Origin of the sequence: Nocardioides sp. Soil805 (assembly GCF_001429625.1) — a bacterium.
In the GTDB taxonomy this organism is placed as follows: Bacteria; Actinomycetota; Actinomycetes; order Propionibacteriales; family Nocardioidaceae; genus Nocardioides.
This window is the reverse complement of the sequence record NZ_LMSU01000006.1, coordinates 1-203,751: the sequence shown is the minus strand read 5'-3', so window position 1 is coordinate 203,751 and position 203,751 is coordinate 1. Positions and strand designations below refer to the sequence as shown.

Annotated in this window: 196 protein-coding genes, 2 tRNA genes and 1 pseudogene; 71 read left to right on the top strand and 128 right to left on the bottom strand. The window is 72.5% G+C overall.

The window, feature by feature from the left end; genetic code table 11:
• The 3 genes from ASG94_RS20555 to ASG94_RS20545 form a co-directional block, all read left to right on the top strand.
• The coding region (locus tag ASG94_RS20555; protein ID WP_162260849.1) for an HNH endonuclease at positions 1–486 on the top strand (486 nt) is incomplete at its 5' end.
• A 100-nt stretch (positions 487–586) separates the two neighbouring features.
• Positions 587–1,102 (top strand): AAA family ATPase, encoded by a 516-nt coding sequence (locus ASG94_RS20550; RefSeq protein WP_056928354.1) that lies wholly within the window; start codon positions 587–589, stop codon positions 1,100–1,102.
• A gap of 34 nt (positions 1,103–1,136) precedes the next feature.
• Complete coding sequence (locus ASG94_RS20545) at positions 1,137–1,652, top strand: AAA family ATPase (RefSeq protein ID WP_056928353.1); 516 nt, start codon at positions 1,137–1,139, stop codon at positions 1,650–1,652.
• Positions 1,653–1,684: 32 nt separating this feature from the next.
• On the opposite strand, the gene ASG94_RS20540 is transcribed toward ASG94_RS20545, so the two are convergent.
• The 24 genes from ASG94_RS20540 to argS all read right to left on the bottom strand — a co-directional run bounded on the left by ASG94_RS20540 (position 1,685) and on the right by argS (position 24,399).
• Positions 1,685–2,860 carry an MFS transporter gene (locus tag ASG94_RS20540; protein WP_056928352.1) on the bottom strand — a complete coding sequence of 392 codons (1,176 nt, stop codon included), beginning with the start codon at positions 2,858–2,860 and terminating at the stop codon, positions 1,685–1,687.
• A 1-nt stretch (position 2,861) separates the two neighbouring features.
• On the bottom strand, positions 2,862–3,311 hold the full coding sequence (locus ASG94_RS20535; RefSeq protein ID WP_056928351.1) for a DUF2550 domain-containing protein: 450 nt from the start codon (positions 3,309–3,311) through the stop codon (positions 2,862–2,864).
• Between the two features lie 90 nt (positions 3,312–3,401).
• Entirely contained in the window at positions 3,402–3,803 is a 402-nt protein-coding gene (locus ASG94_RS20530) for a F0F1 ATP synthase subunit epsilon (RefSeq protein WP_056928350.1), read from the bottom strand.
• On the bottom strand, positions 3,803–5,257 hold the full coding sequence (gene atpD / locus ASG94_RS20525) for a F0F1 ATP synthase subunit beta (protein WP_056928349.1): 1,455 nt from the start codon (positions 5,255–5,257) through the stop codon (positions 3,803–3,805). Before atpD ends, ASG94_RS20530 begins: the two co-directional genes overlap by 1 nt.
• Before the next feature lie 2 nt (positions 5,258–5,259).
• A complete protein-coding gene (locus ASG94_RS20520; protein WP_056928348.1) occupies positions 5,260–6,192 on the bottom strand; it encodes a F0F1 ATP synthase subunit gamma in 933 nt (310 codons plus the stop codon).
• 2 nt (positions 6,193–6,194) lie between these two features.
• Entirely contained in the window at positions 6,195–7,835 is a 1,641-nt protein-coding gene (atpA, locus tag ASG94_RS20515) for a F0F1 ATP synthase subunit alpha (protein ID WP_056928347.1), read from the bottom strand.
• A 53-nt stretch (positions 7,836–7,888) separates the two neighbouring features.
• On the bottom strand, positions 7,889–8,707 hold the full coding sequence (locus tag ASG94_RS20510; protein WP_056928346.1) for a F0F1 ATP synthase subunit delta: 819 nt from the start codon (positions 8,705–8,707) through the stop codon (positions 7,889–7,891).
• The gene (locus ASG94_RS20505) at positions 8,707–9,276 is read right to left on the bottom strand and encodes a F0F1 ATP synthase subunit B (RefSeq protein WP_056928345.1); all 570 of its coding nucleotides are present in this window, start codon (positions 9,274–9,276) and stop codon (positions 8,707–8,709) included. Before ASG94_RS20505 ends, ASG94_RS20510 begins: the two co-directional genes overlap by 1 nt.
• Before the next feature lie 35 nt (positions 9,277–9,311).
• Positions 9,312–9,515 carry an ATP synthase F0 subunit C gene (atpE, locus tag ASG94_RS20500; RefSeq protein ID WP_269800883.1) on the bottom strand — a complete coding sequence of 68 codons (204 nt, stop codon included), beginning with the start codon at positions 9,513–9,515 and terminating at the stop codon, positions 9,312–9,314.
• 89 nt (positions 9,516–9,604) lie between these two features.
• Positions 9,605–10,411, bottom strand: a complete 807-nt coding sequence (gene atpB / locus ASG94_RS20495) for a F0F1 ATP synthase subunit A (protein WP_235537352.1) — start codon at positions 10,409–10,411, stop codon at positions 9,605–9,607.
• A gap of 8 nt (positions 10,412–10,419) precedes the next feature.
• Positions 10,420–10,644: an AtpZ/AtpI family protein gene (locus ASG94_RS20490; RefSeq protein WP_056928344.1), complete on the bottom strand. Its 225-nt coding sequence runs from the start codon at positions 10,642–10,644 to the stop codon at positions 10,420–10,422.
• 29 nt (positions 10,645–10,673) lie between these two features.
• Positions 10,674–11,129, bottom strand: coding sequence for a hypothetical protein (locus tag ASG94_RS20485; protein ID WP_056928343.1), 456 nt, complete (start codon positions 11,127–11,129; stop codon positions 10,674–10,676).
• A gap of 82 nt (positions 11,130–11,211) precedes the next feature.
• Positions 11,212–12,363, bottom strand: coding sequence for a glycosyltransferase family 4 protein (locus ASG94_RS20480; RefSeq protein WP_056928342.1), 1,152 nt, complete (start codon positions 12,361–12,363; stop codon positions 11,212–11,214).
• Positions 12,363–13,028, bottom strand: a complete 666-nt coding sequence (locus tag ASG94_RS20475) for an L-threonylcarbamoyladenylate synthase (protein WP_056928341.1) — start codon at positions 13,026–13,028, stop codon at positions 12,363–12,365. Before ASG94_RS20475 ends, ASG94_RS20480 begins: the two co-directional genes overlap by 1 nt.
• Positions 13,025–13,861, bottom strand: a complete 837-nt coding sequence (prmC, locus tag ASG94_RS20470) for a peptide chain release factor N(5)-glutamine methyltransferase (protein ID WP_056928340.1) — start codon at positions 13,859–13,861, stop codon at positions 13,025–13,027. The genes ASG94_RS20475 and prmC overlap by 4 nt, the downstream gene beginning before the upstream one ends.
• The gene (gene prfA / locus ASG94_RS20465; protein ID WP_056928339.1) at positions 13,858–14,931 is read right to left on the bottom strand and encodes a peptide chain release factor 1; all 1,074 of its coding nucleotides are present in this window, start codon (positions 14,929–14,931) and stop codon (positions 13,858–13,860) included. The genes prmC and prfA overlap by 4 nt, the downstream gene beginning before the upstream one ends.
• Before the next feature lie 85 nt (positions 14,932–15,016).
• The gene (rpmE, locus tag ASG94_RS20460) at positions 15,017–15,247 is read right to left on the bottom strand and encodes a 50S ribosomal protein L31 (RefSeq protein WP_056928338.1); all 231 of its coding nucleotides are present in this window, start codon (positions 15,245–15,247) and stop codon (positions 15,017–15,019) included.
• 145 nt (positions 15,248–15,392) lie between these two features.
• Positions 15,393–15,764, bottom strand: a complete 372-nt coding sequence (locus tag ASG94_RS20455) for a response regulator transcription factor (protein ID WP_056928337.1) — start codon at positions 15,762–15,764, stop codon at positions 15,393–15,395.
• Between the two features lie 38 nt (positions 15,765–15,802).
• A complete protein-coding gene (gene rho / locus ASG94_RS20450) occupies positions 15,803–17,824 on the bottom strand; it encodes a transcription termination factor Rho (RefSeq protein WP_327152787.1) in 2,022 nt (673 codons plus the stop codon).
• A 190-nt stretch (positions 17,825–18,014) separates the two neighbouring features.
• Positions 18,015–18,914 (bottom strand): homoserine kinase, encoded by a 900-nt coding sequence (thrB, locus tag ASG94_RS20445; protein WP_056928335.1) that lies wholly within the window; start codon positions 18,912–18,914, stop codon positions 18,015–18,017.
• 3 nt (positions 18,915–18,917) lie between these two features.
• A complete protein-coding gene (gene thrC / locus ASG94_RS20440; protein WP_056928334.1) occupies positions 18,918–20,006 on the bottom strand; it encodes a threonine synthase in 1,089 nt (362 codons plus the stop codon).
• A complete protein-coding gene (locus ASG94_RS20435) occupies positions 20,003–21,325 on the bottom strand; it encodes a homoserine dehydrogenase (RefSeq protein ID WP_056928333.1) in 1,323 nt (440 codons plus the stop codon). The genes thrC and ASG94_RS20435 overlap by 4 nt, the downstream gene beginning before the upstream one ends.
• On the bottom strand, positions 21,325–22,740 hold the full coding sequence (lysA, locus tag ASG94_RS20430; protein WP_056928332.1) for a diaminopimelate decarboxylase: 1,416 nt from the start codon (positions 22,738–22,740) through the stop codon (positions 21,325–21,327). The genes ASG94_RS20435 and lysA overlap by 1 nt, the downstream gene beginning before the upstream one ends.
• Before the next feature lie 3 nt (positions 22,741–22,743).
• The gene (argS, locus tag ASG94_RS20425) at positions 22,744–24,399 is read right to left on the bottom strand and encodes an arginine--tRNA ligase (protein WP_056928331.1); all 1,656 of its coding nucleotides are present in this window, start codon (positions 24,397–24,399) and stop codon (positions 22,744–22,746) included.
• Between the two features lie 84 nt (positions 24,400–24,483).
• Here argS and ASG94_RS20420 point away from each other — a divergent pair.
• Positions 24,484–24,556: transfer RNA gene (locus tag ASG94_RS20420), tRNA-Arg, on the top strand.
• Positions 24,557–24,770: 214 nt separating this feature from the next.
• Entirely contained in the window at positions 24,771–26,156 is a 1,386-nt protein-coding gene (locus ASG94_RS20415) for a choice-of-anchor P family protein (RefSeq protein WP_056928330.1), read from the top strand.
• 35 nt (positions 26,157–26,191) lie between these two features.
• On the opposite strand, the gene ASG94_RS20410 is transcribed toward ASG94_RS20415, so the two are convergent.
• Positions 26,192–27,097, bottom strand: a complete 906-nt coding sequence (locus ASG94_RS20410) for an LCP family protein (RefSeq protein WP_056928329.1) — start codon at positions 27,095–27,097, stop codon at positions 26,192–26,194.
• Positions 27,094–27,699: a hypothetical protein gene (locus ASG94_RS20405; RefSeq protein ID WP_056928328.1), complete on the bottom strand. Its 606-nt coding sequence runs from the start codon at positions 27,697–27,699 to the stop codon at positions 27,094–27,096. The genes ASG94_RS20410 and ASG94_RS20405 overlap by 4 nt, the downstream gene beginning before the upstream one ends.
• Positions 27,700–27,845: 146 nt before the next feature.
• Here ASG94_RS20405 and ASG94_RS20400 point away from each other — a divergent pair, with 146 nt between their 5' ends.
• Entirely contained in the window at positions 27,846–31,679 is a 3,834-nt protein-coding gene (locus tag ASG94_RS20400; RefSeq protein ID WP_056928327.1) for a multifunctional oxoglutarate decarboxylase/oxoglutarate dehydrogenase thiamine pyrophosphate-binding subunit/dihydrolipoyllysine-residue succinyltransferase subunit, read from the top strand.
• Positions 31,680–31,688: 9 nt separating this feature from the next.
• On the top strand, positions 31,689–31,865 hold the full coding sequence (locus ASG94_RS22485) for a DUF6104 family protein (RefSeq protein WP_235537350.1): 177 nt from the start codon (positions 31,689–31,691) through the stop codon (positions 31,863–31,865).
• A 628-nt stretch (positions 31,866–32,493) separates the two neighbouring features.
• Here ASG94_RS22485 and ASG94_RS20395 read toward each other — a convergent pair.
• Positions 32,494–33,831: pseudogene (locus ASG94_RS20395) on the bottom strand (phage holin family protein); the annotation flags it as partial.
• Between the two features lie 65 nt (positions 33,832–33,896).
• Positions 33,897–35,039, bottom strand: a complete 1,143-nt coding sequence (locus tag ASG94_RS20390) for an AI-2E family transporter (protein ID WP_056928325.1) — start codon at positions 35,037–35,039, stop codon at positions 33,897–33,899.
• Positions 35,040–35,113: 74 nt separating this feature from the next.
• Here ASG94_RS20390 and ASG94_RS20385 point away from each other — a divergent pair, with 74 nt between their 5' ends.
• Both ASG94_RS20385 and ASG94_RS20380 read left to right on the top strand, forming a co-directional pair.
• The gene (locus tag ASG94_RS20385) at positions 35,114–35,737 is read left to right on the top strand and encodes a TetR family transcriptional regulator (RefSeq protein ID WP_056928324.1); all 624 of its coding nucleotides are present in this window, start codon (positions 35,114–35,116) and stop codon (positions 35,735–35,737) included.
• 1 nt (position 35,738) lies between these two features.
• Complete coding sequence (locus ASG94_RS20380; protein ID WP_056928323.1) at positions 35,739–36,257, top strand: nitroreductase family deazaflavin-dependent oxidoreductase; 519 nt, start codon at positions 35,739–35,741, stop codon at positions 36,255–36,257.
• A 2-nt stretch (positions 36,258–36,259) separates the two neighbouring features.
• On the opposite strand, the gene ASG94_RS20375 is transcribed toward ASG94_RS20380, so the two are convergent.
• The 4 genes from ASG94_RS20375 to ASG94_RS20360 are packed head-to-tail and all read right to left on the bottom strand — an operon-like array spanning position 36,260 to position 39,563.
• On the bottom strand, positions 36,260–36,955 hold the full coding sequence (locus tag ASG94_RS20375) for an SDR family oxidoreductase (RefSeq protein WP_056928322.1): 696 nt from the start codon (positions 36,953–36,955) through the stop codon (positions 36,260–36,262).
• Between the two features lie 10 nt (positions 36,956–36,965).
• Positions 36,966–37,934, bottom strand: a complete 969-nt coding sequence (locus ASG94_RS20370; RefSeq protein WP_056928321.1) for a zinc-binding dehydrogenase — start codon at positions 37,932–37,934, stop codon at positions 36,966–36,968.
• A gap of 41 nt (positions 37,935–37,975) precedes the next feature.
• A complete protein-coding gene (locus ASG94_RS20365; RefSeq protein ID WP_082624401.1) occupies positions 37,976–39,151 on the bottom strand; it encodes an NAD(P)-dependent malic enzyme in 1,176 nt (391 codons plus the stop codon).
• Between the two features lie 19 nt (positions 39,152–39,170).
• Positions 39,171–39,563 (bottom strand): S24/S26 family peptidase, encoded by a 393-nt coding sequence (locus ASG94_RS20360; RefSeq protein ID WP_235537349.1) that lies wholly within the window; start codon positions 39,561–39,563, stop codon positions 39,171–39,173.
• 50 nt (positions 39,564–39,613) lie between these two features.
• Between ASG94_RS20360 and sodN the strand changes: the two genes are divergently transcribed.
• From sodN to ASG94_RS20345, 3 genes are all read left to right on the top strand, one after another.
• Positions 39,614–40,015: a superoxide dismutase, Ni gene (gene sodN, locus ASG94_RS20355; protein WP_056928319.1), complete on the top strand. Its 402-nt coding sequence runs from the start codon at positions 39,614–39,616 to the stop codon at positions 40,013–40,015.
• A gap of 188 nt (positions 40,016–40,203) precedes the next feature.
• On the top strand, positions 40,204–40,635 hold the full coding sequence (locus ASG94_RS20350) for a hypothetical protein (protein WP_056928318.1): 432 nt from the start codon (positions 40,204–40,206) through the stop codon (positions 40,633–40,635).
• A 1-nt stretch (position 40,636) separates the two neighbouring features.
• The gene (locus ASG94_RS20345; RefSeq protein WP_082624399.1) at positions 40,637–41,470 is read left to right on the top strand and encodes an RNA polymerase sigma factor SigF; all 834 of its coding nucleotides are present in this window, start codon (positions 40,637–40,639) and stop codon (positions 41,468–41,470) included.
• 25 nt (positions 41,471–41,495) lie between these two features.
• On the opposite strand, the gene ASG94_RS20340 is transcribed toward ASG94_RS20345, so the two are convergent.
• A complete protein-coding gene (locus ASG94_RS20340) occupies positions 41,496–41,876 on the bottom strand; it encodes a hypothetical protein (RefSeq protein ID WP_156411732.1) in 381 nt (126 codons plus the stop codon).
• A gap of 206 nt (positions 41,877–42,082) precedes the next feature.
• On the opposite strand from ASG94_RS20340, the gene ASG94_RS20335 reads away from it, so the two are divergent.
• Positions 42,083–42,334 (top strand): WhiB family transcriptional regulator, encoded by a 252-nt coding sequence (locus ASG94_RS20335; protein WP_056888502.1) that lies wholly within the window; start codon positions 42,083–42,085, stop codon positions 42,332–42,334.
• Between the two features lie 33 nt (positions 42,335–42,367).
• Here ASG94_RS20335 and ASG94_RS20330 read toward each other — a convergent pair whose 3' ends face one another.
• On the bottom strand, positions 42,368–43,849 hold the full coding sequence (locus tag ASG94_RS20330) for a sensor histidine kinase (RefSeq protein WP_056928316.1): 1,482 nt from the start codon (positions 43,847–43,849) through the stop codon (positions 42,368–42,370).
• Between the two features lie 68 nt (positions 43,850–43,917).
• Here ASG94_RS20330 and ASG94_RS20325 point away from each other — a divergent pair, with 68 nt between their 5' ends.
• Genes ASG94_RS20325 through ASG94_RS20310 form a run of 4 tightly spaced genes read left to right on the top strand, consistent with a single transcriptional unit; the run spans position 43,918 to position 47,341 of the window.
• The gene (locus ASG94_RS20325; protein ID WP_056928315.1) at positions 43,918–44,772 is read left to right on the top strand and encodes a DUF2785 domain-containing protein; all 855 of its coding nucleotides are present in this window, start codon (positions 43,918–43,920) and stop codon (positions 44,770–44,772) included.
• A 15-nt stretch (positions 44,773–44,787) separates the two neighbouring features.
• Positions 44,788–46,482, top strand: coding sequence for an acetolactate synthase (locus ASG94_RS20320; RefSeq protein ID WP_056928314.1), 1,695 nt, complete (start codon positions 44,788–44,790; stop codon positions 46,480–46,482).
• 11 nt (positions 46,483–46,493) lie between these two features.
• Positions 46,494–46,976, top strand: coding sequence for a GNAT family N-acetyltransferase (locus tag ASG94_RS20315; RefSeq protein ID WP_056928313.1), 483 nt, complete (start codon positions 46,494–46,496; stop codon positions 46,974–46,976).
• Positions 46,973–47,341, top strand: coding sequence for a thioesterase family protein (locus ASG94_RS20310; protein WP_056928312.1), 369 nt, complete (start codon positions 46,973–46,975; stop codon positions 47,339–47,341). Before ASG94_RS20315 ends, ASG94_RS20310 begins: the two co-directional genes overlap by 4 nt.
• A 90-nt stretch (positions 47,342–47,431) precedes the next feature.
• On the opposite strand, the gene ASG94_RS22690 is transcribed toward ASG94_RS20310, so the two are convergent.
• The 6 genes from ASG94_RS22690 to ASG94_RS20285 form a co-directional block, all read right to left on the bottom strand.
• Entirely contained in the window at positions 47,432–47,506 is a 75-nt protein-coding gene (locus ASG94_RS22690; RefSeq protein ID WP_369759046.1) for a 50S ribosomal protein bL37, read from the bottom strand.
• A 99-nt stretch (positions 47,507–47,605) separates the two neighbouring features.
• Positions 47,606–47,872 (bottom strand): mycothiol system anti-sigma-R factor, encoded by a 267-nt coding sequence (rsrA, locus tag ASG94_RS20305; protein WP_056928311.1) that lies wholly within the window; start codon positions 47,870–47,872, stop codon positions 47,606–47,608.
• Positions 47,869–48,513 (bottom strand): sigma-70 family RNA polymerase sigma factor, encoded by a 645-nt coding sequence (locus ASG94_RS20300; protein WP_056928310.1) that lies wholly within the window; start codon positions 48,511–48,513, stop codon positions 47,869–47,871. Before ASG94_RS20300 ends, rsrA begins: the two co-directional genes overlap by 4 nt.
• A 127-nt stretch (positions 48,514–48,640) precedes the next feature.
• A complete protein-coding gene (locus tag ASG94_RS20295) occupies positions 48,641–49,270 on the bottom strand; it encodes an alpha/beta hydrolase family protein (RefSeq protein WP_327152786.1) in 630 nt (209 codons plus the stop codon).
• A 20-nt stretch (positions 49,271–49,290) separates the two neighbouring features.
• Positions 49,291–50,052 (bottom strand): SOS response-associated peptidase, encoded by a 762-nt coding sequence (locus ASG94_RS20290; protein WP_056928308.1) that lies wholly within the window; start codon positions 50,050–50,052, stop codon positions 49,291–49,293.
• Between the two features lie 39 nt (positions 50,053–50,091).
• On the bottom strand, positions 50,092–50,853 hold the full coding sequence (locus ASG94_RS20285) for a hypothetical protein (RefSeq protein WP_056928307.1): 762 nt from the start codon (positions 50,851–50,853) through the stop codon (positions 50,092–50,094).
• A gap of 163 nt (positions 50,854–51,016) precedes the next feature.
• Between ASG94_RS20285 and ASG94_RS20280 the strand changes: the two genes are divergently transcribed.
• The 4 genes from ASG94_RS20280 to rsgA are packed head-to-tail and all read left to right on the top strand — an operon-like array spanning position 51,017 to position 55,891.
• Positions 51,017–53,023 carry a sigma-70 family RNA polymerase sigma factor gene (locus ASG94_RS20280; protein ID WP_082624398.1) on the top strand — a complete coding sequence of 669 codons (2,007 nt, stop codon included), beginning with the start codon at positions 51,017–51,019 and terminating at the stop codon, positions 53,021–53,023.
• A 53-nt stretch (positions 53,024–53,076) separates the two neighbouring features.
• Positions 53,077–53,607 (top strand): DoxX family membrane protein, encoded by a 531-nt coding sequence (locus tag ASG94_RS20275; RefSeq protein WP_056928305.1) that lies wholly within the window; start codon positions 53,077–53,079, stop codon positions 53,605–53,607.
• Between the two features lie 20 nt (positions 53,608–53,627).
• A complete protein-coding gene (aroA, locus tag ASG94_RS20270) occupies positions 53,628–54,905 on the top strand; it encodes a 3-phosphoshikimate 1-carboxyvinyltransferase (protein ID WP_056928304.1) in 1,278 nt (425 codons plus the stop codon).
• Positions 54,902–55,891, top strand: a complete 990-nt coding sequence (gene rsgA / locus ASG94_RS20265; RefSeq protein ID WP_056928303.1) for a ribosome small subunit-dependent GTPase A — start codon at positions 54,902–54,904, stop codon at positions 55,889–55,891. Before aroA ends, rsgA begins: the two co-directional genes overlap by 4 nt.
• A 7-nt stretch (positions 55,892–55,898) precedes the next feature.
• Here the strand turns inward: rsgA and ASG94_RS20260 are convergent, their stop codons facing one another.
• Positions 55,899–56,366 (bottom strand): DUF2231 domain-containing protein, encoded by a 468-nt coding sequence (locus ASG94_RS20260; RefSeq protein ID WP_056928302.1) that lies wholly within the window; start codon positions 56,364–56,366, stop codon positions 55,899–55,901.
• A 41-nt stretch (positions 56,367–56,407) separates the two neighbouring features.
• On the opposite strand from ASG94_RS20260, the gene hisN reads away from it, so the two are divergent.
• The 3 genes from hisN to ASG94_RS20245 all read left to right on the top strand — a co-directional run bounded on the left by hisN (position 56,408) and on the right by ASG94_RS20245 (position 58,216).
• Positions 56,408–57,322: a histidinol-phosphatase gene (gene hisN, locus ASG94_RS20255; protein ID WP_056928363.1), complete on the top strand. Its 915-nt coding sequence runs from the start codon at positions 56,408–56,410 to the stop codon at positions 57,320–57,322.
• 72 nt (positions 57,323–57,394) lie between these two features.
• Entirely contained in the window at positions 57,395–57,826 is a 432-nt protein-coding gene (locus ASG94_RS20250) for a CBS domain-containing protein (RefSeq protein ID WP_056928301.1), read from the top strand.
• Between the two features lie 21 nt (positions 57,827–57,847).
• Entirely contained in the window at positions 57,848–58,216 is a 369-nt protein-coding gene (locus ASG94_RS20245) for an FKBP-type peptidyl-prolyl cis-trans isomerase (RefSeq protein WP_056928300.1), read from the top strand.
• Between the two features lie 23 nt (positions 58,217–58,239).
• Here ASG94_RS20245 and ASG94_RS20240 read toward each other — a convergent pair whose 3' ends face one another.
• Both ASG94_RS20240 and ASG94_RS20235 read right to left on the bottom strand, forming a co-directional pair.
• A complete protein-coding gene (locus ASG94_RS20240; RefSeq protein ID WP_056928299.1) occupies positions 58,240–58,503 on the bottom strand; it encodes an RNA-binding S4 domain-containing protein in 264 nt (87 codons plus the stop codon).
• A gap of 4 nt (positions 58,504–58,507) precedes the next feature.
• Positions 58,508–59,806, bottom strand: a complete 1,299-nt coding sequence (locus ASG94_RS20235; RefSeq protein WP_082624397.1) for a DUF445 domain-containing protein — start codon at positions 59,804–59,806, stop codon at positions 58,508–58,510.
• Positions 59,807–59,882: 76 nt separating this feature from the next.
• Here ASG94_RS20235 and ASG94_RS20230 point away from each other — a divergent pair, with 76 nt between their 5' ends.
• The 3 genes from ASG94_RS20230 to ASG94_RS20220 all read left to right on the top strand — a co-directional run bounded on the left by ASG94_RS20230 (position 59,883) and on the right by ASG94_RS20220 (position 63,474).
• Positions 59,883–60,278 (top strand): adenylyltransferase/cytidyltransferase family protein, encoded by a 396-nt coding sequence (locus ASG94_RS20230; protein ID WP_056928298.1) that lies wholly within the window; start codon positions 59,883–59,885, stop codon positions 60,276–60,278.
• Between the two features lie 71 nt (positions 60,279–60,349).
• Positions 60,350–61,807 (top strand): MXAN_6640 family putative metalloprotease, encoded by a 1,458-nt coding sequence (locus ASG94_RS20225; RefSeq protein WP_056928297.1) that lies wholly within the window; start codon positions 60,350–60,352, stop codon positions 61,805–61,807.
• A gap of 59 nt (positions 61,808–61,866) precedes the next feature.
• Positions 61,867–63,474 (top strand): MXAN_6640 family putative metalloprotease, encoded by a 1,608-nt coding sequence (locus ASG94_RS20220; protein ID WP_056928296.1) that lies wholly within the window; start codon positions 61,867–61,869, stop codon positions 63,472–63,474.
• 6 nt (positions 63,475–63,480) lie between these two features.
• Here ASG94_RS20220 and ASG94_RS20215 read toward each other — a convergent pair whose 3' ends face one another.
• On the bottom strand, positions 63,481–64,077 hold the full coding sequence (locus tag ASG94_RS20215; RefSeq protein ID WP_056928295.1) for a TetR/AcrR family transcriptional regulator: 597 nt from the start codon (positions 64,075–64,077) through the stop codon (positions 63,481–63,483).
• Positions 64,078–64,105: 28 nt separating this feature from the next.
• Here ASG94_RS20215 and ASG94_RS20210 point away from each other — a divergent pair, with 28 nt between their 5' ends.
• From ASG94_RS20210 to ASG94_RS20190, 5 genes are read left to right on the top strand one after another with little or no spacing between them, the layout of a single operon-like run.
• Positions 64,106–65,356 carry an acyl-CoA dehydrogenase family protein gene (locus ASG94_RS20210; RefSeq protein WP_056928294.1) on the top strand — a complete coding sequence of 417 codons (1,251 nt, stop codon included), beginning with the start codon at positions 64,106–64,108 and terminating at the stop codon, positions 65,354–65,356.
• Positions 65,357–65,405: 49 nt separating this feature from the next.
• On the top strand, positions 65,406–66,203 hold the full coding sequence (locus ASG94_RS20205; protein ID WP_056928293.1) for an SDR family NAD(P)-dependent oxidoreductase: 798 nt from the start codon (positions 65,406–65,408) through the stop codon (positions 66,201–66,203).
• Positions 66,196–67,269: a phosphotransferase family protein gene (locus ASG94_RS20200; protein ID WP_056928292.1), complete on the top strand. Its 1,074-nt coding sequence runs from the start codon at positions 66,196–66,198 to the stop codon at positions 67,267–67,269. Before ASG94_RS20205 ends, ASG94_RS20200 begins: the two co-directional genes overlap by 8 nt.
• Positions 67,270–67,288: 19 nt before the next feature.
• Entirely contained in the window at positions 67,289–67,945 is a 657-nt protein-coding gene (locus tag ASG94_RS20195) for a histidine phosphatase family protein (protein WP_056928291.1), read from the top strand.
• Positions 67,946–67,952: 7 nt separating this feature from the next.
• On the top strand, positions 67,953–68,699 hold the full coding sequence (locus ASG94_RS20190) for an SDR family oxidoreductase (protein WP_056928290.1): 747 nt from the start codon (positions 67,953–67,955) through the stop codon (positions 68,697–68,699).
• Between the two features lie 41 nt (positions 68,700–68,740).
• Here the strand turns inward: ASG94_RS20190 and ASG94_RS20185 are convergent, their stop codons facing one another.
• The 5 genes from ASG94_RS20185 to ASG94_RS20165 all read right to left on the bottom strand — a co-directional run bounded on the left by ASG94_RS20185 (position 68,741) and on the right by ASG94_RS20165 (position 74,981).
• Positions 68,741–69,580, bottom strand: a complete 840-nt coding sequence (locus ASG94_RS20185; protein ID WP_056928289.1) for a glycosyltransferase family 2 protein — start codon at positions 69,578–69,580, stop codon at positions 68,741–68,743.
• Complete coding sequence (locus ASG94_RS20180; protein WP_056928288.1) at positions 69,577–70,593, bottom strand: glycosyltransferase; 1,017 nt, start codon at positions 70,591–70,593, stop codon at positions 69,577–69,579. The genes ASG94_RS20185 and ASG94_RS20180 overlap by 4 nt, the downstream gene beginning before the upstream one ends.
• A complete protein-coding gene (locus tag ASG94_RS20175) occupies positions 70,590–71,660 on the bottom strand; it encodes a glycosyltransferase (RefSeq protein WP_235537348.1) in 1,071 nt (356 codons plus the stop codon). The genes ASG94_RS20180 and ASG94_RS20175 overlap by 4 nt, the downstream gene beginning before the upstream one ends.
• Before the next feature lie 5 nt (positions 71,661–71,665).
• Entirely contained in the window at positions 71,666–72,772 is a 1,107-nt protein-coding gene (locus ASG94_RS20170; RefSeq protein ID WP_235537347.1) for a glycosyltransferase, read from the bottom strand.
• 76 nt (positions 72,773–72,848) lie between these two features.
• The gene (locus ASG94_RS20165) at positions 72,849–74,981 is read right to left on the bottom strand and encodes a DEAD/DEAH box helicase (protein WP_056928286.1); all 2,133 of its coding nucleotides are present in this window, start codon (positions 74,979–74,981) and stop codon (positions 72,849–72,851) included.
• Between the two features lie 308 nt (positions 74,982–75,289).
• Between ASG94_RS20165 and ASG94_RS20160 the strand changes: the two genes are divergently transcribed.
• A complete protein-coding gene (locus ASG94_RS20160; RefSeq protein ID WP_056928285.1) occupies positions 75,290–76,102 on the top strand; it encodes an MBL fold metallo-hydrolase in 813 nt (270 codons plus the stop codon).
• 102 nt (positions 76,103–76,204) lie between these two features.
• Here the strand turns inward: ASG94_RS20160 and ASG94_RS20155 are convergent, their stop codons facing one another.
• Both ASG94_RS20155 and ASG94_RS20150 read right to left on the bottom strand, forming a co-directional pair.
• Positions 76,205–77,125 carry an alkaline phosphatase family protein gene (locus ASG94_RS20155; protein WP_235537346.1) on the bottom strand — a complete coding sequence of 307 codons (921 nt, stop codon included), beginning with the start codon at positions 77,123–77,125 and terminating at the stop codon, positions 76,205–76,207.
• 142 nt (positions 77,126–77,267) lie between these two features.
• Entirely contained in the window at positions 77,268–78,293 is a 1,026-nt protein-coding gene (locus ASG94_RS20150) for an NADP-dependent oxidoreductase (RefSeq protein ID WP_200958212.1), read from the bottom strand.
• A 69-nt stretch (positions 78,294–78,362) separates the two neighbouring features.
• Here ASG94_RS20150 and ASG94_RS20145 point away from each other — a divergent pair, with 69 nt between their 5' ends.
• Positions 78,363–78,830, top strand: coding sequence for a PPOX class F420-dependent oxidoreductase (locus tag ASG94_RS20145; RefSeq protein WP_056928282.1), 468 nt, complete (start codon positions 78,363–78,365; stop codon positions 78,828–78,830).
• A gap of 13 nt (positions 78,831–78,843) precedes the next feature.
• Here ASG94_RS20145 and pta read toward each other — a convergent pair whose 3' ends face one another.
• Both pta and ASG94_RS20135 read right to left on the bottom strand, forming a co-directional pair.
• Entirely contained in the window at positions 78,844–80,922 is a 2,079-nt protein-coding gene (pta, locus tag ASG94_RS20140) for a phosphate acetyltransferase (protein WP_056928281.1), read from the bottom strand.
• Positions 80,919–82,127 (bottom strand): acetate/propionate family kinase, encoded by a 1,209-nt coding sequence (locus ASG94_RS20135; RefSeq protein ID WP_056928280.1) that lies wholly within the window; start codon positions 82,125–82,127, stop codon positions 80,919–80,921. The genes pta and ASG94_RS20135 overlap by 4 nt, the downstream gene beginning before the upstream one ends.
• Before the next feature lie 199 nt (positions 82,128–82,326).
• Here ASG94_RS20135 and ASG94_RS20130 point away from each other — a divergent pair, with 199 nt between their 5' ends.
• Complete coding sequence (locus ASG94_RS20130; RefSeq protein ID WP_235537345.1) at positions 82,327–82,995, top strand: hypothetical protein; 669 nt, start codon at positions 82,327–82,329, stop codon at positions 82,993–82,995.
• Between the two features lie 61 nt (positions 82,996–83,056).
• On the opposite strand, the gene ASG94_RS20125 is transcribed toward ASG94_RS20130, so the two are convergent.
• Both ASG94_RS20125 and ASG94_RS20120 read right to left on the bottom strand, forming a co-directional pair.
• A complete protein-coding gene (locus tag ASG94_RS20125) occupies positions 83,057–83,647 on the bottom strand; it encodes a flavin reductase family protein (RefSeq protein ID WP_056928278.1) in 591 nt (196 codons plus the stop codon).
• Positions 83,648–83,678: 31 nt separating this feature from the next.
• The gene (locus tag ASG94_RS20120; RefSeq protein WP_056928277.1) at positions 83,679–86,273 is read right to left on the bottom strand and encodes a cation-translocating P-type ATPase; all 2,595 of its coding nucleotides are present in this window, start codon (positions 86,271–86,273) and stop codon (positions 83,679–83,681) included.
• Between the two features lie 175 nt (positions 86,274–86,448).
• On the opposite strand from ASG94_RS20120, the gene ASG94_RS22265 reads away from it, so the two are divergent.
• Genes ASG94_RS22265 through ASG94_RS20105 form a run of 3 tightly spaced genes read left to right on the top strand, consistent with a single transcriptional unit; the run spans position 86,449 to position 89,347 of the window.
• Positions 86,449–87,990, top strand: a complete 1,542-nt coding sequence (locus ASG94_RS22265; RefSeq protein ID WP_056928276.1) for a DUF4389 domain-containing protein — start codon at positions 86,449–86,451, stop codon at positions 87,988–87,990.
• Positions 87,942–89,078: an alpha/beta hydrolase gene (locus ASG94_RS20110; protein WP_056928275.1), complete on the top strand. Its 1,137-nt coding sequence runs from the start codon at positions 87,942–87,944 to the stop codon at positions 89,076–89,078. The genes ASG94_RS22265 and ASG94_RS20110 overlap by 49 nt, the downstream gene beginning before the upstream one ends.
• Positions 89,079–89,125: 47 nt before the next feature.
• Positions 89,126–89,347, top strand: a complete 222-nt coding sequence (locus ASG94_RS20105) for a PLD nuclease N-terminal domain-containing protein (protein WP_056928274.1) — start codon at positions 89,126–89,128, stop codon at positions 89,345–89,347.
• Positions 89,348–89,374: 27 nt separating this feature from the next.
• Here the strand turns inward: ASG94_RS20105 and ASG94_RS20100 are convergent, their stop codons facing one another.
• Entirely contained in the window at positions 89,375–90,397 is a 1,023-nt protein-coding gene (locus ASG94_RS20100; protein WP_056928273.1) for an LLM class flavin-dependent oxidoreductase, read from the bottom strand.
• Between the two features lie 105 nt (positions 90,398–90,502).
• Here ASG94_RS20100 and ASG94_RS20095 point away from each other — a divergent pair, with 105 nt between their 5' ends.
• From ASG94_RS20095 to ASG94_RS20080, 4 genes are all read left to right on the top strand, one after another.
• A complete protein-coding gene (locus ASG94_RS20095) occupies positions 90,503–92,068 on the top strand; it encodes a peptide chain release factor 3 (protein ID WP_056928272.1) in 1,566 nt (521 codons plus the stop codon).
• Between the two features lie 40 nt (positions 92,069–92,108).
• Positions 92,109–94,364: an aminotransferase class III-fold pyridoxal phosphate-dependent enzyme gene (locus tag ASG94_RS20090; RefSeq protein ID WP_162260848.1), complete on the top strand. Its 2,256-nt coding sequence runs from the start codon at positions 92,109–92,111 to the stop codon at positions 94,362–94,364.
• A gap of 204 nt (positions 94,365–94,568) precedes the next feature.
• On the top strand, positions 94,569–95,798 hold the full coding sequence (locus tag ASG94_RS20085) for a hypothetical protein (RefSeq protein WP_156411728.1): 1,230 nt from the start codon (positions 94,569–94,571) through the stop codon (positions 95,796–95,798).
• Between the two features lie 85 nt (positions 95,799–95,883).
• Positions 95,884–98,730, top strand: coding sequence for an FtsW/RodA/SpoVE family cell cycle protein (locus tag ASG94_RS20080; protein ID WP_056928269.1), 2,847 nt, complete (start codon positions 95,884–95,886; stop codon positions 98,728–98,730).
• 18 nt (positions 98,731–98,748) lie between these two features.
• Here the strand turns inward: ASG94_RS20080 and ASG94_RS20075 are convergent, their stop codons facing one another.
• From ASG94_RS20075 to ASG94_RS20065, 3 genes are all read right to left on the bottom strand, one after another.
• Positions 98,749–99,765 (bottom strand): rod shape-determining protein, encoded by a 1,017-nt coding sequence (locus ASG94_RS20075; RefSeq protein ID WP_056928268.1) that lies wholly within the window; start codon positions 99,763–99,765, stop codon positions 98,749–98,751.
• A 95-nt stretch (positions 99,766–99,860) separates the two neighbouring features.
• A complete protein-coding gene (locus tag ASG94_RS20070) occupies positions 99,861–101,243 on the bottom strand; it encodes a HAMP domain-containing sensor histidine kinase (RefSeq protein ID WP_056928267.1) in 1,383 nt (460 codons plus the stop codon).
• Positions 101,240–101,920: a response regulator transcription factor gene (locus tag ASG94_RS20065; RefSeq protein WP_056928266.1), complete on the bottom strand. Its 681-nt coding sequence runs from the start codon at positions 101,918–101,920 to the stop codon at positions 101,240–101,242. Before ASG94_RS20065 ends, ASG94_RS20070 begins: the two co-directional genes overlap by 4 nt.
• A 238-nt stretch (positions 101,921–102,158) precedes the next feature.
• On the opposite strand from ASG94_RS20065, the gene ASG94_RS20060 reads away from it, so the two are divergent.
• From ASG94_RS20060 to ASG94_RS20035, 6 genes are all read left to right on the top strand, one after another.
• Positions 102,159–103,982, top strand: a complete 1,824-nt coding sequence (locus tag ASG94_RS20060) for an ABC transporter substrate-binding protein (protein ID WP_056928265.1) — start codon at positions 102,159–102,161, stop codon at positions 103,980–103,982.
• Positions 103,983–103,986: 4 nt separating this feature from the next.
• A complete protein-coding gene (locus ASG94_RS20055) occupies positions 103,987–105,000 on the top strand; it encodes an ABC transporter ATP-binding protein (protein ID WP_056928264.1) in 1,014 nt (337 codons plus the stop codon).
• Entirely contained in the window at positions 104,997–106,079 is a 1,083-nt protein-coding gene (locus tag ASG94_RS20050; RefSeq protein ID WP_056928263.1) for an ABC transporter ATP-binding protein, read from the top strand. Before ASG94_RS20055 ends, ASG94_RS20050 begins: the two co-directional genes overlap by 4 nt.
• Positions 106,076–107,008: an ABC transporter permease gene (locus ASG94_RS20045; RefSeq protein ID WP_056928262.1), complete on the top strand. Its 933-nt coding sequence runs from the start codon at positions 106,076–106,078 to the stop codon at positions 107,006–107,008. The genes ASG94_RS20050 and ASG94_RS20045 overlap by 4 nt, the downstream gene beginning before the upstream one ends.
• A gap of 7 nt (positions 107,009–107,015) precedes the next feature.
• Complete coding sequence (locus ASG94_RS20040; protein WP_056928261.1) at positions 107,016–107,975, top strand: ABC transporter permease; 960 nt, start codon at positions 107,016–107,018, stop codon at positions 107,973–107,975.
• A 110-nt stretch (positions 107,976–108,085) separates the two neighbouring features.
• Positions 108,086–108,622, top strand: coding sequence for an LURP-one-related/scramblase family protein (locus ASG94_RS20035; RefSeq protein WP_056928260.1), 537 nt, complete (start codon positions 108,086–108,088; stop codon positions 108,620–108,622).
• Between the two features lie 14 nt (positions 108,623–108,636).
• Here the strand turns inward: ASG94_RS20035 and ASG94_RS20030 are convergent, their stop codons facing one another.
• Positions 108,637–110,355: a SulP family inorganic anion transporter gene (locus tag ASG94_RS20030; protein ID WP_056928259.1), complete on the bottom strand. Its 1,719-nt coding sequence runs from the start codon at positions 110,353–110,355 to the stop codon at positions 108,637–108,639.
• Positions 110,356–110,570: 215 nt separating this feature from the next.
• Here ASG94_RS20030 and ASG94_RS20025 point away from each other — a divergent pair, with 215 nt between their 5' ends.
• On the top strand, positions 110,571–111,395 hold the full coding sequence (locus tag ASG94_RS20025) for a bestrophin-like domain (RefSeq protein WP_056928258.1): 825 nt from the start codon (positions 110,571–110,573) through the stop codon (positions 111,393–111,395).
• A gap of 20 nt (positions 111,396–111,415) precedes the next feature.
• On the opposite strand, the gene ASG94_RS20020 is transcribed toward ASG94_RS20025, so the two are convergent.
• The 8 genes from ASG94_RS20020 to ASG94_RS19985 form a co-directional block, all read right to left on the bottom strand.
• On the bottom strand, positions 111,416–112,744 hold the full coding sequence (locus tag ASG94_RS20020) for an anaerobic sulfatase maturase (RefSeq protein ID WP_056928257.1): 1,329 nt from the start codon (positions 112,742–112,744) through the stop codon (positions 111,416–111,418).
• A 6-nt stretch (positions 112,745–112,750) separates the two neighbouring features.
• Positions 112,751–115,105, bottom strand: coding sequence for an arylsulfatase (locus tag ASG94_RS20015; protein ID WP_056928256.1), 2,355 nt, complete (start codon positions 115,103–115,105; stop codon positions 112,751–112,753).
• Between the two features lie 147 nt (positions 115,106–115,252).
• Positions 115,253–115,326 (bottom strand) — tRNA-Met (locus ASG94_RS20010).
• A gap of 48 nt (positions 115,327–115,374) precedes the next feature.
• The gene (locus tag ASG94_RS20005) at positions 115,375–118,284 is read right to left on the bottom strand and encodes a UPF0182 family membrane protein (protein ID WP_056928255.1); all 2,910 of its coding nucleotides are present in this window, start codon (positions 118,282–118,284) and stop codon (positions 115,375–115,377) included.
• Positions 118,281–118,829: a PPA1309 family protein gene (locus ASG94_RS20000; protein ID WP_056928254.1), complete on the bottom strand. Its 549-nt coding sequence runs from the start codon at positions 118,827–118,829 to the stop codon at positions 118,281–118,283. Before ASG94_RS20000 ends, ASG94_RS20005 begins: the two co-directional genes overlap by 4 nt.
• Positions 118,826–119,875: a YlbL family protein gene (locus ASG94_RS19995; RefSeq protein ID WP_056928253.1), complete on the bottom strand. Its 1,050-nt coding sequence runs from the start codon at positions 119,873–119,875 to the stop codon at positions 118,826–118,828. The genes ASG94_RS20000 and ASG94_RS19995 overlap by 4 nt, the downstream gene beginning before the upstream one ends.
• A 60-nt stretch (positions 119,876–119,935) precedes the next feature.
• Positions 119,936–120,193 carry a hypothetical protein gene (locus ASG94_RS19990; protein ID WP_056928252.1) on the bottom strand — a complete coding sequence of 86 codons (258 nt, stop codon included), beginning with the start codon at positions 120,191–120,193 and terminating at the stop codon, positions 119,936–119,938.
• Between the two features lie 4 nt (positions 120,194–120,197).
• Positions 120,198–120,662 carry a molybdenum cofactor biosynthesis protein MoaE gene (locus ASG94_RS19985; RefSeq protein WP_056928251.1) on the bottom strand — a complete coding sequence of 155 codons (465 nt, stop codon included), beginning with the start codon at positions 120,660–120,662 and terminating at the stop codon, positions 120,198–120,200.
• Positions 120,663–120,738: 76 nt separating this feature from the next.
• Between ASG94_RS19985 and ASG94_RS19980 the strand changes: the two genes are divergently transcribed.
• A complete protein-coding gene (locus tag ASG94_RS19980) occupies positions 120,739–122,064 on the top strand; it encodes a zinc-dependent metalloprotease (protein ID WP_082624409.1) in 1,326 nt (441 codons plus the stop codon).
• Complete coding sequence (locus ASG94_RS19975; protein WP_056928249.1) at positions 122,061–122,606, top strand: NUDIX hydrolase; 546 nt, start codon at positions 122,061–122,063, stop codon at positions 122,604–122,606. The genes ASG94_RS19980 and ASG94_RS19975 overlap by 4 nt, the downstream gene beginning before the upstream one ends.
• A gap of 3 nt (positions 122,607–122,609) precedes the next feature.
• Here ASG94_RS19975 and ASG94_RS19970 read toward each other — a convergent pair whose 3' ends face one another.
• The 3 genes from ASG94_RS19970 to ASG94_RS19960 all read right to left on the bottom strand — a co-directional run bounded on the left by ASG94_RS19970 (position 122,610) and on the right by ASG94_RS19960 (position 125,173).
• Positions 122,610–123,152, bottom strand: coding sequence for a M48 metallopeptidase family protein (locus tag ASG94_RS19970; RefSeq protein ID WP_056928360.1), 543 nt, complete (start codon positions 123,150–123,152; stop codon positions 122,610–122,612).
• A 10-nt stretch (positions 123,153–123,162) separates the two neighbouring features.
• Entirely contained in the window at positions 123,163–124,206 is a 1,044-nt protein-coding gene (locus ASG94_RS19965; RefSeq protein WP_056928248.1) for a PHP domain-containing protein, read from the bottom strand.
• A gap of 172 nt (positions 124,207–124,378) precedes the next feature.
• On the bottom strand, positions 124,379–125,173 hold the full coding sequence (locus tag ASG94_RS19960; RefSeq protein WP_056928247.1) for an enoyl-CoA hydratase/isomerase family protein: 795 nt from the start codon (positions 125,171–125,173) through the stop codon (positions 124,379–124,381).
• 188 nt (positions 125,174–125,361) lie between these two features.
• Here ASG94_RS19960 and ASG94_RS22260 point away from each other — a divergent pair, with 188 nt between their 5' ends.
• Together ASG94_RS22260 and ASG94_RS19955 are read left to right on the top strand one after the other, a co-directional pair.
• Positions 125,362–125,520, top strand: coding sequence for a DUF5679 domain-containing protein (locus ASG94_RS22260; RefSeq protein ID WP_089503918.1), 159 nt, complete (start codon positions 125,362–125,364; stop codon positions 125,518–125,520).
• Between the two features lie 125 nt (positions 125,521–125,645).
• Positions 125,646–126,164 carry a hypothetical protein gene (locus ASG94_RS19955; RefSeq protein ID WP_156411727.1) on the top strand — a complete coding sequence of 173 codons (519 nt, stop codon included), beginning with the start codon at positions 125,646–125,648 and terminating at the stop codon, positions 126,162–126,164.
• 1 nt (position 126,165) lies between these two features.
• Here the strand turns inward: ASG94_RS19955 and ASG94_RS22255 are convergent, their stop codons facing one another.
• The 5 genes from ASG94_RS22255 to ASG94_RS19935 form a co-directional block, all read right to left on the bottom strand.
• Positions 126,166–126,336, bottom strand: coding sequence for a hypothetical protein (locus tag ASG94_RS22255; protein ID WP_200958211.1), 171 nt, complete (start codon positions 126,334–126,336; stop codon positions 126,166–126,168).
• 100 nt (positions 126,337–126,436) lie between these two features.
• Positions 126,437–126,601, bottom strand: a complete 165-nt coding sequence (locus tag ASG94_RS19950) for a hypothetical protein (protein WP_200958210.1) — start codon at positions 126,599–126,601, stop codon at positions 126,437–126,439.
• Between the two features lie 68 nt (positions 126,602–126,669).
• On the bottom strand, positions 126,670–127,002 hold the full coding sequence (locus ASG94_RS19945) for a WhiB family transcriptional regulator (RefSeq protein ID WP_056928244.1): 333 nt from the start codon (positions 127,000–127,002) through the stop codon (positions 126,670–126,672).
• Positions 127,003–127,160: 158 nt separating this feature from the next.
• Positions 127,161–127,403 (bottom strand): hypothetical protein, encoded by a 243-nt coding sequence (locus ASG94_RS19940; RefSeq protein WP_056928243.1) that lies wholly within the window; start codon positions 127,401–127,403, stop codon positions 127,161–127,163.
• A 124-nt stretch (positions 127,404–127,527) separates the two neighbouring features.
• Entirely contained in the window at positions 127,528–129,576 is a 2,049-nt protein-coding gene (locus ASG94_RS19935; protein ID WP_056928242.1) for an ATP-dependent DNA helicase UvrD2, read from the bottom strand.
• Positions 129,577–129,653: 77 nt separating this feature from the next.
• Here ASG94_RS19935 and ASG94_RS19930 point away from each other — a divergent pair, with 77 nt between their 5' ends.
• Positions 129,654–129,896 carry a mycoredoxin gene (locus ASG94_RS19930; RefSeq protein ID WP_056928241.1) on the top strand — a complete coding sequence of 81 codons (243 nt, stop codon included), beginning with the start codon at positions 129,654–129,656 and terminating at the stop codon, positions 129,894–129,896.
• 3 nt (positions 129,897–129,899) lie between these two features.
• On the opposite strand, the gene ASG94_RS19925 is transcribed toward ASG94_RS19930, so the two are convergent.
• Together ASG94_RS19925 and nudC are read right to left on the bottom strand one after the other, a co-directional pair.
• Positions 129,900–130,520 carry a maleylpyruvate isomerase family mycothiol-dependent enzyme gene (locus ASG94_RS19925; protein WP_056928240.1) on the bottom strand — a complete coding sequence of 207 codons (621 nt, stop codon included), beginning with the start codon at positions 130,518–130,520 and terminating at the stop codon, positions 129,900–129,902.
• A 16-nt stretch (positions 130,521–130,536) separates the two neighbouring features.
• On the bottom strand, positions 130,537–131,466 hold the full coding sequence (gene nudC / locus ASG94_RS19920) for an NAD(+) diphosphatase (RefSeq protein ID WP_082624393.1): 930 nt from the start codon (positions 131,464–131,466) through the stop codon (positions 130,537–130,539).
• 67 nt (positions 131,467–131,533) lie between these two features.
• On the opposite strand from nudC, the gene deoD reads away from it, so the two are divergent.
• Positions 131,534–132,244 (top strand): purine-nucleoside phosphorylase, encoded by a 711-nt coding sequence (gene deoD, locus ASG94_RS19915; RefSeq protein ID WP_056928239.1) that lies wholly within the window; start codon positions 131,534–131,536, stop codon positions 132,242–132,244.
• 916 nt (positions 132,245–133,160) lie between these two features.
• Here deoD and ASG94_RS19910 read toward each other — a convergent pair.
• The 10 genes from ASG94_RS19910 to moeZ form a co-directional block, all read right to left on the bottom strand.
• Positions 133,161–134,045 (bottom strand): sigma-70 family RNA polymerase sigma factor, encoded by an 885-nt coding sequence (locus ASG94_RS19910; protein WP_056928358.1) that lies wholly within the window; start codon positions 134,043–134,045, stop codon positions 133,161–133,163.
• Between the two features lie 126 nt (positions 134,046–134,171).
• A complete protein-coding gene (locus tag ASG94_RS19905; protein WP_235537344.1) occupies positions 134,172–137,444 on the bottom strand; it encodes an ATP-dependent helicase in 3,273 nt (1,090 codons plus the stop codon).
• Positions 137,441–140,710, bottom strand: a complete 3,270-nt coding sequence (locus tag ASG94_RS19900; protein ID WP_235537343.1) for an ATP-dependent helicase — start codon at positions 140,708–140,710, stop codon at positions 137,441–137,443. The genes ASG94_RS19905 and ASG94_RS19900 overlap by 4 nt, the downstream gene beginning before the upstream one ends.
• A gap of 46 nt (positions 140,711–140,756) precedes the next feature.
• Positions 140,757–141,425 carry a lysophospholipid acyltransferase family protein gene (locus ASG94_RS19895; RefSeq protein WP_056928355.1) on the bottom strand — a complete coding sequence of 223 codons (669 nt, stop codon included), beginning with the start codon at positions 141,423–141,425 and terminating at the stop codon, positions 140,757–140,759.
• Between the two features lie 35 nt (positions 141,426–141,460).
• The gene (locus ASG94_RS19890) at positions 141,461–141,973 is read right to left on the bottom strand and encodes a hypothetical protein (protein WP_056928238.1); all 513 of its coding nucleotides are present in this window, start codon (positions 141,971–141,973) and stop codon (positions 141,461–141,463) included.
• On the bottom strand, positions 141,970–143,253 hold the full coding sequence (locus ASG94_RS19885; RefSeq protein ID WP_056928237.1) for a DUF58 domain-containing protein: 1,284 nt from the start codon (positions 143,251–143,253) through the stop codon (positions 141,970–141,972). The genes ASG94_RS19890 and ASG94_RS19885 overlap by 4 nt, the downstream gene beginning before the upstream one ends.
• Complete coding sequence (locus tag ASG94_RS19880) at positions 143,250–144,254, bottom strand: AAA family ATPase (protein WP_082624405.1); 1,005 nt, start codon at positions 144,252–144,254, stop codon at positions 143,250–143,252. Before ASG94_RS19880 ends, ASG94_RS19885 begins: the two co-directional genes overlap by 4 nt.
• Complete coding sequence (locus ASG94_RS19875; RefSeq protein ID WP_056928235.1) at positions 144,244–144,705, bottom strand: hypothetical protein; 462 nt, start codon at positions 144,703–144,705, stop codon at positions 144,244–144,246. The genes ASG94_RS19880 and ASG94_RS19875 overlap by 11 nt, the downstream gene beginning before the upstream one ends.
• Positions 144,702–145,412, bottom strand: a complete 711-nt coding sequence (locus ASG94_RS19870) for a DUF4129 domain-containing protein (RefSeq protein ID WP_056928234.1) — start codon at positions 145,410–145,412, stop codon at positions 144,702–144,704. The genes ASG94_RS19875 and ASG94_RS19870 overlap by 4 nt, the downstream gene beginning before the upstream one ends.
• A 155-nt stretch (positions 145,413–145,567) precedes the next feature.
• Positions 145,568–146,767 carry an adenylyltransferase/sulfurtransferase MoeZ gene (gene moeZ / locus ASG94_RS19865; RefSeq protein WP_056928233.1) on the bottom strand — a complete coding sequence of 400 codons (1,200 nt, stop codon included), beginning with the start codon at positions 146,765–146,767 and terminating at the stop codon, positions 145,568–145,570.
• Positions 146,768–147,045: 278 nt separating this feature from the next.
• Between moeZ and ASG94_RS19860 the strand changes: the two genes are divergently transcribed.
• The 4 genes from ASG94_RS19860 to ASG94_RS19845 all read left to right on the top strand — a co-directional run bounded on the left by ASG94_RS19860 (position 147,046) and on the right by ASG94_RS19845 (position 150,842).
• Positions 147,046–149,367, top strand: a complete 2,322-nt coding sequence (locus tag ASG94_RS19860) for an immune inhibitor A domain-containing protein (RefSeq protein WP_056928232.1) — start codon at positions 147,046–147,048, stop codon at positions 149,365–149,367.
• A 124-nt stretch (positions 149,368–149,491) separates the two neighbouring features.
• Complete coding sequence (locus ASG94_RS19855; RefSeq protein ID WP_235537342.1) at positions 149,492–150,124, top strand: TetR/AcrR family transcriptional regulator; 633 nt, start codon at positions 149,492–149,494, stop codon at positions 150,122–150,124.
• Positions 150,125–150,195: 71 nt separating this feature from the next.
• A complete protein-coding gene (locus tag ASG94_RS19850) occupies positions 150,196–150,414 on the top strand; it encodes a DUF3107 domain-containing protein (protein ID WP_056928230.1) in 219 nt (72 codons plus the stop codon).
• A gap of 149 nt (positions 150,415–150,563) precedes the next feature.
• Positions 150,564–150,842, top strand: a complete 279-nt coding sequence (locus ASG94_RS19845; protein WP_056928229.1) for a GlsB/YeaQ/YmgE family stress response membrane protein — start codon at positions 150,564–150,566, stop codon at positions 150,840–150,842.
• 105 nt (positions 150,843–150,947) lie between these two features.
• Here the strand turns inward: ASG94_RS19845 and ASG94_RS19840 are convergent, their stop codons facing one another.
• Positions 150,948–151,673, bottom strand: a complete 726-nt coding sequence (locus ASG94_RS19840; RefSeq protein WP_056928228.1) for a ferritin-like fold-containing protein — start codon at positions 151,671–151,673, stop codon at positions 150,948–150,950.
• Positions 151,674–151,876: 203 nt separating this feature from the next.
• Here ASG94_RS19840 and ASG94_RS19835 point away from each other — a divergent pair, with 203 nt between their 5' ends.
• Entirely contained in the window at positions 151,877–153,352 is a 1,476-nt protein-coding gene (locus tag ASG94_RS19835; RefSeq protein WP_056928227.1) for a DEAD/DEAH box helicase, read from the top strand.
• Positions 153,353–153,441: 89 nt separating this feature from the next.
• Here the strand turns inward: ASG94_RS19835 and ASG94_RS19830 are convergent, their stop codons facing one another.
• The 3 genes from ASG94_RS19830 to ASG94_RS19820 form a co-directional block, all read right to left on the bottom strand.
• Positions 153,442–154,302, bottom strand: coding sequence for a hypothetical protein (locus ASG94_RS19830; RefSeq protein ID WP_056928226.1), 861 nt, complete (start codon positions 154,300–154,302; stop codon positions 153,442–153,444).
• 62 nt (positions 154,303–154,364) lie between these two features.
• Positions 154,365–155,015 carry a L,D-transpeptidase gene (locus ASG94_RS19825; RefSeq protein ID WP_056928225.1) on the bottom strand — a complete coding sequence of 217 codons (651 nt, stop codon included), beginning with the start codon at positions 155,013–155,015 and terminating at the stop codon, positions 154,365–154,367.
• Between the two features lie 4 nt (positions 155,016–155,019).
• On the bottom strand, positions 155,020–155,856 hold the full coding sequence (locus tag ASG94_RS19820; RefSeq protein ID WP_056928224.1) for a ParA family protein: 837 nt from the start codon (positions 155,854–155,856) through the stop codon (positions 155,020–155,022).
• Between the two features lie 60 nt (positions 155,857–155,916).
• Here ASG94_RS19820 and ASG94_RS19815 point away from each other — a divergent pair, with 60 nt between their 5' ends.
• A complete protein-coding gene (locus tag ASG94_RS19815; protein WP_056928223.1) occupies positions 155,917–156,717 on the top strand; it encodes an SDR family NAD(P)-dependent oxidoreductase in 801 nt (266 codons plus the stop codon).
• A gap of 24 nt (positions 156,718–156,741) precedes the next feature.
• Here the strand turns inward: ASG94_RS19815 and ASG94_RS19810 are convergent, their stop codons facing one another.
• From ASG94_RS19810 to ASG94_RS19800, 3 genes are read right to left on the bottom strand one after another with little or no spacing between them, the layout of a single operon-like run.
• Entirely contained in the window at positions 156,742–157,614 is an 873-nt protein-coding gene (locus ASG94_RS19810) for a PHP domain-containing protein (RefSeq protein ID WP_056928222.1), read from the bottom strand.
• Positions 157,615–157,662: 48 nt separating this feature from the next.
• A complete protein-coding gene (locus ASG94_RS19805) occupies positions 157,663–158,310 on the bottom strand; it encodes a DUF6758 family protein (RefSeq protein WP_056928221.1) in 648 nt (215 codons plus the stop codon).
• Positions 158,311–158,342: 32 nt separating this feature from the next.
• Entirely contained in the window at positions 158,343–158,921 is a 579-nt protein-coding gene (locus ASG94_RS19800) for a histidine phosphatase family protein (protein ID WP_056928220.1), read from the bottom strand.
• Positions 158,922–158,968: 47 nt separating this feature from the next.
• On the opposite strand from ASG94_RS19800, the gene ASG94_RS19795 reads away from it, so the two are divergent.
• Entirely contained in the window at positions 158,969–160,153 is a 1,185-nt protein-coding gene (locus tag ASG94_RS19795) for an MFS transporter (protein WP_056928219.1), read from the top strand.
• On the opposite strand, the gene ASG94_RS19790 is transcribed toward ASG94_RS19795, so the two are convergent.
• The 3 genes from ASG94_RS19790 to ASG94_RS19785 form a co-directional block, all read right to left on the bottom strand.
• Positions 160,129–161,208 carry a MaoC family dehydratase gene (locus ASG94_RS19790; RefSeq protein ID WP_056928218.1) on the bottom strand — a complete coding sequence of 360 codons (1,080 nt, stop codon included), beginning with the start codon at positions 161,206–161,208 and terminating at the stop codon, positions 160,129–160,131. The genes ASG94_RS19795 and ASG94_RS19790 overlap by 25 nt on opposite strands.
• A 71-nt stretch (positions 161,209–161,279) precedes the next feature.
• Positions 161,280–161,453, bottom strand: a complete 174-nt coding sequence (locus ASG94_RS22070) for a DUF5302 domain-containing protein (protein ID WP_162260847.1) — start codon at positions 161,451–161,453, stop codon at positions 161,280–161,282.
• Positions 161,454–161,467: 14 nt separating this feature from the next.
• Positions 161,468–163,579 (bottom strand): sensor histidine kinase, encoded by a 2,112-nt coding sequence (locus tag ASG94_RS19785; protein ID WP_162260846.1) that lies wholly within the window; start codon positions 163,577–163,579, stop codon positions 161,468–161,470.
• 220 nt (positions 163,580–163,799) lie between these two features.
• Here ASG94_RS19785 and ASG94_RS19780 point away from each other — a divergent pair, with 220 nt between their 5' ends.
• Positions 163,800–164,237 (top strand): sigma-70 family RNA polymerase sigma factor, encoded by a 438-nt coding sequence (locus ASG94_RS19780; protein WP_056928216.1) that lies wholly within the window; start codon positions 163,800–163,802, stop codon positions 164,235–164,237.
• Positions 164,234–164,944, top strand: coding sequence for a hypothetical protein (locus tag ASG94_RS19775; RefSeq protein WP_056928215.1), 711 nt, complete (start codon positions 164,234–164,236; stop codon positions 164,942–164,944). Before ASG94_RS19780 ends, ASG94_RS19775 begins: the two co-directional genes overlap by 4 nt.
• A 314-nt stretch (positions 164,945–165,258) precedes the next feature.
• On the opposite strand, the gene ASG94_RS19770 is transcribed toward ASG94_RS19775, so the two are convergent.
• The 13 genes from ASG94_RS19770 to ASG94_RS19710 form a co-directional block, all read right to left on the bottom strand.
• Positions 165,259–165,909, bottom strand: a complete 651-nt coding sequence (locus ASG94_RS19770; RefSeq protein ID WP_056928214.1) for a hypothetical protein — start codon at positions 165,907–165,909, stop codon at positions 165,259–165,261.
• A 25-nt stretch (positions 165,910–165,934) separates the two neighbouring features.
• Complete coding sequence (locus ASG94_RS19765; protein ID WP_056928213.1) at positions 165,935–166,705, bottom strand: class I SAM-dependent methyltransferase; 771 nt, start codon at positions 166,703–166,705, stop codon at positions 165,935–165,937.
• On the bottom strand, positions 166,705–167,778 hold the full coding sequence (locus ASG94_RS19760; RefSeq protein ID WP_156411726.1) for a hypothetical protein: 1,074 nt from the start codon (positions 167,776–167,778) through the stop codon (positions 166,705–166,707). Before ASG94_RS19760 ends, ASG94_RS19765 begins: the two co-directional genes overlap by 1 nt.
• Positions 167,779–167,788: 10 nt before the next feature.
• Positions 167,789–168,616 carry a sulfotransferase gene (locus ASG94_RS19755; protein WP_056928211.1) on the bottom strand — a complete coding sequence of 276 codons (828 nt, stop codon included), beginning with the start codon at positions 168,614–168,616 and terminating at the stop codon, positions 167,789–167,791.
• Positions 168,617–168,620: 4 nt separating this feature from the next.
• Positions 168,621–169,820 (bottom strand): acyl-CoA dehydrogenase family protein, encoded by a 1,200-nt coding sequence (locus ASG94_RS19750; protein WP_056928210.1) that lies wholly within the window; start codon positions 169,818–169,820, stop codon positions 168,621–168,623.
• Positions 169,821–169,928: 108 nt separating this feature from the next.
• Positions 169,929–171,011 (bottom strand): hypothetical protein, encoded by a 1,083-nt coding sequence (locus tag ASG94_RS19745; protein ID WP_056928209.1) that lies wholly within the window; start codon positions 171,009–171,011, stop codon positions 169,929–169,931.
• 10 nt (positions 171,012–171,021) lie between these two features.
• Positions 171,022–171,240: a DUF6752 domain-containing protein gene (locus ASG94_RS19740; protein ID WP_156411725.1), complete on the bottom strand. Its 219-nt coding sequence runs from the start codon at positions 171,238–171,240 to the stop codon at positions 171,022–171,024.
• The gene (locus ASG94_RS19735) at positions 171,237–172,832 is read right to left on the bottom strand and encodes a class I SAM-dependent methyltransferase (RefSeq protein WP_056928207.1); all 1,596 of its coding nucleotides are present in this window, start codon (positions 172,830–172,832) and stop codon (positions 171,237–171,239) included. The genes ASG94_RS19740 and ASG94_RS19735 overlap by 4 nt, the downstream gene beginning before the upstream one ends.
• Positions 172,833–172,841: 9 nt before the next feature.
• Positions 172,842–173,723: a glycosyltransferase family 2 protein gene (locus ASG94_RS19730; RefSeq protein WP_056928206.1), complete on the bottom strand. Its 882-nt coding sequence runs from the start codon at positions 173,721–173,723 to the stop codon at positions 172,842–172,844.
• The gene (locus ASG94_RS19725) at positions 173,720–174,781 is read right to left on the bottom strand and encodes a hypothetical protein (RefSeq protein WP_156411724.1); all 1,062 of its coding nucleotides are present in this window, start codon (positions 174,779–174,781) and stop codon (positions 173,720–173,722) included. Before ASG94_RS19725 ends, ASG94_RS19730 begins: the two co-directional genes overlap by 4 nt.
• A gap of 105 nt (positions 174,782–174,886) precedes the next feature.
• Positions 174,887–176,881, bottom strand: coding sequence for an endonuclease/exonuclease/phosphatase family protein (locus ASG94_RS19720; protein ID WP_056928204.1), 1,995 nt, complete (start codon positions 176,879–176,881; stop codon positions 174,887–174,889).
• A 229-nt stretch (positions 176,882–177,110) separates the two neighbouring features.
• On the bottom strand, positions 177,111–178,547 hold the full coding sequence (locus tag ASG94_RS19715) for a phospholipase D-like domain-containing protein (protein WP_056928203.1): 1,437 nt from the start codon (positions 178,545–178,547) through the stop codon (positions 177,111–177,113).
• A 96-nt stretch (positions 178,548–178,643) separates the two neighbouring features.
• A complete protein-coding gene (locus ASG94_RS19710) occupies positions 178,644–179,099 on the bottom strand; it encodes a hypothetical protein (protein ID WP_056928202.1) in 456 nt (151 codons plus the stop codon).
• A 115-nt stretch (positions 179,100–179,214) separates the two neighbouring features.
• Here ASG94_RS19710 and ASG94_RS19705 point away from each other — a divergent pair, with 115 nt between their 5' ends.
• The 5 genes from ASG94_RS19705 (at position 179,215) to ASG94_RS19685 (ending at position 183,820) form a co-directional block, all read left to right on the top strand.
• Entirely contained in the window at positions 179,215–180,507 is a 1,293-nt protein-coding gene (locus ASG94_RS19705) for a magnesium transporter MgtE N-terminal domain-containing protein (RefSeq protein WP_056928201.1), read from the top strand.
• Positions 180,504–181,022, top strand: a complete 519-nt coding sequence (locus tag ASG94_RS19700; protein ID WP_056928200.1) for a DUF1003 domain-containing protein — start codon at positions 180,504–180,506, stop codon at positions 181,020–181,022. The genes ASG94_RS19705 and ASG94_RS19700 overlap by 4 nt, the downstream gene beginning before the upstream one ends.
• An 11-nt stretch (positions 181,023–181,033) precedes the next feature.
• Positions 181,034–182,179 carry an Mrp/NBP35 family ATP-binding protein gene (locus tag ASG94_RS19695; protein WP_056928199.1) on the top strand — a complete coding sequence of 382 codons (1,146 nt, stop codon included), beginning with the start codon at positions 181,034–181,036 and terminating at the stop codon, positions 182,177–182,179.
• Between the two features lie 3 nt (positions 182,180–182,182).
• Positions 182,183–182,503 (top strand): sec-independent translocase, encoded by a 321-nt coding sequence (locus tag ASG94_RS19690; RefSeq protein WP_056928198.1) that lies wholly within the window; start codon positions 182,183–182,185, stop codon positions 182,501–182,503.
• 102 nt (positions 182,504–182,605) lie between these two features.
• Positions 182,606–183,820, top strand: coding sequence for a glycoside hydrolase family 16 protein (locus tag ASG94_RS19685; RefSeq protein ID WP_162260845.1), 1,215 nt, complete (start codon positions 182,606–182,608; stop codon positions 183,818–183,820).
• Between the two features lie 61 nt (positions 183,821–183,881).
• Here the strand turns inward: ASG94_RS19685 and ASG94_RS19680 are convergent, their stop codons facing one another.
• Entirely contained in the window at positions 183,882–184,412 is a 531-nt protein-coding gene (locus ASG94_RS19680) for a hypothetical protein (protein WP_056928196.1), read from the bottom strand.
• Between the two features lie 89 nt (positions 184,413–184,501).
• On the opposite strand from ASG94_RS19680, the gene ASG94_RS19675 reads away from it, so the two are divergent.
• Both ASG94_RS19675 and ASG94_RS19670 read left to right on the top strand, forming a co-directional pair.
• Positions 184,502–185,176: a LysM peptidoglycan-binding domain-containing protein gene (locus ASG94_RS19675; protein ID WP_056928195.1), complete on the top strand. Its 675-nt coding sequence runs from the start codon at positions 184,502–184,504 to the stop codon at positions 185,174–185,176.
• Between the two features lie 44 nt (positions 185,177–185,220).
• Complete coding sequence (locus tag ASG94_RS19670) at positions 185,221–185,760, top strand: Rv3235 family protein (protein WP_056928194.1); 540 nt, start codon at positions 185,221–185,223, stop codon at positions 185,758–185,760.
• Between the two features lie 92 nt (positions 185,761–185,852).
• Here the strand turns inward: ASG94_RS19670 and secA are convergent, their stop codons facing one another.
• From secA to ASG94_RS22065, 16 genes are all read right to left on the bottom strand, one after another.
• Positions 185,853–188,711 carry a preprotein translocase subunit SecA gene (gene secA / locus ASG94_RS19665; RefSeq protein WP_056928193.1) on the bottom strand — a complete coding sequence of 953 codons (2,859 nt, stop codon included), beginning with the start codon at positions 188,709–188,711 and terminating at the stop codon, positions 185,853–185,855.
• Positions 188,712–188,780: 69 nt separating this feature from the next.
• The gene (locus tag ASG94_RS19660; RefSeq protein WP_056928192.1) at positions 188,781–190,001 is read right to left on the bottom strand and encodes a winged helix-turn-helix domain-containing protein; all 1,221 of its coding nucleotides are present in this window, start codon (positions 189,999–190,001) and stop codon (positions 188,781–188,783) included.
• Between the two features lie 101 nt (positions 190,002–190,102).
• Complete coding sequence (locus ASG94_RS19655) at positions 190,103–190,795, bottom strand: response regulator (protein WP_056928191.1); 693 nt, start codon at positions 190,793–190,795, stop codon at positions 190,103–190,105.
• Positions 190,796–190,844: 49 nt separating this feature from the next.
• The gene (hpf, locus tag ASG94_RS19650; protein WP_056928190.1) at positions 190,845–191,459 is read right to left on the bottom strand and encodes a ribosome hibernation-promoting factor, HPF/YfiA family; all 615 of its coding nucleotides are present in this window, start codon (positions 191,457–191,459) and stop codon (positions 190,845–190,847) included.
• 375 nt (positions 191,460–191,834) lie between these two features.
• Positions 191,835–192,602, bottom strand: a complete 768-nt coding sequence (locus tag ASG94_RS19645) for a ComF family protein (protein ID WP_200958209.1) — start codon at positions 192,600–192,602, stop codon at positions 191,835–191,837.
• A gap of 65 nt (positions 192,603–192,667) precedes the next feature.
• Positions 192,668–194,395 carry an LpqB family beta-propeller domain-containing protein gene (locus tag ASG94_RS19640; protein ID WP_056928189.1) on the bottom strand — a complete coding sequence of 576 codons (1,728 nt, stop codon included), beginning with the start codon at positions 194,393–194,395 and terminating at the stop codon, positions 192,668–192,670.
• Positions 194,392–196,023: an MtrAB system histidine kinase MtrB gene (gene mtrB / locus ASG94_RS19635; RefSeq protein WP_056928188.1), complete on the bottom strand. Its 1,632-nt coding sequence runs from the start codon at positions 196,021–196,023 to the stop codon at positions 194,392–194,394. The genes ASG94_RS19640 and mtrB overlap by 4 nt, the downstream gene beginning before the upstream one ends.
• Before the next feature lie 23 nt (positions 196,024–196,046).
• A complete protein-coding gene (gene mtrA / locus ASG94_RS19630) occupies positions 196,047–196,751 on the bottom strand; it encodes an MtrAB system response regulator MtrA (RefSeq protein ID WP_056928187.1) in 705 nt (234 codons plus the stop codon).
• A gap of 15 nt (positions 196,752–196,766) precedes the next feature.
• A complete protein-coding gene (gene ahcY / locus ASG94_RS19625) occupies positions 196,767–198,224 on the bottom strand; it encodes an adenosylhomocysteinase (RefSeq protein WP_056928186.1) in 1,458 nt (485 codons plus the stop codon).
• Positions 198,225–198,317: 93 nt separating this feature from the next.
• Positions 198,318–199,505 (bottom strand): DUF808 domain-containing protein, encoded by a 1,188-nt coding sequence (locus ASG94_RS19620; RefSeq protein WP_056928185.1) that lies wholly within the window; start codon positions 199,503–199,505, stop codon positions 198,318–198,320.
• Between the two features lie 125 nt (positions 199,506–199,630).
• The gene (locus ASG94_RS19615; protein ID WP_056928184.1) at positions 199,631–199,915 is read right to left on the bottom strand and encodes a hypothetical protein; all 285 of its coding nucleotides are present in this window, start codon (positions 199,913–199,915) and stop codon (positions 199,631–199,633) included.
• An 86-nt stretch (positions 199,916–200,001) separates the two neighbouring features.
• A complete protein-coding gene (locus ASG94_RS19610) occupies positions 200,002–201,039 on the bottom strand; it encodes an SIS domain-containing protein (RefSeq protein WP_056928183.1) in 1,038 nt (345 codons plus the stop codon).
• Positions 201,040–201,043: 4 nt separating this feature from the next.
• The gene (locus ASG94_RS21480; protein WP_082624389.1) at positions 201,044–201,208 is read right to left on the bottom strand and encodes a Trm112 family protein; all 165 of its coding nucleotides are present in this window, start codon (positions 201,206–201,208) and stop codon (positions 201,044–201,046) included.
• On the bottom strand, positions 201,205–202,596 hold the full coding sequence (locus tag ASG94_RS19605; protein ID WP_056928182.1) for a phosphomannomutase/phosphoglucomutase: 1,392 nt from the start codon (positions 202,594–202,596) through the stop codon (positions 201,205–201,207). The genes ASG94_RS21480 and ASG94_RS19605 overlap by 4 nt, the downstream gene beginning before the upstream one ends.
• A 175-nt stretch (positions 202,597–202,771) precedes the next feature.
• Positions 202,772–203,176, bottom strand: coding sequence for an HNH endonuclease signature motif containing protein (locus ASG94_RS19600; RefSeq protein WP_056928181.1), 405 nt, complete (start codon positions 203,174–203,176; stop codon positions 202,772–202,774).
• Positions 203,177–203,370: 194 nt separating this feature from the next.
• Positions 203,371–203,751: hypothetical protein (locus ASG94_RS22065; protein WP_442938535.1), on the bottom strand; the 381-nt coding region annotated here is incomplete at its 5' end.

Below are 203,751 nucleotides of genomic sequence, written 5' to 3'. Positions count from 1 at the left end.
GGCGCCGGCTACCTGCCCGCCTCCATCACCCGACGCCTGGCCGCCGCGAGCGCCGGACACACCCGCTCCACCCTCCAACGCCTCTTCGCCGCACCCACCACCGGCGCCCTCATCGCCCTGGAGTCCACCTCCAGCTACTTCCGCCACGCCCTGGCCGACCTCATCGACCTGCGCGACCGCCGCTGCCGCACCCCGTACTGCAACGCCCCGCTCCGCCACCACGACCACGTCGTCCCCCGCAACCGAGGCGGAGCGACGTCCGCCGACAACGGCCAAGGACTCTGCGAAGCCTGCAACTACGCCAAGGAGACCCCCGGCTGGCACCACCAACCCATCCCAGACCCCCTGGCCACCACCCAGATCACCCTCACCACCCCCACCGGACACCAGCACCACTCACGAGCCCCAGACCCACCCGTCACCGGCCGCCACGCCTCCCCCGCCGAACGCAAGGTCGCGCAGGTGCTTCTCCACCGCGCCGCCTGATCCGAGGCGCCACGATCCCCCGGGACTCGTCCACAGCCGGGGTGGCGCCCGATCGACCCCTGTGTGAGGGTTCCGATGCTCACTGGGAAGGAGGGCGACGATGGTCGGCACGTCAGGGACGAGGCTGATCCTGCTGCGTGGCAACAGCGGGTCGGGCAAGACCACGCTGGCCCGCGCCCTCCAGCGGGGTCGGGGCAGGGACCAGGTGGCGGTCGTCTCGCAGGACGTCGTGCGCCGTGACGTGCTCTGGGCCCACGACCGAGCAGGCAACCCGGCGATCGGCCTGATCGACCTGATGGCCCGGTACGCCCTGGATCAGGGCATCTCCGTCGTGGTCGAAGGCATCCTGCATCCCGAGCGGTACGGCGAGATGCTCAGGCGGCTGGCCCGAGATCACCGGGGAAGGACGCTCGCGTACTTCTGGGACCTCCCCTTCGAGGAGACGCTCCGGCGCCACGCGACGAAGACCAAAGCCGCGGAATTCGGTGAGACCGAGATGCGCGACTGGTGGTACGGCGCTGCACGCGTGGACGGACTCGACGAGGCATCCATCGGGATCGACGAGAGCCTGGACGACCTCCTCCACCGCGTCGGCGCGGATTGCGGGTGGACCTAGCCGCGGACCGCGGCACATGGCCGATACTGCTCCGATGGGCGTACGCAACTACCTCGTCGAGGGCGTCTCCGGAACGGGCAAGACCTCCGTGTGCCGAGAGCTGGCCCGCCGCGGCCACCACGCCGTCAACGGGGACACCGACCTCGCCTACCAGGGTGACCCCGCGACGGGCGAGGCCACCGACACCGCGCTGCACGAGCACCACATCTGGGACGTCGGCCGCGTCCGGGCCCTGGTGGCGGACCACCGGGACCCCGTCACCTTCTTCTGCGGGGGCTCACGCAACTTCACCCGGTTCATCGACCTCTTCGACGAGGTCTTCGTGCTCGACGTCGACCTGGACACGCTGCACCGTCGGCTCGACCAGCGCCCGCACGGCGAGTGGGGCGCTAAGCCGTCGGAGCGCGCCCTCGTCGTCCGGCTCCACCGGACCAAGGAGGACGTCCCCGGCACCGGCGTGGTCATCGATGCGACCCGACCGCTCGGGGACGTCGTCGACGAGATCCTCCGTCGTGCGGGACTGGTCGGCGACAGCACCGGCCAGGCATAGCTCGACGACGCCGTCGCCACCAGGGGGCACCCTCAGGTCGTATGCTCCGCCGGCTTGCGCGCGGCGGGGACCGCGAGCGCGGCCGGCACGAGCAGCACGGCCACGACGAGCAGCGCGTCCAGGGTCCCGACCTGGTCCCCCACGAACCCCAGCAGCGGCGGCCCGGCGAGGAACGCGGCGTACCCGATCGTCGAGACCACGCTGACCCGCGCCGCGGCCCGCGCGGGGTCGTCGGCCGCGGCGCTCATCCCCACCGGGAAGCCGAGCGAGGCACCGAGGCCCCAGAACACGATGCCGAGGACCACGAGCGCCGGGTGGCCGCCCAGGACGATCAGCAGCACCCCGGCCGCGGCGACCGCCATCGTCGACCACAGGACGGCGGTACGCCCGAAGGCGTCGAGCAGGTGGGTTCCGGCGACGCGACCCAGGGTCATGGCCGCGACGAAGAGCCCGAACCCCGCCACGCCCACGGCGTGCGAGACGTCGTACCCGTCGACGAGGGCGACCGCCAGCCAGTCGTTGGCGGTGCCCTCGGTCATGGCGAGCGCCAGCACCATGACGCCGATGAGCAGGGTGCGGGGCTCGAGCCAGGCGCGGGCGGCGGAGGCGGGCGCCTCCTCGACCTCGGCGATCGGGAGGAACGCCCCTGCGCCACGCCACACCAGCACGGCGGACAGCACGACCACGGCGAGCAGGTGCACGGCACCCGGTACGCCGAGCGCGACGAAGCCGGCACCGAGCAGGGCCCCGACGACGGTGCCGAGGCTGAAGCCGGCGTGGAAGCGCGGCATCACGGTCCGCCCCAGGCCGCGCTCGACCTCGGCCCCCTCGACGTTCATGGCCACGTCCCACACGCCGATCCCGATGCCGTAGACGAACAGCGCAGCGCCGGTGACGACGAGGGAGCTGCCCAGCGCGAGCCCCGTCGTACCGAGGCCGAGGGCCGCCGCGAGCGCGCCGGCGCGCAGCACCCGCACGGTGCCCCACCGGCCGATCGCGGCGCCCGTGCTCGGCAGGGCCACGAGGGAGCCCACCGCGATCATCAGCAGCAGCACCCCGAGGCCGCCGTTGCTCAGCTCGAAGCCGTCGCGCGCCTCCGGGATGCGCGAGACCCAGCTGGCGAAGCAGAGGCCGTTGAGGACGAAGGCCAGCCCGACGGCGTTGCGAGCGGCGTTCACGTCGGGCGCGGCGGTGACCGGCGACACCATCTCAGCCGCGGTTCCGGTCCCAGTCGGCCCCGGGAGGGCCCGCCTCGATCCACGCCTGGAAACCGGTCAACGAGGCCTCGCTCATTGCGATCTCGAACGGGCCGGTGGGGGTCGCGCAGCACACCACGACGTGGCCCGCGTACAGCGACATCTCCTCCGCACCGACCAGGTCGCGACGCCCGGAGTAGGTCATCGACTGGCGCGACCAGCTCATCCGCGGTCGCGGGGAGAGCGAGAAGATGCGGAACCACTCGAGCGAGTCACCGCTGTACCGGCCCAGCCCCAGCAGCCAGCCGCGGCCCGGGTGCGAGGTGCGCATGCGGTAGCTCAGCTCGAAGGTGCCGCCGTTGCGGGCGATGAGGCGCCGGCGCACGATGAGGGCGACGCCGTACAGGAGCGGCAGGACCAGCAGGACGCCCGCGAACTCGAGCAGCCACTGCCACAGCGGCATCCAAGCCTCCTTCGACACCCTCGAAATGCAGTGAGCGCACGGACCACTCGGTCCGTGCGCTCACCCTAGCGTCAGGCGTTCGTCACTTCGTCAGGACGCCCGCTCCACGGCCCGGACCCGGGCCTCGGCGCGGCGGACCGCCTCCTCGGCGGCGTCGTCGTTCTCGCCGGAGGACTTGGCCCGCTCGAGCTCCTGGCGTGCCTTCTCCAGGTCGATCTCGTGCGACATCTCGGCGCGCTCGGAGAGGATCGAGACCCGGTTGTCGGCCACCGACAGGAAGCCGGCGTCCACGGCCGCGACCCACGTCTCGCCCTCGGCGGTCTGCACGTCGACGACACCCTCGATGATCACCGAGAGCATGGGGGCGTGCCCGGGCAGGATGCCCACGTCGCCCTCCGTCGTCCGCGCGATGACCATCCGGGCCTCGCCCGACCAGACCAACCGGTCCGCCGCGACGAGCTCCACCTGGAGGGGCTTGCTCGTGTCAGCCATCAGAGCGACTTCTGGATCTCAGCCCACTTGGCCTCGACGTCGTCGAGCCCACCGCACATGAAGAACGCCTGCTCGGCGACGTGGTCGTACTCGCCGTCCGCGATCTTGTTGAACGCCTCGATGGTGTCCGCCACGGGGACCGTCGAGCCCTCGATGCCGGTGAACTGCTTGGCCACGTAGGTGTTCTGCGACAGGAAGCGCTGGATGCGGCGCGCCCGGGACACGATGATCTTGTCCTCCTCGGAGAGCTCGTCGACACCGAGGATCGCGATGATGTCCTGGAGCTCCTTGTTGCGCTGGAGGATCTGCTTGATCCGGACCGCGCAGCGGTAGTGCTCCTCGCCGATGTACTGCGGGTCGAGGATCCGCGAGGTCGACGTCAGCGGGTCCACCGCGGGGTAGATGCCGAGCGAGGCGATCTCTCGCGAGAGCTCGGTGGTCGCGTCGAGGTGGGCGAACGTCGTGGCCGGCGCGGGGTCGGTGTAGTCGTCGGCCGGCACGTAGATCGCCTGCAGCGACGTGATCGAGTGACCACGCGTCGAGGTGATGCGCTCCTGCAGCTGGCCCATCTCGTCGGCCAGGTTGGGCTGGTAGCCCACCGCGGACGGCATGCGACCGAGCAGCGTGGAGACCTCGGAACCGGCCTGGGTGAAGCGGAAGATGTTGTCGATGAAGAGCAGCACGTCCTGCTTCTGCACGTCGCGGAAGTACTCCGCCATCGTCAGGGCCGACAGGGCGACGCGCAGGCGGGTGCCCGGCGGCTCGTCCATCTGGCCGAAGACGAGGGCGGTCTGGCCGATGACGCCGGCCTCCTCCATCTCGACGATGAGGTCGTTGCCCTCGCGGGTGCGCTCGCCGACACCGGCGAACACCGACACACCACCGTGGTCCTTGGCGACACGGGCGATCATCTCCTGGATGAGCACCGTCTTGCCGACGCCGGCACCGCCGAACAGGCCGATCTTGCCGCCCTGCACGTAGGGGGTGAGCAGGTCGATGACCTTGATGCCGGTCTCGAACATCTGGGTCTTCGACTCCAGCTGGTCGAACGCGGGCGCCTTGCGGTGGATGCCCCACCGCTCCTTGACGTCCAGCGTCTCGCCCTCGGCGAGGTTGAGGCAGTCACCGGTGGTGTTGAACACCTTGCCCAGCGTCACGTCGCCCACGGGAACCGTGATCGAGGCGCCGGTGTCCGTCACCTGGCCACCACGGACGAGGCCGTCGGTGGGCTTCATCGAGATGGCGCGGACCATGCCGTCGCCGATGTGCTGGGCGACCTCGAGGATGATCGAGTGCTTGTCACCGCCCAGCTCGAACTCGCAGGTCAGGGCGTTGTAGATGGGCGGCATCGAGTCGGACGGGAACTCGATGTCCACGACCGGGCCGATGACGCGGGCGATGCGACCGATGGAGCCACCGGCCTGGTGGGTCGTCTCTTCAACAGTGGCAGTCATGTTCACTCACTCCCGGCTTGTGCGTCGGCAAGGGCGTTGACGCCACCGACGATCTCGCTGATTTCCTGGGTAATGCCAGCCTGGCGAGCCTGGTTGGCGATGCGCTTGTACTTCTTGATGAGCTCGTCGGCGTTGTCCGTCGCGGACTTCATCGCCTTCTGGCGAGCGGCCAGCTCGGAGGCGGCCGCCTGCAGCAGGGCGAAGAAGATCCGGCTCTGGACGTAGCGCGGCAGCAGGGAGTCGAGCACCTCGGACGGCGAGGGCTCGAACTCGTAGAGCGGCAGCAGGTCCTCCTCGGAGGGCCTCTCCTCGCTCTCCACGACCTCCAGCGGGAGCAGGCGCACGGCCTGGGGCTCCTGGCTGAGCATCGAGCGGAACCGCGTGTAGACCACGTGGACCTCGTCGACACCCGGCGCGGTGCCCTCCTCGGGCTCCTCGCCGGTCTCGTTGAGGAACGCCGAGATCAGCGTCGCGCCGATGTCGCTGGCGACGTCGTACGTCGGCTGGTCGGAGAAGCCCGTCCACGACTGCACCACGGGGCGCTGCCGGAACTTGAAGTAGGCCTCGCCCTTGCGGCCGGAGACGTAGACGTCGACCTCCTTGCCCTCCTCCTTGAGCTTCTCGATGAGGCGCTCGGCCTCCTTGAGCACGCTCGAGGAGTAGGCGCCGGCGAGTCCCCGGTCGGAGGTGACGATGAGGATCGCCGCCCGCGTGGGGTTCTCCGGCTCCACCGTCAGCGCGTGGTCGACGTTGGAGAAGGTCGCGACGGCCGAGACCGCACGCGTGAGCTCACGAGCGTAGGGCGCGGCCGCCTGGGCCCGCTGCTGCGCCTTGATGATGCGGGACGCGGCAATGAGCTCCATGGCACGCGTGATCTTCTTCATCGACTCCGTCGACTTGATCCGCGCGCGGTACTCACGTACCGAGAGAGCCATGGTCAGCCCCGCTTCTGCTTGACGATCTGCTCCTGCTCGACGTCCTCGTCCTCGAGGGCGACGTGCTCCTCGTGGCCGGCCTTGATGCTCTGGCCGTCCGAGGTCTCGAACTGGTCGAGGAAGGAGTCGTACGCCTTCTCGAGCTCCGACTCGGTGGAGTCCTCGAACTTCTGCGACTCGCGGATGCCGGCGAGGATGCCCTCGTGGCTGCGACGCAGGAAGTCGAGGAACTCGTTCTCGAAGCGGAGCACGTCGTCGGTGGGCACCTTGTCCAGGCGGCCCGAGGTGCCGGTCCACAGGGACACGGTCATCTCCTCGACGGGGTACGGCGAGTACTGCGGCTGCTTGAGCAGGGCCATGAGGCGCTGGCCGCGGTCGAGCTGCTGGCGCGACGCCGCGTCGAGGTCCGAGGCGAACATGGCGAAGGCCTCCATGGCGCGGAACTGCGCCAGGTCGACCTTGAGCGAGCCGGTGACGGCCTTCATCGCCTTGGTCATGGCCGAGCCACCCACCCGCGAGACCGAGACACCCACGTCGATGGCGGGGCGCTGGTTGGCCGCGAAGAGATCCGACTGCAAGAAGATCTGGCCGTCGGTGATCGAGATGACGTTGGTCGGGATGAACGCCGACACGTCGTTGGCCTTCGTCTCGATGATCGGCAGGCCGGTCATCGAGCCCTTGCCCATGTCGTCGGACAGCTTGGCGCAGCGCTCGAGGAGCCGGCTGTGCAGGTAGAAGACGTCACCCGGGTAGGCCTCACGACCCGGCGGGCGGCGCAGCAGCAGCGACACGGCGCGGTAGGCCTCGGCCTGCTTGGTCAGGTCGTCGAAGACGATCAGGACGTGCTTGCCGTCGTACATCCAGTGCTGGCCGATGGCCGAGCCGGTGTACGGGGCGAGGTACTTGAAGCCAGCGGAGTCGGACGCCGGGGAGGCCACGATCGTCGTGTACTCCAGCGCGCCGGCCTCCTCGAGGGCGCCACGCACCGAGGCGATGGTCGAGCCCTTCTGGCCGATGGCGACGTAGATGCAGCGCACCTGCTTGTCCGGGTCGCCGGACTCCCAGTTGGCCTTCTGGTTGATGATCGTGTCGATGGCGATCGTGGTCTTGCCGGTCGCGCGGTCACCGATGATGAGCTGGCGCTGGCCACGACCGATCGGCGTCAGGGCGTCGATCGCCTTGATGCCGGTGGCGAGGGGCTCGTGCACCGACTTGCGCACCATCACGCCGGGAGCCTGCAGCTCCAGGGCGCGACGCTCGTGCGACTCGATCTCGCCGAGGCCGTCGATCGGGGTGCCGAGCGGGTCGACCACGCGGCCGAGGTAGCCCTCGCCCACGGGGACCGAGAGGATCTCGCCCGTACGACGGACGGTCTGGCCCTCCTCGATCTTGTCGAAGTCGCCCAGGACCACGACGCCGATCTCGCGCGTGTCGAGGTTGAGCGCGATGCCCAGCGTGCCGTCCTCGAACTCGAGCAGCTCGTTGGCCATGACGGAGGGCAGGCCGCTGACGCGGGCGATGCCGTCCGCTGCCTCGGCGACGGTGCCGACCTCTTCCTTGCTGGCCGACTCAGGCTTGTAGTCGGACACGAAGCGCTGCAGCGCGTCCCGGATCTCGTCCGGACGGATCGAAAGCTCCGTCATCTGTCTTCCTTACTCTCGTCTGCTCGAAAAGTGCTGGGGTAGGTGGTGGTGCGTCAGCCGGCGAGCGAGCGCCGGGCGTCGTCGAGGCGGTTGGCCACGGTGCCGTCGATGACATCGTCACCGACCTCGACCTTGATGCCGCCGAGGACATCGGGGTCCACCACCACGTTGAGGTGGATCTGGCGGTCGTACTGCCGCGACAGCGCGTCGGTGAGGCGCTGGCGGTCGGCGTCGGAGAGCGGGTGCGCCACGCGGACGGTGGCGACGCGCTGTCCGTGCACCGTCGCGGCGACCTGCTGGTACGTCGCGAGGGCGGCCGCCACGGTGCGGTAGGTGCCGGCCAGCGCCTGCTGGGCCAGGGTCACCGTCGCCGGGAGGGCCTTGCCGTCGAGGAGCGAGTGCACCAGGCGCGCCTTGTCGTCCTGCGACCGCGAGGGGTCGGACAGGGCGTCCCGCAGGCCGGGGTTGTCGTTGACCGTCTGGCCGTAGGCGAACAGCTCGTCCGCCAGCCGACCCGAGTCGTCACCCGCCGAGCGGACCACGGCCACCTCGCCGAGGTGCTCGAGGGCGTCGGCCAGGTCCCGCGAGACCGTCCAGCGGCGGCTCACGGCCGAGCCGAACAGGTCGAGGGAGTTCTGGTCGACGCGGCCGCCGAAGATCTCGGTGACCAGGCCCACCTTGGCCGAGGAGTCGACGGACGCGTCCGTCGCGATCCGGCGCAGGGCAGGCTCCGAGCGCAGCACCGACGAGACCGTGAAGAGGTCGTCACCGATGCGGCTCGCGTCCGCGCCGCCCTGCAGCCTGCTCTCCAGCTCGCTGGTGAGGACTGCGAGGGCGTCCGCGGATGCTCCACGCATGGCGCCGCGGGCCATCAGTTGACCCCGCTCCCGGTGCTGGTCGAGCCGTCGGCCTCGAGGTCGGCGAGGAAACGCTCGACGACCCGGCTCTGACGAGCCTCGTCGTCCAGGCTCTCACCGACGATGCGACCAGCGAGGGTCGTCGCCAGAGCGCCGACCTCGGCCCGCAGCGAGGTGACCGCCTGCTGGCGCTCGGCCTCGATCTGCGTCTTGCCGTGCTCCACGATCCGCGAGGACTCGGCCTGGGCCTGCTCCCGCATCTCGGCGACGATCTGGGCACCCTGCTCGCGAGCCTCCTCGCGGATGCGCGCTGCCTCGTGCCGGGCGTCGGCGAGCTGCTTCTCCAGCTCGGCGAGCTTGGCGTCGGCCTCGGCCTGCTTGGTCTCGGCCGCGCTCAGGCCACCCTCGATCGCCTCGGTGCGCTCGGCGAAGGTCTTCTCGAAGCGGGGAACGACGAACTTCCAGATCGCGAAGAGCAGCAGTCCGAAGACCACCAGCGACGTGGCGAACTCGACGGGCACGAAGCCGAGAGGGTTCTCCGGCGCATGGCCGCCCTCCTCCGCGCGGATGATCACATTCTGCATGGCAGTCCTTCGTCAGTGCGTGCGTGCGGGGGGCGTCAGAGGACGAACGCGAGCGCGATGCCGATGATGGCGAGCGCCTCGGCGAGCGCGAAGCCGAGGATCGCGATCGACTGGAGGCGACCCTGCGCCTCGGGCTGACGCGCGACACCGGAGATGTAGGCCGCGAAGATCAGGCCGATGCCGACGCCGGGGCCGATGGCCGCGAGTCCGTAGCCGATCATGTTGAGGTTGCCGTCCACGGCTGTTTCCTTTCGGTTGTTTCTACTGGTGAGGTGAAGTCGTGCTACTCGGGGTCCCAGCGCTGGCCGGAGCGCAGTGCTGCGTGGGATCAGTGCTCGTCGGCGAGGGCACCCGAGATGTACATGGCGTTGAGCAGGGTGAAGACGTAGGCCTGCAGGAACTGGACCAGCAGCTCGAGGAAGGCGATGGCGATGGCCAGCACCCAGGCGAGCGGACCGGCCACGTAGCCGATGCCACCCTGCTCGATCAGGTAGAGCCCACCGGTGGTGAACAGGATCAGCAGCAGGTGGCCGGCGAACATGTTGGCGAACAGACGCAGGGCCAAAGTGACCGGGCGGACCACGATGTTGGAGAAGAACTCCAGGGGCACGAGCAGCGGGTACATCAGGGGCGTGACGCCCGAGGGCACGGTCTGCAGCTTGAGGTAGCCCAGGAGGCCGTGCTTCTTAATGCCGACCGCGTTGTAGATGACCCAGCTCAGCGCGGCGAGCGCGTAGGCCATCGAGGCCCGCGAGAACGTGGGGAACTGGACCAGCGGGACCGAGGCCATCACGTTGTTGACCAGGATGAAGAAGAAGAGCGTCACCAGGTAGGGGACGAACCGCTGGAAGTCGTGGCTGCCGATGATGTCGCGGCCGATCGAGTTGCGGACCATCCCGTACGCGCTCTCGCCGGCGAACTGCATGCGACCCGGGACGAGGGACACGCGGCGGGTGGCGGCGTAGAAGAACAGGAAGACCACCAGCCCACCCAGCAGCAGCTGGACGAGCGGCTTGGTCACGGCGTACTCCCCCAGGTGGAAGAGCGGCACGGCGCTGAAGTCGAAGCTGTTGGGGCCCGGCGGGACGAACTCGTCCCCGGACTCCGCCATGGCGATGCCGAACGTGGTGGTCACCAAATCTCCTACTGGCTTGCCTTGTTGAATCGTGCGTACGTCATGTAGATCCCGAACCCGGCACCGACGAGGATGCCGATCGCGACGAGGAACGCCGTTCCCAGCCAGCGATCGAGCAACCAGCCGACCAGGCCGTAGACCGCCACGCCCGAGACGATGTACCCGAAGGCGTGCCAGGGGTCGCCCTTGGGGGAGTCGTCCGGTCCGGCAGGCGGGGAATTCTCTCGAGCCATCGCGGACCGAACCCTAGCAGTCGTCGCGTTCATCGCTCACCCCCGGGCCGAGCGCCCGCGGACAGGTCGTAGACCGGGATGCGCTGCCTCCCGACGATCCACACCTGCACCACCATCCAGGTCACGGTGACCGCGATGACGGCGCCCGCGAACCAGCCGCGGGAGGGTCCGTCACCGACGATCCCTGACCGGGACAGGGCCACCGCCACGGCGCCCATGAGCACGACCTGGAGCGTGTAGGTCAGCAGCGCCACGAGGAGCGAGGCGGTCGGCATCACCCGTGCGGCCGTCTGCACGACAGCCGTCCCGGTCGCGAAGACGGCCAGGGCCAGCACTCCCCCGGCGGCGGCACCGAGGGCGCCCTGCCTCCCGTCGACGAGACCGGCCAGGACGACGACCACGACGACCAGGACCAGCCCGGCGGTCGCGGCACCGAGGAGCGGGGAAGCACCGCGGCGGGTGTCCTGCTTCGACTCGGTCGTCATGTCGGCGGCCGTCCTGTGGAGGGTGTCTGTCAACGGTGGAACGGGGCGGTCGCAAGGCTGCTGCGACCGCTCGTGAAAACTATCACAAAGTCCCCGTCGGCTCCGAACCGAGGGGTTCGACCTCCGGCTGGCCGGGCTTCCTGAGGACCGGCACCAGGAACGTGAGGGCCACGGTGAGCACGAACATCGTGCCGAGACCGGCCCACATCCACGGACCGCTGTAGAGGCTGGTCAGCACGGCACCGCTCGACACGAGACCGGCCCAGAGCCACATGATGAGGACCGCCCTGCGCTGGGAGTGGCCGATCTCGAGCAGGCGGTGGTGCAGGTGCTGCTTGTCGGGGGCGAACGGCGAGCGCCCCGCCCGCGTGCGGCGTACGACGGCCAGCACCAGGTCGGCGACCGGCACCAGGAGCAGGGACACCGGGAGCAGCACCGGGAGCACCGCCACGACGGTGCTGTTGCCGTCAGAGGAGATGTCGGTGCCGTTGAACTGGCCGGTGAGCGTGAGGGTGCTGGCGGAGAAGACGATGCCGAGGAGCATCGAGCCCGAGTCGCCCATGAAGAGGCGGGCCGGGTGGAAGTTGTGCGGCAGGAAGCCGGCGCACACACCGGCCAGCGCCGCGCTCAGCAGGGCCCCGGTGGAGGCCAGGGTGAGGTCCTTCTGGTCGGTGAGGACGTAGCAGAAGACGAAGAAGGCGACGGCCCCGATGCAGACCACGCCGGCCGCCAGCCCGTCGAGCCCGTCGACGAAGTTGACCGCGTTGATGGTCGCCACCACCACGATGACGGTCAGCAGCGCGCCCTGGTTGGGGTCGAGGAGGAACTGGGAGTCCCCGGCCCCGGGCAGGTAGTAGAAGCGCACCTGGGAGTAGACCAGCAGGCCGGCGGCCAGCACCTGTCCCCCGAGCTTGGTGAGCGCGTCGATCTCGAAGATGTCGTCGACGACCCCCACCGCGCAGATCAGCGCCCCGGCGACCAGCACCACGCCGGCGTCGCGGAAGACGAACGGGTCGCTGCGGGAGAGGAACGGCAGCTCGCGGGCCACCAGGTAGGCCGCGACCAGCCCGCCCAGCATGGCCAGTCCCCCCAGATAGGGGATCGGGGCGTCGTGCACGTCGCGGTCACGGACCGCGGCGACCGCGCCGGTGCGCAGCGCGATCTCGCGGGCGATGACGGTGAGCAGGTAGGTGGCCGTGCCGGCCACGAGGAAGACGAGGAGGTACTCGCGCATCAGCCCTCGTCCGTGAGTGGGACCCCGAGGGGCTCGAGGACCTCGTTGAGCTCCTCCAACGACAGGGCGCCGCGGCGCAGGACGCGACCCTGCGGGCCTGTGCAGTCCACGATGGTCGAGGCCTCTCCCCCGTCGACCGGGCCGCCGTCGACGACCACCTCGACGGAGTCGCCGAGCATCCGCTCGGCCTCGTCGGCGTCGCGGGCAGCCGGCAGGCCGGTGGTGTTGGCCGAGCTGACGGCCAGCGGACCGGTGCGCTCGAGGACCGCCAGCGCGACCTCGTGGTCGGGCATCCGCACGGCCACCGTGCCCCGGGTCTCGCCCAGGTCCCACTGCAGCGAGGTCTGCTGGCGGCACACGATGGTCAACGGCCCGGGCCAGAAGCGCTCCACGAGAGCGCGGGCGTAGGTCGGCACGCCGACGGCGAGGGCGTCGAGGGTGGTCGCGGTGCTCACCAGCACCGGCGGCGGCATCTCGCGGCCGCGGCCCTTGGCGTCGAGGAGCGCCTGGACCGCGTCCGCGTCGAACGCGTCGGCGGCCACGCCGTACACCGTGTCGGTGGGCAGCACGACCAGCAGTCCGCGTCGTACGGCGGTCGCCGCCGCCTCGATGGCCGCCTCGCGCTCGTCCTCGGTCGTCACCCCAAGCCGTTTCACGAGGGTCATCGTGCCAGTCGCGCCGTGGTGAAGCGTGGACGACCTGCCAGGTCGCGGTGGTCGACGACCTCGGCCCAGCGTCCGGTGGCGCGCAGGACGGCCGGGGCCGCCTCCCCCTGGGCGTCCGCGTGCTCGAACCCGAGGACTCCCCCGGGTCGCAGCAGCGCGGCGGCGCGCACCGCGAGGACCCGGATCGCGTCGAGGCCGTCGTCGCCGGAGAAGAGCGCCAGGTGGGGGTCGTGGTCGCGCGCCTCGGCGGCCACGGACTCCCAGGCCTCGAGGGGGACGTACGGCGGGTTGCAGACCACCACGTCGACCGTGCCGAGCAGGTCGTCGAACGCGGTGGCGAGGTCGCCGTGGCGCAGGTCCACGCCGGTGCCGGCCAGGTTGCGCTCGGCCCACGCCCAGGCGCCCTCGTCGAGCTCGACGGCGTGCACGTCGGCGCCGGGCACCTCGTCGGCGACCGCGCGCGCGATGGCACCCGAGCCCGTGCAGAGGTCGACGACGACCGGGGACCCCAGGCCCTCGGTCGCCTCGATCGCCCACCCCGCGAGCAGCTCGGTCTCGGGGCGGGGCACGAAGACGCCGGGCCCGACGAGCAGCTCGACGTGGCGGAAGGCGGCCGTGCCGGTCAGGTGCTGGAGCGGCTCGCGGGCCGCGCGACGCGCGACGAGCGCGTCGTACGCCTCCCGCTGCTCGGGCGAGACGTCGTCGACCAGGACGAGCCTGCCGAGGGAGACGTCGAGGACGTGGGCGAGCAGCAGCTCGGCGTCCCGCTCCGGGGAGGCGACGCCGGCCACCCGCAGCGTCTCGGCCGCCGCACGACGCAGCTCCCGGGTCACTGGTCCAGCGCCTCGAGCCGGGCCGCCAGGTCGGCGTCGATGCTGGACTGGAGGACGGGGCCGAGGTCCCCGTCGAGCACCTGGTCGAGGTTGTAGGACTTGTAGCCGGTGCGGTGGTCGGAGATGCGGTTCTCCGGGTAGTTGTAGGTGCGGATGCGCTCGGAGCGGTCCACCGTGCGGACCTGGCTGCGCCGTGCCTCGCTCGCCTCGGCGTCCGCGGCCTCCTGGGCGGCGGCCAGGATCCGCGCCCGCAGGATGCGCAGCGCGGACTCCTTGTTCTGCAGCTGGCTCTTCTCGTTCTGGCAGCTCGCCACGATGCCCGTCGGCACGTGCGTGATGCGCACCGCCGAGTCGGTCGTGTTGACGCTCTGCCCGCCCGGGCCCGACGAGCGGTAGACGTCGATGCGCAGGTCGGCGTCGTTGATCTCGACGTCGAGGTCCTCGGCCTCCGGCATCACCAGCACGCCGGCGGCGCTGGTGTGGACCCGGCCCTGCGACTCCGTGACGGGCACCCGCTGGACGCGGTGGACGCCACCCTCGAACTTGAGCAGCCCGTACGGCGCCTGGCCGGGCTCGGAGGTGCCGCGGGCCTTGACCGCCACGGTGACCGACTTGTAGCCGCCGAGGTCGGACTCGGTGGCGTCGAGGACCTCCGTGCGCCAGCCGCGCGCCTCGGCGAAGCGGGTGTACATCCGGAGCAGGTCGCCGGCGAAGAGCGCCGACTCCTCACCCCCCTCCCCCGACTTGACCTCGAGGAGCGCGTCCTTGGCGTCGGTGGGGTCGCGCGGCACCAGCAGGTGGCGCAGCCGCTCCTCGGCCTTCTCGCGGCGGGCCTCGAGGGCGAGCGCCTCGTCGGCGAAGGCGGGGTCGTCGGCGGCGAGCTCGCGCGCCGCCTCGATGTCCTCACCGAGCTCGAGCCAGTCGCGCCAGGTGGCCACCACGGCGCTGAGCTCGGCGTAGCGCTGGTTGAGGCGCTTGGCCAGCCGCTGGTCGGCGTGCGTCTCGGGCGCGGCGAGCTGGTGCTCCAGGCTCGCGTGCTCGGCGACGAGTCCCTCGACGGCCTCGAACATCGGTGCGCTCCTGGGGGCTGGCTGGGCTGGGGGAAATGCACAACGCCGACCTCCCGCGGGGCGGGAGATCGGCGCTGGGGACGAGCTACTTGCTGTCGGCGCCCTGGGGAGCCTTCTTGGCGTAGCGGGCCTCGAACCGGGCGACGCGGCCGCCGGTGTCGAGGATCTTCTGCTTGCCGGTGTAGAACGGGTGGCACTGCGAGCAGACGTCGGCCTTGAGCGAGCCGGAGGTCGCGGTGCTGCGGGTGGTGAACGCCGCGCCACAGGTGCAGGTGACCTGGGTCTCGACGTACTCCGGGTGGATGTCCTTCTTCATGGTGTTCCTCTCCAGACGTTGCCGCCGGGTCGTGCACGCGCGGATGCGTGGACGTGAACCGGAGCCAGCACACAAGTGTGCCACCCCTGACAACGCCGTACCCAATCGCGGCATTCCCCCTCGCCGCGGCGGGTGGGGACGGTCGCTACCGGGCGCGGGAGAGCAGTGCCTCGACGCGGGTGGCGAGCTCGCGGGGGCTGAACGGCTTGGTGATGTAGTCGTCGGCGCCGGACCCGAAACCGGTCTCGACGTCCGACTCCTGTGCCCGCGCGGTGAGCAGGATGACCGGCAGGTCGGCCAGCGCCTCGTCGGCGCGGATCAGGCGCACGGCGTCGAGTCCCGACAGCCCCGGCATCATCACGTCCAGCACCGCCAGGTCGGGGCGGTCGGCCTGGCAGGCGTCGACCGCCGCCTGGCCGTCGGAGACCGCGACGATGTCGTGCCCGAGCGTGGAGAGCTTGAACTCCACCAGCTCCCGGATGTCGATGTCGTCGTCAGCGACCACGATGCGTGCCATGTGCGTCCTCGCTCTCGTCCGTGCCGACCCTAGCCCCGTCAGCGGCGCTTCGCCGCAGCGGCGGGCGTCCGCTGGACCTGGGTGAGCAGCTCGATGTTGGACTGCGTGGCCCGCACGCGCCCGAGGACGTCCTCGTGCGCCTCGACCGCGGTGCGGTCGAGCAGCGAGCGCCGCAGCTTCTCGGTGATCTCGTGCTCCTCACGGGTCAGGAGCAGGTCCTCGCGCCGGGTGCTGGACGCCAGGACGTCGATCGCCGGGAACGTACGCCGCGCGGCGACCTCGCCGTTGAGGCGCACCACGCTGTTGGCGGTCCCGGTGAACTCCTCGAGGATCACCTCGTCGGTCGCCGACCCGGTGTCCACCAGCGCGGCGGCCAGGATGGTGAGCGAGCCGCCCTGCTCGATGTTGCGGGCGGCACCGAAGAAGGCCTTCGGCGGATGCAGCGCGGTCGCGTCCACCCCTCCGGCCAGCACGCGGCCGTTGGCCGGCGCCGCGAGGTTGTAGGCCCGGCCGAGGCGGGTCAGCGAGTCCAGCAGCACGACGACGTCGTGGCCGAGCTCGACGAGACGCTTGGCCCGCTCGATGGCCAGCTCGGCGACCATCGTGTGGTCGGTGGCGGGCCGGTCGAAGGTCGAAGCGATGACCTCGCCCTTGACGGAGCGCTGGAAGTCGGTGACCTCCTCGGGACGCTCGTCGAGCAGCACGATCATCAGGTGGCACTCGGGGTTGTTGCGCGTGATCGAGGCCGCCACGGACTGCAGCACGGTGGTCGTGCCGGTGGCCGGCGGGGCCAGCAGCAGGCCGCGCTGCCCCTTGCCCATCGGGGCGACGAGGTCGATCACCCGGCCGACGAGGTTGGTGGAGTCGGTCTCCAGGCGCAGCCGGTCGTCGGGGTGCACGGGCGTGAAGGAGTCGAAGTCGGCACGGTCCCGCGCGGCCTCCGGGTCGGCCCCGTTGACGGAGTCGATGCGCACCATCGGGTTGAACTTCTCCTTGCGCTCGCCCTCGCGGGGCTGGCGCACCTGGCCGACGATGGCGTCGCCGCGGCGCAGGCCGAACTTCCGCACCATCGACAAGGAGAGGTAGACGTCGTCGGTCCCGGGCAGGTAGCCCGAGGTCCGGACGAACGCGTAGTTGTCGAGCACGTCGAGGATGCCCGCGGCCGGCACGAGGACGTCGTCCTCGAGCACGGTCGTGTCGGGCTCGTTGCGGTTGCCCGGCCGGGTGGTGGCGCGGTCGCGGTCACGCCCGCGGCGGCGCCGGTTGCGGCGGCTGCCGCCCTCGCCGTCGTCGTCCTGGTCCTGCTGGTCGTGCTGGTTCTGCTGGTTGTCCTTGTTCTGCTGGGCGTTCTGGTTCGGCTGGCCGCCCTGCTGGTTGCCGGACTGCTGGTTGCCGGACTGCTTGCCCTGCTGTGCGGGCTGCTGCTGCTCCGGCTGGCGGTCCTGCTGGCGATCCGACTGGCGGTCCTGGCCGCGCTGGCCCTTGCCGGCGCCCTGGTCCTGACCCTTGGCGGCGCCCTGGTCCTGGCCCTTGCCCGCACCCTGGTCCTGCCCCTTGGCGGCGCCCTGGTCCTGGCCCTTGTCCTGGCCCTGGTCCCGGCCCGCGTCGTCCTGCTGACGCGCCTGGTTGCGGGTGCGCTGGCGCGACGGGCGCTGCTCGTCGGACGCGGTCGCCTCGGACGACGGCCGGTCGTCGCGGGCGGGCCGGTCGTCGCGAGCCTGCGGGGCGTCCGGGGCGGCCTGCTCGACCGGGGCGGACGAGTCCGCCGCCGGGACGCGTCGGGCGGGACGCTGCGTGCGGGTGACGCGCGGGGGGCTCGACTCCACTGCCGGCTGGGTCGCAGCCGGGGAGGACACCTGGGCCGCCGGCGGGGTCGCCGACGGGGCAGCGCCCTGCGCGCCCGACTGGGCGGCCTTGATGGCGTCGACGAGCTGCGCCTTCTTCATGGAGCCCGCACCGGAGATGCCCATGCCGGCGGCCATCGACTTGAGGTCGGCGAGGAGCATGGAGCTGAGCCCGCCACCGCGCTTCTTGGCGCTGGGCGTTGCTGAGTCGGTCACGTAGGCCCTTCCCACGCTTGGAGCCGGACGGAGAGCCGGCTGGTTTCTGACAGGTGGTCCCGGGACCGGTTGGTCGTGTGCGCACGAGACGTACACCGGGAGGAGAGGGTGTCCCCGGGCCGGCGGACGGACCACGGCCGAGGGGACTCACGCCGATCGGCGCGCCCACAGGCTAGCAGGGCTCCTCCCGTCAACCGGTGACCACGACCCCGCGGCCCTCGACGTCCAGCGGGTGGTGCGCCCAGCCTGCAGGGCAGCGATCGGCCAGGGTCCCCCCGGTCGCGCCGACGAACGCCAGCACGGTCGGACCGGCACCACTGATGACTGCGGGGATGCCGTCCGCGCGCAGCCGGTGCACGAGGGCGAGCGACTCCGGCATGGCCGGCTCCCGCTGCTCCTGGTGCAGGTAGTCGCGGGTGGCGGCGAGCAGGTGCTCGGGGCGGCCGGCCAGGGCCGCCACCAGCAGCGCGGTCCGACCGCCGTTGGCGGCGGCGTCGGCGTGCGGCACCACGGCGGGCAGCAGGCCGCGGGCCACCTCCGTGGCCACGGGCGTCGGCGGCACGAAGACCTCGACCCGCACCCGCGGGTCGACGGCCGAGGGGACGGCGTACCACTCCCCCGCCTCGCGCCCGCAGATGACGAAGCCGCCGAGCAGGGCCGGCGCCACGTTGTCGGGATGGCCCTCGATGTCCGCCGCGAGCCGCAGCAGCGACGCGTCGTCGAGCAGCAGCGTCCCGCCGGCGACCAGGGCGCGGGCCAGGGCCACGCCGGCCACGATCGCCGCCGACGACGACCCGAGACCACGGCTGTGCGGGATGACGTTGCGGCACGACAGGCGCAGGCCGGGGGGCCGGGCGTCCATCGCGTCGAACGCCGCGTGCATGGAGCGGACCACGAGGTGGGTGGCGTCGCGGGGCACGTCGCCCGCGCCCTCGCCCGTCACCTCGACCTCGATGCCCGAGTCCGTCACCTCGGCCTCGAGCTCGTCGCGCAGCGACAGCGCCAGGCCGAGCGAGTCGAAGCCCGGCCCCAGGTTGGCGGAGGTGGCGGGCACCGTGACCCGGACCGGGCCCTGGACGTAGGTCGGCATGCGTCAGGCGAGCCCGGCCGCCGCGGCCGCGGCGTCCACGTCGGCGTCCACCACGGTGTCGACGACGTCGCCGAAGGACTCCAGCGCCGTCGCGGTGTCCTTGAGTCCGTGCCCGGTGACCGTGATCGCCACCGTCGCCCCGGCGTAGCTCTCCCCCGCCGCGAGCTCGGACAGCAGCCCGGCGATGCCGGCGGCCGAGGCGGGCTCGACGAAGACACCGTCGTGGCGGGCCAGCTCGACCTGGGCGGCCAGGATCTGCGCGTCCGACAGGGCGGCGAAACGTCCGCCGGACTCCTGCGCAGCGGCCTCGGCGAGCTTCCACGAGGCGGGGTTGCCGATGCGGATCGCGGTCGCCTTGGTCTCCGGGTCCGGGAACGGCTCCCCGGTCACGAGTGGCGCCGCGCCCTCGGCCTGGAAGCCGCGCATGACGGGGCGCTTGCTGGACCGGCCGAGGTCGGCGTACTGCTCGTAGCCCATCCAGTACGCCGAGATGTTGCCGGCGTTGCCCACCGGCAGCAGGTGGTAGTCGGGGGCGTCGCCGAGGAAGTCGCAGATCTCGAAGGCCGCGGTCTTCTGGCCCTGGAGCCGGACGGGGTTGACGGAGTTGACCAGCGCCACCGGGTAGTTCCAGGCGAGCCCCTTGGCCATGTGCAGGCAGTGGTCGAAGTTGCCGCGGACCATGATGATCTGGGCACCGTGCACGACCGCCTGGGCCATCTTGCCGGCGGCGATCTTGCCCTCGGGCACCAGCACCAGCGGCTTGAGCCCGGCCTTCGCGGCGTACGCCGCCATCGACGCCGAGGTGTTGCCCGTCGAGGCGCAGACCACGGCCTGGGCCCCGTCGTGCTTGGCCACCGAGATCGCGGTCGTCATGCCGCGGTCCTTGAAGGAGCCCGTCGGGTTGTCGCCCTCGACCTTGAGCCACACCTGTCCGCCGGTGAGCGAGGAGAGCCACTCCGAGTGCACGAGCGGCGTGCCGCCCTCACGCAGGGTGACGGCCTCGAGGCCATCGGGAAGCAGGTCGATGAGGTCGCGGTACTCCTCGATCAGGCCCCGCCACTGGTGGTGGGCCCACGGCGCGTCCGGACTCACTCGTCGCCTCCCTCGACGCGCATCACCGAGGTGACGTCGCGGACGATGTCCATGGTGCGCAGGTGCTCGACGGTCGCGCTGAGCGCCGCGTCGGTGGCGGCGTGGGACACGACGACGAGCTGGGCGTCGGCGCCGCGGCCCTCCTGGCGCACGGTCTGGATCGACACGCCCTGGTCGGCAAAGGCTGTCGCGACCGCCGCGAGCACGCCGGAGCGGTCGTCGACGTCGAGGGCCACGTGGTAGCGGGTCCGCGTCTCGCCCATCGGCAGCACGGCCCGGTCGGCGTACGCCGACTCCCCGGCGCCACGGGTGTCGGCCAGCCGGTTGCGAGCCACGGTGACCAGGTCGCCCAGCACCGCGCTCGCGGTGGGAGAGCCGCCGGCGCCGGGGCCGTAGAACATCAGCTGCCCGGCGGCCTCGGACTCCACGAAGACGGCGTTGTAGGCCTCGCGCACGCTGGCCAGCGGGTGCGAGCGCGGGATCATCGCCGGGTGCACGCGCACGGCCACCTGGTCCGCGCCGTCGGGACCGGGGCGCAGCTCGCAGATCGCCAGCAGCTTGACCACCGAGCCCATCTCGCGCGCCGAGGCGATGTCGCCGGCGGTCACCTCCGAGATGCCCTCGCGGTAGACGTCGGCGGCCGTGACCCGCGAGTGGAAGGCCAGGCTGGCCAGGATGGCGGCCTTGGCGGCGGCGTCGAAGCCCTCGACGTCGGCCGTCGGGTCGGCCTCGGCGTACCCGAGCTCCTGCGCCTCCTCGAGCGCCTCGGAGAACCCGGCGCCCGAGGTGTCCATCTTGTCGAGGATGAAGTTGGTGGTCCCGTTGACGATGCCGAGGACCCGGGTGACCCTGTCGCCGGCCAGCGACTCCCGCAGCGGGCGCAGGATCGGGATGGCGCCGGCGACGGCGGCCTCGTAGTAGAGGTCGCGGTCGGCCTTCTCGGCCGCCTCGAAGAGCGTCGGGCCGTCCTCGGCCAGCAGCGCCTTGTTGGCGGTCACCACGCTGGCGCCGTGCTCGAGCGCGGAGAGGATCAGCGAGCGCGCGGGCTCGATGCCGCCGATGACCTCGACGACCACGTCCACGTCGTCGCGAGCGACCAGCCCGGCCGCGTCGGTGGTGAGCAGGTCCGCCGGGACGTCGACCTCGCGGGTGGCGTCGAGACGGCGTACGGCGACCCCCACCAGCTCGACGGGGGCACCTACCCGGGCCGCCAGGTCGCCGGCCTGCTCGGTCAGCAGCCGCACCACCTGCGACCCGACCGAGCCGCACCCGAGCACCGCGACCCGGAGCCTGTCCGGTCGCTTGTCTCCCTCACCCATCACGCACCCACGTCTGTCGACAGCACATCGTCCTCAGTCTCGCGCCTGAGCACCACGGAGGTCTTCCCGTCCCGCACAGCGATCACCGGAGGTCGCGGCGCGTGGTTGTAGTTGGAGGCCATCGAGCGGCAGTAGGCGCCGGTGCCGGGCACCGCCACCAGGTCGCCGGGCCGCACGTCGCCGGGCAGGAACTCGTCCTTGACCACGATGTCGCCCGCCTCGCAGTGCTTGCCGACCACGCGCGCCAGCATCGGCGGCGCCTGCGAGGCCCGCGACGCGAGGGTGCAGGAGTAGTCGGCGTCGTACAGCGCCGTGCGGATGTTGTCGCTCATCCCGCCGTCGACCGACACGTAGGTACGCCGGGCGCCGCCGTCGAGGGCGACCTCCTTGACCGTGCCCACCTCGTAGACCGTGCACATGGCCGGACCGACGATCGCGCGTCCGGGCTCGATCGACAGACGGGGCACGTCGACGCCGAGCGCCCGGCACTCGTGCTCGACGATCTTGGTCAGCTCGGTGGCGAGCTGCGCGGGGTCGCTGGGGTCGTCCTGGGTCGTGTACGCGATGCCGAAGCCGCCGCCGAGGTCCATCTCGGGCATCTGCACCCCGAGCTCCTCGCTGACCCGGGCGTGCAGGGCCAGCACCCGGCGGGCCGCGACCTCGAAGCCGGAGGAGTCGAAGATCTGGCTGCCGATGTGGCTGTGCAGGCCGAGCAGGCGCAGCCCGGGCGCCGCCTCGATGCGGCGTACGACCTCGAAGGCGTCCCCGGCGGCGATGGAGAACCCGAACTTCTGGTCCTCGTGCGCGGTGGCGATGTACTCGTGGGTGTGCGCCTCGACGCCGGCGGTCACCCGGATCATCACGCCGACGGTGCGGCCGAGCTCGGAGGTGATCGCGTCCAGCCGCTCGACCTCGTCGAACGAGTCGACGATGACCCGGCCGACGCCGAGCTCGACGGCCCGCTCGAGCTCGCGCAGCGTCTTGTTGTTGCCGTGCAGGCCGACCCGCTCCATCGGGAAGCCCGCCCGCTCGGCGACCGTCAGCTCTCCCCCGGAGCAGACATCGAGGTGCAGGCCCTCCTCGGCCAGCCACCGGACGGTGGTCGTGGACAGGAACGCCTTGCCCGCGAAGAAGACGTCGTAGGCGGCGAACGCGTCGGCGAAGGCCCGGGCGCGCTCGCGGAAGTCGCGCTCATCCAGGACGTACGCCGGGCTGCCGTGCTCGGTGACGAGCTCGGGCAGCGTGACGCCCCCGACGCTGAGCACGCCGTCGGCCTTGCGCGCGGTGGAGGACCACAGCGAGGGAACGAGCGCGTTGGTGTCGGCGGGCTCACGCAGCCAGTGCGGGCCGCCGGGCCGGTTGCGGCTGAGGGCGCCGTCGGCGTGGGCCCAGCCGGAGGGGTGGGAGGTGGGCACCGGTCACATCCGCTCGGGGGCAGAGACTCCGAGCAGGTCGAGGCCGTTGGCCAGGACCACTCGCGTCGCGTCGACCAGCATCAGCCTGGCCCGGTGGAGGTCGGAGGTCTCCTCGTCACCGCGCGGGAGCACGCGGCAGCTGTCGTAGAACCGGTGGTAGGTGCCGGCGAGCTCCTCGAGGTAGCGCGCGACGCGGTGCGGCTCGCGGAGCTCGGCGGCGGCCGTGACGACCCGCGGGAGCTCGGCCAGCGCGCGCAGCAGCTCGCCCTCCTTCTCGTGGGTGAGGAGCTCCGGGTGGGACTCGGCGGTGACACCGAGGTCGGCGGCGTTGCGCATGAGGCTGGCCACCCGGGCATGGGCGTACTGCACCGTGAAGACCGGGTTGTCGTTGGTCGCCCTGGCCCACAGATCCAGGTCGATGTCGATCGGGCTGTCGGTGCTGTAGCGGGCCAGGGCGTAGCGGCTGGCGTCGACGCCGATGGCTCCCACCAGGTCGTCGATGGTCACGACCGTGCCGGCGCGCTTGGACATCCGCACCGGCTCGCCGTCACGGAGGAGGTTGACCATCTGGCCGATGAGGATCTCCAGGTTCTGGCCCGGCTCGTCGCCGAAGGCGGCGCACATGGCGTTCATCCGACCGACGTACCCGTGGTGGTCCGCCCCGAGCATGATGAAGCAGCGGTCGAAGCCACGCTCGCGCTTGTCGAGGTAGTAGCCCAGGTCGCCCGAGATGTAGGCCGGCGTGCCGTTGGACCGCACGATCACGCGGTCCTTGTCGTCGCCGTACTTCTCGGTGCGCAGCCAGAGCGCACCGTCCTCGGTGTAGGTGTTGCCCATCTCGGTGAGCCGGGCGATGGCGCGCTCGACCGCGCCGGAGTCGTGGAGCGACTTCTCGTGGAAGTAGACGTCGAAGTCGACGCCGAAGTCGTGGAGCGCCTTCGTGATCTCGGCGAACATCATCTCGACCCCGAGGGCGCGGAAGACCTCCTGCGCCTGCTCGTCGTCGAGGTCCTCGACCTCGGGCCGCTGCTCGACGATGGCCGCGGCGATGTCGTGGATGTACTGCCCGCCGTAGCCGTCCTCGGGCGCCGGGAGGCCGCGCGCGCTCGCCAGCAGCGAGGCGCTGTACCGGTCGATCTGCGCGCCGTGGTCGTTGAAGTAGTACTCCCGGGTGACGTCGGCCCCGGCCTTCTCGAAGACCCGGCCCAGCGCGTCGCCCACGGCCGCCCAGCGGACACCGCCGAGGTGGAGCGGCCCAGTGGGGTTGGCGGAGACGAACTCGAGGTTGATCCGCTCGCCGGCGAAGGCGTCCGAGGAGCCGTACGCCGCGCCCGCGGCGACGATGTCCGCGGCCACCTGCCCCTGCGAGCCCGCCTCGACGGTGATGTTGAGGAAGCCCGGGCCCGCGACCTCGACCGCGGCGATCCCCTCGCTGGACGCGAGGCGGGTGCTCACCAGCTCGGCGAACGCGCGCGGGTTGGTGCCGGCCCGCTTGGCCAGCTGGAGCGCCACGTTGGTGGCGTAGTCGCCGTGGCCCTTCTGCCGCGGTCGCTCCACCGTGACGCTCGACGGCACGCCCTCCGGCAGCGAGACGGAGCCGTCGGCCACGAGGTCCTCGAGGACGTCGACGATGGTCAGGGAGAGCTGGCCCGGGTTCACCGACCCAGCCTATCGGCGCCGGTCGGGCCGACCCGAACCGGTTTCGCCCAGCGTCGGACGGGGTTGTAGGGTCTGCAACGCCTTGCCTCCGTAGCTCAGGGGATAGAGCACTGGTTTCCGGTACCAGGTGCCGCAGGTTCGAATCCTGCCGGAGGCGCGCGCGACACAGTGGGGAACATCCGACGGCTCCAGGCCGCCCGATGTTCCCCACTGTCGTTCCCGCCACCCTGTTCTGCTCCGCGCCATCTCGGGACACAGGTTTCGGCTCCCCGATTTTGGTGTAACACTGCGTTACCCACGGGTAGGCGCGAGCCCGGTCGTGGTCGACACCCCGCGCCGACACCGGGCGCCGACACCCACTGGAGCACCTCGTGAGCAAGCTGATCTCGGGCCTGGCCCTCTCCCTCGCCTCGGCCACCGCACTCGCGGCATCGCTCGTGGTCGCCCCCGGCGCCACGGCCGTGGAGCCCCGCCGGGCACCCAGCCTCACCGACTTCGGCTTCCGTGCCGACGTGTACGGCGTGAAGCTGGTGACCGACAACGTCGAGGCCTTCGACGTCAAGGACGCCCACGCCCAGCTGCGCTGCACCCGCGCCGTCGGGCAGTCGGTGGAGCGCACCTCAGCGGTCAGCGTCCCCGACAACCCGCTCATCCACGTCGCCGCCAGCACCAGCCGCACCGACACCTACCGCGAGGGTGAGCGCAACGGCGTGCGCGGCACCAACACCATCGGCGACATCCGCATCGGCGGGACGGTCAACGGGGTGGCGACCCCGAGCCTGGTGATCGAGGGGCTCACGACCACCGCCGACGCCTTCCACACCCCGCAGGGCTTCGGCCACGCCGAGTCCTTCGACTTCGCCCGCATCCGCCTCGAGCTCTTGCAGGGCACGCCGCTCCAGGGCACCCCGCTGGAGCAGCTGCTGGCGCCGCTGGACCAGGTCACGGCCACCGTCTTCGAGGGCACCGACGAGGCAGCCAACCAGGTCTTCGAGGTGCTCCGCTCGGCCACCGCGCCGATCCAGATCCCCGGCCTGGGCTCGATCGCCCTCGGCAAGGTGCGCGGCAAGGCCTCGGGCAAGCGCGCCACCTCGGAGGCGATGGCCCTCGAGGTCGTCGTCGACGCGGGCGGTCGCCGCCAGCTCGTGGAGATCGGGTCGGCCAACGCGCGCATCGGGGCGCCCGCCCCGGCCGGGGTGTTCCGGGCCGGCGGCACGGCGCTGGACTTCCAGGCACTGCAGGGCAACCTGCACCTCGGTGGGGTGCAGCACAAGTCGCTGCCGTGCGAGGGCACCCTCGGCCGCACGCAGACCTTCCGCGTCCCCTCCGCCTCGGTGGCGTTCGGGCTGCTGGCCGACCTGCGCGACGTCACCTACACCCACCGCGGCAGCCAGAACGCCAAGCGTGACTTCGCCAAGGGGCTCACCGGCACCCGCATCGAGACCGTCTCGGTCCCGGCGGTCGGCCTGGTCGTCAACGGCGTCGAGAGCTCGGTGCGGATGCGGGGCAAGGAGCGCAAGCCGGTGCGGGCCCGCGTCGCCACGACCATCACGTCCATCACCATGAACGGCCAGCCCGTCGCCGTACCCGCTCCGGGTCGCACCACCGAGCTGCCGAACGGCGCGGGTCTGGTGCAGCGCGAGCTGGTCAAGCGCAGCCGGTACGGCGCCCGCGTCATCGCCCTGCGCGTGACGCTCTTCCAGCAGGCCGTGGTCATGGACCTCGCGCTGGCCGACGGGCACATCTACCCGCGCTGACCCGCGGCCGCAGGCCCGGCAGGCAGGTCAGCGGGTCAGCAGCCGCGCAGGGTGGCGTCGCTCCGGGCGGCGCCGCCCAGCCGGCGGGCCTGGGCGAGGTCGGGGAAGACGACGCTCTGGTCGCCCACCGTGCCGATCCGGCCCCGGATGACGCACGTGGTGATGCGGCCGGGCTCCACCTGGGCCACGGCCTGGGCCAGCTCGTAGATCTCCGCGGGCCCCAGGTCGGTGGCGAGGTGCTTCATCACGGTCATCACGCCGCGCTCGATGAAGCCGGGCCGGTCGGCCTGCGAGCGGATCCGGGCGTGGATGCCCCGCAGGGTGCGCTGCTGGTTGGCGGAGCGGTCGAAGTCGCCTCCCGGCAGCTCCTTGCGGATCCGGGAGAAGGCCATCGCGTCGTACCCGCCGAGGTGGATGCGCCCCGGGCGGAACCCCTCCTTCTTCAGGTAGGGGTCGGAGAAGCGGCGCGGGTTGGCGACGGTGATCCCGCCGATGTCGTCGACCATGTCCTCGAAGAACGGGAACCGGGTCACCATCACGTAGTCGGGGGTGATCCCCACCAGGTTGCGCATCGCGCCGGCGATGCCCTGCGGGCCGCCGTAGTAGAGGGCGGCGTTGATCTTGTTCATCCCGTGCCCGGGGATGGAGACCCACGAGTCGCGGGGCACGCCGATCGCCGTCGCCGCGTCGGTGCGGGTGTTGATGCCCACCAGCTGCAGCGCGTCGCCGCGTGAGTGCAGCATGTCCTGGCCCGGTCGGGCGTCGGAGCCCACGGCGAGGATCCACACCACGTCGGGGCCGACCGAGACACCGCCGGCGCGCTTGACGCGCACCAGCTCTACGTCGGTCGACTCCACGGACGAGTCCGGGACGACGAACGCGCAGGTGGCGAGGACCAGGGCCAGGGCGAGCACCCGCAGGGTGCGGGAGAAGCGCGTCATGAGAGCCAGCCCTTCGTGACGTCGTAGCCGAAGACCCGCCAGCCCGCGGGCTGGCGGGTGAGGAACACGCGCCCGCGCACCTGGAGCCGGCTCGGCGCCCCCTCCTCCGCGAGGTCGACGCGCATGCGCAGGTCGAAGCGCGCGGTCACCGACCGCGCCCGCTGGTTGACCGCGAGCAGGTCCAGGCGGGCCTTGCGCATCAGGGGGGTCACCGACACGACCCGCTCCCCGATGTCGGCGTTGGACATCAGGTCCCGGTCGTACGTCGCGCGGCGGGTCGCCCCCGGGGTGAAGCCCGGGAAGCTGCCGAAGTCGTCGCGCGGATAGGCGCCGCCGACGTACGCGGTGTCCCACCACCGGTCGAGGACCGCCGTCACCTCCTGGCGCACGGCCTTGCGGCGGGTGCCGGGCAGCCGGCCGACCACGGTGGCGACCTCGGCCCGGGTGGTCAGGGGTGCGGGTCCGCTGACGGACGTCGTGGTGGCCGTCTCGGTGGTGCCGGACGTGGGGCGGTCGGTCGCGCCGTCGTCGCTGCAGCCGCCGGTCACCAGGACCAGGGCCAGGACGGCAGCGCAGACGGGGCTCCGGAAGGGGGTGCTCAAGGGGTCTCCAGGGGTGTTTCGTGTGGCGCTCGTGACACCTTGCACCAAGGGGCGGTCGCGCCCCTGCATTTGCGGGCGTGTACGACTAGCCTTCGAGTGAAGGAATTCCCGATCACGTGCCCAAAGTGGAAGAGGCGAAGCAACTCGTGGCGCAGTCACAGGCCGACCAGTCCGGATCAACCCCCGCACCGTCCGCGGATCTCGGAGCCAATGAATGGCTCGTGGAAGAGATGCGTGAGCAGTACGACAAGGACCCCGGCAGTGTGGGGCCGCAGTGGGCGGCCTACTTCGGCGGCAGCAGCCGCAACGGCGCCAGCAACGGGACGGACTCCCGCCCCGCCGCCGCGGCCAAGGCTCCGGCCCCCGCCCAGGCCCCGGCCGCCCCCCGGTCCTCGCAGGGTCCGGCCAAGGCCCCCGCGCCGGCCGCGAAGCAGCAGCAGCCGGCCGCCCCCGCCGACACGAAGGCCGCGGCTCCTGCCGCCACCTCCGCCGCCAGGCCGACCGCCAAGCCGCGTCCGGCGAGCGAGGCCGCAGAGCCCGCGAAGGGCACCACCAAGCCGGTGGCCAAGGACGCGACGCCGGCCGCACCCGCCGCGGCGACCGACGAGCCGACGTACACGACGCTGCGCGGCATCCCGGCGGCGACCGCCAAGAACATGGACCTCTCGCTGGGCGTCCCCACGGCCACGTCGATCCGCACGCTGCCCGTCAAGCTGCTGTGGGACAACCGCACCGTCATCAACAACCACCTCGCCCGCGCTCGCGGCGGCAAGGTCTCGTTCACGCACCTCATCGGCTACGCGCTCGTCAAGGCGCTCACCTCGATGCCGGAGATGAACAACCACTACGCCGAGAAGGACGGCAAGCCCACCATGGTGGCGCCGGCCCACATCAACCTCGGCCTCGCGGTGGACCAGCAGAAGAAGGACGGCACCCGCCAGCTCGTCGTGCCCTCCATCAAGGGCTGCGAGACGATGGACTTCGCCGGCTTCTGGACGGCGTACGAGGAGGTCATCCGTCGCGCCCGTGACAACAAGCTCACGATGGACGACTACTCCGGCACCACGATGAGCCTCACCAACGTCGGTGGCCTCGGCACCAACCACTCGGTGCCGCGCCTGATGCCCGGCCAGGCCGTCATCGTCGGCGTCGGCGCGATGGAGTACCCCGCCGAGTGGCAGGGCGCCTCGGACGAGGCCCTCAACCGCAACGGCGTCAGCAAGGTCATGACGATCACCTCCACCTACGACCACCGCGTCATCCAGGGCGCGCAGTCGGGTGAGTTCCTGCGCCGCGTCCACCAGCTGCTGCTGGGCGAGGACGGCTTCTACGACGAGGTCTTCCGCTCCCTGCGGATCCCCTACGAGCCCATCCGCTGGGCCAAGGACATCGTCGCCAGCCACGACGACGACATCGTCAAGCAGGCGCGCATCCTCGAGCTCATCCACGCCTACCGCGTGCGCGGGCACATGATGGCCGACACCGACCCGCTCGAGTACCGCCAGCGCAGCCACCCCGACCTCGAGGTCGAGTCGCACGGGCTGACCCTGTGGGACCTCGACCGCGAGTTCGCGACCGGCTCGTTCGGTGGCGAGGGTCGCCGCTTCATGAAGCTGCGCAACATCCTCGGCATCCTGCGCGACTCCTACTGCCGCACCACCGGCATCGAGTACATGCACATCATGGATCCCGAGCAGCGCAAGTGGATCCAGCAGCGCGTGGAGCAGCCGCACACCAAGCCGCCCCGCGAGGAGCAGCTGCGGATCCTGCTCAAGCTCAACCAGGCCGAGGCCTTCGAGACCTTCCTGCAGACCAAGTTCGTGGGCCAGAAGCGCTTCTCCCTCGAGGGCGGCGAGACCACGATCCCGCTGATCGACGAGATCTGCGAGGCGGCCGCCGAGGTCGGCCTCGACGAGGTCGCGATCGGCATGGCCCACCGCGGCCGCCTCAACGTGCTCGCCAACATCGTCGGCAAGAAGTACAGCCAGATCTTCCGCGAGTTCGAGGGCAACATCGACCCGCGCACCGTCCAGGGCTCCGGCGACGTGAAGTACCACCTCGGCGCCGAGGGCGAGTTCGTCGCCGGCTCCGGGGACCAGATCAAGGTCTCCGTCGCCGCCAACCCCTCGCACCTCGAGGCGGTCGACCCGGTGCTCGAGGGCATCGCGCGCGCCAAGCAGGACGTCCTCAACAAGGGCGCCCAGTACCCCGTCCTCCCGCTGCTCGTGCACGGCGACGCCGCGTTCGCCGGCCAGGGCGTGGTGGCCGAGACGCTCAACCTCTCCCAGCTGCGCGGCTACCGCACCGGCGGCACCATCCACGTGGTCGTCAACAACCAGGTCGGCTTCACCACCTCCCCCGGCTCGTCGCGCTCCTCGCTCTACTGCACCGACGTGGCGCGGATGGTCCAGGCGCCGATCTTCCACGTCAACGGCGACGACCCGGAGGCGTGCATCCGCGTCGCCCGGCTCGCGTTCGAGTACCGCCAGGCGTTCAACAAGGACGTCGTCATCGACCTCGTCTGCTACCGCCGCCGCGGGCACAACGAGGGCGACGACCCGTCGTACACGCAGCCGCTGATGTACGACCTGATCGAGCAGAAGCGCTCGGTGCGCAAGCTCTACACCGAGTCCCTCATCGGTCGCGGCGACATCACCGTCGAGGAGGCCGAGCAGGTCCTCAAGGACTACCAGCAGCAGCTGGAGCGGGTCTTCACCGAGGTGCGCGAGGCGAGCAGCCAGCCCTCCGAGTGGACCACCGTCCCGGACTACCCGGACAAGCCCGCCGGCGACTTCAGCACCGCGGTCACCTCCGAGGTGCTCAAGCGGATCGCCGACGCGTACACGACCCCGCCGGAGGGCTTCACCGTCCACCCCAAGGTCATGCCGCAGCTGCAGCGCCGTGCCGCCGCGATCGCGGACGGCCCGATCGACTGGGGCACCGGCGAGATCCTCGCGTTCGGCTCGTTGCTCATGGACGGGCGCCCGGTGCGCCTCGCCGGGCAGGACTCGCGACGCGGCACGTTCGTCTCGCGGTTCGCGACCATCATCGACCGGGTCAACGCCGACGAGTGGACCCCGCTGACCAACCTCACCGAGGACCAGGCGAAGTTCCACGTCTACGACTCGCTGCTCTCCGAGTACGCCGCCCTCGGCTTCGAGTACGGCTACTCCGTGGCCCGCCCCGAGGCCCTGGTGCTGTGGGAGGCGCAGTTCGGCGACTTCGTCAACGGCGCGCAGACGGTCATCGACGAGTTCATCTCCGCGGGCGAGACCAAGTGGCGCCAGCAGTCCGGCGTGGTGCTCCTCCTCCCCCACGGCTACGAGGGGCAGGGTCCCGACCACAGCTCGGCACGCATCGAGCGGTTCCTGACGATGGCCGCCGAGGACGCGATGGTCGTGGCGCAGCCGTCGACGCCCGCGTCGTACTTCCACCTGCTGCGCCGCCACTCGCTCGGCGAGGAGCACCGCCCGCTGGTGGTCTTCACGCCCAAGTCGATGCTCAAGCGCAAGGAGGCGGCCTCGCAGCCCGGCGACTTCACCGGCGAGACGACGTTCCGCCCGTTCATCGGCGACGAGACGGTCGACGCCGACAAGGTGGAGACGCTGCTGCTCTGCTCGGGTCGCGTCACCTGGGACCTGATGGTCGAGCGCGGCAAGCGCGAGCACGGCGACACCGTCGCCATCGGCCGGATCGAGCGGCTCTACCCCAACCCGGTCGACGAGATCCGGGCCGAGATCGCCAAGTACCCGAACCTCAAGGTCGTGCGCTGGGTGCAGGACGAGCCGCTCAACATGGGCCCGTGGCCGCACTACCAGCTCACCGTGTGGCCCACGCTCGACGAGACGGTGGAGCCCATCACCCGGCCGGCCTCGGCCTCGCCGTCGGTGGGCACCATCAAGCGCCACGCCGAGGAGCAGAAGTCGCTGCTCGACGCGGCCTTCGAGGCGCCGAGCGCGGCCCCGGGTCGCGACTACTGAGGCTGGGTCGTGTACTTCACCGATCGCGGCATCGAGGAGCTCGAGCGACGCCGGGGTGACGAGGAGGTCACCCTGGCGTGGGTCGCCGACCAGCTGCAGGCCTTCGTGGACCAGCACCCGGAGTTCGAGACCCCGGTGGAGCGGCTGGCGACGTGGCTGGCTCGGCTCGACGACCCCGAGGACTGAGCCCCTCCTCCCACGGCGCCTGCCGCTGCCCCGCCTGCTCGAGGAAGCCCACGAGCACGCGGTGCAGCGCGTCGGCGCCGTGGACGTGGTCGTCGGGCGTCTCCAGTGCGGTGGGTACGACGAGCACGGCGGAGTCCTGCCATCCCCCGAGGCCCCCGTGCGAGCCCACGAGGCCCTCGAACGCCTTCACCTCCAGGGTCGAGGTGTCGAGGGTGCTGTTGACGTACAGGTCCGGTGCGGAGGGCATGCTCGTGCAGCGCAGCATCCCCGCGGCGGCGTGGGTCCCGAACGGGGCCAGGGGGTCGTCGCCCTCCCCCGTGCCGTCCTCGAGCCGGCGGAAGCCGTCGCGACCGATCACCACCGGACCGTGGTCGCGGCTGAGCACGGAGACGAACCCGACGCCCGGGTCGGCGACCAGGCCGGGCACGAGCGCCGGCCACCGCTCCTCGATGTCCTCGAGCAGCAGGCGCTCCGGCTCGCGGGCGTAGACCAGGCCGAGGTTCCCCGACCCGAGCACCACCAGGTCGTCCCCGGCCGACACCCCGGCCAGCGTCGCGGTCCGCTCCGCGGTCGCCCGGGCGGCGGAGCCCGCCCCGGGCGTCCGGTTCCCGGCGAGGTCGTCGAGCAGGGCCTCGACCGGGCCCCAGCTCTCCACGCTCGCGTCCAGCGCGGCGACGTCCGCGCTGGTGAGGGCGGCGCACAGCTCCGCCAGGCTCCGCCCGTCCTCGGCGAAGGGCGGCCCCTGGGACTGACCGTGGTCGGAGAGGACCACGAGGTGGTAGCGACGGGGTGCCGCCCGAGCCACGGTCTCGAGCTGCCGGAGCACCTCGTCGAGGGCCTCGAGCACCCCCAGGGACTCCAACCGGTTGCAGCCGGCGTGGTGGGCCACCTCGTCGTAGTCGACGAAGTCGACGTAGACGCTCGGCGTGCCCCGCAGCATCTCCTGGGCCACGACGGCCGTGTTGAGGTCCCGCAGGACGCCGTTGGTCACGGCACGCAGCAACGCGAACGTCCACGGCCGCACCACCCGGGGAACGACCTTGCGACGCCGCTGCTGTCGGGCCTCGAAGCGTTCGCGGGCCACCTCCGCCAGCGTCCGGAAGAAGCTGCGCGTGAAGCCGTCCGGCCGCAGCACGAAGCGCGCCACGGTGCGGCGGGTGTCGCGCGATCCGCGCGTCAGCCCGACCTGGCTCATCGTCATCATGCTGCGCTCCGCGTCCCCGGAGAACAGGTTGGAGACCGACACCCCGCGATCGGCCAGCAGCCCCCTGCCCGTGCTGGCGCGGGCCTCGATCACCGCGGCGTCGGCAGGCCGGTTGGCGACCAGGACCCGGCCGAGCTCGCGGTCGTACCAGCGGAACGCCGGCACCCCCTCGATGGTGCCCATCAGGATGCCCTGCTGGCTGGCCGGCGTCGTGCAGGGCGTCTGGACGGTCCACTCCCTCAGCTCGTGCGAGCCGTCGTCCAGCCACCGCCTCAGCGTCGGCATGGTCCCGGACTGCAGGGCCCATCGCGCCACCGGGTAGGGCAGCCCGTCGAGCTGGACGAACACGATCCCGTCGACCTCCGGGTCGGCCACGGTGACGCCACGCCTGCCGTAGCGCAGCAGCGCGGTCGTGAAGCTCTCGTCGGTGCCCGCACTGACCAGCCAGGTCAGGATCGTCGAGACCAGCGAGGCGATCCAGGTCGCCGCGACCAGGGTCCAGAAGGACTCGGCCTCCACGCTGGGGACGAAGACGAGGACGAGCTGCATCACGATCGCCTGTCCGACGACGGCGACCACGGCCACCGCAAGCCAGCCGATCGCGGAGGCCACCGAGGCGAGCACCGGACGCACCAGGAGGCCGAAGACCGACACCACCGCGGCGACCGCGACCAGGTCCAGGACGGAGGACGCCTGGAGCCCGGGCAGCAGCCAGGACGCGACGACCAGCGCGAGCGACCCGGTGGCCCAGCTCAGCAGCATCCGACCGAGGTCCGAGGGCCGCAGCCGGCGGCGGCCGGGCTCGCGCGGCGGGTCCGCCGCCGGGCTCACGTCGGTCCCGCGGCCGGTGTCGGGGTCGCGTCGGCGGGCGCGGTCGCGGCGTCGGACGTCAGCCCCGAGATCAGCGGACGCACCCACACGGTGTCGTGGTCCACGTCGATGAGCAGCGCCTTGAGCAGCAGGCTCAGCGGGATCGCCAGCAGCGCGCCGAGCGGTCCGAGCACCCACGCCCAGAACACCAGGGACATGAACGTGATGCTCGTCGAGAGTCCGACCGCATCACCCACGACCTTGGGCTGGATGATCGTCTGGATCACGACGTTGATCAGGCTGTAGGACACGATCACCACGAGGAAGAGCGTCACGCCGCCGTCGAGCAGCGCGAGGATCGCCGGCGGGACCAGCCCGATGACGAAGCCGATGTTGGGGACGTAGTTGGTGATGAACGCGAGCAGCCCCCACACCAACGGCTCGGGCACGTCGAGCGCCCACAGCAGGAGCGTGTCGATCGACGCGACGATGAGCCCGAAGACGGTGGACACGACGAGGTAGGAGCGGGTCCCGTGGGCGAAGGACTCCAGTGCCTCCACCACCGCCGTGCGGATGTCGCGCACGCCGTCGAGGCGGAGCGGGAACCACGAGGCGTCGGCCACGATGAACAGGAGCAGGGTGCCGATGAACAGCAGGTTGCTGATCGCCCCGAACAGGCTGGCGAGGATCGACCCGACCAGGTCCCCGAGCCGGGCGAGGTCCAGGCTCGAGGTCATGCTGGAGGCCTGCGTGCCGTCGACACCGAGGTTGCCGAGCCAGGACTCCGCGTCGTGGAGCAGGGCCGTGGCGTCGTCCTGGTACTGCGTCAGCAGGGCCGCGAAGTGCGCGCCCGCGAGCACCAGCGAGCCGGCCAGCACGACGAGGATCCCCCAGGCCGTCAGGATCGTGGTGACCGTGGCCAGCCAGCCGGGGGCACGGTGGCGCACCAGCCAGCCGCGCACCGGGTGGACGGCGATCGAGAGCACCAGGGCGAGGAACGCCGGCGCGGCGATGTCCGAGACGGCCCGGATGCCGCCGATCGTCACGGTGACGGCCGCCAGCCCGAGCATGATGAGCAGGCCCCGGGGCAGCGCGGCCGGAAGGGTCGCCACGGTCGTGGCCGTCGTGCGCGACGGTGGGCGAGCCCTCGATCCAGGCATGCTGGCAGCCTCCCGTCTCCGGACCGCCGGGCACTCATCCGCCGGTGATGAGATCGCGGTCTACGATCGGCCGTATGGAGGCCCAGGGCGTCGCGACGCGCAGCGAGCGCAAGGAGCGCACCCGTCGGGCGATCCTCGACGCGGCCCTCGGGCTCACCGACGACACCAGCCTCGTCGCGATCTCCCTGCGCCAGGTCGCCAAGGAGGTCGGGATCGTGCCGACCGCGTTCTACCGCCACTTCGACTCCGTCGAGTCCCTCGGCCTGGCGCTGGTCGACGAGAGCTTCGTGTCGTTGCGCGAGCTGCTGCGCGACGTCCGCACCCGCGCGCCCGAGTTCGTCGACCTCATCGACGAGTCGATGGTGGTGCTGGTCGAGCACGTGCGCGACCACCCGGCGCACTACTCGTTCATCGCCCGGGAGCGGATGGCCGGGCCGGCCCAGGTCCGCGAGGCCATCCGGCGCGAGATCGAGCTGATCACCCGGGAGCTGGCGGCCGACGTAGCCCGGCTGCCGGGGACCGACACGTTCTCCCACGACCACCTGCACCTGCTCGCGGACCTCATCGTGTCCTTCGTGGTCACCACCGCAGAGCGCCTCGTCGACGACCCGTCCGCCGAGGACCGGATCCTCGCCGACACCCGCACACAGCTGCGGATGCTCCTCGTGGGCGCGGTCAACTGGCGTTCCGGGCGCTGAGGTGGGACTCGCCGCGGACCTCGACTACCGCCACCGCAGGGCCAACCCCGTCCAGCGCGGCGTGCGGGCCTTCGGCTCGAGCCGACCCGGGGCGTGGCTCTTCTCCCGGACGCTGCGCCACCTGGACACGGCGGTCGGTCGGGTGACCCGGGGGCGGCAGAGCGCTCCGCAGCTCCTGGCCGGGCTGCCCGTCCTCGACCTCACGACGACGGGACGGAAGTCGGGGACACCGCGCACGAGCCACCTCATCTCGATCCCGGTCGGCGAGGACCTGGCCCTGCTCGGCACCAACTTCGGCCAGCCGTCCACTCCCGCGTGGGTGCTCAACCTCGAGGCCGACCCGCAGGCCACCGTCACCTACCGCGGGCACACTCTGCCGGTCGTCGCCCGTCCCGCCACCGACGCCGAGCGCGACGCCGTGACGGCGCGCTCGCGCGGGATGTACGGGGGCTACGAGAAGTACCAGCAGCGCATCAACGGCCGCCGGGTGCGGATCTTCGTCGTCGAGCGGGCCGGCTGACCTCAGGTCCCGGGACGGGGCACCACCGGGCGCACCGAGACCTCGGGGATCGTCGCGTCGCGCGGCAGGTCGAGCACGTGCAGCAGGGTGTCGACGACCGTCTCGGGCGAGATCCAGCGCGACGCGTCGTACGTGCGCCCCTCCTGCTCGTGGACCTTCTGCTGCATCGGGGTCGCGGTGCGGCTGGGGAACACCGTCGAGACACGCACGCCGTGCTCGACCTCCTCGGCCCGCAGGGCGTCGGCGAGGGCGCGCAGGCCGAACTTCGAGGCGGCGTACGCCGACCACTCGGCGCTGGCCGACAGTCCGGCGGAGGAGTTGACGAAGACGACGGTGCCGCGCGCCCGGCGCAGGTGCGGCAGCAGCTCGCGGGTCAGGACCGCCGGGGCCGTCAGGTTGACCGCCAGCTGCTCCTCCCACTGCGCGAGGCGCAGGCCGGAGACGGGCGCGAGGTCGACGACGCCGGCCACGTGGACGAGCGAGTCGACGGGACCGTCCACCTGGCGGCCGAGGCCGTTGATGGTGCCGGGGTCGGCGAGGTCCGCGACGACGTACGCCGCGTGCGGCAGGTCCGCGCGCATCTGCTCCGCGCGCTCCTCGGAGCGCGCCAACAGCACCAGGTCGTCGCCACGATCGGCGAGACGGCGGGCCAGGACGAGCCCGATGCCCGAGCCGGCGCCCGTGATCAGGTGCCTCAAGAGGAGCGCCTCACCGGGTGAAGACGATCTTGCCGAACACGTCGCCGTCGGCCATGGCGGCGAAGCCCTCGCGGGCGTCGGCCATCGGCAGGGTGCGGTCGACGAGGGGGCGGGTGCCGGTCGCGTCGAGGAGGTTGACCAGCGAGGCCAGCTCGGCGCGGGTGCCCATCGTGGAGCCGATGACCTGGAGCTGGAGGAAGAAGATGCGGGTCAGCTCCGCGTCGTCGAGCTGCGGACCGCTGGTGGTGCCGCTGACGACGAGCTTGCCGCCCGGGCGCAGCGAGCGGATCGAGTGGGACCACGTGGCGCGGCCGACGGTCTCCATCACGGCGTCGACCTTCACCGGCAGCCGGGCGCCGGACTCGAAGACCTCGTGGGCGCCGATCTCCAGGGCCCGCGCCCGCTTGGCCTCGTCGCGGCTGGTGGCCAGCACGGTCAGGCCGCCGGCGCGGGCCAGGGTGATGAGTGCGGTGGCCACGCCGCCGCCGGCGCCCTGCACCAGCACGGTGTCCCCGGGCTTGAGTCCGCCCTGGGTGTAGAGCATCCGGTACGCCGTGAGCCAGGCCGTCGGGAGGCAGGCCGCCTCGGCGAAGCTCATCGAGGCGGGCTTGGGCACCAGGTTGCCGCGGGGCACCACCACCTGGTCCGCGAAGGTGCCCTGGTGCCGCTCCGAGAGCAGGGAGCGGCGTGGGTCCAGGGTCTCGTCGCCCGACCAGGCGGGATCGCTGATCACGGCGTGCACGACGACCTCGTTGCCGTCCTCGTCGAGACCGGCGGCGTCGCAGCCCAGGATCATCGGCAGCGCGTCCTGCTTGAGGCCCACGCCACGCAGCGACCACAGGTCGTGGTGGTTGAGGCTGGCGGCCTTGACCGTCACGGTGATCCACCCGTCGGCGGGGGTGGGATCGGGGCGCTCCCCGACCACCAGGCCGCTGAGCGGGTCGTCGGGGCTGAAGGAATCGGCGTACACGGCGAACATGCCCCGACCCTAGCGGGGCGCGGGACGGCAGTGCCGGGCCGTCAGCGGCGGGCGACCCCGTCACGGCGCGCCGCGGTGGCGACGGCCTCGCGGACCGCGCCGGGGACGCGCGGGTCGAAGGGCGAGGGGATGACGAGGTCCGCGGCCAGGTCGTCGCCGACCAGGTCGGCCAGCGCGTTGGCCGCCGCGAGCTTCATGCCCTCGGTGATGGCGGTGGCGTGCACGTCGAAGGCGCCGCGGAAGATCCCCGGGAAGGCCAGCACGTTGTTGATCTGGTTGGGGAAGTCCGAGCGGCCGGTGGCCACGACCCGGGCGTACTTGTGGGCGAGGTCGGGGTGCACCTCGGGCGTCGGGTTGGCCAGGCCGAAGATGATCGCGTCGGGCGCCATGGACGCCACGATCTCCTCGGGCACGGAGCCGCCGGAGACGCCGATGTAGACGTCGGCGCCGGCCATCGCGTCGGCCAGGCTGCCGCTGCGTCCGAACTTGTCGGCGGTGTCGCGGGCCAGCGCCGCCTTGACCGGTGTCAGGTCGGACCGCTGCGAGTTGAGCACGCCCTGGCGGTCGATCACGGCGAGGTCCTCGACGCCGGCCTCGAGCAGGATGCGGGCCACGGCGACCCCGGCGGCGCCGGCGCCGGAGATCACCACGCGGGTGCCCTCGGCGGTGCGACCGGTGAGTCGGAGGGCGTTCTTGAGGGCCGCGAGGACCACCACGGCGGTGCCGTGCTGGTCGTCGTGGAAGACGGGGATGTCGAGCATCGCCTTGAGGCGGTCCTCGATCTCGAAGCACCGCGGCGCGGAGATGTCCTCGAGGTTGATCCCGCCGAAGCTCGGCGCGAGCCGGGCGACGGTCTCGATGATCTCCTCGACGTCGGTGGTGTCGAGGCAGATGGGGACGGCGTCGACGCCGCCGAACTGCTTGAAGAGGACTGCCTTGCCCTCCATCACCGGCATCGCGGCGGCAGGCCCGATGTCGCCAAGGCCGAGCACGGCCGTGCCGTCGGAGACCACGGCGACGACGTTGGGCACCCACGTGTAGTGCTGGGTCATCGGCGGGTCGGCCGCGATCGCCTCGCACACCCGGGCCACGCCCGGCGTGTAGGCCAGCGAGAGCTCGTCAGGGCCGGTGAGGGCGACCGTCGACACGGTCTCCATCTTGCCGCCCACGTGGAGGTCGAAGACGGGGTCGCCGGCGTGCGGGTGCTGCGGTTCCATGCGGCGATACTTCCACAGCTCAGGGACGCGTCAGGTGCCGTCCCAAGCGTGGTGAGGGCCACACGCGGGCCAGCACCACGGCCCGTACGTCGCCCTCGCCCACGGGTCCGCGGTGGCGGGAGTCGACGCCCTCGCCGGGGTTGTCGGAGAGCAGCCACCAGCCCGGCTCCCCGGTGCGCAGCGCCCGCCGCTCGACGGCCCGCTTGACCGCCAGGGTGCCGTCGGCGAAGCGCGCCAGCACGAGCCCGCCCGCGGCGGGGACGGCGTCGTACCGGACGAGGAGCCGGTCGCCCTCCTCCAGGGTCGGCTCCATGGACCGGCCGCGTACGACGGCCAGCCCGAGCACGCCCCTCGGCGCGCGCTCGCGGACCCCACCCGCACGGGCGGGACCCCGGTCTCGTGGAGTCCTCACGCGGAGTAGTGTCGCAAGCGTTCGACGACACACCCACTGAGAGGACTGCGATGCTCCCCCAGCTGTTTGCCCGTACCGTCGAGGTCTCGGCGCACTGCGACCTTCCGTGCGGCGTCTACGACCCCGCCCAGGCCCGCATCGAGGCCGAGTCGATCAAGGCGATCATCGCCAAGGTCGCCGACAACGACGACCCCGACTTCCGCACCCGCGCGATCCTCATCAAGGAGCAGCGCTCGGAGCTGGTCAAGCACCACCTGTGGGTCCTGTGGACCGACTACTTCAAGCCCCCGCACTTCGAGAAGTACCCGCAGCTGCACACGCTGGTCAACGAGGCCACCAAGCTGGCCGGTGCCTCCGGCACCAAGGGTGAGCTCGACGCCGGCAAGGCCGACGAGCTGCTCGCCAAGATCGACGAGATCGCCGAGATCTTCTGGGAGACCAAGAAGGCCTGAACTTCGTTCAGGCCTTCTGGTCTGGAGGACGAGCCGAGCTTGCGAGGCCAGGACGTGCGCCTTACGGCCTGAACTCCGTTCAGGCCTTCTTGCCCCACGACGGGGCCGGCCGCCACACCCGTGGCGACCGGCCCCGTTAGTGTGTGCGCACCCCCCAGCCCTCGACCCAGGACGGGACCCCCACGGACATGTCCAGTCACGACAACCCCGACGCGCGGGCGGACGTCGAGCTCCGGCTGCCCGCCGACGGCGCCTACGCCTCGGTGCTCCGGACGACGACGGCCGGCCTGGCCGCGCGCCTGGACTTCACGATGGACGACATCGAGGAGCTGCGCATCGCGGTCGGCGAGGCCCTCGCGCTGGTGCTCCCCGAGGCCGACCCGGGCGCCGACCTCACCTGCCGCTTCCACCTCGGCGCCGGCACGCTCGCCATCGAGGTCGAGACGCAGGCGAGCGACGACCCGGCACCGGACTACGACAGCTTCGCCTGGCAGGTGCTCGACACCCTGGCCTCCGAGGCCACGGTGACCTCGGCCCGCGGTCACTTCGTGGTGCGCTTCCGCATGTCGAGCCAGGTGGGTGCCGTGGGGGCGGACGACACGGCGGGCGCCGAGCTCTGAGATGAGCCACGACATCACGGGGGACGGCTCGGTGGAGGGGGACACCACGGAGCCGACGGAGACGGTGCCGACGCGCATCGAGGTGACTCGCCAGCGCAGCGCGCAGCTGTTCGGTCAGATGCGTGACGAGGACGGCTCGACCGCGTCCCGGGGCAGCGCGCGCGATGCGCTCGTGCACCTGCACCTGCCGCTGGTCGAGCACTGCGCCCGGCGCTTCCGCAACCGCGGGGAGCCGCACGAGGACCTCGTCCAGGTGGGCACCATCGGCCTCATCAAGGCCATCGACCGCTTCGAGACCGACCGGGGCGTCGAGTTCTCGACGTACGCGACCCCGACGATCATCGGCGAGATCAAGCGCTACTTCCGCGACAAGGGGTGGGCCATCCGGGTCCCGCGCCGCCTGCAGGAGCTGCGCATGCAGATCGGTACGGCGACCGCCGAGCTGACCCAGAAGCTGGGCCGCTCCCCCACCCCGCGCGAGCTCGCCGAGGCCATCGGCTGCACCGTCGAGGAGATCATCGAGGGGATGGAGTCGAGCAACGCCTACTCGACCCTGTCCCTGGACGCCTCCGACAGCTCCGACGACGGCCCGCCGAGCATGCTCGACACGCTCGGGGTCGACGACGAGGGGCTCGAGCACGTCGAGATCCGCGAGTCGATCAAGCCGCTCCTCGAGGGCCTGGGTGCCCGGGAGAAGCGGATCCTGCTGCTGCGGTTCTTCAAGAACATGACCCAGTCGCAGATCGCCGAGGAGATCGGGGTCTCGCAGATGCACGTGTCGCGACTCCTCACCAAGACCCTGGCGCAGCTGCGCACCTCGCTCGAGGCGGAGTAGCCCCGGAGCCGCCCTGCGCCGCGGCTCAGCGCTGGGACTCGAGCGCCTCGATGCTGCGCGGGTGGATGATCCCGGCGATCACGACCAGGGCCACGATCCCGATCCCCAGCGACAGCACGGTCGTGGCGCCGCCCCGCAGGTTCCAGGCCAGGCCCAGCTGGATCAGCTGGGCCAGCAGGATCGGCCCGCGCGCCCAGGCGCCGCCGTGGGTGATGGCCCACGCGCATACCAGCAGGAAACCGCCGTACGCCGCGAAGAACAGCGTGGTGGTCAGGCCCATGGTCAACCGGCCGCCCGTGAGCGAGGCCACCTCGAGGACCGCGAGGGCCAGGATGACGACCCCCTCCAGGGCTGCGAGCGACGCCGCGGTCACGAGCGGGGCGGGGCTGGGGGGTCGCTGTGTCACGCCCACACCCTAGGTCGCAGCCCCCGGCTGTGACGGAAGTGACCTCGCAGGGGGGTTGTGCTGCGCCCCGTCTCTTGCGAGTCTTGGGGTGCGCTCTTTGGGGGAGTTCACTTTCTGGTGCCCACAACCCAGGCACCTCCCGAGCGCCCGGGCTCCGCTGACTGCCCGCACACAGCCATCGCGTGAAGAAAGAGGAACCCCCTGCCATGGATTGGCGCAGCCGTTCAGCCTGTCTCGACGAGGACCCGGAGCTGTTCTTCCCGATCGGAAACACCGGTCCGGCCATCCTCCAGATCGAGGAGGCCAAGCAGGTGTGCCGACGGTGCGAGGTGCGCGACCAGTGCCTCGCCTGGGCCCTCGAGGCCGGTCAGGACCACGGCGTCTGGGGTGGCCTCAGCGAGGACGAGCGCCGGGCGCTGAAGCGTCGCAACGCGCGCGCCCGGATCCGCACCGCCTGACACCTCGGCACGGCCCGGACGGGTCAGCGCTGCTCAGGTCAGCGGCAGCGCGATCCGCACCCGGGTCCCGCCGCCCGGCGCCGGTCCCATCTCGAGGCTGCCGCCGAGCTCGGACTCGACCAGCGTCCGCACGATGGTCAGCCCCAGGCTCGTCGACGCCTCGAGGTCGAAGCCGTCGGGCAGCCCCCGGCCGTCGTCGGTGATGGTCACCACCAGCCGTCCCCGCTCGCTGCGGGCGGCGAGCTCGATGGTGCCCGGCTGCGTCGTCCCCTCGGTCCCCGGTACGGCGTAGCCGTGCTCGGCGGCGTTCTGCAGCGCCTCGGTGATCACCATCGCCAGGGGTGTCGCGACCTCGGAGGCGAGCACGCCGAAGCTGCCGCGACGCACCACCCGGACCGAGGCGCCGACGACCGACACGTCGGTCACCATCCGGCCCAGCCGGTCGGCGACCTCGTCGAAGTCGACGTGCTCCTCGACGGCCTGGCTGAGCGTCTCGTGGACGATGGCGATCGACCCCACCCGGCGCACCGCCTCCTCGAGCGCCGCCCGTGCCTCGGGCTGCTCGATGCGGCGGGCCTGGAGGCGCAGCAGGGCCGCCACGGTCTGGAGGTTGTTCTTCACCCGGTGGTGGATCTCGCGGATCGTGGCGTCCTTGGTGACCAGCTCGCGGTCGCGCCGGCGCAGGTCCGTCACGTCGCGCAGCAGCACGAGGGCACCGATCCGCTCCCCCTCGGGCCGCAGCGGGATGCTGCGCAGGATGAGGCTCACCTGGTCGGTCCCGACCTCGGTGTCGCGGTCGGCCTGGCCGGAGAGCACGGCGCTGAGCGTCTCCTCGTCGGGACGTCGCCGCGGCGGCACCAGCTCGCGCGTCAGGTCGGCCAGGCTGTGGTGCGTCAGGTCCCCGGTCAGGCCGAGGCGCCGGTAGACCGACAACGCGTTCGGGCTCGCGTAGACGACCCGGCCCGCGTCGTCGAGCCGGACGAAGCCGTCCCCCACCCGCGGTGAGTCGGCGTGGTCGCTGCGCTGTCCGTCGTACGGGAACCAGCCGCCGGCGATCATCTGCGTCAGCTCGGCCGCCGTCTGGAGGTAGGAGAGCTCGAGGCGGCTCGGCGTCCGGACCCCCAGCAGGTTCGTGTTGCGGGCCACCAGGGCGATCAGGCGGCCCGCTCGGCGCACGGGGATCACCTCGACCCGGACCGGGACGTCGTCGCGCCACTCCGGGTCGCCCTCGCGCACCAGGCGGCCGGTGGCGTGCGCCTCGTCCAGCATCCGGCGCCGCCCGGAGGGGATGAAGGTGCCGAGCACGTCGTCGGTGAGGGCCGTGGGTCCCGTGGTCGGACGCATCTGGCCGGCGGCCCAGAACCCGCGCCCCTCGCGGTCGGGCAGCCACAGCACGAGGTCCGCGAAGGACAGGTCGGCGATGATCTGCCAGTCCGCCATGAGCAGGTGGAGCCACGCGACGTCCGCGTCGTCGAGGTCGGAGTGGGCTCGGGCGAGCTCCTGCAGGGACGGCACGGGCCCAGCCTAGGGGCCGGGCCCGGGCCGGTTCGCCGTCGTCGGAGCCTGCTGGCAGGATGTGCCGCATGCCCACCGGCTACTGGCGCAGCGTCGTGCAACGGGGTCTCGAGGTTCCCTCGGACCGCCCGCTCGACGACCTCACGGCCGAGCTCACGGCGATGCTCGGCTCCCCCGATCCCGAGCAGCGCGACGGGATCGCCTACCCGGCGTTGGCCACCTGGGTCGAGCGCGGGGTCTACGACGACCTGCTCCCCGGTCTGGGCGACGGCATGGCCGCCGGGCTCACGGTCGGCCTGGGCGAGGAAGGCACCGACTCCGTCTTCCGCCGCGCCTTCTCGGTCCTGGTGCTGGCCGAGTGCCTCGACCGCGGCACCTCCGAGCACCTCCTCACCTCGGGCAAGGTCCTGCAGTGGGGCGACCAGATCGCCACCTGGTACCTCCGCGAGCGCGACACCCGCGGCTACGTCACCGGCAAGGGCTGGGCCCACGCGGTGGCCCACGGCGCCGACGCGATCGGCGTCCTCGCCACCTCCCCCCACCTCGCCGCCAACGAGCTGACGGTGCTCCTCGACGTGCTCGCCGACCGGCTGCTGGCCCGCGACACCGGACTGCTGACCTCCGGGGAGCCCGACCGGATGGCGACGGCCACCATGCGGGTCCTGCGCCGCAACGTCGTGGGCCTCAAGGTGCTGGAGCCCTGGGTCAACCGGATCGCCGCGGCGGCCCACCACCTCGGCGGCACCGAGGACCGCGACCCCTACCTCGACGCCGGCAACGCCCAGGCGTTCCTGCGCGCGCTCTACCTCCAGCTCAGCCTCGCCCCGGACCCGCCCCAGGTGCGACCCGACCTGATCCTGGTCCTCGTCGACGTCCTCCGGCAGACCAACCCGCACTATCTCGGGTCGCACCACCCCGGGTGAACTAGCCTGCGCTGCATGAGCGACGAGACCGCAGCGACCCCGCCCGCCGCCCCGCAGACCGACGGTGGGATCACCGGACACAGCGGCGAGCTCGCCGTGGCCGCCGCCCGCGCCCACGGCGTCGAGACCATGTTCACGCTGTCCGGCGCCCACGTCTTCCCGATGTACGACGGCGCGGTCAAGGCGGAGCCTCCGATGCGGCTGCTGGACGTGCGCCACGAGCAGACCGCGGCGTTCGCGGCCGAGGCCACCGGCAAGCTGACCCGAGTGCCCGGACTTGCGGTGCTGACCGCCGGCCCCGGCGTGACCAACGGCGTCTCCGCCATGGCGCAGGCGCAGTTCAACGGCTCCCCCATGGTCGTGGTCGGCGGCCGCGCCCCGGCCGGCCGCTGGGGCTCCGGGGCCCTCCAGGAGATCGACCACCTGCCCATCGTCGACTCGATCACCAAGCAGGCCCGCACCCTGCACACCGCGGCCGAGGTCGCGGCCGGCATGGACGACGCCTTCACCGCTGCGCGGTCGTCCCACCGCGGACCGGTCTTCGTCGACATCCCCATGGACGAGTTCTTCAACTCCGCATCGGGCCCCGTCGCCACCGGGACGCCCGCGCCGCGGCTCGAGCCCGACGGCGACGACCTCGCGGCGGTCGCGCGCCTCCTCGCCGAGGCCACCCGCCCGCTGCTCGTCCTGGGCACCGACGTGTGGGCCGACCGCGCCGAGGAGGCGGCCCTGCGCTTCGTGGAGGCGCTGGGCATCCCGACCCTCACCAACGGCATGGGCCGCGGCATCGTGCCCGGCGGGCACCCGCTGCTCGTCACCAAGGCGCGCGGCGCCGCCATCAACGGCGCCGACCTCGTCGTGGTGGTCGGCACCCCGCTCGACTTCCGCCTCGGGTACGGCGTCTTCGGCGGCAAGGACGGTGCGACCCCGGCCCGCGTCGTCCACGTCGCCGACTCCCCCGGCCAGCTCTCCCCGCACGCCGACCTGGCCGCCTCCGTGGCCGGCGACCTGTCCTCGGTCCTCGACGGGCTGCTCGAGCCCGTGCAACGCGGCCGTCGCGGCGACTGGTCCGCCTGGGCCGGTGAGCTCGGCGACGTCGTCCGGGCCACCGTGGCCCGCGACAGCGAGCTGCTCACCGCCGAGGCCGACCCCATCCACCCGGCCCGCATCTACGGCGAGCTCCTGCCCCGCCTGGCCGACGACTCGGTGGTGATCGGCGACGGCGGCGACTTCGTCAGCTTCGCCGGCAAGTTCGTCGAGCCCCGGCGCCCCGGCGGCTGGCTCGACCCCGGGCCCTACGGCTGCCTCGGGGCCGGCCTGGGCGCGGCGATCGCCGCACGGCTGGCGCGCCCGTCCGCGCAGGTCACCCTGCTGCTCGGCGACGGAGCGGCCGGCTTCTCCCTCATGGACGTGGACACCCTGGTCCGCCACGACCTGCCCGTCGTGATGCTGATGGGCAACAACTCCGCCTGGGGGCTGGAGAAGGGCCCGATGCAGATGCTCTACGGGTACGACGTGGTGGCCGACCTCGCCCAGCGCACGGCGTACGACCAGGTGGTCTCCGCCCTCGGCGGGGCCGGGGAGACCGTCACCGACCCGAAGCAGATCGGGCCGGCGCTGGACCGCGCGTACGCGTCGGGCGTGCCCTACCTCGTCAACGTCATCACCGACGTCGAGGCGGCCTACCCGCGCAGCACCTTCGGCATCTGAGGGTGCCTGCGATGGAGCTGCGGCGCGCCCGTCCCGACGAGCTCGCCGCCCTCGGCGAGCTCACCGTCGCGGCGTACGCCGACTTCACCCTCGGACCGGACGACCCGTACGTCGAGCGGCTGCGCGACACCGCCTCCCGGGACGCCCAGGGTGAGCTGTGGGTCGCCGTGGAGGACGGCGAGCTGCTCGGCTGCGTGACCTGCTGCCCGCCCGGCTCGCCGTGGCGCGAGCTGGCGGTCGAGCACGAGGGCGAGTTCCGGATGCTCGCCGTCGACCCCGCCGCCCGGGGCCGTGGCGCAGGGGCCGCGCTGGCGGCGCTGTGCGAGGAGCGGGCCCGCGACCACGGGGCCACCGCCATGGTGCTCTCCTCGCTGCCCGGGATGACCCACGCGCACCGCATCTACACGCGGCTGGGCTACCGGCGCGACCCCGCGCGCGACTGGGACCCCGTGCCCGGCGTGCACCTCATCGCCTTCACCAAGGAGCTCCCATGACCGGCACGGCCACGCTCACCTTCACCGTCGGTGAGGACGACACCGCCCTCGCGCTCGGCAGCGGCTCGCTGCCGGTGCTGGGCACGCCCCGCCTACTTGCGTGGTGCGAGGCCGCCACCTGCGCGGCGGTCGACCCCGACCTCGGCGAGGGCGAGACGAGCGTCGGCACCCGCGTCCAGCTCGAGCACCTCGCCGCCAGCCCGGTCGGCGCCCGGATCGAGGTCAGCGCCGCGACGTCGTACGCCGACGGGCGGCTGCGCCGCTTCACCGTCAGCGCCCGCGACCTCGACTCGGGCAAGGTGCTCGCCGCCGGCGAGGTCACCCGGGTGGTCGTCGACGCGGAGCGCTTCCTCTCCCGCCTCTGACGTCCCACCGGCTGGCCGACCTCGACGGTTGCAGCCCCCGGAAATGCAGCGAGCCCCCGGCCAAGGGCCAGGGGCTCGGTGTTCCAACGCTCAGGCGTTGGGGCGCTTTCCGTGGTTGGCGCCCTTCTTCTTGCGAGCGCGGCGCTTGCGACCGGTCTTGCCCATGATCGTCCTCCAAGAATCGTGTTGCCCTGACGGGTGCCCCGTACAGGGCTCGGAGCATCCTCTCAAATGCCGAGCAGCGGGGCCAATCAGCCCCGGGACTCAGCCCTCGGAGATGCGGACCTGGACCGCGCGGATCTGCACCCGCACCCGCTCGCGCAGGTGGTCGGGGGCCGCCTCCGAGCACGACCGCGCGACGACGGCCTTGACGGTGCGCTGCAGGTCGTACTTCTCCAGGCAGGGCCCACACTCGTCGAGGTGGACCTGGACGGCCGAGCAGTCGGCCTCGTCCAGCTCGTTGTCGAGGAAGTAGACGATGCGCTCGAGGTAGTCGGCGCACTCCTCGTTGCTGTGCTCGTGCCCACTCACGAGTCGCTCCTCTCCCCGGTCGTCCCTGCCGGCAGCAGGCTGCCCGCCCGCACGTGGTCGGCCAGCATGTCGCGCAGCTGGCGGCGGCCGCGGTGGAGGCGGGACATCACGGTGCCGATGGGCGTGTTCATGATCTCGGCGATCTCCTTGTAGGGGAATCCCTCGACGTCGGCGAGGTAGACCGCGAGCCGGAACTCCTCGGGGAGCCGCTGGAGGGCGTCCTTGACCTGCGAGTCGGGCAGGTGCTCGAGGGCCTCCATCTCGGCCGACTTGAGGCCGGTGGAGCTGTGCGACTCCGCGCGGGCCAGCTGCCAGTCCTCGACGTCCTCGGCCATCGACTGCTGGGGCTCCCGCTGCTTCTTGCGGTAGGTGTTGATGTAGGTGTTGGTCAGGATCCGGTACAGCCAGGCCTTGAGGTTGGTGCCGGGCTTGAACTGGTGGAACGCGGAGTAGGCCTTGGCGAACGTCTCCTGGACCAGGTCCTCGGCGTCGGCGGGGTTGCGGGTCATCCGCATCGCCGCGCCGTACAGCTGGTCGAGGAGGGGCAGGGCGTCGCGCTCGAAGCGCAGCGCGCGCTCGTCCGCGGTCTCGGTCTCGAGGTCGACCGCGGGGTCACCGCTGGTCTGAAGTGATTCGGTCATCGTCTCCCAGACTACTGCCGCCTCGGCTGCGCCGAGCGAGGAGCGGCTGGTCGGACGGCTGGGAGCCGGACGCGGGACTGTGGCGATCACGTCGGTCTCAACACGCGGGGGTGTTCGGTGATTCCCGCTAGCGGTTTCCCAGGATTTCACGCACCAGCCACTCCAGGGTCGACTCCACCACGATCCCCATGGCCTCGTCCTGGGTCACCGGGCCGCGGGCCGGGACCTTGAGGCCGTGGTCGGCGGCGGGTACGACGGCGACGTCGAGGTCCGCCACGTCGGTCGGGAACTCCTCGGGGCGGCCCATCGGGTCGCGCTCGCCCTGCACGACCAGCACGGGCACACCGGCACCGGCGAGCTCCTCGGCCCGGGACCTCTCCGGGCGACCGGGCGGGTGCAGCGGGAAGGACAGGGCCAGGCAGCCGACGGCCCCCAGCGAGCGGGCGCACCGCGCGGCCGAGCGGGCGCCGGCGGAGCGTCCCCCCACCACGAGCGGGGTCCTCGTGCGCAGCATGTCGGCGGCCGAGCGCAGGGCGGCGTCCAGGGTCGCGGGCGGGGTGGCGATCCGGCGTCCCGCGACGCGCCAGGGCTGCTCGAGCAGCAGCACGCTGATGCCCTGGCGCGGCAGGTCGCCGGCCAGCGCGAGCAGGTCGCGGGCCTCGACTCCCCCGCCGGCACCGTGGCTGAGCAGGAGGGTGGCCACCGGGCGGCGGGCGTGGCGCAGGTGCAGCCGCCCCTCGCCGTACGGCGTGTCCACGGGGCGGATCGTGGGCGTCATCACGACGGGACGTCCTCGACCGGCACGTCGTCCAGGGGCAGCGGCTCGACGAGCTCGGGGCCGTTGTTGCGCACGTTGCCGACCGCCTTCGACACGGGGTAGGCCTCCAGGCTGCCGGGGGCCGCAGGCACCAGCAGCGAGAGCTCGCCGCCGACGCGGGGGTCCAGCCACTGCGACCACCGGTCCCGCTCGACCATCAGCGGCATCCGGTCGTGGATGTGGCCCAGGGAGTCCTCGGCCTCGGTGGTGAGCACCGTGCAGGTCCACCGGAAGCGCTCGGGGTCGTCCTCGGCGCGGCTCGGGTCCCGCCAGATCTCGTAGAGCCCGGCCATGGCGAGCACGCCGCCGTCCGCGGGCCGGATGAAGAACGGCTGCTTGACGGGCTTGCCGGCCTTGGTGGTCTGCGACGTGGGGTACCACTCGTAGTAGCCGTCGGCCGGCAGCAGGCAGCGGCGGACGGCGAAGGCCCGCTTGTACGCCGGCTTGTCGGCCACCGTCTCCATCCGGGCGTTGATCATCCGGTTGCCGATCGCCGGGTCCTTGGCCCACGACGGCACCAGCCCCCAGGTCAGCACGCGCAGCTGGCGCTCCGGCGGCTCGGGGCTGTCCTTGGTCGGCGGGCGCTCCACGACGGCGTACACCTCCTTGGTCGGCGCGACGTTGTAGTCGGCGGCCAGGGGCGCGGGCGTGCGGTCGGCGACGACCTCGAACTCCTCGACGAGGTCCTCGGGGCGTCGTGACGAGGCATAGCGTCCGCACATGGGGCCAGCGTAGTGACCCCGCCGGGTTGCGGGTCCGGCTCAGCTGCGGGCGAGCTCGTCGAGCAGCTGGGAGGCGGCGAGCTCGGTGCGCGGCAGCCCCTCGATCCAGACCCGCGCCGGGTCGTCGGTGAGCCCGGTGACCAGCGAGCGCAGCAACCGGACCCGGGTGCCGAGCCGGTCGTTGCGCGACGCCACGACCACCACGCGGTGCGGGGCCAGCCGGCCGACGGTCTCGCCCGCTGCGAAGACCGTGCGCGCCGCCTCGCCCACCCGGGACAGCCGCAGCGTGGCGGCCAGCCGCGTGCCGTGGTCCACCCCGTCGGCGCCCGGGGCGTCACCGGCCAGCTCGCACACCACCAGCGCCCACCCGGCGTCGACGTCTCCCGCGCCGTGCCGGCGGTAGAGGTCACCGAGCCGGCTGCGCACGTGCGCCCGGGTCGCGAGCCCGGTCATCGGGTCCTCGCACGACAGGGTGTGGAAGTAGGACATCGCCGCCTCGCTCCAGGCGACCAGGAGCGCCGAGAGGGCGTCGTACGCCGGGTCCTGGCCACGCACCACCTGCCAGGTCTGGCGCAGCCCGGCCATCGTCTCCTCGAGGGACGACCCGTCCATCGCCAGGTCCCGGCCGGCCACCGCGCACGCGGAGGTGGCGTCCGATCCCGAGACGAGGGCCTCCGCCACTGCCTCGAACCGACGCGGCAGCCCCACCTGCACGTCGGGAGACAGCGCACCCCTCGTCCCGGGACCGGCCGTGGGACGTCGCGCTCCGAGCACGAACGAGCCCAGCTCGAACCGTCCCACGGTGCGCCCCCTCCCGGTCTGTGTCGCTGGTCCTGGGTCCTACGGGAGTTGGACGAGGGTCCCGGGGAGGCATGACGCCGATTCACGGGCAACTTCTCTCCGGCACCACCCGAAGGGGCCTACAGTGGCGTCACGCCTTCGCCCCTCGAACCGTCTGGTGAGCATGAGCAGCACGACGCGTGTGGAGACCCCGGGCGACGCCGAGCTGATCTCGGCGGTCCGGGGCGGGGACACCGACGCCTACGGCCAGCTCTTCGAGCGGCACGTGGAGGCGGCCCGGCGGCTCGCGCGGCAGCTCGTCTCGGCCGGCGACGTGGAGGACCTGGTGTCCGAGGCGTTCGTGAAGGTGCTGCAGGTGCTGCAGCGCGGCGGCGGTCCCGACGTCGCGTTCCGCGCCTACCTGCTCACGGCCGTACGCCGCCTGCGCGTGGACCGCCTACGGGCGACCTCGCGGCTGCACACCACCGACGACATGGAGATGTTCGACCCCGGCGTCCCCTTCCGCGACACGGCCGTCGAGGGCTTCGAGAGCGCCACCGCCGCCCGCGCCTTCGCGTCGTTGCCGGAGCGGTGGCAGCTGGTCCTGTGGCACACCGAGGTCGAGGGGCAGAAGCCCGCGGACGTCGCCCCGCTGTTGGGGATGAGCGCCAACTCCGTGTCCGCGCTCGCCTACCGGGCCCGCGAGGGACTGCGGCAGGCCTACCTCAACGAGCACGCCTCCGAGCTCGACGACGAGAGCTGCCAGTGGACCCGGGCCCACCTCGGGGCCTACATCCGCAACGGCATCTCCCGGCGCGACGCGGGCAAGCTCGAGGACCACCTGGGTCACTGCCGCTCCTGCGCGGCGATCTACCTCGAGCTCAGTGAGGTCAACTCCAACCTCGGCGCCATCCTCGCGCCGCTGCTGCTCGGCGGCGTGGGGGCGGCGTACGCGTCCGCGGCAACGGGTGCCGCCGCGCCCGCCGGGCTCGCCGGCCTCGTGGGACGGGCCCGGGACCTCATCGGCGCCCACTCGCAGGTCGCGGCCGTCGTCGGGGTCACCGCCGCGGTGTCGGTGGGCGGCGGCGGCTTCCTGGTGTGGCAGGACACCCAGCCGCCGGCCGCCGTCTCCGGCGCCGTCGCCGGCACGGACCAGACGGACGGCGAGGCCGCGCTCGACGACGCGGCCTCCGCCGCCGCGGGCTCGGGCGCCCTCTCCGGGGGGCGGGGCCAGGCGCAGGGACGCACGGCAGGCACGACCGCGGGCACCTCCGCGACGCCCGGACCCACCTCTCCCGTCCCGTCGTCCCCGGCCTCCGGACCGGCCTCTGGACCCGCCTCGGAACCCGGGGACGTTCCGTCCACCGAGACGACCGACGGGACCTCGGACGGACCCACCGACAGCCCGACGGACGCGCCGACCGAGCCGCCCTCGGACGATCCGACGCAGGGCCCGACGGACGACCCCACGCAGGGTCCGACGACACAGGGGCCGACACAGGGACCGACCGACGGCCCGACACAGGGTCCGACGGCACCGCCGACGACGCCGCCCACGTCGGCTCCCACGTCGGCTCCCACGGCGGCTCCCACGGTGGCGCCCACCGGCGTACCGACCACGCTGCCCACCCTGACGCCACCGCCCGTGCCGCTGCCGACCGTCGACCCGCCCACGACCGCACCGACGACCGCGCCGACCACGCCACCCACCACCGACCCGACGACACCACCCACCACTGACCCGACGACACCACCCACCACGCCACCCACCACCGACCCGACGACACCACCCACCACCGACCCGACCACGCCGCCGACCTCGCCGCCCACGACGGACCCGACCCCGGACCCCGATCCCGACCCGGCGGTCCGAGACCTCGTCATGAGCGTCACCCAGCCGACCGGCAACGGCGCGAGCGTCGACCTCACCGCGACCGTCGTGGGCCTCCCGGAGGGCGAGACGGCCACCCTGGTCCTCACCGGTGATCCCGTGCTCGTGCAGGTGGAGGGGGCGCAGTGCGGCTCCTGGGCGGGCGGGCGCATGACCTGCACGGTCACCGACTCGAGCCCGCTCGCGGTGCACGCGGTCTCCGGCGCCAACCGCACCTCGCGACTGACCTTCACGGCCACCAGCGACGACGGTCCCGACACCACGCCCGAGGACAACACCGCCACCGTCACCTGGGACTGACGGGCCTCCGACGGGGTGGACCCCGCGTGGTCGTGGTCGTGTAGGAATGACCCATGACCGTCACCAGACTGATCGCACGCCCCATGCTGGCCTCGATGTTCGTGGTCGGCGGCGTCAACGCCCTCAAGAACGCCTCCTCGCTCGGCCCCGCGGCCCAGCCCATCGCCGACAAGGTGGTGCCCCTGGCGCAGAAGGCCGTGCCCCAGGCACCGATCCCGACCGACGCGACCACGCTCGTGCGCATCAACGCCGTCGCGCAGATCACCGCCGCCGCGGCGCTGGCCACCGGCCGCGCGCCGCGCCTCGCGTCGACGGTCCTGGCCGCCTCGCTGCTGCCGACCACGTTCGCCGGTCACCGCTTCTGGGAGGAGTCGGACCCCGCGGCCAAGGGCAACCAGAAGGTCCACTTCTTCAAGAACATCTCGATGATGGGCGGCCTGCTCCTCGCCGGCGTCGACACCGAGGGCAAGCCCGGCCTCGCCTGGCGCGCCCGCCGTGCCGCGACCGACGCCAAGCGCGAGGCACGCCAGCTGGCCAAGGACGCCCGCCGCGAGGCGCGTCTCGCCAAGGCACAGCTGACCTGAGTGGTCGATAGGGTGCGCGGGTGACCGAGACCTGGCCCGCGCCCCGCCCGACAGGCCCGGTGGCGAGCGTCGTCTCGCTGCCGGGCAGCAAGTCGCTGACCAACCGCGCGCTGGTGCTGGCCGCGCTCGCCGACGGACCCGGCGCCGTACGCCGCCCGCTGCGCTCGCGCGACACGCTCCTGATGGCCTCCGCGCTGCGCTCCCTCGGCGTCGGCGTCGAGGACCGGGACGACGACTGGCTCGTCACGCCGCGTCCGATGGCCGGTGACGCCGCCGTCGACTGCGGGCTCGCCGGCACCGTCATGCGCTTCGTCCCGCCGGTCGCCGGGCTGGCGACCGGGCGCGTCGACTTCGACGGTGACCCCCACATGCGCAACCGCCCGATCGGGGAGGTGCTCACCGCCCTGGCCGCCCTCGGCATCCGCGTCGAGGACGACGGCCGGGGGGCGCTGCCCTTCACCGTGGTGGGCACGGGCACCGTCCCGGGCGGGACGGTCGTCATCGACGCGAGCGCGTCCTCGCAGTTCGTCTCGGCCCTGCTCCTCGCCGGGGCCCGCTACGACCGGGGGGTCGACGTGCGTCACGACGGCAAGCCGGTCCCCTCCCTCCCCCACATCGAGATGACCGTCGCCATGCTGCGCGAGCGCGGGGTGGAGGTCGACGACGCGGACGCCAACCGGTGGGCGGTCGCGCCCGGACCGATCGCCGCGGTCGACGAGGCGGTCGAGCCGGACCTGTCCAACGCCGCCCCCTTCCTCGCCCTCGCCGCCACCACAGGCGGCACCGTCACCGTCCGCGACTGGCCGGCGCGCACCACGCAGCCCGGCGACGCGTTGCGCGACGTCCTCACCCGGATGGGCTGCACCGTCGAGGACGTCACCGGTCCCGACGCCGGGCTGAGGGTGACCGGGGGCGACGCCATCGCGGGCATCGACCTCGACATGCACGACATCGGGGAGCTCACCCCCGCCGTCGCGGCCCTGTGCGCGCTCGCCGAGTCGCCCTCGCACCTGCGGGGCATCGGCCACATCCGCGGCCACGAGACCGACCGGCTCGCCGCCCTCGCCGCCGAGCTCGGCGCTCTCGGTGCCGACGTGACCGAGCACGCCGACGGCCTGACCATCCGGCCCGCGACGCTCCACGGCGGCACGTTCCACACCTACGCCGACCACCGGATGGCCCACGCCGGCGTGATCATCGGCTCGGCCGTCGAGGGCGTGCTGGTCGAGGACATCGCCACGACCGGCAAGACGTTCCCCGACTTCGCCGCCGCCTGGTCGCGGGTGGTGGAGTCGTGAGCGGTCGCTACAGCGAGCACGACCACGAGCACTACGAGCGACCACGACGTCGTACCCGACCGCGCACCAAGGACCGTCCGACGTACGACGACGCCGTCGACGGGGTGGTCGTCACGGTCGACCGGGGTCGCTTCACCCTGCTCATCGACGGCGCGACCGTGATGGCGATGAAGTCACGCCCGCTCGGGCGCAAGGGGGTCGTGGTCGGCGACCGCGTCCGGGTCGTCGGGGACACCTCGGGCGCCGACGGGTCGCTGGCGCGCATCGTCGAGGTCGTCCCGCGCACCACCACGCTGCGCCGGACCGCCGACGACGACGACCCCGTCGAGCGGGTCATCGTCTCCAACGCCGACCAGCTCGCCGTGGTCACCGCGCTGGCCGATCCCGAGCCGCGGCCGCGGCTGATCGACCGCGCCCTCGTGGCGGCGTACGACGCGGGGATGTCGCCGCTGCTCATCCTGACCAAGGCCGACCTCGCCGACCCCGAGACCCTGCTCTCGACGTACCGCTCGCTCGGCGTGCCCTGGGTCGTCACCGAGCGCGGCGGCGACCTCGAGGAGGTGCGGGCCGCGCTGCGCGGTCACACCAGCGTGCTGGTCGGGCACAGCGGCGTCGGCAAGTCGACCCTCGTCAACGCACTGGTGCCGACCGCCCACCGCGACGTCGGGATCGTCAACGCCGTGACGGGTCGCGGCCGGCACACCTCGACCTCGGCGTACCTGCTGGCCCTGCCCGGCTCCGACGGCTGGATCATCGACACCCCCGGCATCCGTTCGTTCGGCCTGGCCCACGTCCAGCCCGAGGACCTCATCGGGGCGTTCCCCGACCTCGAGGAGATGACCGAGGACTGCCCGCGTGGCTGCACCCACGGCACGGACGAGCCCGAGTGCGGGCTCGACGTGGCGGTCGCGGACGGGGAGGCCGACGTCGACCGCGTGCAGTCGTTCCGGCGGCTGCTCGCCGCCCGCTCGCACGACGACTACTGAGCGCGGCTCAGCCCCAGACGGCGCGCGCCCCGGACTCGCCGGCGGGGAAGAGCAGCACGAGCAGGGCGACCGCGGCCACCGCGACCAGCGCCATCGCCGGCACCCCGAGGACGGGGTTGGCCTCGCGGGCCCCCCAGCCGGAGGCCAGTGGCGAGGACCCGCCGAGCGCCCACGCCGCGAAGGCGGCCGCGGCGGCGTACGCGAAGGACGCGTTGCGCATCAGCTCGCCCTGGTCCTGGTGGTCCTCCACGAGGGTCTCGAGGCCGGGTCGCGCCTCGAGCAGGCTCTCCCCCGACGAGGTCGCGACCAGCGCCGCGACCGCGGTGACCAGCGCGAGGACGAGCAGCGGCCACCGCAGCAGCCAGCGCCAGCGCGGCACGAACGCATAGGCGAGCCCGGTGAGGGCCGCCAGCGGTCCCAGCACGACGACCGCGTGGACCACGAGCGGGTGCAGCGGCAGGCCGTTGATCTCCATGGATGCACGGTAAGGCCCGATCGTGCCCATAACCTGTGGACATGCCCATCACCGGACCCGGCCACCTCGGCGCGGGCAGCAACCCCTACCTCGACGACCTCCGCCTCGCCCACGTCCTGGCGGACGACGCCGACTCCTTGACGCAGGCCCGGTTCAAGGCCCTCGACCTCCACGTGATGAGCAAGCCCGACCTCACCCCGGTCACCGACGCCGACCAGGCCGTCGAGGAGGGCATCCGCCGCACCCTGTCGCGGGTGCGCTCGCGCGACGCCGTGGTGGGCGAGGAGCAGGGCTCGACGGGGCACAGCCAGCGGCGCTGGGTCGTGGACCCGATCGACGGCACCAAGAACTTCGTCCGCGGCGTCCCGGTCTGGGCCACCCTGATCGCGCTGGTGGTCGACGACGAGGTCGTGCTCGGCGTGGTGTCCGCCCCCCAGCTGCAGCGCCGATGGTGGGCGTCGAAGGGCCACGGCGCGTGGACCGGTCGCTCGCTGCTCAAGGCGACGCAGTGCCAGGTGTCCGACGTACGCCGCCTCGAGGACGCCTCGCTGTCCTACAGCTCGCTGTCGGGCTGGGACGAGCGGGACCGGCTCTCCGACTTCGTCTCGCTGACGCGGCGCTGCTGGCGCACCCGGGCGTACGGCGACTTCTGGTCCTACATGCTGCTCGCCGAGGGCGCCGTCGACATCGCGGCGGAGCCCGAGCTCGAGCTCTACGACATGGCGGCCCTGGACGTCATCGTGCGCGAGGCGGGCGGGCGGTTCACCTCGCTCGACGGCTCCGACGGCCCCTTCGGCGGCAACGCGCTCGCGACCAACGGCCACCTCCACGAGGCCGCGCTGTCCTTCCTGGGCTCGCTGCCCGACGACCCGGACGACCCCGACTACCGGCCCGCGGGCCCGGGCTCGGTGCACGACCTGCGCGGCCGGCAGACGCCTCCCGCGGTCGCCGACTGATCTCGCCCTGTCGCTCGGCCCCGTGAGTGGCTAGCGTGGTCGAGCACCACTCGCGAACGCCCGGAGGTCGCCATGCACATCCACGACATCCTCACCGCCAAGGCGAGCCCGGAGGTGGTGACGGTCGCCCCCGACGCCCCGGTGCGAGACCTGGTCGCCCTGCTGGCCGAGCACAACATCGGTGCGCTCATCGTCAGCGCGGACGGCTCGGCCGTCGACGGCATCGTCAGCGAGCGTGACGTCGTACGCCGCCTCGGCACCGACACGGCCGTCCTGGACCTGGCCGTGCGCGACATCATGACCACCGACGTGCAGACGTGCAGCGGTGACGACGACCTCACCGACCTGATGCGGACGATGACCGAGCTCCGCGTCAGGCACCTCCCGGTGGTCGCCGACGGGAGGCTGACCGGCATCATCAGCATCGGGGACGTGGTGAAGCACCGCATCGGCGAGCTCGAGTTCGAGCGCGACCAGCTCGACCACTACGTCCACCAGACCTGACACCAACCGGAAGGCAGTGACATGGACAAGCCCGACGTCGACCCGCACATGGGAGACGCACCCACCGAGCTCGAGGTCACCGACCTCACCGAGGGTGACGGCGCCGAGGCCACGAGTGGATCGACCGTGTCGGTCCACTACGTCGGGGTGGCGCACTCCTCGGGCGAGGAGTTCGACGCGTCGTACAACCGCGGCACGCCGCTGCAGTTCCGCCTCGGAATCGGCCAGGTCATCCAGGGCTGGGACGAGGGCGTGCAGGGCATGAAGGTCGGCGGACGCCGCCGCATCGTGATCCCGCCGCACCTCGGCTACGGCGACCGCGGCGCCGGGGGCGTCATCAAGCCCGGCGAGACGCTGATCTTCGTCGTGGACCTGCTCGAGGTCCGCTGAGGGTCCGTCGCTTCATCGAACGGCTACCAGGGGACGTCGATCTCGGCGTCCCCTGTGGCCACCCGGGCCGCGGCCGGGCCCAGGACGACGAGGTCGCCGGGCACCAGCTGGCGGCCCCGGCGGGTCTCGACCTCGCCGTTGACGCTGACCTGGCCGTCGGCCAGCAGCGGCTTGGCGTCCGAGCCGCTGTCGATCAGGTTGGCGAGCTTGAGGAACTGGCCCAGCCGGATGGTCTCGTCGCGGATCGGTACGTCCACGGCGTGGGGGCCGTCGTCGGGTGCGCTCATGGGATCAGTGAACCAGCAGCGAGATCGCGTGGATCAGCACGCCGACCAGGCCGCCGACGATCGTGCCGTTGATCCGGATGAACTGGAGGTCGCGGCCCACGTGCAGCTCGATGCGCCGGGCCGCCTCCTTGCCGTCCCAGCGCTCGATCGTGTGGGTGATGACCGTGGTGACCTCCGCGCCGTAGCGCGAGACCCCGAACACCACGACGTCGGCGACCGTGCGGTCGAGCCGCTCGCGCAGCGAGGCGTCGGTGCGCAGCCGCTCCGCGAAGGCGTTGAGCTCGTCGAGCAGTCGCTGGCGTACGGCGCCGTCGCGCTCGTGGACCGAGGCCAGCAGCGCCGACCGCATCGCCTTCCACAGCGAGATCGCGCTGGTGACGACCTGCGGGTGGTCGAGCAGCCGCTCCTTGAAGCGCTCGGCGCGGTCCTGGGTGGCGTCGTCGACCAGCAGGTCGTGGCCCAGCTGGGCGAGCATCGAGTCGAGGGCCGCACGGGCGTGGTGGTGCGGGTCGTCGCGGATGTCCTCGATCCAGCGCAGCGCCTCGAGGTGGAGGCGCTGGGTGAGCGCCTCGTTGAGGCGGGGCGGCGCCCACCAGGGGGCCCGCTCGCTGAGCACCTCCACGAAGGTGTCCGGGTTGTGCACCAGCCACCGGTGCAGCTCGTCGAGGCCGAGGTCGACGACGCCGTGGTGCAGGTCGTCGCGCACCATCTCCGAGAGCAGGCTGCCCAGCAGCGGGGCGATGGGCTCCTCGCGGAAGCGCGGGACGAAGGCGTTGCTCACCAGGTCCGCGATGTGCTCGTCGCGGACCTTGCCCAGGGCGATGGCCGCGACGTCGGCCACCTCGTCGACCACGCGCCGGGCGTTGGCCGGCGCGGAGAGCCAGTCGCCGACCCGGCCCGAGATCGTCGCGGCGGCCACCCGCTCGCGGATGATGTCCTCCTGGAGGAAGTTCTCCCCCACGAACTCCTCGAGCCCCTTGCCGAGCTCGTCCTTGCGCTTCGGGATCAGGGCCGTGTGCGGGATGGGCAGCCCCATCGGGTGCTTGAAGAGCGCCGTCACGGCGAACCAGTCGGCGATCGCGCCGACCATCGACGCCTCGGCGCCGGCGTTGACGAAGCCCCAGACGCCGTCGCGGCCGAGCGTCGCGACGTACACGACGGCGGCGAAGCCCAGCAGCGACACCGCGACGGTGCGCATCCGTCGCAACCCGCGCCGGCGTGCCTCGTCGGCGCCCGGGTCGGGGGTGATCAGCGGGATCGACGGGGAGGACACCGCGGAGGTGGGGGGAGACGGTGCAGCCATGGCCCGATCCTCCCCTGCAGGGCCACACGCACGCACCCCGGCGTCCACCCCGAAGGGCGACGGATAGATTGCGCGCATGTCTCGCACGGTCATCACCTTCGGCACGTTCGACGTGTTCCACGTCGGGCACCTGCGCGTGCTGGAGCGTGCCGCGGCCCTGGGCGACCACCTCGTGGTCGGGGTGTCCGCCGACGCGCTCAACCTGCGCAAGAAGGGCCGCACGCCGGTCTTCAGCGAGCGCGAGCGCATCGAGATCGTCTCCGCGCTGCGGGTCGTCGACGAGGTCTTCGTGGAGGAGAGCCTGGAGCTCAAGCGCGACTACGTCCTCGAGCACGCGGCCGACGTGCTGGTGATGGGCGACGACTGGGCCGGCCGCTTCGACGAGCTCTCCGACGTGTGCGAGGTGGTCTACCTGCCGCGCACGCCCGCGATCTCCACGACCGCCATCATCGAGCACATCGCCGACCTCTGAGGTTGCGCGAGGACCCCGGATTCGGCGGCGGGGGTCTGTAGCCTGTCGGGACGCCATCCCGGAAGGACTCCGTGACCGACAACCCGGCGCGCTCCCTCGCCACCCTCGCCCTCGCGGCCTGCCTCGCCCTCGGTCTCGCGACCCCGGCGGGCGCGGCGCCCGACGCGCCGACCCGCGCGAGCGCGCCGGCAGCGCAGAGCCGTGGCGACGCCGGCCCGGACACCCTCGAGCTCCGGGACCAGTTCTTCGGCACGTCGCCCGCCGACTCCCGGTCGTGGTCCGCGAGGGCCGCCCTGCCCCGGCCCGAGTGGGACCCGGCGCTGCCGCAGGGGCGGGCGTGCAGCGAGCTGGTGTGCATCCACTACGTCGGCTCCTCCGGTGACGCACCGCCGATGGCCAGCAGCACCGGCGGCACCCCGGACTGGGTGGACCTCACCCTGCGCACCGCCGAGGCGTCGTTCGCCTCGATGCAGCAGCTGGGCTGGCCGCTGCCCCCGAGCGACCGCGGCGCCGGCGGCACCCCGCAGTTCGACATCTACCTGCAGGACGTCGGCCGGCGGGGGCTCTACGGCTACTGCGCCCCCGAACAGCTCGTGCCCGGACAGCGCAACGTCGCGTCGTCGTACTGCGTGCTGGACAACGACTTCACCGGCTTCCCGCTGCCGCCCACGCCGAGCATGCGGGTCACCGTGGCCCACGAGCTGTTCCACGCCGTCCAGTTCGGGATCGACGCCCGCGAGGACGCCTGGTTCCTCGAGGCGACCGCCACCTGGATGGAGGAGCAGGTCACCGACGACGTCGACGACAACCGCCAGTACCTGCGCCACGGCCAGCTCGGCGACCCCGGCACCCCGCTCGACACCTTCGACTCGGGGCTGGGCGCCTACGGCAACTGGATCTTCTTCCAGCGCCTGTCCCAGCGCTTCGGCACCCGGGCCGTCCGGTCCGTGTGGGCCAACGCCGACGGGCACGTGGGCCGGCGCAACGACTTCTCGGTGCGGGCGCTGCGCCGCTACGTCGAGTCGCGGGGCGCCTCGTGGCCGCGCTTCTACGCCGGCTTCGTCGCGGCCAACCGCACGCCGCGCGCGTCGTACGCCGAGGGGTCGGCCTACCGGCCCACCGCACCGCAGGAACGGGTCCGGCTCGGCCGGGGCCACCGCGCGTGGTCGCGTGCGGTGAGCCTGGACCACCTCACCGGGCACGTCGTCTCGCTGCGGCCGGGTCCGGGGCTGCGCCGCGGACGGCTGCGGATCGGCGTGGACGCCGGCAACCGGGCCACCGGCCCGGCCGCGCACGTCGTGCTCATCGGCCGCACGGGCGTCATCGGCCGCAGCCCCATCCGGCTCGACCGCCGCGGTCGCGGCTCACGGGTCGTGAAGTTCCACCGTCCCCGGGTGCGCCGGGTCGAGGTGGTGCTGGCCAACGCCTCCACCCGCTACACCTGCCGCCGCGGCACCGAGTTCGCGTGCCACGGCAGGTCCCGCGATGATCGTCGGGTCTTCCGGGTCACGGCCCGGGTCCTGCGATGACCGTGCGGGCACTGCCCGCACCGACACACCGGCCCCGATCGGCCACGAAGGGAACTCACGTGCGCTCCATCCTCGTCCTGCTGTCCTTCCTCACCAGCACGGCCACCGCGCTGGCGCTGGTCCCGGCCGTCCCGGCCGGAGCCGCGGGCGGCAGCGCCCACGGTGGTGACCAGGGCGGGGACCGCGGCCGGGTGGCGATCGCGCGACCGGCCGTGCCGCGCACCGCGCCCGTGCCGCTGGCCCCGCAGGCCTCGCCGCGCGCCGCCCTCGACACGGCGGGCCGGATCCTCCAGGGCGACACCCGCACCGGCGACCCGTCGGCCACCGTCGCCCTGCGCGACCTGTGGCTGGCCCGCCCCGACCTCACCGGCGCCGACGCGGCCGAGGCCGAGGCGATCCTGGCCCGCCCCACCGACGGTCCCGACGACCCCTTCGGCAACGGCTACAGCGTCCCCGCGGAGAAGACCTGCGGCGCCCACGTGTGCGTCCACTACGTCGCCTCGACGGCCGACGCCACGCCTGGACTCGCCTGGATCGACCTGACGCTGGCGACCCTGGAGAACACCTACGCCCGCGAGGTGGGCGAGCTCGGCTACCGCGCCCCGCTCGGCGACGGCACCCACGGCGGGGACAGCAAGCTCGACGTCTACCTCAAGGACCTCGGCACCGGCCTCTACGGCTACTGCGCGGCGGAGTACCGCAAGAAGGGCCGCACCGCGAGCGGCTTCTGCGTCCTCGACAACGACTACTCCCCCACCCAGTTCCCGTCCGGCACCTCACCCCAGGACAACCTCACCGTCACCGCCGCTCACGAGTTCTTCCACGCCGTGCAGTACGCCTACGACTACGCCGAGGACCCCTGGATGATGGAGTCCACCGCCACCTGGATGGAGGAGCGGGTCGCCGACGACATCGACGACAACCGCCAGTACCTCCCCTACAGCCAGCTCCAGGCGCCGTACGTGCCCCTCGACGCGTTCAGCTCGACGTACGGCTTCCAGTACGGCAACTGGATCTTCTGGGAGTACCTCTCCCAGACCTACTCCCAGGGCATCGTCAAGAAGGCGTGGCGGGCCGCGGCCAGCCCGAGGAAGGGCGGCGGGCGCTACTCGGTGCAGGCCGTGCAGTCCGTGCTGAAGGCGAAGGGCGGGCTGACCCAGGTGTACGCCGACTTCGCGGCCGCCAACACCATGCCCGGCCTCGTCTACGAGGAGGGCACGGCCTACACCGGGGCCCCGCGGGCGGGCGAGGCGACGCTCACCAAGGCCTCGCGGTCGTGGTCGAAGCGGGCCGAGGTGGACCACCTCGCCGGCGACTCCGTGCGGGTCCAGCCCGGGGCGGACCTCAGCGGCGGGAAGTGGCGCCTGCGGGTGCGGGTCGACGGTCCCTCGCGCGCCGCCTCCCCCGCGGCGACCGTGCTGGTCCACAAGGCCGACGGCACCGTGACGAGGATGCGGGTGCGCCTCGACGGCAGGGGCCGGGGCAGCACCCTGGCGCCGTTCAGCGCGGCGAAGGTCAGCGCCGTGACGGTCTCCTTCGCCAACGCCTCGACGCGCTACCGCTGCAACCAGAAGACGTCGCTGGCCTGCTCCGGGAGCTCGCGCGACGACAACGAGAAGTTCACGGTCCGCACCACCGCGACCAAGAAGCACGCGCGTCGCGGCTGAGGGACCTCAGGCGCCCTCGGCGCACAGCGCGTCCAGGGCCCGCTCGCAGTGGGCGACCAGGGCCTCAAGGGCGAGCCCTCGGTCCTCGCGGGGGCTGGCACTCCAGGTGAGCGCCCGGTCCTCGACGTAGGCCCACCAGGCGTGCACGACCTCGTGCAGCCCGGGGTCGAGGTCGAGGGCCGCGACCACCCGGTCGGTCGACACCGACCGGACGCTCTCGTGCACCTCGGCCAGTCGCGGGTCGGCGACCCCGCTGCCGTGCACCAGCGTCAGGTAGAACGCCCGACGCCGGTCGATCTGCTCGATCATCGCGGTGAGGATCGCGCGCACCTGCGCCGCGCCGTCCGCGCCCTCGGGCGGCGCGGTGTTGCGCAGGATGCGACGCCCGGCGGCGGCGATGCAGGCGAGGTAGAAGTCGGTCTTGGTCGGGAAGTAGTGGAACAGCAGCCCGCGCGAGATCCCCGCCTCGGCGGCCACCTGGTCCATCGACAGGTCCTGGATGGGGGTGTCGATGATCTGCGCGAGGCCGATGCCGACGAGCTGGCGACGCCGGTCCTCGGCGCTGAGCCGGCGGCGTACGGGATCGGACACGCTATTGAGCATTGCTCAACAGTGTGCGTAGGGTCAACCCATGGACTTCTCCCTCTCCCCCCGGGCCGCCGACCTCCAGCAGCGCGTGCGTGACTTCATCGCCGCCGAGGTGGAGCCGATCGAGGCCGACGTGCATGCCGGCGTCACGCAGCGACGCGAGAGCGGCGGGGACAGCTGGACCCCCGACCCCCGCATCCCCGCGCTCCAGGCCAAGGCCCGCGAGCAGGGCCTGTGGAACCTCTTCCTGCCGGGCGAGCACGCCGGTCGGTACGCCGCGGACTTCGGCACCGACGGCGGCGAGGGGCTCAGCAACGTCGACTACGCGCCGCTGGCCGAGGCGATGGGCGGCTCGTTCCTCGCCCCGCTCGTCTTCAACTGCAACGCCCCCGACACCGGCAACATGGAGGTGCTGCTGCGCTACGGCACCGACGAGCAGCGCGCCACGTGGCTGGAGCCGCTGCTGCGCGGGGAGATCCGCAGCGCGTTCTGCATGACCGAGCCCGGCGTCGCCTCCTCCGACGCCACCAACATGGCCGCCACCGCGGTCGTCGACGGCGACGAGGTGGTCGTCAACGGCACCAAGTGGTGGTCCACGGGGGTCGGCAACCCGGACTGCAGGATCCTGGTCTTCATGGGGCTCACCAACCCCGACGCCGACCGGCACTCGCGCCACACCATGGTGCTGGTCCCTCGCGACGCCCCGGGCGTGAAGGTCGAGCGGATGCTCTCGACGATGGGCTACTACGACGAGCCGCTCGGGCACGGCGAGGTGTCCTTCGACGACGTCCGCGTCCCGGTGGGCAACATCCTGCTCGGCGAGGGCCGCGCGTTCGAGATCGCCCAGGGCCGCCTCGGCCCCGGTCGCGTACACCACTGCATGCGCGCCATCGGGCTGGCCGAGAAGGCCCTCGAGCTCGCCTGCCGGCGGGCCTCCACGCGCACCGCCTTCGGCAAGCCGCTGGCCAGCCTCGGCGGCAACCGCGAGCGCATCGCCGAGGCCCGGATCGCGATCAACCGCTCCCGGATGCTCGTCCTGCACGCCGCCTGGCTGCTCGACCAGGGCCTGTCGGCCGAGGCGGTCTCCGCGGTCAGCGAGATCAAGGTCGAGGTGCCGCGGATGGCCCTCGACGTCATCGACATGGCCATCCAGCTGCACGGCGGCGCCGGGATGAGCGACGACTTCCCGCTCGCGGCGGCGTACGTCGGGGCGCGCACGCTACGCCTGGCCGACGGGCCCGACGAGGTGCACCGCAACGTGGTGGCCAAGATCGAGCTGGGCAAGTACCGATGAGCACCCCACGAAATTGCTCGCTGCACTCGCACTTCCGCGGGGACCCCGCATGAACCGCAAGGTCCTGGTCACCGGGGCCGCGTCCGGCCTGGGCGCCGCGCTGGTGGCCGCCTTCCGCGAGCGCGGCGACGAGGTGCTGGCCACCGACCGGGTGGCCGCCGAGGGCATCGACCTGGTCCTCGACATCACCTCCGACGACGACTGGAACCGCGCCGTCGAGGCCGTCGAGCAGCGCTGGGGCGGGCTCGACGTGCTCGTCAACAACGCCGGCGTCGCCGGCGGCGGCCGCATCGACCGCTGCACGATCGAGGAGTGGCGCCAGATCACCGAGGTCAACCTCTTCGGCGTGGTCCGCGGCGTGCAGGCCTTCACCCCGATGCTCAAGGCCCAGGGCTCCGGGCACCTGGTCAACGTGGCCTCGCTGGCCGGCCTCGTGCACCCGGCCGGGATGGGCTCCTACAACGCGACCAAGGCGGCCGTGGTCGCCTTCACCGAGACCTGCGGCCACGAGCTGGCGGGCTTCGGGATCCGCGCGAGCGCCGTGTGCCCGTCGTACTTCCGCACCAACCTGATGAGCTCGATGCAGGGCAGCGACACCGCCCTCGGCGAGATCGTGCGCGGGCTCGTCGAGCGCTCCCCGATCACCGCCGAGCAGGTCGCCGCGGCGGTCCTGGCCGGGATGGACGCCGGCGACGACGTGATCGTGCCCGACGAGCCGGCCCGGCAGGCGTACTTCCTCAAGTGGGCCGACCGCCCGGCGTACGACCAGGTGATGCGCGCCCAGGCGGCCAAGCTGGCCCTTCGAGACGCCTCGTCCCTCGGCTCCTCAGGACCCGGAGATGAGTAGCCCAGTCGCCGGCGCCAGGCCGGTCCGCGAGGAGGACGCGTTCGACGTCGAGGCGGTGGCGTCCTGGCTGCGCACCCACGCCGCCGACGCGACCGGGCTCGACACCACCCCCGAGGTCCGCCAGTTCTCCGGCGGGGCCTCCAACCTCACCTACCTGCTGCGCTACCCCACTCGGGACCTCGTGCTGCGCCGGGCGCCGGTCGGGACCAAGGCGCGCGGTGCGCACGACATGCACCGCGAGTTCGCGATCCAGACCGCACTCGCGCCGGTCTTCGCCTACGTCGCCCCGATGGTCGCCTTCTGCGACGACCCGTCGGTGATCGGTGCCGACTTCTACGCGATGGAGCGCATCGACGGGGTGATCCCGCGCAGCGAGTGGCCACCCGACGTACCCCTCCCGGCCGAGCAGGCGCGCGCGCTGTGCCTGCGGGCCGTCGACGTGCTCGTCGAGCTGCACAGCGTGGATGCCGACGCCGCCGGCCTCACCGACCTCGGCAAGGGCACCGGCTACGTGCGCCGGCAGGTCGAGGGCTGGTCCGTGCGCTACCGCAACGCACGCACCGACGACGTCCCCGACTACGAGGACGTGATGGCCTGGCTGGCCGAGCACCAGCCCGAGGACGTCGCGACCTGCGTGATCCACAACGACTACAAGCTCGACAACCTCGTGCTGTCCCGCGACGACGTGACCCGGGTGGTCGGCGTGCTCGACTGGGAGATGGCCACCCTGGGCGACCCGCTCATGGACCTGGCCGGCTCGATGGCCTACTGGGTCGAGGCGGGCGACGACGACGGCTGGCAGATGATGCGGCGGGTGCCCACGCACCTGCCCGGGATGCTGACCCGCGACGAGTTCGTGGCGCGCTACTGCGAGCGGATGGGGCTCTCGGTCACGCCCGAGCAGTGGCGCTTCTACGAGGTCTTCGGGCTCTTCCGGCTGGCCGTGATCGCCCAGCAGATCTACTACCGCTTCGTCGCCGGGCAGACCACCAACGAGGTCTACGGCCTCTTCGGCGAGGCCGTGCGCATGGTCGGCACCCGGGTCGACGGGCTGATCGCGCAGTGATCGTCGAGGAGAGCGCGCAGTGAGCCAGGTCCTTCTGGTCCGGCACGGCCAGGCGTCCTGGGGGGCCGAGGACTACGACGTGCTGTCCGGGCGCGGGGTCGAGCAGTCGGCCGTCCTCGGAGCCGCCCTCGCCGCACGCGGCCTCGAGCCCACCGTCCTGGTCGCGGGCGCGATGCGTCGCCACCACCAGACCGCGAGCGCGGCCGTCGAGGCGGCCGGCTGGGACGTCGAGGTGACCACCGACGAGGGGTGGAACGAGTTCGACCACCTCCAGGTCCTCTCCCGCCACCCGGCTCCCGAGGGCGTCGACGTGATGTCGAGCCCGAGCGTCTTCCAGCACTGGTTCGCCGAGGCCACCACCCGCTGGACCGGGGGTGCGTACGACGACGACTACACCGAGCCGTTCGCCTCCTTCACCGCCCGGGTCGAGGGCGCCCTGGCGCGCGCCGCGGCCTCCGTCGCCGGTGGCGGCACCGCCGTCGTCTTCACCAGCGGCGGGCCGATGGGCTGGGCGGCCGCCTCGGCGCTGGGCGGCGACGCCGCCCTGTGGCTGCGCCTCAACGCGGTCACCGTCAACACCGGCGTCACCAAGCTGGTCAACGGCAGCCGCGGCCTCACGCTGCTCACCGTCAACGAGCACTCGCACCTGCCCCCCGACGCCGTCACCTACCGATAGGACCCCCATGTCGACCATCCTCATCACCGGCGCCTCGTCGGGCCTCGGCGCCGAGATGGCCCGCCAGTTCGCAGCCCTGGGGCACGACCTGGCGCTGTGCGCGCGGCGTACGGACCGCCTCGAGACGCTGCGCGAGGAGATCGCCGCCGCCCACCCCGGCGTACGCGTGGAGGTCCTCGCCCTCGACGTCACCGACCACGACGCCGTCTTCCGGGTGTTCGGCGAGTTCCGCGACGCCTTCGGCACCCTGGACCGGGTGGTCGTCAACGCCGGCCTCGGCAAGGGCCAGCCCCTGGGCACCGGCCGCTTCGACGCCAACCGGGAGACCGCGACGACCAACGTCCTCGGGGCCCTCGCGCAGACCGAGGCGGCCGCCGAGATCTTCCGCGCCCAGGACTCCGGCCACCTCGTGATGATCTCGTCCATCTCGGCCATGCGCGGGATGCCGGGCAACATCACGACGTACGCCGCGTCCAAGGCCGCCGTCGCCCACCTCGCGGAGGGCTTCCGGGCCGACGTGATGGGCACCCCCATCAAGGTGACCGTGCTCTACCCCGGCTTCATCGTCTCGGAGATGTCGGCCACCTCGAAGGCCACGCCCATGGTCGCCTCGACCGAGCGCGGCGTGCGCTCGATGGTCGCGGCCATCGAGAAGGAGAAGGCGTCCGCCCGCGTGCCCGGCTGGCCGTGGGAGCCGGTGGGCTTCGCGCTCAAGCACCTGCCGCTCCCCCTCGCCCGTCGCCTCATGGGCTGAGCGGACTGCCGCCACCCCCGCCGGGTAGTTGGGGACGACGCTCAGCCCCGCGCCGCGACCCGACCCGACGACGTCAGCCGCCACTCGCCGTCCTCGCGCTCGACGAGCCCCATCCGCTCGAACTCCACCAGCCAGCCCTCCATCGGCCACCGGCCCCAGCGCCGGCGGAACAGGGCGCCGTTGTGGAGGATGTCGGCGAGGTGCTGCACCGGCGGGGAGGACGTCTCGTGGTGCTGGTGGTAGGCGCGCGCACCCCCGAGCCACCCCATCGTGAGGCCCGCCGAGGTGGCGGTGGCGGCGAAGTCGGTGTCCTCGGCGCCGTAGCCGACGTAGCTCTCGCAGAAGCCGCCGGCACGTCGCCAGCCCTCGACGTGCACCGCGAAGGACAGCGACCAGAAGAGGTCGGGGTCGCCGCCGAGCACGCGCTCGCCGGGGGCCGGGGCGGGCCGCGAGGGGTGCGGGTCGTCGAGGGCGTCGAGCCCGTCGAGGGGGTACCCGCGCCTCCCCGCCGGAGGCAGGTAGGTGACCGGCCCCGACCAGAGCACGTCGGGGCGGTCGCGGGCGGCGTCGGCGTACTCCTGCACGAGCGCGGGACCGGCCAGGCAGTCGACGTCGAGGAAGACGAGCACGTCCGCCCCGTGCGCCACGGCCCGGGCGGCGGCCGCGTTGCGGGCGGCGGCCAGCGGCAGCAGGCCTCCCCGCACGGGCAGCTCGACGACGTCGGGCGTGGGCGGGGCGGCCGGGTGCCACGCCACCACCGATCGATCCCCCATGGCGGCCACGACGTAGTGCTCGGGTGCCTGACCCCGGGCCAGGCTGGCGTGCTGGGCGCGCAGGTGGGCCGACCGGCCGTGGACGATGGTCACGACCGCGACGCTCACGGGACCACCTCCGCGCCGGAGCCGGCCGCCACGGCGTGCACGACCCCGACGAAGCGGTGCACCGCCCGCCCGTCGCACCACGTCGCCCACTGCTCGCCGTCGAGCGCCGCCGCGCGCTCCAGGCGCGCTCCCCAGGACCCCTCGGGCCACTGGTCGTGCACCACCACGGGCCACCCGCCACGGGCCAGCACCCCGGCCGTGGTGCGCTGCTCGTCGTGCGGGCGGTCCTGCGGGACGACGACGGCCGGCCGCCGGGCGGCGGCGACCTCGGCGAGGGCGTTCTGGCCGGCGTGGGTGACGATGACGTCGGCGTCGCGCAGGGCCGCCGTCGGGTCGTCCACCCAGGTGCCCGAGGGTCCCCCGAGCACCTGCCACTCCCAGCCCGGGGCAGAGGCCCGGGCCAGCTCCAGCGCGTCGGGGGTGGGGCCTCCCCCGCCCGATCCGTTGAGCACGACCACGCGTCGTACGCCGTCCTCGTGGCGGCGGCCCGCGAGCTCGTCGGGGCCGAAGCGGGACAGCGCCCCGAGGCACCGCAGTCGGGCGGCGTCCGCGGGGGCCAGGCCGCGGACCATCCCGCGGGCCGACTCGGGCCAGAAGGACACCAGCTCGCTGGAGAGCCCGAGGCCGGCGCGGTGGGGAGCGTCGCCACGATCGCCCGGCAGCACGACCGACACCACGGGCACGCCGTGCAGGCGGGCGAGCATCGCCACCTCCACCGACACGTCCGAGACGAGCACCGACGGGCGGTGCTCGGCGATCCAGGCCGAGACGGCGGCCATCCGGCACCGCAGCCCCTCGTCGTCGAGGGGCGCCCAGTGCAGCTGGCCCCGCGCGGAGACCTCCCGGGGACCGGGGTCGGTGTCGTCGCGCGCGAGCTGGACCCACTCTCCGGTCCACGCCGCGGGACGCGGCAGCGACGACAGCCCGACGACGGGCATCCGGCACGCGTCGGCGAGCACGAGCGCGCGGTGCAGGTGACCGTGGCCGTGGTGGTGGACGTAGTAGCCGATCACGCGGCCTCCCGCGGGCTCTCGAGCGCCTGGCGGTAGACCTGTTCGTAGGAGTCGACCATCCGCTCCAGCGAGCAGTGCTCCACGGCCGTGCGGCGCACGACGTCCCGGTCCATCCCGGCGGCGGTCACCATGGCGCGGGCGAGCGCGGCGGGATCGTGCGGGTCGGCCAGCACGCCACCGCCCCCGAGGACGACCTCGCGCATCGCTCCCCGGTCGAGGGCCGCGACGGGCGTCCCGCAGGCCATCGCCTCGGCGGCCACCAGTCCGTAGGGCTCCTCCCAGTCGGGGGTCACGACGGCCACCCGGGCGCTCCCCACGAGCGCGCAGAGCGCCCGCTGGTCGAGGTGACCGACGTGGCGCACGTCGTCGCCCAGCCGGGGACGGACCTCGCGTGCGACGTACTCCTCGTCCAGCAGCGGCCCCGCGAGCAGCAGGGGCATCCCCGCGCGACGGGCCGCGTCGATGGCCAGGTGCGGTGCCTTCTCGGGGACGAGGCGGCCGCTCCAGACCGCGGGCCCGCCGCCGGGTCCGGCCACCCACCGGTCGGTGTCGACGCCGTTGAGGATCGCCTGACTCACGACCGTCCCGCGCCAAGCCTCGGCCGTGCACCGGCTGACGGCGACGAAGACTGCGCGGGGCGACACGTGGGCCATCGCGGACCGCAGCCACGGCGTCGGCGGGGTGTGCAGGGAGGTCACCATGGGGATGCGCAGGACGTCGGCCATGGCCACCGGGAGGTGGTGGATGCTGTTGTTGTGGATCACGTCGAAGCGTTCGTGGCCCCGGCGCATCAGCTCGAGCATCAGGCCCTGGTAGGCGTGGTGCTCCTGCATCCACCAGTGCGGCGGGTACGACGTGTCCGAGCGCTCCCCCGTGCCGGGCTCGAGCTGCTCCACCGCGAGCTCCTCGACCCCCAGGGTGGGGTCCGAGCCGGGCGCCGCGAAGAGGGTCACCTCGTGGCCCCGCTCCGAGAGCCGCCGCGCCAGCGCGTGGGTGTGCGCCTCCAGCCCGCCGGCGAAGGGCTCCCGGATGGGGAACCGGCTGGAGCCGATGATGCAGATCCGCATCGGCCTCATCGAAGCAGCCGCCGGTAGAGCTCGAGGTGGGACGCGGCGACGTCCTCGCGCTGGCGGCGCCGGGCGTCCAGGTCGGCAGGCGGCGGTGGGTCGGTGCGGGCCGTGAGCAGCGCCTCGCGCAGCGAGCCGGCGTCGTACCGGTGCTCGTCCATGCGGTAGGTCAGGACCGGCCCCTGGTCGGCGTAGAAGCCGCAGTCGGGCGCGACGACGGTGGTCCCCAGGTCGCGGCAGGCCTCCAGCCATCCCGAGTGCGTGCCGAAGCGGTAGGGCAGCACCGAGACGTCGAGCCCGGCCAGGTAGTCCCACAGGTCGTCGTCGGACAGGTAGTCGTGGACGTGCAGGTCCAGGTCGCCGCGCTGCTGCGCGCCCCGGAGGTACGCCGCCAGCTCGGCGTCGCGGCGCGTCCCGCCCTCGTCGAGGACGTCACGGTGGCCGTTGACCAGCAGCCGGGCGTCCGGCAGCGCGCGGACCTGCTCGACCAGGGCGGGCAGGATCGCGAGCGGGTCCATGCTGGCGCGCAGGCTCTTGACGTGCAGCCCCACGGTCCATGGCCCGCCGGCGGGCCGGTCCCGCAGGGTGCGCGCCGTGTCCAGGTCCACCACGTGGGGGTGGGGCAGGACGAGCGCCTCGACTCCCCACCGGCGGGCGATCTGCTCGGCGGCGCCGGAGGTCAGGGTGATGACCGCGTCGGCGGCCGGCACCAGGACGTCGAGCTGGGCGTCGTGCTCGCGCCGGTCGGCGTGGTGGGGGTTGCGCAGGTCGTGCACGGTGACCACGAGCGGGATCCCGCGGCGGCGCAGCACCGCGACCAGCTCGCGGAGCCCGTCGGGGGTGCAGGTGTCGAAGCCGAACTGGACGTGGAAGACGTCGATGTCCGCGGTCGCCGCCCACTCCGGGCGCAGCATCACCGGGGGCCACCAGCGCTGCTCGGCGGAGCGTCGCGGGTCGTCGGGGTCCGGGTCGCGCAGCCGCTCGACGGCGTCCACTCCGTCGGCCGGCGACAGGTGCCGGACGTAGACATGACCGGAGGGCACGCTCGCGACCCGCAGCCGTTCGCTGCCGGACCGGGCGTCCCTCCCCAGGGCCTCCCTCGTGATGCTCACGTCAGGGGACGTACCCCCTGCGGCGCACCCATGCGCCGGCACCACCCCTAGGGACAGCGCCGACGCGGGCGACCGGTCAGCGGTCGCGGCCCTCCAGCGCCTCGGTCAGCAGGCCGACGAGCGCCTCGAGCTGGACGTCGACGGACGAGGCGACCTCGTCGGCCCCGTCGAGGGCGCGGGCGGCCAGCCCGGCCTTGCTGTCGATGAGCTCGGCGATCTTGGAGTCGATCGTCTGCGCGGCGATGATGCGCCACGCCGTGACCGGCTCGGACTGGCCGATGCGGTGGATGCGGTCGATGGCCTGCGTCTGCTCGGCGTCGGTCCACGAGAGCTCCGCGAGCACCATGTTGGAGGCGACCTGCAGGTTGAGCCCGACACCGGCCGCGGTGAGCGAGCAGACGATGATCGAGGTCTCGGGGTCGTTGGTGAACGACTCGATGGCCGCGGCCCGGGCCTTCGCGCTCTGGTCGCCGCGGATGGACACGTAGCTGATCCCGCGCCGGGCGAAGCTCTCCTCGGCCTCGTCCATCACGTCCACGTGCTTGGCGAAGAAGACGACCTTGCCGACGCTGCGGGCCAGCTGGGCGGTGTAGTCGGCGGCGAGACCGGCCTTGGCCCGGCCGATGCGGCGCATCATGGAGAAGACGTTCTCGCCATCCTTGGCGGCCTCCATGTCCTCGCGCTCCCACTTGGCGACGCGGCGTACGAGGTCGAGGTCGATGCCGTCGACGACCGCGCCGGACGTGCGCGCCTCCAGCGCGGCGTCGTACCGGGAGACGAGGCGGCGGGCGAGCTCGCGCTCGGCCTCGCGGATCGAGCGGCCCTCGGCGCCCTCGAGCTCGACCGGGAGGTCGGCCACCCGGCGGGCCGGGATGTCGGCGGCCACGTCGATCTTCTTGCGGCGCACGATGCCCATGTCGATGACCGAGCGGCGGGCGTTGGGGTAGAAGCCGGGCTCGCCCGGCATCAGGCCGGTGTCCTCGAGCTTGTTCATCAGCTCGGCCAGCGGCTTCTGGTCGTCGATCCAGCCCAGGAACTGCCAGATCGCGCGGAAGTCCTCGATGTCGTTGATCAACGGGGTGCCGGTGAGGGCCATCAGCAGCGGTCGCGCGACGCGGGCGCGCAGGCGCTGGGAGAGCTCGAGCACGTGCTGGCTGCGCTGGGAGGACTTGTTCTTGATGAAGTGCGCCTCGTCGACCACCATCCCGCGGAAGCCGTGGTCGCCGAGCCAGCCGACGTGCCGGTCGAGCACCTCGTAGTTGACCACCACGATGTCGGCGAACCCGTCGACGTCCTCGCCGTCGCCGTGGATCACGGTGACGGTGCGGTGCGGGGTCCACAGGCTGACCTCGTGGGCCCAGTTGGCCTTGACGACGTTGGGCACCACGCACAGCAGCGGGTAGGCGTCGGCGGCCTGCGCGGCCATCAGGGCCTGCGCGGTCTTGCCGAGGCCGGGCTCGTCGGCGAGCAGGAAGGTGCGGTGGCCCTGCGCGGCCGCGGCGACCAGCTGCTTCTGGTGGGGCATCAGGGCGACGCCCGGGACCCGGGCCGCGTCGGGCTCCGGGAGCCGCATGCAGGCGGACGCGCCGCCGCCGACGTACTCGAAGGACTTGAAGAGCGGCTCGAGCAGCTCCCAGTTGGCCAGCCGGCGCGCCTGGAACCGGTTGAGCTCGGCCGCGGAGAAGTCGGGCACGAGGAACGGGTTGGCCAGCTGGCGGGCGATGACCGACTGGGGCACGACGCGACGCGGCGACGAGGTCGCTGCGGTGTCCGGCTTGGGGGGCTCGACCTCCTCGGGTGCGTCGATGCCGGCCTGCTTGAGCATCTGCCGGCGCAGCGCGCGGGCGCCGTCGGAGATCTCGGCGTCCTCGGCGAGCAGCTGCAGCAGCGAGGTGTCGCGGGCGGCGGTCTTGGCCAGGATCGTGGCGATGCCGTCGAGGCGCTTGAGCTGCTCGCCCCGGCGTCCCTCGGCGATCTCGGTGTCGGCGTTGATCCGCGAGCGCTCCTCACGGACCAGCAGCGCGACCACCTGGAAGGTGGCCCGGCCGTGGGGCATCACCTTGCCGCGCTCGGCCGCCTGCTCGACCTCGCGCACGGCGCGGGCGAGCACCGGGATGATGCCCTCGTTGTCCAGCCGCTTGACCTTGGTGCCGCCACCCCGTTGCCGGGACTGGCGCTGTGCGGTCTGGCGTCGGCCTCGCTGAGCCACTCACGTCCTCCTCGGATGCCCGGCGCGCGTACGCCGGACCCGTCATCGCACGCTCTCTGCCGGTGCGACGCTGCCTCCCCCGGGGCGGTGCGATGGTGACAGAACGTCACGCGTCGCACGCGAATGCGGGGGCTCTACCACCCGGATCTGGCTCGACCGAGCGGCGGAGTGCCTCCCATGCTACCTCCGCCCCCGGCGATTGCCCGCACCGGCGAGCCACGACGCCGGTGGTAAAGAATCGCCGTGACCGGTCCAGTCATGCGCCCGGGGTGCTGGTGCGCGCGCGGGACGGCCGTGATCCTTGCCGGATGAAGGTCCACCACCTCAACTGCGGCACCCTGCGCCCACGCCTCACGCCCGAGCTGGTCTGCCACGTCCTGCTCGTCGAGACCCCCACGGGGCTGGTCCTCGTCGACTCGGGCTTCGGCCTCGAGGACGTCCGCGACCCGGCGGGCCGGCTGGGACCGTCCCGGCGCCTGGTCCGGCCGCTGCTCGACCCCGACGAGACCGCCGTGCGCCAGGTGGAGGGGCTGGGCTTCTCACCGCGGGACGTGACCGCGATCGTGCTCACCCACTTCGACGCCGACCACGTGGGTGGGCTGGCCGACTTCCCGGGCGCCGCCGTGCACCTGACCTCCAACGAGCTCGGCGCCGCGCTCGCGCCCCGGACGCGGCTCGAGCGCAACCGCTACCGGGCGGCACAGCGGGCCCACGCCCCGACGCTCATCGAGCACTCCCCCGCCGCCGGGGACGCCTGGTGGGGCTTCACCGCGCTCGAGCTGGAGGGCATCGCCCCGGGCATCGTGCTGATCGCGCTGCCGGGCCACACCCGCGGGCACGCGGCGGTCGCGGTCGACGCCGGGGACCACTGGGTGCTCCACGCGGGGGACGCGTTCTACCACCGCGGCCAGGTCGACGGCTCAGGTTCCGCGCCGGCCACGCTGCGGACCATGGAGCGCTCGGTGGCCCACGACCGGGCGATGGTGCGGGCCAACCACGAGCGGCTCGCCGAGCTGTACGGCGGGCGCGAGCCGGGGGTCCTGCTCGTCAACTCCCACGACCCGGCCCTGCTCGAGCAGGCCCAGCTGGCGGGCGGCGGACGACACGCGCGGCGTACCTGACCCGCCGGCTGCATGTAACGCTCCGTCACTGCGACTCCAACCCCCATCGGTGGGGGGTGAAGCAGGTGTAACGGCGCGTTACATGCGGCGGGGCCCTGGCCGTCACCCCTGGCCGGGCGGCAGCGGCAGGCCGAAGGCCTGCGCCATGTCCGGTGCCGTGGCCGCCTGCCGCAGGGCCGGGACCCCCAGCACCTGGTCGTAGAGCCGCGTGAGGCTGTAGTGGGTGAGGGGGGTGCTCACCACGTGTCCCTCCTGGCTGGGGTGCACCACGATCGTCAGCACGAGGTTGTCCTGGCGGTGGTCGTCCTCGTCGGCCGTGATCACGATCGCCAGACGTCCCGCGGCGAAGTCCGGGCCGTCCATCGCCGCCCGCACGTGGTCGGCGATCCAGGCGTCGGCGCCGGCCAGGTCGCACCCCTCGTCGTGGGCGTCGTGGCACAGGTCGGGCACCACGAGTCCGGCGTCGGGCAGGTCGCCCGAGGCCGCGTCCGCGGCGAAGTCGTCGAGGGGTACGTCGAGGCGCTCGCAGAGGTCGCGCTCGTCGACGAAGTAGGCCCAGGGGTTGTGCCTCACCGCGTAGCGCTCGCCGTCCGTCCCGAGGGCGCACGGGCCGGGCATCCCCTCGGCGTACACCTTCGCGGTCCTGCCCGCCCCCATGGCCTGGCCGAAGACCGAGGCCCCGTGGATGACGTGCGCGGTCGGCGGGTCGTCGTCGGCCACCCCGAACGTGTCCCCGCCCGCCATGGCGAGGTAGTTGGGCAGCGACGGGTGCGTCAGTGCGCGGTAGTCCGTCGCGTAGCCGTAGCGCTCGGCCAGGCCGAAGGCCTCGGGCATCTGGCTGCGCATCTCGTCCTGCGAGTGGTTCTCCACCACGAGGACGAGCAACTTGGTCACCGGGCCGCGGGGGTCGGCGCTCGGCGTCGCGGGTGCCCCGGCGGCCGGGACCGGCTCCTGCGCGGCCCGCTGGCAGCCGCCCAGCACGAGGGTGGCGAGCAGGGCGCAGGCCAGGAGGCGTCGGGACACCACATCAGCTCCTCGACCGGACGGTGGGGCACTGCCCATGGTGACGCGTCACCCCGCGATCGTGGGCGTCGCGGGGTGACGCGGTCAGGTTCCTGTCAGGTGGCTGGCAGGTGGCCAGCAGGTCGACCGGCCGCGGGCGGCCTCAGGCCTCCGGGGCGACCCGCACCAGCAGCTTGCCCACGTTGCGCCCGACGAGCAGGCCGCGGAACGCCTCCGGCGCGGCCTCGAGGCCCTCGACGACGTCCTCGCGGTAGCGCACCGAGCCGTCGGCGACCCACCCGGTCATCTCGCGCAGGAAGTCCTCGTGGTGCTCAGCCACGAACTCGTCCTGGATGAAGCCGCGGACAGTGAGGCTGAGCGCCAGCACCCTGCCCATGAAGGCCGGCAGCTGGTCGGGTCCCTCGGGCGCGGCCGTCGCGTTGTAGCCCGCCACCAGGCCGCACACCGGGATCCGGGCGAAGCGGTTGAGGCGCCGGGTGACCGCCGCGGCGACGTCGCCGCCGACGTTCTCGAAGTAGACGTCGATGCCGTCCGGGGTCGCGGCCGCGAGGTCGTCGGCGAAGGTCGGGGACCGGTGGTCCACGGCGGCGTCGAAGCCGTAGTCCTCGACGAGGATGCGGCACTTCTCCGCACCGCCCGCGATGCCGACCGCACGGGCGCCCTTGACCTTGGCGATCTGGCCCACGGCCGAGCCGACCGGGCCGGCGGCCGCGGCGGTGACCACCGTCTCGCCGGGCTGCGGACGGCCCAGCACGAGCAGGCCGGCGTACGCCGTGAAGCCGGGCATGCCGAGCACGCCCAGCGCCGTGCTGACCGGCGCGGCCGCGGGGTCGAGGCGACGGGTCTGGCGCGCGTCGACCACGGCGTGGGTCTGCCAGCCGGCGAAGGCGAGCACGACGTCGCCGACCTGCCGGGACTCTGCCCGCGACTCGACGACCTCGCACACGGTGCCGCCGAGCATCACGTCGCCGATCTCGAGCGGGGCGGCGTACGACTTGGCGGCGCTCATCCGGCCGCGCATGTAGGGGTCGAGGGAGAGGTAGAGGGTGCGGAGCAGCACCTGGCCCTCGGCGAGCTCGGGGAGCTCCTCGGTGGTGACCTCGAAGTCGCTGTCGGCCGGCTCCCCGACCGGTCGGGCGGCGAGGCGGATCTGGGTCGATGTCGTCATGGTCCCCATTCAAGCCCCGGGGTGGACGTGCCACGATCGGGGGGTCCGGTTGCCGACCCAGGAGGAACCATGGCCCCCAAGATCGCCACCAACACCCGCGTCGAGCGCGACGAGCTGCTGGACTTCGTGCGTCCGCGGCACCGGATGGTCCTCATCACCCGACGTGGCGACGGCAGCCCCCAGGCCTCCCCGGTCACCGGCGGCGTCGACGACTCGGGCCGCATCGTCATCTCCAGCTACCCCCAGCGCGCGAAGACGCGCAACGCCCGCAGTCGTCCCGAGGTGAGCGTCGTGGTCGTCTCCGACGAGTGGGACGACCCCTGGGTGCAGGTGGACGGCACCGCGGAGGTCATCGACGCGGTCGACGACGTCGAGCCCTTCGTCGAGTACTTCCGCAACATCGCCGGCGAGCACTCCGACTGGGACGAGTACCGCCAGGCCATGCGCGACCAGGGCAAGTCCCTCATCCGGATCACCCCCGCGTCCTGGGGCCCGGTCGCCACGGGCGGCTTCCCGCCCGGGTCCGCACGCGGCTGAGGCGGTCGACGCCTCAGGTCACCGGCTTCCCCTGGATGGCGGTGATGGCGATCGTGTAGACGATGTCCTCGACGAGCGCGCCGCGCGACAGGTCGTTGACCGGCTTGGCCAGCCCCTGGAGCATCGGTCCGATCGAGATCACGTCGGCGCTGCGCTGCACGGCCTTGTACGTCGTGTTGCCGGTGTTGAGGTCGGGGAAGACGAAGACGTTGGCCCGGCCCGCCACCGGGCTGTCCGGGGCCTTGCTGCGTGCCACCGAGGCGATGGCGGCGGCGTCGTACTGCAGGGGGCCGTCGACGAGGAGGTCGGGCTCGCGCTCGCGGACCAGGCGCGTCGCCTCGGTCACCTTGGCGACGTCCGCGCCCGACCCGGACGTGCCGGTGCTGAAGCTGATCATCGCGACGCGCGGCTCGATGCCGAACCGGCGGGCGGAGGCCGCGCTCTGCACCGCGATGTCGGCGAGCTGCTGGGCGTCCGGGTCGGGGTTGACCGCGCAGTCGCCGTAGATGACCACCTCGTCGGGCAGGCACATGAAGAACACCGACGAGACCAGGCGCGCGCCGGGTGCCGGACCGAGGAGCTGCAGGGCGGGACGCAGGGTGGCGGCGGTGGTGTGCACCGCGCCGGCGACCATGCCGTCCACCTCGTCGAGCCGCAGCATCATGGTGCCGAGGGTGATCGGGTCGTCGAGCTGGTTGCGGGCGATGTCGCGGGTCATGCCCTTGTGGCGCCGGGCGTCGACGAGCGCGTCGACGTACCGGTCGGCGACCAGCGCGGGGTCGATCACCTCGATGCCCGCGGGCAGGGTGAGGCCCTGGGCCTCGGCCTGGACGGCGACCTCGTCCGGGGCGCCGAGCAGCACGCACCGCGCGATGCCCATGTGGTGGGCGGTCACCGCGGCCCGGATCGTGCGCGGCTCGGTGCCCTCGGGAAGCACGATCCGCCGGTCGGCCTCGCGGGCCTGGGTGGCGAGGCGGCGCCGGAAGGCCGGCGGGCTCAGCCGCGGCACGTGGTCGGGGGTGGGCAGGGTGTCCAGCCAGCCGGGGTCGAGCGCGTCGGCGACCGCGGCCATCACCAGGCCGGCCCGCTCCCCGTCGTCGATCGGCACCTCGCGGTCCATGTCGTGCACGGTGGTGGCCGTCTCGTAGCTGTTGCGCTCGGTCAGCAGGACGGGCAGCCCGGTGGCGGCCGCGCCGCGGCACAGCTCCCACACACGCGGGTCCGGCTCCACGCCCAGGGTGAGGAGGAGCCCGGCGAAGCGCGTGCCGTTCATCGCGGCCAGGCAGGCGGACAGGATGATCTCGTCCCGGTCCCCCGGCACGATCAGCAGCAGGCCCTCCCGCAGCAGGGGCAGGATGCCCGGCACCGCCTGCGCGCCGACGATGACGTCCTTGACGCGGCGGTCCAGCTCGCCCTCGTTGAGCACCCGGACGTCGAGCCCGTGGACCGCGTCGGAGACCCGCGGCCAGCCCAGCTCGGGCCGGTAGGGCACCGCCCCGACCAGCGCGAGGTCGCGCCGGGCCAGCAGCACCCGGATCTCGGCGAGGCGGTCCGGCGTCAGGTCGGGGACGCGGTTGACCACCGCGCCGACGATCCGGCGGCGCTCCCCGCCCTGGTAGGTCCGAGCCGTGATCTCCATCGTCTCGGCGAGGTGCTCGAGGTCGTCGGGCTGCTCGGGCGCACCCACCAGGAGCACGTCGGCGTCGAGCGCCTTGGCCAGCGCGACGTTCGTGCGCCCGGCGTAGACCAGGCCCGAGCCGGGGACCAGCCCCTCGACGACCACGACGTCGTGCTCGGCGACGAGCGGCTCCGCCGCTGCGACCACGTCCTCCAGCAGCGCGTCGAGCTCGTTGCGCGACAGGGCCTGCTCCACACGGGTGGCCGAGATCGGCTCGGGAGGTCGCAGGGTGGAGGTGAGCCGGACCAGGGCGGTGGAGCGGTCCTGGTCGGCACCGCGCGCCCGCGGCTGGGCCAGCGGCTTGTAGAAGCCCACCGAGACCCCCTGCCGCTCCAGGGCGTGCACCAGCCCGAGGCAGGTGGCGGTCAGCCCCACGCCGTGGCTGGTGGGGGCGACGAGCAGCGTGCGGGTCATCGGACGGGCTCCCCGACGGCCTGCGCGGCCAGGTGTGCGGTGTCGCGGGCGATGAGGAGCTCCTCGTCGGTGGGTACGACGAGTGCCACCGGGTGGTCCTCCCGGCTCACCCGCCCGCTGGTCCCCCGTCCGTGCTCGGCGTTGGCGGACGGGTCCTCGTGCAGCCCCAGCACGCCGAGGTGCGACAGGATGCCGCGGCGCACCTCCGCGGAGTGCTCGCCGATGCCGCCCGTGAGGACGACGGCGTCGAGCCCGCCGAGCGCGACGGCGAGCGCCCCGACCGCCTTGGCCGCGCGGTAGCAGAACACGTCGACCGCCAGCCGGGCGTCCGGCGAGCCCTGCTCCGCGGCCTCGCACACGGTGCGCATGTCGTTGCTGATCCCGGACAGGGCCAGCAGCCCGCTGCGGGTGTTGAGCGCGTCGACCACGCCCTCCACGTCCAGGTCGAGGCGACGCGCGACGTAGCCGAGCAGACCCGGGTCGACGTCCCCGCTGCGGGTGCCCATGACGAGCCCCTCGAGCGGGGTCAGCCCCATGGTGGTGTCGATGGACTCCCCGCCCCGGACGGCGGCCGCGCTGCACCCGTTGCCCAGGTGCAGGACCACCAGCCGGAGGTCCTCGACGTCACGGCCCAGCACCTCGGCCGCGCGGGCGCTGACGAAGCGGTGGCTGGTGCCGTGGAAGCCGTAGCGCCGCACGTGGTGCTCGTCGTACCAGTCCCGCGGGACCGCGTAGCGGTAGGCGACCGGCGGCATCGTCTGGTGGAAGGCCGTGTCGAAGACCGCCACCTGGGCGAGACCGGGCAGCGCGTCCCGCGCGGTCTCGATGCCGAGCAGGTTGGCGGGCATGTGGAGCGGGGCGAGGTCGACGAGCGAGTGGAGGTCGGCGAGGATCGCGTCGTCCACGGCGACCGAGGCGCTGAAGCGGCTGCCGCCGTGCACCACCCGGTGCCCCACCCCCACCAGCGAGTCACGTTCCCCGTCGTCGAGCGAGGCCATGAGGTGGGTCAGGGCGCCGCGCGACGACGGGTCCTCGGGGACGCTGGTGTCCTCGACGCCGTCACGACACAGGTGCACCGTCGCCCCGCTGGTCCCGACCCGCTCGGCGAGGCCGGTCACCCGGCGCTCGCCGGAGGCAGGGTCCACGAGCGCGAGCTTGACCGACGAGCTGCCGCAGTTGAGGACCAGCACCCACTCCGCGCCCATGCGGGGCTCCCCTCGTCTCGGTGGCCCGGGGCGCTGCCGCGCGACGGGCACCGCCAACGTACCGACACCGCGCGCCGATGGCGACGCGCAGCGCCCTGCCCCGCCGCCGGTGCGGAGGTCCGCCCCCCCGGGGACCTTGGGCCCTGACGGGAGCGGGACGCACGCGATGTGCTGGGGCGGAGAGGGTCTGGTGGTCGCGATGTCGGAGACGGGTACGGCGGGGCGTCGGCGCCTCGTGTGGGTGGCCGCCGGCGCGGCGGTCGCCACGGAGGCCGCCCTCGTGCACCTCGGGCGCACCTACGGCTCGACCCTGGCCGAGCGACGTGCGTGGCTGCCCGGCGACGAGGTCGTCCTCGACCCGTGCGTCCAGACCGACCACGCCATCACCATCGACGCTCCCCCGTCCGCCGTCTGGCCGTGGCTGCTGCAGATGGGCTGGGGCCGCGCCGGCTGGTACAGCGCTCGCTGGGTGGACGTGCTCCTGTTCCCGGCCAACGGACCGAGCGCGGACCGGATCGACCCCGCGCTCCAGGACGTGTCGGTCGGGACCTTCATCCCCGACGGGCCGCCCGGGACCGGCTGCGGGTTCACCGTGGAGGCGCTGGAGCCGGGGACCGCCCTGGTCCTCCGCTCCACCAGCCACCTGCCCCGGAACATGCGGGACCGGGCCAGGCTCGACTGGACGTGGGCGTTCGTGGTGCGCCCCAAGGACGGGGGACGGCGCACGCGGTTCCACTTCCGGTCGCGCTGGGTGACCAGTCCCTGGTGGATGACCCTCGGCGGACGGTTCCTGGTCGTCCCCGCCGACTTCGTCATGGCCCGCGACATGCTCCGCGGCGTGCGGACGCGGGCGGAGGGCCGGGGCTGACGACCCCTCAGGCCGTAGGCCGGGCGGCGGTGGCGCGACCGGCAAGGTCCCCGGCGCCCGCTCAGCGGGGGCGCGTGAGTCGCACGACCTCGGGAGGGAGCCCCCACTCGTCACGGCCGAGCCGGGAGACCGGCTGGAGGTGCTCCATCGCCGGGTGGCCGTCCACCAGTGCGTCCGTGCGCACGGTCGTGGCCACGACGTTGCCGAGCACCAGGGTGGAGTCCCCCAGCTCGACGGTCGAGTGCAGGGTGCACTCGAGCGAGGCGGGCGAGGCGACGACCCGGGGCGGCGCGACGAGCAGGCTCGGCTCGGTCTCGATGTCGAGGGCTCCCGCCTCGTCGACGTCGGGGTCGAAGCCGGCCGACGAGGCGTTGACGAGGTCCATCAGCGGGCGCGAGGCCACGTTGACCACGAACTCCCCCGTCGCCCGGACGTTGGCGAGGGTGTCCTTGTCGCCCACCGAGGTGAACTGCACGATCGGCGGGTTGGCGCACGAGACCGTGAAGAACGAGTGCGGTGCGAGGTTGCCGATGCCCTCGGCGGACAGGGTGGACACCCACGCGATCGGCCGCGGCACCACCAGGGCGGTCAGCAGTCGGTAGACGTTCACGTCCGGGTCGTCGGAGCGGAGGACGGTACGACGGGAGTCCATGTCCCCAGTGTCCCGACGGGTCGCGCGGGGGTCAGCGGCGGGCCCGCCGTACGGCCTTGTGGACCGCGTCGACCACCGGCAGGACCACGACCGCGACCGCGCAGGCCGCCCACCCCAGCGGAGAGGGCCACGAGCCACCGAGCTGCTCGGTGAGCCAGGGCACGGCCAGGAAGAGGACCAGGAGGACCAGCTCGACCGCGACCGCCGCCAGCACGAACGGGTTGCGGCGGGGGTCGACGAGCCACGCCGGTCGCGTCTCGCTGCGGCACACGAAGGCGTTGGCCACCTGCGCGACGGCGATCACGGCGAAGGCCGACCCGGACGCGGTGGCGAGCAGGACGTCCGGCGCGTCCTCGCCGTACGACCACCCGCCCCGCGTCAGGACCGCCAGGAAGGCGCCCATCGAGAGCAGTGCCTCGACGGGTCCCAGCACCAGCAGCGCGCGGCGGAGCAGGGGTCCGTCGACGACCTGCGTCGTACGACGGGGGCCGTCCATCGTCCGCTCGTTGGCGGGCTCGGCGCCCAGCGCGAGCGCGGGGAGCATGTCGGTGCCGATGTCGAGCGCCAGCACCTGGAGCACGCCGATGGCGAGCGGGATGTTGCTGCCGGTCAGCGCCCAGGCCACGAAGGGGACCAGCTCGGCGACGTTGTCGGTCAGGTGGAAGGTGAGGAAGCGGCGGATGTTGGCGAACGTCCCGCGGCCGAGCTGGATCGCCTGGGGGATGGTCGCGAAGCTGTCGTCCAGCAGCACCAGGTCGGCGGCGGCGCGCGCCACGTCGCTGCCCGAGCGACCCATCGCCACCCCGACGTCGGCCTCGCGCAGGGCGGCGGCGTCGTTGACTCCGTCGCCGGTCATCGCGACCACGTGGCCATGGGTGCGCAGGGCCCGGGCGATGCGCAGCTTGTCCGCCGGGCTGACCCGCGCCACGACGGCGCCCTCCGGACGGTCGAGCAGGTCGGCCACGTCGCGGTCGGCCGCGGGCAGGTCGGCGCCCTCGATCACGGTGCCGCCCGGGGCGAGCAGGCCCACCTCGGCGGCGATCGCCGCGGCCGTGGCCGCGCTGTCCCCCGTGATCATGGCGACGCGGACACCGGCCGTGCGGCACAGCGCGACCGCGTCGGCCACCTCGGCACGGGGCGGGTCCTCGATGCCGACCAGGGCGAGCAGCTCGAGCCCGCCGGTGCACGCCGCCGCCAACGACTCCTCGCTCGACCCGGGGTCGGCGTGCGCGCGGGCCACGGCCACGACCCGACGTCCCCGTGCGGACAGGTCGGCCAGCACCGTCCACTCGTGCCGGTCGGGCGTGGTGCCCTCGCCGCGGCGCAGCAGCACCTCGGGGGCTCCCATCACGTACGCCGTCCCGTCGACCACGGCCGCGCTCGACATCGCGACGGAGGTGAACGGGAGCCGCACGGACGGGGCGACCCGGTCCTCGGGGGCACTGCCGAGGGCGCGTCCGAACGCGTCCAGCGCGGCGTCCATGGGATCGCCGTCGGCGACCCACTCCTCGTCGCGCAGCACGGCCCCGCCGGTCACGCACGCGAGGAAGCCCGTCGCCGCCTCACGCAGCAGCGCGTGCACCGCCGGGGTCGCGGTGACCCTCCGGTCCGGCCGGTAGCCGGTGCCGCTGACGATGAAGAGGCCGGCCGGGGTCCACCCCTCCACCACCGCCATCTCGTTGCGGGTCAGGGTGCCGGTCTTGTCGGTGCAGATGAAGGTCGTCGCGCCGAGCGTCTCGACCGCGTCGAGGCGCCGGACGAGCGCGTCCTGCGCCGCCATCCGCTGGGCACCGCGGGCCAGCGACAGCGTCACGGTCGGCAGCAGCCCCTCGGGCACCAGGGCGACCATGACCCCCACGCCGAGGAGCAGGGCAGCACCCACCCCGGTGCCCAGGGACACCGACACCCCCGCCAGCAGCAGTCCCACGGTCACGGCGATGCCGGCGACCACGAGCACGAGCCGGTGCAGCTGGACGGCGAGCGGGCTCGTCGGGCGCTCGGCCTCGTTCGTGAGGGCGGCGATCCCGGCCAGGCGGGTGGCCGCGCCGATCGCGGTGACGGTGCCGGTCGCGTCCCCCTGCACGGCGAACGTCCCGGCGAAGACCGCCGACCCGGCCGCCCGCTCGAGCGGCACGCTCTCCCCCGTCATCATCGACTCGTCGACCGTGAGCTCGTGGGCCTCCTCGACCTGCAGGTCGGCGGCGATGCGGTCACCGGCCTCGACGAGCACGAGGTCGCCGACCACGAGGTCCGCGACGGCGACGCTGCGCACCTGTCCGTCCCTGCGCACCCGGGCGGCCGCCGGCATCATCGCGGTGAGCTCCGCGGCGGCACGGTCGGCCTTGTGCTCCTGCAGGAAGGCGAAGACCCCGTTGAGCAGGACGATCACCGCGATGGCGACCGCGAGCGACGTCGTGCCGGAGAGCAGCGCCATGAGGGAGGCGATCCAGAGCATGCCGGCGAAGAAGTGGGTCAGCTGAGCGACCAGCAGCCTCCACGCCGGCGTACGCCGCGGCGGCGGCACCGTGTTGGGGCCGTCGCGGTCGCGCCGCAGCGCCGCTTCCCGGGAGGAGAGGCCTGTCACGACGAGGCCCTCGGAGCGGCCGGAGCGTGCTGCCTGCCCCATGTCGCCTCCCCGGCGCAGCGGTTCCGCCGTCCACCACCACGCAACCAGCCACCGGCAGGCACAGGCAGGGGCAGGTGCCCCCCGCACGGGTGACCTTGTGCCCTGACGGCCACGACGTGCCTGGCGCACGGTGGTGATGGAGAAGCCTGCACGCCCATCCACCCGGAGGCCGCTCATGAGCTCGACCACCTACCCCGTCCGCGTCGACGCCCACCTCGACGAGCACCTGAGCCGTTGGCTGTGGCTGGTCAAGTGGTTCCTCGCGATCCCGCACTTCCTGGTGCTCGCGCTGCTGTGGCTCGCCTTCGTGGTGCTCTCCGTGGTCGCGTTCTTCGCGATCCTGGTGACCGGTCGCTACCCCCGCTCGATCTTCGACTTCAACGTCGGGGTGCTGCGCTGGAGCTGGCGGGTGTCCTACTACACCTACGGCGGGCTGGGCACCGACCACTACCCGCCCTTCAGCCTCGACGAGCGTCCCGACTTCCCTGCCCACCTGGAGATCGCGTATCCCGAGCACCTGTCCCGTGGCCTCGTGCTCGTGAAGTGGTGGCTGCTGGCCATCCCGCACTACGTCGTGCTCGGACTCTTCCTCGGGGGTGGGGCGTACGCCGCCTCCGACGACGTCTCGCAGGGCTGGAACGGCGGCCTGATCGGGCTGCTCGTGCTCATCGCCGGCGTGCTGCTCCTGTTCACCGGGCGCTACCCGCGCAGCATCTTCGACCTGGTCCTGGGGCTCAACCGCTGGGTGCTGCGCGTGGCGGCGTACGCCGGGCTGATGACCGACGCCTACCCGCCGTTCCGCCTCGACATGGGCGGTGACGACCCGGGCACCGGCGTCCTGGCGCTCGACGCGCCACCCGCTCCCGCAGCACCGGCTCCCGCAGCCCCCTCGACCGGCACCGCCGTCACACTTCCCCCCGGCCACGTGCCGGCGGTGCCGCCCGCTCAGCAGCCCTTCGCCGGGCAGCCGCCCACCCAGGGTCCGCCGCCGACGGCTCGCCACGACATCGGGCCGCCGGCGCAGCGGTGGGGCGCCGGCCGGGTCCTCGCGGTGGTCCTGGGCTCCCTGATGGCGCTGACCGCCCTGGGCCTGCTGGCCGGTGGCGCGGCCCTGCGGATCGGCGACAGCGTGCTGCGCGACGACAACGGCTACCTGATGAGCGACTCGTCGACCTTCGAGTCCCCCGGGCTGGCGGTCACCTCGCGCACCATCCACCTCGACGACGGCTCGGTCGACCTCGACCTGGCCAGCCGCTGGCTGGGCACCGTCCGCGTGCTCGCCACCTCCCAGGGGACGTCCGACGTCTTCGTGGGCATCGCCCCGACCACCGCCGCCGACGACTGGTTCCGCGGCGTCGCGCACTCGACCGTCCTCGACGCGTCGGGCACCGGCGGCGACCCCGAGACGGCGTACGTCGACGGCCCGACCCCCGTCCGGCCTCCCGGCGACGAGAGCTTCTGGGTGGCCTCGGCGACGGGGCCCGGACCCCAGGCGCTGACCTGGGAGCCCGTGGACGGCGACTGGACGGTCGTCGTGATGAACGCCGACGGCACCGCCCCCGTCCGCTCGCGCGTCGCCGTCGGCGCCGAGGTGCCGGTCCTGGACGACGTGGCGGACGGGCTCCTCATCACCGGGGCGCTCCTGCTGCCCCTGTCCGGGCTGGTCCTGTGGCTCGCCGTGCGCCGCCGCGGTCCCGCGCCGCAGGCGTCGGCCTGAGGATCGTCCGGGCCCACTGGGTGCGGGCGCTGCTCGGGTTCGCGGCCGGACTGGTGGCCTTGGCGGTCGGCACCGGGATCGGCCCTCGCCATGTGGCCGTCGAGGGGCTGACGGTTCCCGGTGTGCTGGGACTCCTCGTGCTGGCCGCCGGCCTCGCGGTCGCGGTGTGGTCAGCCGTCCGGCTCCTCGCCCGCGCCGGTCGGCGGCGGTCGCTCCTGGTCGTGCCCCTGATGCTCGTGGCCACGTACCTGACGGTGTGGACCCTCGGCCAGGCCGTCGCCGGTTCCTACCCGCCCCGACCGGCCCTCGGCGCCCGCACCCCCTCGGACGTCGGGCTCCCCTTCCGCGTCGTGACCTTTCCCAGCAGCGACGGCGTGCGGCTGGCCGGCTGGTACGTCCCGTCGCTCAACGGCGCCGCCGTGGCCCTCCTGCACGGGGCAGGCTCGACCCGGTCCTCCGTGCTGGACCACGCGGCCGTGCTCGCGGCCCACGGGTACGGCGTCCTGCTGTACGACGCGCGGGGGCACGGCGAGAGCAACGGGCGAGGGATGGACTTCGGGTGGTACGGCGAGTCCGACGCCGCCGGGGCCGTGGACTTCCTCGTCGGGCAGGCGGACGTGTCACCCGACCGGGTCGGGCTCGTCGGGCTGTCCATGGGTGGCGAGGAGGCCATCGGAGCCGCAGGCGCCGACGATCGGGTCGCGGCCGTGGTGGCCGAGGGCGCGACCGCCAGGACGGACGACGACAAGGGCTACCTCGCGGCGTACGGCGTCCGCGGGCGCCTGCAGCAGGGCGTCGACCGGGTGACCTACGGGCTGGTCGACCTGCTGAGCGCCGCCCCGGAGCCGGACGCGCTGGGTCGCTCGGTCGCCGCCGCGCGGAGCAGGCCCGACCCCACGGAGTTCCTGTTCGTCACCGGCGGGGACATGCCGGACGAGGGGCTCGCCGCCGACCGTCTCGCCGGCTCGGCGGGCGACGTCTCGACCTGGACGGTGCCCGGCGCCGGGCACACCGAGGGCCTCTCGACCTCTCCCGAGGAGTGGGAGCGGCGGGTGGTGGGCTTCCTCGACCGCGCGCTCGCGTCCTGACGGTCGTGCAGCGCCACGCCCCTCCGGCCTCGCGCTAGGTTCGGACCATGGCGCAGAAGAAGAAGTGGGCCGACCTGAGCCCCACCCAGCAGAAGGTCATCATCGTCTCCGGCATCGTCGAGGTCGCCCTGACGGCCTACTGCCTGCGCGACCTGCGGCAGCGCCCCGCCGACGAGGTCCGCGGCCCCAAGGCGCTGTGGGCCCCCGCCCTGTCGGTGCAGCCGTTCGGACCGCTGGCCTACCTCGTGCTGGGACGTCGCCAGTCCTGAGGCAGGCCTGAGGCGTCGTACGCCGGGTCAGCGCCAGCCGAGCCCGGGGGCCACGTCGGTGAGCAGCGACTCCAGCAGGTGCGCGTTGTAGTCGACGCCGAGCTGGTTGGGGACGGTCAGCAGCAGCGTGTCGGCCGCGGCGACGGCCTCGTCCTCGGCCAGCTCCTCGACCAGCACGTCCGGCTCGGCGGCGTACGTCTTGCCGAAGACCGCGCGCAGGTTGGCCTCGATCTGGCCGAACTGGTCGGAGCTGCGGCCCTCGTGGCCGAAGTACATCCGGTCGAGGTCGGTCGTGATCGGCATGATGGACCGGCTCACCGAGACGCGCGGCTCCCCCGGGTGCCCGGCCTCGCGCCAGGCGTCGCGGAAGACCTCGATCTGCCTGCGCTGCTGGACGTGGAAGGGCTCGCCGGTCTCGTCCGCCTTGAGCGTCGAGCTCATCATGTGCATGCCCTTCTCCGCCGCCCATCGTGCGGTCGCGTCCGACGCCGCGCCCCACCAGATGCGGTCGCGGAGCCCGGGCGAGTGCGGCTCGGGCCGCAGCAGCCCGGGTGGGTTGGGGAACATCGGGCGCGGGTTGGGCTCGGCGAACCCCCGACCGCCCAGCACCTCGAGGAAGACCTCGGTGTGGCGACGCGCCATGTCTGCCTGGTCCTCGCCGTCCGCCGGCGCGTAGCCGAAGTAGCGCCAGCCCTCGATCACCTGCTCCGGTGATCCCCGGCTGATGCCCAGCTGCAGCCGCTCGCCGGAGATCAGGTCGGCGGAGCCGGCGTCCTCGGCCATGTAGAGGGGGTTCTCGTAGCGCATGTCGATGACCCCGGTGCCGATCTCGATCCGGCTGGTGCGGGCGCCGACGGCGGCCAGCAGCGGGAACGGCGACGCCAGCTGGTTCGCGAAGTGGTGCACGCGGTAGTAGGCGCCGTCGACCCCGAGCTCCTCGGCGGCGACGGCCAGCTCGATCGACTGCAGCAGGGTGTCGGAGGCGCTGCGGACCGCCGACTGGGGCGAGTCGGTCCAGTGGCCGAAGTTGAGGAACCCGATCGTCTTCATGACTGGTCCAACAATCAACCAGCGCCGGCATTCCCGGCCACGGTGGCGGTGCGGCCCGGGGCCGCGGAAGCGGAGGTCCGGGGCCGGGGCCGGTAGATTCGCTCGGTGCCCGACTCCCGCCCCCGCCGTACGTTTGCCGTCATCAGCCACCCCGACGCGGGCAAGTCCACCCTCACCGAGGCGCTGGCCCTGCACGCGCGGGTGATCACCGAGGCCGGAGCCGTGCACGGCAAGGGCGATCGCCGCGCCACGGTGTCCGACTGGATGGCGATGGAGAAGGCCCGCGGGATCTCGATCACCTCGGCCGCGCTGCAGTTCGTCTACCGCGACCACGTGATCAACCTGGTCGACACCCCCGGCCACAGCGACTTCTCCGAGGACACCTACCGGGTGCTGTCGGCGGTCGACTCGGCGGTGATGCTGGTCGACGCGGGCAAGGGGCTCGAGCCGCAGACCCTCAAGCTGTTCAAGGTCTGCGCGCTGCGCGGCATCCCGGTCATCACCGTGATCAACAAGTGGGACCGGCCGGGCCTCTCGGCGCTCGAGCTGATGGACCTGATCCAGGAGAAGATCAAGCTCCGCCCCACCCCCCTGACGTGGCCGGTCGGCGAGGCGGGCGACTTCCGCGGCGTCCTGGACCGTCGCACGGGCGAGTTCGTGAAGTACACCCGTACCGCCGGCGGCGCCACCCGGGCTCCCGAGAAGCGGCTGGCCCCGGACGCGGTCGAGGAGGTCGACGCCCTGGTCTGGAAGGACGCGGTCGAGGAGCACGAGCTGCTCACCCTCGACGACGCCGACCACGACCAGCAGCGCTTCCTGGCCGGCGAGACGACGCCGGTCATGTTCGCCTCCGCCCTGCAGAACTTCGGCGTCGCGCAGCTGCTGGACCTCCTGCTCGACCTGGCCCCCGAGCCCAGCGAGACCCCGGGTGTCGACGGGTCCGTGCGCCAGGTCTCCGACGACTTCAGCGCCTTCGTCTTCAAGGTCCAGTCCGGGATGAACGCCGCGCACCGCGACCGGCTCGCCTACGCCCGCGTCGTCTCCGGCACGTTCGAGCGCGGCATGGTGGTCACCCACGCGGGCACCGGCCGCCCGTTCGCGACGAAGTTCGCCCAGGCGGTCTTCGGCCGCGAGACGACCTCCGTCGAGAGCGCCGAGCCCGGCGACATCATCGGACTCGTCAACGCGCAGGCCCTGCGGGTCGGCGACACCGTGTACGTCGGCGACCCGATCGAGTACCCGCCGGTGCCGTCCTTCGCCCCCGAGCACTTCGTGACCGCCAGCGCCGGCGACGTCGGGCGCTACAAGCAGTTCCGCCGGGGTATCGAGCAGCTCGACCAGGAGGGCGTGGTGCAGGTGCTGCGCTCCGACCTGCGCGGTGACCAGAGCCCCGTCCTCGCGGCCGTCGGTCCCATGCAGTTCGAGGTCGTAGAGGACCGGATGACCAACGAGTTCAACGCGCCGATCCGCCTCTCGCGCCTCGACTACCAGGTCGCCCGACGCACCGACGCCGCCGGCGCCTCGGCACTGGCCGGGATCCGGGGCGTCGAGGTCCTCCAGCGCAGCGACGGCACCCACCTGGCCCTCTTCGTCGACCAGTGGCGCGCCAAGGTCACCGAGCGCGACCACCCCGACGTCATGCTCGAGGCCCTCCCCGCTGGCGGGAGCTGACCGGCAGCGGGGGCTCCCCCGCGGGAGCACAATGTCCGGCATGAGCACGATCCCTCCCGACCCGCTGACCGTGCCGGCGCCGGACCTCGACCTCGACTCGCTGCACGCGGCGCTCGAGCGGCACTGGGGCCTCGCCGGTGAGCTGACGGCCCTGCACGGCGAGCGGGACCGCAACTTCCGGCTCGACTCCGGTCCCGTGCGCCACCTGCTCAAGGTGCACAACCCGGCGGACCCCGAGTCGGTGCTCGACCTCCAGTGCTCGGCACTGCGCCACCTGCGGACCGCGGCTCCCGACCTGCCGGTGCCCGCCGTCGTACCGACCGGCGACGGACGATCCTGGATCCGGCTGACCGGCCGCGACGGCCGCACCTCCTACGCGTGGGTGCACACCTGGCTGGAGGGACGGCACCCCGAGCCCGACGAGCTCGACGCCCCACGTCTGCGCGAGTGGGGGCGCACCAGTGCCCGGCTCGGGCGGGGGCTGCGGGGCTTCGCACACCCGGCCGCGACGCACCCGATCGCGTGGGACGTCAGGCGGCTGCCGCAGCTGCGACCCTGGCTCGCCGCCGTCGCCGCCGACCGACGACCGGCGATCGAGGCCGTGCTCGACCGCTTCGACCAGCGGGTGGTCCCGGTCCTCCCCCGGCTGCGCGCCCAGGTGGTGCACAACGACCTGGCGCCGACCAACGTTCTGGTCGACGACCGCCTGGCCCTGACGGGCATCACCGACTTCGGCGACCTGACCCACACCGCCCTGGTCTGCGACCTGGCGATCGCGGCGGCCGACGTGCTCAGCGGGCGCCCGGACGGGCTCGCGCTCGCGGGCGAGGTCGTGGCCGGCTACCGGGCCGTCACGCCGCTCGAGCCGGAGGAGCTGTCCCTGGTCGCCGACCTGATGGCCGCCCGCTACGCCGCCACAGTCCTCATCACCGCCTGGCGCACGCGCGAGCAGGGGTGGGCGCCCGAGATCGACGACGAGGCCCAGCTCCAGCTGGAGACGATGCTGGCGGCCGGCCTGGACGACCTGGCGAGCCGGTTCGGCGCCGCTCCGTCCCGCACGGGCCGGTCGACGGCGGCGTTGGCCGAGGCCCGCGGACGCGTCCTCGGCGGCCAGGAGCTGAGCTACGAGCGGCCGCTGCACCTCGTCCGGGGCGACGGCGTCGTGCTCGAGGCCGCCGACGGTCGGCGCTACCTCGACGCCTACAACAACGTCCCCGTGCTCGGGCACTCGCACCCCGCCGTGGTGGCGGCCGTGACCGCCCAGTTGGCGACGCTCAACACCAACAGCCGCTACCTCCAGGACGCCCCGGTGGAGCTGGCCGAGCGCCTGCTGGCCACCCTGCCTGAGCGCTTCGACCGGGTGCTGCTCGTCAACTCCGGCAGCGAGGCGGGCGACCTGGCCTGGCGGATCGCCCGGCACGCCACCGGAGCCACGGGCGGCATCGCCACCGAGTGGGCCTACCACGGCGTCACCGAGGCCACCTTCGCCTTCTCCCCCGAGAGCTGGCGTGGAGCGGAGCCGCTCACCCACATGCGCCTCGTCCCGCCGCCGCCGGCCACGTCCTCCTCGGTGGTCGACGCCGTCCGGAGCCTGACGACGTCCGGCCACGGGGTCGCCGCGATGCTCGTCGACGGGGTCTTCACCAGCGACGGGGTGCGCGGACCCGCCCACGAGTGGACCCGCGCGGCCGCCGCGGCGGTCCACGAGGCCGGCGGGTTGTACGTCGCCGACGAGGTGCAGGCGGGCCACGGCCGCACCGGCGACCACCTGTGGAGCTTCGTGGCCGGCGACGTGTCCGCCGACCTCGTCACGCTCGGCAAGCCCATGGGCAACGGCTACCCGGTCGCCGCCGTCGTCGGCCCGGCCGACCTGGTGGACCCGTTCGTGCAGGGCACCGACTACTTCAGCACCTTCGGCGGCAGCACCGCCGCCTGCGCCGCGGCCCTCGCGGTGCTGCGCACCATCGACGAGGAGGGCCTGGTCGAGAGAGCCGGCACCGTGGGTGCCCACCTGCTCACGGCCCTGCGCGAGGTCGCCACGGACCGCCCCGTCCTGGCTGCCGTGCGGGGCTGGGGGCTGGCGCTCGCGGTCGACGTCGTCGACCAGTCCACCGGTCGACCGGACCCGGAACGGGCCGGGAGGGTCGTGGAGGGCATGCGGGAGCGCGGGGTGCTCATCGGCCGCACCGGCCGCGACCGCGCCTCGTTGAAGATCCGACCGCCGCTGGTCTTCTCCGACGAGCACGCCGAGCAGCTGGTCGCGGCGCTGGCCGCGGTCTGCGACGGGCTCGGCTGACCGGTCGCCGTCCCCGTGCTCGCACCACTCGGGCCGAAAGACCCGGACGGGCCGGGACTCTGCGCGCCCGACGCTCGGCCAATCCGGGTCCAAGGACTCTGGGAACAGGTCCAACGGCCGCCCCACACTGGGACTGGTCACGCAGGTCAGTGGCCCAGCGTGTGGACCGCACACCGGTGGTGGTGGTGCAGGAACGGGGATCGCATGGCTCAGGAGACGGCGACGCCGAGGACCACGGACTCTCCCACGGACCGCGAGCCGCGCGAGCAGGCGTCCGCGACGCACCACCCGCAACCGGGGACGACCTCCAGACGGGTGCCTCTCGACCAGCTGCTGTCCGTGGTGGTGCTCAGTCCCGCCCAGGCCTCGCTCCTGGCCGTGCGCGTGCTCGACGCCGTCCGGATCATCCTGTCGGGCAACGGGACGCACCCCGCCGACACCCACCGCTGGACGGTGGCCCTCGGCCTGTCGGGCGAGGTCGACGTGGGGGACGCGCCGGCAGGCGAGGGCGCCCGGACCACCGAGCTCCTCGAGCAGCTGACCCACAACGCGCGCCGGCTCCCGGCGCACCCCCGCCCGGAGCAGGTGGAGCTGCTGCACCTGCTCGAGGAGGTGGCCGCGGACCCGCGTCCCGAGCCGGGTCCCCGTGCACGTCAGCTCGAGGGCGCGCTGGCAGAGGTCCTGGGCCCGGGTGCCGGGCAGCGCCTCTCCGGGCAGCTCGCGGCGCTGGTCGGCGCGTTCGCCCACATCGCACCCAGCGTCTCGGTGCCGCTCACGCCGCGAGCTGATCTCGGAGGAGCCCGACCGGATCCGCGCCGGGTCCCGCCCGGGCCGCCCCCGCCGACCCCGCCGCCACGGCGCCGCCCGGTCGTGGGACGCCGACGCGCGCGGACCCGTCGTACGACCCTGGTCCTGCTGTTCCTGGCCGCCGCGCTCGCCGGCAGCGCGTACGTCGTGCTGCGCGATCCCGACTCCGGAGGAACCGGCGCCAGCGCCCGCGACGACCGTCCGACCACGACCGCACCCTCCGGCTCGTCGGGGAAGCCCGCCGAGAAGCCGCGACCCCGACCCCGCCAGGACGTCGGGGCCCTCGCGGGGCGACAGGCCGGCCAGGTCACCGGGGTCGAGGTGCAGAAGGTCGGCAGCTGCACACCCGGGTCGCCCTGCCCCGTGACCGTCACGGTGCACCTGCGCCCCGCGGCGACCACGCAGTCGGTGTCGTGGAGGGTGGGGGCAGCCCGGCTGTGCCGGAGCGGCATCACCTGGTCCCAGCCTGTCGCGATGACCGCCCAGCCCGGTTGGACCACCGTCTATGCCAGCTCGTCCGTCGCCGTCCCCCCGGGCCGCTCGCTCGCGCTGGTGGCCCTGACGACCGCACCGGCTCGGGCGCAGTCCCCTCCGGTGCCCCTCACCGGGTCGTCTCTGGGCTGCTGAACCGGCCATGCTCAGCGTCGAACGAGGACTGCGAGCAGCACGGCGGTCCCGCCCGGAGCCCGGCCGGCCGGCCCAGCTCCCCATCGTGTCGCTCCTCGATCCCTGGGCCGTCGGCGCGGTGGCCGTCCTGGCCGGTCTGGGGCTGGCCAACCTCGCGGCCCTGGGCGACCGGTCGGCGGTGAACCACCAGCTCGTCGTCGTGGTCGGCGGCGTGCTGCTGTTCGCGGTCCTGCTGCGGTGGCAGACCCGTGGCCTGCGGTGGCTGGGGTGGGGCTGCTACGCCCTGAGCGTGGCGCTGCTGGTCGCGGTGGACATGAGCGGCATGACGGTCAGGGGCGCCCAGCGGTGGATCGCGCTCGGCTCCTTCACCATGCAGCCGTCGGAGCTCGCGAAGCTCGGCCTGCTGCTGGTGCTGGCCCAGGTGCTCGGCAGCGACCGTCGGTGGCCGCGGCGACTGGCGACGGCGCTGCTCGTCGCCGCCCTGCCCATCGGCCTCGTCCTCGTCCAGCCGGACCTGTCGACCGCCGCGGTCCTGTGCGCCGTCACCGGCACCATGCTGGTCCTCGGCCGCATCCCGCTCCGGCTGCTCGTCCCCTCGCTCGTCGCCATCGTGCTCGTGCTGCCGTTCGCCGTGCACCTGCTGCACCCCTACCAGCAGGAGCGGCTCAACGCCTTCCTGAGCGGCTCGACCGACGCGAGCGGGCCCGGCTGGGCGATCCAGCAGATGCACATCGCCGTGGCCTGGGGCGGCCTGACCGGCGGCGCCGAGGACCCGCTGCACCGGCTGGTGGGTCTCTACCTGCCCGACCGGCACACCGATCTCGCCTTCGCCAGCATCGTCGAGCAGTACGGGATCCTCGGCGGCTCCCTGGCCGTCGCCGCCGCCGCGGTCCTGGTGTGGCGGGCCGTGCGCGCCAGCCGGCGGGCCATGAGCCGGCCCGCAGCGCTGGCCGCCGCCGGCTTCGCCGCACTGGTGAGCCTCGAGGTCGTGGTTTCGGTCGCGGGCAACCTCGGCCTGGTCCCCACCGCCGGGGTGCCGTTCCCGCTCCTCAGCTACGGAGGTACGGCGGCCGCCGTGCACATCGCGACGCTCGGACTCGTGCTGGCGCTCGGCGCCGACGGGGAGACGCACCGGCTCTGGGGCCGCCTCGGGCTGGACGCCGTGCGACCACGTCTGCTGCGCACCGCCGCCGTGGCGGCCACCGGTCTCCTGGCCGGCATGGTCGGCTTCGCCTGGCAGCTCCAGACCGCCCAGGGCTCCCAGCTGCGCGAGGAGGCGCTCAGCCAGATGCTGCGCTGCACCCGCGTGGCCGCGGCACGAGGGGACATCACGGACCGGCACGGGACCCCCCTCGCCCTCGACGCCCGGCAGGACCGGGTCGCCGTGGTGCCGGCGCTCGTGGACGCGGGCGACGTGTCCACCCTGGCCGCGCTCACGGCCCGGCCGGAGAGCGGCCTGCGACGCCTGCTCCGTCGGAACCGGGCGAGCCGCGACCTCACCGTCGCCTCCCTCCCCCCGGCGGTCGGCCGCCGGGTCCGCGCGGCCCGGCTGCCCGGGGTCTTCGTCGTCCCCGACACCCACCGGCGCTACCCGGACGGTGACGTGCTCGGACCCGTCCTGGGGTGGACGGGCGTGGCCACGCCGGTCGAGATGGAGCGCTGGCCCGACCTGCCCCTGGGCGCCTTGGTGGGACGCGCCGGGCTCGAGCAGGTCTACGACCCGATCCTGCGGGGCACCGACGGCCGCCAGTGCGTCTACGTGACGCCCGCCGGCACCCCGATGGCCATGGGGCCCTACACCCCGCCCCGGCGTGGGAGGACGCTCCGGCTCACCCTCGACCTGGGCCTGCAGCGCCGGCTCACCGCCGACCTCGACGCGGTGCTGCGCGACCGCCCGGGCGAGCCCACCGGGGACGTCGGCGGCGCCGTCGTCATGGACCCGCGGAACGGCGAGGTGCTCGCGATGGCCAGCCGGCCGTCGTACGACAACCGCGTCTTCGGCCCGCCCGTGCGCAACCGCGCGCTCGCACGACTCGCCCGCAGTCCGGGGAGCCCCATGCTCGAGCACGTGACGCAGGTGGCGGCGCCCCCCGGTTCGACGTTCAAGCTCGTGGTCGGCGCCGCGAGCATGCGGGACGGTTCGGTGCCCCCGGACCAGGTGCTGCCCGGCGGCGGCTCCTGGACGCTGGGCGACACCTCCTTCGGCAACTGGATGACCCTGCCCGCGCAGGCCCTGCCCGAGGCGATCTCGTGGTCCAACAACGTGTACTTCTACCAGCTCGCATGGGCGATGGGCCCCGGGCCGATCATCAGCGCGGCACGGAGCCTGGGGGTCGGCCGGCCGACCGGGATCGACCTGCCCGCAGAGAGCAGCGGCTACCTCGGCACGCCGGCCTCGGTCACCCGTGACGGCGGGACGTGGTACGCCGGGTCCACGGTGATCCTCGGCATCGGCCAGGGCTACCTGACGGTGACGCCGCTGCAGGACGCGCTCTGGACCGCCGGGGTCGCGACCGGCGCGATGGTCACTCCCCACCTCGGTCTCGCGTACGGCGACGGGCCGCACCGGTCCAGGCTTCCGTGGCCCCGGCCGCGCCGACTCCCCTACGCCGACAAGCTCGGCCCGGTCCGCGCCGGGATGGCACTGGCCGCGACCTCGGGCACCGCCAGCATCCTGACCGCGCTGCCGGTCACCTCCGGCGCGAAGACGGGCTCCGCGCAGGACCCGTCGGCCCCCAACGGTGCACCGGACTCGTGGTTCACCGCGGCCGCGCCGTTCGACCGTCCCCGGATGGTGGCCACCTCGTTCGTCCGTGGCGGCGGGCACGGGGTGAGCACGTCCGGGGCCGTGGTGCTGCCGACGATGGCGTACTTCTTTGCCCACGAGGAGCAGATCCTGCAAGTGGGACCCGTCGCCGGCGATCGGCGGTGAGCGGCCGGCCCGACCTGCTCAGACGGCCTCGAGGAAGGTGCCCTCGTAGGCGCGGACCAGGTCGGGGCTGCCCAGGCAGCGGGCGGCACCCTCCGCGACGCACGTCAGCGGCCGCTCGGCCATCCGGACCGGGAACGCGAACGCCGACTCGACGAGCTTGTCGAAGCCACGCAGCAGGCTTGAGCCGCCGAAGACGGTGATGCCGTCGGTGAGGATGTCGTCGGCCGCCTGCGGTGGCAGGTCGTCGAGCGCGCCGGCCAGGGCGGCGATGATGGCGTCCGCGGTGGGCTTGAGCGCGTCGAGCACCTCCGCGGCCTCCAAGGTCTTCAGCCGCGGTCGTCCGGTGGCCAGGTCGATGCCCTGCACGACCGACGAGAGGCCCTCCTCGGTGTCCACCTCGCACTTCAGCGACTCGGCGGTCAGCTCGCCCACGAGCAGCTGGTGCTCGGAGCGCAGGTAGCGGTAGAGCGTCATGGTCATCTCGTCGCCCGCGATGCGCGACGAGCGATGCGACAGCACGCCGCCGTAGCAGAAGGCGGTGATCTCCGAGGTCCCGCCGCCGATGTCGAGGACCATGTGCGCCCGCGGGGCGAGGGGGTCCAGTCCGCACCCGATCGCCCCGGCGATCGGCTCGGGGATCAGCTCCGGGCGGTGGATCCCGGCCTCGTCGGCCACCTCGAGCAGGGCTCGTCGCTCCAGCGCCGTGGCGCCGGCCGGCACCCCGATCACCGCCCGCGCGCGGAACCGCTGCCACGCCGGCATGGGGAGCCGGCCGAGCAGCGCGACCATGAAGGCACGGGCCGCCTCGAGGTCCACGATGACGCCGTCGTGCAACGGTCGCACCGCCGCGAGCCCGACCGGGCAGCGGCCCATCAGGTCACGGGCTTCCCGCCCGACCAGCAGCGGTCGCACCCGCCGCGAGCTCGCCTCCGAGGTGCGGACCACCATGATCGAGGGTTCGTCGAGCACGACGCCCCGGGCCTGGTGGCACACGACCGTGTTGGCGGTCCCGAGGTCGATTCCGAAACCACTCATGGGGGACCTCCTGCGAGAGACTCGGCCTGGTCCACGGTAGGGCCCGGCAGGGCCGGGCGGCACGGGCCATTGGTCCCTCATCACAGGGGCGACGATCAGTGCTTGGTGCGCGGCAGGTCGACCACGAACCGCGCGCCACCGCCCGGCTCGTCCTCCACCCGCACCTCGCCTCCGAGCCGGCCGACGTGACTGGCGACGATCGCGAGCCCCAGTCCGGCCCCCGGACGGCCACTGGTGTCGAACCGGACGAACCGGTCGAAGATCCGGTCCCGCTGGTCGGCCGGGACACCGGGGCCGTCGTCGACCACGGCGATCCGTACGACGCCGTCCGGGGACGCGACGCTCACCTCACGGCAGCCCCCACCGTGCCTCTCCGCGTTCTCGACGAGGTTGACCACCACGTGCTCGAGCAGTCGCTTGTCGACCTGCAGCGGGAGTCCGTCGACCTGCGGGTCGACGCGGGTGACCTCGCGACCGGCGGTCGCGTCGGCGGCGCGGCGCACCAGGTCCTGGACCCGTACCCACTCGAGCTCGGTGGAGCGTCCCCCGTCGGCGCGCGAGATCTCGAGCAGGTCCAGCACGAGCTTGCGGAAGCTCATCAGGTCCTCCTCGAGGAGCGCGAGCGGCTCCTCGACCTCCGCCGGCAGCGCGTGGCGCCGGTTCTGCAGGACCGCGAGCGAGTTGAGCATCGTGGTCAGCGGCGTCCGCAGCTCGTGGCTGACGTCCCCGGCGAACCGCGCGTCCGCCCGGACGCGGCTCTCCAGCCGCTCGGCCGTGCGGTTGAACGACGTCGCCAGGCCGGCGAGGTCCGGGTCCCTCGGGACGGCGAGGCGGGCCGAGAGGTCGCCGCCCGCGATGGCCGCCGCGGCCGTGGTGACCTCCGTCAGCGGCCGGGTCAACCTGTGGCTCGCGATCCGGCCGAGGGCGAACCCGATCAGCGACGTACCGGCCGCGGCGACCAGCAGGATGACCCACAGGGTCCGCAAGGTCGTCTGCAGGTCGGTCAGCGGGAACATCTCGACCAGGGCGTTGCCGCCCCGGTCGCGGAACGGGACCGCGACGACGAGCCGGTCCTCGCCGTCGACGCTCACCCGGCGCACCGCGGTCGCTCCCCCCTCTCTCCCGTGAAGCAGCTCCGGCGGGACCGGGACCTGCACGGTCGAGGGGCTGGAGTAGCGCTCGCCGCGGAAGAGCAGGACCGCTCCGCCACCCTGCGGGAACTGCAGCTCGGTCATGATCGTCCCGGGGTCCTGCTGGAGCGCGACCACCTTCGCCCTCAGGACCGTCGCGTTGTCGGCGGCCTCCGCGACGGCGGCGTTCTCGCGCTGGTGGTTGAGGTACTGGGTCACCACCAGCGACGCCGCCAGCGCGAAGACGACCGAGAGCAGCAGCCCCATCAACCCGAACGCGAGCGCGACCCGGTCCCGCAGGCCCAGCCCGGCGCGCCGGCCGCTGCCACGCCCGGCCGCCGACCTCACGATGCGAGCCGGTAGCCCAGGCCGCGGGCGGTGACCACCAGCTGCGGGTTGCCGGGGTCGCGCTCGACCTTGGTGCGCAGTCGGCGCACGTGCACGTCGACCAGCCGACTGTCCCCGAAGTACCCGTATCCCCAGACGTGCTCCAGCAGGTCCTCGCGCGTGCAGACCGCCCCGCGGGCCCGGGCGAGCTCGGTCAGCAGCCGGTACTCGGTGCGGGTGAGGGAGAGCCGGTGCCCGTCGCGAAGCACGAGGCCCTCGTCCGTCCGGATCTCCAGGTCCCCGACCCGGAACCGCCGGACGCTCGGCGCGGACAGCGGCTCCACCCGACGCAACAGTGCCCGGATCCGGGCCGACAGCTCCTTGGCCACCAGCGGCTTGGTGACGTAGTCGTCGGCGCCGGCCTCCAGCCCGGCGACGACGTCGTGGCTGTCGGTGCGGGCCGTGACCATGATGACCGGCACCTCGCTGCGCTGCCGGATCCAGCGACAGACGGTGAAGCCGTCCGTGTCGGGGAGCATCAGGTCGAGCAGGACCACGTCGGGTGCCGCCGCCACCATCTGCAGGCCCTCCGCGCCGGTGCCCGCCTCCGCGACGGAGTACCCCTCGTCGCTGAGCGCCATGCTGAGCGCCCGACGTACGCGAGGGTCGTCCTCGACCAGGAGCACGGACCGGCTCACTCCACCAGTATGCGCGCGACCGGCCGATCCGCCCCCTCTCGGACCTGCAGTGTGACGAACCGTCACACGATCGTGACGACCGCACCCCATCGCCTTGCGGGTTGATGACGTTCGCCGGCGGCGGGTTGCCGACCGCCGCCCGACGGGCGCCTGCTTGAGGTGGACGGAGGGGCCGTCCGGACGGCTGCCGGCACGGCAGCGGCGCGACGGGCCCGGACTCGGTCGAGGGGAGACTCCGATGAACGTGCAGACAGGCCGGCGATCCCGGCTCGTGGCACTCGGTGCGGCCATGGTGCTCGCACTCGCGGCGTGCAGCGGCGGCTCGGGAGGGAACGACGGGTCCTCCGACTCCGGCGACGTCAGCAGCGCCGGCAGCGACGGGCCGGCGGTCACGGGCGGGACCCTCAACATGCTGGGTTCCGGGGACGTCGACTACATGGACCCCAACGTCTCCTACTACTCGATCGGCTACCTCGTCCACCGGCTGTGGAGCCGCCAGCTGTTCACCTACCCCGCCCTGGAGGGGAAGACGACGACCGCCGTGCCCGACATCGCCGAGGAGGTCCCGACCGCGGACAACGGCGGGATCAGCAAGGACGGCCTGACGGTCACGGTGACGATGCGACCGGGCGTCAAGTGGAACACCTCGCCGGAGCGCGAGGTGACGGCCGCCGACTTCGTGCGCGGCGTCAAGCGCACCTGCAACCCGGTGCAGCCGTTCGGTGGACTGCCCGACTACATGGACCTGATCGAGGGCTTCAAGGAGTTCTGCGACGGCTTCGCGAAGGTGCCGGGCGACGCCCCGGCCATCAAGAAGTACATCGAGAACACGGACCTGCCCGGCGTCGTCGCCAAGGACGACAGGACCGTCGTCTTCACCCTCACCCACCCCGCGAGCTACTTCGTCGACATGCTCACGCTCACCGCGTTCTCGGCGGCACCCGTGGAGGTCCTCGACTACGTGCCGGGGAGCCAGGACCTCGGTCAGCACCAGATCTCCGACGGGCCCTACCAGATCGACAGCTGGAGCCCGACCAAGGAGATCACGTTCTCGCGCAACCCCGCCTGGGACGAGTCGACCGACGAGGTCCGCAAGGCCTACGTCGACGAGGTCGTGATCAACGAGACGGTGGCCCAGGAGTCCACCCAGCAGCAGCTGCAGACCGGGACGCCGTCGGCGGACATGGAGTTCAACAACTTCCCGCCGCCGTCCCAGCTCCCCGGCCTGATCGCCTCCAACGACCCCCTGCTCAACCTCGGCGAGACGTCGTCGTCCAACCCCTACATCGTGTTCAACACCGTCTCCCCGAACAACGGGAACGCGTTGGCGAAGCCCGAAGTCCGCCAGGCCCTGTCGCACGCCATCAACCGCGACCACCTGATCCAGGTGCTCGGCGGACCCAAGATCAACCCGCCGCTCACCCACGTGCTGCCCGACAACATCGTCGGGTCGTCGGAGATCGACCTCTACCCGTTCGACGTCGACAAGGCCAAGGAGCTGCTGCAGCAGGCCGGCGTGTCCGACCTGACCCTGAAGGTCCTCTACCGTCCCGACTCCGAGGGCCAGCGCAAGACCTACCAGGTCCTGCAGCAGGACCTCGGCGACGTGGGCATCACGGTCGAGGGGGTCCCGTCACCGAGCGCCGACTTCTACACGAAGTACCTGCAGGTCCCCTCGGTCGCCCAGCGCGGGGTGTGGGACCTGGCGATGTCGGGCTGGGGCTCGGACTGGTACGGCGACGCGGCGGTGTCGTTCTTCGCCCCGCTGTTCTCCGGCGAGCCGTCGTTCCCCCCGGTCGGCAGCAACTTCGGCTTCTACGACAGCTCGACCACCAACGACCTGATCCAGCAGGCCATGGCGGCCCCCAGCTCCTCGGAGGCCAGCGACCTGTGGGCGCAGGCCGACGAGCAGGTGATGAAGGACGCGCCGTTCTTCCCGATCACCCAGCCGATCCAGGCCAACTACCACGCCGAGCAGGTCCACAACGCGGTCTACGTCGAGGCGTTCCAGAACTTCGACCCGGCCAACGTGTGGTTGAGCGAGGACAAGCAGGGCGGCTGATCCGGTGGCCCTGTTGGAGGTGAAGGACCTCAGCGTCTCGTTCGCCACCGACGACGGAGTCGTGCGGGCGGTGCGCGAGATGTCCTTCGAGCTGGACCGTGGCAAGACCCTGGGCATCGTGGGTGAGTCCGGGTCCGGCAAGAGCGTCTGCACCCAGACGATCACCGGGCTCACCCGCGGCGCCGAGGTCCACGGCGAGGCGTGGTTCGACGGCATCGAGCTGATCGGGGCGCCGTCGCGGGTGCTCCGGACGATCCGCGGCGTGAGGATCGGGATGATCTTCCAGGACCCGCTGTCCAGCCTCCACCCGGCGTACAAGGTCGGGTGGCAGATCACCGAGCTGATCCACGCCCACGACACGTTGATCAGCCGCAGGAGGGCCCGGGCCCGGGCCGCGGAGCTGCTGGGCCTGGTGGGCATCCCGCGCGCCGCCGACCGGCTCGACGACTACCCGCACCAGTTCTCCGGCGGCATGCGGCAGCGGGTGATGATCGCGATGGCGATGGCGCTCAACCCGGACCTCCTCATCGCCGACGAGCCCACCACGGCCCTCGACGTCACCGTGCAGGCCCAGGTGCTGACGGTGATGCGCCGGCTCCAGGAGGAGTTCGGTACCGCGATCGTGCTCATCACCCACGACCTCGGCGTGGTCGCGGAGATGGCCGACGACGTGGTGGTGATGTACGCCGGGAAGATCATGGAGAAGGCGTCGCGCCGCGACATCTTCTACCGCTACCACAACCCCTACACCGAGGGCCTGTTCAAGTCGCTGCCCGGCCAGCTGCCCACCCGGGCGCGGCTGCAGTCCATCGCCGGATCCCCGCCGAGCCTCATCAACCTCCCGACCGGGTGCCCGTTCCGTCCGCGCTGCCCCTACGCCTTCGACAGGTGCGTCGAGGACCCGCCCCTCGTGCAGGTCTACTCCGGCCTCCAGCACTCGGCCTGCTGGCTCCCCCGGGACCTGCAGGAGCGGGAACGGGCGCGGGTCACGCGCCTCGCCGAGGAGGAGCCGGCATGACGTCCGCCGCCGCGTCCGACCCTCCCCTGCTCGAGGCCCGGGAGGTCCACAAGCACTTCCCCGTGGGCCAGCGCACGCTGCTGGGGCGCTACACCGAGGTGCTGCGCGCGGTCGACGGGGTGAGCCTCGAGGTGCGTCCCGGCGAGACGCTGGGGCTGGTCGGCGAGACCGGGTGCGGCAAGTCGACGCTGGCCCGCTGCCTCACGCGGCTCTACGACATCACCGCCGGCGAGGTCTGGTTCGAGGGGCGCGACATCTCGCGGCTCGGGCGTCGCGAGATGCGCCCGCTGCGGCGCGAGATGCAGATGATCTTCCAGGACCCCTACGGGTCGTTGAACCCGCGCCGCCGGGTCGGGTCGGTGATCGGGGACGCGTTCGCCATCCACAACATCGACGACGGCGAGGGTCGCAAGCGCCGGGTCAAGGAGCTCATGGAGCGCGTCGGGCTCAACCCGGAGCACTACAACCGCTTCCCGGCGGAGTTCTCCGGCGGTCAGCGCCAGCGCATCGGCGTGGCCCGCGCGCTGGCGCTCCGGCCGAGGATGATCATGTGCGACGAGCCGGTGTCCGCGCTGGACGTGTCGATCCAGGCGCAGGTGCTCAACCTGCTCGTGGACCTCCAGCGGGACTTCGACCTCACCTACGTCTTCATCACCCACGACCTGTCGGTCGTCCGGCACGTCAGCGACCGGATCGCGGTGATGTATCTGGGCAAGATCGTGGAGACGGCACCCACCCAGCAGATCTTCTCCACGCCACGGCACCCCTACACCCGGGCGCTCCTCTCCGCCCTGCCGCCGGCCGACCCGGACAGCGCCGACAGCCGCGAGCGCATCGTCCTCGCGGGCGACATGCCCTCGCCGGTGGACCCGCCCTCGGGCTGCCGCTTCCACACCCGGTGCCCCAAGGCGCGGCCCGACTGCGTGGCCGACGTCCCGCCGCTGGAGCCGGTCCTCGACGACAGGCTCGAGCACCTGACCGCGTGCTTCCACCCGCTACGGCCGGGCGAGGACCTGACCGCCTCACGGCCGCAGATCGAGGAGACCGTGCTGGACGAGGTACCGGAGGAGAGGCCATGACCGTGCAGGAGGCGCTCGGGACCGTCCCCGAGGAACCCGCCGCCATCGAGGGCCGTGGCCCGTGGCAGCTGGCCTGGCGTCGGCTGCGCCGCGACAAGGTGGCGATGGTCTCGCTGGGCGTGATCGTCCTGATCGCGCTGATCGCCGTCGCCGCGCCGCTGTTCGTCCACCTCACCGGCCACCCGCCCAACCAGCAGTACCCCGACGGCCTGACGGTCGACGGCCTGCCGCAGCCGCCGAGCTCCACCTTCTGGTTCGGCACCGACGACCTGGGCCGCGACGTGCTGGTCCGCACCGTCTACGGCGCCCGGGTGTCGCTGGCCGTCGGCGTGGTCGCGACCGTCCTGACGGTCATGGTCGGCGTCGTGGTGGGTATCGCGGCGGGCTTCCTCGGCGGTTTCGTCGACACCGTCCTGGCACGGCTCATCGACGTGGTGCTGTCCGTCCCGTTCCTGCTGGTCGCCATCGCGCTGGTCTCCGTCACCGGTCCGAGCCTGACCGTCACCGTCCTGGTGATCGCGTCCTTCAGCTGGTCCTCGGTGGCCCGCATCGTGCGTGGCCAGGTGCTCTCGATCAAGGAGCGCGAGTACGTCGAGGCGGCCCGGTCGCTCGGCGCCGGTGACACGCGCATCATGTTCGTCGAGATCCTCCCCAACGTGCTGGCGCAGGTGATCGTCTACACGACGCTTCTCATCCCGGTGGTGATCGTCGTCCAGGCGACGCTGTCGTTCCTCGGCCTGGGCCTCGCGCCCCCGACCGCGGACTGGGGCGGGATGCTCGCCGCGGCGCAGGCCTACTACCAGACGTCGTGGTGGTTCCTGACCGTCCCCGGCATCGCGCTGCTGATCACCACCTTGGCCTTCAACCTCTTCGGGGACGGCGTCCGGGACGCCGTCGACCCCCGGGCCGATCGCACGATGGCGAGGTGATGTCGCGATGGCCAGGTTCCTGCTCGTCCGGGTCCTCAACGGCATCGTGGTGCTGTGGCTCGTCTCGATGGCCGTCTTCGCCCTGTTCTTCGTGGCGCCCAGCAACGTGGCCCGCACGATCGCCGGCCGCCAGGCGACCCCCGAGACCATCGCGGCGATCAACGAGCGCCTCGGGCTCGACCAGCCGGTCTGGAAGCAGTACCTCGACTTCGTCGGCAACCTGCTGCACGGGGACCTGGGATACGACTACTACTACCAGCTCTCGGTCACCCAGATCATCCGGGAGGCGCTCCCGATCACGCTGTCGCTGGCGGTCGGGGCCGCGATCATCTGGATGGTGCTGGGCGTCTTCAACGGCGTCATCTCCGCGGTGTTCCCGCGCACCCTCGCCGATCGAGGCCTGACGGTCTTCGCGCTCTTCTTCTTCTCGATGCCGACCTTCCTGCTGGCCCTGGTCCTCCTCTACTTCCTCTACTTCAAGCTGACCGTCAACGGGCATGCCTGGTTCCCGGCCGGCGGCTACGTCCCCCTGAGCGATGGGCTGTGGCCGTGGGTCAACCACCTGCTCCTGCCCTGGCTCGCCCTCGCGCTCGTCTCGGCGGCGGCCTACACCCGGCTCACCCGCGCCTCGATGCTCGACGTCCTCGGCGAGGACTACATCCGGACGGCGCGGGCCAAGGGGCTCCCGGAGAGCCGCGTGGTCGTCCGGCACGGGCTGCGCAGTGCGCTGACACCGGTCATCACCCAGTTCGGCATCGACCTGGGCCAGCTCATCGGCGGCGTCGTGGTCACCGAGACGGTCTTCAGCCTCCCCGGTCTCGGCAAGACCTCCATCGACGCGATCCGGCAGCAGGACCTGCCGGTGATCATCGGGATCGTGCTGTTCGCGGCGGCGGCGGTGGTGGTGGCCAACATCGTGGTCGACATCATGTACGCCGTGCTGGACCCGCGCGTCCGGATCCACTGACTGCCGAAGCGACGTGCTCCCACGTGCGCCCCGGTCATCCGCACGGGGTGACCCTGACGCACGCGGGAGCCCGGACACTCGAGGGGACGTCGAGGGAGCTGAGGAACACGATGCGAGGAAGACGGCAGGAACGGCGCGAGGAGCGGCACGGCGAGGGTCGCGTGCACTACCGGATGCGGCAGCGGCTCGTGTCCATCGGCGACGACTACTGGATCGAGACCGACAGCGGCGAGCGGGCCTTCAAGGTCGACGGCAAGGCGCTGCGCGTGCGCAAGACGCTGGTCTTCGAGGACGCGGACGGTCACACGCTCGTCAAGATCCGGGAGAAGATGCTGCGCATCAAGGACTCCATGGAGATCGAGGACGCCGACGGGCACCGGCTCGCCATGGTCAAGAAGGGACTCGTCACCCCCCTGCGGGAGCGCTGGAAGGTCGACGTCGAGGACGGGCCGGACCTCGAGGTCCACGGGAACCTCGTGGACCACGAGTACACCTTCAGCCACGACCACGACACCGTGGCGACGGTCTCCAAGCAGTGGTTCCGCGTCGCCGACACGTACGGCGTGGAGATCGCACCCGACCAGGACCCCGTCCTGATCCTCGCCGCCACCGTCGCGCTGGACTCGATGGCTCACCAAGGACGGTGACGCCCGGACGCGCGTCACTCCTGACCGGTGCGGCGTACGACGTCGTCAGGAGCTGACGCCTCGGGCGGTCGTGCCTCCCAGGCGCCGAAGGCCTCCTCGATCGTGGAGAAGACCATGTGCGGGGCGACGTGGTCGAGCACGCCGTAGGCACGCAGCGTCGTGAGCAGGGAGTCGTCGAGGTGGGCGAGCCCGAGGGTCGCACCACGTGCGTGGAGATAGGTGATCAGGTCCGACAGCTCGAGGCCCGACGAGTAGTCGACGTCGTCGATCGACGAGCAGTCCAGCACGAGCCAGCGCACCGGCGTCGGTGCCCCCTCGACCACGGCCTTGACGTCGTCGGTGAAGCGCGTCGCGTTGGCGTAGAACAGCGTGGCGTCGAAGCGGAAGACGACCAGGCCCGGCCGGCTCTGGACGCCGGCCGCGGCCGCCGTGTAGCTGAGCTGCTCGGCGGGTCCCTCACCGACGACGAAGTCGCCGGGGTGGTAGGAGCGGCGGATGACCTCGACGAGCGAGAGCACGATCGCCAGGATGATGCCCTGCTCGACACCGATCGCGAACACCACGACTCCGGTCACGCAGGCGATCACGAACTCGTCCATGCGTCGACTGCGGATCCGGCGCAGGCCGACCACGTCGACGAGGCCGAGGCCGATCACGAACACGATGCCGGCCAGCACCGCGACCGGCATGTCGGTGAGCAGGCTGGTCAGGAACAGCACGAACAGCAACGCCACCGCTGCCATGGTCATGGTGGCGACCTGGCTGCGACCCTTCTGCTCGTCGAGGATCTCGGTCTTGGTCGGGCTGCCGTTGACCACGAAGGTGCCGGTCAGGCCGGCGGCCAGGCTCGCGCCACTGAGGCCGACGAGGTCGCGGTTGATGTCGACCCGCTCCCCGTGCTTGGCCGCGAAGCTGCGGGAGGTGGCCGCGCTCTGGGCGAGGATGAGGACGAAGCAGCCGATGGCGATCGTGGTCGCACTGGCGACGTCGGACCAGCTGAAGCCGCCCGGGAGACCGACCGGTGGGAATCCGCCCTGGAGCGACCCGATCACGGCCACGCCGTGCTTCTTGGCGTCGGTGGTCGTGGAGATCACGATGGAGAGGATCACGGCCACGACGGCCCCGGGCACGACGGGCAGGAAGCGCTTGAAGCCAAGGATCAGCAGCACGGTCCCGAGGCCGAAGGCGACCGTCGCGAGGCTGGCGTCGGGGACCGACGTGATCGTGCCCCACTGCTGCTCGACCCAGGAGCCGCTCGACTTCGGCACGCCGAGCATGTCGGGGACCTGTCCGGTGAGCACCGAGATCCCGACGCCGCTCAGGAAGCCGATGAGGACACTGGCACTGAGGAAGTTGCCGATGAAGCCCAGCTTCAGCAGCCGGGCCAGGATCAGGAGCACGCCGCAGATGAGGGCCACCAGGCTGCACCAGGCCACCCACTCCTGGCTGTACGGCTTCAGGCCGGAGACGCCGAGGCCCGTCAGTCCGGCGGCCAGGATGGCGGCTGTCGCGGAGTCCGCGCCGACCACCAGCAGGCGCGACGACCCGAGCAGGGCGAAGACCAGGGTGGGGAAGATGATCGTGTAGACACCGGTGACGATCGGGGTCTGCGCGATCGAGGTGTAGCCCATGACTTCGGGGATCGCGACAGCCGCGAGGGTCAGTCCGGCGACGACGTCCCGGACGAGCCACGCCCTCTGGTAGCCCCGCAACGACTCCGGCATCAGGTTCATGTGGGTCCCTCCCGGTCCGGTGCTGGGCGCAGTGCGCTGGTCACGACCGTTCCGTCGGAGTCTGTGCGCGTTCCAGGGACCCCGGCTCATCCGCTACGGATAGTTCGCACGCCCATCCGCCCCGGGTGAGGCAGGGAGCGTGCGGAGGTCGGCACCGTGGGGGGCACGTGTGCGGCGAGAGGCGAGGTGGTCACGATGACGACATCGGTCCGGAGGTGAGGCTCCTCCTCGCCGTCCTGCTCGTGGCGGGCGCCACGGCGCTCACCGTCGCATCGATGCTCCTGGTGCGTCGTACGGCCCCCGAGGGCAGCTACTTCCGGGACGGGGATCGCGCCTCGGGGGTCTTCGGCGTGCTGGCGACGGGGTTCTCGGTGCTGGTGGGCTTCATCATCTTCCTGGCGTTCCAGTCGTACGACGACGCACGTTCCGGCGCCGAGTCCGAGGCCGCCATCGTGACCCAGCAGGTCCAGACGGCCCAGTTCCTGCCCGCGGATGCCTCGACCAGGCTCACCGGTGACCTCATCTGCTACGCGAGGTCCGTCGTCGGTCCGGAGTGGGAGGCCATCGACGCCGGCGGCACGGGCGAGGCGATCAACCCGTGGGCGGTCGAGATGTACCGCACCATCTCGACGGTCCGTCCCAGGACTGACACCCAGCAGTCGGCCTACGACCGGTGGATGGACCAGACCTCCCAGCGCGAGCAGGCCCGTCTCGACCGGGTGCACGGCGCCGAGGGGATCATCCCCGGTCCCCTGTGGCTGGTCCTCCTCGCCGTCTCCGCGGTGATCTTCGTGTACATGCTGTTCTTCGCCGACAGCGGCGAAGGAGCGGTGACCCAGGGCGTGCTGATGGGGAGTGCCACCGTCGTCGTCTCGCTCCTGCTGCTCCTGCTCGTCTTCTTCGACCATCCGCACGGCGAGGGCCCGGGCAAGCTCCAGCCGACCGCGATGGAGCGGACCCAGCGCTTGATCGAGGAGCAGATCGAGGTGATCGGGCTCACCGTGACCCCGCCCTGTGACGCCCGTGGCCTCCCCCGCTGACCAGGTCGACCAGCTCGCAGTCAGTCCCCGTGGCAGGCTCCCCAGGGGATCCTGCTGCCACAGGTGCAGGCCTCCTCCGCGTCACGGTTCGCGTCGGCGCGGGCGTACCAGTCGCGCAGGGCAGTCGCATCCCGCCCCTGCCGCAGGAGGCCGGCCATGACCCGCATCGGCTCGTCGACGTGGTGGAAGAAGGTCTGGTAGCCCGCGCAGAGGTAGTGCAGCCCGCGCTCGCCGTCGGGGGTGTCGAGGAAACGGTCCTTGGGGCAGCCGCCGTTGCAGGCGAACCGGACGTCACAGCCACGGCAGTACGCCGGCAGTGTCTCGAGCTTCGCCGAGCCGAACGCGCGCTGCTGCGGTGAGTCGACCAGCTGCAGCAGGGTCCGGCCCTCCGCGATGTTGCCCAGCAGGTACCCGGGCTCGACGTAGTGGTCGCAGGAGTACAGGTCGCCGTTGTGCTCCAGGGCGACGGCGTCGCCGCACGTCCGCGCGTGGACGCACATGCCCGCCTGGTCCATCCCCATCCAGTGCGCGAGTGCGGTGTCGAACATCGAGACGAAGACGTCGCCGACGTCGTGCCGGGCCCACTCCTCGAAGACGTCGACCAGGAACCGCCCGTACTGCTCCGCGCCGACGCTGCGATGGGTGACCAGGTTTCCCTCCTGCCGGTACAGCGGGCGCTGTCCGGGGCGGTCGCCCCAGCCGGACTCGGCCAGCTCGAGGAGCTCGGGCGTGACACGCTCGACGATCGGGATGAGCTGCACGAACGAGGCGCCGAGGTCGTCGCGCAGGAACCGGTAGACCTCCCGGCCGTGGTCGCCGTTGGCCGCGTTCACGGTGGTCAGCGCGTTCCAGTCCACCTCGTGCCGCGTGAGCACCTCCAGGCCACGCACGACCCGGTCGAAGGTGGGCTTGCCGCCCTTGTCGACCCGGTAGGCGTCGTGCATCTCCCTGGGTCCGTCGATGGAGACGCCCACCAGGAAGCCGTGCTCGTGGAAGAACTCCGCCCACTCGTCGTCGAGGAGCGTGGCGTTGGTCTGGACGGTGTTGAGGACCCGCTGGCCCGGGGCGGCGTACCGCACCTCCAGCTCGAGGGTGCGGCGGAAGAAGTCGAGCCCCATCATCGTCGGTTCGCCGCCCTGGAAGGCGACCACCACCTCCTCGACGCCGCGTTGGGCGGCGAGGAGCTGGCTGACGTAGGCCTCATGGACCTCCGCGTCCATGCGGAACCCACTCCCCGGGTAGAGCTCGTCCTTGGAGAGGAAGAAGCAGTACTCGCAGTCGAGGTTGCAGATGGCGCCGGTGGGCTTCGACATGACGTGGAAGGCCCGCGGGGCCGTCAGGTTCGTCATCGCACGTCAGTCGAGCAGGAACCAGCCACGGACCTGCGCCTCGTGGTCGACGTACCGTTCACCGGAGACGTCGACGACCACCTTGTCGATGTGCCCGCCCGTGAAGGTGTACGGCGCGGTGTACGCAGGTGTCACCGGCGAGGCGTCGTCACGGCCCACGCAGAGCCCGTCGCCGACCGCGCAGAACAGACCCGGCTGGGTGACGATCACGTCACTGCCCACCGTGTCGCCGTCGATGTACAGGCTGAGGGTGCCCTTGGCCCCCGCCATCATCGGGTCCTCGCTGCGACCTTCGGTGACGAACTCGGCGGTGAGGACGTGGGGACCGGGCGCGAGGTCACGGTCGGCGGTGATCGTCTGCACGGTGGTGCCCACCCAGTTGAAGGCGTAGGTCAGTCGCTTGTCCTGCAGGTAGAGGCTGTGACCGCCGGCCATCCCGCCGTGGGCGAAGACGACACCCTCGGCGTCCGCGGAGTCGGTCTGCACACCAGCCGCGATCGTGTACGAGCGACCACTGATGAGGACCGCGGACTGCTCGGGCACCGGCGCACAGTCGGGGTAGTAGACGTACCGGTCCCGCTTCGGCGAGCCGCTCGGCCGATCGGCCAGCGTCTGCTCGAGGGCGGTCCGGTCGTCGAGCGGAAGGCCGTTGTACTCCTCGGCGAGCTCGAACCATCGTGCTGTCATCCGCTCGAGCCGGTCCGGGTCCGTCGCCGCGAGGTCGGTGGACTGCGACCGGTCCACCTCGACGTGGTACAGCTCCCAGACGTCCTGGTCGAACTTTCCCCAGCCGCTGAGTGGCGGGTGCAGGGTGCAGGCCAGCCAGCCGTCCTCGTACAACGCACGCTGTCCGAGCATCGCGTAGAACTGGGTCTTCTTCCCCGGCGCTTCGGCATCGGTCAGTGACGCTGCGAAGCTCTCGCCCTCGATCCGGCGCTGCGGGTACCCGTTCAGCGTCTCCGGCGGGGTGATCCCGAGCAGGTCGTAGATCGTCGGGACGATGTCCACGGCGTGCACGTACTGCGACCGCGCTGCGGTGTCGGCAGGGACCCTGGCCGGCCAGGACACCAGGCACATGTCCGCGACACCGCCCTCGTACCCCGCCCACCGCTTCCAGTAGGGGAAGGGCGTGTCGAAGGCCCAGGCCCACCCGGTGTTGTAGTGGTTGTACGACGTCGGCCCGCCGAGCTCGTCGATGTGCTCCAGCGTCAGCTCGGGCGGCGTCGGCACCCCGTTGAAGAAGCGCCACTCGTTGAACGTCCCGTTGGGGCCGCCCTCGCCGCTCGCCCCGTTGTCCGAGAGGACCACGACGATCGTGTTGTCGAGCTGTCCCGACGACTCCAGGAAGTCGATCACGCGACCCACCTGGTCGTCGGTGTACTCCACGTAGCCGGCGAACACCTCCGCCATCCGGACGAAGAGGCGCTTCTCGTCGTCGTTCAGCGACTCCCACGGGCGGACGGTGTCCAGCATCGGCCACGGCTGGCCGTCGGGCCCCGTGGCGGCGGGCTCGCCATGAGGGTTGATGCCGGAGAGCGCGGTCTCCGGAGGCAGGAGTCCCAGCTCCTTCTGTCGGGCCAGGATCCGGTCGCGGATGGCCTCGTAACCGTCGTCGAAGACGCCCTGGTACGTGTCCGCCCACTCCCGGAAGACGTGGTGCGGGGCGTGTGCGGCGTCCAGGGAGAAGTAGAGGAAGAACGGCTTGTCGGGCTCGACGACCTTGGCGTCACGGATGAACTCGATCGCCTTGTCCGACAGGTCCTTGGCGATGTGGTAGCCCTCCTCGGGGGTCGCCGGGGGCTCCGTCGGGTGGTTGTCGTGGACCAGGTCGGGGTACCAGCCGCTGGACTCGCCGCCCAGGAAGCCGTAGAAGCGCTCGAACCCCCGGCCCAGCGGCCAGCGCTTCTTCCACGCGGCCATGCCGGTCTCCTCACCCGGGGTGAGGTGCCACTTGCCCACGCAGTAGGTGTTGTAGCCGTTCTCCGCCAGGACCTCGGAGATGAAGCCGTTCTCGAACGGGATGCGCGTCGAGATGCCGGGAAAGCCTGAGCTGAACTCGGCGATGGTCGCCATGCCGTTCGACGTCGCGTTGCGTCCCGTGAGCAGGGAGGCGCGCGTCGGGGAGCAGAGCGCGGTCGTGTGGAAGTTCGAGTACCGCACTCCCTGCCGTGCGATGCGACTCATCGTGGGTGTGCGCACGGGACCGCCGAAGCAGTCCATGGTCCCGTACCCGACGTCGTCCCAGACCACGAACAGCACGTTGGGGGCTCCCTCCGCTGCCTTCGGCGCGAGGAACGGTGCCCAGTCCGGGACCGAGTCCCGGATGTCCAGCTCGATCTTGCCTGCGAATCCGTCGGTCATGTCGTCCGCCTCATCGCAGCACGATGGGCCTCCCGCAGGCGCGACCGCCTCACCCCGCTCGGATGAGGGACGGCCCTCGGAGACAGGCGGGACGTCCGGACATGCGAAAGGCCCTCACAGTCAGACTGTGAGGGCCTTTCGGATTTGTAGCGGGGGCAGGATTTGAACCTGCGACCTCTGGGTTATGAGCCCAGCGAGCTACCGAGCTGCTCCACCCCGCGTCGGTGAACAGAACCTTACGCGATGGATCCCGGCGATCCCAAATCGGGTCAGCTGTCCCTCGCGTCCGCCAGTGCGAAGGCCTCGTTGATGAGCTCGCGACCCTGGTCCATGAGCCGTGCCCACCCGACGGTGTTGCCGTTGGCCTGCGCCCTGTCGGCGGCGTCGAACTTGGCCTCGGCCTCGGCCAGCAGGGAACGGATCTGGTCGTTGACCGACCCGGAGCCCTGCGGCTGCCCAGGGTTGCCACCACCCTGGCCCGTGGGCGGCTCGGTCGTCGGGGGCTCGGTGGTCGGGCCGTCCGGGGAGACGCCGAGGACGTCGGCGATGGCCTCGCGCAGCGTCGTACCGATGCCGATCTCGTCGCCGTAGGACACCAGCACGAAGCGCAGGATCGGGAACGACGAGTCGGTGCCCGAGCGCTTGGCGTACAGCGGCTGGACGTACATCAGGCCGTCTCCGACCGGCAGGGTGAGCAGGTTGCCGGGCACGCCGGTGACGCCACCCTGACTGAAGCTCAGGAGCTCCTCGCGGACGTCCTCGTCCGAGCTCAGCTCGTTGGCGATCTGCCCGGGACCGTCGGTGCGCTCGTTGGGCAGCTCGAGGACGGAGATCTTCCCGTAGTTGTCGGTGTCGGTGGCGTCGCTGTTGACCGACACGAAGGACACCAGGTTGGCCCGCCCCCGCGGCACGTAGACGCTGGTCAGCGCCCACGTCTCGTCCACGAAGAGGCGGTACGGCGGCTGGAGCCGGGTCTCGGCCTCGGGGTCGCGCGGGACCTCCCAGCGGGTCGAGGCGTCCAGCCACAGCTTGGCGTCGGTCTCGTGGTACTTCGCGAACTGGTAGCGCTGGACCTTGAACAGGTCGTCCGGGTAGCGCAGGTGCTCGAGGAGCTCGTCGGGGATCTCCTCGCGCGGCTTGAGGATGCCGGGGAAGACCTCGCCCCAGGCCTCGGAGATCGGGTCCGGCTCCCACTCGTAGAGCGTCACCGTGCCGTCGTAGGCGTCCACCGTGGCCTTGACGGAGTTGCGCATGTAGTTGATCTCGTCGGTCGGCAGAGTCTGGAACCCCAGGTCGTCGGCCAGCGAGTCGTCGGTCATCGTCTCCAGGGATTCCCGCTGCGACAGCGGGTACTTGTCGGTGACGGTGTAGCCGTCGAGCACCCAGTTGATCCGGCCGTCGACGACCACCGGATAGGGGTCGGAGTCGACGGTGAGCCACGGGGCGACCTTCTCCACCATGGTCCGCGGGTGGCGGTCGTAGAGGATCTTGCTGTTGTCGTGGACGAGGTCGGACAGCACGAGGTTCGGCTCGCCGAACTTCACGGCGTAGAGGACCTTGTCGAAGAGGTTGCCGATCGGCACGCCGCCCTCGCCGTCGTACGACGTGGTCTGGTTCTCGTCGCCGCGCTCGCCCTTGGGCAGGTCGAGCTCGAGGTCGGTCCCGTTCGGCTGCTGGCCGACGATGGAGTACGTCGGGGACCGCTCGCCGTAGTAGACCCGCGACTCGTAGCCGTCCGGGGACAGCTCGGTCAGCGAGCTCTCGTCGCTCTCCTGGCCCTCGGCCCACTGCACCGAGGTCGACTGGCGCTCGTCGTCCTCGGGGCGCTGGTTGCCGAACGCCGCGATGACCCCGTTGCCGTGGGTGTAGACGGTGTGCAGGTTGGACCACGTCTTGTCGCCGTCGGCGATGCCGGTCTGGTCGAGCTCGCGCACCCCGAGCACGACGGCGCGGTCCTTGCCGTCGATCTCGTAGCGGTCCACGTCGAGGACGTCGGGCACGGAGTAGTAGGCCCGCACCTGCTGCTGCTGCTCGAAGGTCTGGCTGACGACCTTGGGGTCGACCAGCGGCACCGAGGAGGTCGCCGCGTCGAGGGCGTCGAGGTCGCCGTCGGTGTTGGGCTCGCTGGAGTAGGACTCGATCTCGATGTCCTCGAGGTCGTAGGCCTCCCGCGTGGCATCGATGTTCGCCGCGATGTACGGCCCCTCCTTGTCGGGGACGTTGGGCTGGACCTGGAACTGCTGGACCACCCCCGGGACGATCAGGCCGAGCAGGATCGCCGACAGCGCGAACAGTGCGATGCCCAGGGAGGGCAGCATCCACGTCCGGCGCCAGATGTTGAGGAAGAAGAGCACGGCGCAGATCAGCGCGATGCCGGTCAGGATCTCCTTGGCGGGCAGCACCGCGTTGTCGTCGGTGTAGCCCATGCCGGTGAACAGCGCCCCCGACCCGGTGACCAGGTCGTAGCGGTCGAGCCAGTAGTCGGCCGCCTTGGCGAGCACGAAGACGCCCAGCAGCACCGAGAGGTGCACCTGCGCCGCCCCCGAGACCCGCTCGCTGCTCGCCGAGAGCCGGATGCCGCCGTACAGGTAGTGCGTGATCGCCGCGGCCATCAGCCCGATGATCGCCAGCGCCATCGCGAAGTCCGTGACGTAGTGCCACCACGGGAGGCTGAAGACGTAGAACCCCGCGTCACGCCCGAAGTAGGGGTCGGAGGTCCCGAAGGACTGCGCGTGCCGCCACAACGAGTACGAGCGCCACTGCCCCATCGCCGAGGCGCCCGCGAACGCGCCCATGAGCAGCGAGATGCCGGCCAGCAGCCAGCCCATGATCGGGGTGATGGCGTCGCGGTAGCGCTCGAGGTTGAGGTCGCTGGCAGCATTGAGGAAGAACGGGCGGAAGCGGTAGGCCAGGGCGATGTTGAGGGCCACGACGGCCGCCATCAGGCCCCCGAAGACGAGGAAGAGGCCCACCCGGGTCCACAACAGCGTCGTGAAGACGCTCGAGTAGCCGACCGAGTCGAACCACAGGCGGTCGGTCCAGAACGACGAGAAGCCCGTCAGGGCGATGAACACCCCGACGAGCACGCCCGCGGTGATGATGAGGGCCCGTGAGCGACCGCTGCGCTGCGGCGGCTCCTGCTGCTCGGACTGGTCCGGCTTGTCGAACGTGCCGCTCACTGGGCGTCTCCCTCGAGGGTGCTGCGGAGGAGGTCGAGGAGTCCCGGCACGAGCTCGGTCCCGTCGACCACCGACTGGTCGTCGTCGTGGGCGCGCAGGCGCAGCGCGCAGTAGGTCGCCCCGGCGCGGGTCGCGCCCGCCACGATCCGCACCTCCTGGCGCAGGGGGTGCTCGCGCGCGAAGCGCTCGGCCTCCGCGGGGTCCTCGGGGATCTCCGGGTCGACATCGGGGGGCAGCACCAGGCGCTCCACGACCGCGGCGCAGCCCGCGACGTCGCCCGGCCACACGATGGACTCCAGGGTCACCTCGAGGGCCTGCTCGGGCGGCAGGGCGTCCTGCTCGACGGGGGTGAAGGACCCCTCGGCGGACGCGGCGTCCAGCCCCATCGCGGCTGCCAGGTCGGGCTCCTGCGCGACGATGCGCGCGGTGTCGACCAGGGCGTAGAGCCGGGCCGGCTGGTCCCACCCGGACTCGGCGATGTGGTTCTCGATCTCCAGCACGGCCGCGGCCAGTGCAGGATCCTGCGGGATCGAGATGTCGGTCATGACTGCTCCTCGCAGGTCGGGAGGGGGGCGCCCGGGTCGTCGACCCAGGTCTTGATCGCCTCCACGGCGTCGTGCATCGTGTCGGCCCGCACCAGGCGCATGTCACCGGAGTCGATGTCCGTGGTGTCGGGGCAGTTGTCGACCGGGACCATGAAGAGCCGGGCCCCGGCCGCCTCGGCGCCGGCGATCTTCTGCTGGATCCCGCCGATCGGTCCGGTGCGACCGTCGCTGCCGATCTCCCCGGTGCCCGCCACGACCTCGCCGCCGGTGAGCGACCCCGGGGTCAGGGTGTCGTAGATGGCCAGCGAGAACATCAGCCCGGCGCTCGGCCCGCCGATGCCGTCGCCGATGTCGACGCTGACGTCGAAGGGGAACGTGTAGCCGGGTCCGGGCGTGATGCCGATGCGCTTGTCGCCGTCGATCTCCTTCGGCGTCACGTCGACGTCGAGCTCCTTGCCCTTGCGCAGGACGTGGAAGGTCAACGGCCGGCCCACCGGGGCGGCGTCGACGGCGTCGACGACGTCCTGGGGCGTCGAGACGGCGCGTCCGCCGACCTCCTGGAGGACGTCGCGCACCTGGAGCCGTCCGGCGGCCGGGTAGTCGTCCTCGACGTTGAGCACCTCGACGACCGGCTCGATGTCGTAGCCCAGCTCGGTGAGGGCGGCGGCCACCGCGGCGTCCTGCGACGAGACCATCTGGACGGCCGACTCGACGTCGTTGGTCTCGTCGGTCTCGTCGGGGGCGTAGACCGCGGAGCGCGGGTAGACCGCCTCGGTCGGGTCGAGCCAGGCGGCGACCAGCCGGTCGAGGGTCACCCGGTCCTGCGGCTGGTCGACGTAGATCGTGGTGAGCCGGAGCTCGCCGTCGTCGCGGTAGGTCTTGCGTCCGGTGACCTGCACCGCCTCCTCGCCGTCACGGGTCGAGAGGATGTCGACGGTCGGGCCGGGGCTGTAGGTGACGTAGGGCAGCGGCTGGACCGCCACCATCACGAGCAGGAGAAGGAGCAGCGGCAGGGCCAGAAGTGCCCCCTTCGTCCGCTGACTCATGGCGTCACCCTCTCAAACAGTGACAAGCCGCCGTGCGGCGACCGGGCACGACGACAGGGCTCAGGAGGCCCGCCGGCGCTCGGCCCCGGCGTCCCCACTGCGGGTGGGGCGTACGGCGATGCCCGTGCTGCGGTCGTGGGTGCGGACCGGACGGGGCTGCCGGGACGTCGGCAGGTCGCGCTCCATGGCACGGGTGAGCCGCTCGATCTGCTGGTCCCGGTCGACCTCGCCGCGGCCCTCACGGCCCAGCCAGCCCACCCAGGCCATCGCCCCGATCGTCACGACGACGGGGGGCACGAGCCACCACAGGATCTCCACCCGCTCAGGGTAGGCCGACCCACTCCTCGTCACCGTCCGCGAAACGCTGGTGCTTCCAGATCGGCACCTCGGACTTGAGCGTGTCGATGAGCGCCTTCGACGCCGTGAAGGCCTCGCCCCGGTGGCTGGCCGTGGTCGCCACGACGACGGCGACGTCCCCCAGCTCGAGGTGGCCCACCCGGTGGACCGCGGCGACGCCGTGCACGTCGTACTCCTGTGCGATGCGCTCGCACACCTCGCGCAGCCGTGCCAGGGCCGTGGGGTGGGCGCTGTAGTCGAGGCTGGTGACCGGCTTGTCGGGTGCCGGCCCCTCCCCCGCGGCGGGCGCCGGACCGTCGTGGTCGCGCACCGTGCCGACGAAGAGGGTGAGTCCTCCGGCGGCGTGGTCCTCGAGGGCGGCGACCACCTCGGCGACGTCGAGGGGCACCTCGCGGATGTCGACGAGGCGCACGACGTCGTTGGCAGTCATGCGGAGGAGTCTAGGGACGTCCGCGACGTCCGGAGGGCTGGTCGCGCGTGTGGCGCAGGTGAGTACCGTGGAGGGCATGAGCAGCAACCCCGGCGACGGACCCGACGAGCAGAACCCGTTCAAGGGCACGCCCTTCGAGGCCCTCTTCGGCGGCCTCGCGGGCGGACCCGGCGGCGGCATGCCGGACCTGTCGGCCCTGATGGCCCAGGTCCAGTCCCTGATGCAGCCCCACGACGGGCCCATCAACTGGGCCGTCGTCGCCGACATCGCCCGCAAGGTCGCCGCCCAGCAGCCCGACCCGACGCCCAGCCAGGCCCAGCGCGACGCGATCGCGGACGCCGTACGCCTCGCCGACCACTGGCTCGACGAGACCACGGACTTCTCCTCCGGCGTGACCTCGACCGCCGCCTGGAGCCGTGCCGAGTGGATCGTGGAGACCCTCGACGTCTGGAAGCGCCTCGTCGAGCCGGTCGCCGGCTCCACCGTCACCGCGCTCGGCAACGCCCTCCCCGAGGAGGCCCGGGCCATGGCCGGGCCGCTGCTCGGCATGCTGGGCAAGGCCACCGGCGCGATGGTCGCCACCCAGGTGGGCCAGGGGCTCGGCGGGCTCGCGGGCGACGTCCTCGGCGCCTCCGACATCGGCCTGCCGCTCGGTCCGGCCGGCAGGGCCGCCCTCCTGCCCCTCAACGTGGCGGCCTTCGCCGACGAGCTGGACGTGAGCGCCGACGACGTGCTCCTCTACCTCGCCCTGCGCGAGGCCGCCCACCAGCGGCTCTTCGCCCACGTGCCGTGGCTGCGCGAGCACCTGGTCGGCGCCGTCGCCGTCTACGGCAGCGGCATCGAGATCAACACCGCCGGCATGGAGGAGAAGCTGCGGGGCATCGACCCGATGAACCCCGCCGCGATGCAGGAGGCGATGGAGGGCGGCCTGTTCGACCTGTCCAAGTCACCCGCCCAGCAGGCCGCGCTCGAGCGTCTCGAGGTGACCCTCGCCCTGGTCGAGGGGTGGGTCGACGAGGTCGTCGGCCAGGCCACGGACGAGCGGATGCCGTCCGCCGGCAAGCTGCAGGAGGCCGTACGCCGCCGCCGTGCCGCCGGCGGTCCGGCCGAGCAGACCTTCGCCACCCTCGTCGGCCTCGAGCTGCGCCCCCGCCGGCTGCGCGACGCCTCCACCCTGTGGGGCTCGCTGCGCGCCCGGCAGGGCACCGAGGGGCGCGACGGCGTGTGGATGCATCCCGACCTGCTGCCCACCGCCGCCGACCTCGACGACCCGCTGGGCTTCCGCGAGAGCGCACTGGCCCCGGAGTCGCTGACCGACGACGACTTCGAGGCCGGCCTGCGTGACCTGCTCGACGGCCCGTCCGCCGACGGGGACACCGGACCCGACCGCCCGACCGAGTGACGCTCCACTCCGACGCCCGGGCCGTGCTGGCCGGGTGGGCTCCTCCGACCGCGCGTGACGCCGACCTGCGGGAGCGTTACGTCGCGCTCCTCGACGCCCGTCCGGACGCGCTGGAGCGCTCCTGCCTGCCGGACCACCTGACGGCCGGCACGCTGGTGCTGACCCCGGACGCCGACGCGGTGCTGCTCAACCACCACCGCAAGGCCGACAGCTGGTTCGCGTTCGGGGGTCACTGCGAGCCGGGCGACGCCACGCTGGCCGGCGTGGCGCTGCGCGAGGCCCGCGAGGAGTCGGGGCTCGCGGACCTCGGCTTCGACCCCGAGCCGCTCAACCTCGACGAGCACGCCGTGGAGTTCTGCTCCCCCGGCACGACCGTGCACCACCTCGACGTCCGCTTCCTCGCCACCGCGCCCCGCGACGGGGCGCACCGGGTCAGCGAGGAGTCGCTGGACGTGCGGTGGTGGCCGCTCGACGGTCTCCCCGACCTGCACGACGACATGCGCCGGCTCATCGGGCAGGCGCTGGTCCGCCTCGGACGCTGAGCGTCAGTCGACCTCGTCCTCGGCCTCGGTCTCGCTGGACGGCGGGTCGACCTTGGCGGCGGCCGACCAGCCCAGCAGGTAGCCCCGGGCCCGCTCGGCGCGGGGGTAGCGGTCCACCCAGGCCCAGAACTTCGCGTCGTGGCCGTGCTCGAGCAGGTGCGCGAGCTCGTGGACCAGGACGTAGTCGACCACCCAGGACGGCATCCCCTGCAGCCGCTCGGAGAGCCGGATCGAGCGGTCCCCGGGGCTGCAGGAGCCCCACCTCTGCTGCTGGTTGGTCACCCAGCGCACGCTGGACGGCGTCGCCAGCCCGCCGAAGTAGGTGTCGTTGAGGGTGCCGGCCCGGGCGAGCAGCTGATCGTCGGAGGGCCGCGCGCGCTGCTCCTTGCGCTCCAGCCGGGCCACCATGTCGGCCACCCACGTGGCCTCGTCGCGCTTGCTCATCGCCGCAGGGATCAGCACGACGATGCGATCGCCCTCCCGGTAGGCCGAGACCGTACGACGCCGCCGCTTGGACCGGCGTACCTCGACCTCGGGCGTGCTCACGTCGTCCACGCTAGCGCCCGGCGGGGTTGGCCCAGGCCAGGAGACGCTCACGCTCCCAGGTGTTGACGATCCGGTCCGGGTCGATGCCGGCCGCCTCCGCCCGCTCGCAGCCGTAGTCCAGCATGTCGAGCTGCCCGGGTGCGTGGGCGTCGGAGTCGATGGAGAACAGGCAGCCGGTGTCGCGGGCCAGCTCGAGCAGCCGGGTGGGCGGGTCGCGACGCTCCGGACGGCTGTTGATCTCGACGGCGACGTCGTGCTCGACGCACGCCTCGAACACCGCCCGGGCGTCGAACTCGCTCTGCGGCCGGGTCCCGCGGTTGCCCTCCACCCGACGCCCGGTGCAGTGGCCCAGCACGTTGGTGAAGGGGTTGGCGACGGCGGCCAGCATCCGCCGGGTCATCGGTCCTGAGTCCATGCGCAGCTTGGAGTGGACGCTGGCCACTCGTACGTCGAGGCGGGCCAGCATCTCGTCGGTCTGGTCGAGGGCGCCGTCGTCGAGGATGTCGACCTCGATGCCCGCGAGCAGGGAGAACGCCTCGCCCAGGTGGTCGTTGACGGCCTCGACCACCTCCAGCTGGCGGGCCAGCCGCTCCACGCTGAGCCCGTTGGCCACCCGCAGCCGCGGCGAGTGGTCGGTGAGCACGAGGTAGTCGTGGCCGAGCTCCATGGCCGTCATCGCCATCTCCTCGAGGGGCGAGCCGCCGTCGGACCAGTCCGAGTGGGAGTGGCAGTCACCGCGCAGCGCGGCCCTGACCTCGCGACCGCCGGGGGCGAGCGGTCCGGCGTGCTGCCGCTCCAGCTTGGCGAGGCGTTCGGGGACCTCGCCGCGGACGGCCTCGGCGATCACCGTGCCGGTGCTCGGCCCGATGCCCGCCAGCTCGGTCAGGGTGCCCGCCCTCGCGCGGGCCGCGACGTCGTCGGGATCGAGGGGCAGGATGACCGCGGCCGCCTTGCGGAACGCCTCCACCCGGCGCGTCTCCTCGCGACCGCGCTCCATGAGGAAGGCGATCCGGCGCAGCGCGGCGACCGGTCCCCCCGTGTACAGCTCCCCCACGTCCTCACCCTCTCGTGTCCGTCGTCACGGACCATTGTCGCTGCCCGGCCGGGACGGCCCATCCCCCGTCCCCAGGCCGTGGGCGTGTCGTCCCCATGTTCTCCACAGCTTCGTCCACAGGGGTGGACAGCGTGTCTGCCCCGGCACGCCGCCGAGGGGTCGGGCCGGGGCGTCAGCGTCCCTCGAAGACCGGCCGACGCTTCTCGCGGCTCGCCCGGATCCCCTCCTGGAGGTCCTCGGTGGCCAGCGTCACCGGCTGCGCGAGGGCCTCCCACTGCAGGGCGCTCTCGAAGTCCGCGTGCCCGCCGTCGGCCAGCGCGATCTTGGTGAGCCGGGTGGCGATCGGCGCGGTGGCGGCGATGCCCTCGGCCGTCCGCAGCACCTCGGCGTCGAAGGACCCGCCGTCGATGACCCGCGACACCAGCCCGATGCGCAGCGCCTCGTCGGCGTCCACGACCCGACCGGTCAGGAGCAGGTCCCGCGCGTGGGCCGCGCCGACGACCTGGGGCAGCAGGTAGGTGCCGGCCATCCCCGCGTGCATGCCGAGCTTGACGAAGGGGACGCCGAGCTTCGCGCCGGGAGCGGCGTACCGGATGTCGCAGGCCAGGGCGAGGCACAGCCCGGCGCCGATCGCGGCCCCGTTGATCGCGGCGATGGTCGGCACCTCCAGCCGGCGGAGGGAGAGCCACGCCCGGTAGAACGGCATCATCCGGTCGCGCAGGTGGTCGACGCTGGCGTCGGGCTCGCTGGAGATCCACGAGGTGTTGCCGCCGGAGCAGAAGGCCGACCCCTCGCCGGTCACCACGACCACGCGCAGCGAGCGGTCCGCGGCGAGCTCGTCGACGGCGCGGACCCACGACGACGTCATCTCGTCGCTCATCGCGTTGCGCATGTCGGGGTTGTCCAGGGTCAGCACGGCGACGCCCGCAGAGGGACGGTCGAGGCGCAGGTGCGTGTAGTCGGCCATGGCCCGCAGGGTACTGACAGGGCTGGACCACCCGCCGGGGTCCGGGGCCGAGAGGTGTGTCGCGAGCCGACGGAGCGCGGTTTGGGTAGTGTCACAGGCGGATCGGGGGCTCCACGCCCCCGGACCCACGAGGGCTTCCCCACCCGACCCTCGCGACGACAGCATGATCCTGGAGCAAGGAGGCCGTCATGGCGGAGACCTGGAGCGGCGAGTTCTACTGCGTGAAGTGCAAGGAGAAGCGCGAGGCGGAGGGCGAGGTCAGGGTCAACGACAAGGGCACCCGGATGGCCAAGGCCGTCTGCCCCGTCTGCGGCACCAACCTCAACCGCATCCTCGGCAAGGCGTGACGACGCCCGCCCGTCGAGCCCCGTAGCCGCACGACGACGGCGCCCCCTCGAGGTGGCGCCGTCGTCGTACCCGGGCCTGTGGACGAGCGGGTGCGTGATCGGCCGCCGCGTTGCATCGTGGCCCCATGCGACTGTCCCCTCCGGTTCCCGTGCGGCTCGAGACGATCGGTCCCTGGCAGCCGTACGTCGCGCCGCTGGCCGCCGCGGCCGGCCTGCTGGTCTCGCCGCGCGCCGAGGTCGTGCTGCTCGTCACCGACCTCCCCGGCGACTGCGCCCCCGCTGACCCGTGGGTCGTGGAGTCACGACCTCACCTCACCGTGGTGGCCGTGCCGGACGCCGTACGGGTCGGACCCTTCGTCGTACCGGGGCTGACTGCCTGCCTGCGCTGCGTCCGGGCCTGGTCCGACACCCCGCGCCAACCGGGGCAGGTCGCCGCACCACCGCTCACCGCGGGACCAGGCGTCGATGCGGGACTGCTGGCAGTGGCCCTGGGATGGGCCGCCCGCGACGTCTCCACCTGGCTGGACGGGGGGACCCCGGCGACGTGGTCGGCCACCGTCACCGTCGGCGCCGACCTCTCCCCCGAGCAGCGGGACTGGCCGCGCCACCCGCACTGCGGGTGCTCGTGGGGCGAGGCGGTGTGAGCTACCACCACTCGCTGTCGAGCTTGCCCTCGATGGAGCGCAGGTGGGAGCGCGAGCACTCCTCGCAGTAGCTGCGCCGGCGACCGTTCTCGATCGATGTCGTCCAGGTGAGGGTCTCGGCGCCGCTCCCCTGGCGCCCGCAGAAGTCGCACGTCGTCGGCTGCTCGGTCACGGGTTCGAGGCTACCCGCCCGAAATGCCGACAGCCGGCACGATCCGTGTGGATCGTGCCGGCTGTCGTCTGCATCACCCGCGATCAGGGCGAGGCTGGTCCTAGATCGCTCGGGCGAGGGCGAGACGCGCCTGCTGCGCGGCCTGCTCGGCCTTGCGGCTCATCCGACGGGCCAGGGCCAGCTGGTGACCGCGTCGGTTCTGCTGCGCCTCTCCCAGGCGCGCGGTCATGTGTGCGCGCGCGAGGTCCTGCTGCATGGTGCTCATGTCGTATCCGTCCGTGTGAAGTGTCATGTGGTCCGAAGGTCCTGCCTGAGAAGGTGTGAGGACCGCCGTCAGGCGGCGACCTCGTTCTGGTTCTTGCGGGGTCGGCCGCGGGGGCGCTTGCGCGGGATCACCACGCCCTGGAGGAAGAGCTCGCCGCCCCAGACGCCCCACGGCTCGCGCCGTTCGAGAGCGCCGTCGAGGCACATCGCCTGGACCGGGCATCCCTGGCACAGGCTCTTGGCGTGCTCGACATCCGCGGGGGTCTCGGCGAACCACAGCTCTGCGTTGTTGGTGCGGCAGGGCAGCAGCTCGTCGTCCACCTGGGCAGCTGCGTCGTGCAGGTCACCCAGGTCGTGGGCGGCGTCGGCAGCTCGGTTGCGGTCGAGAACACTGATGGTCATGTGTGTCACCTCCTTCTCGTGGACCTGATCGCTGGTGCAGAAAATTCGTGTGTCTGCGGGATCCGGCCCAGTCGTTCCTCCGGTGACGGAGGAACGACAAAGGCCGCGGATCCCGGTATGGGTTCCGCGGCCTGGAGGCGCTCGATGGGTGTCTGGTGTCAGACGATCGATGGTCTCCAGGCGGTCGGACCCGGGAAGGCTCCCTTGACGCGGATGGCGTCGAGCTCGATGCCGCGCACGGCGTCGACGGCGTCCATGACGGCGATGCCGGCCACGTGGGCCCACGCGGTCACGGTCTCGAGCTGCTGCGCGCAGGAAGCGGCAACGCGCGGGGAGGCGGCGACGACGGGCATGCCGAAGGACGGCGTCGAGGCCGTCATCGTGTCGGTGTAGATCTCCATCGTGGTGCCACCTCCTTCGGGGCGTCGGGCGCTGACCAGTGCCAGTGGCCGGGTGCGCGTGGGCTGTTGGGAAGAAACTAATGCCTGCCCCGAGTAATGGGCAAACGATTTAATGAGTATTTCCTCAGATTTCCTTCGAGAGGAGTGCGAGCACGTCGTCGCCGTACTTCGTGAGCTTGGACGGACCCACCCCGCTGATGCGCCGCAGCGCCCCCTCGTCGGCCGGGCGGTGCTCGGCGATCAGCTGCAAGGTGGCATCGGTGAAGACGACGAACGCCGGCACCTTGTCGTCGGCCGCCCGCTCGAGGCGCCACTCGCGCAGGCGCTCGAAGAGGGCCTCGTCGTAGGAGGCCGGGCAGTCGACGCAGCGGCCGAGCTTCTTCTCGGCCGGAGTGCTCAGCGCCGCCCCGCACTCCCGGCAGTGCATCGCCTTGCGGTTGCGCTTGGCGGGCGTGCGGGCCGCGGCGGCGCGCTCGACCTCGGCGACCTCCTCGAGGAAGCGCGACGGCTTGCGACTGGCGCGGCCCCCGGGGTTGCGCGCCAGCGCCCACGAGATCGACAGCTCCCGTCGGGCACGGGTCATGCCGACGTAGAGCAACCGGCGCTCCTCCTCGACGGCGGCCGGGGAGTCGGCGTACGTGATGGGCAGGGTGCCGTCCTGGAGGCCGCACAGGAAGACCGCGTCCCACTCCAGGCCCTTGGCGGCGTGCAGCGTGGCGAGGGTGACGCCGTCGGCGAGCGGGGCGTGCTGCTCGGCGGCGCGGCGGTCGAGGTCGTCGACGAAGTCACCGAGGGTGGCCTGCGGCGCCTCGGCGACGAACTCGGTCGAGCGGTCCACCAGCGCCTGCAGGGACTCCCACCGGTTGCGGGTCTCGCCGCGGGTCCCGGGGGCCTCGGTCGACCAGCCCATCCCGGACAGGGTCGCCCGGACGAGGTCGGGGACGGTGCCGTCGTCCTGTCCCCCGCGCGCGGTGCCGCGCAGCAGGGTGACGGCCTGGCGGACCTCGGCGCGGTCGAAGAACCGCGCGGCGCCCCGGACGACGTACGGGACTCCCCGGGAGGTCAACGCGTCCTCGAAGGTCTCCGACTGGGCGTTGATGCGGAACAGCACCGCCATCTCGCCGGCGGGCGTGCCGGCGGCGCGCAGGGCCGCGATGCGGTCGGCGGCCGCGGCGGCCTCGGCCACCTCGTCGGGGTGGGCGGCGTAGCGCACGGGCGGGCCGGACGGCCGCTGGGCCACCAGGTCGACGCCCTTGCTCGGCGTGCCGGCGAGCAGCCGGTTGGCGGCCGAGACGACCTCCGGGGTGGAGCGGTAGTTGCGCACCAGCTCCACCGAGGTGGCCTCGGGGAACTTGGTCGTGAAGTCGCGCAGGTAGGCCGCGTTGGCGCCGGCGAAGGAGTAGATGGTCTGCGCCGGGTCGCCCACCACGCAGAGCTCGTCGCGGCCCCCGAGCCACAGGTCGAGCAACGCCGACTGGAGGGGCGAGACGTCCTGGAACTCGTCGACGACGAGCCACTTGTACTGACGGCGCACCTGGGCGGCGACGGCCTCCTCCTCGGCCAGGAGCCCGGCCGCGAAGAGCAGCACGTCCTCCATGTCCATCCGGCCCTGGCCGCGCTTGACCTCCTCGTAGCCCTCGAAGACCCGGCCCACGGTCTCGGGGTCGAGGCTGGAGACCGAGCGACCCCGCGACGGCGCGATCCGCGGGTAGTCGTCGGGCGAGACGTTGCTGACCTTGGCCCACTCGACCTCGCTGGCGAGGTCGCGCAGCAGCGCCTGGTCGGCGTTGATCCGCTGGCGGCGGGCGGCTTGGGCCAGGAGGCCGATCTTGGACTCGATGAGGTTGGGCAGGTCGTGGCCGTGGACCCGCGGCCAGAAGTAGCGCAGCTGGCGCAGGGCCGCGGAGTGGAAGGTGCGGGCCTGGACCCCGCCGGCACCGAGGCCCCGCAGCCGGCCCCGCATCTCACCGGCCGCCCGGGTGGTGAAGGTGACCGCCAGGACCTCGGTGGGGACGTAGAGGCCCGTCGCCACGCCGTACGCGATGCGGTGGGTGATCGCCCGGGTCTTGCCCGTCCCCGCGCCGGCGAGCACCCGCACGGGACCGCGCAACGCCTCGGCGACCCGGCGCTGCTCGGGGTCGAGCGCGTCCAGCAGGTCGGTGGGGGCGGGCATGGGCGTGGAACAACTCCTGCGGGTCGGTGGTTGGACTGAGGCGAACACGGAAACCCTAGACGTCAGGACCGACACCCATGACCTTCACGATGTACAGCACCCCGTGGTGCGGCTACTGCCACCGCCTCCGCAGCCAGCTCGACCGGGAGGGCATCAGCTACGAGGTGGTCGACATCGAGCAGCAGCCCGAGGCGGCGCTGATCGTCGAGCAGGCGAACAACGGCAACCAGACCGTCCCGACGCTGGTCTACGCCGACGGGTCCGCCCACACCAACCCGAGCCTGGCGCAGGTCAAGGAGAAGCTCGCCGCCCTGGCGTGAGCGTCAGCAGCGCGAGCGCAGGGTGGAGACGCCGTCGCCGGTGAGGCGGTCGCACCCCACCGCCCGGCCCGTGGCGGCCAGGAGCAGGTCGATGGCCCGCCCCTCGACGCCCGGGCCGCTGCCGTGTGCCCACTCCTGGTCGGTGGCGCGCAGCGCCACCCCGTCGATGCGCCGCTCGGTGCCGATCAGCGTGTTGGAGGACTTGAAGAAGTCGAGGCACCGGCGCACGGCCTCCGGCGCGTAGTCGTGCTCGATGCCGAGTGGTCGGCGCACGTCCTCGGCGTGCACGACGGTCTCGCCCAACCACGACGCCCGCGGGCCCGGTGGCGCGGTCCTGGAGTGCTGCACGTCGCGGAACTCGGCGAGGGCCTCCGCACCGGATGCCCCGCGTCGACGGGCGATCCCGGCGTCGAGGAACCGGTCGAAGTCGAAGCGTGCGCGCGCGAGCCCGACGAGGAAGCCGCCCGGCCCGGTGTGGGCCGTGTTCGTCATGTGGGCCACGGTGTCGCGCACGCTCCACCCCTCGCACAACGACGGGGTCTCCCACTGCTCCTCGGAGAGCCCGGCCAGGTCGGCGGCCAGCGCGCCGCGCTCGGCGGCCACCAAGGTCCAGATGTCGTTCATGGCGTCAACCTACGGGTCACCAGCCGCCGGGCAGCGGCCCGCCGTACCAGTCCATGACCAGCGACGACGAGATGGAGACGCCGGCGGGGATGAGGACCTCGCCCGACTCGCACCCCTCCCTCAGCTCGTCGCGGGTGAACCAGCGGGCCTCGGTGATCTCGGCGCCGTCGACGTCGATGTCGGTGGTGGTCGCGACCCCCCGGAACCCGATCATCAGGCTGGCCGGCAGCGGCCAGGGCTGGTTGCCGAAGTAGTCGACGTCGCCGACCGTGACGCCCACCTCCTCCAGCACCTCGCGGCGTACGGCGTCCTCGAAGGTCTCCCCCGGCTCGACGAAGCCGGCGAGCGTCGAGTAGCGGCCCTCGGGCCACACCGCCTGGTGCCCCATCAGGAGGCGCTCCTCGGCCGAGCCGCGGGCCCCGTGGGTGATGGCCATGATGACCGCGGGGTCGGTGCGCGGGAACTGACGCCGCCCGCAGCCGGTGCACTCGAGCTCGTGCCCGGCATGGCGGGACTCCAGCGAGGAGCCGCAGCGTGGGCAGTGCCGGGTGACCCAGTGCCACTCGGCGAGGCCGACGGCGTGGAAGAGCCAGGGCGCGACGCCCGGCTCGGCGACCAGCATCGGCAGCATCCCCCGCAGCGGCACCCACTCCTCGCGGTCGCCCGGGACCTCCCGAGGGTCCGCCAGCACCGCGAACCGGGTCACCCCGTCGCGCTCGCCGAGCAGCACGCGGGTGCCGTCGGGCGCCTCGGTCGGGGCCACCCAGCCGGCGTCGCCGTCGACCGGGCGCAGGCGGTTGCCGGCGATGACCAGGACCCGCGTGGTGGGGTCGGCCCACCGCTCGTCGAGCCAGGCGTCATCGGTACGCCGCTCGCCCACGCGGTTGTGCGCGTGGGCGGACAGGGCGAGGTGCGGCAGGCTGCGCTGGGGCTCGGCGTCGTTCACGCCGCCACGCTACTGGCCGGCCCGTCGGTGGTGAGGGCCCGCCACGGTCGTCGCTAGGGTCGTCGCCATGAGCACCCACATCGGCGCCGCGCCCGGTGACATCGCCCCCGTCGTCCTCATGCCGGGCGACCCCCTCAGGGCACGCTGGATCGCGGACACCTTCCTCGACGGCGCGAAGTGCTACACCGAGGTGCGCGGCATGTACGGCTACACCGGGACCTGGCGCGGTCACCGGGTCTCGGTCCAGGGATCGGGGATGGGGCAGCCGTCGCTGGCGATCTACGCCAACGAGCTGTTCCGCGACTACGACGTGCAGTCGATCGTCCGCGTCGGCTCCTGCGGCGCGCTCACCGAGGACGTCGGGATCCGCGACGTCGTCATCGCGAGCGGCGCCTGCACCGACTCCTCGATGAACACCCACCGCTTCCACGGCTACGACTACGCCCCGGTCGCGGACTTCCACCTGCTCCGCCGTGCGTACGACGCCGCCGCCGCGATGCCGGGCACGACCACGCACGTGGGACTCATCTTCTCCAGCGACTCCTTCTACTCGCCGCGCGTCGAGCTGATGGCCCCGATGGTCGAGCACGGGGTGCTCGCGGTCGAGATGGAGGCGAGCGCGCTCTACACGCTCGCCGCCGCCCACCGCCGTACCGCGCTGGCGATCTGCACCGTCTCCGACCACATCGTCACCGGCGAGGAGACCACCGCCCAGGAGCGGGAGCAGACCTTCGCCGCGATGGTCGAGATCGCGCTGACCGCGGCCCTGCCCGACTGAGCCTCCCCGCGCCCGTCGCGGCTCGGGTGGCTCGGGCTCGGGTGGCTCGGCGCGTCCAGGGTGGCGGCAGACCGCACGCGAACCGGGCCGCAGTCGCCGATGTGCCGCCCCTCTGGGTCCTTGCCCCGTAACTGGCGGCCCCCGACAAGGATGCGCGGTAGCCGGGCGTCGTACGCCGCCAGTTGCGCGAGCGCCAGCCACGCCGCGCCATCACCGGTCCACAGTGGCGGCAGACCGCACGCGAACCGGGCCGCAGTCGACGATGTGCCGCCCCTCTGGGTCCTTGTCTCGCAACTGGCGGCCCCCGACAAGGATCCGCGGNAGTGGCGGCAGACCGCACGCGAACCGGGCCGCAGTCGACGATGTGCCGCCCCTCTGGGTCCTTGTCTCGCAACTGGCGGCCCCCGACAAGGATCCGCGGTCGACGGGCGTCGTACGCCGCCAGTTGAGCGAGCGCCAGCCACGTCGCGCCATCACCGGTCCACAGTGGCGGCAGACCGCACGCGAACCGGGCCGCAGTCGACGATGTGCCGCCCCTCTGGGTCCTTGTCTCGCAACTGGCGGCCCCCGACAAGGATCCGCGGGCGNGTGGCGGCAGACCGCACGCGAACCGGGCCGCAGTCGACGATGTGCCGCCCCTCTGGGTCCTTGTCTCGCAACTGGCGGCCCCCGACAAGGATCCGCGGACGCCGGGCGTCGTACGCCGCCAGTTGAGCAAGCGCCAGCCACGCCGCGCCATCACAGGTCCACAGTGGCGGCAGACCGCACGCGAACCAGGCCGCAGTCGACGATGTGCCGCCCCTCTGGGTCCTTGCCCCGCAACTGGCGGCCCCCGACAAGGATCCGCGGTCGACGGGCGTCGTACGCCGCCAGTTGAGCGAGCACCAGCGACGGTGGCCCCACGCGCGGGAGCGCCTCAGGCCAGCTCGACGTCCAAGTCGGCGAGCGTCGCGGGGTCGCCGACCATCTCGATACGGGTGATGACGCCGTCGCGCAGGGTGAGCACCCAGGCCGACCGGGTCGTGCCGCCCGGGGCCCACACGGCGGCGGGGAGTCCGTCGACGTAGGCCGGCTGGGCCGCGGCCGCCTTGCCGCTGAACACCTCGGCGACCGCCTCGCGCCCGCGCACGACGGGGGCGAGCTCGGGCGCGCCGAGGTGGCGCCGGGTGGCGGCGGCACTGACGGAGAACGCGTCGACCCGCAGCTCGATCTCGGGGTCGAGCATGGTCAGCAAGCGCTCGAAGCGGCCCTCGCGAGCGGCCTCGAGGAAGGCGGCGACCACGGCGCGCTGCCGCAGGCGGTCGGGCTCTGGCTCGCCACCGCGGACCTTGCGGCGCGCCCGGGAGGCGAGCTGCCGGGCGTTGGCGGGACTGGTGTCCACGATCGGCGCGACCTCGTCGAACGGCACCCCGAACAGGTCGTGCAGGACGAACGCCAGCCTCTCGGTGGGTCCGAGCTGGTCGAGCACCACCAGCAGGGCCGCGCCGACGGCGTCGGCCGTGGCCGCCTGCTCGGCGGGATCGGGCACCTGTGCGTCGGCCGTCTCGGGCAGCTCGTCGACCGGGTGCTCACGCCGCGTCGGCCCGGCCTTGAGCGTGTCCAGGCAGATCCGGGAGACCACCGTGGTGAGCCAGCCGTCGAGGTTGTCGATCCCGTCGGGCCCGGTGCGGTGCAGGCGCAGCCACGCCTCCTGGACCGCGTCGTCGGCCGCGGCATGGCTGCCGAGCATCCGGGTGGCCACCGCGTGCAGGCGCGGGCGCGCCCCCTCGAACCGCCGCGCCAGGGCGTCGTCGTCGCTCATGTCCACATCCTCCCGTCCTCGTCCACCACGGGCGCACCACGAAGCCCGGCCCGACGACCATCCCGACCGTCACTGCCCTGACGAGCGCCGCACCGCGGGTGTGACACGTCGGCCGGGCGACGCGGGTCACCCGACGACGATCCGCTCCAGCTCCTCGCGACCCGGCAGGTCCGCGGGCTCGACCGTCTGCCCCGAACGGACGTAGTGGAAGACCGCGCGGACCCGCTCCAGCGGGGTGCCGGTGAGCTCGGCCCAGGCGAGCCGGTAGATCGCCAGCTGGAGGGGGTCGGCGGTGGCCGCCTTGTTGGTCTTCCAGTCGACCACCACGAACCCCCGCTCGCCCTCCACCTCCTCGGTGTAGATCGCGTCGATCCGCCCGCGGACGACCTGGCCGGCCAGCACCAGCGCGAAGGGCGCCTCGACGGCGTGCGGCACGCGGTCGGCGTACGGGCCGGACTCGAAGCGGGCCACGAGCTCGGCGAGGTCGGACTCGTCGTCGATGCCGGCGTCGGCCCGGCCCTCGAGCTCGTCGTAGGGGATGAGCTCGGGCTGGCCGAAGCGCGACTCGACCCATGCGTGGAAGCGGGTGCCGAACCGTGCCGCCGAGGAGGGCTTGCGCGGCATGGGCCGGGCGAGCTCGCGGGCGAACTGCTGGGGGTCGTCGCGCAGTCGGCTGAGGGCGGTCGCGGACAGGCTGGACGGCAGCTCGACGCGGATCTGACCGCCCCGGTCGGCGCGGGCCTCGGCGAGTAGGCGCTCGATCGCGGCGTCCCAGTCGGCGACCTGTCCCGCGGTGAGGACGTCGAGGCCCTCGTCGGGGACGTCCGGGTCGACGGCCCGCACGACCTCGGCCGCGTCGAGGCGCAACCGGGCCTCCCGCCCGATGCCGGTGAGCGGCCACGGACGCGAGGGGTCGTCGCCGGCGTAGGGGTGCGTGGCGTCCTTGCCGGGCTTGTCGAGCCAGCCCGCGACCTCCTCGCCCCAGCCCGCGATGACGTCGCGCATGGTCTCCTGGAACGGCGAGGGACCGAAGGGGCTCTTGCGCGCGTTGAAGAGGAACGAGGTCACCCACATCTCGTGCTCCGCACGGGTGAAGGCGACGTAGCCCAGCCGCAGCTCCTCGGTCGCCTCGTGGGCCTTGGACGCCGCGCGGTAGGCGTCGAGGGCCGCCTTGTCGTGCCCCTGGAGCTGCGGGAGGTCCTGGGCGTCGCCGCGCAGCGGGGCCGGCATCACCGACGGGGACGACGTCCACAGCGTGCGGCCCCGGGTGGAGGGGAACCGGGACTCCCCCACCCCGACGAGGAAGACCGAGTGCCACTCCAGGCCCTTGGAGCGGTGCACCGTGAGGAGCTTGACCGAGTCGGCCTCGGTCGGGGTGGCCGCATCGAGGCCGTTGCCCTGGTCGTCCTCGGCGGTGAGGTAGGCCAGCAGCGCCGGCAGGCTGACGTCGCCGTCGACGGCCTGGAACTCCGCGACCGCCTTGACGAAGAGGTCGAGGTTGTCGCGCCGGGCCAGCGCCGCCGGGCCCACCGCCGAGGCGAGCTCGATGTCGACGCCGGAGGTGTCGATGACGCGGCGTACGACGTCCAGCAAGGGCTCGGAGACGTGCGAGCGCAGCATCCGCAGCTCGCCGGCCAGCAGGGCGAAGCGCTCGCGGGCCTCGTCGGAGTAGGGCAGGTCGTCGCCCGGGTCCTCCAGCGCGTCGCCGAGGGCGGCCACCTCGGCGGGGTCGATGCCGTCGGCGATCTCGAGGAGCTGGTCACCGATGTCGACCGCGTCGGGCGCGCGCCCCCGGCCGCCGGACAGCTCGGCCGCGCGCTGGGCCAGCAGGTGCAGGTCGCGCGGGCCGACGGCCCAGCGCGGTCCGGTCAGCAGGGTCAGGAGCGAGGAGTTGGCCGTGACGTCGTGCATCAGGTGCAGCGTCGCCACGATCTCCGCGACCTCGGGCAGTCGCAGCAGCCCGGAGAGCCCGACGATCTCCACCGGCACGTCGGCGCTGGTGAGGGCGTCGAAGACCTCCTCGGCATGTGCGTTGTCGCGGGTGAGCACGCCCAGCCGGGACCAGTCGCCGGTGCGGGTGTGGGCGTCGCGGACCCGCTCGACGAGGGCGGCCAGCTCCTCGCGGTGGGTCTCGAAGACCTGGGTCTGCACGATCCCGGGAGCGGCGCCGTCGGCGGCGACGAGCGGGGAGACCTGCGGGAAGGCGTCGTACAGCGGCTGGGCGAGGACGTTGGCGAGGTCGAGGATCCGCGTGTCGGAGCGGCGGTTGACCGTCAGCGGGAGCACCGGCACCTCTCCCCCGTGCGCGGCCGGGAAGGTCTCGGCGAAGTTGAGGATGTTGGACACCGAGGCCCCGCGCCAGCCGTAGATCGCCTGGTTGGGGTCGCCCACCGCGGTCACGGCGTGGCCGAGCCCGGACGCCTCGTCCGGCCCGGAGAACAGCCGCGAGAGCATCAGGGCCTGCGCGACGGAGGTGTCCTGGTACTCGTCCAGCAGCACGACACGGAACGCGTCGCGCTGGGCGGCGCCGACGTCGGGCTGCTCGTCGGCCAGCCGGGCGCCGAGGGCGATCTGGTCGGAGAAGTCCATGAGGCCCAGGTCGGCCTTGAGCCGGCGGTAGTCCTCGACCAGGCCGAGGAGCTCGGCGCGACGGTCGATGGCCGAGATCGCCTTGTCGATCGCGTCGAGGTACGTCGCACGGTGCTTGCCCTGCTCCTCCTCGCGGCGGGCGGCGACGAAGCGCGGCCGCTCCGCGGCGTCGAATGCCCGCACCTCGTCGGGCGAGCGCAGGTGCTCGCTCAGCGTCGAGTCGAGGGCGAGGAGGTTCTGGATGGCGGTCTCGGCGTGGTCGGTGAGGTGCTCCACCACACCGGTGTGGCGGTCGACCACCCGCGCGCCGAGCTGGTAGCGGGCGGCGTCGGTGACGACCCGGGTGTCGGGCTCGTGGCCGATGCGCAGGCCGTGCTCGGTGAGCAGGGTGGCGGCGAAGGCGTTGTAGGTCGCCACCGTGGGCTCGAGCACGTCCTCCTCGTCGTCGCGGGGCACCGCGTCGAGGACCCCGGCGGTCACCAGCGCCGAGCGGATGCGGGAGCGCAGCTCGCCGGCCGCCTTGGTCGTGAAGGTGAGGCCGAGGACCTGGTCGGGTCGGACCTGGCCGGTCACCACGAGATGGACGACGCGGGCCGCCATCAGGGTCGTCTTGCCCGACCCGGCCCCGGCGATGACCACCGCGGGCGACAGCGGCGCGGTGATCGCGGCCCACTGCTGCGGGCTCGGGGCGAACGACGTCTGCATGACCCGCCGGAGGTCCTCGGGGGTGTCGATGTGGAGCGGCGGTCGCGGGCCCGGAGCCCGCTCTGCCGGCCCGGACGTGCTCGTCGCGGTCGTCGTCGTGGTCACAGGGTCACCACCGACCCGGCGCCCTTGGCGGGGCACAGCGAGACGTAGGGACAGTCCTTGCAGTGGTCTCCGGGAATGGCGGGGAACTCCTCACGGCGCAGGTAGCCGGCGGCGGTGGACAGGGCGACGCGGAGGTCCTCGCGCTCGGGCGACTCGTCGGGCTGCGGGTCCTGGCGCTGCTCGACGGCCGAGGGGCTGTCGTCGAGGGCGCCGAGCTGGACCAGGAACGCGCCACCGGACACGGCGTCGGGGATGGCCTCGTCGACGGCACCGCGGTCGACGGCCAGCTGGTAGAGCGCGAGCTGGCGGTCGCGCTGGACCGCCGGCCCGCTGGGCTTCGTGCGGCCGGTCTTGAGGTCGACCACGACCACCCGTCCGTCGTGATCGACCTCGAGGCGGTCGACGTAGCCTCCGAGCCGGACCTGCTCGCCGTCGTCGAGCTCGACCACCGTCGCGAACCTGGTCTCGGTGTCGACGAGCCGGCGCGGGTTGGCGTGGTGCCAGGCGAGGAACCGGGCCAGCGCGGAGCGCACCCGGGCGTGCTCGCGGGCGGCGGCCCACGGGGTGCGGAACTCGAGGCGCTGCCACACCGCGTCGACGTGCTCCATGAGCAGGTCGGCGTCGTCGGGACCGGCCACGAGCTCGCCGGTGCCGACCCGCTCGGCGAGCGCGTGCACGATCTGCCCGAGGTTGGCCGACTGGTGGGAGCGAGTGACGCCACCGGCCTCGCGCGACAGGAAGTGCTGGGTCGGGCAGGCCATCAACCCCGTCAGGGTGCTGGCCGACAGCGGCACCGGCTCGTCGGTCGGACGCACCGGGCGCGCGGAGAGGCTCGCGGCGCGGGTCCCCCACCACGTGGCCGGGTCGGCCTGCGGGACCAGCGCCCTGCCGCCGACGGACTCGGTCGCCAGCGCCTTGAGCCGCCGGGCGGCCGCCTCGCGCAGCGGCTGGGGGGTGTCGGGATCGGCCAGGTGCTGGCGCAGGTCGCTCACCAGTCCGGCCATGGACAGCGGCCGGCGAGGACGCCCGCTGTGGTGCACGGGCGGGATCTGCAGCTCGGCGAGAAAGCGCGACGGCTGCTCGCCCTCGTCGTCGGTCGAGGCGACCGCGGTGACGACCAGGCGCTGCCGCGCACGCGTGCAGGCGACGTAGAACAGCCGCCGCTCCTCGGTGAGCAGCTCGCGTGTGCTCACCGGCGGCACCAGGCCGTCGGCCCGGATCCGGTCGGCCTGGAGCAGCGTGCTGCGCCGGCGCAGGTCGGGCCAGACGTCCTGCTGGACGTGGGCGACCACGACGAGGCGCCACTCCAGCCCCTTGGCGCGGTGGGCGGTGAGCAGGCGCACGGAGGCACCGCGGACCCCGCGCTCGGCGAGGGTGTCGCCGGGGATCTGCTGGGCGACGAGGGTGGCCAGGAAGTTGGCGATGCCGAGGTGGTCCTTGCGCTCCTCGGCACGCGCGGCCGCCTCGAAGAGGGCCACGATCGCGTCCAGGTCGCGGTGGGCACGCCGGGCGGCGGCGCCACCCAGCTCGACCCCGCGACGCAGCCGCTCGGGCCACGGCGTGCCCGCCCACAGCAGCCACAGCACCTCCTCGGCGGTGTCACCGTCGGCCTGGGCGGTCCGCCCGCGCCACAGCAGGGCGGCGAAGGCGCGGGCCCGGTCGACCTCCGGGCCCTCGAGGCCGTCGAGGAAGTCCGGGTCGACCAGCACCTGGCGCACCAGGTCGCGGGAGCGACGCGGGACGCGCTCCTCCGCCTTGGCCGCGGTCTTCTCCCGGGCCCGGAGCAGGCGGCCGAGCCGGCGCAGCTGACCGGCGTCCAGCCCCGACAACGGTCCCAGCAGCATGGACTCCGCCCGGGTCGGGTCGATGAAGTCGACGTGGGTCGGGTCGTGGTTGTCGAGGTTGAGGATCGCCCGCAGGGCGTCGAGGAGCGGCAGCGCCGCGGGGTCGCGGACCAGCGGGACGTCGTCGCCCGCCACCTCCACGGGGACGCCGGCAGCCCCGAGGGAGCGACGCAGGCCCGGGATGGATGTGCGTCCGGAGCGCACCAGGACCGCCATGTCGTCCCACGCGATGCCGTCCTCGAGGTGCGCGCGTCGCAGCAGGTCGGCGAGGTGCTCGGCCTCGGCCCGCTCGGTGTCGAAGGTGAGCACCTCGACCCGGCCGTCACCGTGGGGGCCGGGCTCGGCCACCGGCGCCGCGAAGTCGGCCCGGGCCGCCTCGGGGATGGTCCCCGGCAGGGCGATGCCGCCGGCGATGCGCCGTGCGGCCAGGAGCATCCGCGGGCCGAAGCGACGGGTGGTGCGCAGCGCCACCACCTCGGCCGGCGACCCGTCGGCGGCGGGGAACGTGGTGGGGAACTCCAGGATGCCGCGCACCTCGGCACCGCGGAAGCCGTAGATCGACTGGTGCGGGTCCCCGACCACGGTGAGGTTGCGTCCGTCGCCCGCGAGCTCCTGCAGCAGCGCGACCTGGCCCGGGTCGGTGTCCTGGTACTCGTCGACGAACACGTGGGTGAACCGGGCCCGGAGCTCGTCGCGGTGGTCGCGCGCCAGGGCCGTGGCGCGCCGGATCAGGTCGGAGTAGTCCAGCGCGCTCTGGGCGTCGAGGTTGTCGAGGTACTGCGCCATGAAGAGCCCGGCCGCGACCAGCTCGGGGGCCCCCTCGGCACGGCCCAGCTCGAGCAGGCCGCGGTCGTCCAGGCCGTTGTCGCGGGCCCTCCCGAGCACGGCCTGCACCTCGCGGGCGAACCCGCGGGTGCCGACGGCCCGTGACAGGGAGTCCGGCCAGGTCACGGACTCGGGATGGTCGGTCAGCAGCTCGCGCAGGACCACGTCGGCCTCGGGGGCCGAGAGCAGGCGCAGCGGACCGTCGTAGACCCCGGCCGGTGTGTAGGTGCGGACGAGGCCGTAGGCGAAGGAGTGGAAGGTCGAGCTCAGCGTGGTGGTGCTGGTGCGCCCGAGACGGGCGGTCACACGGTCGCGCAGCTGCTCGGCGGCCTTGCGCGAGAACGTCAGGGCGAGGACCTCGTCGGGGCTCGCCCCGCGCCGCTCGATGCGGTCGACGATGGTCTCGACGAGCGTGGTGGTCTTGCCGGTGCCGGGGCCGGCGAGGACCAGCATCGGGCCACCAGGGTGGTCGACGACCCGCTGCTGGTGGTCGTCGAGGCGCGGAGCGGAGACCTGCCCGGGCACGCTGCGGACGAGCCGGTAGCCCGGTCGTGGGAGCTGCTGGCCGGTCTGCCGGCCTGCCTGCTGGGAGGTCACGGGACGACCCAACCAGACGCCACCGACAGCCGGGGGTCGACGGGGGTCACACGGGCGCGGGGCGCTCGTTGTAGACCCCGGCCTCCTCCTGGCCCGTCAGCTGCGCGATGGCGGCCATGACGCGGTCGGTCAGCTCGCGCCGTGCCCGGCCCGGGGGCACGGCGTCGTACTCCCCCGCGACCTCGATGGGCGCGCCGAAGCGCACGGTCACCGCCGCCCGGCGCGGGAGCCTCGAGCCGACCGGCTGGATGTCCTGGGTGCCGGTCAGTCCCACGGGCACCACCGGGCAGCCGGCGGTGAGGGCCAGGTGGGCGACGCCGGTGCGGCCCCGGTAGAGACGGCCGTCGCGCGAGCGGGTGCCCTCGGGGTAGATGCCGAAGGCGCCCCCGCGGCCCAGCACCTCGAGCGCGGTGTCGAGGCTGGCGATCGCCGCCCGGGTGTCGTCGCGGTCGACGGGCAGCATGCCCAGCCCCTCGAACCAGGCGCGCTGGAGGGCGCCCCGCACGCCGGTGCCGGTGAAGTAGTCCGACTTGGCCAGGAACGCCACCTCGCGAGGCGCCACCACCGGGATCACCACGCTGTCCACGAAGGACAGGTGGTTGCTGGCCAGGATCACCGCCCCGCTGCGAGGCACGTGCTCGAGACCCGTGACGGTCGGTCGCCAGAAGGCCTTGGCGGCAGGCCGCACGACCGTGTGCACCGCGCGATACATCATGGCGCCCATTGTGGCCCCTGCCCCGGGTCGGTGGGTCACACGTCCGTCGGTGCCTCGCGCAGCGCCATCCCCGCCGCGACCACCAGGGCGGCCACCGTCACCAGCGCGACCGTCCACAGCGTGGGCTGGTCGGGCGCGTCGTCGAGGGCGCGGGCGGCGAGCCACGCCAGCGGGGCGACGAGCCAGGCGAGCAGCCCGCGGCGTACCCACAGCCAGGCCGGGGCACGCCCGATCGGCATCCGTGCGGGCCCGTACGACGCCAGCACGCCGGCGACGTGGGCGCCCACCAGGGCCGCGGCCGCCACCAGGACGCCGGGCGCCAGCGGGTCGTCGACGCGGGCGCCCCACCACGCCACGACGAGCAGGACCACGACCGGCCCCGCCGGGGACTCGGGCATCGCCGCCCACAGACCGCCCAGCACGACGAGGACCACGACGAACGGGGCCGCCGGGGGCTGCCACGCGGCCGCGACGGCGACCACCGGCAGGACGACCAACAGCGTCCGCGCGAGGAGCGCGGAGCGGCTCCACCGCCGGACCACGTTCACCGGACCCGCACCCGGGGCTGCTGGGCGCGCCGGGCGAGCCGGTGCAGCACGTCGTCGACCGTGCCGGGCCCCCGCCAGGGGACCACCGGGCACCCCAGGGCGCCGAGCCGGTCGAGCAGGTTGTCCCGCTCGACGCGACGCATCCGCCACGCCAGGACGGTCCGCGACCGCGGGCCGCCGAGCGCGTCGAGGTCGCGCTCACCGAGGGTGTCGATCACCAGCACCGGCACCCCCCGGGCGGCCAGCGTCGCGGTCGCGGTGACGACCGGCGCGTGGAGCATCGGGGAGAGCACGTAGACCACGCAGTCGCCCTGCACGCCGAGGTCGAGGGCGGCGTCCTCCTCGACGTGGCGGGTCTCGGGGACCACCCGAGCCAGCGTCCCGGTCAGCCGGTGCAGGTGGCGGGTGCCGGTCCCGAACGGCACCCGCGCGTCACCCGGACCCAGGACGCGCAGGCCGACCCGGTCGCCGACGCGGACGTGGTGCTCGACCAGCGCCGAGGCCGCCCGCACGGTGAGGTCGAGGCTGCTGGCGGTGCCGTGCACGCCGCCGCTGCGCCCGATGTCGCGCAGCGCGTCGACCACCACCAGCACGCCGGAGTCGAGCTCGGAGCGGGTGGTGACGACCTGGAGGGAACCGGTGCGCAGCGACACCGGCCAGTGGATGCGACGCAGGCGGTCACCGGCGGCGAAGGGCCGGATCCCGCTGAACTCCGAGCCGCTGCCCACCCGCCTCGAGCGGTGGGCGCCGACGAGCCCGTCGGGTTGCGGCGCCTCGGCCCGCGAGTCGAAGGCCGCCGCCTGCGGCAGCACGCCCAGGGTCGCCCCGGGCAGCCCGACCGGGCCCCAGCGGAACCCGGCCCACGCGCCGGTCAGGGCCACCTGCTCGCTGCCCAGCGAGCGGGGTCCCCAGCGGGTGACCCCTACCTCCACGCCGGGCAGGCCGTCGCGCACGAGGCCGCCGACCGCTCCGCGCAGCGGCGAGAGGACGACGTACGCCGGGCGCTCCATCGCGCGGGTGACGTGCTCGACCCCGTCGAGGGGGGTGACGGCGAGGGCGCTCACCGTGCCCTGGCCCTCGTGCAGGCGCAGCACGCCGAGGTCGGCGGCCAGGCGAGGCGTGGTGCGGGGATGGTGGAGCAGGCCGAGGAGCGCCGGCAGCAGGAACGGCGCGGTCAGCACGACCAGCACCGGCGACCCGAGGGTGACGGCCCCGACCAACCCGGCGGCGGCCACGGCCCAGGCGCGGGCCAGGGCCGGCGTGGCGCACCACCGGGTCACCGCCGCTCCAGTGTCTGGGGGGTCGGCACGGTGGCGAGGACGGAGTCGACGACCTTGGCCCCCGACGCGGAGGTCATCCACAGCTCGGGACGCACGGTGACCCGGTGGCCCAGCACGGCCCGCGCCACCGACTTCACGTCCTCGGGGACCACGTAGTCACGACCGCGGAGCACCGCCCAGCCGCGCGCCGCGAGCACCAGGCCCAGGCTGCCGCGCGGGGACGCCCCGGTGAGTGCCTCGCCGTGGTCACGGGTCGCCGCGGCGAGGGCCACGCAGTAGCGACCGACCGACTCGTCGACCGCCACCCGCTCGACGGCGGCCTGCAGCGCGGCGAGCCCGGCGGCGTCGGTCACGGGCTCGACCGCCACCTCCTCCTGACGGCGGGCCACCCGCCGGGCGACCACGTCGTACTCCTCGTCGGCGGTCGGGTAGCCGAAGTCGACCCGCATCAGGAAGCGGTCCAGCTGGGCCTCCGGCAGCGGGTAGGTGCCTTCGTACTCCACCGGGTTGGCGGTCGCGAGCACGTGGAAGGGCCGGGGCAGCAGGTGGGTCTCCCCCTCGACGGTCACCTGACCCTCCTGCATCGCCTCCAGCAGCGCCGCCTGGGTCTTCGGCGGCGTGCGGTTGATCTCGTCGGCCAGCAGCAGGCCGGTGAAGAGCGGACCCCGGCGGAACGAGAAGTCGCTCGTGCGCTGGTCGAAGACGTAGGAGCCGGTGAGATCGGCCGGCAGCAGGTCGGGCGTGAACTGGGCCCGCGCGAAGTCCAGCCCGAGGGCCTGGGCGAACGACCGCGCGGCCAGCGTCTTGCCGAGGCCCGGGAAGTCCTCGATGAGCACGTGCCCCTTGGCGAGGATCGCGGCCAGCACCAGGCCCAGCGCGTGCTGCTTGCCGACGACGGCCCGGCCCACGCTGTCCAGCACGTCGGCCGCGAGGCGGGTCGCCTCGGCAGTGCTGAGCCGCCCCGCGGTGGTGGCGTCTGGGGTCACGGCGTCATGAGTCACGGCGTCGTCCTTCACGGATGGCCTCGATCCTTCTCAGGTAGTGGTCGATCTCGTCCGGCGAGAGCCGGCGGGCAGGTTGTCGGGCGAGGTCGCTCAGCTCGGGGTCGGAGAGCGCGGGGTCGCGCGTCCGGGCGAGCGCGACCAGGCGGTCCCGCAGGGCCGGACCCGGCTCGCGGGCGTCGAGGTGGCTCTCGAGGATCCGGCTGTACGACGACTCCTCGCCCGCGTCGGGTCGGACCAGGGGCGGTCGGCTGTCGATCCAGTCGGCCGGTCGCGTCTCGTTGGCGTCCAGCAGCAGCCACACCAGCGCCGCCACGGTGGTCATGAGCAGCGCCCAGCCGAGCAGTCGCGGGCCGAAGTCGAGCAGCGTGAGCACCACCTGCCCGACCACGATCATCGCGACGAGCAGGCCGGCGCGTGCCGTCCACGCGCGGCGCAGCGAGCCGGTCACCGGACCGCCCCGGACCCCGCGCGGATGCGCGCGAGGGCGTCGAGCGCGGCGCGACGGTCGTCCTCGCCGACCTCGTGGGGGCTGAAGCGGGCCTCGCGGTAGAGCCCGAGCAGGCGCGTCACGGCGGCCCGGTCCACGTCCGCGACGTCCAGCATGCGCAGCGCCAGCTCGGAGGACGTCTCGGACGGGTGCCGGCCCAGGCCGGCGCGCTCGGCCTGCACCTCGAAGCGGTGCCAGCACTCGACGATCGCGTTGCGCGGCTCGCCCTCCTCGAGGATCCGCGTCTGGGCGACGACGTCCTGCGCCATCGCGTCGGCGACCCGGCGCCGGTCGTCGAGGACCTCGAACTCCCCCGTCGCCGCCTCCTCGTGGACGCGGCGCAGCGCCCAGGCGGTGTGGAGGCGGCGGACGACGAGGACCACCGCCAGCACCATTCCCGCCAGCGCCGCGAGCTGGATCGCGCCACCCACGACGTTGAGCAGGACCCGCACCCAGGTGGGCGGGTCGGACTGCTCCACGTCGTCCCGGGTGGTGCCGGCGGTGTCGACGGGAGCGTCCTCGGTCGTGACCGACGACTCGGGCACCTTCTCGGGCCCGTCGCCGGTGAAGACCTGTTGGGGACCGATGAGCGCGGCCCAGACGGCGAGCACCACGAGCAGGCTCGTCGCCGCGACGGCCAGCGTGGCGACGACGGCTGGCCTCCTCATGGCGACGACCCTAGACGGAGGGACGGCCCTGCGGCGGGACCGACGGCTCCGTCCCCCACGAGACGGAGCCGCCGGCCACGGACGCCAACGAGGCGTGACCCGTCGGGGTCACGCCTCGGTGGCTCGCGGTGGTGTCGCCGCGTGTGGTCGGTGCGTCAGTACGTCGGCTGGCTGGGGTCGATCTGCGACACCCAGGCCACCACGCCGCCGCCGACGTGGACGGCGTCGGCGTAGCCGGCGCCCTTGACGATGGCCAGCGTCTCGGCCGAGCGCACGCCGGACTTGCAGTGCATGACGACCTGCTTGTCGGCGGGCAGCTGACCGAGGGCGTTGCCGTTGAGGAACTCGCCCTTGGGGATCAGCACCGAGCCGGGGATCTTGTTGATCTCGTACTCGTTGGGCTCGCGCACGTCGACCAGGACGAAGTCGCGCTCCCCGGCCTCGCGCTCCTTGAGCATCTGCTCGAGGGTGCTCACCGAGATCGTCGACCCCGCGGCCGCCTCGGCGGCCTCGTCGGAGACGGCACCGCAGAACGCGTCGTAGTCGATGAGGTCGGTGACGGTCGGGTTCTCGCCGCACAGCGCGCAGTGGGGGTCCTTGCGGACCTTGAGCTTGCGGTACTCCATCTCGAGCGCGTCGTAGATCATCAGCTTGCCCGCGATCGGGTCGCCGATGCCGGTCAGCAGCTTGATGGCCTCGTTGACCTGGATGGAGCCGATGCTCGCGCACAGCACGCCGAGCACGCCGCCCTCCGCGCAGCTGGGCACCATGCCCGGCGGCGGGGGCTCGGGGTAGAGGCAGCGGTAGCACGGCAGGTCCTCGCCGAGCATGGGCGCGAAGACCGAGGCCTGGCCGTCGAAGCGGTAGATCGAGCCCCACACGTAGGGGATCCCGAGGAAGTACGCCGCGTCGTTGACCATGTAGCGGGTGGCGAAGTTGTCGGTGCCGTCGACGATCAGGTCGTAGCCCTCGAAGACCTGCTTGACGTTGTCGTTGTCGAGGCGCTCGTTGTGCACGACGACGTTCACGAGCGGGTTGGTCTCGAGGATCGAGTCGCGCGCCGACTCCGCCTTGGGGCGACCGACGTCCGACTGGCCGTGGATGATCTGGCGCTGGAGGTTGGACTCGTCGACCTCGTCGAACTCGGCGATGCCGAGGGTGCCGACCCCGGCCGCGGCCAGGTAGAGCAGGGCGGGCGAGCCGAGCCCACCGGCGCCGATCACCAGGACCTTGGCGTTCTTGAGGCGCTTCTGGCCGCTCATGCCCACGTCCGGGATGATCAGGTGCCGGCTGTAGCGGCGCACCTCGTCGATGGTGAGCTCGGCGGCAGGCTCGACGAGCGGGGCGAACGACACGGCGTACTCCTAGGGCTTCTCGACACGGTTCTCGCGGGACGTGGGGGCAACGCCTGCGACCCTGCCCATGTTCCCCGGGGCCCGGTCGCGGCCCCGTCACGTCCCGGCATCCGGACGGTCACGGAAGGCACCTCACCCGGACGGGGGTCTTGTCAGGACGACGTCCGTGGGTGAAGGTCAGCAGGTTGAAGAAATCCTGTTCGGGCGGGACCCCACGGCGACATCTGCGTCGGCTGCCCGGACAACACCCCCCACCCACTCCGGGAAGGCACGACATCTTGAACTCCCTCACCCGACGCCTCCTCACCGGGAGCACGGCCCTCGCGGTCTGCGCGACCATGGGCGCCACGGTCTCCGTCACCTCGGCGACCGCATCCCCCGACCGGCAGGGCGACGGCGGCCAGTCGGCCACCCACCGCTCCGACAACCGCCCCGGACCGCAGACGAAGAAGCAGCAGCGCCTCAAGACCAAGGCCCTCGCGCTGCTCGAGAACGGCAAGGCCACGCTCAAGCCGCAGGCGGGGGGCGGGTCCACCGTCAAGCTCGCCGACGGGTCGTACGTCGAGTTCCCGATCGAGAAGACCGACAAGATCTTCACGATCCTGTCCGAGTTCGGCGACACCGGCTCCGGCAAGCTAGGCACCACGCCCGGGCCCCTGCACAACCAGATCCCGGAGCCCGACCGGGCCACCGACAACTCCACCTACTGGGTCTCCGACTTCAGCAAGGCCCACTTCGAGGAGATGTTCAACGGCGACGGGGAGTCCTTCAAGAACTACTACACCCAGCTCTCCTCGGGTCGCTACACGGCGATCAACACCGTCACCGACTGGGTCAAGGTCCCCGGCAACGCCTCGACGTACGGCGACAACGCGGTCGAGGACAACGGCGGCTCCTGGTCGTTCATCAACGACTCCGCCGACTCCTGGTACCAGGCACAGCTCGCGGCGGGCCAGACCCCGGCGCAGATCGACGCCTACCTCGCGCAGTTCGACGAGTGGGACCGCTACGACTTCGACGGCGACGGCGACTTCACCGAGGCCGACGGCTACATCGACCACTTCCAGGCCGTGCACGCCGGCGAGGGCGAGGAGGCGGGCGCGGACGCGGACGCCATCTGGTCGCACCGCTGGTACGTCGGCACCGGCTACGGCACCACCGGCCCGAGCATCGGCACCCAGAACAACCTCGGTGGTGGCGCGCAGATCGGTGGCTCGAAGTACTTCATCGGCGACTACACCGTGGAGCCCGAGAACGGCGGCCTGGGGGTCTTCGCCCACGAGTTCGGCCACGACCTCGGTCTGCCCGACTACTACGACACCGCGGGCGGCGAGAACGGCAGCGCCTTCTGGACGCTCATGTCCTCGGGCTCGTGGCTCAGCCACGGCGCCAGCGCGCCGGCCGGGCAGGAGGGCATCGGCACCGTCCCCGGCCTGATGGGCCCGGAGGAGAAGCTGTTCCTCGGCTGGCTCGACCACACCGAGGTCAACGCCGGCCAGAGCGGCACCTACAAGCTCGGCCCGTCGCAGCACACCTACGCCAAGGCCGACCAGGCCATCAAGGTCAACCTGCCCAACTCCACGATCACCAACGCCTACACCACCCCGCCGAGCGGCACGCACGCCTGGTGGTCGGGTCGCGGCGACGACCTGTCCAACACCCTGACCCGCACCGTCCCGGCGTCCTCGTCGGTGACCGTGACGGCCAGTGCCTGGTACGAGATCGAGGCCGGCTACGACTACCTGTACGCCCAGTACTCCCTCGACGGTGGCCAGACCTGGACCAACGTCGGCAACCCGATCGACGGGTCGTCGCGCAACGCGTGGACGGGCCTGCGCTACAGCTACAAGGCCGGCGGCCAGGAGTCGCTGTTCCGCTTCCTGTACAAGACCGACGGCGGCTACAACGAGGCCGGCGCCTTCCTCGACGACGTCACCGTCAAGGGCTCCACCACCTTCACCGACGGCGCCGAGTCCGGCACCAACGGCTGGGACGCCAAGGGCTGGACGATCTCCACCGGGACCGACGTCACCAACGCGAAGCGCTACTACCTGATCGAGAACCGGCAGTACGTGGGCTACGACGCCACGCTCCAGCAGGGGCCCTACCAGTTCTCCAACGGCCTGACCAAGCCCAACTGGGTCGAGTTCTTCCCGTTCCAGGACGGCATGCTGGTCTGGTACGTCGACGAGTCGTACACCGACAACAACGTCTCCGCGCACCCCGGTGCCGGCGCCGCGATGGTCGTCGACGCCACGCCCAACTCGCTGACCTATCCCGACGGCAGCAGCCCGAGCAACCGGCGTGAGCCGTTCGACGCCACCTTCGGCCTCGACATCGTCGACCGGGTCTGCCTCCACAAGGAGGTCGCGGGCGGCACCCGGCAGGCGCCGACCGTGGAGACGCTCGAGGCGTGCGCCGGCGGCGTGAAGCAGAAGGCCACGTTCGACGACACCAACCCGACCGCCTACTACGACGCTGCGGCCCCGCAGAACTCCGTCAAGGTGGCCGGCGTCGGCGTCAAGGCCACGGTCACCGGCGACGACGGCACGTTCCTCACCGTCGCCGTCAGCAACCCCGCGGCGGTCACGACTCCCTGACCCCACCGCACGACCACCGCACCGACCGAGAGCCGGGGCCCGCGTGACGCGGGCCCCGGCTTCGTCGGTCGGGGGTCTACCTGCGAGTAGGCTGCGGGCTCATCCATCGTGGAGGGACACACACGTGAGCGTTGATCGCTTCGAACCGGGCGAGCCCCGGCCGCGCGGCGGCAGGATGCCGCGACGCGAGCGCCGCGCCCAGCTGCTCGAGTCGGCCCTCGAGGTCTTCGTCGCCCAGGGCTACCACGCGGCCGCCATGGACGACATCGCCGAGCGCGCCGGCGTCTCCAAGCCGGTGCTCTACCAGCACTTCCCCGGCAAGCTCGAGCTCTACCTCGCGCTGCTCGACACCTCGTGCGACACCATCATCGACAACTGCCGCCAGGCCCTCGCCGCGACCCAGGACAACAAGCGCCGCGTCGAGGCCACGATGGACGTCTTCTACACCTACGTCGCCGCCGACACCGGCGCGTTCCGACTGGTCTTCGAGTCCGACCTGACCAGCGAGCCGGCGGTGCGCGAGCACGTCGACCGGGTCACCACCGAGTGCGCCACGATGATCGCCGAGGTCATCCACGAGGACACCGGCCTGCCGGACGGTCCCTCCCGGCTGCTCGCCGTCTCGCTGGTGGGAATGGCCCAGGTCAGCGCGCGGTTCTGGCTCACGGAGACGGCCGGCATCAGCCAGTCGGACGCCGCGGCGCTCGTCGCCGGCCTCGCCTGGCGCGGGATCCGCGGCTACCCCCTGGACCACTGACCTCAGGGCCCGCTCGCTACCGTCGGCCCCACGTCCCGCACACCCCGTCGTACACCTGAAGGAGTCACCCCGTGGAGGTCAAGATCGGCGTCGAGCACGCCCCTCGCGAGCTGGTCGTCGAGACCGACGCCAGCCCCGAGGACATCGAGTCGCAGCTCGCCGAGGCCATCGCGTCCTCGGGCCTGTTCGCGTTCACCGACACCCGCGGGCGCCGCATCGCGGTGCCCGGCAGCAAGATCGCGTACGTCGAGATCGGTGGCGGCGTGGCCGGCGCCGTCGGCTACCGCTGAGCCACCCTCCACGAGCGCCGCGACGCGCCGTCACCCCTCGGGGGGTCGGTGTTTGATCCGACCCCTTGACAGGACGATGATGCGAGGGTGCCGACATCTCGTCGGCGCAGACCGCACCATCAGGGTGCGGCATCCGAAAGGCAGAACTCGTGGACATCCTGTGGCTCATCATCGGAGGCGTCGTGATCGGCCTCCTCGGCAAGCTCGTCGCCCCCGGCGACAAGGACAACATCCCGCTGTGGCTCACCGTCCTGTGCGGCATCGGCGGCATCATCCTCGGCTACTACATCTACGCCGCCTTCGGTGGCAACGGATCGAACGGTGTCGACTGGGTCCGCTGGATCGTCGCCATCATCACCTCGGCCGTCCTGGTCGTGATCGCCTCGACCGTCACGGGCCGCAACGCCGGCTCGCGCACGCACGTCTGACGCAGCAACCCCAGCACCACGTCGAAGGGCCCCGCACCGGCTGGTGCGGGGCCCTTCGTCACGCGTGCGGCCGGTCCGGGTCGGGCCGTCCGGGTCGGGGATGCCTCAGGAGTCGAGGCCGAGCTCGGCCATCCGCTCCGCGTGCCGCTCGGTGAGCCGGGCGAACATCCGCCCGAGCGCGGCCAGGTCGAGGCCGGGGCGGTCCACTCCCCCGGCGAGCAGGGCGCTGAGGGCGTCGCGCTCCGCGGCGACCCGCTGGGCCTGGGTGAGCGCCTCGCCCATCAGCCGGCGTCCCCACAGGGCGAGCCGGCCTCCCAGGCGCGGGTCGACCTCGATGCCGGCGCGCACCCGCTCCACGACGAACGCCGAGTGCCCGGCGTCGTCGAGGGCGTCGATGACCAGGTCGCGGGTGTCGGCGTCGAGGTACGCCGCGATCTCGCGGTAGAAGTCCGCGGCCAGGCCGTCGCCGACGTAGGCCTTGATGAGTCCCTCGTACCAGTCGGCCGGCGCCGTGTGGCGGTGGAAGGAGTCGAAGCTCGGCCGGAAGGCCTCCATCGCGGCGAACGGGTCGGCACCCAGCGACTCGAGCCGCTCGGTGAGCCGGGACAGGTGCGCGAACTCCGCCGTCGCCATCTGGCCCATCGCCACCTTGTCGGCCAGCGTCGGGGCCAGCTTGGCGTCCTCCACGAGCCGCTCGAAGGCCGACAGCTCGCCGTACGCGATGACACCGAGGAGCTCGATCACTGCCTGCCGGTACGCCGGGTCGTGGACCGCCTCGACGGGAGTCCCACCGGCATCCGGGCCCGGGGCCGCGGCGGAGGATTCAGTCATGTCCGCACCCTAGGGGATACAGTGACCGCATCGAGCGCCACGCCGGAGCCCGAGTGCCGCCGTCCTCGCACCACGCAGAGCAGCAGCCCTCCGACCACCCGGTGGACCGACCCGGTCTCTCCCGGCGCCGACGCATGTGCGCGGCAGGCTTGCCTCTTCGGTCCGCCGCTCCCACGGACTCGAATCGACGAAAGCGAACCCGCATGACCACCTTCCGCGAGCTCGGCGTGCTGCCCGAGATCTGCGACGCGCTGGAGCGCGCCGGCATCACCACCCCCTTCGCCATCCAGGAGATGACCCTCTCGGTCGCCCTGATGGGCACCGACCTGATCGGCCAGGCCCGCACGGGCACCGGCAAGACCCTCGCCTTCGGCATCCCGGTGCTGCAGCGCAGCGTCACGACCACCGACCCGGCGTACGCCGACCTGCCGCAGGGCAAGCCGCAGGCCCTCATCGTCGCCCCGACCCGCGAGCTGGCGCTCCAGGTCTCCAACGACCTGCACCTGGCCAGCGCCGACCTCGGCCTGCGCGTGCTGACCGTCTACGGCGGCGTCGGCTACGACACCCAGCTCGACACCCTGGCCGCCGGCGTCGACATCGTGGTCGGCACCCCCGGTCGCCTCATCGACCTGGCCAACCGCCGCGCCCTGGACCTCTCGCACGTGCACGCGCTCGTGCTCGACGAGGCCGACGAGATGCTCGACCTCGGCTTCCTCCCCGACGTGGAGCGGCTGCTGAGCATGACGCCCGAGACGCGGCAGACGATGCTGTTCTCGGCCACCATGCCGGCCGCCATCGTGGCCCTGGCCCGCACGCACATGCGGCACCCCATGAACATCCGCGCCGAGTCGTCGTACGAGAACGCGACCGTGCCCGCCACGGCGCAGTTCATCTACCTCGCCCACGACCTCGACAAGCCGGAGATCATCGGCCGCGTCCTGCAGGCCGACGACGCGGAGAAGATGATCGTCTTCACCCGCACCAAGCGTCAGGCCCAGCGGATCGCCGACGACCTCGCCGAGCGCGGCTTCGCGGCCGCCCCGTTGCACGGCGACATGGCGCAGATCGCCCGCGAGAAGGCGCTCGCCAAGTTCCGCGAGGACAAGCTCAAGGTGCTCGTGTGCACCGACGTCGCCGCCCGCGGCATCGACGTCCGCGGCGTCTCGCACGTCGTCAACTACACCTGCCCCGAGGACGACAAGACCTACGTGCACCGCATCGGTCGCACCGGTCGCGCCGGGGCCACCGGTACGGCGATCACGCTGGTCGACTGGCCCGACATCGCGCGCTGGAAGATGATCAACAAGACGCTCGACCTGCCGTTCCCCGAGCCGACGGAGACCTACTCCACCTCCGAGCACCTCTTCCACGACCAGGGCATCCCGGTCGGCACCAGGGGCCGCATCGTCGACGCCGCCCCCGTCGAGCGCAAGCCGCGCGAGGACCGCGCGCCGTCCGGCGACCGCGACCGCGCCCCGCGCGAGCGCAACCGCTCGCGCAGCCGCACGCGCAGTGGCGCCCCGGTCGAGGGCGGCGCAGCCTCGACCGCGTCCGGCCCGGCGAGCGACGCGGTCGGTGACAAGCCCGCCGCCGAGGGTGCGAGCCGCAACCGCAACCGTCGCCGGCGCACCCGCTCGGGCGGCTCGGCCACCGCGGCCTCGGGCCCCGCCTCGGAGTGACGCTCCCCTGACGCTCCCCTGACACGACGAAGACCCGGTGCCTGCTGGCACCGGGTCTTCGTGTCGTTGCGTCGTACGCCGCCTCGCGGTCAGCTCTTGGACGGCACCCAGGCCCGGGCGGTGAGCGCCGGGTGGTCGCTGATGCCGTTGTAGACCTTCTCGAAGCCGGAGAACTCCGCGCCCGTGCCGAGCATCCAGTCCGGCCCACCGAAGCGGGGCACGGGGCACGGCCTCTTGGCGGTGCCGCCGTTCATGGACACCAGCGGCGTGGCGCGGGCGACCTGGGAGCAGAACTCCGAGCGCTCGTTGACGTCGCCGATCACGAAGACGGGACGGTCCTTGCCGAGCATCTGCTTGATCTTCGCGATCTCCTTGCGGGTGGAGACGTCGCGCTCGGTCTCGTGGGTGCCGGGGGCGTTGTGGATCGCCATCACCCAGAAGCCGCGGCCGGTGTCGCGGTCACGCAGGCGCATGTAGGGGATCGGGCGCTGCCAGCCGAGGAACGGCCGCATGACGTGGCCGGTCTCCATGACCTTGACCTCGGAGGTCTTGAAGGCGATCTGGATGGCCGAGCCGCGGGTGCCGAGCGTGCGGCGTGGGAAGAAGTTGTAGCCGGGCAGCGCCTTCTGCATGTGCCGCAGCTGGTCCTTGGCCACCTCCTGGAACGCGGCGACCGTGGCTTCCTCCTTCTGCACCCAGCGCGCCGCACGACCGGCGCGGTCGATGCCGCCTCGGGCCATCGCGGAGCTGAGGATGTTGAAGGTGGTGATCCGGACGCCGTACCCGTTGCGGGGGCGGCTGTCGGTGGTCGACGTGCTGGTCGACGTCGTGGTCGTCGTGCTGGTGGAGGGGGTGTCGGCGTGGGCCGGGCCGCTCGTGACGGCCGGGGCGGAGCCCAGTCCGAGGGCCAGCACGCCGGCGGCGAGGAAGGTCTTGGTCGTCGGGGGCATCCGGGCACCCTAGGCAATGCCCTCGGCGTGGCGCCAAATCGGCGTCCGATACCACGGGTGGGTCAGACGACGACAACGGTGGTGCCGGCGGCGGCGAAGCGCCACATCGCCACGGCGTCCGGGATCGCCTGCCGGATGCACCCGTGGGACTGGGGGGTCCCGAGCTGCGCACGGGTCTGGAGGGGCTCACCGAGCTTGGTGGGGATGGAGTGGAAGCCGATGGCGGCGCGCTGCCCGTGGGCGAAGCGGACGAAGTACTCCATGACGCCCGAGTCGTCGATGCCGACGGCCCAGCGCGAGCGCGACCAGACCTCATAGCTGCCCGGCCGGAGGTTGTCGGTGACGCTCCCGCTCACGAGATACGTACGCCGCACCGCCTCGTCGGCGTCGAGCAGCCAGACCCGCTGGGCCTCCTCGCTGAACACCACCCGGCGCCCGGTGCCCGAGTCGGCAGGGACCGCGAGGGGGTCCGGTGCGGTCTCGGTCGGGGTGGGGGTGGTCGGGACGGGAGCCGGGGGCGTCGTGGTGGACCCGCTCAGCACGGCGGTCTCCCCCACCGGCCCCGGGTCGGGGGCGTCGGAGGCCACCGCGGACTCGCCCTCCACCGGCAGCAGGCCCACTCCCCCGAGCACCGACACCGCCGTGACGACGCAGGAGGCCACGGCCAGCACGATCCGGCCGTAGCGCGGACGGGCGGACCGGTGGTGGCTCACGGGATCAGGCCCCGCCCCGGCCGGCGGCCTTCGCCTTCGACTTCGTGGCCCGGGACTTCTTGGCCTTGGGCCGCTGCGAGCGGAGCACCAGGTTGGCGGCCACCTCGCGGTAGGCCTGCGCCCCCTTGTTGCTGCGGCTGGTCGACAGGATGGAGCGACCCGCGGCCGGCGCCTCGGCGAACTTGATCGTCTTGGGGATCGGCGGCTCGACGACCTCGAGGTCGTAGGTCTCGCTGATGGTCTCCAGGACGGTGCGGGCATGGTTGGTGCGACCGTCGTACAACGTCGGCAGCACGCCCCAGACCTCGAGGCCGCGGTTGGTGAAGCGGCGCACGTCGTGGACCGTGTCGAGCAGCTGGCCGACACCGCGGTGCGACAGCGTCTCGCACTGGAGCGGGATCAGGACGCCGTCGGCGGCAGTCAGGGCGGCCACCGTCAGCACGCCCAGCGAGGGCGGGCAGTCGAGCAGGATCCAGTCGTAGCCCGCCTCGTCCTCGGCGAGCTGCTCGACGACGCCCCGGATGACGTGCTCGCGGCCGGTGCGGGTGAGCAGGTCGGCCTCGGCGCGGGCGAGCTCGATCGTGGCCGGCAGGAGGTCGACGCCGTCCTCGGTCTCGAGGATGACCTCGGAGGGATCGACGCCCTTGGTGAGCACGTGGTGGACCGAGATGTCCAGGTCCTCGGGGTCGATGCCCAGGGAGAACGTCAGGCACGCCTGGGGATCGAGGTCGACCAGCAGCACCGAGTGGCCCTGCTCGGCGAGCGCGGCGCCGATCGAGGCGACGGACGTGGTCTTGGCGACGCCACCCTTCTGGTTGGCGATCGCGAGTGTGGTGGTCATCGTCGCCCATCATGCCCGACCCGGTTGCCCCTGGCGTCGCGACACCGTGATGCTGGACGCATGAACTCCACCCCCGAGACCTCCGCCACCGGCCCGCGACCCGTGTCCCGCCCCACCGCGCTCGTGACGGGTGCCACCGCCGGCATCGGCCTGGAGTTCGCCCGGCAGCTGGCCCGGAGCGGCCACGACCTGGTGCTGGTGGCCCGCGACGAGGCCCGCCTCGGGTCGGTCGCCGCCGCGATCCGCTCCTCCGACGGCGTCGAGGTGGAGGTCCTGCGCGCGGACCTTGTCGACCCCGCCGACCTGGCACGGGTCGAGGAGCGGGTCGCCGACCGGGAGCGCCCGGTCGACCTGCTGGTCAACAACGCCGGCTTCGGGCTCAAGAAGCGCTTCCTCGACAACCCCGTGGACGACGAGGTCGCGATGCTCCAGGTGCTGGTCACCGCGGTGCTCCGGCTCTCCCACGCGGCGCTGGGCGCGATGACCGAACGCGGCCACGGCGGCATCATCAACGTCTCCTCGGTGGCGGCCTTCCTGCCCCGCGGCAGCTACTCGGCCGCCAAGGCCTGGGTCAACAGCTTCAGCGAGTGGGCCGCCCACGAGTACCGCGGCGCCGGGGTGACGGTCACCGCGCTGTGCCCGGGCTTCACCAAGACCGAGTTCCACGAGCGGATGCAGGTGACCCGCGGCGACAGCTTCATGTGGCTCGACGCCGGGTTCCTGGTGGAGAAGGCGCTCGCCGACCACGCGAAGGGCCGGGTGTTCTCGGTGCCGGGTGCGCAGTACAAGGCGGTCGTGGCCCTCACCCGGGCCGTGCCGACCGGGGTGCTGCAGCGCTTCCAGTCGATCGGGCGCAAGTAGGGCGCTCGGGAGCGGGCGCTCGCGTCAGGGCACGAGCAGGGCCGGGGTCGTCCGGCCGCTCGCGGACGCGGCGTCGCCCGCCCGCTGGAGGAGGCGCTCGAGCTGCTCGGGCGGCGTGGTGTTGCAGCCGAGGTCGTGGTCGACCTTGCCGAGGCCGTGGTGGTCGCTGGAGCCCGTGGCGACGAGGTCGAGGTCCTCGGCCAGGCCTCGGAGCTGCTCGCGGACCGACGCCGGGTGGTCCTGGTGGTCGACCTCGATGCCCGCCAGGCCGAGGCCCGCGAGGCGTTCGAGGTGGTCGGGGGTGAGCACACGGGACCGGCCCCACGGGTGCGCCACGACGCTGGCCCCGCCGGCGCCCGCCACCAGGGCGACGGCCTCCTCGAGGGGGACGGCGTACCGGTCGACGTAGGCGGGCCGGCCGGGGTTGAGCCAGGTCGCGAACGCCTCCTCACGGCTGGCCACGACGCCACGGGCGATCATCGCGTCGGCCACGTGCGGGCGGCCGGTGGCCGCGGCGTCGCCGGCCCGGCGGCGTACGTCGTCCTCGGTGATCTCGACCCCGAGCGAGCGCAGCTTGGCGCAGATCGCCGGCACCCGGTCGTTGCGGCCGTCGAGGATGTCGGCCAGCGCCCGGGCCAGCGGCGGGTACGTCGGGTCGGGGAGGTAGGCCAGCAGGTGCACGCTCGCGTGGCCCAGTCGGGTGCTGATCTCCATCCCCCGGACGAGGGTGATGCCGACCTCCGCGGCGGCCCGCTCGGCCTCGGCCCAGCTGTCCGCGGTGTCGTGGTCGGTGAGCGCGACGACGTCCAGGCCGGCCTCGTGCGCCCGGCGGACCAGGACGGCCGGCGGGTCCGTGCCGTCGCTGACCGAGGAATGCGTGTGGAGGTCGATGCGCACCGGCCCAGTCTGGCACCGCCCGGGCGTGCGGCACGGATCGCCGAGGGCTCACCAGCCGGGGTCGGGACCCCCGAACGGCACCTCCACCAGCGAGGGACCGATCGACGTGGCGTCGCGCAGGATCCACTCGTCGCGCAGCAGCAGCATCGCCGAGGCCGGGCGGATCAGCAGCCACAGCCACCGCCCGGACTCCTCCCCGACCAGCACGGAGCGGTCCAGCTCGACGTCCGTGCTGCCGCCGCCCGGGGCGGCGCTGGTCGACACCGACCACATCGGCACCGACACCTGCTCGACGCGGACCTTGGTGACCGGCGGCTCCGCGCCGGGGTCGCTCGGGGTGTCACCCGGCAGGCGGGCGACCCGGGTGCCGATCCCGGTGCCGGGCTCCTCGCTGACGACCACGACGTCGACGGGCCCGTCGAGCAGCGTGGTGCCGGAGACGGCCGTCACGGTCGCCAGCACGCCCCCGCCCTCCGCGGCGACCACGCCGAAGCTGCTGACGTGCCACCCCGGGCCGAGCGGCCAGGGCAGCAGGGTCGGGAACCCGTCGGCGCGCTCGAGGTGGGCGACGAACGCGTCGTACGACGCCTCGGCCGGGCGCCAGAGCGGGACCACCGGGCCGTGGTCGCGGCAGGCCCAGCCGGGACCGTCGAGCACGACGGGCCGCGGGCAGCGGGGGCATCCCGGCGCGAGCATTGCTCCACGGTGGCGGCGGGGCGCCGGACCCGTCAAGAGTTCCAGCGCAGCAGGACCGGCGACTCCCGCTCCCAGCCCAGTACCGACAGGGTCGAGGTGTCGAGGCGGAAGTGGCGACCGGACTCGACCGGCAGGTCCAGCCAGCGTGCCGTGAGGGCGCGCAGGGCGTGACCGTGGCCGAAGACCAGCGTGCGCCCCTGGTGCTCGCGGGCGCGGGCGACCACCCGGTCGAGCCGGTCGGACACCTCCTGGGCGGTCTCACCGCCGGGGGTCGGGTGCGTCCAGACGCTCCACCCGGGGACGGTCTCGCGGATGGTGGCGGTCGTGACGCCCTCGTAGTCGCCGTACGCCCACTCCACGAGGTCCTCGTCCACCTCCGCACCGGGACGCCCGACCAGCTCGGCGGTGGTCCGGGCACGCTGGCGCGGGCTGGCGAGGACGAGGTCGAAGTCGACCTCCGCGAGCCGGGGCGCGAGGTCGCGGGCCACCTGGACGCCGTGCTCGGTGAGGGGCAGGTCCGTGGTGGACGTGTGCCGTCCGTCGCGGCTCCACTCCGTCTCGCCGTGGCGGACGATCCAGAGCTCCTGCGTCGAGGCGGTGTGGGCGTTCATGCGCCGAGTCTGGCATCCGGGGGCCCCGGGCGTGCCACGATGCGCCCATGACGTCTGGTGCCGTGCCCCGCGGCCGGGTCGCGGCGATGCTGGCCTTCGGCTGCCAGGGCTTCGTCTTCATCAGCACCACGACGCGCCTGCCGCTCTTCTCCGAGCGCTGGGACCTCGACGAGCTCGCCCTGTCCGGCCTGCTGCTGATGGTGGTGCTGCTGGCCGGTGTCGGCTCGGTGCTGGCAGAGCGGCTGGCAGTGCGCCGCGACAGCGCGCTCCTGCTGCGGACGGGCTTCGCCGTGATGGCGGTGGCGCTGGTGCTCACCGTGGTCGAGGTGTGGCCGGTGTTCCTGCTGGGTCTCGCGCTGTATGGCGTGGCGCTCGGGCTCGTGGACGCCAGCACCAACATGCAGGCGGTGGCGATCGAGCACGCGCTCGGGCGTCCGGTCCTGCCGTCCATGCACGGCGCGTGGACCTTCGGCGGCATCCTCGGCGCCGGGCTCACCCTGGCGACACCCGGGGTGCCGGTGACCGCGCTGGGCGTGGTCGCGGTGGTGCCGCTGCTGGCGATCGCGGCGCCGTACCTGCGCCGGGTGGGGATCTCCACGGCCAGCCACGACGTGGCCGTGCCGTGGCGACCGATCGTGATGGTGGGCCTGGCGATGGTGCTCTTCTACATGGTCGACACCGCGGCGGCGACCTGGGGACCGACGTACCTCGACCGCGCCTTCCCGACCCCGACCTCGCTGCTGGCGCTGGCGACCTTCCCCTACCTCGTCGCGTCGCTGGTGGCGCGCCTCGCCGGCGACGGGCTGGTACGCCGCCACGGTGCCGTCCGCGTCCTGCGCGCCGGGACGCTCGTGTCGTCGTTCGCCCTGCTGCTGGTGGTCGCCGCACCCACGTGGCAGGTGGCGGTCGCGGGCTTCACCCTCCTCGGGCTGGGCGCCGCGGTGATCGCGCCGCTGTCCTTCTCCGCGGCCGCCCGGATCGCCGGCGACGGGGTCACCGACCCGGCGCTGCGGCAGGCCCGGGTCGACGTGGTGATCGGCCGGTTCAACCAGTTCAACTACGTCGGCGGCCTGCTCGGGGCGGTCCTCACCGGTGTCGTGGGGGCCGACAACCTGCGCATCGGGTTCGCCGTGCCGATGGTGCTGATCCTGCTGGTGTGGCCGCTGTCGCGGCACTTCGCCCTGCCCGGACCCGCGGCTCCCGCGACTCAGACGGGGACGAGCGCCCAGTAGTCCAGGTCGAGCAGCACGCCCTCGGCGTACGCCGCCTGTCCTGAGCCTGTCGACGGGTCCTCGCCGCGCAGCGTCATCGACGCGTCGCGGCCGCGGGTGGCGACCAGTCGCAGGCGCAGCGCACCGACGCCCGGCGCGGGCGTCTCCGCGGTGTCGAGGACCTCGGACCAGGCGTGCACGGTGTCGCCGGCGAAGGCCGGGGCGACGTGCGAGCCGGCGTTGATCGCCGCGATGAGCTGGGCGTTGGCCAGGCCGTTGAACGACAGGGCGCGCGCCATGGAGATGACGTGGCCGCCGTAGACGAGGCGCCGGCCGTCGGGGCGGGCGTCGGTGTTGAAGTGCACCTTGGCGGTGTTCTGCCACAGCCGCGTGGCCATCATGTGCTCGGGGTCGGTGAGGGTGACCCCGTCGACGTGGTCGATCTTCTCGCCGACCACGTAGTCGCCGAGACGGTGCGGCTCCCCCGCCGCCACGACGTCGTACGCCGTGAAGTCGAGGCCTGCGGGGACCACCAGGTCGGCGGGGTCCACGACGGCGGCGAGGTCGGGCACGACGGTCTCGGGGGCCGGGGCGTCCGCATCGCGCTTGTGGACCATCACCCAGCGGCACCAGTCCAGGACCGTCTCGCCGCGCTGGTTCGTGGCCGTGGAGCGGACGTGGACGACGCCGGTGCGGCCGTTGGAGTTCTGCTTGAGGCCGATGACCTCCGAGCTGGTGCGCAGCGTGTCGCCCGGGACGACCGGCCGGTGGAAGCGGCACTCGGCGTAGCCGAGGTTGGCCACCGCGTTGAGGGAGATGTCGGGGACGGTCTTGCCGAAGGCGACGTGGAAGGCGATGAGCTCCTCCACCGGGGCCGGGGCCAGGCCGCAGGCGGCGGCGAACTCGGCGCTCGAGGCGATCGCGAACCGGCTCGGGTAGATCGCGCCGTACAGGGCCCGGTCGCCCTCGGTGATCGTGCGTGGTGTCGCGTGCTCGATCACCTGGCCGAGGGTGAAGTCCTCGAAGAAGTTGCCCGCGTCGGTCTTGCTCGCTGCGTTGCCCTCGGTCGTGACCATGGGCCGTATCGTGCCGCACCCGCGCCCGGAAGGGCGCGGGTGCTCACGTGGTGCTCGTCACGACGGGTGACTCAGGTCCCGCCCCCGCCGGCCTTGCGGCGGTGCATCTTGGGTGCGGCTCCACCCTCGACCTCGGCCCCGTGGGCCTTCTCGTGGACCGGGCCGTCCTGGTGGACGCCCTTCTCCTGGTGGTTCTTCTTGTCGAGCGCCTCGCGCATCTTGGCCTTGAGGTCTTCGTTCGTCATCCGTCCTCCTCTGGTCAGGCCCCCACCCTGCCAGCCGGACCCTCGGGGGTCGAGGGATTTCGCGGCAGGCGCAGCGTGAAGGTGCTCCCCGACCCGGGCGTCGAGGCGACCGTGACGGTCCCCCCGTGACGCTCCGCGACGGCCTTGACTATGGAGAGCCCCAGACCCGTCCCCGGGACCGCCCCGCGCACGGCACCCGGCGCGCGGTAGAACCGGTCGAAGAGGCGGTCCACGTCCGCGGCCTCGATGCCGACTCCCGTGTCGCTCACGCTCACCGTGACCGCCGTGCCGTCGTCCTCGACGTCGATGTCGACGCGCCCGCCCGCCGGCGTGAACTTCACGGCGTTGGACACCAGGTTCATGACCGCGCGCTCCAGCTGCTCGCCGTCGGCCTCGAGCTCCACCGGGTGGTCCGGCTCATGCAGCTCGACGTGGACGCCGGACCGGACGCGGGTGACGTCCAGGGTGTGCAGGGCCTGCTCGACGACGTCGCGGACGTCGGTGCGCCCCACCCTCAGCTCGAACGTGCCGCTCTCGACACGCGAGAGCAGCAGCAGCTCCTCCAGCATCCCGAGCAGCCGGCGGGCGTTGCGGTCGGCCCGTTCGAGGGCGGCGCGCTGGCTGGCGGACACCGAGCCCGCCTCGTCGTCCAGGAGCAGCTCGAGGTTGCCGATCACGCTGGTCATCGGGGTACGCAGCTCGTGGCTCACCGCGGCCACGAACTCCGTCTTGGCCCGGTCGAGCTCGACGAGGCGTTGCCCCGCCTCCCGCTCGCGCTCCAGCGCGGATCGCAGGACCTGCTCCGAGCGCCGGCTCCGGGTCACGTCCTCCGCGATGCCCAGCCATCCCGTGACCTGTCCCGCGGCGTCCAGCAGCGGCGAGACCCGCAGCGAGACGATCAGCTCCTCGCCCCCGCGCGAACGCCAGGTCCAGTCGCGTCGCTCGGAGCCGGGTCGACCCTCGAGCGAGGCCACCAGCACCCGGAGGCCGGGTTCCAGTCCCGTGTCAGCGGACCGCCGGGCCAGCTGCCCCTCGTCGTGCCACAGGGCAGGCGTCGCACGACCCACGACGTCGGCGGCGGTCCACCCCAGCAGGTTCTCCGCCCCCGCGTTGAACGACGTCACCCGGCCGAGCACGTCGGTGGTGATGATGGCGGTCTGGGTCGCGGCCTCCATCACCCCCTGGAGGGTCTCCGCGCTCGCGCGGGCCCGGGCCAGCAGGGCGGAGAGCTCGTCGGTCAGCAGGGCGACGGGCAGCGACACGAGGGCCGATGACACCAGCACGGCCTGCAGCATCGTCCCAACCATCTCCGGTGGGTAGTCCCACCTCGCCGCCGTGGTCGGGAACGGCCCTCGCCCCGCCGTGGTGAGCAGCGACATGGCGATCCCCGAGAGCAACAGCTCCACGGTCGCGAACCGCACGCCGAACCGGGCCGCGCCCCACACCAGCACCGGCATCGGCGCGAAGGCCAGCGGCAGTGCGCCCTCGACGGCGTACACGCCTCCGATCGAGGCCGCCAGGACGAGCGGCTGCAGCACCCGCTCCAGGCGTCCGGCGTGCGCCTGCTGGGGAAGGTGCACCATCGTCATCGGCACGATGACGAGGATGGCGGCGGCGTGCGACGCGAAGACCGCGCGAGCGGCCGCCGGGGTGACCAACCCCACGGGGGCGACCGTCAGACCGGCGATGACGGCGGCAGCGCCCGCGCCGCAGACCGTCGCGAGCACCAGGCGCCCGAGGTCGGTCAGCGAGGCGAAGGGCGGTGGCGCCGGCCTGCTGCGGAAGAACCAGACCACCACCGCCACCTCGGCCCCGTTGGCCAGGCCGAAGCCCACCGAGGTGCCCCACGTACGGCCACCCCACACGTTGGCGGCGGTCGTGACCACGACGATCGCCACCAGCGTCGCCGCCAGCCGGTCTCGGCGCGTCCTCAGGCCGAGCGCCACGGCCACTCCGGACGCCGGCCACCAGGCCGCCACGCTGCTGCCCTGCGGCGCCAGCCACACGGACGCCGACGCCAGGAAGAAGATCAGCACCAGCGCGGCCGACCACCACAGCGGCCACGACCGTGGCGCCCACCGCCCGTCCGGTTCGTCGGGTCGGTGGGGACGTCGTTCAGTCGTCACCGACGCGCCCCCGCCCCAGCTGAACGAGCGCGCGCACCATCTCGGCATCCTTGCAGAGCCCGCATGCTGCCCGATCGCCCCATCCAGACCGCCCCATCCAGACCGGGCGAGCAGACCCCCGCACCGGCCCGCGGGCACGAGGGCGGGTGCGGGGTGCAACGCTGCGGGGCTCCACGACGACTGAAGGGGTGTGAGGACGACGGAGAGGCAGGGGTCCGCCTTGGGATTCGAGGAGGCGTACCACGAGCACCGGCAGGCGCTGTTGCGTCTGGCGTACCTGATGTCGGGGTCGCACGACGTGAGCGAGGACGTGGTCCAGTCCGTGTTCGCCTCCGCCCACGAGCGCTGGGACCAGATCGAGAAGCCGCTCCCCTACCTCAAGCGGGCCGTGGTCAACGCCGTCAAGGACGGCCAGCGCCGCCACCTGCGTCTCCTGTCGAAGCCTCAGGAGCGTCCGCAGGTGGTGCTTCCTCCCGAGGTCGACGAGACGTGGGCCCACATCGGGCGGTTGTCGTGGGTCCAGCGCGCCGTCGTCGTCCTCCACTACTACGAGGACCTCACCCTCGCCGAGGTCGCAGCCGTCCTCGACCGCCCGGCGGCGACGGTCCGCTCCGACCACCGTCGTGCCCTCGACAAGCTCCGGAAGGCCCTCGCATGAACCCCACCCACGACGACCAGGACCTCGAGCGTCGCCTCCGCGACAGCCTGCACATGGTGGCGGACACGCTCACCGAGGATGACTTCGCTCCCCCGGCCCCGCCGGCGCCCACCCGGACGTCGTACCGCCGGCGACGGGTCGCCCTCGGCATCGGCGCGCTGGCGGTCCCCCTGGCGCTCGCGGCAGGCGCGTTCGTGCGGGAAGGACCCGAGTACGTCGACACGATCGCCCCGGAGCGGATCGTGGCGACCGGCAGCGTGGGCGGCAGCAGCTACCTCCTCGTCGAGTCGGACCGGACCGACGAGTGCGGGCGGCCGGTCACCGGTGTGGAGCTGGTCGAGGAGAGCGAGAACCTGCTCGGCAGCGAGTGGAACACGTCGGGCTACGAGTACGGCGAGTACGTCGAACGCCCCTGTGGTTTCGTCAACGACCCGACGCGCTACCTCGAGGACCCGGCCCTGTTCATCGACTCGGGGGTCGAGGTCGGTGACTCGTTCGTCTGGGTCTACGCCGTCCACCCCGACGTCGACACCGTGCGCATCACGTCCGGCGAGTTCACGGAGGACCTTCCCGTCTACGAGGTCGACGGGGCCGGGTACGCCCCCTTCGAGATCCCCCGGGACATGGACGCCTACACCTCGGAGCTCCTCATCGACGGCCGGGTCGTCCCCGACTCTGCCGAGGAGCAGGTCGTCCGGCGCCCCTGAGCGCGCTGCAACGGTCGTCGTGCCGCGGGGTCTCGCGGACTCCGCCGACACCCCTCGGGGCGCAGTGCGACCTGCTGCGCTCAGCGCAGCAGACCGGCAACCCCCTGGGCGCGCGGTACGACCTGCTGCGCTCAGCGCAGCAGACCGGCAACCCCCTCGGGGCGCGGTGTGAGCTGCTGCGCTCAGCGCAGCAGCTCACAGCACGGGCGCAGGAGCGGTGCTCGTGCCGGACCAGGCTCCGAGAGGGACCCTGAGGGCCGTCCTCGGCCAGCGGACCGAGGGCCCGTGGCTGCCCCTGGACCGGCCGTCGGGCCCTATCGCCGCCCGCTGCCACCGGGGGTGTTCCTGGAGGCCCGGTGGATGTCCGCCTCGAGCATCACGTACTTCGGCACGCCACCGACGGCTCGGGTGCCGAGGGTGGAGACCAGCAGGCCACGCTCGGCCTGGGCGGCGTACCACGGGACGTAGCGATCGCCGACGCGCACGAGGCGGATCTCGGGGTCTTCGCCTCCGGTGATGCGACGCGCATCCGAGCGGCAGACGCCGATCTCGCGCTCGGTGCCGTGAGGCGGGGTCCACCTGAGGTCCTCGACGGCGGGACCGTGCTGGGGATTGAAGAAGCACGGCTCGCGCCGGGCCGGCACGTCGAGGTCGTCGCGACGGGCCAGCACGCACGCCAGCCGCCAGCGCCCGTCGTCGAGGAGCTTCTCGACGGCGACGACGCCCATCGCGTCCTCGGCGGCAACGGCCGCCGCGAGGACGGTCTTGGCCTCGTCGTACACGTCGAGGGCGCGCTGGTAGTCCTGGCGGGTGTCCTGGTCGAGCGGGACGGCGAGCATCTCGCCGTGGAGGTCCGCGAGCTGTTCACCGAACACGGTGACGTCCTCGTCGAGGAGCCGGCGCGCCTGCCGGAGCTCCTCGAGCGCCGCGAGTCGCCGTTCCTTGCGTGCCCCGAGCCAGCTCATGGTCCGAGAGTACGGCCTGGCACGGTCAGGGGCGGGACAGCAGGTGCACCCGCGAGGTCAGCTTCCCGAGCATCAGGTAGACCGTCCAGAGGCACTCCCCCAGCGCCACGTCGTACGCCGCGTCGCCCAACGCCTCCCGGTAGCGCTCGGGGTCGCGCTGGAGCCGCGCCGCGTGCAGGAGCGCGCGCGACGCCGTGCCGGACGTCTCCTCCGCGTGCTCGACCCACTCCGAGCCGAGGTCGACCGAGGCGTCGACGACAAGTCCCGAGTGCCGGATCGCCCCGTCCGAGGTGTCGAGGTCCATCGACGCCGGGACCACCCCGAGGACCGGGAACAGCCAGTCCGCCTCCTCCGGGGCCAGCAGGTCGGTCGCGAGGACCTGGTGGACCAGCGCCCGCCCGCCCGGCCTGAGCACCCGCCCGAACTCACGGTAGGAGGAGGCCAGCGAGGGCACGTGCGGAAGGCTGTCGCGGCACCAGACGAGGTCGACGGTCGCGTCGCGCAGCGGGATCCGGTCGGCCGTGCCGCGCTCGAAGGACACCCGCGACGCGACGGCCTCGGGCTCCCCGCGGCGCACCTCGCGGGCCCGGTCGAGGTGACGCTGCACCGGGTCGATGCCGACGACGCGCAGCCCGAAGTGCGCCGCCAGCCGGAAGGCGTGCTCGCCCTCACCGCAGCCCACGTCGACGGCGAGGCTGTCGGGCGCAAGGTCCAGCGAGCGCACCGTCGCCAGCAGCATCGAGGGGTCGCGCGGGGCGAGGCTCTGGTCGAGCACGTCCGCGACGGAGGTGGCCATCAGCCCGACCCCTCGTCGTCCACCCCGGACCCCGCACCCGAGTCCGGGTCGGCATCGGAAGCAGCCCGGATCCGCTCGGCGAGGAAGCCCGCCAGCCCCGCGATGGCGGCGTCGGCGACGAGCGACTCCGACACGGTGGCCGGGTCCACGCCGGGCACGTCGACGGGCACCAGGTCCGACCAGGAACCCACCAGCGAGACCCCGAGCTGCTGCAGCGCGGAGACCATGTGCGCGGCGTGGTCGGCCACCCAGGGCGACACCGGCAACCCGATCGCCGGCTCGTCGCCCTTGCGCGCGGCGAGCACCTGCTTGGCGAGCACGCCCTTGCGCAGGTCGGTGCCCTCCGGGAAGACCAGGCCCTCGGCGTTGAGCAGCTCGTTGACCCGCCTGATCACCAGCGTCGAGGCCGCGCCGACGGACTCGTTGCCCATCCGCGCCGGCGCGAAGCCCTCGGGCGAGGTGCCCAGCACCGAGCAGAAGCGCTCCCACAGCAGCTCGCGCGGGGCGCCGGGAGGCGGCACCGTGACGACCACGATCCGCGAGGCACCCACCTCCTCGCCCCACGTGCGGGCGAAGCGGACGATGTTCTGCTGGCGCCAGAAGGTCCGGCCCGACTCCGGCGCCTCGGCCGACTCGTCACGATGGCCGGGTCGCCAGGCCTCGATGCCCGCGAGGTAGTCGGCGAAGGTCCACGTGCGGCCGTTCTGCACGGTCTCCTGCCACATGGCGGGGATCGAGCGGTTGAGGTCGCGGGCGGTGACCACGACGGTGACCTCGTGGTCGGGGAACGTCGCGAGCACGCGGCGTACGACGACCGGCCGCACCGGTCCGAGGTACTCCATCGAGATCACCGACGTGCCCTCGTGCGCCTGCACCTTGCCGGCCATCCGGGCCCACTGCGCCTCGCCCCCTCGGAGCACGTCGCTCGCGGCCATCACCTGGGAGAGCCAGTTCATGCCGGGGACGAGGATCCCGCGCTCGAGGAGCATCCGCTTGTTGGCGAACAGCCGCGACTGGACGTAGCTCGTGCCGGACTTCATCGCCCCCACGTGGAGCACGAGCCGGCGGGACATGGGCGTCACCCTAGTCGGCGTCCACCCGGGCGAAGGGGAACGGGCCGTGTCCCGTGGCGAGCACCTCGCGCGCGGACGCGAGCACCGCCGGCGACATCGGCGCGCCGGTCACGAACTCGCCCAGGCGCCGTACGACGTCGTCGCGCACGGCGGGGTCGGGGCCGGTCAGCTCCTCGTAGCGCACGTCGTGGACCCGGTCGGGACGCGTGGCACGCAGGTGCTCCTGGATCTCGACCACCCGGTTGATGAGGCCGTGGGCCTCGTCGACGTCGGAGTCGCGCCAGAAGCCGGAGCCGATCACGCGCGCCACGTCGCGGGTGTTGAGGACGTAGCGCACGCCCGGGAACGCCTTGTCCATGGCGTCGAAGAAGCCGGCCGTCTCGTCGGGGGCGATCCGGTGCCAGACGACCTCCTTGAAGCCGAGCACGTCGTAGTCGTCGGCGTCGCGGTTGCCGACCACCCCGGTCGTGACGACGTCGTTCATCGCCTGCATGAAGGCGCTGCGCCGGATGGCCTTGAGCCCGTAGAAGGCCGAGACCACGTTGCGCGAGCCCTGCTCGCCGTGCAGCTCGCGGAAGGCGCGCAGCCGTGCGAGGGCGCGGTAGAGGTCGAGCAGGTAGAGGTCGTTCTCCCCGCGCACCAGCACGCGGGGAAACGCGTTGAGCAGGCCCTGCACCAGCGTCGAGCCCGAGCGCCCGTAGGTCACGACGAAGACGTAGCGGTGGCGCTCGCGCGAGCGCCGCGCGGCGGCGTGGGCCAGCCCCGCGCGGAATCCCTCCTCGCGCGCCCGGTCCACGCGCGCGTCGAGACGCCGACGGACCGGGGGCGGGAGGTACACGGCGTCAGCCCTTGAGCTTGTAGTCCTTGAGGACCGACCGACCGATGATCATCTTCTGGATGTCGGAGGTGCCCTCACCGATGAGCATGAACGCCGACTCGCGGTAGAGCCGCTCGATCTCGTACTCCTTGGAGTAGCCGTAGCCGCCGTGGATGCGGAACGACGCCTCGACGACCTCGTTGCAGTACTCGGACGCCAGCATCTTGGCCATCCCGGCCTCCACGTCGTTGCGCTCGCCCTTGTCCTTGGTGCGGGCCGCGCGGACCATCATCGTGTGGGCGGTCTCGACCTTGGTCGCCATCTCCGCGAGGCGGAACAGGATCGCCTGGTGCTCCGCGATCGGCTTGCCGAAGGTCTCGCGCTGCTGGGAGTAGGCCACCCCGAGCTCGAAGGCCCGGTTGGCGATCCCGCAGGCGCGGGCGGCGACGTTGACGCGGCCGACCTCGACGCCGTCCATCATCTGGTAGAAGCCCTTGCCCGGCTCACCGCCGAGGATCTGCTCGGCGGCGATCTGGTGGTTCTCGAAGACGGCCTCGGTGGTGTCGACGCCCTTGTAGCCCATCTTGTCGATCTTGCCCGGGATGGTCAGGCCGGGCGCGGTCTCCCCGAAGCCCGGCTCCTTCTCCACCAGGAAGGTCGTCATGTTCTTGTAGACCGAGTCGGCGCCCTCGTCGGTCTTCACCAGCACCGCGATCAGCGTCGAGGACCCGCCGTTGGTCAGCCACATCTTCTGGCCGTTGATCGTGTAGTCGCCGTCGTCACCGCGGGCGGCCTTGGTCTTGATGGCCGCCACGTCCGAGCCCAGGCCCGGCTCCGACATCGAGAAGGAGCCCCGCACCTCACCGGTCGCCATCCGCGGGAGGTACTTGCGCTTCTGCTCCTCGGTGCCGTGCTGCATCAGCATGTAGGCGACGATGAAGTGGGTGTTGATGACACCCGAGACGCTCATCCAGCCGCGCGCGATCTCCTCCACGCACAACGCGTAGGTCAGCAGCGACTCGCCCAGCCCGTCGTACTCCTCGGGGATCATCAGCCCGAAGATGCCCAGCTCCTTGAGGCCCTCCACGATCTCGGTCGGGTACTCGTCCTTGTGCTCCAGCTCGGAGGCGACCGGGAGGATCTTCTCGTCCACGAACTGGCGCACCGCCTTGAGGATCTCGCTCTGGTCCTCGGTGAGTCCGTCGGTCTGGCACAGGCGACCCATGGCGGGAGTCCTTCCGTTGGAGGGCGTGACGGCTGGTTACCAGCCGGTAATCCGGACAGCCTAGGCGGGAAAGCTCCCCCGCCGGCACATGACAGTAGTCACAGTCCCTCACCGCCCGCGCAGGGCCCGGCGCAGGCGGGACAGCCGCGACGGCGGTGGCGCGGAGGTCGCCGGACGGTCGGTACGCCGCTGCAGGTCGCCCATCAGGGTCGCCACCAGGTCCAGGGCGACCTCGGCCACCTCGGCGTCGGTCACCGAGTCCGGGTGCCGCCGCGGCGGCAAGTCCTCCGGCACGCGCAGCAGCTCGAGGTCTCCCACGACGTCGTACGGCGCGGCGCGCAGCCGCTCGACGGCCCGCTCCCCGCGTCGGCGGGCGTCGGCCACCTGGTCGTCGGCCGGCCAGAACGGCTCCCCACCGCGCGGCACCAGCCGCTCGTCGGCCAGGAAGGAGCGCAGCCACACCCCGCGGGCGCGGGCGGTGTTGAAGCCCGTCAGCCGCTCGTTGACCCGGCGCATCGTCTCGGCCTCCACCACCCCCATCGAGGAGTTGGCGAAGCCCTGCGTGGCGTCGCACGTGGCGGGGTCGATGCCGAGCACCCCGGCGAACCGCTCCCACAGCACCTCGCGGGCCGAGCCCGGCGGTGGCGGGGTGAGGACGTGCAGCCGCTCGGGCGGCACGGTCGGGGCCCAACGCTCCAGGACCAGCCCGAGGTCGAGGGCGCGCCAGTCCCAGACGGCGCGGGGGTCCTCGGACTCCGAGCGGCCGTAGTCGGCCAGCGGCGTGGTCGACTTGTTCTTCAGGGACTCCTGCCAGCTCGACGTGAACAGGCCCAGCGGCTCCCGGGCGGTGACGACCACGTGCACCTCGGCCGGAGCCAGCGCCTCGACCATCCGGGTCGCCTGCTCCGCCGAGGCGGCGCAGAAGAACTCGTGGCTGACCAGCGCGTCCCCGGACCACGCGGCCACGTCGGCCCGCACCCGGTCCCACGCGCCCGGGGCGTCCGGGCCGCGCCGGGCGACGCCGGGGTCGTCACGCACGATCATCGAGCTGAGGAGGTGGTCGCTCTTGCGCGCCCCGGGCAGCAGCAGGCCGGCCTCCCGCAGGCGCTCGCGCCCGGGCCAGGCGATGGCCTGGAGGTAGGAGGTGCCCGTCTTGGGCAGCCCGATGTGGACGAAGACGCGACGGCTCACCGTGCGCTCCTCACGACCCCAGCTCGTCGACGTACCGCTGGACCGCGGCGGGATCCGCGCCCGGCAGCAGCTCGGTGACGACGTCGAGGAGCTCGGCGAAGCGCTGGTGGAGCACGGCGCCCTCCTGGACGCGGTCCGTCAGCGCGGCGACCTGGGCCTCCAGCTCCTGCACGCGCGCCTCGAGGTCCTTGCGGGACCCGCTCTCGGACAACCTGCTGGGCAACTTCATCGCCACTCCACCTCCAGGCGGCAGGACCGCCACTGCTTGCCGTCGGACAACTCTTCGCCGTAGCCGTAGTCGATGGCCTGGCCGACCAGGTCGACCCGGTCCGTGACCACCGCACCGCGTCGCTCGACGTCCGCGACGACGTCGGCGACCTCCAGCGGGCGCACCAGCGAGGGACGGCCCTCCGGGTCGTCGATCGGACTGGTCAGGAACTCCAGGTGCACCCGCTCGCCGGGCCGCAGGACCATCGAGACGAGCCGCCAGAAGTTGTCGACGCCGTACGGCGAGGTCGAGTCGACGAGGTGGCGTGCGAGCACCGTGCGGCGACCGGGCCGGGCGGCGAGCAGCGCGCCCCAGGAGAGCACGTGGCGCAGCTCGAGGAGGTTCATGGTGCGCAGCTCGGCGGGCCAGCCCTGCGCGGCGGCCTTGTCGGCGACGAACTGCATCGCGACCCCGGAGTAGTCCAGCCCGACCGCCGGCCGGCCCTGCTTGGCCAGCCAGCGCACGTCACGCCCGCGGCCGCACCCGACGTCGAGCACCCACGTGTCGGGGTCCTCGCGCGCGTGCAGGTGGCGGGAGACGTCGTGGGGCGGCTGGTACGGCGGCAGCAGCCGGGCCAGGCCGTAGCGGTGGTCCCACGCGGCCCGGTGCAGCCGGGTGCCCCGGAACCACTCGTCGAAGCGTCGCTGGACTCCCGGGTCCTTCTCGTAGCGGAAGGCGGGGTCGGGGACGCGCCAGCCCGGGCCGTAGGTCTCGGCGAGCAGCCGCTCGGGGTCGGCCGGCGCCGGCAGCTCGCGACCGTCGAGGGTGACCGTGCCGAGGGGGAAGACCCACTCGCGCTCGTAGGGCGCCCAGATCTCGCCGAGCAGCGCGAGGTGTCCCTCGCTGAAGAAGCCGCCGAAGACGTCCAGCCCGCGGACCGAGCCGTCGGCGTCCGGGACGTCGATCTTGAACGCCCCCCCGCTGTGCCGGCTGGTGGCGTAGCCCCGCCGCTCGACGGCGCGCTGGACCCGGTGGGACTCGCGGATCACGTCGATCGGGTGGGTGTGGTGGCTGACGTAGCCGACGTCCGCGTCGTTGTCGTGGCCCAGGAAGGTGCCCTCGCGGACGGCGCCGAGCAGGGTGCCGTACGCCGGGAAGGCCTCCAGGCCCTGCTCGTGCAGCAGGCCCAGCACCGTCTCCAGCGCGTCGAGCAGCGGGGTGAGCTCGCCGGCGTCCTTGGTCTCGAACGTCTTGACCAGCTTGCCGTACATGTCGATGCCGAGCGGGGCCCCGTCGCGCCCGACCACGGTGAGGCGGCGGTCCTCGGTGCCGAGACGGACCTCCGCGTCGTGGACCACGGTGCCGTCCCCGAGGGTGACGCCGAGGCGCGTGGCGCCCTCGAGGTGCAGGGTGAGGCGCTCGGGCCACGCCACCGCCCGCGCGCCGCTCTCCGACGTGCCGTCGGGCGTGCTGTCGCGGACCGACCAGAACGACCAGATCCGGCGACCGTCGAAGGAGACGTTGCAGAGCACGTCCTCGGACGCTGCGAACCGGAGCCCGTCGTCGTCGACGCGGACGTCGCGGACCGGGGGCAGGGCCGTCGGGTCAGTCATGGCGGGTGGTCACACCCGACCGAGGAACCGGTCCGGGATCCGGGTGAAGGGGCGGTTGCGCATCGCCTGCACCTGCCCGCCGCCCACGGCCCGCCACACGTCGGGAGCGCTCTGCTCGACGATGGTCGGCAGCTTCTTCAGCGGCGGACCGAAGGGCTTGATCTCGTCGTGGTCGATGTCGGCGGTGATCTCGTCGAGCAGGTCGACCATGTCGCCGCCGCTGCGCTCCCAGCTGGTGCGGGCGGCGCGGCCCTCGCTGGTGAACATCGCGTGCCGGTGGTCGGCGACCGCCTGGAGGTGGTCGCGGTCGGCGAACTTCATGTGGAACATGAACAGCTCGGGGTCGACCTCGAAGGGGCACTTGATGCCGTGCGAGGCCAGCGCCCACGGGGCCGGGTCCCACTTGAGCGACGGCTTGCACATCAGCGGCAGGAACTTGGCCAGCCGGCGCTGCCCCAGGATGGGCTCGTCGTCGACGAGCGCCGGCTCCCGGGCGACGTCGTGGACGACGTTGAGCCCCATCACGCCGACGGCCGGGCGGCCCTCCCGCGCGGCGACGAAGTGGCGCAGCGTCTCGTGCACCTTGGGGTCGGCGACGATGAACTCGTCCACGTCGCAGAAGATCGTGGCGTCGTACGCCTCGAGCAGGCCGGCCGAGAGGCCGCCCAGCATCCCCATCCGGGCGGGCTCGAAGGACTTCTTGCTCGTCAGCGGCGGGATCCGCAGCACCGGGCAGGGCAGGTCGTCGGTGGAGCCGTCGGAGCTGTTGTCGTCGACGACCACGAGGTTCTCCGCGCCGACCTCCCGGGCGTAGTGGTCGACCCAGCGGCGCAGCATGGTGCCCTCGTCGCGGGCCATCGTGATGACGGCGACGTGCGGCAGGCCGCTCATCGGCTCGCCTTCTTCAGCCGCGCGATCCGGCGCCGGTGCCGGCCCTCGCGCTCGACGCCGATCTGCACCATCCGCGACAGGCCCTCCATCGCCGCCTCCAGCTGCTGCTGGGTGGAGACCTGCGAGGGGTGCACGCCGGGGACCGGGCGGGGCAACAGCTCGTCGAGGTCGCCGACGACGCGGTGCCGCTGCGTGCGGAGCGCGGAGACCTCCGCGGCGCCGCGCTTCATCACCCAGCGCTCGTCGAGCCCGAGGCGCGGCTCCTGGCCCTGCCGGGCCACCAGGCCGCGCTTGGTCAGCAGGTGCTTGACCAGCAGGTCGTAGTACTTGTCGTCGGTGAAGCCGTCGGCCTCGAGCAGCGCGTTGAGGTGCTGGAGCGTCATCGCGGTGGCCAGCCCGATGGACGGGTTGGCCCGCACGTCGAGCTCGAAGGCCTGCGGGTCCAGGTGCAGCACCTGGGCGAAGCGCTCCCACAGCAGGCTGGACGGGGCACCCTTCTGGGGCACCGTCATCAGCGTGAAGTGGTCCTCCCCGACCGCGGCGGCCCAGCGCGCCGCGATATCGGCCAGGCCCTGGTGGTTCCAGAAGTTGCGGGCCACCGGCTGCGAGCGGTCCTCGGAGCGCACGGCGGAGAGGTAGGCGTCCCAGTCGACCGCGGAGCCGTTCTGCACCGACTCCAGCCACATGGCGGCGATGTTGCGGGCCAGGTCCCGGCCGGTCAGCACGACCTGGAGGTCGCCCTGCAGGGAGTCGCGCAGGAGCTCGATCTTGGCCGTGACGCGGGGGGCCAGGAACTCCATCGACACCACCGAGGTGCCGGGCGTCGCGTTGATCTCCTCGACCAGCCTCGACCACGGGCCGCCCGCGTCGAGCGGGTCCTGGCGGGGACCGCCATGGGCGATGAGGTCCTGGACCGCGGTCACCTGGTCGCGCCAGCGCTCCCCGGCGAACGAGATCCCGTGCCCGGCCAGCGCCTCGCGGTTGTTGCCGAGGACGTTCTGGATGAAGCTGGTGCCCGACTTCATCGAGCCGATGTGGAGGACGACGCGCTCAGCCACGTCCACTCCCCTTCCGCGTGCCGGTGCAGCCGGCCCCGGTTGGCCGGTAGTGCGATCGTGCCGGGGCCGACCCTACCGAGTCGGCTCCGGCACGGTTGCTGCCGGTCAGGGCAGGCGGACGTCCACCAGTGCCATGTTGTGGTCGGTGACCAGGCTGAGCAGCGGCGGCCGGGTGTACTCGAAGTTGGAGTACGACGCCTCGGGCGTGCCGAAGATCCAGTCGACGCGCATCCGGCTCGGCGGGTTGGTGCACCGGCCGGTCGCGTCGTCGTAGGCACCGCCGAACGGGCTGACCAGGTCGGTCTTGGCCAGCACCTTGCACAGGATCTCGCGCTTCTCGTTGAAGTCACCGATGTAGAACACCGGGGTGCCGGTCGCGCGCAGCTCGTTGATCTTGGCGATCTGCACGTTGCTCGCCTTGTTGCGCTTGAACTGGTAGTCCCACGGGGCGTTGTGGATGTTGATCACGTAGATCTCCTTGCCCGTCACCCGGTGGCGCAGCTTGACGATCGGACGCGGCAGCTCCTTGCTGATGAACTGGTTCATCATCGTGGTGGCCTCGACCAGCTCCCAGACGCTGGTGCGCCAGGCCATGGCCGCCTCGGCCGCGTCGTCGCCGGCCTCGGGCCGGGGGTAGACGTCCCACGTGCCGCGGGCGGCCTTCATCAGGTGGGCCGTCTGGTCGGCGTTGGCCTCCTGGAGGCCCATGATGTCGATCGCCGAGTTGTCGAGCTGGTCGGCCATCCAGGACATCCGGGTGGTCGCCGGCGCGTAGGAGTCGTCACCGGCGTACGGCCGGGTGTGACCGTTGCCGAGGGCGTTGACGGTGGCGATGCGGAAGTCGGTCACCCCGGACGGGTCCGCCGGCGGGAGCGGCTCGACCTCGGTCGGCGAGGGGCTGCTGGTGAGCGTGCCGTTGCCGAGCTGGGCGCGGTCGTTCTGGCCCCAGCAGGTCGCCGAGCCGGCGGTCGTGATGCCGCAGACGTGGCGCCACCCGCCGTCGATCTCCCGCATGTCGGCGGGGCCCGGCTCGGGCGAGGTGGTGAACGGCTTGGTGCCGTCGCCGATCACGCCGTAGGCGTTGTTGCCCCAGCACTGCACGCGCGCCTTGTCGTCGATGGCGCAGGAGGCGCCCTCGGTGGTGGTGATGTCGACGGCCTTGAGGTCGGCGACCTGGCGCGGGGTGGGCGTGGTGGTCACGGTGCCGTCACCGACCTGGCCGAAGGTGTTGCGGCCCCAGCAGAAGACGCCGCCGCTGGTGTTGCGGGCACAGGTGTGGGTCCACGAGGTGGAGACCTCGGCCCAGTTGCTGCTCGTGCCGACGCGGGTGGGCTTGGCCTTGCCGGCGTAGCTGCCGTGGCCGAGCTGGCCGAAGAGGTTGCCGCCCCAGCAGTAGAGCGCGCCGTTCTTCTTGATCGCGCACACGAAGCGGCTGCCGACGGAGACCGACGCCCAGTTCTTGCCCTTCTTGACCAGGCTGGGCTTGGTGCGCACCTTGACCTTGCTGCCGTCGCCGAGCTGGCCCGCGGCGTTGTCTCCCCAGCAGTAGAGCTTGGTCTGGGCGGTGATGCCGCAGGTGTTGAACCAGCTGGCGTCGACCGAGGTCCACTTCGTGCTCTTGGCGACCACGGTGGGCCGCAGGCGGGGCTTGTCGGTGCCGACGCCGAGCTGGCCGCGGTGGTTGACGCCCCAGCAGAAGAGCCTCTGGTTCTTCTTGATGCCGCAGGTGGAGCCGCCGCCGGCCGACACGCGGCGCCAGGGCTTGCCCTGGGTGACCCGCTGGGCAGTCGGGGTCTGGGTGCCCTTCTTGCCGTCCCCGAGCTGGCCGAAGGAGTTGCGCCCCCAGCACAGCAGCGAGCCGTCGCCGGGCAGCTGGCAGGTGTGCTCGCCGCCGCTGGAGATGGCCTCCATGCCGGCGCGGCGCCGCTCCGCGGCGGTGCTCGCGAGGCGGGAGGACGTGGAGTCGTCCGTCGTGCCCACGGCCCCGACCGGCGCGGCCGTGACCACACCCGACGTGGCGGCCGCACCCGAGGGGGCGGCCAGGGCGAGCGGGGACAACAGGCTCACGACGAGCGCGATGAGGGCGGCGAGCGCCTTCATGGCAACCTCCGAGGTAGGCGGTGCAGCAGGACGGACGGGCAGACGAGCATCAGCAGTAACACCAGTCACGGTAAGTCACAAACACCACAGTGACCAGACCACGGCGCCGGATCCGGGACCCCACGCCGGAGCACAGCGTCTGCTCGGGAGACGCCACCGGCGGCCGCGAGGTTGCCCTCGTGGCCGCCGGAGTGCGTCGTACGACGTCGGTCGGGACGTCAGCGCGGCGTCATTCGGCCGGCACCATCGAGCCCATGCCCATCTCGGCGCGCACCTTCTCGAAGGGGTCGAAGCCCGGCGCCTGGCGCAGGACGATCTCCTTGATGAGGTCCTGGCCCTGCGGCGGCGGGTTCTTGAAGAGGTAGTTGATGAACTTCGAGTAGGACTGCTCCAGCTTCTTGCTGTTGATGATGAAGCCCTGCTCGTCGGAGAGGGTCGCCATGCCGGAGAAGTTGGCGCTGCCCTGGTAGACCACGTGCGCCTGGCGGTTGCGGGCGTAGTGACCGGAGATCGTCAGCGCCTTCATGTGGACGTAGCGGTCGACGAAGCCGTCGCCGTTGGTGTCCTCGAGGATCGTCCGGCTCGGGATGTCCTTGAGCAGCGAGCGCGAGTTGTTGTTGAGCACGCCGTAGACGAGCTTGACGTTGCAGCCCGCCTTCTTGAGCTTCTTGAGCTTGCCGGCGATCGCCGAGCCGGGGCGGCCGTTGAAGACGGCCTGCGAGACGCGGATGACGGTCTTGCCGTTCTTGCCCGCGTCGCCACGCGCGCCGGTGCACTTGACCTTGTTGAGCAGCCGGATGACGTTGTGGTTGCGCAGCGGGCCCATCTGCGGGAAGAACCAGCCGTCGTAGTTCTTGTCGTCGAAGGTCTTGAAGGCGGGCTTGACCTGGCGGTCGCGCGACATCTCCTTGAAGACGTTCACGTAGGCGTCGTAGGTGCCCTGGCGGCCCTGGACGGTCAGCAGGTCGTTCCACTGGTTGTACGCCGCGGCGTCGGTGAGGTTGGCCGACGTCGACATGACGACGAGGTTGCGCCCGCCGGTGCGGCTGAAGACGAACCACTTGCCGTGCTGGATGCCCTCCTTGCCGCGGCAGGAGTTCTTGCACGTGCGGGCCCAGCTCTTGAGGTAGCCGGGACGCTTCTTGTTGCCCTTCTGCAGCGCCCGCTGGACCTGCCAGAAGTAGCCGTTCGAGCGGCTCTGGCTCTCGGCGAGACCGTTGGCCATGATCAGCCGCACGCTCACGCCGCGCTTGTGGGCGGCGATGATGTCGTTGACGAAGAGCTGGTTGCTGAAGTTCCAGGTGACCAGCTTCATCGACTGGCCCTTGGGCGTGTTGGCGATCGCGCTGCGGATGTAGCGGTTGATCTTGTGGGACTCCGCGGGATCACGGGGCTCGTTGAACCGCACGCCCGCGCGCGGGTGCCACGTGGTGGTCGCGTCCTGGGTCGGGTCCTCGGTCGGCGTGGTGGTCGGCGTCGCGGTGGGGGTCGTCGTGGTCGGCACCGGGGTGGGCGTCGGCGTCGGCGTGGGGGTCGGGGTGGGCGTGGTGGTGGGCGCGGATGCCGCGACCGGCTCTCCGGCGTTGGCCCCTGTCGCGAGGAAGGTCAGCGGCGCCAGCAGCGCGAGGGCTGCGACCGCAGCCGTGATGGGACGAGTGGACTTCATGGTGATGGGATTCCCCTGGGTGTCGTGACCGTGTGTGTCGAGACCGTGAGGTGCCACGGTCGGCGGCTGGCGAGCCGCCGTACGGAAAGGAACGGATCAGGCCTGGCAGGCCGCCAGCGCGGACTGGAACTGCTCGCTCGTGGCGATGTCGCCGACGTCGTTGACCCGGTTGCCGCGCAGTGCGTAGAAGCGGTCGTCGTGGATGATCATCGGGCTGCCGAAGCCGCACATCTTCTTCACGGGCTTGACGGCCTCGCCGTCCTGCGAGCAGGCCGTGTAGTCCTTCGGCAGGTCGAGCCCGTCGACCCAGACGTCCTCGCACACCGGCAGGCCGTTGCTCGGGTCGGTGGCCGGCTCGGCCGGCGCCTCCGACTCGGTGGGGGTCTCGGACGGCGACTCGCCGGTGGACTCCGTGGTGGACTCCGAGCTGCTGGAGTCGGAGGCCTGCTCCCCGCCCGACTCGTTGCCGCAGGCGCCCAGCACCGTCGACCCGAGCACCAAGGCACAGAGCAGGGCGCCCGAGCGGGCAGAGCTCTTCCAGATGGCGACCATGCGTTCCACTGTAGGTGACGTCATGGCCGCCACGTCATCGTCACGCCCGCGCGGGTCGGAGCGGTAGCCTTCGCTGCCGGAGCACGAACGGGGACGCCACGGTCGAGGAGGAACGATGAGCACCACGCCGAACAAGGTCTTCCTCGCCCGTCTCGTCGGGCTCCCGGTCTTCGACCCGCTGGGCGACCAGGTGGCGAAGGTGCGCGACGTCGTCGTGGCGCTGCGCAGCGAGTCCACCCAGCCGCGGGTCCTGGGCCTGGTCGCGGAGGTCTTCGGCCGCAAGCGCATCTTCGTGCCGATGACCCGGGTCACCAACATCGCCTCCGGGCAGGTCCACACCACCGGGCTGCTCAACATGCGGCGCTTCGAGCAGCGCTCCACCGAGACCCTGGTGATGGGCCAGATGCTGGACCGCCAGGTCACCATCACCGCCACCGGCGTGACCGGCACGGTGTACGACGTGGGGATGGAGCAGGCCCGCAACCGCGACTGGGTGCTGTCCCGGGTCGCGATCCAGGAGCCGTCCAAGGGCTTCCGCCGGCGCGGGCAGACCCACACCGTCGAGTGGCGCGACGTCACCGGCCTGGCCCGGCGCCAGGACACCCAGGGCGCCACCCACCTGATCGCCGCGCTCAACGACATGAAGCCGGCCGACGCGGCCAACATGATCCACGACCTGCCGCCCGAGCGGCGTTCGGCCGTGGTCGCCGCCCTCGACGACGAGCGCCTCGCCGACGTGCTCGAGGAGCTGCCGGACGAGGACCAGGTGGAGATCCTCGAGCACCTCGACTCCGAGCGCGCCGCGGACATCCTCGAGGAGATGTCGGCCGACGACGCCGCCGACCTCATCGCCGACCTCAACCCCGAGACCGCCGCGACGCTGCTGGGGCTGATGGAGCCCGACGAGGCCGAGGACGTGCGGCGCCTCATGTCGTACGTCGAGGACACGGCCGGCGCGATGATGACGCCCGAGCCGGTGATCCTCTCCCCCGACGCGACCATCGCCGACGCGCTGGCCCACGTGCGCAACCCCGAGCTGACGCCGGCCCTCGCCGCGCTGGTCTACGTGTGCCGCCAGCCGCTGGAGACGCCCACGGGCAGGCTGCTGGGGGCCGCGCACATCCAGCGCCTGCTCCGCGAACCCCCGTCCACGCTGGTCGCGGCGGCCCTCGACGAGTCGCTCGACCCGCTGCGCCCGGACGCCTCGATCGACGAGGTCGCCGCCCACCTCGCGACGTACAACCTCGTCGCCGCCCCCGTCGTCGACGACGAGGGCCGGCTGCTCGGCGCGGTGACCGTCGACGACCTGCTCGACCACATGCTCCCGGACAACTGGCGTGACCACACCGTGCGGCCCGGGCCCATCAGCCGCCACGGCCTGGACACCCCGCGAGGCGGTGGCCGATGAGCGACTCCCGCGCCCGCGCACGCCTCGACACCCCCCGCGACGCCCGCCGCCACCTCGTGCGGCGCCCCAGCTACGACTCGGACGCCTTCGGGGTCTTCGCCGAGCAGTTCGCCCGCTTCATGGGGACCGCGAAGTTCCTCATCTACATGACGCTCTTCGTGCTCGTGTGGATCACGTGGAACGCCGTGGCGCCCGCGGACCTGCGCTTCGACCCGTTCCCCTTCATCTTCCTGACCCTCATGCTGAGCCTCCAGGCGTCGTACGCCGCACCGCTCATCCTGCTCGCGCAGAACCGCCAGGAGATGCGCGACAAGGTCGTCGCCGAGCAGGACCGGCAGGCCAACGCCCGCGCCCACGCCGACATGGAGTTCCTCGCCCGCGAGGTGGCCTCGCTGCGGATGTCGGTGGGTGAGGTCGCGACCCGCGACTTCCTGCGCTCGGAGCTGCGCGTGCTGATGAGCGACATCGAGCAGCTGAATCGGCCCGAGCCGCCGGAGGAGACAGGCGGCTCGTAGACTCCTTGACCATGAGCACCCCCACGCAGCAGCAGGTCATGGACGCCCTCGCCGGCGTCAACGACCCCGAGATCAAGCGCCCCATCACCGAGCTCGGGATGGTCGACTCGGTGGAGGTCGCCGACGACGGTGCGGTCTCGGTGCACGTGCTGCTGACGGTGTCCGGCTGCCCCCTCAAGGACACCATCAACCGCGACGTGACGGCCGCCGTCACCGCGGTCCCGGGCGTCGCCTCGGTCGACCTCACGCTCGGCGTGATGACCCCCGAGCAGCGCGCCGGCCTCAAGGAGGTCCTCAACGGCGGGAAGGCGCAGCGCGAGATCCCCTTCGCCCAGCCCGGCTCCCTCACCAAGGTCTACGCGATCGCCAGCGGCAAGGGCGGCGTCGGCAAGTCGTCGGTCACCGTCAACCTGGCGCTGGCCCTGGCCGCGCAGGGCCTCAAGGTCGGCATCGTCGACGCCGACATCTACGGCCACTCGGTCCCGGCCATGCTCGGCATCGCGGATGCCCGCCCGACGCAGGTCGACGACCTGATCATGCCCGTGCCGACCCCCTCGGGCGTCTCGGTGATCTCGATCGGGATGCTCAAGCCGCGTCGCGACCAGGTCGTCGCCTGGCGCGGGCCGATGCTCGACCGGGCGCTGGTCCAGATGCTCGCGGACGTCTACTGGGGCGACCTCGACGCCCTGCTCCTCGACCTGCCGCCCGGCACCGGCGACATCGCGATCTCCCTGGGCCAGCACCTGCCCAGCGCCGAGGTCGTCGTGGTGACCACCCCGCAGGAGGCCGCCGCCGAGGTGGCCGAGCGGGCCGGCACGATGGCCTCGATGATGCACCAGCGCGTCATCGGCGTCGTGGAGAACATGAGCTTCCTGACCCTGCCCGACGGCTCGACCATGGAGGTCTTCGGCAGCGGCGGTGGCGACCGCGTCGCCGAGACGCTCTCGCAGCGCTTCGGGTACGACGTCCCGGTGCTCGGCCGCATCCCGCTCGACCCGTCGCTGCGCGAGGGCGGCGACGCCGGCAAGCCGATCGTCGAGTCCGACCCGACCGCTCCCGCGGCCGTCGAGCTCCGCTCGGTGGCCGACCAGCTCGCCGGACGGGGCCGGGGACTCGCCGGCATGCAGCTGGGACTCACCCCGACCGCTAAGTTCTGACCCATGTTCGACGTCGGGCTGCTGGAGCTGGCCGTCATCGCCCTCGTGGCGGTGTTCGTGTTCGGGCCCGAGCGACTCCCGGTGATGGCCAAGCAGGCCGGCCTGATGCTGCGCAAGGCCCGCCAGATGGCCAACACGGCCCGCGACGAGCTCCGCTCCGAGCTGGGCCCGGAGTACTCCGACCTCGAGCTGCGCGACCTCGATCCGCGCAACATCGTGCGCAAGCACATCATCGAGGCGATGGAGGACGAGGAGGCGCGCCCGGCGCCGCAGCCCGAGCTCGCGGAGGGCCAGCTGCCGCCGTACGACGTCGACGCGACCTGACCGGTCGCGGCACCGGCTGGCGAGCACACCGCTCGACCCGGCAACCAGGACGAGCTCGTGTGCGTCGCACGACCAACGACGCCGCCCGAAATGAGCTCCTCCATGCCTGCCAGCCACGTCCTCGCGTGCCGCATCCTCCTGCTGCTGCTTCCCGCCTCCCTCCTGCTGTGGTCCGGTTCCGCCTCCGCGGACGACACCGGCGAGGACACCGCCGGGGGCACGGCCGCGGCCACCTCGGTCCACACCGCCGGCACGCAGCGCGTCCGCCTGCAGGCGCTGCCGCAGGTCGTCCAGCAGGGACGGCGGGTCGCTCCGGCCGGCTGGGCGAAGACCGCCATCACCGCCACCGTCAGGCCGGTCCTGGTCGGCCGTCCGGTGCGCCTCCAGGTCCAGCGCGGCCTCACCTGGCGCCACGTGGACAAGGTGAGGCAGGACCGGAGCGGACGCGCGCAGTTCGCCGCCCCCGCCTCGCTCAACGGCCAGCCGCTGACCTACCGCGTGAAGGCGATCCAGTTCGGGGGGCTCGAGGCGGTGGTGAGCGACCCCGTCAGCACCGAGCGCTGGCGGCCGCCGACGTGGAGCGACGAGTTCTCGGGCACCGCCCTGGCCCCCTGGTGGAGCCACCGGGGCCAGAGCTACGAGCCGACGAGCCTGCGTCGATGCTCGCGGGGCGACCCGGCGGCCGTCCAGGTGCGCAACGGTGCCGTGCGGCTGAGCGTCATCAGGGATCGCAGCAGGACCACCCGGTGCCGGGCCGGGGTGCGCGGCCGGCCCGGCCGCAGGTTCGCCTACCGCCTCCAGGGCCACATCGGCACCGAGGGCGCCTTCTCCTTCCGGTACGGAGTCGCCGCGGCCCGCGTGAAGTTCCACCACTCGCGTGGCCAGCACGGCGCCTTCTGGATGCAGCCGGTCGGGGGCATGTACCCGGGCGGCCCCGGCCACGAGATCGACGTCATCGAGTACTTCGGCGACGAGCACCCCCGGGGCGGCCTGGGCACGTTCATCCACCGATACGAGGGCGACAGCGTGGTCAAGACCGGCGCACGGATGACGAAGTTCAGGTCGTTCCTCAAGGGCCGGCGCGACGGGTGGTCGAAGAACTTCCACGTCTTCTCGGTGGAGTGGACACCGCAGGTGCTCGTCTTCCGCATCGACGGAAAGGAGACCTACCGCGTCCGCGGCGGCATCTCCTCGGCCCGTCAGTACCCCATCCTCAGCATCCTTGCCTCGGACTACGAGATCCCGAAGATGAAGGACAGCCGGCTTCCCCAGCACATGTTCGTCGACTGGGTCCGCGTCTGGGAGACCGGTCCCTGACCTCTCCCGACCCGGGCGGCCCCCTCCGCCCGTCGGCGTGGCGTGCGGTCCCGTCCGCGCCTCAGCGCGACTGCACGGCGGCGATGCCGTCGAAGGCGACCAGCAGGCGCGTCCCCGCCGGCGACTCGACCTCGACGAAGTCCTGACCCACCCGGCGTACGACGCCCTCGTGCTGCGCGCCGTCGGCCAGGTGCAGCACGCAGCGCGCGCCGGACTCGGCGAGCCGGCGCAGCGCCGAGCCCACTCCCAGCCGCTGCAGCGGTGACCAGGCCACCTCGGGCACCGAGCGCTCCGAGGCGCCGTGGACGACGTGGATGCGTGCCGTACGCACGATCCAGTCCTGCCGATGGCCGCTGAGCAGGCACCAGCCGTCGCCCGTGCGCCGCAGCTCGCCCTCGACCCGGCCCACCCCGGCCACCTCCAGGGCCACCGGGGACCCCAGGGATGCCACGAGCCGTCCGGCCAGCGCAACGTGGTGGTACTCCGCGTGGCTGCGGTCGGCCAGCTCGGCGCCGCGCTCGACGTCGTACAACGCCGACGCCTGTCCCTCGAGGTCGTCGAAGAGCTCGAAGAGCCGTTCCTCCCACCGCATGGCCCGACCCTAGCCTGTGCACAACCCGTTGACACCCCAGGTAAAGATGCTTTGAATGAAGCAAACGCACGCAAACGAAAGGTTCGGGGATGTCTCGGGGACACTCACCGACGAGGCGTTGCCTCGTCGTCTGGATCGCCGCCACCGTTGCCCTGCTGAGCACGTGGTGGCTCGCCTCCGGGACGGCCGCGTCCCTGACCTCCCAGGAGACCTGGCGGCGCAGCTTCGAGGACCTGCTGGTCTCGCTGTGCGCCGCGGTCCTGCTCGGGTGCGCCACCCGGCTCTGGCTGGTGACCACGGCGACGACGCTCGCCCTGGCCCGGGGGCGGCTCCCCCACGACCCGCACGGGATCACGCGACGCCTGGTGCTGGCCGCCTGCGGTGCGGCCGTGGTGGCCGGGGTCTCAGCCCCGGCGATGGCCGGCCAGGGCGGTGACCTCGAGCGACTCGCGGGGCTGCCGCTCCCCGACCGCGCCACCGCGAGCCACCCCACCGGGCCCGCGTCCACCGCGCGGCCGGTGGCCGTCCGGCCCGCCACCGTCGAGGCGCCCGCCGGCGACGAGGTGGTCGTCCGCGCCGGAGACTCGCTCTGGTCGCTGGCCGCGTCCCGGCTGCCCGGCTCCGCCACGCCCGGCGAGGTCGACCGGGCCTGGCGCGCGGTGTACGCCGCCAACCGGACCGAGATCGGCGCCGACCCGAGCCTCATCCGTCCCGGCCAGCGCCTGCACCTGCCCGGCCCCGACGACGAGGGCGACGACCGATGAGCCGCAGCGACCGCCCGACGTCCGCCACGAGGAGAGGAACCGACATGTCCACCACCCGGCAGGCCCGGCCCCGGCCCGGCACCCAGGCCCAGGTCATCCCGCTCCGACGGCCGGTCCCGGTGGCCAGCGTCCAGGGTGCGCTTGCGCTCGACCTGACGCCCCGACTCGACCCTCCCGAGCCCGACACGGCGCTGGACGCCCCCCGGCTCGACCTGGTCGACGCCGACGGTGAGCGCCGCCACCGCCTCGACGCCTTCGTGCACCGCTACCTCAGTGCCGCCGTGGAGATCGCCATGGGCGACCGCCCGCTGAGCCAGCTGCTGCGGCACACCGAGCACGGGCTCTACCAGGAGCTGGGCCGGCGCGCCGCGACCGTCTCGGCGGCTGCCGGCACCACGCCCGCGGTGGGACGCGGTCGCGGGGCGGTCCGGCCCACCGTGGCCTCGGTGCGCACCAGCCTGGTGGCCGCCGACGCCCTCGAGGTCTCCGCGCGGGTGCGCCACGGCCAGCGCTCCCGCGCCCTCGCCGCCCGCTTCGAGGCGCGTGACGGGCGTTGGCAGTGCGTCGCCCTCGTCTTCGGCTGACGCCGACACCAAGCCGGGAGGCCGCCGGCTCCGAAGACCACGACGGCCGGACCCGCGGGGGGCGGGTCCGGCCGTCGTGTGCGTGAGGTCGCTCAGCCGCCGATCGTGGCGCGACCCGAGGCCCCGCCCGGCGCGCCGTGGCAGCGCTTGAACTTCTTGCCCGACCCGCAGGGGCACATGTCGTTGCGACCGACACCGGCGTACTCGTCCGCGACGGCCTCGGCCTTGACCTCGACGTCGCCGTCCTCGGAGGGCGCGGAGTAGGCCAGGTTGGTGGGCCGCTCCTTGCGCTCGAGGCCCTTGGCCCGGAACTGCGGCGCGTGGCCCTGGGCCTCGCCCATGTCGATCGCCGGGGCGGCACCGACCGGCGCCACCTCGTGGTCGTGGTCGTGCGTGTGGTCGTGATCGTGGTCGTGATCGTGGTCGTGGACGTGCTCGACCTCGTCGTCACCGTCCTCGGCGATCTCGACCTGGAGGTTGAAGAGGAAGCCGACCGACTCCTCCTTGATGCCGTCCATCATCGCGGTGAACATGTCGAAGCCCTCGCGCTGGTACTCCACGAGCGGGTCGCGCTGCGAGTAGGCCCGCAGGTAGATGCCCTCGCGCAGGTAGTCCATCTCGTAGAGGTGCTCGCGCCACTTGCGGTCGAGGACGGAGAGGATGACGCGCCGCTCCAGCTCGCGCATGACCTCCTCGCCCACCTCGGCCTCGCGGGCGTCGTACGCCGTCTGGATGTCCTTCTGGAGGTCGGCGACGAGCGTCTCGCGGCTCAGCCCGGCCCGGCCGCCCGCGGCCGCCTCGACACCCTGCTCGGTGAGGGTGCACGGGTAGAGCTGCTTGAGCGCGGTGAAGAGCCGGTCCAGGTCCCAGTCCTCGGCGTAGCCCTCGGTCGAGCCCGCGACGTAGCCCGCGATGACGTCGTCGGCGAAGGTGCGGATCTGCTGCTCGAGGTCGGCGCCCTCGAGGACCCGGCGGCGCTCGCCGTAGATGACCTCGCGCTGGCGGCTCATCACGTCGTCGTACTTGAGGACGTTCTTGCGGGACTCGAAGTTCTGGGACTCGACCTGGCCCTGCGCGCTGGCGATGGCGCCGGTGACGCGCTTGTTCTCGATCGGCACGTCGTCGGGCACCTTGAGCACCTGCAGGACGCGGTCGACCCAGTCGGACTTGAAGAGCCGCATCAGCTCGTCCTCGAGGGACAGGTAGAAGCGGGACTCGCCCGGGTCGCCCTGACGGCCGGAGCGACCGCGCAGCTGGTTGTCGATGCGGCGGGACTCGTGCCGCTCGGTGCCGACGACGTACAGGCCGCCGAGCTCCTTGACCTCGTCGTGCTCGGCGGCGACCTGTGCCTTGATCCGCTCGACCATCGCCGGCCACGCGGCGTCGTACTCCTCGACGTTCTCGACCGGGTCGAGGCCCTGCTTGCGCAGCTCCTGGTCGGCGAGGAAGTCCACGGACCCACCGAGCATGATGTCGGTGCCTCGACCGGCCATGTTGGTGGCGACGGTGACGGCGCCCTTGTGACCGGCCAGGGCGACGACCTTGGCCTCGTCGGCGTGCTGCTTGGCGTTGAGGACGGTGTGCGGGACGCCCTTCTTGCGCAGCAGGCCCGACAGCAGCTCGGACTTCTCGACCGACACGGTGCCGACCAGGACCGGCTGGCCGGCGGCGTTGCGCTCGGTGATGTCCTCCACCACGGCGAGGTACTTGGCCTCCTCGGTGCGGTAGACGAGGTCGGCCTGGTCGACGCGGGCCATCGGCTTGTTGGTGGGGATGGGCACCACGCCGAGCTTGTAGATCTTGTCGAACTCGGAGGCCTCGGTCATGGCCGTACCGGTCATGCCGGAGAGCTTGTCGTAGAGGCGGAAGTAGTTCTGCAGGGTGACGGTGGCGAGGGTCTGGTACTCCTCGCGGACGGTCACGCCCTCCTTGGCCTCGATGGCCTGGTGGAGCCCGTCGTTGTAGCGGCGCCCGGCCAGCATGCGGCCGGTGTGCTCGTCGACGATGAGCACCTCGCCGTCCATGACCACGTACTCCTTGTCGTTGCGGAACAGCTCCTTGGCCTTGATGGAGTTGTTGAGGAACGAGATGAGCGGGGTGTTGACCGAGTCGTAGAGGTTCTCGATGCCGAGGTGGTCCTCCACCTTGGTGATGCCGGGCTCGAGGACGGAGATGGTGCGCTTCTTCTCGTCGACCTCGTAGTCGTGGTCGATGCGCATCGAGCGCGCGATCGTCGCGAACTCGGCGTACCACTTGACCTCGTCCTGCGTCGGGCCGCTGATGATGAGCGGGGTCCGCGCCTCGTCGATGAGGATCGAGTCGACCTCGTCGACGACGGCGAAGTTGTGGCCGCGCTGGACGCAGTCCTCGATGGCGTCGGCCATGTTGTCGCGCAGGTAGTCGAAGCCGAGCTCGTTGTTGGTGCCGTAGGTGACGTCGCAGGCGTAGGCCTCGCGGCGCTCGGCCGGTCGCATCGACGGCAGGATCACGCCGACCGTCAGGCCGAGGAAGTGGTGGACGCGGCCCATCTGCTCGGACTGGAACTTGGCGAGGTAGTCGTTGACCGTGACGACGTGGACGCCCTTGCCCTCGAGGGCGTTGAGGTACGACGGCAGCACGGCGACCAGGGTCTTGCCCTCACCGGTCTTCATCTCGGCGATGTTGCCGAGGTGCAGGGCGGCGGCACCCATGATCTGGACGTCGAAGGGGCGCATGCCGAGCACGCGCTTGGAGGCCTCACGGACGGTGGCGAACGCCTCGGGCATGAGGTCGTCGAGGGCCTCGCCCTTCGCGAGCCGCTCCCGGAACTCCACCGTCATGCCCCGCAGCTCGTCGTCGCTCATCGAGACGAAGTCGTCCTCGATGGCGTTGACCGCCTTGGCGATCGCCTCGAGCTGGCGCAGGATCTTGCCTTCGCCGATGCGGAGGAGCTTGTCGATGATGGCAGGCACGGTGATGCGACTCCGTTGAGTGAGAGTGAGTTGTGCAACGTACGGGCGGCCGGATGGCCGTCGATCATGCTACCCACGCCTCCCAGCGAGGGTCGCAACGGCAGCCAGCGGACCGGCGAGGTCGCCGCGCTCCCCCACCACCACCTCACCCAGCCCGAGCCAGCCCGCGAGCCGGTCGAGCTCGGCGCCCAGCTCCTCGGGGGCGTCGGCGGGGGCGTGCGGCTCGGCGTACGCGCCCCGGACGAGCAGGCGCCCGGTCGCGCGGTCGGCCTTGAGGTCGACCCGGGCCACGATGCGGTCCCCCAGCAGGAACGGCAGCACGTAGTAGCCGTGCACGCGCTTGTCCGCGGGGACGTAGATCTCGATGCGGTAGGAGAAGTCGAAGAGGGTCTCGGCGCGCGAGCGCTCCCACACGACCGGGTCGAAGGGCGAGAGCAGCGCCCGGGCTCCCACCCGGCGAGGCAGCCGCGCGTCGCGGTGCAGGTACGCCGCACGCGTCCAGCCGGGCACGGTGACCGGGACCAGCTCGCCGGACTCCAGCAGGGTCGTCACGGCGGCCTTCGTGTCCGCCACCGCCATCCGGTAGTAGTCGGCCAGGCAGCGCAGCGTGGCGACGCCGTGCGACCGGGCGGCGCGGCGGACGAGCTCGAGGTCGGCGTCGGCCCTGCTGGGGGTGGGCGCGGACAGCACCGAGGCGGGCAGGACGCGTTCGGGGAGGTCGTAGAGCACCTCGAACTGCGAGGTGCGACCGGCGATGGCGACGTCGCCGACGAGGAAGAGGTAGTCGAGGACCTTGCGGGCCTGCGACCAGTTCCACCCCCAGTGCTCCTTGGTCCTCGGCCCCTCCGCGAGCTCCTCCTCCAGGTCGCGGGCGGTCACCGGCCCGCGGTCGCGGACCGCCGCCAGCACGCCCGGCTCGAGGGCGGGGTCGGCGGTGAAGCCCCACTTGCCCCGCTCCTCGCGGTAGGAGGCCATCCGGTGCTGCATCACCGGCCACAGGTCGACCGGCATGAAGGCCTGCACGTGTGCCCAGTACTCCACCATCCGGCGCGGGCGCCGTTGCGAGGCCCGCCTCAGCAGGTCGACGTCGTAGGCGCCCATCCGCGAGTAGAGCGGCATGTAGTGGGCGCGCTGGAGCACGTTGACGGAGTCGACCTGGAGGACACCGGTGCGGGCCAGGGTGCGCTCGAGGGTGCGCATCGAGGGGACGGCGTGCGGCCGGTCGGCGAAGCCCTGGGCGGCGAGGGCGATGCGCCGCGCCTGGAGGGTCGAGAGGGACTGAGTCGTCATGTGGATGGTGTTTAGACACGCCGGTCGCGAGCTCGTACCTCGCTCGCGCGGCTGCTCAACCCGACCTGCCTGCTGCGTCCGGTCTCGTTCCTCGACCGGCCTCAGGGCAGATCGAGCAGCTTTTCCTTCATCGCGTACATCACGGCCTCCATCCTCGAGTGGAGCTGCAGCTTCTCGAGGATGTTGCGGACGTGGTTCTTGACGGTGTTCTCGGAGATGAACAGCTCCTTGGCGACCTCGCGGTTGTTGAGGCCGCGGGCGACGAGGCGCAGCACCTCGAGCTCGCGCTCGGTGAGCTTGAGCGCGGTGCTCTGCTGCTTGTCGGGCTTGGACATCTGCTTGAACTCGTCGATGAGCTTGACCGCCATCGACGGGCTGATGAGCGACTGGCCCTCGTTGACGACGCGGATGGCCTGCGCGACCTCCTCGATGGAGGAGTCCTTGAGCAGGTAGCCGGAGGCGCCGTTCTTGACGGTCTCGTAGAGGTCGCCCTCCTCGTCGGAGACGGTGAGCATGATGATCTTGGCCGACGGCACGGCCTCCTTGATGGCGCGGCAGGCCTCGACCCCGGTCCGGCGCGGCATGCGGACGTCGAGCAGCACGACGTCGGGGGCCAGCGTGGTGGCCAGCTCGGTGCCCGCGATCCCGTCGTCGGCCTCGCCGACGACCTCGATGTCGGTGTCCTGCGCGAGCAGCATGGTCAGACCACGTCGGAACAGCTCCTGGTCGTCGACGACCAGGACGCGGATCGGCTCGTGCGCGGCTTCACCTGGGACACTCGTTGCCTCGGTCACCCGGGCATCATTGCAGAACTCGGGGCGACCGAGGCAACGAGTGCGTCGCTCAGCGGTCCAGGTCGAGGGAGATGACGCCGTAGTCGTAGCCGCGTCGGCGGTAGACGACCGAGGGACGCTCGCTGTCCTTGTCCACGAACAGGTAGAAGTCGTGGCCCACGAGCTCCATCTCGTAGAGCGCCGTGTCGAGGGTCATCGGGGTGGCGCCGTGGGACTTCTCGCGCACCACCAGGGGTCCGTCGCCGGTGACGGTGATCGGTCCGACCTGCCGCTCCGTGACGACCTCCTCGTCCTCGGGGACGGCTGGCTCGGCGATGTCGGCGAGGGCCTGCCCCACCGAGACGGGCGCGTGCCGGCCGTGGTGCACCCGGCGGCGGTCCGCGGCGCGGCGCATCTGGGCGGCCATCTTGTCCAGGGCCAGGTCCAGGGCGCCCATCTTGTCCTCGGCGGCGGCCTCGGCGCGGATCACGGGTCCCTTGGAGAACGCGGTGAGCTCCACGCGGACCGCTCGGTCGTGCTGCCTGGGGTTGCGTTCCTGCTCGACCTCGACCTGTACCCGCATGATGCGGTGGTCGTGCTTCTCGAGCCGGGCGAGCTTCTCCGAGACGTGCTCACGAAACCTCTCCGACACCTCGCAGTGTCGTCCGGTGACCACAACATCCATGTGAACCTCCTGGTAGCAGGACTACTTCATCGGCCCGCCGAGCCCTGCGGACGACGGGGCTGTCCCCGGCGTCTGGGACCGGTGGGATGGAGTCCGCCCGGCCGACCTGGTCTTCGTCCCCACAGTCGCCTGCTGGGGCTTCTGCAACTTGGATGTCACTACCGGCCCTCTCCCGACCACCGTCGTGTCTGACGACGGCTGCGAGGCAGGACTTACGTCTAAGCCGCACCGTGATCGGCTGTCTCCAGCCTTACGTGGGCCGTTTCGCCTGCGACTGGCATCGGCTTGCCACCCGGTGTCCTGCGCGGCCGCGGACGGGCGCACAGGGGTCCGGGTGACGCAACCACGGACCCGGACGGACTCCATGCACAGACGCTAGCCCCTCCCTTGGGATGGGCCAAGGGAGGGGGGTGCGGATTCGGACGGATGCGCGCTCGCCGGCGCCCCGCCGCCCGCCGGGAGGCGGCGCCGGGTGGCCGCCACGACCGCCACGGCGACCGGGTCGAGCCCGACCGCGCCGAGCGCGCGCTGGGCCTCGCGGGCCGTGGCGCCGGTCGTCAGGACGTCGTCACACAGCACGACGCGGGCCCGGGTACGCCGTCCGGCGAGGCGCCGCAGGCCGGGTGCCGGGCAGCACATCGACCCGGCGAGGTTGGCGGCCCGCTCGCTCGCCGTCAGGTCCTTCTGGTCCCGCACTCCCCCGCGGGACACGAGCAGGGCGCCCGGGAGGGCGTCGTACGACTCACGACGCAGGAGGCGCGCGGCGCCCCGGACCAGGGTCCCGGTCGCGTCGTAGCCGCGACGGCGGCTGGACCCCGGTCGCGACGGCACCGGCACGAGCACGACGGGCACGTCGTCGGGCGGCCCGACGGCAGCACGGACCGACGCGGCCAGCAGCCCGGACAGCACGCGGGCGAAGGACCACTGCCCCCGGTCCTTGTGCCCGACCACGAGGGCCCGCAGGGTGTCGGCGTACTCCCCTGCGGCCCACGGAGTCACCAGCCCGGCCGGCACCGGGCTCGGCCAGGCCACCGAGGCCGTCGCCGGCAGCGCGGCCAGGCAGCCCGCGCACAGCATCCGTCCCGGCCGCGCGCAACCGACGCAGCTGCTCCCCAGCAGCAGGTCCAGGGCGGCGTCACGCACGGCCCCATCGGACCAGCCGGCCGGCCGGTCCTCAAGGTCCGGCCGCCGGCCTGTGGAGGGACCGGTCAGCCGACGTAGGTCAGTGAGGTCACCCCGGACGGCAGGGTGGCCAGGGGTCGCGTCGGGGAGGTGAGGTCGATGACGTCCTCGCCGGCGACCGCGTAGACGGGCGCCCCCTCGACCGGCGAGCCGACGAGACGACGGAAGGCGCCCCGCACGCGACCCGAGCCCGACGTGACGACCTCGCCCGGCGCGCCGTCGACCGACACCGTGCGCACCTGGGACAGGTCGTCGGTGATGTCGGAGAGCACCGAGACCGTCGTCGGGGACCGCCACGCGATGTCGCGCACCTGGCCCGAGGCGTCGGGCTGGTAGGCGAGGGTGCGGGTCCCGCCGGCCCCCAGCACCCGGCCCTGGTCGTCGTGCAGGATCCGGCCGGCCACGACCCGGTCCCCCGACGTGCCTGCGACCACCGCCACCAGGCGGCTGCCGTCGCGGGAGACCAGGAACTCCTCGACGTCGCGCCCGCTCACGCCCGGCAGCCGCACGGTGCGCGCGCGGGTGCCGGTGACCACCAGCACCCGGGCCCTGCCGCCGTTGCGGTCCACCAGCCACGTCCGGTCCGCGAAGTCCCAGGCGGGCGCCAGCAGATTGCGGGCGCCGCTGACCACCTGCACGGCGCTGTCGCCGTCGTCGACGGGCGCCACCAGCACCGCCCTCCCGTCGCCGGAGACACCCGCGACGCGCGTGCCGTCGAGGTTGACCCCGATGCTGCGGACGCCGAGTCGCTCGGTGCCCATCGGCCCGGAGGTGTCGCCCAGGGAGGACGCGGAGCCGCGTACGACGCGCCCGTCCACGAGGCCGAACACGTCACCGGTGGACTGGGCACCCGTCGGGTCGAAGGCGCTGCCGACGTCGAGGTCCACCTGGGTGGCCCCCCCGGGCAGGCTGAGCTCGCGGTCCCCGATGGTGAGCTGCACGGCCCGGATGCGCTCCTCCTGGCGCAGCGTCCAGATGAGCTGGGTCAGCATCAGCTGGCTGGTGGTCTCGTCGATCGCGGTGGAGTCGCCGTCGAGGGCGACCTGGGCGATGCCGGCCGAGGTGATCGGCACCGGGCGCGCCGTGAAGCCCTCGGGGAAGTAGGTGCGCTCGATGCGTGGGTCCATGGCCTCCGAGGGCAGCAGGCTGGGGACCAGCGAGGAGGCCACCTGGTCGCCCTCGGGGATGTGGACGGGCTCGGGCACCAGGATCTGGGTCGTCGGGTCGAAGAAGTAGAGCGAGGCGCGACGGTAGGAGTCCTCGAACCACGACTCGGGCACCACCAGCGCGTCGGGGACCTCCGAGATGCGCCACTCGCCGTCCTCCGAGGTGAGCCCGAGCTGCAGGGTCACTGCGTCGCGCGAGCGCTGCCAGGCGCCCCGGTCGTCGTACTCGTTGATCGTGCTCAGCGGCACCTGCACCAGGAGGTCCCCGCCCACCGGGTCGCCGAGCTCGCCGTAGGTCACGATGGCGTCGTCGGGTCGCCAGTCGCGCTGGGCGTCCCGGCTGAGGAACTGTCGCGCGACGCTGGTCGTGATCGGCCGTGCCTTCATGGCCTCGAGGAAGTGGGTCACGATCTCGGAGGCGGACTCGCCCGGCTGCGGCGGCTTGGGGTCGAAGTCGACGCCGGGCGGAGGTGCGGTCTCGGTCGACGCCTGCACCTGGGTCACCGGGCCGTCGGTGGGCATGCGCACGCACGCCGACAGGCCGAGCACGACCGTCAGGACGCCGACGAGGGCGGCCGGCCGTCTCACGCCGACTCCAGGGCGTCGTGGGGCACCAGCGGGAGCGGGCTGTGCCGCAGCGGCTGCGAGAGCCGGCGCGGCAGGGTCAGGCGGAACTGGGCGCCCTCCCCGGGTCGGCCCCAGGCCTGCAGCCAGCCACCGTGGAGGTGGGTGTCCTCCAGGGAGATCGACAGGCCCAGACCGGTGCCGCCGCTGGTGCGGGCCCGGGCCGGGTCGGCGCGCCAGAAGCGGTTGAACACCATCGCGGACTCGCCCGGCGCGAGGCCCACCCCGTGGTCGCGGACGGCGATCGCGGCCGAGTGGTCGTCGCCGGCCACCAGCAGGCGGATGTCGCGTCCCTCGGCGTGGTCGATGGCGTTGGTCACGAGGTTGCGCACGATGCGCTCGACGCGACGCGGGTCGGCCTCGGCCAGGCACGGGCCGTCTGCCGCGTCGACGACCACCCGGGTGTGTCGCTGCTCGGCCAGGGCGCGGGTCATGTCGACGACCCGGCGCGCGACGTCGACGAGATCGACGTCCTCGGCCTCGAGCACCGCGGCGCCGGCGTCGAAGCGGCTGATCTCGAGCAGGTCGGCGAGCAGCGTCTCGAACCGGTCCAGCTCGAGCTGCAACAGCTCCGCGGCCCGCGCGGTGACGGGGTCGAAGCTCACCCGGGCGTCGTGGAGGACGTCGCCGGCCATCCGCACCGTCGTGAGCGGCGTACGCAGCTCGTGGGAGACGTCGGAGACGAACCGCCGCTGGAGCCGGCTGAGCTCCTCGAGCTGCCGGATCTGGCGCTGCAGGTTGGACGCCATCTGGTTGAAGGAGGTCGCCAGCCGGGCCAGGTCGTCCTCGCCGGTGACCCGCAGGCGCTCCTGGAGCTGTCCCGCGGCCAGCCGCTCGGCCACCCGGCGAGCCATCCGGATCGGGGTGACCACCTGGCGGGCCACCAGCCACGCGAGGCCCGCGACGAGCAGCAGCAGCAGGACCCCCGCCGTCAGGAGGGCCCGGGTCACCAGCGCCAGCGTCTGGCGCTCCTCGTCGAGCGAGTAGAGGTAGTAGAGGGTGTAGGTGTGGTCGTCCGCGGGCAACGTCACCTGGGTGCCCACGACCACCCCCGGGCCCTGGGGCAGGCCCGCGATCGCCCGCGTCGTGGTGATGCCGGTGTAGGTCCAGGCCGTGGCCGCGGGCTCCTCGAAGTGCTGCTGGAGCGACTCGGGGACGCTCGCGATGTCCAGCCCCTGGGTGAACTTCGCGCCACCGTCCTCGAGCCGGTTGCCGGAGCCGATCGCCGGGGACAGGATCACCGCGAAGCCGCGCGCAGCGCCGCGGGTGCTGAGCGGCCCGACCACGTCCTCCTGCTGACCGGCCTCGTCGACGTCCGTGCCGACCGTCGCGGCGAGCTGGGCCCGCACCTGGGCGGTCTCGCTCTCGGCCTCCGCGACGACCTGGTCGACCCTGTTCTCCAGCAGTCCCTCGCGCGTCTGCTGGATCAGCAGCCATCCCACGATGCTCACGACGAGCGCCGAGAGCAGCACGGTGGACGCGACGACGCGCGCCTGCACCGAGCGGCGCCAGAACGTCAGCGCCCGTCGCAGCGCGTAGGAGACGCGGTCGACGGTCTGCTGGAGCCTCGGGGTCGAGGAGAGGTAGGACATGGTCGCCGGCTGCGTCCCGGCCCTCAGGCCGTGCCGGCCTTGTAGCCCACGCCGCGCACGGTCACGACGATCTCGGGGTTCTCGGGGTCGTGCTCGACCTTGGAGCGCAGCCGCTGCACGTGCACGTTGACCAGCCGGGTGTCGGCGCTGTGCCGGTAGCCCCAGACCTGCTCGAGCAGGACCTCGCGGGTGAACACCTGCCACGGCTTGCGCGCCAGGCACACCAGCAGGTCGAACTCGAGCGGCGTGAGGTTGACGGCCGTGCCCGCCCGGGTGACCGAGTGACCCGACACGTCGATGGCCAGGTCGCCGATGGTGAGCGCCTCGGACGTGGGCGGCTCGGAGCGGCGTACGCGCGCCCGGATCCGGGCGATGAGCTCCTTGGGCTTGAACGGCTTGACGATGTAGTCGTCGGCCCCGGACTCGAGGCCGACGACCACGTCGACGGTGTCGCCCTTCGCGGTGAGCATCACGATCGGCACGCCGGACTCGGCGCGGATCTCCTTGCACACGTCGATGCCGTCCTTGCCGGGCAGCATCAGGTCCAGGAGGACCAGGTCGGGGCGGAAGCTGCGGAAGGCCTCGAGGGCCTCGTCACCGCGACCGACGACCTGGCTCTCGAAACCCTCCTGGCGCAGCACGAGGGAGAGCATCTCCGCCAGGGACGAGTCGTCGTCGACGACCAGGATGCTGCCCCTGGTGGGATGCTGCTCGGGTGGAGGTGTCATGCCCCCAAGTCTGCCTCAGTAGCGATAGTGGTCGGACTTGAACGGCCCAGCGACGTCCACACCGAGGTAGGCGGCCTGCTCCTTGGTGAGCTCCGTCAGCTCGACACCGAGGGCGTCGAGGTGGAGACGGGCCACCTCCTCGTCGAGGTGCTTGGGCAGGACGTGCACGCCGAGCTCGTACTCGTCGGCCTTGGTGAAGAGCTCGATCTGCGCCAGCACCTGGTTGGTGAACGAGTTCGACATGACGAAGGACGGGTGACCCGTCGCGTTGCCGAGGTTGAGCAGGCGACCCTCGGACAGCACGATGATCTTCTTGCCGGGCTGGCCGTCCTCGGACGGGAAGATCCACTGGTGGACCTGCGGCTTGATCTCGTCCTTGACGATGCCGGGGATCTTGGCCAGGCCCGCCATGTTGATCTCGTTGTCGAAGTGGCCGATGTTCCCGACGATGGCCTGGTGCTTCATCTTGTGGAAGTGCTCCACCGTGATGATGTCGAAGTTGCCGGTCGTCGTGATGAAGATGTCGGCGGTCTCGACGACGGACTCGAGGCGCTTGACCTCGTAGCCGTCCATGGCCGCCTGCAGGGCGCAGATCGGGTCGATCTCGGTGACGATGACGCGGGCGCCCTGGCCGCGCAGCGACTCCGCGGACCCCTTGCCGACGTCGCCGTAGCCGCAGACGACGGCGACCTTGCCGCCGATCATGACGTCGGTGGCGCGGTTGAGGCCGTCGATCAGCGAGTGGCGGCAGCCGTACTTGTTGTCGAACTTGGACTTGGTGACCGAGTCGTTGACGTTGATCGCCGGGAAGAGCAGCGTGCCCTCGCGGAAGCGGTCGTAGAGGCGCAGGACGCCGGTGGTGGTCTCCTCGGAGACGCCCCTGATGTCCTTGGCGATGTTCGTCCAGTGCTGCGGCTTGGTCGCGACCGAGCGGGCCAGGACGCGCAGCACCTCCTTGAACTCCTCGTTGTCGGTGCTGTCGAGGGGCGGCACGACACCGGACTTCTCGTACTCGACGCCCAGGTGCAGGAGCATCGTGATGTCGCCACCGTCGTCGAGCAGGACGTTGGGACCGACCGGGTTGCCGTCGGCGTCGGTGAAGTCGAAGACCTTCTCGGCCTCGTCCCAGTACTCGGCCAGCGACTCGCCCTTCCAGGCGAAGACGGGCGTGCCCTGGGGTGCCTCGGCGGTGCCGTCACGGCCCACGACGACGGCTGCGGCCGCGTGGTCCTGGGTCGAGAAGATGTTGCAGGTGGCCCAGCGCACGTCGGCACCGAGCTCCACGAGGGTCTCGATGAGGACGGCGGTCTGGATCGTCATGTGCAGCGAGCCGGCGATGCGGGCGCCCGCGAGGGGCTGCTCGGCGCCGTAGCGCTCGCGCATGGCCATCAGCCCGGGCATCTCGTGCTCGGCGAGCTCGATCTCCTTGCGGCCGTACTCGGCCAGGCTGAGGTCGGCGACGTTGAAGTCCATCGGTTGTCTCCTGAAGTCTGTGGAGCTGTCTGCGCCGCACATCTGTGCGTCGTCGGGATCTCCCACGCGGACCTCAGAAGCGTAGGACCGGGATCACAGATTCGGAGAATCCTCGGCGGGCCCCTCGCGGCGTGCGACGGGGCCCCCCTCCGGCGCCTCCACCGAGGGCGCTGGCGGGGCCTGTGCGGGCGCCTCCGTGGGGGCCGGCGCCGGGCTCCCAGCGGCCTTCTCGGCGCCGGTGTCGGCGTGCTCGTCGCCGCCCTCGTGGCCCCCGTGGTCCCCGTGGCCGCCACCGATACCGAGGGCCCGGAGGGCCAGCAGCACGAGGGCCCCGACGAGGAGTCCGACGGCCGCGGAGGCGAGCGTGTTGACCACCCAGCCGGCCAGCCTGCCGAGGGCCCCGCCGACCGCGTCGTGGACCGCGACCTCCCAGTGGTGGACGACGTCGTACGGCGCGTGGAGGGCGTCGCCGAGCCCGGTGCCCTCGAGGAGCCCGTCGTGCCCGCCGATCTCGTAGAGGCTGACCAGGAAGATGTGACCACCGACCCACAGCATGGCCAGGGTGCCGATCAGCGAGATGGCGCTCAGCAGCCGGGGCATGGCCCCGACCAGGCCGGCGCCGACCTTCTGGGCGAGCCCGGAGTCCTTCTGCGTCAGGTGCAGGCCGACGTCGTCCATCTTCACGATGAGCGCGACCACGCCGTACACGAGGACGGTGATGAGGACGGCCACCACGGCCAGGACGATCGCGCGCATCCAGATGCTCGCGTCGGGGTCGGAGCCGACGACCTCCTTGAGCGCGATCACCATGATCTCGGCGGAGAGGATGAAGTCGGTGCGGATGGCGCCGGCCACCGTGCGGGCCTCGTGCTCGGGGGTGAACTCCCCCGGGGCGGCCATCTCCTCCTCGGCCTCCGGGTGGTGCCCGCCGACCTTCTCCCACACCTTGTGGGCGCCCTCGTAGGCCAGGAAGCCACCACCGAAGATCAGGATGAGCGGCAGCAGCTGCGGGAGGAACTGCCCCAGCAGCACCGCCGCGGGCAGGATGAAGAGCAGCTTGTTGCGCAGCGACCCGAGGGCGATCTTCTTGATGATGGGCAGCTCGCGCTCGGCGGCGGAGCCGTGCAGGTACTGCGGGGTGACGGCCGTGTCGTCGACCACCACGCCGGCCGCCTTGGCGCTGGCTCGGCCGGCGGCCGCGCCGACGTCGTCCACGGACGCTGCGGCGACGCGCGCGAGCGCGGCCACGTCGTCGAGCAGGGCGAAGAGTCCTGCGGCCATCAGGCGGTCTCCCTCGAGTCGGTCACGCGGGCAGCCTATCGGCGTGCCGACACACGACGAGGGCGGCCGGGATGACTCCCGGCCGCCCTCGCGTGGACGTGCGTGCTGCGTCTCGGCCCTGGGTCTCAGCCCTGGGTGCCGAGGGCGAACTGGACGGCGCCCTCCGTGTCGACGCTGGCGTCGAGGACCTTGTCGTCGAGCACCTCCGCCGAGCCGGCGTCGAGGTAGACGGTCGCGCCGTCCTGCTCGAGCCTGGCGTCGCCCGGCTGGGGGCCGTCGGTCGAGGTGATCGCGAAGGCGGGCTCGGGCGTCGTCTCGAGGGCGATGCGCAGGCCCGCGTCGTCGGTGCCGCCCGCCTGGGTGGTGATCTCGCGGACGATCGTGCTGGCGTTCTCGGTGAGGGTGAGCATGGCTCTCCTTCCGATGAGGTCAGGGACCCCTCCACCGTGGCAGGTGGGCTCCACCGATTCAAACCCGCCCCCCTCCCCGGGTGGGGTCAGTCCTCGACGAAGCCGATCCGGAGGTACTCCGAGGCGTAGGTCCCCTGGAGCACGAGCGAGGCGTAGCGCGCGACCTCGGTCGCCGCCTCGGTGCTGACGGTCTCGACGCGTACGTCGCGGCGGGCGGCCGCGGCCCGGAGCCGGCCCCGTTGCTCCCGGACCGCCGGGTCCTCGGCGCCGTCGTCGAGGACGACGAGGAGCGGACGCAGGTCGGCTGGTGCGTCGGTGGGGTCGGCGAAGGGGTCGGCGAACACGTCGCGCGGGCGGGCGGCCTCGAGGACGGGCACCAGGTGCTCGGCGTCGCCGGCGAGCGCGGTGCGTCCCGACGCGCGACGGATCGACTCGGCGACCCGGCGTGCGGCACGCGCCGCGAGGACCGAGCCGCCCCACACGAGCGGGTTGGTGTCGGCCAGCGTGATGGCCAGCATCTTGGCCGGGTTGACGGAGAGGTCGCGGAAGGGCGAGCAGTCCTGGGCGACGGCGTCGAGGGCGGTGGCCACGCTGTCGGCGTCGGCACGGGGGCCGAGGCGCACCTGCGCGAGGTAGTCCAGCATCACCACCGCGGTCGCGAGCTGGTCACCGGTGACCGTCGGCAGCACGGTCGTGTAGCGACCGGCCGCGTGCTCGGCGACCATCGAGGTGGGCGGGCAGGCGACGACGACCTGGCAGCCGCGGCGTACGGCCTCGGCGACCGCGGACGCCGAGCCGCTGTCGGACCCCTCGGGGGCGAGCATCACGACGAGGTCGAGGCTGCCCGCCCACCCGGGCAGGCCCGCCGCCGGCCAGGCCACGAACGGCACCGGGCACCACGGCTCCAGCACCGCCCGCAGCAGGCGGGAGTCGGGTCCTGCAGCGATGACGGCGCGGGGCTGGTCCATCCCCACCTGTCCGGCGATCGCCTCGGCCGTCGCGGCGGAGGCGTCGTGGGACTCACGCCGGACCCGGGCGCCGCTCTCGGCGAGGGTCCGCAGCCGCAGGTCGTGGGCCGCCAGCACCTGCTCGTCGTCGAGCCTGGCCTCGTCGAACCACGTCATGACGTCAGCCCGGCCTGCGGGCCTCGTCGACGAGCAGCACCGGGATGTCGTCGCGGACCGGGTAGGCCAGGCCGCACGCGGTGCACACCAGCTCGTCGCCCTCCTCGCGGAGGTCGCCGTGGCAGTCGGGGCAGACGATGATCTTGAGCAGCTGGGGGTCGATGTTCACGCGTCGCTCCTGATGGTGGTGAGGACCTCGTCGCGGATCCGCTCCATGGTGGGGCGGTCGCGTCCTTCGGCGTTGAGCCGCAGCAGCGGCTCGGTGTTGGACGGGCGGACGTTGAACCACCAGTCCTCGTGGGTCACGGTGAGGCCGTCGAGGCGGTCGGTCGTGACGCCGTCGTGCCCGGCGTACGCCGCCTCGATCGTCGCCACCACGGCGGCCTGGTCGGCGACGGTGGAGTTGATCTCGCCGCTGACGACGTAGCGCTCGTAGTCGGCGAGCAGCTCGCTGAGCGGGCGCTCGGTCTCGGCCAGCGCGGCGAGCGCGTGCAGCGCGGCCAGCATCCCCGAGTCGGCACGCCAGAAGTCGCGGAAGTAGAAGTGCCCGCTGTGCTCGCCGCCGAAGATCGCCCCGGTCTCGGCCATGGTCGCCTTGATGTAGGAGTGGCCGACCCGGGTGCGCTCCGGGACTCCGCCGAGCTCGGAGATGATCTCCGGCACGCCGCGACTGGTGATGAGGTTGTGGATGATCGTCGCGCCGGGCTCCTTGGCCAGCTCGCGGGACGCGATCAGGGCGGTCAGCGTCGAGGGCGAGACCGCGCGCCCCTTCTCGTCGACGAGGAAGCAGCGGTCGGCGTCGCCGTCGAACGCCAGGCCGATGTCGGCCTTCTCGTCGAGGACACGCCGCTGCAGGTCGACGAGGTTGGCCGGCTCGATGGGGTTGGCCTCGTGGTTCGGGAAGGTGCCGTCGAGCTCGAAGTACATGGGCACCAGCTCGATGCGGTCCGCGCCGATGCGCTCGAAGACAGCCGGGGCGGTGTGGCCCGCCATCCCGTTGCCGGCGTCGATGACGACCTTGAGGCGCCGACCGGTGACCGGGGCGAGGGTGAGCAGGTGGGCGGCGTAGGCCTCGAGGACGTCCTCCTCGGTGATGCTGCCCGTCTCGCGCGCCGGCTCGTGACCGCCGCGGACCACGCTGTCGCTGATCTCGGCCAGGCCCGTCTCCGAGCCGATCGGCACGGCCCCTGCCCGGCACATCTTCATGCCGTTGTACGCCGCGGGGTTGTGGCTGGCGGTGAACATCACGCCCGCGTGGTCGAGGTGCCCCGAGGCGAAGTAGAGCTGGTCGGTGCTGGCCAGCCCGATCATCACCACGTCCGCGCCGGCGGCGGTGGCACCTGCCGCGAAGGCGCCGGCCAGGCCGGGCGAGCTGGGTCGCATGTCGTGCCCGACCACGATCACCGGGGCGCCGACGACCTCGACGAAGGCGGCGCCGGTCGCATGGGCCAGCGCCTCGTCGACCTGGTCCGGGACGGTGCCACGGACGTCGTACGCCTTGAAGATGGCGCCGACGTTGGCGGCGTCGAGAGTGGACGACGTGGGGGTCTCGGGCATGGTCGGCAGCCTAGACGTCGCGGGCGTCGCGGGGGTACGGCGGTGGCGGGCGGCCGTCCCGGAGGTGCAAGGCCGGCTCCGGCGCGCGCCGGTGGGCGAACGCCCGCTGGGCCGACCGGCGGACGCGCCGGTGACCCCGCCGTGTGCTGCTCGGGCGGGGTGCGGGGCGTGGTGGTCAGGAGTCCGGCGGGTGGGCGGTGCCGGGCTCGCTCCACGTGCGCCCGGTACCTCGGCTGCCGGTGTGGTCGCGCAGGTAGGTGACGCCCAGCGGGCTGGTCCAGGTGAAGACGCCTGGCTCGGTCATCTCGTAGTGCCACCGGCCGTAGGTCTTGAGCCGGTGGTGCCGGCGGCACAGGGCGGCGAGGTTGTCGGTGGACGTCGGGCCGCCCTCGTCGGGGTGGTCGTGGTCGTACGCCACGATGTGGTCGAGGTCGCAACGCCTCGCGTTGCGGCCGCACCACGGGAACACACACGTCCCGTCACGGACGATCACGTGCTCGCGGATCTTGTCGGTGGGCTCGTAGCCGCGGCACTCGAGTCGCTCGCGGAGGTCGATGACCGGCTTGACGACCACGGCCACGTCGGGGCGTCCGCACCAGGCGCGGATGCTCCACCGACAGCAGCCGTCGTCCGGCCTGCTCGATCCGCCCGACCAGCGCCTCTCTGATCTCCTGGTCGTGGTGGGTGATCGCGTCGGCGGACAGGTGGGCGTGGAGCACGACCTGCGTCACGGGAGCAGCGGGCTGCGGGGTCCGATGTCCCTCGACCACTGCGTCACCGTCGTCGTCGAAGCCGATGGTGAGCTGGTGTGTCCGTCTGGTCGTGGTGGGTGATGGCGTCGGCGGACAGGTGGGTGTGGAGCACGACCTGCGTCACGGGAGCAGCGGGCTGCGGGGTCCGATGTCCCTCGACCACTGCGTCACCGTCGTCGTCGAAGCCGATGGTGAGCTGGTGTCGAGCGAGGTCACCCAGGGCCGTGGCGCGCCTGCCGTCGACGGTGTCGGTCGAGCCCAGCTTGGCCAGGTGTTCGGCACCGGACTTCACCGCCGCGGCCAACGCGAGGGCGTCGGGGATCTCCAGGCTGGCCTCGAGCCCCATGGTCCCGTCGTAGGAGGCCTGCTGGGTGTCGAAGGTGACGTGCCGCTTGTCCGCACT

Bases quoted from the DNA above. Each gene is read 5' to 3' on its own strand.
- ASG94_RS20210 (WP_056928294.1), top strand. From the start codon at position 64,106: ATGGACTTCTCCCTCTCCCCCCGGGCCGCCGACCTCCAGCAGCGCGTG.
- ASG94_RS22260 (WP_089503918.1), top strand. From the start codon at position 125,362: ATGGCGGAGACCTGGAGCGGCGAGTTCTACTGCGTGAAGTGCAAGGAG.
- mtrA (WP_056928187.1), bottom strand. From the start codon at position 196,751: ATGACACCTCCACCCGAGCAGCATCCCACCAGGGGCAGCATCCTGGTC.
- ASG94_RS20175 (WP_235537348.1), bottom strand. From the start codon at position 71,660: ATGCGGATCTGCATCATCGGCTCCAGCCGGTTCCCCATCCGGGAGCCC.
- ASG94_RS20540 (WP_056928352.1), bottom strand. From the start codon at position 2,860: ATGGTGTCGCCGGTCACCGCCGCGCCCGACGTGAACGCCGCTCGCAAC.
- ASG94_RS20015 (WP_056928256.1), bottom strand. From the start codon at position 115,105: ATGACCGACGGATTCGCAGGCAAGATCGAGCTGGACATCCGGGACTCG.
- ASG94_RS19760 (WP_156411726.1), bottom strand. From the start codon at position 167,778: ATGTCCCGCCGGCTCGTGCTCCACGTGGGGGCGATGAAGTCCGGCACG.
- hpf (WP_056928190.1), bottom strand. From the start codon at position 191,459: ATGGATGTTGTGGTCACCGGACGACACTGCGAGGTGTCGGAGAGGTTT.
- ASG94_RS19615 (WP_056928184.1), bottom strand. From the start codon at position 199,915: ATGCTCACCCTCACCGAGAACGCCAGCACGATCGTCCGCGAGATCACC.
- ASG94_RS19930 (WP_056928241.1), top strand. From the start codon at position 129,654: ATGACCTTCACGATGTACAGCACCCCGTGGTGCGGCTACTGCCACCGC.
- ASG94_RS19685 (WP_162260845.1), top strand. From the start codon at position 182,606: ATGCCTGCCAGCCACGTCCTCGCGTGCCGCATCCTCCTGCTGCTGCTT.
- ASG94_RS19740 (WP_156411725.1), bottom strand. From the start codon at position 171,240: ATGAAGTTGCCCAGCAGGTTGTCCGAGAGCGGGTCCCGCAAGGACCTC.
- ASG94_RS20410 (WP_056928329.1), bottom strand. From the start codon at position 27,097: ATGACGCGCTTCTCCCGCACCCTGCGGGTGCTCGCCCTGGCCCTGGTC.
- ASG94_RS20245 (WP_056928300.1), top strand. From the start codon at position 57,848: ATGGACAAGCCCGACGTCGACCCGCACATGGGAGACGCACCCACCGAG.
- ASG94_RS19925 (WP_056928240.1), bottom strand. From the start codon at position 130,520: ATGAACGACATCTGGACCTTGGTGGCCGCCGAGCGCGGCGCGCTGGCC.
- ASG94_RS20190 (WP_056928290.1), top strand. From the start codon at position 67,953: ATGTCGACCATCCTCATCACCGGCGCCTCGTCGGGCCTCGGCGCCGAG.
- ASG94_RS19800 (WP_056928220.1), bottom strand. From the start codon at position 158,921: ATGAACGCCCACACCGCCTCGACGCAGGAGCTCTGGATCGTCCGCCAC.
- ASG94_RS19895 (WP_056928355.1), bottom strand. From the start codon at position 141,425: ATGATGTATCGCGCGGTGCACACGGTCGTGCGGCCTGCCGCCAAGGCC.
- ASG94_RS20230 (WP_056928298.1), top strand. From the start codon at position 59,883: ATGTCTCGCACGGTCATCACCTTCGGCACGTTCGACGTGTTCCACGTC.
- ASG94_RS20215 (WP_056928295.1), bottom strand. From the start codon at position 64,077: ATGCTCAATAGCGTGTCCGATCCCGTACGCCGCCGGCTCAGCGCCGAG.
- ASG94_RS20320 (WP_056928314.1), top strand. From the start codon at position 44,788: ATGAGCGACGAGACCGCAGCGACCCCGCCCGCCGCCCCGCAGACCGAC.
- ASG94_RS20135 (WP_056928280.1), bottom strand. From the start codon at position 82,127: ATGGGCGCGGAGTGGGTGCTGGTCCTCAACTGCGGCAGCTCGTCGGTC.
- ASG94_RS20310 (WP_056928312.1), top strand. From the start codon at position 46,973: ATGACCGGCACGGCCACGCTCACCTTCACCGTCGGTGAGGACGACACC.
- ASG94_RS20030 (WP_056928259.1), bottom strand. From the start codon at position 110,355: ATGAACCTGATGCCGGAGTCGTTGCGGGGCTACCAGAGGGCGTGGCTC.
- ASG94_RS19815 (WP_056928223.1), top strand. From the start codon at position 155,917: ATGAACTCCACCCCCGAGACCTCCGCCACCGGCCCGCGACCCGTGTCC.
- ASG94_RS19910 (WP_056928358.1), bottom strand. From the start codon at position 134,045: ATGAGCGACGACGACGCCCTGGCGCGGCGGTTCGAGGGGGCGCGCCCG.
- ASG94_RS20300 (WP_056928310.1), bottom strand. From the start codon at position 48,513: ATGACCGAATCACTTCAGACCAGCGGTGACCCCGCGGTCGACCTCGAG.
- ASG94_RS19980 (WP_082624409.1), top strand. From the start codon at position 120,739: ATGAGCAGCAACCCCGGCGACGGACCCGACGAGCAGAACCCGTTCAAG.
- ASG94_RS19940 (WP_056928243.1), bottom strand. From the start codon at position 127,403: ATGGAGATCTACACCGACACGATGACGGCCTCGACGCCGTCCTTCGGC.
- ASG94_RS20335 (WP_056888502.1), top strand. From the start codon at position 42,083: ATGGATTGGCGCAGCCGTTCAGCCTGTCTCGACGAGGACCCGGAGCTG.
- ASG94_RS19835 (WP_056928227.1), top strand. From the start codon at position 151,877: ATGACCACCTTCCGCGAGCTCGGCGTGCTGCCCGAGATCTGCGACGCG.
- ASG94_RS20455 (WP_056928337.1), bottom strand. From the start codon at position 15,764: ATGGCACGCATCGTGGTCGCTGACGACGACATCGACATCCGGGAGCTG.
- ASG94_RS19605 (WP_056928182.1), bottom strand. From the start codon at position 202,596: ATGCCCGAGACCCCCACGTCGTCCACTCTCGACGCCGCCAACGTCGGC.
- ASG94_RS20235 (WP_082624397.1), bottom strand. From the start codon at position 59,806: ATGGCTGCACCGTCTCCCCCCACCTCCGCGGTGTCCTCCCCGTCGATC.
- ASG94_RS20480 (WP_056928342.1), bottom strand. From the start codon at position 12,363: ATGCGCGAGTACCTCCTCGTCTTCCTCGTGGCCGGCACGGCCACCTAC.
- ASG94_RS19660 (WP_056928192.1), bottom strand. From the start codon at position 190,001: ATGACGACTCAGTCCCTCTCGACCCTCCAGGCGCGGCGCATCGCCCTC.
- prfA (WP_056928339.1), bottom strand. From the start codon at position 14,931: ATGTTCGAGGCCGTCGAGGGACTCGTCGCCGAGCACGCGAGCCTGGAG.
- ASG94_RS19710 (WP_056928202.1), bottom strand. From the start codon at position 179,099: ATGGTCGCCATCTGGAAGAGCTCTGCCCGCTCGGGCGCCCTGCTCTGT.
- ASG94_RS20040 (WP_056928261.1), top strand. From the start codon at position 107,016: ATGGCCAGGTTCCTGCTCGTCCGGGTCCTCAACGGCATCGTGGTGCTG.
- ASG94_RS20120 (WP_056928277.1), bottom strand. From the start codon at position 86,273: ATGGGGCAGGCAGCACGCTCCGGCCGCTCCGAGGGCCTCGTCGTGACA.
- ASG94_RS20350 (WP_056928318.1), top strand. From the start codon at position 40,204: ATGTCCAGTCACGACAACCCCGACGCGCGGGCGGACGTCGAGCTCCGG.
- rpmE (WP_056928338.1), bottom strand. From the start codon at position 15,247: ATGAAGAAGGACATCCACCCGGAGTACGTCGAGACCCAGGTCACCTGC.
- ASG94_RS20510 (WP_056928346.1), bottom strand. From the start codon at position 8,707: ATGGCCCGCGGCGCCATGCGTGGAGCATCCGCGGACGCCCTCGCAGTC.
- ahcY (WP_056928186.1), bottom strand. From the start codon at position 198,224: ATGGACTTCAACGTCGCCGACCTCAGCCTGGCCGAGTACGGCCGCAAG.
- ASG94_RS20390 (WP_056928325.1), bottom strand. From the start codon at position 35,039: ATGCCTGGATCGAGGGCTCGCCCACCGTCGCGCACGACGGCCACGACC.
- ASG94_RS19690 (WP_056928198.1), top strand. From the start codon at position 182,183: ATGTTCGACGTCGGGCTGCTGGAGCTGGCCGTCATCGCCCTCGTGGCG.
- ASG94_RS20385 (WP_056928324.1), top strand. From the start codon at position 35,114: ATGGAGGCCCAGGGCGTCGCGACGCGCAGCGAGCGCAAGGAGCGCACC.
- ASG94_RS20290 (WP_056928308.1), bottom strand. From the start codon at position 50,052: ATGTGCGGACGCTATGCCTCGTCACGACGCCCCGAGGACCTCGTCGAG.
- ASG94_RS19985 (WP_056928251.1), bottom strand. From the start codon at position 120,662: ATGACTGCCAACGACGTCGTGCGCCTCGTCGACATCCGCGAGGTGCCC.
- ASG94_RS20490 (WP_056928344.1), bottom strand. From the start codon at position 10,644: ATGGCTCGAGAGAATTCCCCGCCTGCCGGACCGGACGACTCCCCCAAG.
- ASG94_RS19735 (WP_056928207.1), bottom strand. From the start codon at position 172,832: ATGACTGACCCGACGGCCCTGCCCCCGGTCCGCGACGTCCGCGTCGAC.
- sodN (WP_056928319.1), top strand. From the start codon at position 39,614: ATGCTCCCCCAGCTGTTTGCCCGTACCGTCGAGGTCTCGGCGCACTGC.
- ASG94_RS19775 (WP_056928215.1), top strand. From the start codon at position 164,234: ATGAACCCCACCCACGACGACCAGGACCTCGAGCGTCGCCTCCGCGAC.
- ASG94_RS19730 (WP_056928206.1), bottom strand. From the start codon at position 173,723: ATGAGCGGCCTGCCGCACGTCGCCGTCATCACGATGGCCCGCGACGAG.
- ASG94_RS20160 (WP_056928285.1), top strand. From the start codon at position 75,290: ATGAAGGTCCACCACCTCAACTGCGGCACCCTGCGCCCACGCCTCACG.
- ASG94_RS20045 (WP_056928262.1), top strand. From the start codon at position 106,076: ATGACCGTGCAGGAGGCGCTCGGGACCGTCCCCGAGGAACCCGCCGCC.
- ASG94_RS20150 (WP_200958212.1), bottom strand. From the start codon at position 78,293: ATGACGACATCGACCCAGATCCGCCTCGCCGCCCGACCGGTCGGGGAG.
- ASG94_RS20370 (WP_056928321.1), bottom strand. From the start codon at position 37,934: ATGTTCGCCGTGTACGCCGATTCCTTCAGCCCCGACGACCCGCTCAGC.
- thrB (WP_056928335.1), bottom strand. From the start codon at position 18,914: ATGCCGACCTACGTCCAGGGCCCGGTCCGGGTCACGGTGCCCGCCACC.
- ASG94_RS19750 (WP_056928210.1), bottom strand. From the start codon at position 169,820: ATGGGTCGCCTGTGCCAGACCGACGGACTCACCGAGGACCAGAGCGAG.
- ASG94_RS20075 (WP_056928268.1), bottom strand. From the start codon at position 99,765: ATGAGTGGTTTCGGAATCGACCTCGGGACCGCCAACACGGTCGTGTGC.
- pta (WP_056928281.1), bottom strand. From the start codon at position 80,922: ATGACCCGCACGCTGCTCGTCGCCCCCACCAGCCACGGCGTGGGGCTG.
- ASG94_RS20260 (WP_056928302.1), bottom strand. From the start codon at position 56,366: ATGGAGATCAACGGCCTGCCGCTGCACCCGCTCGTGGTCCACGCGGTC.
- hisN (WP_056928363.1), top strand. From the start codon at position 56,408: ATGCCCATCACCGGACCCGGCCACCTCGGCGCGGGCAGCAACCCCTAC.
- ASG94_RS20200 (WP_056928292.1), top strand. From the start codon at position 66,196: ATGAGTAGCCCAGTCGCCGGCGCCAGGCCGGTCCGCGAGGAGGACGCG.
- ASG94_RS19945 (WP_056928244.1), bottom strand. From the start codon at position 127,002: ATGACCATCAGTGTTCTCGACCGCAACCGAGCTGCCGACGCCGCCCAC.
- ASG94_RS20205 (WP_056928293.1), top strand. From the start codon at position 65,406: ATGAACCGCAAGGTCCTGGTCACCGGGGCCGCGTCCGGCCTGGGCGCC.
- ASG94_RS19715 (WP_056928203.1), bottom strand. From the start codon at position 178,547: ATGAAGTCCACTCGTCCCATCACGGCTGCGGTCGCAGCCCTCGCGCTG.
- ASG94_RS19955 (WP_156411727.1), top strand. From the start codon at position 125,646: ATGCGACTGTCCCCTCCGGTTCCCGTGCGGCTCGAGACGATCGGTCCC.
- ASG94_RS20530 (WP_056928350.1), bottom strand. From the start codon at position 3,803: ATGGCTGACACGAGCAAGCCCCTCCAGGTGGAGCTCGTCGCGGCGGAC.
- ASG94_RS20365 (WP_082624401.1), bottom strand. From the start codon at position 39,151: ATGGAACCGCAGCACCCGCACGCCGGCGACCCCGTCTTCGACCTCCAC.
- ASG94_RS19790 (WP_056928218.1), bottom strand. From the start codon at position 161,208: ATGGTCACGACCGAGGGCAACGCAGCGAGCAAGACCGACGCGGGCAAC.
- ASG94_RS19705 (WP_056928201.1), top strand. From the start codon at position 179,215: ATGAGCACCACGCCGAACAAGGTCTTCCTCGCCCGTCTCGTCGGGCTC.
- ASG94_RS19960 (WP_056928247.1), bottom strand. From the start codon at position 125,173: ATGGCCGACTACACGCACCTGCGCCTCGACCGTCCCTCTGCGGGCGTC.
- ASG94_RS19870 (WP_056928234.1), bottom strand. From the start codon at position 145,412: ATGAGGAGGCCAGCCGTCGTCGCCACGCTGGCCGTCGCGGCGACGAGC.
- ASG94_RS20435 (WP_056928333.1), bottom strand. From the start codon at position 21,325: ATGGGTGAGGGAGACAAGCGACCGGACAGGCTCCGGGTCGCGGTGCTC.
- ASG94_RS22265 (WP_056928276.1), top strand. From the start codon at position 86,449: ATGAGCTCGACCACCTACCCCGTCCGCGTCGACGCCCACCTCGACGAG.
- ASG94_RS19675 (WP_056928195.1), top strand. From the start codon at position 184,502: ATGTCTCGGGGACACTCACCGACGAGGCGTTGCCTCGTCGTCTGGATC.
- ASG94_RS20505 (WP_056928345.1), bottom strand. From the start codon at position 9,276: ATGCAGAATGTGATCATCCGCGCGGAGGAGGGCGGCCATGCGCCGGAG.
- ASG94_RS19770 (WP_056928214.1), bottom strand. From the start codon at position 165,909: ATGAGCTGGCTCGGGGCACGCAAGGAACGGCGACTCGCGGCGCTCGAG.
- atpD (WP_056928349.1), bottom strand. From the start codon at position 5,257: ATGACTGCCACTGTTGAAGAGACGACCCACCAGGCCGGTGGCTCCATC.
- ASG94_RS19720 (WP_056928204.1), bottom strand. From the start codon at position 176,881: ATGAAGGCGCTCGCCGCCCTCATCGCGCTCGTCGTGAGCCTGTTGTCC.
- ASG94_RS20050 (WP_056928263.1), top strand. From the start codon at position 104,997: ATGACGTCCGCCGCCGCGTCCGACCCTCCCCTGCTCGAGGCCCGGGAG.
- deoD (WP_056928239.1), top strand. From the start codon at position 131,534: ATGAGCACCCACATCGGCGCCGCGCCCGGTGACATCGCCCCCGTCGTC.
- ASG94_RS19610 (WP_056928183.1), bottom strand. From the start codon at position 201,039: ATGACGTGGTTCGACGAGGCCAGGCTCGACGACGAGCAGGTGCTGGCG.
- ASG94_RS19765 (WP_056928213.1), bottom strand. From the start codon at position 166,705: ATGGCCACCTCCGTCGCGGACGTGCTCGACCAGAGCCTCGCCCCGCGC.
- ASG94_RS20275 (WP_056928305.1), top strand. From the start codon at position 53,077: ATGACCGTCACCAGACTGATCGCACGCCCCATGCTGGCCTCGATGTTC.
- ASG94_RS20475 (WP_056928341.1), bottom strand. From the start codon at position 13,028: ATGACCCTCGTGAAACGGCTTGGGGTGACGACCGAGGACGAGCGCGAG.
- ASG94_RS20550 (WP_056928354.1), top strand. From the start codon at position 587: ATGGTCGGCACGTCAGGGACGAGGCTGATCCTGCTGCGTGGCAACAGC.
- ASG94_RS20085 (WP_156411728.1), top strand. From the start codon at position 94,569: ATGGCTCAGGAGACGGCGACGCCGAGGACCACGGACTCTCCCACGGAC.
- ASG94_RS19700 (WP_056928200.1), top strand. From the start codon at position 180,504: ATGAGCGACTCCCGCGCCCGCGCACGCCTCGACACCCCCCGCGACGCC.
- ASG94_RS20060 (WP_056928265.1), top strand. From the start codon at position 102,159: ATGAACGTGCAGACAGGCCGGCGATCCCGGCTCGTGGCACTCGGTGCG.
- ASG94_RS19670 (WP_056928194.1), top strand. From the start codon at position 185,221: ATGTCCACCACCCGGCAGGCCCGGCCCCGGCCCGGCACCCAGGCCCAG.
- ASG94_RS19695 (WP_056928199.1), top strand. From the start codon at position 181,034: ATGAGCACCCCCACGCAGCAGCAGGTCATGGACGCCCTCGCCGGCGTC.
- ASG94_RS20035 (WP_056928260.1), top strand. From the start codon at position 108,086: ATGCGAGGAAGACGGCAGGAACGGCGCGAGGAGCGGCACGGCGAGGGT.
- ASG94_RS20130 (WP_235537345.1), top strand. From the start codon at position 82,327: ATGTCGGAGACGGGTACGGCGGGGCGTCGGCGCCTCGTGTGGGTGGCC.
- ASG94_RS19820 (WP_056928224.1), bottom strand. From the start codon at position 155,856: ATGACCACCACACTCGCGATCGCCAACCAGAAGGGTGGCGTCGCCAAG.
- mtrB (WP_056928188.1), bottom strand. From the start codon at position 196,023: ATGTCCTACCTCTCCTCGACCCCGAGGCTCCAGCAGACCGTCGACCGC.
- ASG94_RS20145 (WP_056928282.1), top strand. From the start codon at position 78,363: ATGGCCCCCAAGATCGCCACCAACACCCGCGTCGAGCGCGACGAGCTG.
- ASG94_RS20100 (WP_056928273.1), bottom strand. From the start codon at position 90,397: ATGAAGACGATCGGGTTCCTCAACTTCGGCCACTGGACCGACTCGCCC.
- ASG94_RS19830 (WP_056928226.1), bottom strand. From the start codon at position 154,302: ATGCCCCCGACGACCAAGACCTTCCTCGCCGCCGGCGTGCTGGCCCTC.
- ASG94_RS19840 (WP_056928228.1), bottom strand. From the start codon at position 151,673: ATGACTGAATCCTCCGCCGCGGCCCCGGGCCCGGATGCCGGTGGGACT.
- ASG94_RS20535 (WP_056928351.1), bottom strand. From the start codon at position 3,311: ATGCCGCTGTGGCAGTGGCTGCTCGAGTTCGCGGGCGTCCTGCTGGTC.
- ASG94_RS20020 (WP_056928257.1), bottom strand. From the start codon at position 112,744: ATGACGAACCTGACGGCCCCGCGGGCCTTCCACGTCATGTCGAAGCCC.
- ASG94_RS20545 (WP_056928353.1), top strand. From the start codon at position 1,137: ATGGGCGTACGCAACTACCTCGTCGAGGGCGTCTCCGGAACGGGCAAG.
- atpA (WP_056928347.1), bottom strand. From the start codon at position 7,835: ATGACGGAGCTTTCGATCCGTCCGGACGAGATCCGGGACGCGCTGCAG.
- ASG94_RS19795 (WP_056928219.1), top strand. From the start codon at position 158,969: ATGACGTCTGGTGCCGTGCCCCGCGGCCGGGTCGCGGCGATGCTGGCC.
- ASG94_RS20325 (WP_056928315.1), top strand. From the start codon at position 43,918: ATGCCCACCGGCTACTGGCGCAGCGTCGTGCAACGGGGTCTCGAGGTT.
- ASG94_RS19950 (WP_200958210.1), bottom strand. From the start codon at position 126,601: ATGAGCACCATGCAGCAGGACCTCGCGCGCGCACACATGACCGCGCGC.
- ASG94_RS20000 (WP_056928254.1), bottom strand. From the start codon at position 118,829: ATGACCGACATCTCGATCCCGCAGGATCCTGCACTGGCCGCGGCCGTG.
- ASG94_RS19995 (WP_056928253.1), bottom strand. From the start codon at position 119,875: ATGAGTCAGCGGACGAAGGGGGCACTTCTGGCCCTGCCGCTGCTCCTT.
- ASG94_RS20485 (WP_056928343.1), bottom strand. From the start codon at position 11,129: ATGACGACCGAGTCGAAGCAGGACACCCGCCGCGGTGCTTCCCCGCTC.
- ASG94_RS20090 (WP_162260848.1), top strand. From the start codon at position 92,109: ATGAGCACGATCCCTCCCGACCCGCTGACCGTGCCGGCGCCGGACCTC.
- ASG94_RS20520 (WP_056928348.1), bottom strand. From the start codon at position 6,192: ATGGCTCTCTCGGTACGTGAGTACCGCGCGCGGATCAAGTCGACGGAG.
- ASG94_RS19620 (WP_056928185.1), bottom strand. From the start codon at position 199,505: ATGGCCGCAGGACTCTTCGCCCTGCTCGACGACGTGGCCGCGCTCGCG.
- ASG94_RS22070 (WP_162260847.1), bottom strand. From the start codon at position 161,453: ATGACGAACGAAGACCTCAAGGCCAAGATGCGCGAGGCGCTCGACAAG.
- ASG94_RS20250 (WP_056928301.1), top strand. From the start codon at position 57,395: ATGCACATCCACGACATCCTCACCGCCAAGGCGAGCCCGGAGGTGGTG.
- ASG94_RS20240 (WP_056928299.1), bottom strand. From the start codon at position 58,503: ATGAGCGCACCCGACGACGGCCCCCACGCCGTGGACGTACCGATCCGC.
- ASG94_RS20125 (WP_056928278.1), bottom strand. From the start codon at position 83,647: ATGGACTCCCGTCGTACCGTCCTCCGCTCCGACGACCCGGACGTGAAC.
- ASG94_RS19805 (WP_056928221.1), bottom strand. From the start codon at position 158,310: ATGCTCGCGCCGGGATGCCCCCGCTGCCCGCGGCCCGTCGTGCTCGAC.
- ASG94_RS20345 (WP_082624399.1), top strand. From the start codon at position 40,637: ATGAGCCACGACATCACGGGGGACGGCTCGGTGGAGGGGGACACCACG.
- ASG94_RS19680 (WP_056928196.1), bottom strand. From the start codon at position 184,412: ATGCGGTGGGAGGAACGGCTCTTCGAGCTCTTCGACGACCTCGAGGGA.
- ASG94_RS19935 (WP_056928242.1), bottom strand. From the start codon at position 129,576: ATGCCCGCCCCCACCGACCTGCTGGACGCGCTCGACCCCGAGCAGCGC.
- ASG94_RS20105 (WP_056928274.1), top strand. From the start codon at position 89,126: ATGGCGCAGAAGAAGAAGTGGGCCGACCTGAGCCCCACCCAGCAGAAG.
- ASG94_RS20315 (WP_056928313.1), top strand. From the start codon at position 46,494: ATGGAGCTGCGGCGCGCCCGTCCCGACGAGCTCGCCGCCCTCGGCGAG.
- ASG94_RS20280 (WP_082624398.1), top strand. From the start codon at position 51,017: ATGAGCAGCACGACGCGTGTGGAGACCCCGGGCGACGCCGAGCTGATC.